This is a genomic window from uncultured Streptomyces sp. (assembly GCF_947488945.1).
In the GTDB taxonomy this organism is placed as follows: Bacteria; Actinomycetota; Actinomycetes; order Streptomycetales; family Streptomycetaceae; genus Streptomyces.
On the sequence record NZ_CANLBS010000001.1, the window covers coordinates 344093 to 525977 of the forward strand.

At 72.2% G+C, this 181885-nt stretch carries 147 protein-coding genes, 4 tRNA genes, 1 rRNA gene, 1 other RNA gene, 2 pseudogenes and 1 riboswitch (1 of these 156 only partly in view); of the genes and pseudogenes, 58 read left to right on the forward strand and 97 right to left on the reverse strand.

All coding sequences use genetic code 11. The features are described from left to right. Positions 1–910, forward strand: the 3' portion of a protein-coding gene (locus tag Q0994_RS01410) for a bifunctional diguanylate cyclase/phosphodiesterase (protein ID WP_299528133.1). 836 nt of this gene lie to the left of the window's left edge; 910 of the gene's 1746 nt are visible here — the last part of the coding sequence; its start codon lies off the left edge, out of view; it ends in the stop codon at positions 908–910. A gap of 122 nt (positions 911–1032) precedes the next feature. Here Q0994_RS01410 and Q0994_RS01415 read toward each other — a convergent pair whose 3' ends face one another. Together Q0994_RS01415 and Q0994_RS01420 are read right to left on the reverse strand one after the other, a co-directional pair. After that, on the reverse strand, positions 1033–2130 hold the full coding sequence (locus Q0994_RS01415) for an LLM class flavin-dependent oxidoreductase (protein WP_299527767.1): 1098 nt from the start codon (positions 2128–2130) through the stop codon (positions 1033–1035). 107 nt (positions 2131–2237) lie between these two features. Beyond that, the gene (locus tag Q0994_RS01420; protein WP_299527769.1) at positions 2238–3002 is read right to left on the reverse strand and encodes a decarboxylase; all 765 of its coding nucleotides are present in this window, start codon (positions 3000–3002) and stop codon (positions 2238–2240) included. Positions 3003–3434: 432 nt separating this feature from the next. Here Q0994_RS01420 and Q0994_RS01425 point away from each other — a divergent pair, with 432 nt between their 5' ends. Further along, entirely contained in the window at positions 3435–4193 is a 759-nt protein-coding gene (locus Q0994_RS01425; RefSeq protein ID WP_299527771.1) for an IclR family transcriptional regulator, read from the forward strand. Between the two features lie 88 nt (positions 4194–4281). Then, positions 4282–4355, forward strand: a tRNA-Lys gene (locus Q0994_RS01430). A 109-nt stretch (positions 4356–4464) separates the two neighbouring features. Here the strand turns inward: Q0994_RS01430 and Q0994_RS01435 are convergent. The 3 genes from Q0994_RS01435 to Q0994_RS01445 form a co-directional block, all read right to left on the reverse strand. Continuing rightward, positions 4465–5055 carry a lytic polysaccharide monooxygenase gene (locus tag Q0994_RS01435; protein WP_299527773.1) on the reverse strand — a complete coding sequence of 197 codons (591 nt, stop codon included), beginning with the start codon at positions 5053–5055 and terminating at the stop codon, positions 4465–4467. A 200-nt stretch (positions 5056–5255) separates the two neighbouring features. Then, positions 5256–6947, reverse strand: a complete 1692-nt coding sequence (locus tag Q0994_RS01440; RefSeq protein WP_299527775.1) for an SPFH domain-containing protein — start codon at positions 6945–6947, stop codon at positions 5256–5258. Between the two features lie 166 nt (positions 6948–7113). After that, complete coding sequence (locus Q0994_RS01445; protein ID WP_299527777.1) at positions 7114–8406, reverse strand: peptidoglycan-binding protein; 1293 nt, start codon at positions 8404–8406, stop codon at positions 7114–7116. A 186-nt stretch (positions 8407–8592) separates the two neighbouring features. Here Q0994_RS01445 and Q0994_RS01450 point away from each other — a divergent pair. Beyond that, a tRNA-Lys gene (locus Q0994_RS01450) sits at positions 8593–8666 on the forward strand. 262 nt (positions 8667–8928) lie between these two features. On the opposite strand, the gene Q0994_RS01455 is transcribed toward Q0994_RS01450, so the two are convergent. The 11 genes from Q0994_RS01455 to Q0994_RS01505 form a co-directional block, all read right to left on the reverse strand. After that, entirely contained in the window at positions 8929–9609 is a 681-nt protein-coding gene (locus Q0994_RS01455) for a class F sortase (RefSeq protein WP_299527779.1), read from the reverse strand. Position 9610: 1 nt separating this feature from the next. After that, positions 9611–10150, reverse strand: coding sequence for a hypothetical protein (locus Q0994_RS01460; RefSeq protein ID WP_299527781.1), 540 nt, complete (start codon positions 10148–10150; stop codon positions 9611–9613). Between the two features lie 78 nt (positions 10151–10228). After that, positions 10229–11020, reverse strand: coding sequence for an HAD-IIA family hydrolase (locus Q0994_RS01465; protein ID WP_299527784.1), 792 nt, complete (start codon positions 11018–11020; stop codon positions 10229–10231). A gap of 103 nt (positions 11021–11123) precedes the next feature. Next, positions 11124–12617 (reverse strand): alkaline phosphatase family protein, encoded by a 1494-nt coding sequence (locus Q0994_RS01470; RefSeq protein ID WP_299527786.1) that lies wholly within the window; start codon positions 12615–12617, stop codon positions 11124–11126. Between the two features lie 136 nt (positions 12618–12753). After that, entirely contained in the window at positions 12754–13812 is a 1059-nt protein-coding gene (locus Q0994_RS01475; RefSeq protein WP_299527788.1) for a 2-aminoethylphosphonate ABC transporter substrate-binding protein, read from the reverse strand. Between the two features lie 87 nt (positions 13813–13899). Next, on the reverse strand, positions 13900–14697 hold the full coding sequence (locus Q0994_RS01480) for an ABC transporter permease (RefSeq protein ID WP_299527790.1): 798 nt from the start codon (positions 14695–14697) through the stop codon (positions 13900–13902). Further along, a complete protein-coding gene (locus Q0994_RS01485) occupies positions 14684–15625 on the reverse strand; it encodes a 2-aminoethylphosphonate ABC transporter permease subunit (RefSeq protein WP_299527792.1) in 942 nt (313 codons plus the stop codon). Before Q0994_RS01485 ends, Q0994_RS01480 begins: the two co-directional genes overlap by 14 nt. Further along, entirely contained in the window at positions 15618–16772 is a 1155-nt protein-coding gene (locus Q0994_RS01490; protein WP_299527794.1) for an ABC transporter ATP-binding protein, read from the reverse strand. The genes Q0994_RS01485 and Q0994_RS01490 overlap by 8 nt, the downstream gene beginning before the upstream one ends. Beyond that, complete coding sequence (locus Q0994_RS01495; RefSeq protein WP_299527796.1) at positions 16769–17470, reverse strand: phosphonatase-like hydrolase; 702 nt, start codon at positions 17468–17470, stop codon at positions 16769–16771. The genes Q0994_RS01490 and Q0994_RS01495 overlap by 4 nt, the downstream gene beginning before the upstream one ends. A 4-nt stretch (positions 17471–17474) precedes the next feature. After that, positions 17475–18599, reverse strand: coding sequence for a TIGR03364 family FAD-dependent oxidoreductase (locus Q0994_RS01500; protein ID WP_299527798.1), 1125 nt, complete (start codon positions 18597–18599; stop codon positions 17475–17477). Between the two features lie 294 nt (positions 18600–18893). Further along, positions 18894–19664 (reverse strand): GntR family transcriptional regulator, encoded by a 771-nt coding sequence (locus tag Q0994_RS01505; RefSeq protein WP_299527800.1) that lies wholly within the window; start codon positions 19662–19664, stop codon positions 18894–18896. Positions 19665–19919: 255 nt separating this feature from the next. Between Q0994_RS01505 and Q0994_RS01510 the strand changes: the two genes are divergently transcribed. Then, positions 19920–20498: a dihydrofolate reductase family protein gene (locus Q0994_RS01510; protein ID WP_299527802.1), complete on the forward strand. Its 579-nt coding sequence runs from the start codon at positions 19920–19922 to the stop codon at positions 20496–20498. Positions 20499–20579: 81 nt separating this feature from the next. Here the strand turns inward: Q0994_RS01510 and Q0994_RS01515 are convergent, their stop codons facing one another. Both Q0994_RS01515 and Q0994_RS01520 read right to left on the reverse strand, forming a co-directional pair. After that, the gene (locus Q0994_RS01515; protein ID WP_299527804.1) at positions 20580–21857 is read right to left on the reverse strand and encodes a peptidase; all 1278 of its coding nucleotides are present in this window, start codon (positions 21855–21857) and stop codon (positions 20580–20582) included. Between the two features lie 501 nt (positions 21858–22358). Then, entirely contained in the window at positions 22359–23426 is a 1068-nt protein-coding gene (locus Q0994_RS01520; RefSeq protein ID WP_299528135.1) for an ROK family transcriptional regulator, read from the reverse strand. A 293-nt stretch (positions 23427–23719) separates the two neighbouring features. Between Q0994_RS01520 and Q0994_RS01525 the strand changes: the two genes are divergently transcribed. Next, the gene (locus Q0994_RS01525; RefSeq protein WP_299527806.1) at positions 23720–24847 is read left to right on the forward strand and encodes a Gfo/Idh/MocA family oxidoreductase; all 1128 of its coding nucleotides are present in this window, start codon (positions 23720–23722) and stop codon (positions 24845–24847) included. After that, entirely contained in the window at positions 24844–25329 is a 486-nt protein-coding gene (locus Q0994_RS01530; RefSeq protein ID WP_299527808.1) for a heme-degrading domain-containing protein, read from the forward strand. The genes Q0994_RS01525 and Q0994_RS01530 overlap by 4 nt, the downstream gene beginning before the upstream one ends. A 284-nt stretch (positions 25330–25613) precedes the next feature. On the opposite strand, the gene Q0994_RS01535 is transcribed toward Q0994_RS01530, so the two are convergent. The 5 genes from Q0994_RS01535 to Q0994_RS01555 form a co-directional block, all read right to left on the reverse strand. Beyond that, positions 25614–26474 (reverse strand): fumarylacetoacetate hydrolase family protein, encoded by an 861-nt coding sequence (locus tag Q0994_RS01535; RefSeq protein ID WP_299527810.1) that lies wholly within the window; start codon positions 26472–26474, stop codon positions 25614–25616. A gap of 230 nt (positions 26475–26704) precedes the next feature. Beyond that, positions 26705–27478 (reverse strand): YidC/Oxa1 family membrane protein insertase, encoded by a 774-nt coding sequence (locus Q0994_RS01540; protein ID WP_299527812.1) that lies wholly within the window; start codon positions 27476–27478, stop codon positions 26705–26707. A 116-nt stretch (positions 27479–27594) separates the two neighbouring features. Continuing rightward, positions 27595–27981 carry a DUF6412 domain-containing protein gene (locus Q0994_RS01545; protein ID WP_299527814.1) on the reverse strand — a complete coding sequence of 129 codons (387 nt, stop codon included), beginning with the start codon at positions 27979–27981 and terminating at the stop codon, positions 27595–27597. Positions 27982–28234: 253 nt separating this feature from the next. Further along, a complete protein-coding gene (locus Q0994_RS01550) occupies positions 28235–29743 on the reverse strand; it encodes a sodium:solute symporter (protein WP_299527816.1) in 1509 nt (502 codons plus the stop codon). Next, the gene (locus tag Q0994_RS01555; protein ID WP_363325524.1) at positions 29740–29898 is read right to left on the reverse strand and encodes a DUF3311 domain-containing protein; all 159 of its coding nucleotides are present in this window, start codon (positions 29896–29898) and stop codon (positions 29740–29742) included. Before Q0994_RS01555 ends, Q0994_RS01550 begins: the two co-directional genes overlap by 4 nt. A gap of 171 nt (positions 29899–30069) precedes the next feature. Between Q0994_RS01555 and Q0994_RS01560 the strand changes: the two genes are divergently transcribed. Continuing rightward, a complete protein-coding gene (locus Q0994_RS01560; RefSeq protein ID WP_299527820.1) occupies positions 30070–31077 on the forward strand; it encodes an SEC-C domain-containing protein in 1008 nt (335 codons plus the stop codon). Positions 31078–31251: 174 nt separating this feature from the next. Then, positions 31252–34389: a DUF3427 domain-containing protein gene (locus Q0994_RS01565; RefSeq protein WP_299527822.1), complete on the forward strand. Its 3138-nt coding sequence runs from the start codon at positions 31252–31254 to the stop codon at positions 34387–34389. Positions 34390–34571: 182 nt separating this feature from the next. On the opposite strand, the gene Q0994_RS01570 is transcribed toward Q0994_RS01565, so the two are convergent. Further along, positions 34572–35456 carry a hypothetical protein gene (locus tag Q0994_RS01570; protein WP_299527824.1) on the reverse strand — a complete coding sequence of 295 codons (885 nt, stop codon included), beginning with the start codon at positions 35454–35456 and terminating at the stop codon, positions 34572–34574. A 782-nt stretch (positions 35457–36238) separates the two neighbouring features. On the opposite strand from Q0994_RS01570, the gene Q0994_RS01575 reads away from it, so the two are divergent. After that, on the forward strand, positions 36239–37318 hold the full coding sequence (locus Q0994_RS01575; RefSeq protein ID WP_299527826.1) for a S66 peptidase family protein: 1080 nt from the start codon (positions 36239–36241) through the stop codon (positions 37316–37318). Positions 37319–37336: 18 nt separating this feature from the next. Here the strand turns inward: Q0994_RS01575 and Q0994_RS01580 are convergent, their stop codons facing one another. Then, on the reverse strand, positions 37337–37720 hold the full coding sequence (locus Q0994_RS01580; protein ID WP_299527828.1) for a hypothetical protein: 384 nt from the start codon (positions 37718–37720) through the stop codon (positions 37337–37339). A gap of 171 nt (positions 37721–37891) precedes the next feature. Between Q0994_RS01580 and Q0994_RS01585 the strand changes: the two genes are divergently transcribed. From Q0994_RS01585 to Q0994_RS01595, 3 genes are all read left to right on the forward strand, one after another. After that, the gene (locus Q0994_RS01585; RefSeq protein ID WP_299527830.1) at positions 37892–38461 is read left to right on the forward strand and encodes an isochorismatase family cysteine hydrolase; all 570 of its coding nucleotides are present in this window, start codon (positions 37892–37894) and stop codon (positions 38459–38461) included. Between the two features lie 417 nt (positions 38462–38878). After that, positions 38879–39328, forward strand: coding sequence for a peptidoglycan-binding protein (locus tag Q0994_RS01590; protein ID WP_299527832.1), 450 nt, complete (start codon positions 38879–38881; stop codon positions 39326–39328). 312 nt (positions 39329–39640) lie between these two features. After that, positions 39641–39943, forward strand: a complete 303-nt coding sequence (locus Q0994_RS01595) for a hypothetical protein (protein ID WP_299527834.1) — start codon at positions 39641–39643, stop codon at positions 39941–39943. Between the two features lie 269 nt (positions 39944–40212). Here Q0994_RS01595 and Q0994_RS01600 read toward each other — a convergent pair. Beyond that, positions 40213–41475: pseudogene (locus Q0994_RS01600) on the reverse strand (DUF445 domain-containing protein); the annotation flags it as partial. A 779-nt stretch (positions 41476–42254) separates the two neighbouring features. On the opposite strand from Q0994_RS01600, the gene Q0994_RS01605 reads away from it, so the two are divergent. Together Q0994_RS01605 and Q0994_RS01610 are read left to right on the forward strand one after the other, a co-directional pair. Then, the gene (locus Q0994_RS01605) at positions 42255–43517 is read left to right on the forward strand and encodes an SGNH/GDSL hydrolase family protein (protein WP_299527836.1); all 1263 of its coding nucleotides are present in this window, start codon (positions 42255–42257) and stop codon (positions 43515–43517) included. 53 nt (positions 43518–43570) lie between these two features. Beyond that, the gene (locus tag Q0994_RS01610) at positions 43571–44008 is read left to right on the forward strand and encodes a glutaredoxin domain-containing protein (protein ID WP_299527838.1); all 438 of its coding nucleotides are present in this window, start codon (positions 43571–43573) and stop codon (positions 44006–44008) included. Between the two features lie 116 nt (positions 44009–44124). On the opposite strand, the gene Q0994_RS01615 is transcribed toward Q0994_RS01610, so the two are convergent. Continuing rightward, on the reverse strand, positions 44125–44772 hold the full coding sequence (locus Q0994_RS01615) for a DUF1707 domain-containing protein (RefSeq protein ID WP_299528137.1): 648 nt from the start codon (positions 44770–44772) through the stop codon (positions 44125–44127). A 318-nt stretch (positions 44773–45090) separates the two neighbouring features. Here Q0994_RS01615 and Q0994_RS01620 point away from each other — a divergent pair, with 318 nt between their 5' ends. Continuing rightward, entirely contained in the window at positions 45091–46296 is a 1206-nt protein-coding gene (locus Q0994_RS01620; RefSeq protein WP_299527840.1) for an oxygenase MpaB family protein, read from the forward strand. A 174-nt stretch (positions 46297–46470) separates the two neighbouring features. On the opposite strand, the gene Q0994_RS01625 is transcribed toward Q0994_RS01620, so the two are convergent. The 4 genes from Q0994_RS01625 to Q0994_RS01640 all read right to left on the reverse strand — a co-directional run bounded on the left by Q0994_RS01625 (position 46471) and on the right by Q0994_RS01640 (position 50695). Next, entirely contained in the window at positions 46471–47637 is a 1167-nt protein-coding gene (locus tag Q0994_RS01625) for a TetR/AcrR family transcriptional regulator (RefSeq protein ID WP_299527842.1), read from the reverse strand. A 245-nt stretch (positions 47638–47882) separates the two neighbouring features. Next, positions 47883–48926, reverse strand: coding sequence for an ATP-binding cassette domain-containing protein (locus Q0994_RS01630; protein ID WP_299527844.1), 1044 nt, complete (start codon positions 48924–48926; stop codon positions 47883–47885). A gap of 73 nt (positions 48927–48999) precedes the next feature. Continuing rightward, on the reverse strand, positions 49000–49902 hold the full coding sequence (locus Q0994_RS01635; protein WP_299527846.1) for an ABC transporter permease: 903 nt from the start codon (positions 49900–49902) through the stop codon (positions 49000–49002). Beyond that, positions 49895–50695 carry an ABC-2 family transporter protein gene (locus Q0994_RS01640; RefSeq protein ID WP_299527848.1) on the reverse strand — a complete coding sequence of 267 codons (801 nt, stop codon included), beginning with the start codon at positions 50693–50695 and terminating at the stop codon, positions 49895–49897. The genes Q0994_RS01635 and Q0994_RS01640 overlap by 8 nt, the downstream gene beginning before the upstream one ends. Before the next feature lie 207 nt (positions 50696–50902). Between Q0994_RS01640 and Q0994_RS01645 the strand changes: the two genes are divergently transcribed. After that, positions 50903–53353, forward strand: coding sequence for a transglycosylase domain-containing protein (locus tag Q0994_RS01645; protein ID WP_299527850.1), 2451 nt, complete (start codon positions 50903–50905; stop codon positions 53351–53353). Between the two features lie 126 nt (positions 53354–53479). On the opposite strand, the gene Q0994_RS01650 is transcribed toward Q0994_RS01645, so the two are convergent. The 3 genes from Q0994_RS01650 to Q0994_RS01660 form a co-directional block, all read right to left on the reverse strand. Continuing rightward, positions 53480–53800: a multidrug efflux SMR transporter gene (locus Q0994_RS01650; RefSeq protein WP_299527852.1), complete on the reverse strand. Its 321-nt coding sequence runs from the start codon at positions 53798–53800 to the stop codon at positions 53480–53482. A 36-nt stretch (positions 53801–53836) separates the two neighbouring features. Next, positions 53837–53900: riboswitch (guanidine-III (ykkC-III) riboswitch) on the reverse strand. A 79-nt stretch (positions 53901–53979) separates the two neighbouring features. After that, entirely contained in the window at positions 53980–54321 is a 342-nt protein-coding gene (locus Q0994_RS01655) for a co-chaperone GroES (protein ID WP_299527854.1), read from the reverse strand. Between the two features lie 96 nt (positions 54322–54417). Further along, the gene (locus tag Q0994_RS01660) at positions 54418–54735 is read right to left on the reverse strand and encodes a DUF3618 domain-containing protein (protein WP_299527855.1); all 318 of its coding nucleotides are present in this window, start codon (positions 54733–54735) and stop codon (positions 54418–54420) included. Between the two features lie 128 nt (positions 54736–54863). Between Q0994_RS01660 and bcp the strand changes: the two genes are divergently transcribed. The 4 genes and pseudogenes from bcp to Q0994_RS01680 all read left to right on the forward strand — a co-directional run bounded on the left by bcp (position 54864) and on the right by Q0994_RS01680 (position 57512). Beyond that, positions 54864–55331, forward strand: coding sequence for a thioredoxin-dependent thiol peroxidase (gene bcp, locus Q0994_RS01665; protein WP_299527856.1), 468 nt, complete (start codon positions 54864–54866; stop codon positions 55329–55331). Between the two features lie 269 nt (positions 55332–55600). Next, positions 55601–57097, forward strand: coding sequence for a glycine betaine/L-proline transporter ProP (gene proP, locus Q0994_RS01670; RefSeq protein ID WP_299527858.1), 1497 nt, complete (start codon positions 55601–55603; stop codon positions 57095–57097). 96 nt (positions 57098–57193) lie between these two features. Beyond that, positions 57194–57427: pseudogene (locus Q0994_RS01675) on the forward strand (HNH endonuclease signature motif containing protein); the annotation flags it as partial. Further along, positions 57427–57512 (forward strand) — tRNA-Leu (locus Q0994_RS01680). The pseudogene Q0994_RS01675 and the gene Q0994_RS01680, both read left to right, overlap by 1 nt. A 58-nt stretch (positions 57513–57570) precedes the next feature. Here the strand turns inward: Q0994_RS01680 and rdgB are convergent. From rdgB to Q0994_RS01700, 4 genes are all read right to left on the reverse strand, one after another. After that, positions 57571–58173, reverse strand: a complete 603-nt coding sequence (rdgB, locus tag Q0994_RS01685; protein WP_299527860.1) for an RdgB/HAM1 family non-canonical purine NTP pyrophosphatase — start codon at positions 58171–58173, stop codon at positions 57571–57573. Positions 58174–58244: 71 nt separating this feature from the next. Continuing rightward, entirely contained in the window at positions 58245–58637 is a 393-nt protein-coding gene (locus Q0994_RS01690) for a hypothetical protein (protein WP_299527862.1), read from the reverse strand. A gap of 160 nt (positions 58638–58797) precedes the next feature. After that, positions 58798–59535 (reverse strand): ribonuclease PH, encoded by a 738-nt coding sequence (rph, locus tag Q0994_RS01695; protein WP_299527864.1) that lies wholly within the window; start codon positions 59533–59535, stop codon positions 58798–58800. 232 nt (positions 59536–59767) lie between these two features. After that, the gene (locus tag Q0994_RS01700; protein WP_299528138.1) at positions 59768–60106 is read right to left on the reverse strand and encodes a PTS glucose/sucrose transporter subunit IIB; all 339 of its coding nucleotides are present in this window, start codon (positions 60104–60106) and stop codon (positions 59768–59770) included. A 156-nt stretch (positions 60107–60262) separates the two neighbouring features. Between Q0994_RS01700 and Q0994_RS01705 the strand changes: the two genes are divergently transcribed. Then, positions 60263–61522 (forward strand): PTS transporter subunit EIIC, encoded by a 1260-nt coding sequence (locus Q0994_RS01705; RefSeq protein ID WP_299528140.1) that lies wholly within the window; start codon positions 60263–60265, stop codon positions 61520–61522. 135 nt (positions 61523–61657) lie between these two features. Here the strand turns inward: Q0994_RS01705 and Q0994_RS01710 are convergent, their stop codons facing one another. Beyond that, on the reverse strand, positions 61658–62683 hold the full coding sequence (locus Q0994_RS01710; protein WP_299527866.1) for a LacI family DNA-binding transcriptional regulator: 1026 nt from the start codon (positions 62681–62683) through the stop codon (positions 61658–61660). A gap of 139 nt (positions 62684–62822) precedes the next feature. On the opposite strand from Q0994_RS01710, the gene Q0994_RS01715 reads away from it, so the two are divergent. The 5 genes from Q0994_RS01715 to Q0994_RS01735 all read left to right on the forward strand — a co-directional run bounded on the left by Q0994_RS01715 (position 62823) and on the right by Q0994_RS01735 (position 69303). Then, positions 62823–64121, forward strand: coding sequence for an ABC transporter substrate-binding protein (locus Q0994_RS01715; RefSeq protein WP_299527868.1), 1299 nt, complete (start codon positions 62823–62825; stop codon positions 64119–64121). Positions 64122–64127: 6 nt separating this feature from the next. Beyond that, positions 64128–65084 carry a carbohydrate ABC transporter permease gene (locus tag Q0994_RS01720; protein WP_299527870.1) on the forward strand — a complete coding sequence of 319 codons (957 nt, stop codon included), beginning with the start codon at positions 64128–64130 and terminating at the stop codon, positions 65082–65084. Then, the gene (locus Q0994_RS01725; RefSeq protein ID WP_299527872.1) at positions 65081–65899 is read left to right on the forward strand and encodes a carbohydrate ABC transporter permease; all 819 of its coding nucleotides are present in this window, start codon (positions 65081–65083) and stop codon (positions 65897–65899) included. The genes Q0994_RS01720 and Q0994_RS01725 overlap by 4 nt, the downstream gene beginning before the upstream one ends. After that, complete coding sequence (locus Q0994_RS01730; RefSeq protein WP_299527874.1) at positions 65896–68298, forward strand: beta-glucosidase; 2403 nt, start codon at positions 65896–65898, stop codon at positions 68296–68298. The genes Q0994_RS01725 and Q0994_RS01730 overlap by 4 nt, the downstream gene beginning before the upstream one ends. Positions 68299–68394: 96 nt before the next feature. Beyond that, on the forward strand, positions 68395–69303 hold the full coding sequence (locus Q0994_RS01735) for a hypothetical protein (RefSeq protein ID WP_299527875.1): 909 nt from the start codon (positions 68395–68397) through the stop codon (positions 69301–69303). 46 nt (positions 69304–69349) lie between these two features. Here Q0994_RS01735 and Q0994_RS01740 read toward each other — a convergent pair whose 3' ends face one another. Further along, a complete protein-coding gene (locus tag Q0994_RS01740; protein WP_299527877.1) occupies positions 69350–70102 on the reverse strand; it encodes an MBL fold metallo-hydrolase in 753 nt (250 codons plus the stop codon). 204 nt (positions 70103–70306) lie between these two features. On the opposite strand from Q0994_RS01740, the gene Q0994_RS01745 reads away from it, so the two are divergent. Next, a complete protein-coding gene (locus Q0994_RS01745) occupies positions 70307–70810 on the forward strand; it encodes a type II toxin-antitoxin system PemK/MazF family toxin (RefSeq protein WP_299527879.1) in 504 nt (167 codons plus the stop codon). 67 nt (positions 70811–70877) lie between these two features. Here the strand turns inward: Q0994_RS01745 and Q0994_RS01750 are convergent, their stop codons facing one another. From Q0994_RS01750 to clpS, 7 genes are all read right to left on the reverse strand, one after another. Then, positions 70878–71828, reverse strand: a complete 951-nt coding sequence (locus tag Q0994_RS01750; RefSeq protein WP_299527881.1) for a PLP-dependent cysteine synthase family protein — start codon at positions 71826–71828, stop codon at positions 70878–70880. Further along, on the reverse strand, positions 71828–72106 hold the full coding sequence (locus Q0994_RS01755; RefSeq protein ID WP_299527883.1) for a MoaD/ThiS family protein: 279 nt from the start codon (positions 72104–72106) through the stop codon (positions 71828–71830). The genes Q0994_RS01750 and Q0994_RS01755 overlap by 1 nt, the downstream gene beginning before the upstream one ends. A gap of 130 nt (positions 72107–72236) precedes the next feature. Continuing rightward, positions 72237–72338, reverse strand: a complete 102-nt coding sequence (locus Q0994_RS34100) for a putative leader peptide (protein WP_363325521.1) — start codon at positions 72336–72338, stop codon at positions 72237–72239. A 125-nt stretch (positions 72339–72463) separates the two neighbouring features. Beyond that, positions 72464–72886: a M67 family metallopeptidase gene (locus Q0994_RS01760; RefSeq protein WP_299527885.1), complete on the reverse strand. Its 423-nt coding sequence runs from the start codon at positions 72884–72886 to the stop codon at positions 72464–72466. 156 nt (positions 72887–73042) lie between these two features. Beyond that, a complete protein-coding gene (locus Q0994_RS01765) occupies positions 73043–74473 on the reverse strand; it encodes an amino acid permease (RefSeq protein ID WP_299527887.1) in 1431 nt (476 codons plus the stop codon). Positions 74474–74798: 325 nt separating this feature from the next. Beyond that, complete coding sequence (locus Q0994_RS01770) at positions 74799–75383, reverse strand: DUF2017 domain-containing protein (protein WP_299527889.1); 585 nt, start codon at positions 75381–75383, stop codon at positions 74799–74801. Positions 75384–75464: 81 nt separating this feature from the next. Then, entirely contained in the window at positions 75465–75779 is a 315-nt protein-coding gene (clpS, locus tag Q0994_RS01775) for an ATP-dependent Clp protease adapter ClpS (RefSeq protein ID WP_299527891.1), read from the reverse strand. An 80-nt stretch (positions 75780–75859) separates the two neighbouring features. On the opposite strand from clpS, the gene Q0994_RS01780 reads away from it, so the two are divergent. Together Q0994_RS01780 and Q0994_RS01785 are read left to right on the forward strand one after the other, a co-directional pair. After that, positions 75860–77188: a nicotinate phosphoribosyltransferase gene (locus tag Q0994_RS01780; protein ID WP_299527893.1), complete on the forward strand. Its 1329-nt coding sequence runs from the start codon at positions 75860–75862 to the stop codon at positions 77186–77188. A gap of 113 nt (positions 77189–77301) precedes the next feature. Beyond that, the gene (locus Q0994_RS01785; protein ID WP_299527895.1) at positions 77302–77889 is read left to right on the forward strand and encodes an isochorismatase family protein; all 588 of its coding nucleotides are present in this window, start codon (positions 77302–77304) and stop codon (positions 77887–77889) included. A 101-nt stretch (positions 77890–77990) separates the two neighbouring features. On the opposite strand, the gene Q0994_RS01790 is transcribed toward Q0994_RS01785, so the two are convergent. Both Q0994_RS01790 and Q0994_RS01795 read right to left on the reverse strand, forming a co-directional pair. Beyond that, positions 77991–78335 (reverse strand): hypothetical protein, encoded by a 345-nt coding sequence (locus Q0994_RS01790; RefSeq protein WP_299527897.1) that lies wholly within the window; start codon positions 78333–78335, stop codon positions 77991–77993. A gap of 122 nt (positions 78336–78457) precedes the next feature. Beyond that, on the reverse strand, positions 78458–80854 hold the full coding sequence (locus tag Q0994_RS01795) for an immune inhibitor A domain-containing protein (protein ID WP_299527899.1): 2397 nt from the start codon (positions 80852–80854) through the stop codon (positions 78458–78460). A 368-nt stretch (positions 80855–81222) separates the two neighbouring features. Between Q0994_RS01795 and Q0994_RS01800 the strand changes: the two genes are divergently transcribed. Continuing rightward, positions 81223–81522, forward strand: coding sequence for a hypothetical protein (locus tag Q0994_RS01800; protein WP_299527901.1), 300 nt, complete (start codon positions 81223–81225; stop codon positions 81520–81522). Between the two features lie 25 nt (positions 81523–81547). Here the strand turns inward: Q0994_RS01800 and Q0994_RS01805 are convergent, their stop codons facing one another. Then, entirely contained in the window at positions 81548–82258 is a 711-nt protein-coding gene (locus tag Q0994_RS01805; RefSeq protein WP_299527903.1) for an RDD family protein, read from the reverse strand. Positions 82259–82423: 165 nt separating this feature from the next. Further along, complete coding sequence (locus tag Q0994_RS01810) at positions 82424–84031, reverse strand: RDD family protein (RefSeq protein WP_299527905.1); 1608 nt, start codon at positions 84029–84031, stop codon at positions 82424–82426. A gap of 210 nt (positions 84032–84241) precedes the next feature. Here Q0994_RS01810 and Q0994_RS01815 point away from each other — a divergent pair, with 210 nt between their 5' ends. Then, entirely contained in the window at positions 84242–84730 is a 489-nt protein-coding gene (locus tag Q0994_RS01815; RefSeq protein ID WP_299527907.1) for an SsgA family sporulation/cell division regulator, read from the forward strand. 142 nt (positions 84731–84872) lie between these two features. Here Q0994_RS01815 and Q0994_RS01820 read toward each other — a convergent pair whose 3' ends face one another. After that, a complete protein-coding gene (locus Q0994_RS01820; RefSeq protein WP_299527909.1) occupies positions 84873–86240 on the reverse strand; it encodes an FAD-binding oxidoreductase in 1368 nt (455 codons plus the stop codon). Positions 86241–86336: 96 nt separating this feature from the next. Here Q0994_RS01820 and Q0994_RS01825 point away from each other — a divergent pair, with 96 nt between their 5' ends. After that, positions 86337–88040: a BTAD domain-containing putative transcriptional regulator gene (locus Q0994_RS01825; RefSeq protein WP_299527911.1), complete on the forward strand. Its 1704-nt coding sequence runs from the start codon at positions 86337–86339 to the stop codon at positions 88038–88040. 67 nt (positions 88041–88107) lie between these two features. On the opposite strand, the gene hppD is transcribed toward Q0994_RS01825, so the two are convergent. Next, positions 88108–89253, reverse strand: coding sequence for a 4-hydroxyphenylpyruvate dioxygenase (gene hppD / locus Q0994_RS01830; protein WP_299527913.1), 1146 nt, complete (start codon positions 89251–89253; stop codon positions 88108–88110). A 134-nt stretch (positions 89254–89387) separates the two neighbouring features. Here hppD and Q0994_RS01835 point away from each other — a divergent pair, with 134 nt between their 5' ends. From Q0994_RS01835 to Q0994_RS01855, 5 genes are all read left to right on the forward strand, one after another. Then, entirely contained in the window at positions 89388–89867 is a 480-nt protein-coding gene (locus Q0994_RS01835; protein WP_299527915.1) for an Lrp/AsnC family transcriptional regulator, read from the forward strand. Positions 89868–89883: 16 nt separating this feature from the next. Then, positions 89884–90531, forward strand: a complete 648-nt coding sequence (locus tag Q0994_RS01840) for an ABC transporter permease (RefSeq protein ID WP_299527917.1) — start codon at positions 89884–89886, stop codon at positions 90529–90531. A 76-nt stretch (positions 90532–90607) separates the two neighbouring features. After that, positions 90608–91807, forward strand: coding sequence for an ABC transporter ATP-binding protein (locus tag Q0994_RS01845; protein WP_299528142.1), 1200 nt, complete (start codon positions 90608–90610; stop codon positions 91805–91807). Beyond that, positions 91804–92679: an ABC transporter permease gene (locus Q0994_RS01850; RefSeq protein WP_299527919.1), complete on the forward strand. Its 876-nt coding sequence runs from the start codon at positions 91804–91806 to the stop codon at positions 92677–92679. The genes Q0994_RS01845 and Q0994_RS01850 overlap by 4 nt, the downstream gene beginning before the upstream one ends. 62 nt (positions 92680–92741) lie before the next feature. Then, positions 92742–93716, forward strand: a complete 975-nt coding sequence (locus tag Q0994_RS01855) for a glycine betaine ABC transporter substrate-binding protein (RefSeq protein ID WP_299528144.1) — start codon at positions 92742–92744, stop codon at positions 93714–93716. 169 nt (positions 93717–93885) lie between these two features. Here Q0994_RS01855 and Q0994_RS01860 read toward each other — a convergent pair whose 3' ends face one another. Further along, the gene (locus Q0994_RS01860) at positions 93886–94674 is read right to left on the reverse strand and encodes a S16 family serine protease (protein ID WP_299527921.1); all 789 of its coding nucleotides are present in this window, start codon (positions 94672–94674) and stop codon (positions 93886–93888) included. A gap of 226 nt (positions 94675–94900) precedes the next feature. Next, positions 94901–95551 (reverse strand): IclR family transcriptional regulator, encoded by a 651-nt coding sequence (locus tag Q0994_RS01865; RefSeq protein ID WP_299527923.1) that lies wholly within the window; start codon positions 95549–95551, stop codon positions 94901–94903. A gap of 613 nt (positions 95552–96164) precedes the next feature. On the opposite strand from Q0994_RS01865, the gene Q0994_RS01870 reads away from it, so the two are divergent. The 3 genes from Q0994_RS01870 to Q0994_RS01880 all read left to right on the forward strand — a co-directional run bounded on the left by Q0994_RS01870 (position 96165) and on the right by Q0994_RS01880 (position 99606). Further along, the gene (locus tag Q0994_RS01870) at positions 96165–96617 is read left to right on the forward strand and encodes a hypothetical protein (RefSeq protein WP_299527925.1); all 453 of its coding nucleotides are present in this window, start codon (positions 96165–96167) and stop codon (positions 96615–96617) included. Continuing rightward, a complete protein-coding gene (locus Q0994_RS01875) occupies positions 96617–98914 on the forward strand; it encodes a hypothetical protein (protein WP_299527927.1) in 2298 nt (765 codons plus the stop codon). The genes Q0994_RS01870 and Q0994_RS01875 overlap by 1 nt, the downstream gene beginning before the upstream one ends. 164 nt (positions 98915–99078) lie before the next feature. Then, on the forward strand, positions 99079–99606 hold the full coding sequence (locus Q0994_RS01880; protein WP_299527929.1) for a hypothetical protein: 528 nt from the start codon (positions 99079–99081) through the stop codon (positions 99604–99606). An 82-nt stretch (positions 99607–99688) separates the two neighbouring features. Here the strand turns inward: Q0994_RS01880 and Q0994_RS01885 are convergent, their stop codons facing one another. Further along, positions 99689–101470, reverse strand: coding sequence for a DEAD/DEAH box helicase (locus tag Q0994_RS01885; RefSeq protein WP_299527931.1), 1782 nt, complete (start codon positions 101468–101470; stop codon positions 99689–99691). Positions 101471–101779: 309 nt separating this feature from the next. Then, entirely contained in the window at positions 101780–103375 is a 1596-nt protein-coding gene (locus tag Q0994_RS01890; protein WP_299527933.1) for an MFS transporter, read from the reverse strand. 219 nt (positions 103376–103594) lie between these two features. Between Q0994_RS01890 and Q0994_RS01895 the strand changes: the two genes are divergently transcribed. Beyond that, positions 103595–103666, forward strand: a tRNA-Cys gene (locus Q0994_RS01895). A 109-nt stretch (positions 103667–103775) separates the two neighbouring features. Here the strand turns inward: Q0994_RS01895 and mycP are convergent. From mycP to Q0994_RS01940, 9 genes are all read right to left on the reverse strand, one after another. Then, positions 103776–105146 carry a type VII secretion-associated serine protease mycosin gene (mycP, locus tag Q0994_RS01900; RefSeq protein WP_299527935.1) on the reverse strand — a complete coding sequence of 457 codons (1371 nt, stop codon included), beginning with the start codon at positions 105144–105146 and terminating at the stop codon, positions 103776–103778. A gap of 158 nt (positions 105147–105304) precedes the next feature. After that, a complete protein-coding gene (locus Q0994_RS01905; RefSeq protein ID WP_299527937.1) occupies positions 105305–106729 on the reverse strand; it encodes a translation initiation factor IF-2 in 1425 nt (474 codons plus the stop codon). A gap of 90 nt (positions 106730–106819) precedes the next feature. Continuing rightward, positions 106820–107356 carry a hypothetical protein gene (locus tag Q0994_RS01910; RefSeq protein ID WP_363325522.1) on the reverse strand — a complete coding sequence of 179 codons (537 nt, stop codon included), beginning with the start codon at positions 107354–107356 and terminating at the stop codon, positions 106820–106822. A gap of 135 nt (positions 107357–107491) precedes the next feature. Then, complete coding sequence (locus tag Q0994_RS01915) at positions 107492–109828, reverse strand: xanthine dehydrogenase family protein molybdopterin-binding subunit (RefSeq protein ID WP_299527939.1); 2337 nt, start codon at positions 109826–109828, stop codon at positions 107492–107494. Positions 109829–109934: 106 nt separating this feature from the next. Further along, entirely contained in the window at positions 109935–112781 is a 2847-nt protein-coding gene (locus tag Q0994_RS01920) for a 2Fe-2S iron-sulfur cluster-binding protein (protein ID WP_299527941.1), read from the reverse strand. After that, positions 112778–113674, reverse strand: coding sequence for a xanthine dehydrogenase family protein subunit M (locus Q0994_RS01925; RefSeq protein WP_299527943.1), 897 nt, complete (start codon positions 113672–113674; stop codon positions 112778–112780). Before Q0994_RS01925 ends, Q0994_RS01920 begins: the two co-directional genes overlap by 4 nt. A gap of 274 nt (positions 113675–113948) precedes the next feature. Then, the gene (locus Q0994_RS01930; RefSeq protein ID WP_299527945.1) at positions 113949–115583 is read right to left on the reverse strand and encodes a beta-N-acetylhexosaminidase; all 1635 of its coding nucleotides are present in this window, start codon (positions 115581–115583) and stop codon (positions 113949–113951) included. 314 nt (positions 115584–115897) lie between these two features. Continuing rightward, a complete protein-coding gene (locus tag Q0994_RS01935; protein ID WP_299527947.1) occupies positions 115898–116200 on the reverse strand; it encodes a DUF3039 domain-containing protein in 303 nt (100 codons plus the stop codon). Between the two features lie 30 nt (positions 116201–116230). Beyond that, a complete protein-coding gene (locus tag Q0994_RS01940; protein WP_299527949.1) occupies positions 116231–116791 on the reverse strand; it encodes a YqgE/AlgH family protein in 561 nt (186 codons plus the stop codon). A gap of 274 nt (positions 116792–117065) precedes the next feature. Between Q0994_RS01940 and murA the strand changes: the two genes are divergently transcribed. Next, positions 117066–118406: a UDP-N-acetylglucosamine 1-carboxyvinyltransferase gene (murA, locus tag Q0994_RS01945; protein WP_299527951.1), complete on the forward strand. Its 1341-nt coding sequence runs from the start codon at positions 117066–117068 to the stop codon at positions 118404–118406. Between the two features lie 243 nt (positions 118407–118649). Here the strand turns inward: murA and Q0994_RS01950 are convergent, their stop codons facing one another. The 14 genes from Q0994_RS01950 to ftsE form a co-directional block, all read right to left on the reverse strand. Next, on the reverse strand, positions 118650–118931 hold the full coding sequence (locus Q0994_RS01950) for an HU family DNA-binding protein (RefSeq protein ID WP_003968811.1): 282 nt from the start codon (positions 118929–118931) through the stop codon (positions 118650–118652). A 400-nt stretch (positions 118932–119331) separates the two neighbouring features. Beyond that, positions 119332–120768 (reverse strand): NAD-dependent malic enzyme, encoded by a 1437-nt coding sequence (locus Q0994_RS01955; RefSeq protein ID WP_299528020.1) that lies wholly within the window; start codon positions 120766–120768, stop codon positions 119332–119334. Between the two features lie 497 nt (positions 120769–121265). Next, positions 121266–123659, reverse strand: a complete 2394-nt coding sequence (locus Q0994_RS01960; RefSeq protein WP_299528022.1) for a UvrD-helicase domain-containing protein — start codon at positions 123657–123659, stop codon at positions 121266–121268. Positions 123660–123825: 166 nt separating this feature from the next. Continuing rightward, entirely contained in the window at positions 123826–124389 is a 564-nt protein-coding gene (locus Q0994_RS01965) for a GNAT family N-acetyltransferase (protein WP_299528024.1), read from the reverse strand. Positions 124390–124440: 51 nt separating this feature from the next. After that, a complete protein-coding gene (locus tag Q0994_RS01970) occupies positions 124441–125583 on the reverse strand; it encodes a uroporphyrinogen-III synthase (protein WP_299528026.1) in 1143 nt (380 codons plus the stop codon). Between the two features lie 133 nt (positions 125584–125716). After that, positions 125717–127048 carry a NarK/NasA family nitrate transporter gene (locus tag Q0994_RS01975; RefSeq protein ID WP_299528028.1) on the reverse strand — a complete coding sequence of 444 codons (1332 nt, stop codon included), beginning with the start codon at positions 127046–127048 and terminating at the stop codon, positions 125717–125719. A gap of 141 nt (positions 127049–127189) precedes the next feature. Further along, positions 127190–128431: an acyltransferase gene (locus tag Q0994_RS01980; protein ID WP_299528148.1), complete on the reverse strand. Its 1242-nt coding sequence runs from the start codon at positions 128429–128431 to the stop codon at positions 127190–127192. A gap of 326 nt (positions 128432–128757) precedes the next feature. Continuing rightward, the gene (locus Q0994_RS01985) at positions 128758–130884 is read right to left on the reverse strand and encodes a bifunctional polysaccharide deacetylase/glycosyltransferase family 2 protein (RefSeq protein WP_299528149.1); all 2127 of its coding nucleotides are present in this window, start codon (positions 130882–130884) and stop codon (positions 128758–128760) included. 72 nt (positions 130885–130956) lie between these two features. Next, complete coding sequence (locus Q0994_RS01990; RefSeq protein WP_299528151.1) at positions 130957–131565, reverse strand: hypothetical protein; 609 nt, start codon at positions 131563–131565, stop codon at positions 130957–130959. A 999-nt stretch (positions 131566–132564) separates the two neighbouring features. Then, positions 132565–132952, reverse strand: a transfer-messenger RNA (tmRNA) gene (ssrA, locus tag Q0994_RS01995). 142 nt (positions 132953–133094) lie between these two features. Next, entirely contained in the window at positions 133095–133583 is a 489-nt protein-coding gene (smpB, locus tag Q0994_RS02000; protein ID WP_299528030.1) for an SsrA-binding protein SmpB, read from the reverse strand. 18 nt (positions 133584–133601) lie between these two features. Next, complete coding sequence (locus Q0994_RS02005; RefSeq protein ID WP_299528032.1) at positions 133602–134789, reverse strand: S41 family peptidase; 1188 nt, start codon at positions 134787–134789, stop codon at positions 133602–133604. Between the two features lie 68 nt (positions 134790–134857). Beyond that, positions 134858–135775 carry a permease-like cell division protein FtsX gene (gene ftsX, locus Q0994_RS02010; protein WP_299528034.1) on the reverse strand — a complete coding sequence of 306 codons (918 nt, stop codon included), beginning with the start codon at positions 135773–135775 and terminating at the stop codon, positions 134858–134860. Positions 135776–135798: 23 nt separating this feature from the next. Then, the gene (gene ftsE, locus Q0994_RS02015; protein ID WP_014046319.1) at positions 135799–136488 is read right to left on the reverse strand and encodes a cell division ATP-binding protein FtsE; all 690 of its coding nucleotides are present in this window, start codon (positions 136486–136488) and stop codon (positions 135799–135801) included. A 382-nt stretch (positions 136489–136870) separates the two neighbouring features. Between ftsE and Q0994_RS02020 the strand changes: the two genes are divergently transcribed. Next, a complete protein-coding gene (locus Q0994_RS02020; RefSeq protein ID WP_299528039.1) occupies positions 136871–137077 on the forward strand; it encodes a hypothetical protein in 207 nt (68 codons plus the stop codon). A gap of 205 nt (positions 137078–137282) precedes the next feature. Here Q0994_RS02020 and Q0994_RS02025 read toward each other — a convergent pair whose 3' ends face one another. The 4 genes from Q0994_RS02025 to Q0994_RS02040 form a co-directional block, all read right to left on the reverse strand. Further along, the gene (locus Q0994_RS02025; protein ID WP_299528041.1) at positions 137283–138071 is read right to left on the reverse strand and encodes an LPXTG cell wall anchor domain-containing protein; all 789 of its coding nucleotides are present in this window, start codon (positions 138069–138071) and stop codon (positions 137283–137285) included. Between the two features lie 390 nt (positions 138072–138461). After that, positions 138462–139568, reverse strand: a complete 1107-nt coding sequence (gene prfB / locus Q0994_RS02030; protein ID WP_299528043.1) for a peptide chain release factor 2 — start codon at positions 139566–139568, stop codon at positions 138462–138464. A 134-nt stretch (positions 139569–139702) separates the two neighbouring features. Further along, entirely contained in the window at positions 139703–140947 is a 1245-nt protein-coding gene (locus Q0994_RS02035) for a serine/threonine-protein kinase (protein ID WP_299528045.1), read from the reverse strand. Positions 140948–141190: 243 nt separating this feature from the next. Then, positions 141191–142864, reverse strand: coding sequence for a serine/threonine-protein kinase (locus Q0994_RS02040; protein ID WP_299528047.1), 1674 nt, complete (start codon positions 142862–142864; stop codon positions 141191–141193). Positions 142865–143553: 689 nt separating this feature from the next. Here Q0994_RS02040 and Q0994_RS02045 point away from each other — a divergent pair. The 4 genes from Q0994_RS02045 (at position 143554) to Q0994_RS02060 (ending at position 150968) form a co-directional block, all read left to right on the forward strand. After that, positions 143554–146886 carry an FHA domain-containing protein gene (locus Q0994_RS02045; protein ID WP_299528050.1) on the forward strand — a complete coding sequence of 1111 codons (3333 nt, stop codon included), beginning with the start codon at positions 143554–143556 and terminating at the stop codon, positions 146884–146886. Between the two features lie 318 nt (positions 146887–147204). Then, the gene (locus Q0994_RS02050) at positions 147205–148563 is read left to right on the forward strand and encodes an ABC transporter substrate-binding protein (RefSeq protein WP_299528052.1); all 1359 of its coding nucleotides are present in this window, start codon (positions 147205–147207) and stop codon (positions 148561–148563) included. A gap of 4 nt (positions 148564–148567) precedes the next feature. Then, positions 148568–149950, forward strand: a complete 1383-nt coding sequence (locus tag Q0994_RS02055) for a carbohydrate ABC transporter permease (RefSeq protein ID WP_299528054.1) — start codon at positions 148568–148570, stop codon at positions 149948–149950. A gap of 100 nt (positions 149951–150050) precedes the next feature. After that, entirely contained in the window at positions 150051–150968 is a 918-nt protein-coding gene (locus tag Q0994_RS02060; protein WP_299528056.1) for a carbohydrate ABC transporter permease, read from the forward strand. Positions 150969–151041: 73 nt separating this feature from the next. Here Q0994_RS02060 and Q0994_RS02065 read toward each other — a convergent pair whose 3' ends face one another. Beyond that, on the reverse strand, positions 151042–151653 hold the full coding sequence (locus Q0994_RS02065; RefSeq protein WP_299528058.1) for a TetR/AcrR family transcriptional regulator: 612 nt from the start codon (positions 151651–151653) through the stop codon (positions 151042–151044). Positions 151654–151833: 180 nt separating this feature from the next. On the opposite strand from Q0994_RS02065, the gene Q0994_RS02070 reads away from it, so the two are divergent. Then, positions 151834–152775 carry an ABC transporter permease gene (locus Q0994_RS02070; RefSeq protein WP_299528059.1) on the forward strand — a complete coding sequence of 314 codons (942 nt, stop codon included), beginning with the start codon at positions 151834–151836 and terminating at the stop codon, positions 152773–152775. Next, on the forward strand, positions 152768–153544 hold the full coding sequence (locus Q0994_RS02075) for an ABC transporter ATP-binding protein (protein WP_299528061.1): 777 nt from the start codon (positions 152768–152770) through the stop codon (positions 153542–153544). Before Q0994_RS02070 ends, Q0994_RS02075 begins: the two co-directional genes overlap by 8 nt. Before the next feature lie 73 nt (positions 153545–153617). On the opposite strand, the gene Q0994_RS02080 is transcribed toward Q0994_RS02075, so the two are convergent. The 3 genes from Q0994_RS02080 to Q0994_RS02090 all read right to left on the reverse strand — a co-directional run bounded on the left by Q0994_RS02080 (position 153618) and on the right by Q0994_RS02090 (position 160388). Then, positions 153618–158645 carry an NAD-glutamate dehydrogenase gene (locus Q0994_RS02080; RefSeq protein WP_299528063.1) on the reverse strand — a complete coding sequence of 1676 codons (5028 nt, stop codon included), beginning with the start codon at positions 158643–158645 and terminating at the stop codon, positions 153618–153620. A gap of 505 nt (positions 158646–159150) precedes the next feature. After that, positions 159151–159816, reverse strand: a complete 666-nt coding sequence (locus tag Q0994_RS02085) for an HAD family hydrolase (protein ID WP_299528065.1) — start codon at positions 159814–159816, stop codon at positions 159151–159153. 65 nt (positions 159817–159881) lie between these two features. Then, entirely contained in the window at positions 159882–160388 is a 507-nt protein-coding gene (locus Q0994_RS02090; RefSeq protein WP_299528067.1) for a DUF6912 family protein, read from the reverse strand. Positions 160389–160765: 377 nt separating this feature from the next. On the opposite strand from Q0994_RS02090, the gene Q0994_RS02095 reads away from it, so the two are divergent. Next, positions 160766–161191 (forward strand): Rv3235 family protein, encoded by a 426-nt coding sequence (locus Q0994_RS02095; protein ID WP_299528069.1) that lies wholly within the window; start codon positions 160766–160768, stop codon positions 161189–161191. Between the two features lie 454 nt (positions 161192–161645). Here the strand turns inward: Q0994_RS02095 and secA are convergent, their stop codons facing one another. After that, positions 161646–164465, reverse strand: a complete 2820-nt coding sequence (gene secA, locus Q0994_RS02100; RefSeq protein WP_299528071.1) for a preprotein translocase subunit SecA — start codon at positions 164463–164465, stop codon at positions 161646–161648. 242 nt (positions 164466–164707) lie between these two features. Here secA and Q0994_RS02105 point away from each other — a divergent pair, with 242 nt between their 5' ends. Together Q0994_RS02105 and Q0994_RS02110 are read left to right on the forward strand one after the other, a co-directional pair. After that, positions 164708–165289, forward strand: coding sequence for a GNAT family N-acetyltransferase (locus Q0994_RS02105; protein ID WP_299528072.1), 582 nt, complete (start codon positions 164708–164710; stop codon positions 165287–165289). A gap of 110 nt (positions 165290–165399) precedes the next feature. Continuing rightward, positions 165400–166596 carry a winged helix-turn-helix domain-containing protein gene (locus Q0994_RS02110; protein ID WP_299528074.1) on the forward strand — a complete coding sequence of 399 codons (1197 nt, stop codon included), beginning with the start codon at positions 165400–165402 and terminating at the stop codon, positions 166594–166596. Positions 166597–166931: 335 nt separating this feature from the next. Here the strand turns inward: Q0994_RS02110 and Q0994_RS02115 are convergent, their stop codons facing one another. The 7 genes from Q0994_RS02115 to mtnA all read right to left on the reverse strand — a co-directional run bounded on the left by Q0994_RS02115 (position 166932) and on the right by mtnA (position 175705). Beyond that, positions 166932–167684 carry a response regulator transcription factor gene (locus tag Q0994_RS02115; protein WP_299528076.1) on the reverse strand — a complete coding sequence of 251 codons (753 nt, stop codon included), beginning with the start codon at positions 167682–167684 and terminating at the stop codon, positions 166932–166934. 182 nt (positions 167685–167866) lie between these two features. Next, entirely contained in the window at positions 167867–168556 is a 690-nt protein-coding gene (gene raiA / locus Q0994_RS02120) for a ribosome hibernation-promoting factor, HPF/YfiA family (RefSeq protein ID WP_299528078.1), read from the reverse strand. A 303-nt stretch (positions 168557–168859) separates the two neighbouring features. Then, positions 168860–169681 (reverse strand): ComF family protein, encoded by an 822-nt coding sequence (locus Q0994_RS02125; RefSeq protein WP_299528080.1) that lies wholly within the window; start codon positions 169679–169681, stop codon positions 168860–168862. A 252-nt stretch (positions 169682–169933) separates the two neighbouring features. Beyond that, positions 169934–171709, reverse strand: a complete 1776-nt coding sequence (locus tag Q0994_RS02130) for an LpqB family beta-propeller domain-containing protein (protein ID WP_299528153.1) — start codon at positions 171707–171709, stop codon at positions 169934–169936. A gap of 148 nt (positions 171710–171857) precedes the next feature. After that, positions 171858–173864 (reverse strand): MtrAB system histidine kinase MtrB, encoded by a 2007-nt coding sequence (gene mtrB / locus Q0994_RS02135; protein ID WP_299528082.1) that lies wholly within the window; start codon positions 173862–173864, stop codon positions 171858–171860. Position 173865: 1 nt separating this feature from the next. Further along, entirely contained in the window at positions 173866–174555 is a 690-nt protein-coding gene (gene mtrA / locus Q0994_RS02140; protein ID WP_187740742.1) for a two-component system response regulator MtrA, read from the reverse strand. A 4-nt stretch (positions 174556–174559) separates the two neighbouring features. Further along, a complete protein-coding gene (gene mtnA, locus Q0994_RS02145; RefSeq protein WP_299528087.1) occupies positions 174560–175705 on the reverse strand; it encodes an S-methyl-5-thioribose-1-phosphate isomerase in 1146 nt (381 codons plus the stop codon). Between the two features lie 140 nt (positions 175706–175845). Between mtnA and Q0994_RS02150 the strand changes: the two genes are divergently transcribed. The 5 genes from Q0994_RS02150 to Q0994_RS02170 are packed head-to-tail and all read left to right on the forward strand — an operon-like array spanning position 175846 to position 181473. Further along, a complete protein-coding gene (locus Q0994_RS02150) occupies positions 175846–177120 on the forward strand; it encodes a glycerophosphoryl diester phosphodiesterase membrane domain-containing protein (protein ID WP_299528089.1) in 1275 nt (424 codons plus the stop codon). 4 nt (positions 177121–177124) lie between these two features. Continuing rightward, a complete protein-coding gene (locus Q0994_RS02155) occupies positions 177125–177853 on the forward strand; it encodes a DUF4129 domain-containing protein (protein ID WP_299528091.1) in 729 nt (242 codons plus the stop codon). Next, on the forward strand, positions 177850–179130 hold the full coding sequence (locus Q0994_RS02160; RefSeq protein ID WP_299528093.1) for a DUF4350 domain-containing protein: 1281 nt from the start codon (positions 177850–177852) through the stop codon (positions 179128–179130). The genes Q0994_RS02155 and Q0994_RS02160 overlap by 4 nt, the downstream gene beginning before the upstream one ends. Beyond that, entirely contained in the window at positions 179127–180137 is a 1011-nt protein-coding gene (locus Q0994_RS02165; protein WP_299528095.1) for a MoxR family ATPase, read from the forward strand. Before Q0994_RS02160 ends, Q0994_RS02165 begins: the two co-directional genes overlap by 4 nt. A gap of 10 nt (positions 180138–180147) precedes the next feature. Further along, a complete protein-coding gene (locus Q0994_RS02170) occupies positions 180148–181473 on the forward strand; it encodes a DUF58 domain-containing protein (protein ID WP_299528097.1) in 1326 nt (441 codons plus the stop codon). 163 nt (positions 181474–181636) lie between these two features. Here Q0994_RS02170 and rrf read toward each other — a convergent pair. Then, positions 181637–181753 (reverse strand): 5S ribosomal RNA (gene rrf, locus Q0994_RS02175). Between the last annotated feature and the right edge of the window lie 132 nt (positions 181754–181885).

Below are 181885 nucleotides of genomic sequence, written 5' to 3' on the forward strand. Positions count from 1 at the left end.
CACCGGGCTGATGCAGGCGGCGGACACCACGCTGTTCTGGGCGAAAGCCGACGGCAAGTCCCGTTGGACCCTCTTCGACCCGGAGCGCAACGCCCACCGGATGACCCGTCAGGCACTCTCCTCCACGCTCCGGCCGGCGGTGGAGCGCGGCGAGTTCACCGTGGAGTACCAGCCGCTGGTGGACATGGCGGGCGGCGCGGTGCGCGGGGTGGAGGCGCTGGTGCGCTGGAACCACCCGCAGTTCGGCGTGCTCTCGCCGAATCGGTTCATCGCCATCGCCGAGGAGGACGGCTCGATCGTGCCGCTGGGCCGCTGGGTGCTGCGCACCGCCTGCCGGCAGGCCCGCGACTGGCAGCTCGGACACCCGGGCCGCCCACCGCTGTTCGTCAGCGTGAACGTCGCGGTGCGCCAGGTGTGGGACTCCGACCTGGTGTCCGACGTGGCCGACATCCTGACCGAGACGGGGCTCGAACCGGGGCTCCTCCAGCTCGAACTGACGGAGTCCGCGGTGATGGGGTCGGCCGGCCGGCCGCTGCGCGCGCTCCAGGAGCTGAGCGACATGGGGGTGCGCATCGCCATCGACGACTTCGGCACCGGCTACTCCAACCTCGCCTACCTCAGCCGGCTGCCGGTCTCGGTGCTGAAGCTGGACGGTTCCTTCGTGCGCGGCTTCCGCTACGACGACGGCGCCCGCCCCAGCGAGGCCGACGAGACGATCGTGGAGGCCATGGTCCACCTCGCGCACCGGCTGGGCCTCACGGTCACGGCGGAGTGCGTGGAGACCGCGGGCCAGGCGGAGCGGCTGCGCCGGATCGGCTGCGACACCGGCCAGGGGTGGCTGTACTCACGGGCGGTCGCCCCGGAGCGGATCGCGCACCTGATCGGCTCCGGCGGCGTGCCGACCGGCTGACCGCCGCCCGGCCCGAAACCGCCGCCCCGCAACGGACCGACCGCTTCCCGGACGCGCCGCGGGGGCCGGCCCGGCGCGGGGTCGCCCCGCGCGGACCGGCCCCCGGTGGGACCGTGCCGCCGTCAGGCGGTGGGCAGCCCGTAGGCGTCCGCGACCAGTTCGTAGCTGCGCAGCCGGGCGTCGCCGGTGTGGGCGTTGGCGGTGAGCATCAGCTCGTCGGCGCCGGTCCGCTTGACCAGCGCGTCGAGTCCGTCGCGCACCTGGTCGCCGGTGCCGTGCACGATGTTGGCCAGCCAACCGTCCACGAAGTCCCGCTCGGCCGGCCCGAAGACGTGGGCCTCGGCCTCCTCGGGGGTGGGGATCAGCCCCGGCCTGCCGGTGCGCAGCCGCAGCATGGACAGGGCGCCGGTCAGCACCTGGCGGCGCGCCTCGCGCTCGTCGTCGGCCGCCAGCGCGGACACGCCGATCAGGGCGTAGGGGGCGTCGAGCACGGCCGAGGGGCGGAACGACTCGCGGTAGAGGTCGAGTGCCGGGACGGTGTTCTGCGCCGAGAAGTGGTGGGCGAAGGCGAACGGCAGCCCGAGCATCCCGGCGAGCCGGGCGCTGAAGCCGGAGGAGCCCAGCAGCCAGACCGGCGGCCGGGCCGGGGACTGCACGCCGCCCTCGGCGGTCGCCTGCACCGGGCCGGGCACCGCGTGGATGCGAGCGTAGGGGTGACCGTCGGGGAAGTCGTCGTCCAGGAACCGGATCAGCTCGGAGAGCTGCTGCGGGAAGTCGTCCGCGCCCTCGTTCAGCCGGTCCGTGCGGCGCAGCGCGGCGGCGGTCGCCCCGTCGGTGCCGGGGGCGCGGCCGAGTCCGAGGTCGACGCGGCCCGGGGCCAGCGCCTCCAGGGTGCCGAACTGCTCGGCGATCACCAGCGGGGCGTGGTTGGGCAGCATGACGCCGCCGGAGCCCAGCCGCACCCGCCCGGTGTGGGCCGCGAGGTGGGCCAGGATCACGGCGGGCGACGACGAGGCGATGCCCGGCATGGAGTGGTGCTCGGCGACCCAGTAGCGGTGGTAGCCGCGACGGTCGGCGAGCTTGGCGATGTCCACGGCGCTCGCGAGCGCCTGGGAGGCGGTGTGCCCCTGTCCCACGCCCACCAGGTCCAGCACCGACAGCGGCACGGGGGCCGTGCCGATCGCGGTGCCACGGATCTCGTCGCCTCGGTTCTCTTCCACGTGTGGGCCTCTCCCGGTGCTGCTGGTCGTACGTTCGCGTATCGACCCGCAACAACAGGAGGTGGGCTCCGCTTATTCCCCGGCGACCGCCGGACCGGCCGTCCCGCTCACTCGCGGACCTCGATGCCGTGCGGCTCCACCGCGCCGGGCAGGGGCTCGCGGGTGGCGAACAGGGCGCCCAGCTCGGGGGCCCGGATGCGGCGCTCGGCCAGCCGCAGCCCCTCCCACACGGTGACCTGGTTGGCGGTGAGCACCGGCTTGCCCAGCAGGCCCTCCAGCTCCGTCAGGTGTGCGGCGGTGTGCAGGGCGGTGTCCGGCAGCAGCAGGGCCTCGGCGTCCGGGTGGTCCCCGGCGACCGCCAGCTCCCTGATCATCGGCAGGTCCCAGCCCGCGACCTCGGCCGCGGTGATGATCCCGCTGCCCCGGGTGGCGACGACCTCGACACTGGCGGCGCCCAGGAAGTCGGCGAAGAGCCCGGCCACCCCCTCCGGGTAGGTCGCGGCGACGGCGACCCGGCGGACGCCCAGCTCCTGGACCGCGTGCACGAAGGCGAACGAGGTGCTGGAGGCGGGCAGTCCCGCCGCCCGCGCCAGCCCGGCGATCTGCCGGTGCGCGCCGTCCCAGCCGTAGACGAAGCTGCCGCCGGTGCAGGCCCACACCAGCGCCTCGGCCCCGGCCAGCCGCAGTTCCTCCACCCCGGCCTCCAGCCGGGCCGGGGCGCCCAGTTCGCGCAGCGCTTCGGGGTGGCGGACGTCCTCTCCCGTGCCCGTGCGGAACAGGGGCAGTCTGATGTCGCTGTCCAGCGTGATCTCGATCCGCGGGAAGTCGTCCTCGGCGCAGGCGCCCGGGTAGAGAAGTCCGACGGTGGTCATGTCCACCCTTCCTGTCGTCCGGGACGGCGGCGTCCCGGGGGTCTTCCGCTCCGACAGGGGTCCGTGCCGGGTCCACCGGACCCGGCGGCCCCTGCTCCCCTTCCAGTGTTCCCGACATCCGCCGACGCACCCACTCCGGCGGCGGCAGCCCCCGTGCCCCCTCGGAAACGGCGGGGCGAAGGGCCGCAGGGGAAGATTCTTCGTCCGCCCTCCGGGGTTCGCACACACGCGCGAGCGGCTCGGCCCGGTGCCGTGACCAGCCGTCCGACGCGTCGCCCGTGACTTCGGCATATGCCAGACGACCGCGCGGCAGGCAGGCGCGCCGGCGTTCCCGGATCAACCTGGCGACAGCACGCCTGCGCGGGCATTTCGGGGTCTATCGTGGGTCACCTGCTTGCGGTCGCACCGTCACACCTGGGGTAGGGGGACACCGTGGCACTGAGGCCCGAACCGACGGCGCCGTTCCTCGCGGTGCAGCACGCGCTGCGCGTGCTCGAGACCGTCTCGGCGTACGGCAGCGGCGTCACCGAGGACACGATCGCCCGCCGGACGGGGCTGCCGACCCCGCACCTGGGGTCGCTCCTGCTCACGCTGCGCCGCGAGGGATACGTCGAACAGGTCGCCGACGGCGCGTACGTCCTCGGCTCCCCGCTCCTCATGATGGGTTCCGGGGCGGCCCGCTGCCGGTCGCTGGAGTCCCGCCTCCAGACCATGCTGTCCCAGCTCCGGGACTCGGTCGGCGCGGCGGTCTACCTCAGCCGGTACGTCGACGGCGAGGTCGCGATCACCCAGGTCGCAGACGGCCCGCTCACCCCTGCGGTCAACGAGTGGGTGGACTTCCGCTCGGCCGCGCACGCCAGCGCGGTCGGCAAGTGCCTGCTGGCCCAGCTCGACCACGACGACCGCCGGGACCACATCTCCCGCCACAAGACGGCCCGGCTCACCTCGCGCACCATCACGGACGAGAAGGTCCTCTTCTCCCGGCTGGACAGCCACCCCTCGACCGTTCCGGTGCTGGACCTCCAGGAGTACGCCGTGGGGACGGTCTGCGCGGCGGTGCCGATGACCGCGGGCTCGTCGGCCGCCTGCCTGGCACTGTCGCTGCCCGTCGAGGACGCGCACCGGCTGCGCGCCGCGGCCGAGACGCTGAACCGGCGGGTCGCCCCGCTGCTGCTGTCGCTGGCCCTGTAGGCGCCGCCCCCCGGCGGGCCCGCCGGGGGCCTCCCTGTGGAGTGTCGTCAGCACCCTTCGGGACCAGGTATTATTTTCGAGTCAGCAGGCGCCGCTAGCTCAGTTGGTTAGAGCAGCTGACTCTTAATCAGCGGGTCCGGGGTTCGAGTCCCTGGCGGCGCACGACACGACGATGGGGCGGTCTCCGACTACGGAGACCGCCCCATCGCGTTGGTGTACGTGCCTTCCGCCGCCCGCCCCGCGGCGGAAGGTCATCCGGGACTCACGCCGGTCAGAACGTGACGTCCGAGCAGGCGTAGAACGCGTTGGTGGTGTCCGCCACGTTCCACACCGCCAGCACGAGGTGCCGGCCGCTCTTGCCGGACGGGATCGTGCCCTGGTGGGTCAGGGTCGCCGGCGGCTGCTGGTTGTTGTACGGCACCGTGAGGAACGGCTGCGCGTCCAGCGCCGCACGGGTCAGCGGCTTGGTGGGGTCCCACCCCTGCTTGGTGATGTAGTAGCGGAAGTCGCTCGTGGAGTGCCGGGCGGTGAACTGCCAGCGGAAGCCGTAGCTCTGGCCGGAGGTGACCTTGGTGGCCGGCCAGGCGCCGCCCCGCGCGTTGTCGAGCTGGGCGAACGTACTGTTGCCGCCGGAGCAGATCTTGCCGTCGGCGGGTCCCGCGGCCGGGAAGCCCTTGGGCCCCTCGACACTCTGCGGTTCCCACTGGATGTTGCCGCAGCCGGTGACGGTGCCGTTGGCACAGAGCTTCTGGCGGCTGATCGGCGAGTCGGTGTAGCCGTGGCTGCTGGCGCCGCCGGTGGCGAGCACCGAGACGCCCGCTATCGCCAGACCGACCACGGCCGCGCTTGCCCTTTTACGCATTGCTTCGCTCCTCGGACGTGGGGGATGTTCCTGAGTCACCCATGGGGTGTGAAGCGCACGGCCGTGCGGCGCCGCCCGTCGTGAACGGGCGGCACGGGGTTCTGCGGTCTAGACCAACTTCAGAGTAGGGACGCCGAATGAGCATGTCCAGACCAATGTGAGCACCATTCCGCTTTCCCTCCGCGTCCGTCCGGCGCGGCTCAGCCGCCCTCCGCACCGGCCCGTCCGGTGTAGAACGCCACCGTCAAGTCCTTGACCAGCGCCTTCCGTTCGTAGTCGTCGAGCTCCACCAGCCCCCGGGCGGTGAGCCGGCTGACGGTGTCGTCCACCGCGTCCACCACGGACGTCAGCACGCTGTCGCGGTGGCGGGCGTCGAGCGCCGCCACCCGGCGCCGCTGCATCGCCGCCGCGACCTCGGGGGCGTACTCGATCCCGGTCGGCTGGGCCGAGTACACCTCCACGCCGACCGGTTCGCAGTCCGCCTTCAGCATCCGGGTCAGGGCGTCACCGACGGCCTCGGCGTCCCGCAGGGTCGGGGCGTCGTCGTGGAACGCGTCCGCGGGCAGCTGCGACAGCACCCGTGCCATCGCCGCCTCCACCTGCTGCCGCAGATAGCGCTCGTGGTCCGCGACCCCGAGCACCGCCCGCGCGGTGTCCCGGACACGCCAGACCACCAGCACCACGACCCGCAGCGCCGTGCCGTCCGCGTCCACCGCGGGCAGCGGCTCGCTGCGCCAGTGCCGCAGCCGCACGTCGACCCGGCGGCGCAGCAGCAGCGGCGACACCCAGAGCAGCCCGGTGCGCCGGACCGTCCCCCGGTAGTCCCCGAACAGGGTGAGCACACCGGCGTGCCCGACCCGGCCGCGGCCGAGGCCGCCGAACGCGAAGATCACCACCAGGACCAGCAGCGCGAGGAGCGCCCGGTAGCCGATGCCGATGCCGCCGTCCGGGCGGACCGGGAGGTGCAGCCCGGCGAGAGCGGCCGCGGGCAGCGCCCCGCACCACCAGAGCACCGCGAGCCCGGCGGCGGTGCCCAGCAGCCCGGTGAACAGGGCCGCCCAGCCGGGCAGCGCCGGACCGGGCCGCTCGGAGAGCCTGGGGTCGGCGGCCGGCGACGGGCGGGTCGGCGCCTGCACCCGGGGGTCGCGCGGGACCGGGGGCCGCCGCGCGCCCGGCGCAGGGCGGCGCGGCCCGGGGCCGGGCCGGGTCACGGCGAGCGGCCCGGAGCCCTCGCGCGGTCCGCCGACCTCGAAGAGTCCGGCCCCTCGGGGGTGCGCCGCACCCCCGGGGTCGTCGCGGAAGAGGAGATGGACGGGGATGGAGGCGGTGGTCTCGCTGCCGATGACCGCCTGCCGTCGCCCGTGCGCCCACCGGAGGTCGGCCGCGGAACCCTCGGCGGACCCGACCGACCCGGCGGACCCGGCGGACCCGGCGGAGGCCGACGACTGCGGCGCCCGGTCGCCCCCGGACAACGGGGCACGGTCCGGTGCGGGCGCGCGGGCCCGGTCGGGCGCGCCGATCCGGTCCGGTGGGGGTTCCGTGGCCCGGCCCCGTGCGGATTCCGGAGCCTGGCCCGGTGCGGGTTCTCGGGCCCGGTCCGGTGCGGGTTCCGGCGTCCCGGCCGGGGCCGGTACCGCGGTGGCGCCCCTCACCGGCGACGCGCCGCCGGCGACGGGCACCGAGACGGTCGCCGAGGCGGCGCGCAGCGAGGAGTCCACCGCCTCGCCGGGCGTCAGGTCCAGCACCATGTCCACGACCGTCGCCTCCGGCGCGTGCGGGCCGCCGCCGGGCACCTCTCCCCCGCCCGCCCCGCCCGGTACTCCCCCGCCCGCCGCATCCGGTCCGCCGGTCCCGCCGGTCTCCGTCGCGCCCCGGTCTCCGTCCGCGTCCATCCGTCCCTGTCCTCTCGCGTGCCCCGGCTGCCCGGAACCGCCTCCCGCTCCGCCCCTCGCGCCCTCCGGGCCCGTGCCCGCCGGGCCGTCCGGGCCGTCCGGGCCGTCCGTCACCGTGGATCGCATTCCGCCTCCGTCCTCTCCGTTCCGTCGTGCGACGAGCCGGTCATGCGAACAGCCGCCGCCAGGTCTCCGGCCCCGGGTAGCCGTCCGCGAGGGAACCGCGCCAGCCCTGGGCCCGCTGGAACGCCTCGACGTTGCGCCGGTCCGCCTCGGTCCAGCGCGGGCCGGGCCCCGAGGCGTAGTGGGCACCGAATCCCTTCTTCACCAACTGCCTGCCGAGCCGTTCGACATGGCTGTTGGACGCACCCGGCTTGAACCGGCCCCGGCCCGGGAACGCCGGAGCGGCGGCCGGGCTGCCGCCGGTGGCCGCTCCGGCGATGGAACGGCCACCTCCGGTGACCAGCAGGCGCCAGGTGCCGGGGCCGGGAAGGCCGTCGGCCTCGGCGCCCTTCCACCCCTGGGCCTGCTGGAACGCCCGGGTGGCACGCCGGTCGGCCTCGCTCCAGCGGGGGCCGGGCCCCGTGGTGTAGAAACGTTTTCCGCCGCGGGCGACGAGCATCTGGCCGAGCCGGGTGACGTGGGCGTTGTCGGCGCCCGGACCGAATCTCGACGCTCCGGGGAAGGCGGTCGAGGACCCGCTGCCGGCCGCCCCGTCGCTGACCCCCTTGTACCGGTAGGCGAGGTACTTGTCGGAGTGGGTCCAGTAGCCGAGCGGGGTGTTCTGCTTCCGCGTGGTGGGCTTGGTCTGCTCGTAGGCGAGATAGCTGGTGCGGGCGCTGTTCGCCCACCCGCCGAAGATCGTCACGTGCGATCCCCTGGCCGGGTCGGCCGGGTTGTGGAAGAGCAGGATGTCGCCGGGCAGCAGGTCCTGGCGGGAGATCCGGGTCGCGTACGCCGAGAGACTGCCGGTCCATTCGTTCCCGGCCAGGCCCCAGGCCATCGAGACGTAACCGGAGCAGTCCTGGCGGTAGCCGTCGGACCAGTACTTCTCCATGCTGTACGGGACCTTCGCGGTGACCCAGTTCTGCGCGCGGTCCATGATCTCGGCGCGGGTGAGGGGGCGCGGGGCGGATCCGGCCGACGGGGACCCTGAGGCTCCGGGTCCCTTGAGCGGTCCGGCCTGCCCCTGCGGCGAACCGGTGCCGGTGTCGGAGTCGCCGCCCGGACGGGCGGTCTGGGGGGCGTGGCCGGACGGTGCCGCCGCCCACGCCGCGCCCCCGGTCAGCGCCACTCCCGCGGCGGTCGCCAGCACGAGGGCGCGCCGGGCGCCGTGGGCCGCCGGGTGGCCGCCGCGGCGCAGCGGCGGTGTGCCGGCCGCGGTGCGCCGATGCGCGACACAGCCCGCACACGCGCAGTCGACAGCGGGTTCGTATTCCTCGAAGACCGGCAGGGTCATGCGATTCCCCTCCGCACTCGTCAAGATCTTTGGTCACGTCTGCAACGGGCGCCAGCGTCTCAACTCTGCCGACATGTCGCATTTTGACGGATCAACAGGAAAAAACGACCATCCGACAGGGCATGGCGTCGCAGAAATTGGTTCGGATCATGCTTCGGCGTCCGGTAAAGTTCTCCAGGTCAGCAGGCGCCGCTAGCTCAGTTGGTTAGAGCAGCTGACTCTTAATCAGCGGGTCCGGGGTTCGAGTCCCTGGCGGCGCACGCACAGTCAAGACCCCCTCACCACGCGTGAGGGGGTCTTGATCGTTGTCGGGTCATACTTCATCCTGCCCGGCCGCCCTTCGCGCCAGGCTCACTCCGTACGGTGACCCGGGGGTGACGCGCCGCCCGTTCCGCGCTCCCCTTTTCACCTCCGCGCGCCCCCTTCCGCGCCTTCGCCGGTCCGCAGACGGCCCCCGTACGCCGCCGCGCCCCGGTACGCGGGCGCGCACCGGGGGGGGCGGACGTCGCGGGGCCGTCCGGATCAGATTTGGCCGGCAGTCCCCGATTCCCCGGTCAGGTAGGCCGAGACGATCACGTTGGCGGTGTACGCGTGGGACTCCTCGTCGTACGCGCCGCCGCAGGTGATCAGCCTCAGCTCGGCCCTGCCGTCCTCGCGGGGGCCGTACGCCGTGCGCGCGTCGAACCGTTCGCGGGTGACGACCTGGACGTCGTCGACGGTGAACTCGGCGACGGTCCCGTCGGCACGCACCACCTCCACCTCGGCGCCGGGCCGCACCGTGCTGAGGCCGTAGAACACGGCCGGCCCGGTCTCGGTGTCGACGTGTCCGACGAAGAGCGAGGCCCCCGCCGCGCCGGGCTCGGTGCCGCCGCCGTACCAGCCGACGGTGTCCGGCACCTCGTACGGGGGCGGGTCGATGGCGCCCGAGGAGTCCAGCGCGCGCCGGACCACGGGGGCGTCGATGTCCACGGAGGGGATCTCCACCCGCTCCGGGGCGGCGCCGTCGAGGGGGGCGTGCGCGGGCGGCAGCGGCGCCCCGAGCGGACGGCCGACGGCGGCGACGTCGCCGGTGGTCGGCGCGGACACGCCGCCCGGGCCGTCGGTCGCCTCCCGCCCCCACAGCCAGAGTCCGCCGATCAGTACCGCCCAGGTGACTCCGGTGAGGAGCCGCCCGGTACCCGCCGGGCGGTCGGTGGCGCCCATGTCAGCCCACGGCCGGGCGACGGCGCCGGGCGCTGCGGAAGGCGACGGCGACGGCCGCGGCGGCGGCGAGCACCAGTCCGATCACCGCGTGCGGGGTGCCGGGGCCTTCGGAGCGGGCGCCCTGGCCGGCCAGGGCGGCGGTGCCGCCACCGCCCGCCTTCACCGGGGCGACCGGCGAGGGCCTGACGTCGTGGACCACGGTGAGGGTGCCGGTGGCCCGCCCGCCGCCCCGGCAGGTCAGCCAGACGTCGTAGGCGCCGGCGTCGGCGTCGGAGCGGATCCGGGCCTCGGCGACCAGGCCCTTCTCCTCGGCCGGGGCGAACCGCGCCTCGGAGACGAAGGCGTCGGAGTTGCCCGTGGCCTGCCTGCCCTTGCGGCAGGCGTCGGTCCGCAGTTCGACATCGTCGCCGGGGGCGAGGGCGGACGGGGTCACCGAGAGAGTGCCCCGGCCGTCGTCCTGACCGGCCAGGGCGACGGGCGCGGACAGCGATATCGCCGCGGCCGCAGTAGCGGCACAAAGAGTGAGGGGCAGTGAACGCATCGTAAACCTCCTGCTCGAAGGTTCACCTTCACCGCCCCCCGCCGCATCCGCACTGGGCCGGTCGGGCGACGTCCGCGGCTATCGGCCCAGGTCGACGAGTTCCACCAGGTCCGCGATCGACTCGACGACCGTGGAGGGGCGGAAGGGGTAGCGGTCGATGTCGGCGAGCGCGGTCAGCCCGGTGAGGACGAGGAAGGTCTGCATCCCGGCCTCCAGCCCCGCCAGCACGTCGGTGTCCATCCGGTCGCCGATCATGGCGCTGGTCTCGGAGTGCGCGCCGATGGCGTTGAGGCCGGTCCGCATCATCAGCGGGTTGGGCTTGCCCGCGAAGTAGGGGTCCTTGCCGGTGGCCTTGGTGATGAGGGCGGCGACGGAGCCGGTGGCGGGCAGCGGGCCCTCGGCGGAGGGGCCGGTCTCGTCGGGGTTGGTGCAGATGAACCGGGCGCCGCCGTTGATCAGCCGGATGGCCTTGGTGAGCGCCTCGAAGCTGTAGGTGCGGGTCTCGCCGAGGACCACGTAGTCCGGGTCGTGGTCGGTCAGGACGTAACCGATGTCGTGCAGCGCGGTGGTGAGGCCGGCCTCGCCGATGACGTACGCGGTGCCGCCCGGACGCTGGTCGTCCAGGAACTGGGCGGTGGCCAGGGCCGAGGTCCAGATGTTGGCGACCGGGACGTCCAGGCCCATCCGCTTGAGCCGGGCGTGCAGGTCGCGGGCGGTGTAGATGGAGTTGTTGGTGAGGACCAGGAAGGGCAGTCCGGAATCCCTGAGCCGCTTGATGAAGGCGTCGGCGCCCGGGATCGGCGTGCCCTCGTGGATGAGGACGCCGTCCATGTCGGTGAGCCAGGATTCGATCGGCTTGCGCTCTGCCATCTGTCGGACTCCTGCCGTGCGTGCGGGGTGCGGGACGCCGGCGGGCACCGCGGTGTGCAGCGCCGACGTCCCCGAGTTTAGGGCTGACCCGCGCCCCCGGTGATCAGGAGGCGGTGAGCGAGACGCCGTCGACGGTCCAGAACCAGTTGTTGCCGCCGGTGTAGCGGAAGCGGACGCGGGCGCTGGTGGCGCCGGCCGGGACCCGGAGGGTGATCGCCTCGACGCGGGAGGAGGTGTCGGCGGTGTACGTCTTCACGGAGACGGGGGTCGCCCCGTTCCAGGAGACGAGGACCTCGCCCTTCTGCGGCGACTCCTGGCGGTAGAGGGTGGTGTAGCGCAGCACGGCGGTGGAGCCGCCGGTGACCGGCCAGGCGGGGCCGACGAGGGTGGAGTCGAAGGTGCCGGAGGAGCTCTTGTCGACCCACTCGTCGCCGTCCGCGACGGCGAAGACGTTGCGGGCGCGGACGTTGGACTCGCGCTGCTGGCCGCGCTCGGCGGCGGTCCAGAACTCGTCGGTGGTGAAGGACCAGCCGCGCCACTCGGTCATGCCGCCGGTGCCCATCGCGGTGTTCTCGACGGACCAGCCGGCCGGCGGGGTGTGGGTGAAGCCGATGACGGCGGCGCCGATGCCGGTCTCGTCGACGCGGGTGGTGAGCTGCGGGCGCAGGGTGTCGAAGGCGTCGGCCACCGGGGTCTGCAACGGGCGGCCGTCCAGTCCCCAGGAGGGGTCGGCGGCGATGCCGAGGTGGGCGAGGGCGGAGGCGGCGACGTCGGGCATCTTGATGTCGTGGCGGGTGGTGCCGGCTGTGATCGCGCTGCCCTTGGCGATGAGGAAGGTCTGCCGCTCGGGGTCGCTGTTGCCGCCGTGACCGCCCGCGTCGGTGTGGCCGTGGTCGGTGGTGACCATGATCAGCCAGTCCTCGGAGGCGTACGTGGGACGGGCGGCGACGGCGGCGACGATCTGGCCGACCTGGGCGTCCGCGGTCTGGATCGCGGCGGTGTACTGGCTGCTCGCGGCGCCGTAGCCGTGGCCCGCGTGGTCGATGTTGTCGAGGTGGACGAAGACCGCGTCGCGGTTGCCGTCGCGGAGTTCGGCCACGGCCCGGCTCGTGGTCCCGGTGTCGTACTCGGCGGACGGGGTGGAGACCCGGCTGTCGACGGCCGCGGAGAAGATCGTGGTGGTGACCGGTGACCAGGAGGCGACGGCGTAGGTCGAGAGGGCGGGCTTCGCGGTCTCGATCCGGGTGAGGAAGTCGGGGTACTTCGCGAAGGCGTTGCCGGTGAAGGCGTTGTCCTTGACCAGGTGCTTGTCCGGCCAGACGCCGGTGATGATCGTGGACCAGCCGGGGCCGGACATGGTGGGGGCCAGCGGTTCCGCGTAGATGCGGCTGGGGGCGGTGACTCCGCCGGCCATCAGGGCGTCGAGGTTCGGCGTGGCGGCCGCCTGGATGCGGCCGAGCAGCGCTCCGTCCAGGCCGATGACCAGGACCTTGGGGGTGCGGGCGGCGGCGCGGGCGGGGACGGCGGCGAGCGGGGCCGCCGCGGTGGCGAGCGCGGCGGTCAGGAGCACGGTGCGGCGGGACGGTCCTGCGGTCATGCGAGAGCCTCCGGGTCACATGGGTGTGTCCGGTCCTCCGCGGGGCGCGGAGGGCCGGACACACGGTCCAGACCTGTTATCTTTCCGCGATAAAACGCTGAGGTCGATAGTCCTTCGGTGAATCGTCCGGCAACGATCAGCTTCCGGTCGCCGTCTTCCAGGCGTCGACGTAGTCGTCGAGGTGGGTGCCGATGTCCGACCAGTCCGGCTCGAAGACTTCCACGCCCTCGATCAGCTTGGCCAGCTCGACGGCGTTGGCGTCGGTCGCCTCGATGTCCGAGCGGGCGGAGAACCCGCCGCCGACGGCGCTGACCTGCTGCTGGGCCTGCTCGGAGAGCATGAAGTCGAGGAGCTTCCTGCCGTTCTCCGTGTGCGGGGCCTTGTCGACCAGACCGGCCGCGTACGGCAGGGCGAAGGTCGTCGCCCTGCCGTCGCTCCCGGCCGGGAACCAGATGCCGAGGTTCGGCATGTCCTTGGACTGGGCGAAGTTCATCTGCACGTCACCGTTGGCGACGAGCAGTTCGCCCTTGTCCACCTTGGGCGCGAGCTTGCCGGTGGAGGCGGACGGGCCGACGTTGTTGGTCTGGAGCTTCTTCAGGTACTCCATCGCCGGCTCCTTGCCGCCGAAGTCGTGCATGGCCTTGATGAGGACGGCGGTGCCGTCGCCCGCCACACCCGGGGTGGAGTACTGGACCTTCTCCTTGTAGGACGGGTCGAGCAGTTCGTCCCAGGTCTTCGGGGCGGTCTTCAGCTCGCTCTTGTTGTAGACGAAGCCGAAGTAGTTGTTGACGACGGAGGTCCAGGCACCGTCCGCCGCCTTGTCGGCGCCGTCGACCCGGTCGGAGCCGGCCGGGGTGTACTTCTGCAGCAGCCCCTTGGCGTCGGCCTGCTGGATGAAGGGCGGCAGGGTGACGAGGACGTCGGCCTGGGTGTTGGTCTTCTCGCGCAGGGTGCGCTGGACCATCTCGCCCGAGCCGCCCTCGACGTACTCGACCTTGATGCCGGTCTTCTTCTCGAAGTCGGCGAAGACCTTGTCGTACCAGCCGTCGTTGTTCTCGCCCTTGAGACCGTCGGCGCTGTAGACGGTGACGACCTTCTCGTCGGAGGCGGCCGAGGAACCGCCGCAGGCGGAGAGGGTGGCCGCGAGGGCCAGGCAACCGGTCACGGCCGCCATCGGCTTGAGGTGGGTGCGCATGGGTGTGACTCCTGGGACGGGTGAAAGCACGGGGTGTGCACGGGGGTGTGCACGGGGGTGGTGCGCTGATCGGCGGCGGGCCGCGGATCAGCGGTAGGAGGCCCTGGTCCGGATGCGCGAGACGCCGAGCAGGACGAGCAGCGTCGTGGCCATCAGGACCGTCGCGACGGCCGCGCCGGTGAACAGCGAGCCACGGTCGGTGGCGGCGAATATCTGCACCGGCAGCGGTGTCCAGTCGGGCGGGTAGAGCATCATGGTGGCGCTCAACTCGCCCATGGACAGGGCGAAGCAGAGCCCCGCGGCCGCCGTGAGGGACGGCAGCAGGAGCGGCAGCCTGATCCGCCACAGGACGTACGAGGGGCGGGCGCCGAGGCTGGCCGCCGCCTGCTCGTACACCGGGTCCAGTCGCACGATGGCGGCCGAGACCGACTGGTGGGCGAACGCCGTGACAAGAATCGTGTGCGCCAGGATGACGATCCAGCGCGTGCCGTTCAGCAGCACCGGTGGCCGGCTGAAGGCCACCAGCACCGCCAGCCCCACGACCACGGAGGGAACGGCCACCGGCAGCATGAACAGCGCGTCCAGGAACCGCTTGGAGCGCTTGCCGAGCGCGGCGCCGGCGATCGCCGCCCAGCCGCCGACGAGCAGCGCGAGAAGGCTGGCGGCGAAAGCGGTGACGAGGCTGGTGGTCAGCGCCTGGAGCGAGTCGCCGCCGGTCGCGGCGGAGTAGTGCTCGGTGGTGAACCCGGACGGGAGGGCGCCGGACCAGTTGGTGGCGAACGACGCGGCCAGGATGACCAGCAGCGGCACCGCGAACAGCGGCAGGAAGAGCAGGAAGAACACGAGGCGGACCGCCCACCGGGCGCCCCGGCTATGCACCAACACGACGGCTCACCACCCGGTACAGGCCGTAGAGGCCGACGGAGATCACGATGTTGACGACGGCGACGACGCAGGCCGCCGGGTAGTCGGATTCCAGGATCGCCTCGCTGTAGACGAGCATCGGCAGCGTGGTGACGCCCTTCGCCCCGGTGAACAGGACGATGCCGAACTCGTTGAGGCACATCACGAGGACGAGGCTGCCGCCCGCCGCGAGCGCGGGCAGCGACTCGGGGAGGATCACCTGGCGCACGATCCGGGCCGGGCCCGCGCCGAGCGAGGAGGCGACCTCGATCTGCGCGGTGTCGAGCTGGGAGAACGCGGCCAGCAGCGGACGCATCACGAACGGGGTGAAGTAGGTGATCTCCGCCAGCAGCACGCCCCAGGGCGTGGTGAGGAAGTGGAAGGGACCCTCCGCCGTGCCCGTCAGACCCGTCCACACACCGTTCGCCATGCCGGCGTTCCCGTAGACGAAGAGCAGCGCGAGGGTGATGAGGAAGGACGGGAAGGAGAGGAAGACGTCGATGAACCGGGCGACGAACTTCCCGCCGGGGAACGGCACGAAGGCGATGATCAGCGCCAGCACGAAGCCGAGGACCAGGCAGCCGACGGTGGAGCCGGCCGCGAGCCAGACCGTGGTGGTGAGCGCGGAGCGGAACGCCTCGGAGCCGAAGACGTCGGCGTACGGCGTGAGCGAGGTACCGCCCTCGTCGGGGCTGAGGGATTGCCGGACGACGAGGAAGAGCGGGTAGAGGAAGACGAGCGCGAGGGCGACGACCGGCGGCAGCGCCCACAGGAGGGCCGGGATCCGGCGCGGTGCGCGGGTGGCGGGCGCGTCCGGCGCGGGACCGCCGGCGGGCGGTGCGCCCGAGCGGTCACGCTGCCGGGGAACGGTGGCGTCCCGCAGGCCGGGCGCGGCGGAGGCGCTAGACATCGGGTCCTCCGGACGGTCCGGCGCTCGCTCCGGCGGGCTCCTCGGCCGGGCCCGGCGCGGGGGCCGGCGCACCGGCCGACCCGTCGGCGCCGGCCGGCAGCAGCACCGCGTCCTCGGCGGCGAAGTGCAGGGTGACGGCGGTGCCGAGGGCGGGCGTCTCGCGCAGTTCGCGGACGTCGGCCTTCACGCGGTGGCCGTCGACGTCGGCGTACAGCCGGTGGGTGGAGCCGCGCCACTGGACTTCGGCGATGGTGCCGGTCAGGGCGTTGGGGCCGTCCCCGAGACCGACCAGGTGGGGCCGTACGCAGAGCGTGGCGCCCGCGCCCGGCGCGGCTTCGCCGGGGGTCACGGCGAGGGTGCGGCCCGCGAATTCGACGGTGCCGGCCTCCGGGCCGACGCGCACCGGAAGGAGGTTGGCGTTGCCGACGAACGAGGCGGTGAACTCGGTGCGCGGACGCCGGTAGAGGTCCTGCGGGGTGCCGCAGTCCTGGAGGCGGGCCTTGTCCATGACCGCGATCCGGTCCGCCAGGGTCAGCGCTTCCACCTGGTCGTGGGTGACGTAGAGGATGGAGACGTCCGGCAGCTCCCGGTGCAGGCGGGCCAGTTCGGCGAGCATGCCGGAGCGGAGCTGGGCGTCGAGGGCGGACAGCGGTTCGTCGAGCAGCAGCACCGAGGGCCGGATCGCGAGGGCGCGGGCGATGGCGACGCGCTGCTGCTGGCCGCCGGAGAGCTCGCGCGGGAAGCGCGTGGCGTAGGCGGCCATGCCGACCATCTCCAGTGCCTCGGCGACCCTTTCGGGAATCTGGGCCTTGGGGACCTTGCGGGCCTTCAGGCCGAAGGCGACGTTGTCCGCGACCCGCATGTGCGGGAAGAGGGCGTAACTCTGGACGACCATGCCGATGCCGCGCCGGTGCGGCGGCAGGGCGGTGACGTCGCGGTCACCGAGGTGGACCCGCCCGGAGGCGGGACGCACGAACCCGGCGACCGCCCGCAGCGCGGTGGTCTTGCCCGACCCGGAGGGGCCGAGCAGCGCCATCACCTCGCCGGGCTCGACGGTGAGGTCGAGCCGGTCGAGGACCACGTTGCCGCCGTAGGCGACGGTGACCTGGTCGAACCGGATACCGGAGGCGGTCGCCGGGGCCGTCATGCCCCGGCCCGCGCGATCAGTCCGGGCAGTTCGGCGACGGAGCCGAGGACGTGGGTCGCGCCGTGCCGGGAGAGCTGGTCCTTGTCGTGCGCGCCGGTCAGCACGCCCGCGACGATCCCGGCGCCCGAGCGCACCCCGCTGAGCATGTCGTACGAGGTGTCACCGGCGACGGCGATCCGGCGTACGTCGTCCACCGCGCCGGTGCGCAGGAAGGCCGCGAGCACCATGTCCGGGTACGGGCGGCCCCGGCCGCCGGCGTCCGCCGGGCAGAGCGTCAGCGGGACGAGGTCCCGCCAGCCGAGCGCGTCCAGGATGGCGTCCTGGGTGATCCGGGCGAAGCCGGTGGACAGCACGACGGTGTGTCCGGCGCCGCGGAGTTCCTCGATCGCCCCGCGGGCGCCGGGGATCGCGGAGATCCGTCCGCCGTCGACCAGTTCGCCGTACGCCTGCTCGAAGGCGACGTTGGCGCGCTGCGCCTTCTCCTCGTCGCCGAAGAGGTGGCGGAAGACGGAGATCTTGGACTCGCCCATGGTGGCGCGGACGTAGTCGAGCTTCTCGGCGTGGTCGGCGGAGCCGGCCTCGACGCCGAGGCGGGCCGCGGCGGCGGAGAACGCCTGCTCGACGAGGCCGCCGTCGGCGACGGTGGTGCCCGCCATGTCGAGCACGACGAGCCGCGCGGAAGTGTCGTTCGTGGTCATCTGTTCACCAGCCCAGTTCGTCGGCGGTCTTTTCGGCGATGGCGGGGGAGCACGTCATTCCGCGCCCCCCGGGCCCGGTCACGAGCCAGACCCCGTCGCGCACCTGCTGGCGGTGGACGACGCGGGTGGTGTCGGTGCACTGGGCGTAGACCCCGGCCCAGCGGCGGCGGACGCGCGGCAGCGGGCGGCCGAGGAAGGACTCCACGACGCCGACGAGGTGCTCGTAGGGCTCCTCGACGGTGTCGAACGAGAAGGGGTGCTCGTACTCGTGGGTGTCACCGATGGTCAGTCCGCCGTCGCGCCGCTGCACCATCAGCAACTGCATCCTGTGCGCGGCGGCGGTCGGCGCCTGCGCCTGGCCGGCGTTGAGCGCGTCGAGCGCCCCGCCGCCGTACGCCGGGTAGTAGCGGAAGCTGTCGGCGTCGGCGACGGAGGTGGTGAGCGTCTCGCCGAGCGGGTCGGTCTGCATCATCTGGAGGCGGACGCGGCGCACCGGCAGATCGGGGCCGGCCAGTTCGCGGACGAGTCCGCCGAGCCAGGCGCCGGTCGCCAGGATCACGGCGTCGCCGGTGTGGACGTCGCCGTGGTCGTCGCGCACCGAAGCGGTGCCGACCACCTCGCGGACCTCACGGCCGCCGAGGAAGGCGTACCGGCCGGAGGCCAGCAGCGCCCGCTTCAGCGCGAGCTGCGCGGTGCGGGGCTCGACCGCCGCGTCCCGCTCGCACCAGAGGGCGGAGGCGAACTCGCCGCGCAGTGCCGGGTTGACGGCGCGCGCCTCGTCCGCGGTGAGCAGCTGGTAACCGCGGGCCGCGGCGTCGTCGCGGGCGACGGCCGCCTCGGCGACGGCGATCTCCAGCCCGGTGCGCAGCGGGGTGAGCGAGCCGCAGGGGCGGAAGCCGAGGTCGGGGACCTCGGCGCCGATGCCCTCCCACAGTTCACGGGCGCGCAGCGCGGTCTCCAGCTCCTCACCGCCGGCCCGGCCACTGACCCATATCTGTCCGAAGTTGCGGAGCGACGCCCCGCGCGCCTCACTCTCGCGCTCGATCTGTACGACCTCGTGGCCGCGGTTCACTGCGTGCCAGGCGTGCATGGTTCCCACCACGCCGGCTCCTACGACGATGACTCTCACGGCGGCAACACTCCTCGGGACGGGTGACTCGATCAGGTCCGCAGAGCAACGGGAGGGTGAACGAGACCCCAAGCTTGGCCTAGACCCGTTACATCCTCGTTATCGCTGTGCGTCGAACATGATGACGGCCGTCCCCCGCCGGGCGCAACGGCCGGCGGCTCGGCGAAAACGCGCGGAAAGGGGAGTCCGCGCCTGGTCGGAGGCATGCCGACGGGCGGCCGGGAGCGTCCTCGGCCCCCGGCCGGCCCGGCGGGCCCGCCGCGACCGGTCCAGACCCGGCGACTCCGGCGGCGGTCAGTCCTCCCGCTGGTGGCCCAGGTGCGTACGGAAGGAGAACCGGTCGCCGCGGAACAGCGTGCGGACCCGCTCCAGCGGGCGGCCGCCGGTCTCGCGCGACAGCCGGTGCAGCAAGAGCATCGGCAGCGCGGGCGGGGTGCCGATGAGCAGCGCCTCGCGCGGGGTCGCGAGCACGGTCTCGATCCGCTCGTCCGCGTCGCCGAAGGAAAGGGACAACTCCTCGTGCAGATAGGCGTAGAAGGAGGAGTCCGGATCGAAACCGGTGTCGAGGTGCGGCACCCGCGCGACCGCGACGTACGTGCTCTCCAGGCCCACCCGCTCGTCGTCGGCGAGCAGCACCCGTTCCATGTGCCAGACGGGCTCGCCGCGTTCGACCTCGATCTCGGCGGCGAGCGCCTCCGGGCAGGGGAAGCGGTCCAGGCCGATGAGATGACGGCCCGGCCTGCGCCCCTGCCTGCGGACACCCTCGGTGTAACTGGCCAGGGACAGCGGCTGTTCCAGCTTGGGGCCGGCCACCACCGTGCCCCGCCCCTGCCTGCGCAGCCGCCCCTCCAGGAGGAGTTCGCGCAGCGCCTGCCGGACCGTCTCACGGGAGACTTCGTGGCGCAGCGCCAGGTCCCGTTCGGTGGGAAGGGTGTCCCCCTCGCTCAACTCGTCGATGAGGAGCGAGACGTGTGCCTTGACCGCGTAGTACTTCGGAATGCGGCCGTGCTCCGGGATGCCGGAGCGCACCGGAGCGCCGGGCGCTTGATCGTTCGGGTAGTCCACCCGTCGATGGTGGCACGGGGAGATGAACACGATGGACACGGTGCGTCACCGCGGGGGCGGCGCGCCCCCGGAGCCGCCCCGGACGCCTGCGACGCGGTCGCCCGAGCGGGCTCCCAACGGCGGCACCCCGCGCGCCCACGCGGACGGATCTCTCCCGCAGTCGGCAGCCTCCGGCGGATTCCCGCGAGCCGTGACGGGTCGCGCCCCGGCCACCGGCCGTAGGGTGCGGACATCCGATCCCGAGGAGTGCTTCCGATGCGCAAGGTGACCTACTCGATGGGCGTCTCCCTGGACGGCTACGTCGTCGGGCCGGACGGCAGCTTCGACTGGACGGAACCGGACGAGGAACTCTTCCGCTTCTCCATCGAAGAGATCCAGCAGATCGGCGTCCATCTGATGGGGCGCCGGCTCTACGAGACGATGCTGTACTGGGAGACCGCCGACCAGGACCCCGCCCTCGACGACGCGATGCGCGTATGGGCCGCGCTCTGGAATCCGCTCCCGAAGGTGGTGTTCTCCACCAGCCTGTCGACGGTCCGGGGCAGTGCCCGCCTGGCGGACGGCGGCCTGGCGGAGGAGATCGAGCGGCTGCGCGCCGAACCGGGTGAGGGCGACATCGCGATCGGCGGCGCGACCCTGGCGGCTCAGGCGGCCGACGCGGACCTCATCGACGAGTACTGGATCAGGGTGTTTCCGGTGCTGGTCGGCGGGGGCCTTCCGTTCTTCTCCCGGAACGAGCGCCGGGTGGACCTCGAACTCATGGAGACCCGCACCTTCCCCTCGGGAGTGGTCCACCTCCGCCACCGCGTGGTGCGCCCGACGCCGCGGGGCTGACCCGGACGGCGCGGGGCCCGGCTCCCGTGCGGGGGCCGGGTGCGGGGCCCTGCGTGGGAACCCTTGGGCGGGTCGGGTGCGTCAGATGCGGACGCGCCGCATCCGTCGGCCCGCCAGCACCGCTCCCACTCCGATCAGCAGGAACACTCCGGCCGCGAGCCCGGCCCGCAGGGTGGTGCCGGGGCCGGTGTGCGCCAGTTCGGGCAGCGCATCGCCCTCGGCGTCCCGGAGCGTTTCGTCCCGGCCCCCGTCCGCTTCTCCGTCCTCGTTCCCGTCCGCGTCCTCGTTCCCGTCCCGTTCGGCTTCCTGCGCCGGGTTCCGGCCAGGGACTTCATCCGGTTCCCCGGGGGTGGCGTCGGACCGGGGACCGACTCCGGTCCCCGCGCCCGACGACGTACGCGGAAGGGGGCGCGGGCTCTCCGCGGCACCGGACGGCGGGTGGGACGCCTCGCCGGTCCCGGGCAGCCGGCCGCCGTCGCCGGCGCCGCCGGTCCTGGTACCCACGTCCCCGTCGGTCTCGCGGTCCCCGCCGGTGCGGGCGTCGCCGTCGGTCCGGATACCCGCGTCCCCGCCGGTCTCACCGGCACCGGGCTCCGCGGTGCCGTCGGTGCCGTCGGTGCCGTCGGTGCCCGTACCGCTGGTGGTGCCTTCGGCGTCCCACGGCGGCAGGCTCTCGTCCCGGCCGCCGCCGAGGGAGCCCTCGACGATCGTGAAGGGGTAGGCGCCGGACTCCCCCACCCACTCGCCGTCGCCCCGGTCGGCCGCCGGCGGCGCGGTCTTCCCGTCCGCGTGCCCGGGTCCCGCGGACGCGGCACCGAGCTTCGGCCGTTCGCTCCGGCCCTGGTGCCGCTGGACGACGGCCGCGTTGGCGACGACCTTGCCGGGCCGCGTGTCGGAGGTGAAGGCCATCCTGACGCGTACGGTGACGGTGCGTCCGGCGGGCACGGTGAACCCGGCGAACCCGTCCTCCGGCGTGGCCCCGCCGAACACCCCGACCTGCTCGTCCTGGTCGGTGGTCTCCCAGACCACGCGGTGCTCGGCGCTGGGCGCGTCCCGCTCGGAGAAGGCCACCTGGATCTGCTCCGCCGTCAGCGCGCGGTCCTCGTCGGTGAGGACGAGCACCGGGTGGAGGGCACGGCACGACTCGGTGGTGGTGTTGACCAGGTCGAGGTACCAGACGCCGTAGCCGCCGCCGGAGGCGTAGGTGTCCGGCCCGCCGTGGATACGGGTGTCGATCGGGAAGTCCACGGCTGCCGGATCGCCGCAGGTGGGCTGCTGGTCGGCGGCGACCGCGGTGGTGATCCGTACGGGCGCGGCCGGAGCGGCGGCGGCGCCCAGCAGGGCGGTGGGCACGGCCACGCCGGCGGCGATCCCGAGGGTTCTCAGGGCACGGCCGTCACGCAGCCGGGCGGGCAGCCCGGTTCGGGCGGCGGGCTGGGCGCGGGCCGGAGATTCGGGACGAACGGAGGGCTGAGGTCGGGCGGGGGGTTCGGGACGAGCGGGAGGTTGGGGGGGCATGGGGGCACCCTTCGCGGCTCGGACACCTCCGGGGCGGGCGGCCACCGGCTGTCGACCGGCGACGCTGCCACGCACGCGCGCGCGAACGGTGACGACGCGCCACCGGACACCCGGACGGCCCCGCCCGCACCACCCGACCGGACGCCGCGCCCGCGGTCCGGGGCGGGGGCAAGGGCCGGGGGCTCCGGGCACGGACCGGTGGAGGCCGGTGCAGGGGTGGCCGGTGGAGGCCGGTGACGCCGACGGAACCCGCAGCAACGGCAACGGCAACGCACCCCGGGTTCTCGACGCGGTGGCAGCCCCGCCTTTCTCATCCCCCGCCCCCCTCAATCCCCCGCCCCGTCAATCCCCCGCTCCCGTCCGTCCGAACAGCGGGGCGAGCACCAGTTGGGCGGCTCCCTCGGCGACCGGGCGGTCGCCGCCGGCCGCGACGACGGCCGGGACCGGGGCCCCGGCCCCCGACCGGCGGGCCCGCTCCTCGATCACCGCGTGCACCCCGCGCACGTACGCGTCCCGGTGCGCCGCGACGGTGCGGCCGCCGAGCACCACCCGGTCGATGTCCAGCAGCCCGACCAGATTGGCGGCCCCCGCGCCGAGCACCCGGGCCGCCTCCGGCACGTCGCCGCGGGCGACCGCGGCGAGGCACAGCGCCTCCACGCAGCCCCGGCCGCCGCAGGTGCACGGGGGGCCGTCGAGCTGGAGGGTCTGGTGGCCGAACTCGCCCGCCCCGGTCCGGGGTCCCCGGTGCACCGCGCCGCCGAGGACGAGGCCGGCGCCCAGTCCCGTACCGAGGTGGAGGTAGGCGAAGTCGCCGTGGTCCGGGTGGCGCAGGGCGAGACCGAGGGCGGCGGCGTTGGTGTCCTTGTCGAGGACGACCGGCAGGCCGGTGCGGGCGGCGAGTGCGTCCCGCAGCGGATAGCCGTCCCAGCGCGGGAATCCGGTGACCCGGTGCAGCACGCCGCTCCAGTGGTCGAGCGGTCCCGGCACCGCCACCCCCACCCCGAGCACCGGTCCCGCGCCGTCGCCCAAGAGGCCGCGCAGGGCCGCGACCGCGCCCTGCGCACCCGCGAGCACCTCGGCGGCGGGGGCTCCGAAGTCCAGCGGGAAGGTCCGGTCGGCGACCGGCGTACCGGCGAGGTCGACCAGCACCCCGGTCAGTTCGTCGCGGTCCAGGTGGAGTCCGACGGCGTGGCCGGCGGCCGGCACCAGCCGGAGCACCGTACGGGGCTTGCCGCCGGTGGAGGCGCGGCGGCCCGCCTCGGTGGCGAGGCCCTCGGACCGGAGCCGGGCGGTGATCTTGCTGACCGCCTGCGGGGTGAGCCCGGTCCGCTCGGCCAGTTCGAGCCGGCTGATGCCCTCGCCGGCCGCCGCCCGCAGCAGGTCCAGGACCCGGGCCGCGTTGGGACGCAGCGCCGGAGGACCGGCGCCCGGAGGACCGGCGCCGCGAGAGCCGTCGCCTGAGGTGCCGTCGCCCGAGGTGCCGTCGCCCGAGGTCCCGTCCCCCCGAGCGCCGTCGCCCGGACGCTCCGGACCGGGCGCGCCGTCCGGGCCCGGCTCCGCCGCGCGGGGTCCCGTCCCGCCCGTCCGGCCGACGGGCTCCGTCCGGGCGGCCGGGCTGTCGTCCCCATGGGTGTCGCTGCTGTTCACACCCCCATTGTGGCGGCCGCTTGCACTTTGGCAACAGCGTTGCTTAAGTGGGATGCATGACTGCCAACGCTCCGCTCCGCGTCGCTCTCGTCGGCTACGGCCTGGCGGGCTCCGTCTTCCACGCCCCCCTGATCGGCGCCACCGAGGGCCTCGTGCTCGACACGGTCGTCACGTCGAACGAGGAACGCCGGGCCGAGGCCCGCGCCGAGTTCCCGGACGTGCGGTTCGCCGCGACGCCCGAGGAGGTGTGGGCCCGTGCGGACGAGCTGGATCTCGTCGTGATCGCCACGCCGAACAAGACGCACGTGCCGGTGGCGCGCGCCGCGCTGGAGGCCGGACTGCCGGTCGTCGTGGACAAGCCGATCGCCGGCACCGCGGCCGAGGCGCGGGAGCTGGCACGGCTCGCCGAGGAGCGCGGGCTGCTGCTGTCGGTCTTCCAGAACCGCCGCTGGGACAACGACTTCCGCACCCTGAACCGCCTCATCGAGTCCGGCGAACTGGGCGAGGTGCAGCGTTACGAGTCGCGGTTCGAGCGCTGGCGCCCGCAGCTCAAGGGCGGCTGGCGCGAGTCGGGCGACCCGGCCGAGATCGGCGGCCTGCTGTACGACCTGGGCAGCCACATCGTCGACCAGGCGCTGGTCCTGTTCGGCCCCGCGGTCCGGGTGTACGCCGAGTCCGACGCCCGTCGCCCCGGCTCGGCCACCGACGACGACACCTTCATCGCCGTGACCCACGCGAGCGGCGTCCGCTCGCACCTGTACGCGTCCGCCACCACCGCCCAGCTCGGCCCCCGTCTGCGGGTACTGGGATCCCGCGCCGGATACGTGAAGTACGGCCTGGACCCGCAGGAGACCGCACTGCGCGAGGGCCTCCGCCCGGTGCCGGGCTCGTCCTGGGGCGAGGAGCCGCAGGAGCTGTGGGGCCGGATCGGCTCCGGCGAGTCGCCTCTGACCGGCGGCGGCAGCCCGGTCCCGACCCTGCCGGGCGACTACCCCGCGTACTACGCCGCGATCGCCGCCGCCCTCACCGGCAAGGGCGAGAACCCGGTGACCGCCCTGCAGGCCGCCGCCACCCTGGAGGTCCTGGAGGCGGCCCGCCGTTCGGCCCGCGAGGGGATCACCGTCACCCTCCCCACCGCCCCCACCGCCCCCACCGCCCCCTCGGACCAGGAGCCGCAGGCATGACCGAACGCCCCGCACCCGCGACCGTCTCCGAACTGCTCGCCCAGGAACGCCGGCTCACCCTGCCGCGCTTCGGTTACGAGGAGGCGTACGCCCTCGGCACGCTGCTCGTCCGGCTGGCCCGCGAGCGCAACGCGCCCGTCGCCGTCGACATCCGGCGCGGCGCCCAGCAGCTCTTCCACGTCGCCCTGCCGGGATCCAGCGCGGACAACGACGCGTGGATCGAGCGCAAGCGCCGCGTGGTGGAGCGGTACGGCGAGAGCTCCTACCTGGTGGGCACCCGGTTCCGCGCGAAGGGCACCACCTTTGAGCAGTCCTCGCGGCTCGACCCGGACACGTACGCCGCGCACGGCGGTTCGTTCCCAATCACCGTCGAGGGGGCCGGGGTGATCGGAGCGGTCACCGTGTCCGGGCTCCCGCAGGCCGAGGACCATGCGTTGGTGGTCGAGGCGCTGGAGCGTTTCCTCAGCACGCCGGAGGAATGAACGCCGGCCCGTCCGGACCGGACGGAAGGGCGGAGGGGTGGGCAGTCGGTCATGACCGATTATCCACCCCTCCGATCTCTTCACGTGCTCCGTCCTCGACGGACGGCAGGCACGCGGTCACGCCCGTGCGCCGGGGCGCCCCGATCCGGCCTCCCGGCGCGGACGTGCCGACCCGGCCGTCACGACCGGGCGTCGTCACGGGACGGTCGTCCGGGACACCCCGGACGCTCCGGCCGGACCGCGGTCGCACGCCGCGGTCTCACCCCGCGGTCTCACCCCGCGGTCTAGGCGTCCTTGAACTCCTGGCGCTGCCGGCCGAGCCCTTGGATCTCCAGCTCGACGACGTCGCCCGCGCGCAGGTAAGGCTTCGGCTCGGGCTCGCCCATCGCGACACCGGCCGGCGTGCCCGTGTTGATCACGTCGCCGGGGTAGAGGGTCATGAACTGGCTGAGGTAGCGGACCACTTCGCCGACCGGGAAGATCTGCTGAGCGGTGGTGCCGTCCTGCTTCAGCTCGCCGTTGACCCAGAGCTTCATCGGCAGGTTCTGCGGGTCCGGCACCTCGTCGGCGGTGACCAGCCAGGGGCCGAGCGGGTTGAACGTCTCGCAGTTCTTGCCCTTGTCCCAGGTGCCGCCGCGCTCGATCTGGAACTCGCGCTCGGACACGTCGTGCGCGATCGCGTACCCGGCGACGTGCTCCAGCGCCTCCTCGGCCGAGTCGAGGTAGCGGGCGGTGCGGCCGATGACGACGGCCAGCTCGACCTCCCAGTCCGTCTTGACGCTGCGGCGGGGCACCAGAACGGTGTCCTCGGGGCCGACGACGGTGTCTGGCGCCTTGAAGAACAGGATCGGCTCGGCCGGGACGTCCGCGCCGGTCTCCTTGGCGTGGTCGTGGTAATTCAGCCCGATGCAGACGATCTTGCCGATGCGCGCCAGCGGCGGACCGACCCGGAGCCCATCCGCGTCCAGCTCCGGCAGGCTCTCCGGCGCGGCGGCCGCCTCCCGTACGCGGGCCAGCGCGGCCTCGTCGGCCAGCAGCGCGCCGTCCACGTCGGGCACGACGCCCGAGAGGTCGCGCAGGGTTCCGTCCTCGGCGAGGAGCGCCGGGCGTTCCGCACCTGCCGTGCCGACTCGAAGCAACTTCACGGGTCCAACTCCCCTGGGTCGTATGGGTGCCGGTCGGTGTAGCGGCCAGCAGAAACCTCGTTCGATCGTCCAAGACATCGGATCAATAAGCAAGACCCGTTCATGGACTGGACCGTCCGTGCACGGAGGGGAACGCGAACGGGCCGGTGGAGGAAGGGCGTGGGAGGGGCGACGGGGCGGCGCGAAAAGGGCCGGGCCGTACGGGGGCGGCGCGGGGCCGCCCCCGTACGTCAGGCCGCCGCGGCGACCGCGGTCTCGCCCGTCACCGGCACGTCCCGGTACAGGTAGGCGCGCTCCAGCGCGGTCCACGTGGTGCTGGTGACGACGTACAGCGCGGCGGCCAGCGGGACCACGGCCACCGTGATCAGGGTGGCGAACGACATCAGCGGCATGATCTTGGTCATCGCGCCCAGGCCCGGCACCGGCTGCCCGTCGGGGCCGGTGGTGGGCGCCACCGGGTTGGCGGCCATCTGCCGCTTGGTGCGGCGGTAGGTGAACGTGGCGACGACCGCGACGAGCGCGAAGAGCCCCAGGTAGACCACGCCCTGCGCGCCGAACGCCCCGCCGTGCGCCAGCGCGTCGTGCCAGCGTCCGCCGAGCGGGGCCCCGAAGAGCTGGTGGCCGAGGAGGGCGTTGGGACCGTCGCCGATCGTCCGGCTGGAGAACAGGTGGTACAGCAGGAAGAAGGCCGGCATCTGGAACAGGCTCGGCAGGCAGCCGGAGAGCGGTGAGACCTTCTCCCGGGCGTGCAGTTCCATCAGCTCCTTCTGCATCCGCTCGTTGTTCTTGCCGTGCTTCTTGCGGAGTTCCGCGATCTGCGGCTGGAGCCGGGTGCGCGCTTTCTGGCCCCGTGCCGCGGCCCGCGAGAGCGGGTGCACGGCGAGCCGGACGAGGGCGGTGAACAGGATGATCGCGGCGGCGGTGGACGCGGTCTGGAACAGCGGCTGGAGCAGGTCGGCGAGTGCGCCGACCAGGTGCGCGAAAGCGGACATGAACGCGGACATGGGTGAGCCCTCCGGGGGTCTCGTCGTGCCGTGGGAAGCCGTGGGAACGAACAGCGGCAGGACGGGGCCGGGCAGGGGGTGTGTCCGGTACGGGGAGGGCGGAGAGGAAGGCCCTGTTACGCGGCGGAACCCTGCACGGCGACCGTCAGGAGGGCCCGGCCCGGTGCGCGGGGACGCGTGCGCCCCCGGGCGTCGGGGTCGCGCTGGGGCAGGAACGCGGTGCGTTTCTCACGGTCGCGCATGGCGGTGCGCACCCGGGTGCGGGGCACCGGGGAGGCGCACCGCGCGCTCATCACCGAGCAGGCGAGGAGCGCGGACCCGGCCGCGGCGGTGGCGGCCAGTGCCACCGCCGCGGAGAGGCTGCCGCCGTCGGCGAGCAGCACCTGGGACACGAAGAGGACGAGCAGTCCGGCGGGACGCAGCAGCCGCGCGAACGCGCCGTGCGGACCGCGCGGCGCGGCCGGGACGAGGGCGTCGCGGAGGCGGTCGGTGCGCTGCCCCATCGTTCCTCCTCGTCGGTTCGGCGGCGGCCCCGTGGTCACGGGGGTGCGGGTGCGGCCGGTGGCGTCCGGGCCCGCGCTCGACGCACGGTCCGGGGCGGTCGCCGGTCGGTTCCCGCCGGCCCGGAGGCGCGCGGCTGCGCGCGAGGGCCTTCAGCCGTTATACACGACGGCCCGCGCCGGCAGCAGGGGCCCGCGGCTGCTCCCCCGACCCCCTTCCCCCTTCCCCCTTCCCCCGCCGCGCCTTCCCGCGCGCTCACGCCTCCACGGGGCGCGGCACGGCCGTCGGCGGGTCGAACTCGTCGTGGGCGAGGATCTCCTCGTCGCTCCGCGGGTCGGTGTCGGGCCGGGTGGCGAAGGTCACCGCCAGCGCCACCACCAGGTTCGCGCCCAGCGCGACCAGCCCCGCGTTGACGCCCCACACCGGATCGTTGCCGCCGAAGACGAGCACGCACACCGTGGCGACGCCCACCACCAGCCCGCTGAACGCCCCCCGAAACGTCAGCCTCCGCCACACCAGTGCCAGCAGCACCATCGGCAGCAGCTGTGCCATCCCCTCGTACGAGATGAGCGACAGCCGCACCAGCGTGTTCGGCGCGGTGTACGTCATCAGCAACGCCAGCACGCCGGCGAGGACCACCACGGCCTGGGCCGCGCCCTTCTGCCGCTCGCGCAGCCGGGGCAGGTGGCTGAGCACGCTGCGGCCCCACATGGTGCCGATGACCAGCATGAAGACCGCCATCGGCACGATGGAGGAGAGCGCGGCGGCGACCCCGACGACGCCGACCGCCCAGGCCGGCAGCGCGTCCACCACCAGCTTGAACAGCGCCAGGTTCGACTCCGCCCCGACGAGGCCGGGGACGACGAACAGTGCCGCCATGCCGAGCAGCATCGGGACGAAGAGCAGGATGTTGTAGCCGGGCAGCCACATGGCGTTGCGCCGCAGGGTGTCCGCGTCGCGGGCGCCGAGGTAGCCCGCCACCGTGGTCGGGAAGATCACCACGGTGAGGGAGTTCAGGAACGACGTGCTGATGAACCACGCCTGCCCCAGCCCGCTGTCCCCGTGGCCCGGGAAGGTCAGCCACTCGCTCTTCTCGGCGACCAGCCGGTCCAGGAACGGCCCGAACCCGTCGAAGTAGTGCAGCGGCACGTAGACCGCGAGGAAACCGAGGGTCGCGATGACCAGCACGTCCTTGAGGACCGAGACCCATGCGCTGCCGCGCAGCCCGCTGATCACGACGAAGCCGGTGGTGACGGCGAACGCGATGAAATAGGCCCATTCCAGGCTGATCGTGCCGTAGGAGAGGGTCGAGACGACCACACCCATGCCGGTGATCTGGAGCTGGATGTAGGGCAGCAGGAAGACCGTGGCGAGCACGGTGACGAGCACCCCGAGCCAGGGCCGGCCGAACCGGTGCGCCACCATGTCGGTGATCCCCACCAGGCCGTGCCGGCGCGCGTACGCCCAGAGCATGGGGCCGACGACGTACCCGAGGGCGTAGCCGCAGGACATGTACGCGACGACGTAGAGGACCGGGGCGCCGTAGTTGTAGCCCCAGCCGGCGGCGCCGAGGTAGCTGAAGCTGGTGTAGCCCTCGCCCGCCATCAGCACCCAGATGAAGACCGGGCCGAGGCTGCGTCCGCCGACCGACCACTCGGCGAGCCCGCCGCCGCCCCCGCCCCGGCCGCGTACCGCGAAGAGGCCGAGCGCGACGGTGGCGACCATGAACACGCCGAAGACGGAGGTGGCGACGGCGGCGTTCACCGGCGGTCCCCCCGCCGTGTCATCCATACGGCGAACGGCGTCAGCACCGTCGCGCCGAGCAGCCACACGAAGAGGAACGGCAGCCCGAACACCACCGGCGTGACGCGGTTCACGAACGGGAGGGCCCCCAGGTACAACACGTACGGGAGCAGCAGCCACAACACCTGGGGACGTCTTCTGAGCACGTCAGGGACCTTATCCCCGCTTCACACCGGTGCGCCGGGCGCGCCCCGCCGAAGGCGGCGCACCGCCCCGCCCGCCGCACGCCCCGGAACCCGCCCCCGAGTGCTCCCGTGCGCTCCCCCTGCCGCAGTACGGTGTGGGGCATGCGCCCCGACACGCCTGCCGAGCACATCACCGAAGCCGAGCGCCTGCTGCGGACCGCGGCGCTGTACCCCGAGGACCACGAGCCGCTGACCCTGCGCGCGGCCGCCCACCTGGAACTCGCCGGCGAACGCGTCCGCGCCACCGCCCTCTACGACCAGCTCCTCGCCGGCCAGGAACTGCCCGTCGAGGAACCGCACCTGGTGAAGGCCCTCAAGGCCGCCAACCTCTGGGAGTACGGCCACGAGGCGGAGGCCCGCGCGATCATCGAGGGCATCCGCGCCGCAGCGCCGCGCGAGGCCTCGCCGTGGGAGATCGCGGCGGAGACCCTGGAGGCGCACGACGAGCTGACCGAGGCGGAGGCGTTCTTCTCCACCGCCCTGACGCTGCTGCTGGCGCCGGGCGAGGAGGTCCCGTACGCGACGCAGTCCCTGCTGACCGGACGCCACCGGGTCCGCCGTCTGCTGGGCGTCACCCACGACGCCTGGGACGAGCTGGCCGACACCCTGCACACGGCGGCGGTGCCGTTGGACGAGCTGCACGACCCCAAGCGCCTGTGGTCCCTGGGCTCCTCCGACCCGGGCGAGCTCCAGGCCGAGATCGCCCGGCTCCGCGCCGAGCTCGGCGTCTACCGCACGGCGCTCTCCCGGCCGTTCCCGGTCGCCGTCCTGCACTGGCCCGAGGACGAGCTGCGCGAACTCCTCGCCGGCTACCCGGAACTGGCGTCCGAGTACGTCAGCCACCCCGACCACCTGTCCCGCCTGGAGGCCGCCCTGCGCGACCTGCACGCCGCGGGCACCCCCAACCTCGGCATCGTCACGGGCACCGTCCCCTCCTACGAGGCCTTCGCCGCCTCCGAGGCCGCCTCCCCCTCCGACGCCGGACTCCTCCCCCTCTACGCCACCACCCTCGCCGCCCGAGGCCGCGCCACCCCCTGGCCCCCGCCCCGCTCCGCCCCCTGCTGGTGCGGCTCGGGCGAGACGTACCGGAACTGCCACGGCGGGGCGTGAACCCCGGGGCCCGTCCGCCCGGGGCCCGCTCCGGGCTCGGGCGGGCGGGGCACGTGCACGTACACGTACGACGGCGGCGCGACCTGCGGGGGCGGGGCGCGCCGTCGTGCGTGTACGTGTCAGTGCCACTTGATACAACTGCACGTGAGACAGGCGCTGGGATGGGGGATTCACATGGGCGACGACTTTTCAGACTCCGCTCCGGTGGCGGGTCTGTACGAAACACTTCTCACCCAAGGGCTGGAAGAGCGGCTCAAGCAACTGAACGCATCCGGCAACCAGTCGGTAGACGGCGCAGTGAGCTCGGACTCCGTCCCCCATGTACTTGCTCGTCACATCGCTCAGGCCGTGCGGCAGGCGCTTACCGGCCTTGAGCCCGCGCAGCAAGTCCAGGCCGCCAACCACATACTGGGGTCGCTTCCGGGGGCAGCTGGTTCGGCTGGCTGGGACGACCCGATCACAGCGGGACCCCGGCAACTGCTGGCCATCGCTGAGCAGGAGGCGCCCGGCGTGTACGCCATACGCCCCGCGACACCGCTCTCGGAAACTGCGCTCATCACCAACGCGCCGGAGGACCCGAGCCTGGGTTTCGAACTGCGCGCGGAGTTGGCGACCGCAGATCGGGTGGACCTCCTCTGCGCCTTCGTCAAGTGGCACGGGCTTCGCGTCCTTGAGCAATCACTCGCGACGGCCCACGCGCGAGGCGTTCCCATCCGCGTGCTGACGACGACGTACATCGGGGCTACCGAGCGGCGTGCACTCGACCGCCTGGTGCGCGACTTCGGGGCCGAGGTCAAGGTCAACTACGAAGTGCGGTCCACGCGGCTCCACGCAAAGGCATGGCTCTTCCGGCGCAACAGCGGCTTCGACACGGCCTATGTAGGAAGTTCCAACCTCTCCAAGGCGGCGTTGCTTGACGGTCTCGAATGGAACGTACGCCTCTCCTCGGTCGCCACCCCAGCCGTGTTGAGGAAGTTCGAGGCCACCTTCGACGCGTACTGGAGCGACCCCTCCTTCGAGTCGTACGATCCGGACAAGGACGGCCCGCGACTGGACGAAGCGCTGTCGCACGCCAGCGGTTCAACCGAGCCCGCACGCAACACCCTTACCCTCTCCGGGCTCGAAGTGCGCCCCTACCCGTATCAGCGCGACATGCTGGAACGCCTCGAAGTTGAGCGAACGGTGCATGACCGGCATCGCAATCTATTGGTCGCCGCCACGGGGACGGGCAAGACCGTCATGGCGGCACTGGACTTTCGGAACCTCCGCCAGCGGATGGGGGGCAACCCCCGGCTTCTCTTCGTAGCCCACCGCAAGGAGATCCTGGAGCAGTCCCTGCGCGTCTATCAGAACGTCCTCATCGACGCGAACTTCGGTGAGCTTCTCTACAGCGGCGAAATCCCGAACAACTGGAATCACGTCTTCGCCAGTGTCCAGTCGCTGTCTCCCCAGGTGCTCGAACGCCTCGCTCCCGATCACTTCGACGTCATCGTGATCGATGAGTTCCACCACGGCACCTCACCGACATACCGCCGCCTCATTGATCATTTCACCCCGCGCGAGCTCCTCGGCCTCACCGCGACTCCGGAACGCATGGACGGGCTCAACATCCAGGACGAGTTCTTCGACGGCCGCATCGCAGCCGAGATACGCCTCTGGGAAGCCCTCGAAAACGATCTACTGAGTCCGTTCCACTACTTCGGCGTCACCGACAACACCGACATGACCGCGATTGAGTGGAAGCGCGGCGCCTATGACGCCACCGCCCTCGGTAATCTTTTCACTGGCAACCTCGCACGCGCCCGACTCATTGTCCAGGCAGTGGAGGACAAGGTCACAGACCCGGGCCGCATGCGCGCACTTGGCTTCTGCGTTTCCGTGGCCCACGCCCACTTCATGGCCGAATACTTCCGGAAGGCCGGCCTTGCCGCCGTCGCTCTCTCCGGCGAGACCCCGCGCGACGAACGCAAGGCGGCTCTTGACGAACTGCGGGCGGGAACTCTGCAGATCATCTTCTCCGTGGACCTGTTCAACGAAGGTCTCGATATCCCTGACGTGGATACGCTACTCCTCCTTCGCCCGACCTCCAGCGCAACGGTCTTCCTTCAGCAGTTGGGACGCGGGCTGCGCCGCACCGAGGGGAAGGCGGTGCTCACCGTCCTCGACTTCATCGGCCAGCACCGGAAGGAATTCCGGTTCGAGGAGCAACTCCGCGCACTGACCAACCTCACGCGCAACCGTCTGCTGAGCAACGTCGAGAGCGACTTCCCACAACTCCCTTCCGGCTGCCAGATCATCCTGGAGACGAAGGCGAAGGAGTTGATCATTGAAAATATTCGCCATCAGCTCGCCGTCAACGTCACTCAGCTTGCGAGGGAAGTCTCGTCATACGCCGAAGTGCGCCTGTCGGACTACCTGCGAGAGAGCGGCCGCGGCATCAACGAGCTCTATCGCGGCAATGGCAACTCATGGACCGGTCTGCTGCGGCGAGCGAACCTGCTCAAAACGAGCGCTCCCGAAGGTGAAGCCGCCCTTCTCAAGCGCGTGTCCGCCTTCCTGCACGTGGACGATCCGATGCGGGTATCGGCCTACGGGCAACTCCTCACCGATGACGCCCCCGCCTATGACGACCTCAACGAGCGGGACCAGGCGTACGCCCGCATGTTCTTTTTCTCGCTCTGGCCGCTTGGTGGTGGCTTCGCCAGCTACCAAGCGGGCTTCGACACACTGCGCGAGCAGTCCGCGTTCCGAGACGAGTTGAGCCAGGTCCTCGCGCACGTACTGGACCAGGCTGATCATGTCCCACTCCCTCTGCTCGGCGGAAACGCCGGCCTGCCGCTTGCTGTCCATGCTTCGTACAGCCGGGAAGAGATCCTTCCGGCTGTGGGACAGTCCGCCGTGGGCGGCTTCATGCCGGGTCACTTCCGAGAGGGAGTGAAGTGGTGCGAGAACATCAAGACCGACGCCCTCCTCATCACCCTGGAGAAAGACGAGAAGGATTTCTCCCCTGAGACTCGGTATAAGGACTACGCAAAGAACAATTTCCTGTTCCATTGGGAGTCTCAAAACCAGACGTCGGCAGCCTCTCCCACCGGCGTCCGCTACCAGACCCACAAGGACCTCGGAACTGACATCCTCTTGTTCGTACGCCGCTACAAGAAGACCGACATCGGCGGGCCCCAGCCGTGGATGCTGCTGGGCCCCGCCGAATACGTCGACCACGCGGGGAGCAAGCCGATGGGGATCATTTGGAGACTGCACCACGAAATCCCGGCGGACGTGCTCACCTACTCAGCCATCGCGGCGGCTTAAAAAACGACGCCTTCAACATGTTCGAACACAGCCTGATAGAGCGTCATAAAGTGCGGCTTACAGCAGACATGGGGCACTGAGAAGCGCGAAGCCTGTCGGTGACACGGGCGCCAAGAGAGGACCCACGAACAGTGGATCTGGTTCGTCTACTCGCGCCGTGGCCGTCGCTCGGGTTAATCGCCTCACTCCCTTTGGGCGGCGTCCTGCTGGGCGACGATGGTGAAGCGTTCGCGCCAGGTGGCGGTGGGTGGGAAGTCGGGGGTGTCGTCGGTCACCCACGGGGTGGTGGGGGGTGTGGGAAGGGGGCGGCACTGGGGGCATTCGGTTTCGTCACCGAAGGGCCGGAAGAGGTGTTCGTCGCCGGGGGTCGCGCAGGGGCGCAGGGGCTGCGGGACGATTACCGGCGGCGGTGCGGGGACGAACCGGGGTTCGGGGAGTTTCCGGTTCAGGCGGTGGCGGAGGAAGCCGACGGCGGAGCGGATGCCGTCGGTGGGGTGTTCGGCGAGGAGTGCGTGGCGCAGGTCGTCCTCGGTGATGCCCCGGGCCAGCCATGCGGCGGCGTCGGGGGCGAGGGCGCGTGCTTCCTGTTCCCCGAGGTGGAGTTCGCGGCGTGCGCGCCGCAGCGACAGCAGCACGCGCTCGGCGGCACGCAGACGGCGGGCGTGCGCGGGGTCGGACTCCTCCGGCGCGGACTGCTCCGGAGCGGACTCGTCCGGGGCGGGGGCGATCGCGGGTGCAGCGGGCGGTTCAGGTGTCGCGCCGCCGGGTTCGCGGCTGGTGATGGTCGGCGCTTCCGGGGCCTTGAAGTCGCCCGCGCCGGGTACTTCCTCCGAGTCCCACGCCGCAGTCCCGGTGTCCGCGACGATCTCCCGGACCGCGCACCCGTCCTCGCTCCCGATCCCTGTCCGGGCCGAGGTCGCGTCCCCGCCGCCGCCCGCGTCCCCACCTCCGCCCGCGTCCCAGCCCCCGCCCGCGTCCCAGCCGTGCGCGGACGCGTCCCAGCCGTGCGCGGACGGTTCCTCCAGCCACGCCCGGTCCTTCGCCGGCAACCGCACGCCCCCCGGCACGTTCACCTCCCCGTCACCAACGCTCCGCAGCGCCTCGCGCGTTCCGGGGGGTGGGTGGGGAGTGGTCTTATCACTGTGGTCTTCCCCGGGTAGTTGACCACCGGCCGACCGGCTCCCCGGTCCACCGACCGTCGGACCGTGCGTACTCGGTGGAACCCCGGCGTCCGAAGGGTCCTCACTCAGCCGGCGGGCGCCCTCTTCCGGCGACAGCGGCACGTTCGTCAGGAACTGACGCGTCGCCCACAGACCACCCTCGACCTGACGGCGGACCTCGTGGAGATACCCGTGTTCCTTCAGCCCGGTCTTCGCCGCCTGGTACGCACGCCCCGTGATCCTCGCCCGTCGCGCCAGCTCACCCAACGGCTTGCACTGCTCATCACCCGGAAGCCCCTGGACGTACAACAGAAGGATCTTCGCGTCACTGTTCAGACGCGGATGCCGCACGATGTCGTTCGACGCCTTGGTGTAGCGCGAAGAGGGCGGGATAACATGACGCAACATTTCTGGTGGCCTACTTCCACTGGTGTGAAGGCCCTCGGCGCGGTGTTCTAACACCTCCGGGGGCCGCTCCGTGTCCTCGTTCGGGTCACGGAGTGTGCTGTTGCGGTCACGGTAGATTCCGTGACCCGGCCTCTCCGCCCAGTCCGCCCAGCGGAACGGTTCTGCACACCCGAACGAGCGACCGCGCACACCTGTCGGGGAACGTCAACTGCCGCGATGCCCCGCTCAGGGCCCGGAATATTCGCTGTCCGCCGACGTCAACCCCGTGACAGGCTCCGCGCATGACCGTCCGATACCCGCGTCCGCTCGTCCCCGGCGACCGCATCGCCGTCACCTCCCCCTCCAGCGGGGTCGACGACACGCTTCGCGCCCGACTCGACTTCGCGATCGGATGCGTGGAGAAGCACGGTTACGAGGTCGTGGTCGGCCGATGCATGGACGGGTCCGGGCACATCAGCGCGCCGGCCGCCGAACGCGCCGCCGAACTCTCCGCGTTCCTCTCGGACCCCTCGATCCGTGCCGTCGTACCTCCGTGGGGCGGGGAGACCGCGATCGACCTGGTCCCCCTCCTCGACTGGGAGCGGCTGCGGACCGCCGAACCCACCTGGATGGTCGGCTACTCCGACATCTCGACCCTGATCACGCCGCTCACCCTGCTCACCGGTGTGGCCACCGTGCACGGAAACAACCTCATGGACACGCCCTACCGCGTGCCCGACGGGCTGGTCTCCTGGCTCGACATCGTCACCATGCCCGCAGGTCACCACTTCGCACAGACACCGCCCGGCCGCTATCGCTCCGCCGGTTGGGACGACTGGGCCGCCAACGCCGAAGTCTCGGAGCTGACCCTCGACGCCCCGGGCCGGTGGACCCGCCTCGACACGGGCGACGCGAGCAACACGCACGGAACGGACGGCACGGGCGACACGGGCGGCCACGGTGAACTCGTCGTCGAGGGGCGACTCGTCGGCGGCTGCACCGAGATACTCGCTCCGCTCGCGGGCACCCCGTATCTGGACACGTCCTCCTTCGCCCGCACCCACGCCCCCGAGGGGTTGATCGTCTACGTCGAGGCCTGCGAGGACAATGCGTTCAGCATCTGCCGCACCCTGCACGGCATGCGGCTGGCGGGCTTCTTCGACGCGGCCAACGCCGTTCTCGTGGGCCGCACGTCGGCCCCCGACAGTCCCACCCTCACCCAGCACGAGGCGGTGATCGACGCTCTCGCCCCGCTCGGCGTGCCGGTCCTCGCCGACGTCGACTGCGGCCACGTCGCGCCGTACCTCCCCCTCGTCAACGGCGCGCTCGCCCGCGTCGTGCACACCGACGAGCGCAGCGAAGTGATCCAGGTCCTCAAGTGAGCTTCTGAGGAGGTCCGTTCAAGCGAGCCAGATCGCGCAGCGTCGGTGCTTCGCCGTCGGCACCGCCACCTCGTCGGCCGCTTCGACGCGCATCCCCCCGGTGGTGTTCACCGCTCGCAGCAGCGCGACTCGTGCCGTACGCAGTCGCTGCCGCGCCCGCCGCTCCTGCCACCGGGCTTCCGTGCCGACGGTCCTGTCGCGTTGGTGGCGCGGGAACGTGTACACGTCGACCCGATGCACCACCCGGACAGGAGTCGGTCGGCGCCCCGCCCGCGAGGCGGCAGAGAAGTCGGCCGCCGAGTAGCGGAGTTCGAAGAGTACGACGGTGTGCCACGCCCCGGGCGCCGGAGGGTTCGTACGCCACGGACGGTGGGGATGCAGGTGGTGAGCGGTGCGTGCCACGGGATTCCTCCGGTCGCCACCGCCGGGGCCGTCCCGGCGAGCTACCTGAAGCCCTCGGCCCCGCTGAAGGCCCCGGCCCCGATGTACCGCGCCACGCTGCTCATGACTCCAAGGTAACCGCGACCGGAAGTACCGCGCTCCTCGTTTCGATCCGCCACTACCGTTGTGTCCATGCCACCCACGCACCGCTCCGTGCCCTCCGCGTCCGCGCTGCTCGTCATCGACATGCAGGTGGCGACGGTGGCCATCGCCCACCGCGCCGCCGAGACGGTCGAGGTGATCGCCGGGCTGCGGGAACGGGCCAGAGCGTCGGGGGTGCCGGTGGTGACGATCCAGGACCACGGCGGGGGGCTACGGGCGGGGACCGCCCCATGGCAGGTCGTACCCGAACTCGCGCCCACCCCCTACGAGTCGGTACTGCGCAAGGACAGCCCGGACAGCTTCCTGGGCACGGGACTCGACCGCCTCCTGCGGGACTCGGGGATCACCGAGGTCGTCGTGACCGGCTTCGCGACGGAGATCTGCGTGGACACCACGGCCCGGCAGGCACTGAGCCACGGATACGACCTCGTCCTGGTCGCGGACGGGCACACCACCTCGGTCCGCCCCGCTGCGGGAGCGTACGCAACGCCCGCACGCTCGGTCGCCCATCACAACGAGATCTTCCGGAACCTCGCCTTTCCGCACCGGACCGTCCGGGTGCTGCCCGCGTCCGAGGTGCCCTTTCCCCCGCAGGGGTGAACGGCTTGCCGGCACGGTCCGGTGCGTCATTCGGCGCGATCCGGGGCATCGTCCGGCACGGGCCGGGGCATCGTCCGGCGCGATCCGGGGCATCGTCCGGCACGGTCCGGGGCGACCCGCAAGCCGGAGGGAGTACGGCAGCCAGTTGCGGTGGCCGGGACAGCACGTCAGCCAAAAGTGGAACTCGTGGCGCCGGTTGGTGATCTCCCCCGCAGGAGGGAGAGTGCGCGGCGCGCAGGACGGGGCGTTCGTGATCCATTCCGCGTCCCGCGCTTCATTCGCGCCGGTCACACGCCCTGCCGAAGTCAGGCATTCGGCCTTACGTTCGTAGTACGCCCCGGCGCTCCATCGAGGAGTGGCGGGGCTTGCGGACTCGACAAGCGGAGTCCGCCGTACGACCGAACCGGAGGTTTCGTCATGGCCCTCACCGTCACCGCGTTCCGCCGCACCACCCCGTCGCGTACGCCGCTGGGGCATCGCATGGCCGCGTTCGCCGGCGCCGCCGCGCTGGCCGTCGCCACGCTCGGGGTAGCCGCGCCGGGTTCGGCCTCCGCCGCCATAACGCCTTCGCAGGAGACCGCTTCCGCCGCCGCACCCGGCGGCTGTGCCTACGCCTCCTCGTCGAACCGGCCGACCCTCAAGCGGGGCAGTACCGGCGCGGCGGTCAAGCAGGCGCAGTGCCTGAGCAACGTGTGGGGCGGAGTGCCGAAGCTCGCGGTCGACGGGCAGTTCGGGGCGAAGACGCAAACCAAGATCAAGTGGATCCAGGGATGCCACGGCCTGGTGAAGGACGGCGTAATCGGCCCGAAGACGTGGAACGCCCTCTACTACCCCGTCCCGGACTGCTACGACCCGTATCCGGGCTGAGCGGTGCCGTCCCGCCCCGGTGACGGATCCATGGAAGGGCCTCCGTCACCGGGGCGCTGGGTGGCCGGGGCGTAGAGGTCCGCCCGGCGCTGGGGGTGCGTGGGGCGGGAGCCGATGCCCGCCGCCGGGGGGAGGACGAGAGCGGGAAGCGAATCGGGCGCCTGCGGAGCCACGGGAGGCGGGGGCGCGGCCAGGGAGGGAGCCGGACGTCGGGGCGGTTTGCGGGGCGTCCTGCGGGGCGCGTTAGCCTCGAAAGGCCCGCAGACACCCTTGGACGCGGGCCTGGAGACGACGAAAGCGAAGGTGCCTGCGATGGCGAACGTTCCGGCAGCGGCAGTGGCGGCGAGCGGACTCGTCGGCGGTTACGGGGTCGCGCGGTGGACCAAGAAGCGCCCGCTCGGAGGCGTCGCCCTGGCTGCCGCCGGGACGCTCGCCGCGTACGAGTGGAACCGACGGGCGGGCGCCCGCGCCGCGACCGGCCTGACCGTCGCGTACGTGGCGGCCTTCGCCGGTTCGCACCCGCTCGCCAAGAAGATCGGCGCCTGGCCGTCCGTCTTCACCGTCGCGGGCGGCGTCGCACTCGCTTCCTGGGCCGTCACCCGCCGCGCGGCCTGACCCCGGACCGCCCGCCCGGACCGCCCGCCCGGACCCGCGCCCGGATCTGCACCCGGTCCCCGCCCGGCCCCGTCACGCGCGAGGCCCGGAAGCAGCACTGCTGCTTCCGGGCCTCGGCGTCACCCATGGGCCTCCCTCACCCACGGGCCGCCCCGGCACACGGGCCGCTCTCGCACACGGGCCACCGCGGCCCACAGGCCAACAACCGCGCCCGCTCAGCCCCGCGTTCACCCGCTCACGAACGCCCGTTCACGACCGCCCACCGCCGCTCAGCCCCCCAGCGCCTTCGACACGGTATGGATCGCGAGGCCCGCCAAGGCTCCGACCACTGTGCCGTTGATCCGGATGAACTGCAGATCACGGCCGATGTGGGCCTCGATCTTCTTCGACGTCTGGTCGGCGTCCCAGCCGGCCACGGTGTCGCTGATCAGCGAGGTGATCTCGCCGCGGTAGGTGGTCACCACGTACACCGCCGCGTCCTCCAACCAGCCCTCCAGCTTCCCCTGGAGCCGCTCGTCCGTCGCCAGCCGCGAGCCGAGCGCGATCAGCGAGGCGCGCGCCCGCAGCCGAAGTTCGCTGCGCTCGTCCTCGGCTGCCCCGAGGATCATCGTGCGCACGGAAGCCCACGCGGACGCGATGACGTCCTGGACCTCACCGCGCCCCAGGATGTCCGCCTTCAGCCGCTCCACCCGCGCCCGGGTGTCCGGGTCCGTCTGGAGGTCCGCGGCGAAGTCGGCGAGGAAGGTGTCGATCGAGTCGCGCGCCGGATGACCCGGCATGTCCCGCATCTCCGTGACGAAGCGGAGCAGCTCCTTGTAGACCCGCTCCCCCACCCGCTTGTCCACGAACCGCGGGGTCCAGCCCGGTGCGCCGCCCTGCACCGCGTCCATGACCGCGTCGCCGTGCAGCACCAACCAGTCGTGGGCGCGGACGCAGACGAGATCCACGACCTTGCGGTGGCCGCCGTCGGCCACCACCCGCTCCAGCATCTTGCCGAGACCGGGGCCGACCTCCACCGTGTTCGCCCGCCGGGTGATGGCCTCTCCGACGATCGCCTGCACATCGGCGTCCCGCAGGACGGTCAGCGCCCCGCGCAGCGCGGTCGCCAGCTCGGCGGTGACCCGGTCCGCGTGTTCCGGCTCCGCGAGCCACGCTCCGAGCCGCCGGCCGACCCCGAGGGAGGGAATCCGGTCACGAACGACCCCTTCGGAGAGGAAGTTCTCGCCCACGAAGGAACCGAGAGAGGCCCCCAGTTGATCCTTCTTGGTGGGGATGATGGCCGTGTGGGGGATGGGGAGGCCGAGCGGACGCCGGAACAGCGCCGTGACGGCGAACCAGTCCGCCAGCGCGCCCACCATTCCCGCTTCGGCGGCCGCCGCGACGTAGCCCGGCCAGCCGCTCACCCCCGCGTTCTCCGCCCAGGTGGCGAGGACGTACACGACCGCGACGAGCAGGAGGAGACCGGTGGCGGTGGTCTTCATGCGGCGCACCCCGCGCCGCTTCTCCTCATCGGCGGCGGTGTACGCGAACGAGTCCCGGACCGCGCTCCGGGGCCGTCCCGGACCTCCCGCCGGCCCACCAGGACCGCCGGGGCCACCAGGCCCACCAGGACCGCCGGGGCCACCAGGGCCGGCGAGACCACCAGGACCGCCGGGACCGGTAAGCCCAGCAGGGTCACGTACCGTACGGTCCGCAGCCGTACGACCGGCACCACCCGCGCCGCCGGCACCACTGACCGGGCCGACACCACCGGCACCGCCGCTTCCGCCCGTCGTGTCCCCCGACGCCCCTGACCCACCGACCCCGTCGGCAGCGTCCGGGTCACCCGACGCGACGCCGTAGCCTCTACGCTTCGAGGACCCGGTCCCCGACCCGTCGGGTTCCACGGCCCCCGGCTCCGCAAAGCCCGACGCACGGGGTCCGGACTCAGGGACTCCGTTCCCGCCGGCCTCCAGCGCTCCGGGCTCCGGCGTACCGGCCCCCGGAGTCCCCGGAGCTTTCGGAGCCCCCGAAGCTCCCGAAACGTCCGAGGCACCCGGAGCGTCCGGCCCCGCACTCTCCGGCACCGACCCGCTCATCCGCTCCGGGCCGTCACCCCGCGCGACACCGTCGTCCCGCGCGGCGTCACCGCCCCGCTGCCCGCTGTCCCGCTCTTCCGGTCCGGTCCGTTCCATCGCTCCACCCGTCCGCGCACGCGTTCGCCATGCCGTACGCATTGTGCCCACCTGAAGTACTCCCAGCCCGCACGACGAGTTCCCGCGGCACGGCGCATCATGGGATGAGCCGAACATCAAGAGGAGACACACCGCTCATGTCCACCAGGCGCCAGGGATATTCCCTGCTCATCGCCCTTGTGGCGGTCACCGCCGTGCTCGCCGCTGCCCTCGCCACGGGCACCGCGCTGTTCACCGACGGAGCCGGGAAGGACACGGCCGGTGATCCGAAGGGCGGCCACACCAGCCGGGGCCCCGCCGCACGGGCCGCCGCGGCCGGCCACTGGAACACGACCTGGGCCGGGTCCCCCACCCGTCCCGAGCCGAGCACGGTACCCTCGGCCCGGCCCGACGCCCTGACCCCGCAGGCGACCACGGTGCGCAACGTCGTGCACACCAGTATCGGCGGCCGGGCGGCACGGATCACGCTCTCCAACCTGTTCGGCAAGACCCCGCTGGTCGTGGACCGGGCCACCGTGGAGCGGCAGCCCGTACGGTTCGGGGGCCGCAGCGCCGTCACCGTCCCCGTGGGCCGGCAGACGGTCAGTGACGCCGTGGACGTCACCGTCCCGGCCGACGCCGACCTCACGGTGACCGTGCACACCCCCGGCGGCGGCGGTCCGGTCACCTTCCACCCCCAGGCGGGCCAGACCTCGTACGTCACCGACGGCCACGGCACCCACGCTTCCACGGCCTGGCGCTACCTGACGTCGGTGGAGGTCTTCAGCACCACGGCCACCGGCACCGTCGTCACGTTCGGCGACTCGCTCACCGCCGGCAGCGGCTCGACGGTGGACGCCGAGAGCGGTTGGCCCGACGTGCTCTCCGACCGGCTGGGCGGCACCTACGCGGTCGCCAACCAGGGCATACCCGGCAACCGCCTCCTCCTGGAGACCATCGGCAGCCAGAGCGGTCTGCTCCGCTTCGACCGCGACGTACTGGGCGTCGCGGGGGTGAAGACGGTGATCATCTCGCTCGGCATCAACGACGTGCAGAACCAGCCGAGCGGCACGGACCCGCAACTCCTGATCGACGGACTGCGTACGCTCGCCGAACGCGCCCGCGCCCACGGCCTGCGGGTCGTCGGGGCGACCCTGACGCCGTTCGGCGGCCGGCCCAGCTGGACGCCGCAACGCGAGGCGACCCGCCGGACCGTCAACACGGCCATCCGCACGGGTCACCTCTTCGACGCCTACGTCGACTTCGACCGGGTGGTCCGCGACCCGTACGCACCCGCCCGGATCCTGCCAGACTACGACTGCGGCGACCACCTGCACTTCAACGACGCCGGATACCGCGCCCTCGGCCACAGCATCGACGTGAGGGCCGTCACCGACAGGGCGGCGAAGGGCGCCCTCTGACGCCGTCGCCCGCCCCTGGGCCCGGCGGGACTCCTGCACTAGCCTGCGTTCCCATGACACGCGCCTGGATCATGCCGACCCTGTTCGCGGCCTGTGCCCTGCTCGGGGGGAGCTCGCTGATCCGCAGGGACGTACCCGTCGGCGCCGCGGTACTGGCGCTGTTCTTCCTCTTCTTCGCCTGGCTGAACTCACCGCTGGCGTTCCCCCGCCCACTCACCGCGGCGGAGGCGCAGCGCCGCAGTGCGGACGACGGACGGCCGATCGTCTACTGGCGTCCGGGCTGCACCTACTGCATGCGCCTGCGGATGCGACTGGGCCGCCGGGGCCGGCGGGCCCACTGGGTCGACATCTGGCGCGATCCGGCCGCCGCCGCGGTGGTCCGTGCGGCCAACGACGGCAACGAGACCGTGCCGACCGTCTTCGTGGCCGGCCGGCCCCACGTCAACCCCGACCCCGCCTGGGTCCGCGACCGGCTGACCCCGACCGCCTGACCCGGCGCGCCCCGTACCGACCCGGCGCGCCCCGTACCGCCCGGCCCGCCCGGCCCGCCCCGCTCCGCGCCCGCACGCACGCACGGGCCGACGCGCCCCGCACGCCCCGCCCCGCCTCACCCGCCCGTGATCCGCCCCTGCTCGTCCCCGCGGGTCGCCTCCTTGCGCCGCTGGCGTTCCGCCTTGCTCCACTTGCGGTCGACGCCCACGCCACCGAGCAGGGCGAGGCCGGTGACGCGGACCCTGGGCGCGTCCGGGGCGGGTTCCGCCTCGTCCTTCGTCCGCTGGTCGAAGCCGCCCAGCAGGCCGATGCCGTTGACCACGAGGTGCACGTCCGGCGGGACCACCACTCCGATGCCGCCCATGACGGTGACGCAGCGGATCACCGTCTCGCGCCCCTCGAACCGCGCCTCGCGCAGGTCGACCTCTCCACCGCCCCACATGGCGAAGCAGGTGAACCGAGGGCCGATCGTCCAGCGGCCCTTGCGGCTGAACCCGCCCCAGAACGCGAACCCGCCCGTGGAGGTGGCCGTGCCGCCGATCCGTTCGGACCATTTCGTGGTCGCCGTCGGCTTCCGCAGGTCGGTCAACACCTCCCCGGAGGCGGGGAGATCACGTACCAGCGGCGTCAACTCCGCACGGGTGCGCGCCTTGTAGGTGGCGTCGAGGCGTTGCTCGAACTCCTCCATGTCCAGTCGCCCTTCGGCGACCGCGTCACGCAGGATCTCGGCCACCCGCTCCCGCTCGACGTCGGAAGCACGCATCTCCGGGAGTTCACTCGTCATGCCAACCACCCTAGGCAATCGGGGGAGTTACCGCATCGGCGCACCGCCGGAAGGCCCTCGCCCCGTGCGACCGGCCCCGGAACGCCACTGGGCGGGTCCGCAGCCGACGCGCCGCCGGGGCGTCCCCGCAGGGAGGCGTGATCGGCGTCCGTCACCACCATTGCCGACGGTTGCGCGGGTCGCTATGTTAACTGGGAATCACATAGCTAGGCAGGTTCCGAAACGTGGTGGTCACGTAACTGGCAAGCCAGAAACGGGCTGAGCGCCGTCTGGTCCAGCAGGGAAGTGGAGAAGTAAATGACGAATCTCGACAGGCGCAGGGCCCTGTCCCTCGGTGCCGCCCTCGGCCTCGTCGGCGTGGCGGCTCCGTCCAAGGCCTGGGCGTGGGCGGCCACGGACTCGGTCGCCGGGACCGGGACGGCTGCCGACCCGGAGTACCTCTGGGACAGCGCGACGGATCCGCTGATGGTCTCGCTGCTGGAGAACGGCAAGGTCCCCGCGGTGAACACCGCGATGGCGGGATGGGTCGACAACCGCGACGCACTGCCCAGTGCCTTCCCGGCCGAGCTCAGGGCGCACCTGGAGAAGTACAACAAGCTGCCTTCCTGGGCCGACCCCGTCAAGCTCGCCCGCGCGGCCGACTTCAACCGGCGCAAGGACACCTACCTCTTCATGCTGTACGGCCTGGGCAGCGGGATCATGAGCACCGTGATCCCGCGCGAGGCCCGGAGCGTCTACTGGTCCGTGGGCGGCGCCGACATGAAGGACCGGGCGGCCAAGACGTTCACCTTCGGCTACGACCTGTCCCAGCTGGACGCCTTCGCACCGAGCGGGCAGTTCATCGTCACCGCCAACAAGACGCGCCTGGTGCACGCGGCCGTCCGGCACCTGCTGCCGCAGTCGCCGCACTGGAAGGCCGGCGCAGACCAGGCCATCCCGATCAGCGTCGCCGACATCCTGGTCACCTTCCACAGCCTGGGCACCTTCGTGCACAAGAAGCTGGTCGACTGGAAGATCCCCATGTCGAAGGCGGACGAGGAGGCGTTCCTGCACTCCTGGCAGGTCGCCATCCACCTCCTCGGCGTGCCGGCCGAGTACATCCCGCAGACCTGGGCCGCCGCCGACGCCCAGTCGGCGCAGGTGCTCACCCCGATCCTCGCCCCGACCCCCGAGGGCCTCGACCTGGCCGAGGTGCTGCTCGGACTCACCGCCGAGATCGACCTCGGCGTCACCCGCGGCTTCCTCAACGAGTTCGTGCGCTACGCCCTCAGCGACCAGGTCGGCGACTGGCTGGGACTGCGCCGCGACTACGCGGCGGCGGCCCTGGTCCGCACCGTGTGGCCGGCCTTCATCCTGTTCCGCGAAGGGCTGTCACCGATCGCGCCCACCGCCTTCTACGTGTTCGACCAGTTCCTGCGCGGCGTGGCCATGGCGTTCCTCAACAAGGGCTCCTCCACGACCACCACCGCGATCACCATCCCCACCGGAAACCGGCCCGGCTGAGCCACCGGCACCCTGACGGCAGCCCGCTCCCCGGCCCACGCGCCGGGCGGCGGGCTGCCGCGCGGGCCGGCACCCGACGAGCCGGCCCCGCCCCACCGCATCGGCCCCCGCCTCGGCCCCGTACACCGCGGCGCCCCGGCGCTTCCCCGGCCGACCGCCCGGCGCGCACCCCGCTCAGACGCCCAGCGCCCCCAGGACCAGCGCGGTCACCGCGTCGCGGTGGGCCGGCCCGTCACGCCACTTCAGGGCACGTCCGGCCTCGACCGCGACACCGAACCCGGCGTGCACCAGCGTCCGCGCCTGTCGCGGATCCAACTCCGGACGCGCGCGCCGCAGTTGCTGCTCCCACACCGCGATGTGCTCCCGCTGCGCGAGGGCCAGGGAGCGGCGGATGTCGTCCGGCAGCCCGGCCAGCTCCGCCTCGGCGACGCTGTTGAGCGCGGTGTACTCGAAGCAGTAGGCCACGTACATCGACGCCAGCGTGACGAGGGCGTCTTCCGGGCCGGCGGCCACCGCGCGCAAGCTCTGCTCCACCGCCCGCGACATCAGGCCCGCCGCCTGGAGGCAGGCCGCCGCGAGGATGTCGGCCTTGCCGGGGTAGTGGCGGTAGAGCGCGGACGGGGCCAGCCCGACCGCCTCCGCGATCTGTCCGTTGGTGACGCTGGCGAACCCGTCCCGTGCGAAGAGCGGGATGGCCGCCGCGAGGATCTCCGCGCGCCGGGTGCGCGGCGCCTGCTGGGCGGGCAGCTCGACTGGGCGCGCCCCCCGCCGCACCGCGGCGGGATCGGTCGCCGCCACCCGCAGGGCCGCCGCCGACAGCAGTTCTTCCGCACGCCGTTGGGCGATCGAGGTGTGGTGCATCGCGATGGACCCGACGGCGCCGAGCGCCGCCGCCGCCCGCAGCCGCTCGTCGGGCAGCGCGTACGCCCGCTGGACCGCCTCGTCCACCCGCCCGACCACGTGCCCGAACTTCGCCCGGAGCAGCCGGCGGTCCTCCCGGTGGAGGTAGCGGGCCTCCCAGCGGTACACGCCGCCCGAGGCCCGGTGCACGACGCTCACCCGCGTCACGGCGGCCAGCACGTCCGTCAGCTCCGCCCCCGGCGGCACCCCGTCCACCGCCACCACGAGGCGCTCCGCCATGAGGTCGGCGCACTCGGCGAACAGGGCGTACTTGTTCGGGAAGTGGCGGTAGAGGGCGGCCGCGGTGATGCCCACGCCGGCGGCTATCTGCTCCATGGACGCCGCGTGGTAGCCGCGCTCGCTGAAGACCCGGCCCGCCGCCCCGACGATGAGCTGCTTGCGGTTCCTGGGCCGCGTGGCCGCGGCCGGTTCGGCGGTCACGGCCGACCGGTCGGATGCGGGGACGACGAGGCCATGCGCATCAGTCAATCACACGTCACGGACACACTCCGGGCCCTTCCCGGGCGGACCCCCGCGGCCCCGGCCCGCAGGACACCCCGCCGGTCACGGCCCCGCGCCGCCGCCCTCGTGGACGGGCCTTCCCGGACCACGAGTGCCCCTCGCGGGCCTCCCGACGGACGCCCCGCACGCCTTCCCCGACCATCGCCCCGCCCCCTCAGCGGCCACTACCCCGTGCCGTCCGCCGCGTACATCTTCGCGATCACCGTCTCGATGTCGGGCTCCCGCACCGAGAGATCCATCAGCGGATACCCGGCGGCGATCCGGGCGACCAGCGGGGCGGCCGACGCCGAGGCCGGGAAGGAGAGCCACTGGCGCGGGCCGGACACCTTCGTCACCCGCACCCCCGGCTCCCCCGCCAGCTCGATCGCCGGCAGCTCACGCTCCAGGTCCACCACCAGCGTCCGCTCGCTGCCCCCGATGCCATGGAGGCCGGCGAGCGAACCGTCGTACACCAGACGCCCGTGGTCGATCACCATCACACGCTCGCAGAGCTGCTCGATGTCGGTGAGGTCGTGCGTGGTCAGCAGCACCGTCGTGCCCCGCTCCGCGTTCAGCTCCCGCAGGAACCCGCGGACCTTCGCCTTGGAGACCACGTCGAGCCCGATCGTCGGCTCGTCCAGGTACAGCACCTCGGGATCGTGCAGCAGCGCCGCCGCGATGTCGCCCCGCATCCGCTGCCCCAACGACAGCTGTCGCACCGGAGTGTCCAACAGGTCCCCCAGTTGGAGGAGTTCGACGCAGCGCTCCAGGTTCTCCCGGTACCGGGCGTCGGGGATGCGGTACATGCGGTGCACCAGCCGGTACGAGTCCCGCAGCGGCAGGTCCCACCACAAGGAGGTGCGCTGCCCGAACACCACGCCGATCCGGAGCGCGAGCTTCGTGCGCTCCCGCGAGGGATCCACCCCGGCGACCCGGATCCGGCCGCCGCTCGGGGTGAGGATGCCCGTCAGCATCTTGATCGTGGTCGACTTGCCCGCCCCGTTGGGGCCGATGTAGCCGACCATCTCGCCGCGCGGCACCCGGAAGCTGATCCCGTCGACCGCCCGCACCTCCCGCCTCTCCCGCCGCAGGAACCCCGTACGCCGACGCACGTCGAAGACCTTCTCGACCCCCTCCAGCTCGATGAACGCAGGCTCCCCGCCGCCCACCGGCCCGGACACCGCCGCCCTCGCCGCCGCACCCCGTCCACCCGATCCGGCCTCCGTCATACCGATCCCTTCCCTCGCACCCGTCCCGAACGACCACCCGCAGCTCCCCCCACACCCACTTCACCCACCGCCCTCAACTCCCCGTACTCCGGTACGCCCGCAGCCCCGCCCGCCAGGCCAGCCCCGCGAGCAGCCAGCAGACGCCCGCCACCACCGGCCCGAGGAACGCCGCCCACCACGGCAGCGCCAGCGGATAGTCGCGCCCGAGCACGTACAGCGACGGCAACCAGCTCACGAACGCCAGCGGCACCACGAACGTCACCCCGCGCACCAGCTCCTTCGCGAAGATCGACGGCGGATACTGCAACAGCGTCGTCCCCCCGTACGTCACCGAGTTCTGCACCTGCGCCGCGTCCTGCGCGAAGAACTGGAACGCCGCGCCCGCCACGAACACCGCCCCGAAGACCCCCGCACCGCTCACCACCGCGAGCGGCACCATCAACACCCTGTCCGGCGTCCACACCACGTCCACCGTCACCAACGCGTACCCCAGCACCAGCAGCCCCTGGACGATCCGGCCGAGCCGCCGCAACGCGAAACGGTCCGCCGCCACCTGCGCCAGCACCGGGACCGGCCGCACCAGCAAGGTGTCCAGCGTCCCGTCGCGCACCCGGCTGCCGAGCCGCTCCATCGACCCCAGCAGCAGATCGGCGAGCCCGAACGCGGTCGCCGCCATCCCGTACAGCAGCGCGATCTCCGGCAGCGCGTAGCCGCCCAACGCGTCCACGTGCGAGAACATCAGCACGATCGTCACGAAGTCGAACGCGGTGGCCAGGAAGTTCCCCAGCGTCGTCATCACGAACGAGGCCCGGTACGCCATCGTCGACCGCAGCCACATCGCCACGATCAGCCCGTACGCCCGCACCCCCTCCAGCAGCCCCGACCGCTCCGCGCCGCCGCGGCCGTCCGCCCGCCAGTGGTGCGCCGCGCCCTCGGACACCCCCGCCCCGCCCGCGGGAGCCGACGTCTCAACCACCCTGGACCACCACCCTCCTCGTCGCCACCGACTGCGCCGACCGCCCCGCCAGCAGCAGCACCACCGCCCAGCCCGCCTGGAACGCGTACGCCTCCAGCAGCCCCCACCCGGTGTGCCTGCCGAGCAGCACATCGGCCGGGACCTGTAGCAGCGAGGACCAGGGCAGCGCCCGCGCCACCTCGCCGAGCGCCCCCGGGAACAGGTTCAGCGGCAGCAGCATCCCCGAGAAGAACAGCCCGGCCAGGAACGCCATCTGCATCGCGCCCGCCCCGTCCATCAGCCAGAACGCGGACAGCGCCACCAGGAACCGGATCGCGAAACTCACCACCACGCCGAGCGTCACCGAGACCAGGAACGCCAGCCACGTCCACGGGGAGGACGGCAGCGCCAGATCGAAGGCCAGCGCCCCGATCCCCATCGGCACGACCCCCCGCCCCAGCAGATGGAACAGCGCCCGCCCCAGATCACCCGCCAGCCACCACAGCTGCAGATCCGCAGGCCGGTACAGGTCGATCGCGACGTCCCCCGACCGGATCCGCTCGATCAGCTCGTCCTCGAAACCGCCGCCCATCATCGAACACGTCATCAGCAGCGCCTGGCCCAGCCACACGAACGTCAGCGCCTGCGCGGTGTCGTACCCCCCGAGATCCGGCCGCTCCCGCCACAGAGCCGTGTAGGTGAAGGCGATGATGAAGCCGAAGACCGTGTTGGTGAACATCCCCGCCAGCGTCGCCATCCGGTACGTGGCATGGCGCCGGAACCCGCCCGCCGCCACCACGGCATACACCCGCACGTCTCCCCCTCGGATCCGACCGCTCCACCCCGCCCGCGCACCCGGCGCCCGGACGCGCCCCGGCCGCCACCCGGCCCCGGCACCAAAGCGCACGACATTAGTGCACCGGTACGAGCGCCGCGACGGGTTATCCGAGATGTTCCGGGGTTATCAGACCCAAAAGTGCACTATGGGACGACTGACCGCGGCCGAGGAGTCTGCACCGATATGAGCGACGAGCCACCGGGCTGGGCCCCCAGGGACCGCGACGGCGCAGGAAAACCCCCCGGTCACGAGGGCGGGAACGAGCACGCCGCCCCCGACGGCACCACCACTCCCGACACCGACCCCACCACGGAGGACGGAGGCGCGGGGGGCGCGCACAGCCTGAAGGGGCGCGGAAAACGCCCCCGAAGGAAGGGCTGGCGCCGCCTGATCCCCACCTGGCGGATGCTCCTGGGAACCGTCCTGCTGATCGCGCTCCTCCTCGCCGGCGGCTTCCTCCTCGGCTACCGCCTCGTGGACATCCCCGCCGCCAACAGCAGCGCCCTCGCCCAGTCCAACGTCTACCTCTACGAGGACGGCACCGTCATCGCCCGCGACGGCGAGGTCAACCGCGAGAACGTCACCCTCGACCAAGTCCCCCTGACGGTCCGGCACACCGTCCTCGCCGCCGAGGACCGCAACTTCTACTCCGAACGCGCCGTCGACATCGGCGCGATGGTCCGCGCCGCCTGGAACACCGTCACCGGCAAGGGCAAGCAGGGCGGATCCACCATCACCCAGCAGTACGTCAAGAACTACTACCTCGGCCAGGAACAGACCGTCGTCCGCAAGGCCAAGGAGTTCTTCATCGCGATCAAGCTGGACCGCGAGCAGAGCAAGGACGAGATCTTCGAGGGCTACCTCAACACCAGCTACTTCGGCCGCAACGCCTACGGCATCCAGGCCGCCGCCCAGGCCTACTACGGCAAGGACGCCAAGGACCTCACCATCGCCGAGGGCGCCTACCTCGCCTCCCTGCTCAACGCCCCCAGCGCCTACGACGTCGTCGCCCACCCCGACAACAAGCCCGCCGCCGTCGCCCGCTGGAACTACGTCCTCGACGGCATGGTCAAGGAGAAGTGGATGAGCGCCTCCGAACGCGCCCGCACCACCTTCCCCGTACCCGGCAAGGCCAAGACCTCCACCGGCCTGTCCGGCCAGCGCGGCTACCTCGTCAACGCCGTCAAGGACTACCTCACCGCCCACGACGTCGTCGACGAGGAAACCCTCGCCACCGGCGGCCACCGCGTCACCACCACGCTGCAGAAATCCAAGCAGGACGCCTTCGTCGAAGCAGTCGACGAGAACGTCATGTCCAAGACCAGCACCGACCGCCCCGCCGACCGCAACGTCCGCGTCGGCGGCGCCTCCATCGACCCCGCCACCGGCCGCGTCCTCGCCCTCTACGGCGGCATCGACTACACCAAGCAGTACGTCGACAACGCCACCCGCCGCGACTACCAGGTCGGCTCCACCTTCAAGCCGTTCGTCTTCACCTCCGCCGTGGCCAACGGCTCCACCACCCGCGACGGCCGCACCATCACCCCCGACACCGTCTACGACGGCACCAACAAACGGACCGTCCAGGGCCCCGACGGCCCCACCGACTACGCCCCCGCCAACGAGGACGACGTCAGCTACGGCCCCATCACCGTCCGCGAAGCCACCGACAAGTCCGTCAACGCCGTCTACGCGCAGATGGCCGAGGACGTCGGCCCGGCCAAGGTCCGCGCGACCGCGATCGACCTCGGCATCCCGGAAAGCACCCCCGACCTCACCGCCTCCCCCTCCATCGCCCTCGGCCCCGCCACCGCGAGCGTCCTCGACATGGCCGAGGCCTACGCCACCCTCGCCAACCACGGCCGACACGGCACCTACACCCTGGTCTCCGAGATCAGCAAGAACGGCACGAAGATCGACCTGCCCGACCGGGACACCGAACAGGCCGTCCCCCGGGACGCCGCCGACACCACCACCGCCATCCTCCAGAGCGTCGTCGAAGGCGGAACCGGAACCGCCGCCCAAGCCGCAGGACGCCCGGCGGCGGGCAAGACCGGAACCGCCGAAGAGGACAAGGCGGCCTGGTTCGCCGGCTACACCCCCGACCTCGCCACGGTCGTCGCGGTCATGGGCCAGGACCCCGACACCGGAGCCCAGAAACCCCTCTACGGCGCACTCGGCCTGCCACGCATCAACGGCGGCGGCGCCCCCGCCCAGACCTGGGCGGCCTACACCGCCGCCGCCCTCGAAGGCTCCGACGTACAGGACTTCGACCTGGAACTGAAAGAGGGCAGCAACGAACCCGAGGAACCCACCGAAGAGGAACCGGAACCCACCGCATCCGACGGCCCCAGCCGGTCGCCCAGCACCACGCCGAGCACCGCCCCCACCACCGCACCGCCCGCCACCCCGACCACCGCCGCCCCCACGACCGGGGCCGCCACCGGCACCACCGGCGACGGCGGACAGACCGACGGCACCACCGGCGGAGGCGACACCACGGGGGCCGACGGCGGCACCGGCGACGACGCGGGCGGCACGGCCGACGGCGGCACCGACGGCACCACCGGCCAGGGCGCCGACGGCGGCTTCACCGAAGGCGCCCGAGGCCCCAGCCGGCCCCCCTCACGCTGACGCTCCGTCACCCCGGTGCGCCCGCACCCACGACAGGGCGCCGAGCCCCGAACACCGTCGCCGAACCCGACACCGGCCGCGGACACGGGAAAGGCGGGCCCGGAGAACCGGACCCGCCCCACGCCGTCAGTGCCCCGACGTCGCCTTCAGACCCACCACCGACACCAGCAGCAGACACACGAAGAAGATCCGGGCCGCCGTCACCGGCTCGTGCAGCACCACCATGCCCAGCACCGCCGCACCCGCGGCCCCGATCCCGACCCACACCCCGTACGCCGTACCGATCGGGAGGCTCTTCGTCGCCTGCGCCAGCAACACCATGCTGGCCACGATCCCCGCCACGGTGAACACGCTCGGCCACAGCCGCGTGAACCCCTCCGTGTACTTCATCCCGATCGACCAGCCCACTTCCAGCAGACCGGCCACGACCAACAGAACCCACGCCACGACGGCACCTCCGACTCGACACGCACGAACATCACGGATGCGTCGTCTTTGCCAACCCGGTACGGCGCGTCTCGTCGGGGTCCCTCCACCGTAGCAACACCCACGCGAAAGGCCCGGTGACTCCGGTCACCGGGCCCTCACACACCCCCGCACGCGCGGCGGGCGCACACCAGCGGCGGCTACAGATACAGCCCCGTCGAATCCACCGACCCCTCGAACCGGTCGGCCGCCACCGCGTGCAGATCCCGCTCCCGCATCAGCACGTACGCCACACCCCGCACCTCGACCTCCGCGCGGTCCTCCGGGTCGTACAGCACACGGTCGCCCGGCTCCACCGTCCGCACACTCTGACCGACGGCGACCACTGCCGCCCAGGCCAGCCGACGGCCCACCGCGGCCGTCGCCGGAATCAGGATGCCGCCGCCGGAACGCCGCTCGCCCTCGGGCGTGTCGGACCGGACCAGCACACGGTCGTGCAGCATCCGGATGGGCAGCTTGTCGTCGTGGGTGTTGTCGCTCACGCCCGCAAAACTACCTGCCGGAACCGGTCCCCGTGCCCCGGGGGCCGGAACACCGCCCCCGCGAGGACCCCGCGGATCCGACCCGGCGCCCGGCGGCTACTTCCTGCGCCGCGCCGACACCGTCAGCAGACCGACCACGCCCACCGCCAGCAGCGCCACCGGAATCACGCGCTCCAGACGGGGCGAGCCGTCCTCCGACACGAACTGCGCCTTCACGCCCGAGACCGACCGGTTCACCGCCACGAAGGCACGACCCGCCGTGTGGTCCACCTTCCCGGCCACCTTGGCCTTCGCGTCCCCGATGATCGTCTTCGGGTGCACCCGCACACCGATCTCGTCGAGCACCACCGCAAGCTGCTGACGCCTGCTGATGATGTCCGCCTCGATCTGCGCAGGGCTCCTGGTGTCCGACACTGCGCCGCCTCCGTGGTCGTCGTCCGGTAAACCTTCATCGACAGTCTGTCAGCTCAGCCGCCCGCACACCCGGCGGCACCCCTACTACGCTCGGACCCGTAACCCGCACGTGCCACCCGAGGAGAACCATGAGCGAGCGACTCCAGCCCGGCGACACCGCCCCCGCCTTCACCCTGCCGGACGCCGACGGCAACGACGTGTCGCTCGCCGACCACAAGGGCCGCAAGGTCATCGTCTACTTCTACCCCGCCGCTCTTACCCCCGGCTGCACCAAGCAGGCCTGCGACTTCACCGACAACCTCGACGTCCTCGCCACCGCCGGCTACGACGTCATCGGCGTCTCCCCCGACAAGCCCGAGAAGCTCGCCGCTTTCCGCGAGCAGGAGAACCTCAAGGTCACCCTCGTCGGCGACCCGTCGAAGGAGACCCTCGCCGCCTACGGCGCCTACGGCGAGAAGAAGAATTACGGCAAAGTGGTGACGGGGACCATCCGCTCCACGATCGTCGTCGACGAAGAGGGCAAGGTCGAGCACGCCTTCTACAACGTCCGCGCCGCGGGCCACGTCGCCAAGATCATCAAGGACCTCGGCATCTGACCCCTCCCCCACCACCCGGCCGGCGGGCCGGGGCCGACGGGCCCCGGCCGCAGCGTCCCACCCACACCGGCACCCGGGGCGGCCCCTACGCCACGGCCGGAACACATGTGCGGACCGCGGGCCGATCCCGTGACCGTATGCACACACCCGCGTCGGGAACCGTGCGGAACGTGTGAGGGACCTCCCAATTACCCCGCGATTCGGTTTGCAACCGCCATCGGTGCACAGAAGCCTTCCTTGGAAGATCCACCGAGGAAAGGAAACCGGCCATGGCGGCCACCGAGCCCCAGCAGGCGGCCGACCCGGACGCGGTCAAGCGCCACCCCACGCTCTTCCGGGCCATCCGGAAACGACAGAACCCCAGATTGCGCCGCACGGACATCACCGTGACCGACGACCAGTCGGTGAAGCGCGCGGTCAAAGCCGCGTCGCTCGGCAACGCCATGGAGTGGTTCGACTTCGGTATCTACTCCTACCTGGCCGTCACCCTGGGACACGTCTTCTTCCCGTCCGGGAACGACACGACCCAGCTCCTCTCCTCCTTCGCCACCTTCGCCGTGGCCTTCCTGGTGCGTCCGCTCGGCGGCATGTTCTTCGGCCCCATGGGCGACAAGGTCGGCCGCAAGAAGGTCCTCGCCCTCACCATGATCCTGATGGCGATCGGCACCTTCGCCATCGGCCTCATCCCCTCCCACGACGCCATCGGCGTCTGGGCGCCCGCGCTGCTGATCTTCTTCCGCATGCTCCAGGGCTTCTCCACCGGCGGCGAGTACGGCGGCGCCTCCACCTTCATCGCCGAGTACGCCCCGGACAAGCGCCGCGGGTTCTTCGGCAGCTTCCTCGAATTCGGCACCCTCGCCGGTTACGTCGGCGCCGCCGGCCTCGTCACCGCGCTCTACGCCCTGCTCGACACCGCCCAGATGGAGAGCTGGGGATGGCGCGTGCCGTTCCTCGTCGCCGGCCCGCTCGGCCTCGTCGGCCTCTATCTGCGGATGCGCCTCGACGAGACCCCCGCCTTCCAGAAGCTCGAAGGCGGCACCGCCCACGCCACCGAGGCGGCCGACGGCGTCGAGACCACCGCCAAGGGCGACCTGGCCAAGATCTTCCGCCAGTACTGGCCCACCCTGATCCTCTGCATCTGCCTCGTCGGCGCGTACAACATCACCGACTACATGCTGCTGTCGTACATGCCGACGTACCTCTCCGACGAACTCGGCTACAGCGAGACCCACGGCCTGCTCATCCTGCTCGCCGTCATGGTCTTCCTGATGCTGATCATCAGCCAGGTCGGCAAGCTCTCCGACCGCTTCGGCCGCAAGCCGCTGCTGATGGCCGGAATGCTCGGCTTCCTCGTGCTGTCGCTGCCGTCGTTCCTGCTGATCCGGCAGGGCAGCATCCCCGCCATCGTCATCGGCATGCTGATGCTCGGCCTCTCTCTGGTCTGCATGCTCGGCACGATGTCCGCCGCCCTCCCGGCGCTCTTCCCCACCCACGTGCGCTACGGGTCGCTCTCCGTCGGCTACAACCTCTCGGCGTCGATCTTCGGCGGTACCACCCCGCTGGTCATCACCGCCCTCATCAGCTGGAGCGGCACCAACCTGATGCCGGCCTACTACGCGATGGCCGCCGCTCTCGTCGGCGTCATCTCGGTGGCCTGCATGAAGGAGACCGCCCAGAAGCCGCTGGACGGCTCCCCGCCCTCGGTCGAGACCGACGAGGAAGCCGCCGAACTCGTCCACGCCCAGAGCCCGGACCCCAAGTTCTGACCCTGCCGACGGCTCCCCCTTCCCCGCCCTCGGAACACGGCCCGTGCGGCGGACCGCAGGTCGGAGCACGTAACGTCGCCGCACCCCCGAGGAGCTGAGCGGTGTGCCGACTGCGGCATGGGGGCCGTATGGCACGGAGATGCGATCACTTTGGAGATCGACCACATCAACGGCGACCGGAGCGACGATCGGGCTGAAAACCTCCGGTTCCTGTGCCCGAACTGCCACGCCGTCACCGACACCTGGTGCCGAGGGGGCTCTCGCGGAACGGGTGTCCTCCCGGGACGCCAACACGCCTGGCACCCGCCCGGTACGATGGCAGGCGGCTAGCGGCGGTGGTGCAACCGGCTGACACAGCAGATTTAGGATCTGTGGCCCGTGAAACGGCTTGAGGGTTCGAATCCCTTCCGCCGCACCGAGATGGCCTGCGTATCGAAGGTTCCGATGCGCAGGCCATTTTTGTGTGCGAGGCCTCAGCCCACCAGCTCCCGCACCACCGGGGCCAGGGCCCGGAAGGCCTTGCCGCGGTGGCTGATGGCGTTCTTCTCGGCGGGGGTGAGTTCGGCGCAGGTCCGGGTCTCGCCTTCGGGCTGGAGGATCGGGTCGTAGCCGAAGCCGTGGGTGCCGGCCGGGGTGTGCCGCAGGGTGCCGGAGAGGCGGCCCTCGACGACGCGTTCGGTGCCGTCGGGCAGGGCGAGCGCCGCGGCGCAGGCGAAGTGGGCGGCGCGGTGTCCGTCGGCGATGTCGCCGAGCTGGGCGAGGAGCAGTTCGAGGTTGGCGCGGTCGTCGCCGTGGGTGCCGGACCAGCGGGCGGAGAAGATGCCGGGGGCTCCGCCGAGGACGTCGACGCAGAGCCCGGAGTCGTCGGCGATGGCCGGGTGTCCGGTGGCCCGGGCGAGGGCGTGGGCTTTGAGCAGCGCGTTCTCGGGGAAGGTGACGCCGGTTTCCTTGACGTCGGGGATCTCGGGGTACGCGTCGGCGCCGACGAGCTCGTGGTCGAGTCCGGCGTCGGCGAGGATGGCGTGCAGTTCGGTGATTTTCCCGGCGTTGCGGGTGGCGAGGATCAGGCGGGTCATGCGCCGATTATCTCGCCGACCCGCCCGGTCCCCGCCCGCTTCCCGCCCGGTCCCCCGTCCGTGCGTCGCCGTTACGGGGTGCAGACCTTGCCGATCTCCGTCGCGGCGGAGGTGACCGGGGTGAGGTCGGGGGTGGCGTCGCCGCTCTCGATCGAGGTGCGGACCTCGGCGACGCCGGCCTGGAGGTCGTCGACGGCCTTGCCCAGGTCGGCGTTGTCGGTGGTGTCGTCCAGGTTCTTGAGTTCCTGGTCGATCTGGTCGAGGGACTCGGAGGCCTGGGTGAGGTCGCCGGAGGCGTTGGACACGGCGTCCTGGAGGTTGCCGACGCTGGTGGCGATGGCGTCGGCGGTGCGGACGCAGTCGAGGGCCTTGTCGACGGCTCCGCAGCCTGCCGCGGCGGTCAGGGTCAGCAGGGTGGCGGTGACGGCGAGTGCGGTGCGGTGGTGTCGGCGGCGCAAGGCCATGGTGCGGTCCCTCCCCGGGATCATGACGTGGACGGGCGCACGGTTCGACCCGTGCGCCCGTGTTCATGACGACGCCATGAGGTGCGTACTTGGTTGCTTCTTTACCTGAGGAGTTCTGCCCCGGGGGTCGCCGGGTTCATGCGTGGGGCGGTCGGGGCGGTCAGTTTCCGAGGGTGCGGGCGAGCGCCTCGGTCTGGAACGTGGCGAGGTCGACGCAGCCGGTGGTGGCGAGGTCGAGGAGGGCGTTCAGTTCCTCGCGGTCGAAGGGCTGTGCTTCCGCCGTGCCCTGGACTTCGACGAAGCGGCCGTCGCCGGTGCAGACGACGTTCATGTCGGTCTCGGCGCGTACGTCTTCCTCGTAGCAGAGGTCGAGGAGGGGGGTGCCGTCGACGATGCCGACGCTGATCGCGGCGACGGTGCCGGTGAGGGGCTTGCGGCCGGCCTTGACGATCTTCTTGCCCTGGGCCCAGGCGACGGCGTCGGCGAGGGCGACGTAGGCGCCGGTGATGGCGGCGGTGCGGGTGCCGCCGTCGGCCTGGAGGACGTCGCAGTCGAGGACGACGGTGTTCTCGCCGAGGGCCTTGTAGTCGATGACGGCGCGCAGGGAGCGGCCGATGAGGCGGCTGATCTCGTGGGTGCGGCCGCCGATCTTGCCGCGGACGGATTCGCGGTCGCCGCGGGTGTGGGTGGCGCGGGGGAGCATGGAGTACTCGGCGGTGACCCAGCCTTCGCCGCTGCCCTTGCGCCAGCGCGGTACGCCTTCGGTGACGGAGGCGGTGCAGAGGACTTTGGTGTCGCCGAAGGAGACGAGGACGGAGCCTTCTGCGTGCTTGCTCCATCCGCGTTCGATGGTGACGGGGCGGAGCTGGTCGGGGGTGCGGCCGTCGATGCGAGACATGGCGTCGACTTTATCGGCTGGTGGGGGTGGGTCCGTCCGGGTGTCCGGAGGTCGTCCGGGCCGGTGCGGGCGGTGGTGGGTGCGGGGGCGGGCAGGGTGCAGGCCCCGTCCGTGGCCGGTGGTCCGGTGGGGCGGGGCCTGCGGGGTGCGGACCCGGGTGGGGCGGGTCAGCGGCGGGTCGGCCGGTGGCGTCGCGCGGGGCGGGCCGGGGCGTTCCCGTGGTGACGGGCGGTCACATCATGTCTTCGATGTCTGCGGCGATGGGGTCGGCGTCGGTGCCGATGACGACCTGGATCGCGGTGCCCATCTTGACGACGCCGTGGGCTCCGGCGGCCTTGAGGGCGGCTTCGTCGACCTTGCTGGGGTCGTGGACCTCGGTGCGCAGGCGGGTGATGCAGCCTTCGACCTCTTCGATGTTCTCGATGCCGCCGAGGCCGGCGACGATCTTCTCAGCCTTGCTGGCCATGTGTTCTCCCTGGTTCTCGCTAGCGCGGGGCGGCCCTGATGATGGGTCCGTTTCGTCAACGTAACGCACGGTTGGCCCAACTTCATGGGCACTAAGTCCCTTCATCACCAAGGATGACCATCACCGGTGTACTGCCTCGTGGCGGCCTCTCCGGCTGATGACAGGTCTGCACCTGCGTGGGTGGCGTACAGCGTCACGCCCGGTACGCCCAACAACCCAGATGGTCGACATGGCGACATGGTTCGCTTCGGGAGGACGCCGATGAGTACGGACGCCGCTGCGGCACCGCAGCGAAAGTGGTGGAACGGGCCGGTCCAGGGCTTGCAGAAGGTCGGCCGCAGTCTCCAGCTGCCGGTGGCGGTGCTTCCGGCCGCGGGCCTGCTCGTCAGCATCGGGAACCTGTTCGGCGCGTACCTGCACGGGCCCTTCTGGGACAAGACGTCGAACGTCCTGCTCAACGGCGGCAACGCGATCCTGGACGGGACGGTGGGTCTTCCCCTGCTGTTCTGCATCGGTGTCGCGATCGGGTTCGCGAAGAAGGCGGACGGTTCGACGGCGCTCGCGGCGGTCGTCGGCTTCCTGGTCTACCGGGGGGTGCTGAGCGCGTTCCCGGTGGACGGTTCGGTGACGGAGGCGCTGCCCAACGGCACGCCGCAGAACCCCGGCGTGCTGGGCGGCATCCTGATCGGTCTGCTGACCGCCGTGGTGTGGCAGCGGTTCCACCGCACGAAGCTGGTGGACTGGCTGGGCTTCTTCAACGGCCGGCGCCTGGTGCCGATCCTGATGGCGTTCCTGTGCGTGATCCTCGGTGTGCTGTTCGGGCTGTTGTGGCAGCCGGTGGGCGACGCGCTGACGTGGTTCTCGAAGCAGCTCATCGATCTGGGCGCCTGGGGCGCGGCGATCTTCGGTTTCGCCAACCGTCTGCTGATCCCGATCGGCATGCACCAGTTCCTGAACACGTTCTTCTGGTTCCAGGCGGGTGAGTTCGAGGGGCCGGACGGCACCACGGTGCAGGGCGACATCTCGCGGTTCTTCGCGGAGGACCCGAGTGCCGGCCAGTTCACCTCGGGCTTCTTCCCGATCATGATGTTCGGCCTGCCGGCCGCGGCCCTGGCGATCGCGCACTGTGCGCGGCCGGAGCGGCGCAAGGAGGTGTCGGGGCTGATGCTGTCGGTGGCGCTGACGTCGTTCGTGACGGGTGTGACGGAGCCGCTGGAGTTCTCGTTCATGTTCGTGGCGCCGCTGCTGTACGGCGTGCACGCGGTGCTCACCGGCATCTCGATGGGTGTGACGTGGGCGTTCGGGGTCCATGCGGGCTTCAGCTTCTCGGCGGGTCTGATCGACTACGTCGTGAACTGGCACCTGGACACGAAGCCGTGGCTGATCATTCCGATCGGGCTGGTGTTCGCGGTGATCTACTACGTGATCTTCAGGTTCGCGATCACGAAGTTCAATCTGCAGACGCCGGGGCGTGAGCCGGAGGAAGTGGAGAAGGAGATCGAGCGCGACGTGACGAAGTAGCGGCAGGGCGGCCGCCCGTGCGGCGCGCTCCGTACGACGGCTCCCGGACCGGTGTCACGGTCCGGGAGCCGTCGCCGTTTCCGGCCGGCGCGCCCTGTCCGAAACCGCCCGGTCCGAAACTTTCGGCGGCGCACGTCAGGCGCTCGGCGGCGGGGCGGCCGTGCTGTGCCGGACGACGAGCCGGGTGGCGAGTTCGATGCGGAGCGCGGCCTTACCGGGGTCGTTGGGGCGGGTGAGCATGCGGGCGGCTTCCTCGGCCATGTGGCGCAGGGGCTGGTGGACGGTGGTGAGGGCGGGGCTGGACCACTGGGCGAGGGGGACGTCGTCGTAGCCGACGACGGAGAGGTCGCGGGGGACGCTGAGGCCCTTGAGGCGGGCGGCCTCGAGGACGCCGAGGGCCTGGAGGTCGCTGCCGGCGAAGATCGCGGTGGGGCGGTCGGGGCCTTCGAGGAGTTCCATGGCGCGGGTGAAGCCGCCCTGGACGTGGAAGTCGCCGAAGCGTACGCGGTGGGGTCCGGCGTCGAGTCCGGCCATGGCCATGGCGGAGCGGTAGCCGTCGAGGCGGGCGAGGGAGCACATCATGTCCTCGGGCCCGGTGATGATCGCGATGGAGCGGTGGCCGGAGTCGATGAGGTGGCGGGTGGCCGCCATGCCGCCGGACCAGTTGGCGGAGCCGACCGAGGGGACGTCGGGTTCGGGGTCGCCGGCGGGGTCGATGATCACGAACGGGATGGCGCGGGAGCGGAGTTGCTCCTTGGTGGTGTCGGGGAGCGTGGAGAAGACGAGGACGACACCGAGGGGGCGGCGGCGCAGGACGCCTTCGATCCATTCGGGGCCGGGGGCGTGGCGGGTGCCGCTCTCGGTGAGGACGACGCCGGCGCCGTGTTCCTTGGCGACGTTCTCGACGCCCCGGATGAGTTCCATGGCCCAGACGCTCTCGAGTTCGTGGAAGACGATCTCGATGAGGGGGGCGAGGGGGGTGCCGTGGGTGCGGCGGCGGTATCCGTGGGTCTCCAGGAGGCGTTCGACCTTGGTGCGGGTGGTGCGGGCGACGTCGGTGCGGCCGTTGAGGACTTTCGAAACTGTCGAAAGGGATACGCCGGCTTCGGTCGCCACCTCGGCCAGAGTCACCCGGCCGTCCGCATCGTCATCTTTTTGCATGGACGAAGGATAGGGCACGGTTTCCGGTAACGGTTCGGTCGCGCCGCTGCACGCCCGTTGACCCCGCTGGAGGGCTCCCCTACTGTCCGGACTCGAAGCAGCTTTCGGTAATGATGCCGAAACTTTCGAGAGGGTATCGATGAAGATACGTGTGCAGCGCCCCCGCCTGCTGGCCGGTGGCGTGACGCTGGTGCTGGCCCTGACGCTGTCGGCCTGCGGAGACGGCGAGGGCGCGTCGGGCGGCGACGAGATCCATGTCCTGGTCTACGGCGACGCCACCAACAAGGTGGAGAAGAAGCTGGTCGACTCGTTCAACAAGACGTCCGACGTGAAGGTGGTGCTGGACACCATCCCCGGCGCCGACTACCAGCAGAAGCTGCAGACGATCATCAGCACCCCGCAGGCCCCGGACGTCTTCTTCAACTGGGGCGGCGGCTCGATCCAGCCGTACGTGAAGGCCGGACTGCTGATGCCGCTCGACGACTTCATCGCGAAGGACCCGGGGCTGAAGGACAACTTCCTGCCGTCCGTGTTCAACACGGCGGTGGTCGACGGGGCCTCGTACGGCGTGCCGATGCGCGGCACCCAGCCGGTCCTGCTGTTCCACAACAAGCAGGTCCTGCGGGACGCCGGGCTGGAGGCGCCGAAGACCTGGGACGACCTGCTCGCCGCGGTGAAGACGCTGAAGGGCAAGGGCGTCACCCCGATCGCGCTCGGCGGCGGCGACAAGTGGACCACGATGATGTGGTTCGAGTACCTCTACGACCGGGTCGCCGGTCCTGAGCTGTTCCAGAAGGCGCTCGACGGCGACAAGGCCGCCTGGGAGAGCGCGGACAGCAAGAAGGCGCTGTCGATGATCCGGGAGCTGGTCGGGGCGGGCGCCTTCGGAACCAACTTCGACTCGGTGAAGTTCACCGACGGTGGTTCTCCCGCCCTGCTGTCGAGCGGGAAGGCCGCGTTCGAGCTGATGGGTTCGTGGGCGTACGCCACGCAGCAGGACGCGGACAAGGAGTTCGCGGAGAAGAACCTCGGGTACTCCGCCTTCCCGGCGATCGCGGGCGGCAAGGGCGACGCGGCCAACCTGGTCGGCAACACCAACAACTTCTACTCGGTGCTGAAGAAGACCAAGCACCCCGAGGAGGTGGCCGCCTTCCTGAAGCTCATGTACTCGGACCAGTTCGTCGAGGAGCAGCTCGCGGTGGGCAACCTGCCGACCACGGTCAACACGGAGAAGTTCCTGCCCGGTTCGGCCAACCCGGAGTACTCGGCGTACCAGTTCGACCTGGTGAAGAACGCCCCGTCGTTCCAGGTGTCGTGGGACCAGGCCTATCCGCCGGCGGCGATCACGCCGATCCACACGGCGGTGCAGCAGTTCTTCAGCGGCCAGATCGACGAGGGCGGCTTCATCCAGGCCATGCAGGCCCTCCCGACGGTCTGATCCCCGATGAGGACGACAACCGTGCGGGCGGTGCGCCCGGTCGCCGCGCCCGCCGGCAAGAGTGAACGGCCCGGCCACTCCCCCGCGCTGCGGGTGGGGCGGCCGGGGTTCGGCTGGGCGGTCCCGGCGACGGTGTTCTTCGTGCTGTTCGCGGTGGTGCCGCTGATCATGGTGGCGGTGCTCTCGTTCACCAGCTGGAACGGTCTGGGCTCGCCGGTGTTCGTGGGTACGGACAACTGGTCGCGGGTGTTCGCCGATCCGGTGATGGTCAAGAGCATCTGGCTGAGCCTGCTGATGACGGCGCTGGGTGTGGCGATCCAGACGCCGCTGAGCATCCTGCTGGGGGTGTGGGCCGCGGGTCAGCAGCGCAACAGGGCGGTGCTGTCGGCGATCTACTTCCTGCCGCTGCTGCTGTCGTCGACCGCGGTGTCGGTGCTGTGGCGGGCGCTGCTGGACCCGAACTTCGGGATGCCGGCGCGGGCGGAGTGGCTGTTCGGCGACGGCAACCTGTTCGGTGGGCAGGCGACCGCGATCGGGGTGCTGGCGTTCGTGTCGACGTGGCAGTTCACCCCGTTCCACACCCTGATCTACCAGGGTGCGGCGCGGGCGGTGCCGCCGGTGCTGTACCAGGCGGCGGAGGTCGACGGGGCGGGCCGCTACCGGCAGTTCTTCCACGTCACGCTGCCGCAGTTGCGGAACTCGATCGTCACCTCGTCGGTGCTGATGGTGGTGGGCGGGCTCACCACGTTCGAGACGGTGCTGATCCTGACGCAGGGCGGTCCGGGCACCGACACCACGATCACCGCCTTCCACATGTACCAGAAGGCGTTCAAGGGCTTCGACTTCGGCGCGGGATCGGTGATCGCGCTGGTGCTGGTGGCCGCGGCGACGCTGATCTCGCTGGTGATGGTCCGGCTGTCCGGGTACGACAAGATGCGCGGTTCCACGGAGGGCCTTTCATGAAGCGACGCCCCCATTACCTGGCCGGTGCGGGGTCGCTGGTGTGGCTCCTGGTCGTCGGCCTGCCCTTGTACGTGATGCTCGCGGCGACGTTCCAGTCGCGGTCGGCGTACGCGAAGAACGGTCCGCTGTCGTTCCCCGACAGCTTCACCTTCGACAACTACGCGCGGGCGTTCGACACCGGGTTCGGCCGGTACTTCCTGCACACGCTGGTGGTGACCCTGTGCGTGGTCGGCATCGTGCTGCTGCTGGTGCCGCCGCTGGCGTTCGCGATCGTGCGCAGCCGCTCGCGGATCACGACGGGCGTCTTCCGGCTGTTCCTGCTGGGGCTGGCGATCCCGGCCCAGGCGGTGATCGTGCCGATGTTCTACCTGATCAGCGAGGCGGGGCTGTACGACAACCTGCTCGGGGTGGTGCTGCCGACGGCGGCGTTCTGCCTGCCGATCTCGGCGCTGATCCTCAGCGGCACCATGCGCGACATCGCGCCGGAGCTGTACGAGGCGATGGCGATCGACGGGGCGCGGCCCCGGGAGATCTTCTTCCGGCTGGTCCTGCCGCTGTCGCGCGGCGGGCTGTCGACGATCGTCGTCTTCTCCGCGCTCCAGGCGTGGAACGGCTTCCTCTTCCCGCTGGTGCTGACCCAGTCGGACTCGACCAAGCTGATCACGCTGGGTCTGTACGACTTCCAAACGGCTCACGGCATCGACATCCCGGGGCTGCTCGCCGCGGTGGTGCTGTCGATGCTGCCCGTCCTGCTCGTGTACCTGTTCGCCCGGCGTGCCCTGGTCCAGGGCCTCATGGGCGCCGGAGGAAAGTGATCCCCACCGTGGCAGTTGAGACCAGTCCGACCACCCCCGCCGGCGTGGATCCCGTGTGGAACGATCCCGGCGTCCCCACCGGAGTGCGGGTGCGGGCACTGATGGACGCGATGACCGTCGAGGAGAAAGTGGCGCAGCTCTACGGCGTGTGGGTCGGCGCGTCGGACGAGGGCGGCGAAGTCGCCCCGCACCAGCACGAGATGGAGGAGCCGGTCGATCTCGGCGCGCTTCTGCCCCACGGGCTGGGGCAGTTGACGCGTCCGTTCGGCACGGCGCCGGTCGATCCCGCACTCGGCGCGCTGTCGCTGGCGCGTACCCAGCAACGCGTCGTCGCGGCGTCCCGGTTCGGGATTCCGGCGGTGGCGCACGAGGAGTGCCTGGCCGGATTCGCGGCCTGGCGGGCCACCGCCTATCCGGTGCCGTTGTCGTGGGGCGCGACGTTCGACCCGGCGCTGGTGGAGCGGATGGCGGCGGCGATCGGGGCGGACATGCGGTCCGTCGGCGTCCACCAGGGCCTGGCGCCGGTCCTCGACGTGGTGCGCGATGCCAGGTGGGGGCGGGTCGAGGAGACCATCGGCGAGGACCCGTACCTGGTGGGGACCGTGGCGACCGCGTACGTGCGGGGGCTGGAGTCGGCGGGGATCGTGGCGACGCTGAAGCACTTCGCCGGGTATTCGGCGTCGCGGGCGGGCCGGAATCTCGCCCCGGTCGGGATGGGTCCGCGGGAGCGGGCCGACGTGATGCTGGTGCCGTTCGAGATGGCGGTGCGGGAGGGCGGGCCCCGGTCGGTGATGCACGCGTACACCGACACCGACGGCGTCCCGTCGGCCGCCGACGAGGGGCTGCTGACCGGGCTGCTGCGGGAGACCTGGGGGTTCTCCGGGACGGTCGTGGCGGACTACTTCGGCATCGCGTTCCTGAAGACCCTGCACGGGGTGGCCGGGGACTGGGCGGACGCCGCGGGGGCGGCGCTGCGGGCGGGCGTGGACGTGGAGCTGCCGACGGTGAAGACGTTCGGGGCGCCGCTGCTGGAGGCGATCGCCGACGGGCGGGTACCGGAGGCGGTGGTGGACCGGGCGGTGTGCCGCGTCCTCACCCAGAAGGCGGAACTCGGGCTGCTCGACGCGGACTGGAGCCCGCTCCCGCCGGCCCTGGACGGCGCGGCGGTCGCGGACGACGGGCTGCCGGACGATCCGGAGGCGTTGCGCGGCACCGTCGGGCTGGACGGGCCGGAGCGGCGGACGCTGGCGCGGGAGGTCGCGGAGCGGGCGGTGGTGCTGCTGTCCAACGACGGGACGCTGCCGTTGGACCGTCCGCGCCGGATCGCCCTGGTGGGTCCGAACGGCGACGAGCCGACGGCCGTGCTGGGCTGCTACTCCTTCCCCGTGCACGTCGGGTCCGCCCACCCGGAGGTGGACGCGGGCATCGAACTGCCCACACTGCGGGAGGCGTTGACCCGCGAGTTCCCCGGCGCGGAGATCGTGGCCGTGCGGGGTGCGGAGGTCGACGGCGAGGACCGGTCCGGTTTCGCGGAAGCGGTCCGGGCAGCGGCGGACGCCGATGTGGTGATCGCGGCGCTCGGCGACCGCGCCGGGCTGTTCGGGCGCGGCACGAGCGGAGAGGGGTGCGACGCCGAGTCGCTGGCCCTGCCGGGGGTGCAGCAGGGGCTGCTGGACGCGCTGCTGGACAGCGGTACGCCGGTGGTCGCGGTGCTGCTGGCCGGGCGGCCGTACACGCTGGGTCGGGCGGTGGAGGAGGCGGCGGCGGTCGTGCAGGCGTTCTTCCCCGGCGAGGAGGGCACGGGGGCGGTGGCCGGGGTGCTGGCCGGCCGGATCGAGCCGTCGGGCCGGCTGCCGGTGAGCGTGCCGCGCGGGTCCGGGTCCCAGCCGTCGACGTATCTCGCGGCGCGGCTGGGCGGCCCTACCGGGGTGTCCAGTGTCGATCCGACGCCGGCGTACGCCTTCGGCCACGGTCTGTCGTACACCTCGTTCGCCTGGGACGACCTCGTCGTGGAAGCCGACGAGTCGGGCACGGACGGTGAGTTGAGCCTGGCGTTCTCGGTGCGCAACACGGGCGGACGGGTCGGCACGGAGGTGGTGCAGGTCTATCTGTGCGACCCGGTGGCCTCGGTGGTGCAGCCGGTGCGGCGGCTCGTCGGCCATGCCCGGGTGGAGCTGGCGGCGGGCGCCTCGGCCCGCGTGTCGGTGACGGTCCCGGCGGACCTGGCGTCGTTCACCGGGGTGGACGGACGGCGCGTGGTGGAGCCCGGCGAGCTGGTGCTGGAGCTGTCGGCGTCCAGCGCCGATCCCCGGCTGACGGCACCGGTCCGGCTGACGGGAACACCCCGGCACGTGGACCACACCCGGCGGCTGCACCCGGAGATCCGGGTGACGCGGTAGCCGACGGCGGCAGGGTCACCGGGCCCTCCCGGCGACCCCGCCGCCGCCACGGACCACAAACGGTCGCTATGCGCCGTTTCGCCCTAGTCTCGTTCCATGACCTCTTCGGCCCCGCGCATCCTGGACCTCGACCGTGAGCAGCTCGCCGCCCTCCGGGGTCGTGAGCTCACCGCCGCCGTGGCGGCCGCCGAAGGGCGGACCGTGGTCGGGGAGGTGTTCGCGGAGCGGGCCGCCCTGTCGGCGTATCCCGGCGCGGGGGGTGTGCACAACGCCGAGGTGGTGGCGGCGTTCGGAGCGGACATCATCGTGCTGAACATGATCGAGCGGGCCTGGGACGGGGAGCGGCTGACCCTGCCGGGGCTCGGGGTGTTCACGTCGATCGCCGACCTGGCGGCGGTCCTCGGGCGGCCGGTCGGGGTCAATCTGGAGCCCGGCGACGTGCCGGAGGTGCGGCGGGCGGAGCCCGAGTACGCCGGACGGCTGATCGACATGGGAGCGGCGATGCTCTGCCTCACCGCCAATCCGGGCACCGGCGGCTCCTACGAAGGGCTGGCGCGGGTCACCGAAGAGCTGCGGCGCGGACTCGGTGACGACGTCGCGCTGTGGACCGGCAAGATGCACCACGCGGGCCACCCGGAGCGGATCACGGTGGGCCGGCTGACGGCGCTGGTGGACGCGGGGGCGGACGGGGTCGTGCTGCCGCTGCCCGGGACCCTGCCGGGGGTGACCCGGGAGCTGGCGGCCGAGGCGGTGGCGGCGGTGCAGGACGCGGGGGCCGTGGTGATGGGGGCCATCGGCACCAGCCAGGAGGGGGCCCACGCGAACGTGGTGCCGCAACTGGCGCTGACCGCCAAGGAGATCGGGGTGGACGCCCATCACTTCGGGGACTCGTTCATCCCGGGGATGTGCGATCCGGAACTGCTGTACGCGTACTCGGTGGCGATCCGGGGCCGCCGTCACACCTGGAACCGCATGGCGCTCGGCGGCCGGGGCCGCCGCGCCTGACCCGCGGGCGGTGCCCCCGCCCGGTCCGGGCGGGCCCGCCGGGGCGTCAGATCTCGTACACCGCGCCGGGGACGGCGAGTTCGACCGGTCCGTCGTAGACCTCGCGGGCGTCCAGGACGTTGCGCTCGGCGTCGGTCCACGGCGGGATGTGGGTGAGGACCAGCCGTCCGGCCTTGGCGCGGGCGGCGCACTCGCCGGCTTCGCGCCCGTTGAGGTGCAGGTCGGGGATGTCCTCGCGGCCGTGGACGAACGATGCTTCGCAGAGGAACAGGTCGGAGCCCTCGGCGAGTTCGTCCAGCGCCTCGCAGACCCCGGTGTCGCCCGAGTACGTCAGGGCGCGCCCTTGGTGCTCGACGCGGATACCGAACGTCTCGACCGGGTGGCGCAGCTTCTCCGTGCGGACGGAGAAGGGACCGATCTCGAACGATCCCGGCTTCAGCGTGTGGAAGTCGAAGACCTCGCTCATCGCGTGCTCGGAGGGCGTGTCGGCGTGCGCGGTGGTGAGCCGCTGCTCGGTGCCCTCGGGGCCGTACACCGGGAGGGAGGCGGGCCGGCCGCCCTCGTTCGGGTAGTAGCGCACGACGAAGTACGCGCACATGTCGATGCAGTGGTCGGCGTGCAGGTGGCTGAGGAAGATGGCGTCGAGGTCGTAGAGACCGACGTGGCGCTGCAGCTCTCCGAGGGCGCCGTTGCCCATGTCGAGGAGCAGCCGGAAGCCGTCGGCCTCTACGAGGTAGCTCGAGCATGCCGAACCCGCGGACGGGAACGAGCCGGAGCAGCCGACGACGGTGAGCTTCATGGAGCGTGAACCTCCGGGGCGCGGGAACGGGGAGGGTTCGATCGGTCCGTCGAGCGTAAGGCGCGAAACTCCAGGTCGCTCCTCCGTGGCCTGCCGTTGTGGGGGAACTCACCTGTGACGTCACCGGTTCGATGGAAGGCCCCGCCCGCCGCCGGTGGGCGGGGGCCTCTCCCGGTACGGACGGGCCGCCGGTACCGTCGGGGGATGGAAACGTACTGGTGGGCGGCGCTGGCCGTGCTGGTCCTGCTCGCGCTCGTGGTCTCGGTGGTGGACGGGCGGGGCCGGCTGGGACCGCGGCGCGGGAACCGCGGGAGCGGCGCGCGGCGGCCGGGGGGATCGGTCCGGCCCCCGGGCCGGCCGGGCGGGCCGAAACCGGGCCGCAAGGGCGGGGGCGGCAAGGGGCGGCCGCCGGCGCCGGGCGAGATCTGGTGGGCCGACGTGCCCTACGAGGACGGGCCCGGCTCGAAGGACCGGCCGTGCCTGGTCCTGTCGGTGCGGGGCGGCAGCGCGGTGGTCGCCAAGATCACCAGCAAGCACCACGAGGAGCGGCCCGGCGTGATCGCGCTGCCCGCCGGGACGGTGGGCGACGCCCACGACCGGCAGAGCTACCTGGAGACGGACGAACTGCGGGACGTGGAGCTGGGCTCGTTCCGGCGCAGGGTCGGTGTGCTGGACCGCGCGGTGTGGGAGCGGGTCCGGGAGGCGTGAGCGCGGCGGCGGCTCCGGCGCCGGGGGCGTACGCGTGTACGCCCCGGTGCCGGAGCCGGGCGGCGGTTCAGGCCCAGAGCTGGCCGTGCAGCGTCTCGATGGCCGCTTCGGTCGTCGGGGCGGTGTAGACGCCCGTGGACAGGTACTTCCAGCCGCCGTCGGCGACGACGAAGACGATGTCGGCGCTCTCCCCCGCCGTGACGGCCTTGCGGCCGACGCCGATCGCCGCGTGGAGCGCGGCTCCGGTGGAGACGCCCGCGAAGATGCCTTCCTGCTGGAGGAGTTCGCGGGTCCGGGTCACCGCGTCGGCGGAGCCGACGGAGAACCGGGTGGTGAGGACCGAGGCGTCGTACAGCTCGGGGACGAAGCCCTCGTCGAGGTTGCGGAGGCCGTAGACGATGTCGTCGTAGCGGGGTTCGGCCGCGACGATCTTGACGTCCGGCTTGTTCTCGCGCAGGTAGCGGCCGACGCCCATCAGGGTGCCGGTGGTGCCGAGGCCCGCGACGAAGTGCGTGACGGACGGCAGGTCGGCGAGGATCTCGGGACCGGTGCCGGCGTAGTGGGCGCCCGCGTTGTCCGGGTTCCCGTACTGGTAGAGCATCACCCAGTCGGGGTGCTCCGCGGAGAGTTCCTTCGCGACCTTGACGGCGGTGTTGGAGCCGCCGGCGGCCGGGGAGGAGACGATCTCCGCGCCCCACATGGCGAGCAGGTCGCGGCGCTCCTGCGAGGTGTTCTCCGGCATGACGCAGACGATCCGGTAGCCCTTGAGCTTGGCCGCCATCGCGAGCGAGATGCCGGTGTTGCCGCTGGTGGGCTCCAGGATCGTGCAGCCGGGCTTGAGCCGGCCGTCCTTCTCGGCCTGTTCGACCATGTGGAGCGCGGGGCGGTCCTTGATCGAGCCGGTGGGGTTGCGGTCCTCCAGCTTGGCCCAGATGCGGACGTCGTCGGACGGGGACAGCCGCGGGAGGCGGACCAGGGGCGTGTTGCCCACGGCCGCCAGCGGGGAGTCGTACCGCATCAGCGCATGCCGCCGGCGACGGCCGGGAGGATGGTGACGTTGTCGCCGTCGGTGAGCTTGGTGGTGATGCCGTCGAGGAAGCGGACGTCCTCGTCGTTGAGGTAGACGTTCACGAAGCGGCGGAGCTGGTCGCCGTCGACGATCCGCTCGCGGATGCCGGTGTGGCGGCTGTCCAGGTCGGTGAACAGCTCGGCGAGGGTCTCCCCGTTGCCTTCGACCGCCTTGGCACCGTCGGTGTACGTGCGGAGGATGGTCGGGATGCGGACCTCGATGGCCATGGCGTGGGCTCCTGTCGGAAGCGGGAGGTGGCAGGGGCGCGCGATAACTGCCCCCGCGCGGGGTGGGACGTGGGGAGGGCTCGGGGCCGCGGTGTCGGCGGGGATGCGCCGCACGGCTCACGGGCAGGCGTCAGCCGGGACAGATCGCGCTGGAGAGCCTGCACAGGTCGACGTGCAGCCGCGCGACGAGCAGCGTGCCCGGCGTCTTCTCGCTCACGTCATGGGGAACCATGCGCTCATCGTATCGATTCCCCCTCCGGAAACCCGAGAGCGATGTCACATGGTGGACGGAGACCGCTCACCATGTGGACAGCCGGGTGCGGGTGCACCCTCCCCGCCCCCGCGGGGCGACCGGGCTCAGTACGCCTCGACGACCGTGACGTCTTCCTCGGTGACTTCGCCCTCCACGATCCGGTACGAGCGGAACTGGAAGGGGCCCGCCTCGTCGGTGTCGGCCGTGGAGACCAGGACGTAGTGGGCGCCGGGCTCGTTGGCGTACGTGACGTCGGTGCGGGAGGGGTACGCCTCGGTCGCGGTGTGCGAGTGGTAGACGATCACCGGTTCCTCGTCGCGGTCGTCCAGGTCGCGGTAGAGCTTGAGCAGGTCGGCGGAGTCGAACTCGTAGAACGTGGGCGAGCGCGCGGCGTTGAGCATCGGCACGAAGCGCTCGGGGCGGTCGGTCCCGGCCGGACCCGCGACCACGCCGCACGCCTCGTCGGGGTGGTCGGCGCGGGCGTGCGCCACGATCTTGTCGTACAGGTCCTGGGTGAGGGTCAGCATGGCGCCAGGATAAGCAGGCGGGCCCCCGCGCGGCCGAGGCGGTCGCACGGGGGCCCGCAGGGTGGGACGACGGGGCCGTTGGGGCGGCCGGTCGCCCGCGGGGACGGCGGCCGCGGGCCGGTCCGGGCGGACCGGGCTCCGCGCCGCCGCGGCCGGTCAGCGCTTGGCGAAGGCGGCGTTGTCGGGGTTGCGCGCCTTGAGCACCAGGTAGGAGACGCCGAGGAGCAGCGCCCACAACGGTGCGCAGTAGAGCGAGATGCGGGCGTCCTCGTCGATGCCCATCATGACGATGACCATGCCGATGAAGGCGAGCGCGAAGACGCTGGTGTACGGGGCGCCGGGGGCCCGGAACGAGGAGCCGGGGAGTTCGCCCCGGTCGGCGCGGGCCCGGTAGCGGAGCTGGCAGACCAGGATCATGATCCAGGCCCACATGCCGGAGATGGTCGCGAAGGAGACGACGTAGTTGAACGCCTCGCCGGGCCACTGGTAGTTGATCCAGACGCCGACCATCATCAGCGCCGCCGAGAAGGTGGTGCCGACGAGCGGGGTGCCGCTCCTGGTCAGCCGGGTGAAGAACGCCGGGCCCTGGCCGTTGAGGGCGAGGTCGCGGAGCATGCGCCCGGTGGAGTACATGCCGGAGTTGCAGGAGGACAGGGCGGCGGTGAGGACGACGAAGTTCACGATGCCCGCGCCGACGCCGAGGCCCATCTTCTGGAACGCGGCGACGAACGGTGAGACGCCGGGCTGGAACTCGGTCCACGGCACCACGGACAGGATCATGATCAGGGCGCCGACGTAGAAGACGGCGATGCGCCACGGCACGGTGTTGATGGCCTTGGGGAGCACGGTCTTCGGGTCCTTGGACTCGCCCGCGGTGACGCCGACCAGCTCGACGGCGAGGAAGGCGAACATCACGATCTGCAGCGTCATCAGCGTGCCGCCGATGCCCTTGGGGAAGAAGCCGCCCTCCGACCAGAGGTGGGTCACCGAGGCGGTGTCGCCGGCGTCGGAGAAGCCGAGGGTGAGGATGCCGGCGCAGATGAGGATCATGCCGACGATGGCCGTCACCTTGACCATCGAGAACCAGAACTCCAGCTCCCCGAAGAGCTTCACGGAGATGAGGTTCACGCCGTACAGAATGATGGTGAAGACCAGCGCGGAAACCCATTGGGGAATGTCGAACCAATAGGTCATGTACTGCGCTGCGGCGGTGACTTCGGTGATTCCGGTGACCACCCAGAAGAGCCAGTAGGTCCACCCGGTGACGAATCCGGCGAAGGGCCCGATGAATTCACGGGCGTACTCCGAGAAGGAGCCCGACACCGGTCGGTACATGAGGAGTTCACCGAGTGCCCGCATGATGAAGAAGATGACCAGGCCCGCGATGGCATAGGCCAGGATCAGGCTCGGTCCCGCTTTGGCGATGGCCTTGCCGGCCCCCAGGAAGAGCCCGGTGCCGATGGCGCCGCCGATGGCGATCATCTGGATCTGGCGGGCTCCCAGGCCACGCTGGTAACCCTCGCCGCCGTGCTCGGCAGACTCGGACCCGCGGCCCGCCTGCCCGTTGTCGACCTGCGCCGATGTCATGGTGGTGCGCCTTTCTCCACGCCGATCCGCGCCCTCGCGGGCTGCGGACCAGGTCCTGATCCCCCCGGATATGGATGGAGTGCCGTCGGCGTTCGGCCGACTCGTCGCGCCGCGGGGGCAAGGGTGGCGCCCCCGGCGGTCGAGAAGATTTACCACGCATGCCCGAAACCCCTGCCCGCCAATCTGTGGCACACACCACAGGAAAAAGCGGACAAGGGTTTCCGGAAGACGCAAAGAAGACCGTACGGGTGACGGGATCGTTATTCGGATTTGAGCGTGGGTTGAGCGTTCCGCACCGACCGGGCGGCGGGCTCCGCGGCTCCCCTTACGGCATCATCGTTTCGACCAGGGTTTCCTGGAGGCCGCCGAGCCACAGGTAGGCCATCACCATGGGTTTGCGCGGATCGGTGTCCGGGAGGCGGTAGAGGGGGCTTTCCTCGCCCTCTTCCTCCTCGGACACCTCCAGCCGGGCGCCGATGGTGAGGCGGAGGTCGTTGAGCGCGCCGAGCCAGTGCCGGCTGTCCTCGGTGTCCAGCGCCAGCACCGCGCCGCCGTCCGGGCCGGGCCGGACGGCGTCCAGGGTCCGCACGACGACCAGGGCGTCCTCGCGCTTGCGGGCCCGCAGGTCCAGCTCGGTGAAACGGCGGAACTCCGCCGACGCCTCCCGCGCCTCCTTGTCCTCGTCCCCGTACGCCTGCGGGAAGAGGCGGGCCAGCGCGGCGTCGGCGGGCGGCTCGCTGGGGCCCTCGGCGAAGAGGGCGGCGAGCGGGTCCTCGCCGTCGGCCGGCTCGTCGCCGGGTCCGATGAGTTCCAGGAGCTGGACGGCGAGCGAGCGCAGGATCGAGATCTCGACCTCGTCGAGCGCGACGGCCGCGCCGCCGCCGGGGGTGGCCTGGAAGGGGCCGGCCATGGAGTCTCCGATGGTGGGTCGGGCGGGCGGACCGTGCGGTCCGGGAAGGTCGGTGCGGGCCCGGGGCTGCCGGGCCCGGTTTCACTTGTCCTGGGTGAGGGTGGCCCACAGGCCGTAGCCGTGCATGGCCTGGACGTCGCGTTCCATCTCCTCGCGGCTGCCGCTGGAGACCACCGCGCGGCCCTTGCGGTGCACGTCGAGCATGAGCTGGTGGGCCTTGTCCTTGGAGTAGCCGAAGTACGTCTGGAAGACGTACGACACGTAGCTCATCAGGTTCACGGGGTCGTTGTGGACCAGCGTCACCCAGGGGACGTCGGGGTCGGGGACGACGAAGGTCTCCTCGGCCGATTCGGGACGTTCGATCTCTACGGGGGCAGCGGCGCTCACCCGTCCCATGCTGCCACCCGGCCGGGCCTCCCGCACAAACGGACCCCACATCTCGTCACTTTGACGAAATAGGGGGTAGCATCCCTGGCATGAACTCAGCGGACCTGGGTCGACGGGTCGGAGTGCCCTCGACCGCACTCTTCACCGACCAGTACGAACTCACGATGGTGCAGGCCGCACTGAAGGCCGGCACCGCCGACCGCCGGTCGGTCTTCGAGGCGTTCACCCGCCGACTGCCCGAGGGCCGCCGCTACGGCGTGCTCGCCGGCACGGGGCGCGTGCTCGACGCGGTGGAGAACTTCCACTTCGACGACGAGATGATCGCCTTCCTGCGGCAGCGGAAGGTCGTGGACGAGCCGACGCTCGCATGGCTCGCCGGCTTCCGCTTCACCGGCGACATCTGGGGCTACCCGGAGGGCGAGGTCTACTTCCCCGGCTCCCCGGTCATGCGGGTGGAGGGCTCCTTCGCCGAGTGCGTGCTGCTGGAGACCGTGATCCTGTCGATCCTCAACCACGACTCGGCGATCGCGGCGGCCGCCTCGCGGATGTCGGCGGCGGCCGGCGGGCGCGGCCTGATCGAGATGGGCGCGCGCCGCACCCACGAGCTGTCGGCGGTGGCCTCGGCCCGCGCCGCCTACGTGGGCGGCTTCGACACCACTTCCGACCTGGCGGCGGGCTTCCGCTACAACATCCCGACCGTGGGCACCAGCGCGCACGCCTTCACCCTGCTCCACGACACCGAGCGGGACGCCTTCCAGGCCCAGGTCGACTCGCTGGGCCGCGGCACCACGCTGCTGGTCGACACCTACGACGTCGCCGAGGCGGTCCGCACGGCGGTCGAGGTGGCCGGGCCCGAGCTGGGCGCGGTCCGCATCGACTCCGGCGACCTGCTGCTGGTCGCGCACCGGGTACGCCAGCAGCTCGACGAGCTGGGCGCGCGCGACACCAGGATCGTGGTGACCTCGGACCTGGACGAGTACGCCATCGCCTCGCTGGCCGCCGCACCGGTCGACGCGTACGGCGTGGGCACCCAGCTGGTCACCGGCAGCGGGCAGCCGACCTGCTCGATGGTCTACAAGCTGGTGGCTCGGGCCGGTTCCGCCGACCCCGGCGAGGCCCTGCTGCCGGTCGCCAAGAAGTCGCTCGGCGCGAAGTCCTCGCTTGGCGGACGCAAGTGGGCGGCCCGCCGCCCGGACGCCCAGGGCGTCGCCGAGGCCGAGGTCATCGGCACCGGACCGGTGCCGGCGGAGCTGGCCGCGCACCAGCTCCAGGTGGAGCTGGTGCGCGGCGGCGAGGTCGTGGCCCGGGAGCCGCTGGAGGCGGCCCGGACCCGGCACATCGCGGCGCGCGCGGGGCTGCCGATGTCCGCGATGCAGCTCTCCAAGGGCGAAGCGGTGATCCCGACCGAATACGTGTGACGGGGACGGGGCCCTGCGGTTCCCGCGGCCCCCTCCCCCCGTCGCTCCCGAGTCCCTAGGCTCGGTACCGACCCCACCGAGCCTCCACCGACCCCCACCGAAGGACACCCGCCATGCACCGCGCCTTGATCGTCGTGGACGTCCAGAACGACTTCTGCGAGGGCGGCAGCCTCGCGGTGGCGGGCGGCGCCGACGTCGCCGCCGCCATCACCGACCTGATCGGCGAGGCCCCGGCCGGCTACCGGCACGTGGTGGCCACCCGCGACCACCACATCGACCCGGGCGACCACTTCTCCGAGAACCCGGACTTCGAGCACTCCTGGCCCCGGCACTGCGTCGCCGGGACCGAGGGCGTCGGCTTCCACCCGAACTTCGCGCCCGCGGTCGCCTCCGGCGCGATCGACGCGGTCTTCGACAAGGGGGCGTACGCCGCCGCCTACAGCGGATTCGAGGGGCAGGACGAGAACGGCGTCGGCCTCGCCCAGTGGCTGCGGGATCGTTCCGTCACCGAGGTCGACGTGGTCGGCATCGCCACCGACCACTGCGTCCGGGCCACCGCGCTGGACGCCGCCACCGCCGGTTTTACCACCCACGTGCTGCTCGGCCTGACAGCCGGCGTCGCCGCCCCGACCACCGCCCGCGCCCTGGACGAGCTGCGCGCCGCCGGCGTGAAGCTCACGGGCGAGCCGGCGGTCGGCTGACCCCCTCCGGGATCCGGGGCGCCCGGCCCCGGTGACCTGGCGGCCCGGGCCGCCACGCGGCCCTCGGGACGGCACGCGGCCCTCGGGCCGGCGCGGCCTTCTCAGGCCGCCGGGCGGGCCGGGCCCGCGTGCCCGGCCGGGCCGAGGAGGGCCCGGATCGGGTGCCAGAGCTCCTGGGCCGCCTGCGGGGCGGCCCGCCACAGGATGCCGTCCGGGTGGTGCAGCACCGCCGTGATCTCGTCCGGGGTGGGCGGCTGGGCGTTGCCGCGCAGGTAGACGGCGCGCAGCCCCAGGTTGCGCAGCCGGGTCAGGGCCCTGGCCCGGTTCGCCGCGTGCACCAGCACCCGCACGGGCGCCCCGGGGCCCGTGGTGTCCGCCGGGCGGGTGAGGGTGAGGGCCACCACCACCGTGCCGTTCGGCAATCTGCAGAAACCTCCGCCTGCCATCTTCCGCGCTCCCCCGTGAGACGTCGTGTCAATAAGGATCGGACAGGACGCACCTAAACACGATCGGCCGCCGCCCGCTAGAGGGCGACGGCCGATCATGTTCTGACCTGCGGCGATGCGGACTACTTGGTCGAGGGACCGACCTTGACGGTCATCGTGGAGCCCGTGAGCGCCTCGTTGACGATGGTCAGGCGGGTGTTGGTGTCAGGAACCTTGACACTGCCCGTCGGGTTCTCCGCGTACCAGTAGGTGCCCTTGCGGTCGTCGAAGACCGGGACGCCCAGGGACGGCTTGATCTTCAGCGGGACGTCCGCGTTGTGCAGCGTGAAGCCCTGGTTCGGGTACCAGCTGAACGGCGCGTCGAAGGGCTGGATCTTGTTGCGGAGCAGCGTGCCGTTGGCCCACTTCAGCGGCTTCGCGTGCGAGTCCACCGGCAGGATCAGGCCCTGGCCCGGGTGGGCGGAGGTGTTGTTGTCGGCCTGGGAGGTGTCCCAGAGCCAGACCAGCAGGCCGTTCTGGTAGGAGTAGTGCTCCACCCAGTCGGGACGCGAGGCCGAGAAGCCGAAGTTGTACGGGCCGACCTTCAGGGTCTCGTCGTACGACACGTACTGGCGGTTCTCGGCGATGTAGAACTGCGGGTAGTCGTTGGTGAACGACTCACCGATGCGCGAGAAGCCCTTCGACGTCCAGCCGTTGTCGTCGCCCTCGGCGTCGTCCGAGAAGATCACGGCGCCGTCGGCGGAGAGGGTGAGGGCATCGGCCGTGAAGCCCTTGCCGGCCACGCCGCCGTCCGACTGGTAGCGGAAGCGGAGGTCGATCTTCTTGCCCGCGTAGGCGTCCAGCGGGTAGGAGAGCTTCTGGTACGCGCCCGAGACGTCGGTCAGCGCCGGCTTGTCGCTCGCGTCGCGCGGGAGCTCCTTGCCGTCGGCGGTGCCGTCGATCGCGGTCCAGCTCGCGCCGCCGTCCGTCGACACCTCGGTGTAGAGGTAGTCGTACTCGGCCTCGATGTCGTACCAGCCCGACAGGTCGAGCGAGGCGGACGTCTTGCCGGTCAGGTCGACCGAACGGGTCAGCGTGTTCGACAGGTTGTCGCCGCTGCCGCTCCACCACTGCTTGGCGCCCTGGGCGGGCGCGACGACGGTGGTGGTGACTTCCTTGTCGGGAAGGTCGACGACCAGCGCCTGCTTGTCCTTGGTGTTGTACTCCGACACGCCCAGCTTGACGGTGGAGTCGGTGGCGGCCTTCGCCTCGGCGTAGTTCAGCCAGCCGAGCTGCAGCTTGTCCCACGCGGTCATGTCGCCGGGGGTGTCGCCGATCTCGCCCTGGCCGCGGCCGAGCCAGGAGCCCGCCGACATCAGGGACCAGAAGCCGACCGAGTTCTCGCCGCCGTCGGTGTCGTAGAGGTCCGGCAGACCGAGGTCGTGGGCGTACTCGTGGGCGAAGACGCCGAGGCCGCCGTTCTCGGGCTGCACGGTGTAGTCGCCGACCCAGATGCCGGTGTCGCCGATCTGCGCGCCGCCAGCCTTGTTGGCGCCGGGGCCGGTGGCGCCGGCGTTGGTGCCGTAGGCGTACCAGCGGTGCGCCCAGATGGCGTTCGCGCCCTGGACGCCGCCGCCCGCGGACTCGTCCTCGCCGGCGTGGACCATCTGGAAGTGGTCGATGTAGCCGTCGGACTCGTTGAAGTTGCCGTCGCCGTCGAAGTCGTAACGGTCCCACTGGTCGTACTCGGCGAGGTCGGCCTTGATCTCGTCGAGCGTGCTGCCCTTGGCCTTCTGGTCGGCGACCCAGGCGTTGACGCCGTCGCGGACCGCGTCCCAGACGCTGGCGCAGCTGCTGGCCCCGCAGTAGTTGGAGCCGTAACGCGCCTCGTTGTAAGGGATCTTGACCCAGTCGGAGACCTCGCCGTCGACCGAGTAGCGGCCGGAGGACGTCTTCTCGTAGTACTTCTTCAGCGAGTTGGACGAGGCGCTGGTGCCGAAGTACAGCTCCTGGAAGTGCGCCTGGTTGTAGTCGGCCTGCCAGGCGGTGCTGTTGTCCTTCTCCGGGTCCGGCTGCGCGATCTCATTGTGCGCGGGACCGGGCGTGCCGCCGAACTTGACCACCGGGGGCTTGGGCCCGCTGCCGTCCGGGTCGTACATCGTGCTGTTGTCGACCTGGTCGCCGAACTCCACCAGGATGGTGAAGATCTTGTCGGTCTTCTCGCGGCCGAGCTCGACGTACTTCTTGTCGCCGAGCTTGACGACCTTGGAGCCACCCTTGGTGGTCACCTTCTTGTCGCCGGCCAGCACCTGCTCCAGTGCGGCCTGTCGCTCGTCCGCCTGCTGCTCGCTGAACGGGCCTTCGAGATCGTGGTCCTGCCCCTTCACCGAAACCGGGTCGCGGCTGTCGGAGATGGAGGTGGTGGCTGCCGGTGCCCGGTCCGCGGCCTGCGCGACGAAGAACGTCGACGCCGTGGCGGCGCCGGCGGCCAGGGCCACCACGACGGCCGTGGCCCGAAGGGCGCTTCTCTTAGTGGTCACTTGATGTAGTTCCTCCCCGGCGTTCGCGTCCGCGGCCGACGGGGTGACGAAGGGCCGCGCGCGATAACGCGTCACAAGTGACGACATTCGATCGGAGTTGCGCGAGAAAAGACAGACCTTGACTTGTGCCGGTCAACTGCACTATGCAGGAGTTCATTTCCGGTATCCGAACGTTCACCGATGGACACCCGGCGCGCTGTCCCGTCCAGTCGGTGGACACGTGAATCCGTGCGCCCCCCGTGCCTCCGCGCCGTGGCCCGGGTCACGGTTGACGCCGCCGTGTACGGGCATCCACCGACGTAGAGTCGTGCACCGCGCGACCGCGCCGAGAGACTGTCCCTGCCGACGCCCCGAGGACGGATTCCGCCATGCCGCGACCGACTGCCGCACAGTTCGCCTACGGTTCGGCCACCGTCGTCATCACGACCGTCGCCCTGCTGCTGCTCACCGGGACCGAGGCCCTCGCCGGGGTCGCCGCCGTCTGCCTCGCGGGACTGGCGCTCGGGCTGCTGGTCGCCGCGGCCGTGCCCGCCACCGGCCGGACCGGGCCGGAGCGGCCCGCCGGGGGCCCGCGCACCGGCGCGACCCGCGCCACCGTCGCGGCGCCCCGCCCGCGCCGCGCCGAACGGACGGACGAGCGGGTCGGCGGTCACTCCTCGCGCCGCTGAGCCACCGCCCGCGCCCGCCCGCACCTCATCGCGCACTGACCACGACGGTCTTCGCCGCCTTGTCCTGGAGCCCCTGGCGGTAGGGCTTGTCGGTGAACATCATGACGATGTTGATCAGCCACCACAGGCACGGGCAGCAGAGCAGCGCCGGAAGCCAGAGCACGGCCGCGCGCATCAGCGCGGAGCCGGTGTCCGGCACCCGCCCGTCGTTCAGCATCGCGACCCGCAGCTTGAGCAGCCGCTTGCCGGGGGTCCGGCCGTCCTTGTGGGTGAAGTAGGTGTCGTACCCGACGTAGCAGACGAGCCCGATCAGCGTCCACAGGAGCTGGTGGCCGCCGCCGTAGGTGCCGGTGACCGCGTTGCTGACGTCGGTGTCGCCGTTGTCCGAGGTGACGTCCACGGCCCCGCCGAAGGGCAGCGAGATCAGGTACAGCGGGATCGAGATGATGAGGAAGTCGATCAGCCGCGCCAGGATGCGCTTGCCGGGCTCCGCCAGCGGCGGCATGCCCGCCAGCGGGTCCGCCCCGCCGTAGGCGCCGCCACCGTAGGGACCGGGGTCGTACGGCGGGGGCGGTGCGCCGTCCCCTCCTCCGCCGTACGGGGAACCCGGCGGGGGCTGGTGGCCGCTCCCGCCGCCGTACGGGGAGCCCGACGACGGCGGGGGGTCCTGCGGCTTCTTGAGGAACGGATCGTCGTCCTCGGGCGGCTGGCCGGGCGTCGGCTGGTCGTTGCTCATGGGGGCAGTGCACCCCGGCCCATCCGGTCCCGCAACGGCTCAGGTGCTTTCGAGGGACCCCGGGCGACGCACCGTCAGCCCGTGGGACCAACCGGGCCCCCGTCGAGGCGACGGCCCGTCAGCAGACGGAGCGTCACCCGCAGGCCCGCTCTCGGCCGGCGGCCGTCACCCCGCCACGTACGTCCGGGCCGCCTTGTCGTGCCAGCACTGGCGCCACGGGCGGTCGAACAGGCACCAGAGCACGTTGACCACGCCGACGGCCAGCAGGCTCAGCACCCCGTAGACCAGCCAGCGGCGCAGGGCGTCGCCGAACGACGGAGCGTCCTGCGACTCGATGTCGCGCACCTGCAGGCCGAACAGCTTCTTGCCGAGGGTGCGCCCCCACCGGGCGGTGGGCAGCGCCTCCACGAGGAGGCCGATGACGAGGAAGGCGGCCAGCACGCCGGCGAAGAGCCAGACGGTGGTCGAGTCCACCAGGTAGACGGTGACGGTCCGTCCGGAGAGTCTCGCCGCCTCGACCTTGGCGTCGATGTGGTCGAGGGCGGCGGTGATCAGCGGGTAGCCCGCCGCTCCGGCGAGCGCGCCGAGCACCACCGAGTCGACGATCCGGGCGGCGAGCCGCTTGCCGAGACCGGCGGGGCGCCCGGCGCTCCGCTCCCGGACCATCCGCTGGAACAGGTCGTCGGCCGGCGGCGGCTTCCACGGGGCCACCGGCTCCGCGCTCTCCGCCCCGCCCTGCGCCCAGGACGCCGCGGAGCCGCCGGGCCCCTGCGGGCGGCGCGGGCCGGGCGCGGGCTGCGGTGCGAGGGCTTGCGGAGCGGGGGCGGGCGGCTGCGGGGCCGGGGCGGTCCGCTGCGGCACGGGCGCCGGCGCGAGCTGGGGACCGGACGGGGCGTACGCGCCGTGGGCGGGGCCGCGGTAGGGCGCGGCGGGCTGCGGGGATCCGGTCCGCCGGCCCACCACCGGGGGCTGCGGGTCCTGCCCGCGCGGGTCCTGCCCCGGGACGCCGCCGCGGCCGACCGGACGCATCGTCATGGTGCCCTCGGCCGGCGGCAGGCCGGTGTCGCGGGGCGGGGGCGTACGGCCGCCGGGGCGCACGGCCCGCATGGTGACGGTTCCGTCGGTCGGCGGGGCGTCGCCGGCGGGCCGGTCGGCGCGGAGCGTCACGGTGTTCTCCGGGGCCGGCTGCCCGTCGGTCGCGGGGCCGGGGCCCAGCGCGGGCCGGTCCTGCGCGGCGGGGAGTTCGGCGCGCCGCTCCTGGCCGGCCGGGAGCGCCGCGGGTCCGGCGGGGGCGTCGTACGGTCCGGGGGCCGCGGTGCCCCGGGGGTCGACGGGGCGGGCCGGGACGGGGGCGTGGTGGTCGGCGCCGGCGGGGGCGGACTGTCCGGGCACCTGCGGCCCGCCGCCCCAGGAGACCCGGCGGTCGCGGTCGTTGCCGAAGCCGGTCTGCCGCGCGGTGTCGGCCTGCCAGGCCGAGGCGGGCTCGGGCCGGGCCGTGGCGTCGCCCGCGGGCAGCGGCTCCGGGCCGTGGGCGGCGGGCCGGCGCTGCGACCGGGCGGCCTCCTCCGCCTCGTCCTCCTCGTCGAAGAAAACCGGCCCGGTCTCCTCCAGCGGTGCTTCCTGACGGCCGGGCCCCGGGTCGGGGGCGGGGCGGCTGGTGCCGGGGACCCAGGAAGCGCCGTTCCAGTACCGGACGTATCCGGGGATGGACGGGTCGGGGTAGTAGCCCTCGCGGGGGCTTTCGTCACCGGGTGCCGGGGTTGGCGCGCTCATCACCGTGGTCCCGTATCTCTTCGTCGCCGCATACAAGGGTCCACATCTATCAGACCACCGCATGTCCCCGTGCCCGTCCGGGCGTTTGGGCCCCGCGGAAGATCCGGAGAAGTTTTTCTGGGAAGTCGCGTAATGACCGGAGGGGACCGCGCTCTCTCCTGGTGCGGCCGGTCACGGGACCGGCCCACGGACATCGGAAGGTCGTGCACCATGCCTCACCACACGGTGGAACGTGAGCTGGAACTGAAGCTGGTCCTCTCGCCCGAACGCTCCATCCCCGTACCGGCCCGGTTGTCGTACCGGGTGACGGACCCGTACGCCGTGCACATCGCGTTCCACATCGGGTCCCAGTCGCCGGTGCACTGGACGTTCGCCAGGGAACTGCTGGTGGAGGGCGTGTTCCGGCCGTGCGGGCACGGGGACGTGCGGATCTGGCCGACGCGGGTCGAGGACCGTCCGGTCATCTGCGTGGCCCTGACGTCGCCCGACGGCAACGCGCTGCTGGAGGTGCCGTCCGCGGTGGTGGCGGCGTGGGTGGAGCACACGCTGCGGCTGGTGCCGCCGGGCACCGAGTCCGAACTGCTCGGGCTGGACGAGGCACTGGCCGAACTGCTCACGCCGATGCCCGCCGACGACCTCTGGCTCGGCGACCCGTGGGGCGCGGCCGACGACACCCCGTCGCAGGACGGCGAGGGGTGAGGCGCGGCGGGAGGGCGCACCGGCCCCCGGACGGGCGCGCGCCGGGGCGGGCGCACCCGGCCCGTTCACCGGCGCGCGGGCCTTCGGCGGTGCTGCGGGGCGCGCGGCCCGGTGCGGCGGCCCCGGAGGGGGGACCGGGCCGTCAGAAGAGCTTGCCCGGATTGAGGATCCCGTGCGGGTCGAAGGCCGCCTTGATGCCGCGCTGCAACTCCACCCCCACCTCGCCGAGTTCGCGGGCGAGCCAGTCCTTCTTGAGCACCCCCACACCGTGCTCCCCGGTGATGGTCCCGCCCAGTTCCAGGCCGAGCGCCATGATCGCGTCGAAGGACTCGCGGGCCCGGCGGGTCTCGTCGGGGTCGGTGTGGTCGAAGCAGACGACGGGGTGGGTGTTGCCGTCGCCCGCGTGCGCGACGACGCCGATGGTCAGCCCGTACTTCTCGGCGACGGCGGCGGTGCCGTCGATCATCGCGCCGAGGCGCGAGCGCGGCACGCAGACGTCGTCGATCATCGTCGCGGACTTGATGGCCTCCATGGCCGGAAGCGACGACCGGCGTGCCTGGAGCAGGAGTTCGGATTCGGCGGCGTCCGCCGCGGGCACCACCTCGGTGGCCCCGGCGGCGGCGCACAGCTCTCCGACCGCCGCCAGGTCGGCCGCCGGGTCGGGGGTGTCGAAGGCGCACAGGAGCAGCGCCTCGGTGGTGTCCGGCAGCCCCATCCGCGTCATCGCGTTCACCGCCCGCACGGTGGTGCGGTCCATCAGTTCGAGGAGTGACGGGGTGTGCCCGCGCTCCATGATCGTGCAGATCGCGTCGCAGGCGGCGGCCGCCGAGGGGAACTCGGCGGCGAGCGCGAGCTGGGCGGGCGGCTGCGGCTTCAGCGCGAGGACGGCCTTGACGACGATGCCGAGGCTCCCCTCCGAGCCGACGAACAGCCGGGTGAGGTCGTATCCGGCGACGCCCTTCGCGGTGCGGCGGCCGGTGGTCAGCAGCCGGCCGTCGGCGAGGACGACGTCGAGGCCGATGACGTACTCCGCGGTCACCCCGTACTTCACGCAGCACAGACCGCCGGAGGCGGTGCCGATGTTGCCGCCGATCGTGCACATCTCCCAGCTCGACGGGTCCGGCGGGTAGCAGAGGCCGTGCTCGTTCACCGCGCGTGACAGGACGGCGTTGATCACGCCGGGTTCGACGACGGCGATCCGGTCGACCGGGCTGATCTCCAGGATCCGGTCCATCTTCACCAGCGAGAGCACCACGCAGCCGTCGGTAGCGTTGGCCGCCCCGGACAGGCCCGTGCGGGCGCCCTGGGGCACGACCGGGACCCGCAGCTCGTGCGCGGTCCGCATGACGTGCTGGACCTCCTCGACCGTGCGCGGCAGCACGACGACGGCGGGGGCGCCCGCCTCGCAGAAGCTCGCCATGTCGTGGGCGTAGGCGGCCGTGACGTCGGGATCGGTGAGGAGGGCCCCTTCGGGCAGACCCGCGCGCAGACGTCCGAGAAGATCGCTCATGATTCCAGCCTGACACCCGGGGCCAATGGTGTGAACCCGTCTGCGACCTCGATCCCGCAGCCCGGTGTGCTCTTCATACTGACGCAGAGTGATCATATGAATGTCATGCCGCAGCAGGACCCGGAGCCCCGCCAGCCGTCGTCCGCCTCCCGGCGCCGGACGGACGCCGCCCCGCCGCAGGACGCGGGCCTCCGGAGCGATCCGGACACGTCGGCGGATCCGCCGCTCGCGGGCGCCACCGCCGTGCCCCCTCCCCCGCCGACGCTGCGCACCTCGCTGCGCCGGGCCGCGGTCGGCGCGGTGGCCGCGGGCGTGCTGGTGGCCGGCGCGGTGGTCGCCGTACCCGACGACGAGAACCGGGCGGTGCCCGCGCGGCCCGGCCCGGTGGAGCGGGCGGAGGCCGCCGCGACGGCCGGCGCCCCCGCCGCGCTCTCCGACCTGACCGCGCTGATCGGGGACCGCCAGCAGTGGGTGGAGAAGCACCCGGCGGACGCCCCGTCGTGGGCGGCGCTCGGCTCCGCCTACGTGGAGTGGGGGCGGCGGGCCGCCGACCTGTCGTACTACGGCCGGGCCGAGCAGGCGCTGAAACGATCGCTCTCGGTACGCCCCGGCGAGCGCGGCAACGGCGCCGCCTGGGTCGGGCTCGCCTCGCTGGCCAACGCCCGGCACGACTACCTGGCCGCGAAGAAGTGGGGCGAGACGGTCCGCGCCCGTGCGCCGAAGAGCTGGCTTCCCTACCCCGCGCTGATCGACGCGTACCGCGGCCTCGGCGACCAAGCCGCGGCCAACAAGGCCACCGAGACCTTCGCCGCGCTCCGCAAGGGCGCCCCGGCGCTGGCGCGGACCGCGGAGATGTACCGCGACCAGGGCTGGCGCGAGGACGCCCTGGCCACCGCCCAGGAGACGGCGGACCGGGCGGCGACCCCGGCGGAGCGGGCGGCGGCCCTGCACCGGCTGGGCGACCTGGCGTGGGAGCGCGGCGAGCCGGAGGAGGCCCTGGCGCAGTACGACGCGGCGCTGCGCACCGACCGCGCCCACCACGCCTCACTGGCCGGGAGGGCCCGCGCCCTGGTCGCCCTCGACCGCGCCGACGAGGCGCTGGCCGCCTACCAGACGGCCGTCGGCCAACTCCCCCGGCCGGAGTACGTACTCGAACTCGCCGAACTGTACGAGTCGTTGGGTCTCGACGGGGACGCCACCACCCAGTACGAGACGTTCCACGCACTGATCGAGGAGGCGGAGGCCAACGGCGTCGACGAGTCGCTGCTGCGGGCCCGCTACGAGAGCGACCACGGCGACCCGGAGGTCGCCGTCGAACTCCTCAGGTCCGAGTGGGCGGAGCTGCGCCGCGGCGCGGAGGTCGCGGACGCGCTGGGCTGGGCGCTGTACCGGGCGGGCGAGCCGCAGGAGGCGCTGACGTACGCGGCCAAGGCGGTCGACTCCGGTCTGCGCAGCGCGTCCTTCGCCTACCATCTCGGCGCGATCGAACGGGAGACGGGACACTACGGTCCGGCCCGGCGCCACCTGGAGCAGGCGCTGCGCACCAACCCGGACTTCTCCCCGCTGGACGCCCCGGCGGCACGGGAGGCCCTGGACGCGCTCGGCGAGCCGCCCTCCGGCGGCCCGAAGGACATGCAGCCCCCGCCCGCGCCGGAACCGGTCGCCCCGGCGACCCCCGCACCCGAGGCGCCGGCCGCCCCCGCGAAGCCGAAGCCGGTCCCGCCGCCCGCCACCACGTCCCCGGCCGCTCCCGGGACTGCGGCGAAGAAGCCGGCGGAGGGGACGGCACCGGCACGGTGACGGGGGCGGGGGCGGGGGCGGGCCATGCTGGTGCCGGTCCCGGCCGCCCTCGCCCCCGCCGTATCCGTCAGAGGTTGCCGCGGCGCTCCTGCTCGCGCTCGATGGCCTCGAAGAGGGCCTTGAAATTGCCCTTGCCGAAGCCCATCGAGCCGTGCCGTTCGATCATCTCGAAGAAGACCGTCGGCCGGTCCTGGACCGGCTTGGTGAAGATCTGCAGCAGATAGCCGTCCTCGTCGCGGTCGACCAGGATCTTCAGCTCGCGCAGCGTCTCCACCGGCACCCGGGTCTCGCCCGCCCACTCGCCGAGGGTGTCGTAGTAGGAGTCGGGGGTGTCGAGGAACTGGACGCCGGCCGCGCGCATCGCCCGGACCGAGGCCACGATGTCGTTGGTGGCGAGCGCGATGTGCTGGACGCCGGCGCCGCCGTAGAACTCCAGGTACTCGTCGATCTGCGACTTCTTCTTCGCGACGGCCGGCTCGTTGATCGGGAACTTGACCTTGAGGGTGCCGTCGGCGACGACCTTGGACATCAGCGCGGAGTACTCGGTGGCGATGTCGTCGCCGACGAACTCCTTCATGTTGGTGAAGCCCATGACCCGGTTGTAGAAGCCGACCCACTCGTTCATCCGGCCGAGTTCGACGTTGCCGACGCAGTGGTCGACGGCCTGGAAGGTGCGCTTCGCGGGGGGCTCGACGATCGGGGCCGCCGCCGCGTACCCGGGCAGGTAGGGGCCGTCGTAGCCGCCGCGCTCCACCAGGGTGTGCCGGGTCTTGCCGTACGTCGCGATCGCGGCGAGCACCACCGTGCCGTGCTCGTCCTTGACCTCGTGCGGCTCGGTGAGTCCCGTCGCGCCGTGCTCGACGGCGTACGCGTACGCCTCGCGGGCGTCGGGGACCTCGATGGCGAGGTCGACCACGCCGTCGCCGTGGGCGGCGACGTGCTCCTCCAGGAAGGCGCCCCACGGGGTGGATGCCTTGATGACGGAGGTGAGGACGAAGCGGGCCGAGCCGTTGGTCAGCACGTAACTCGCCGTCTCCCGGCTGCCGTTCTCCGGTCCGGAGTAGGCGACCAGCTTCATGCCGAAGGCCGTGGAGTAGTAGTGCGCGGCCTGCTTGGCGTTGCCCACGGCGAAGACGACCGCGTCCATTCCCTTGACCGGGAAGGGATCGGCCTGCCGGGCTGTCTCGGGGGTGGTGTGCAGGGTCTCAGTCATGCTCGAAGGCTCCCCCCGCGCGGCAAGGTGCGCAACAGTTCGTGTTTTCACTGGGCAATCCGCCCAGTGACTGGGCAGTATGGGCGGGCTGTCTGTGCAGGATGACCATCACATCCCGACCGCCGAGGTGTCTCGTGGGAATCGACCGTCTGGACGGTGCGCTGATCGTGCTGCTCGCCCGTGAACCGCGCATCGGGGTCCTGGAGGCGTCGCGCCGGCTCGGCGTCGCGCGCGGCACGGTGCAGGCACGGCTGGACCGTCTTCAGTCGAATGGCGTCATCCGGGGCTTCGGCCCCGACGTGGACCCGGCGGCCCTCGGCTACCCCGTCACCGCCTTCGCGACGCTGGAGATCAAGCAGGGCCAAGGGACCGACGTACGCGCCCACTTGTCCGGGGTTCCGGAGGTGCTGGAGCTGCACACCACGACCGGGCACGGGGACATGCTCTGCCGTCTGGTGGCCCGTTCGAACGCCGATCTTCAACGGGTCATCGATCTGGTTGTCGGATTTGATGGCATTGTCCGGGCCTCCACGGCGATCGTCATGGAGAACCCGGTGCCGTTGCGTTTCATCCCCCTGGTCGAACAGGCCGCGGAGGACACCGCCCCGGGCTGAACGAAGAGGAGTGGATGTGAACTTCTGGGAGTACCTGTCCAACCGCCACCAGCAGTTGCTCAGCGACGCGTTCCAGCACGTCAGCGCCGTCTTCCAGTGCATGGTCATCGCCACCCTGCTGGGCGTGCTGATCGGGGTGGTCACTTACCGCAGCGGCTGGGCGGGCTCGCTGGCCATCACCTCCACCGCGACCATCCTCACCATCCCGTCGCTGGCCGCGATCGGCCTGCTGATCCCGTTGGTCGGTCTCGGGGTCGCCCCCACCGTGATCACCCTGACGCTGTACGGGCTGCTGCCCATCGTCCGCAACTCCATCGTCGGCCTGCGGGGCGTCGACCCGTCACTGGTCGACGCGGCCAAGGGCATCGGGATGTCGCGCCTGGCCCGCCTGCGGAAGGTGGAGCTGCCGCTCGCCTGGCCGCCGATCCTGACCGGCATCCGGGTCTCCACCCAGATGCTGATGGGCATCGCCGCCATCGCCGCGTACGCCTCCGGACCAGGGCTCGGCAACGAGATCTTCCGGGGCATCGCCTCGCTGGGCAGCGCCAACGCCATCAACGAGGTCCTCGCCGGCACGCTCGGCATCGTCGTGCTGGCCCTGCTCTTCGACGCCGCGTACGTCCTGCTCGGCCGGCTGACCATCCCGAGGGGGATCCGTGTCTGAGACGTACGGCACCGCGGCCGGCTCCACCGAGGCGTCCGCGGCCGGACCCGCGGCCAACGCCACCTCCGGGGCCACGATCCAGCTCGACGGGCTGACCAAGCGCTACCCGGGCAACCCCACTCCGGCCGTCGAGAACGTGTCCATGGACATCAAGGCGGGCGAGACGGTCATCTTCGTCGGCCCGTCCGGCTGCGGGAAGTCCACCACGCTCAAGATGATCAACCGGCTGATCGAGCCGACCTCGGGCCGCATCAGGATCGGCGACGAGGACGTCACCACGATGGACCCGGTGAAGCTGCGCCGGAAGATCGGGTACGCCATCCAGTCGTCCGGGCTGTTCCCGCACATGACCGTCGCGGAGAACATCGCCCTGGTGCCGAAGATGGTCGGCTGGTCCACGTCGCGGGTGAAGGACCGGGTCGAGGAGATGCTCGACCTGGTGGGGCTCGACCCCCGCGAGTTCCACGGCCGCTACCCGCGCCAGCTCTCCGGCGGGCAGCAGCAGCGCGTCGGGGTCGCGCGGGCGCTGGCCGCCGACCCGCCGGTGCTGCTGATGGACGAACCCTTCGGGGCCGTGGACCCGATCACCCGTGACCACCTCCAGGACGAACTGATCCGTCTGCAGCACGAGTTGCACAAGACGATCGTCTTCGTCACCCACGACTTCGACGAGGCGATCAAACTGGGCGACCGGATCGCCGTGCTCCGGGAGCGCTCGCACATCGCCCAGTTCGACACCCCCGAGGCCATCCTCACCAACCCGACGGACGACTTCGTCTCCGGATTCGTCGGCGCCGGGGCGGCGTTGAAGCGGCTCAACCTCACCCGGGTCCGGGACGTGGGCATCGCGGAGTTCCCGACGGTGTCGGTGGACGACCCGCTCCAGGAGATCTTCAACAAGCTCCGCGCGGGGGCGCACAACGAACTGCTGATGCTCGACCGGCGCAACCGCCCCTACAAGTGGCTGCGCCGCGGCGACCTGATGCGGGCGCGCGGATCGCTCGCACGGGCCGGGCAGTTGGTGCACGACACCGTCACCCGCGACGCCACCCTGCACGACGCGCTGGAGGCGGTGCTGACCGACAGCGGCGGGCGGGTCGCGGTGACCGGACGGCGGGGCGAGTTCATCGGCGTGGTCGACATGCACACCCTGATGGACAACGTGCAGGAGTTGCTGGAGGCGGACCGGCTGGCCGCGATGGAGCACCAGCACGAGCTGGAGGATCTCCGGGAGCACCAGACCGAGCAGGAGCTGGAGGGTGGTGCCGGCGGATGAGCCCCAGCAGCGAGAGCGGGCGGGAGCGTTCCGGCCGGGGCGCCACGGAGACCAGACCGCCGGGCGAACACGACGTCAGGGGCCACGCCTTCCACGACGAGGAGACCGAGCCCTCCCCTCCCCCGGCGGCCCCCGCGCGCCGGTTCACCTGGCGCAAGCTGGTGGTGATGCCGGTGGTGCTGGCCCTCGTGCTGGTGGCCGTCTACCTGTGGATCACCAACGCCGACCTGGACACAATCGCGGAGAACTCGCTGGCGGGCGACACGGTGGAGCTGCGCTGGTGGCAGCACGTGCGGCTGACGGCCATCTCCACGTTCTGGGTGCTGATCATCGCGATCCCGCTGGGCATCGCGCTGACCCGCCGCGGTCTGACCCGGGCCGCCCCGGTGGTCACCGCGATCGCCAACATCGGCCAGGCGACCCCGGCGATCGGCCTGCTGGCGCTGCTGGTGATCTGGCTCGGCATCGGCCCCTCCACGGCCATCGTCGGCATGGTGATCTACGCGGTGCTGCCGGTGTTCTCCAACACGGTGGCCGGGCTCCGGGCGATCGATCCGACGCTGGTGGAGGCCGCCCGGGGCATCGGGATGTCGGGTACGGGGACGCTGGCGAAGGTGGAACTGCCGCTGGCGGTACCGCTGATCCTCGCGGGCGTGCGTACGGCGCTGGTGCTGAACGTGGGCACCGCGACGCTGGCCACGTTCGGCGGCGGCGGAGGGCTCGGCGACCTGATCACGTCGGGGATCCAGACGCAGCGGATGCCGGTGCTGGTACTGGGTTCGGTCCTGACGGTGGTGCTGGCGCTGCTGGTGGACTGGCTGGCCTCACTGGTCGAACTGTGGCTGACGCCGCGCGGTCTGGAGGCGCCATGAGCACGGGGGCGCGGAACACGGGCGGCGCCCTCGCACGCCGGACGCGGCGCACGGGCGGCGGTATGCGGCGGACACGGGCCGGGCTGGCCGGTGCGGTGATCCTGTCGCTCGCGCTCGGAGCCTGCGGGCTGAAGAGCGGCTCGTCCATGGTGGACGAGGTGTCGCCGGGCTCGGTCGGCAAGGGCGAGCCCCTCAAGGGCGCCTCGCTGACGGTCACGTCGAAGAACTTCAGCGAGAACATCATCCTCGGCCAGATGCTCGGCCTGATCTTCAAGGCGGCCGGCGCGGAGGTGCTGGACCGGACGAACCTGCCCGGTTCCATCAGCGCCCGCGAGGCGCTGGTCAAGGGCGACGCCGACGCCATCTACGAGTACACCGGCACCGCCTGGATCACCTACCTCGGCCACGCCGACCCGATCGCGGACCCGCACGAGCAGTGGAAGGCGGTCCGTGACGAGGACCGCGGCAACGGGGTGGTGTGGCTGCCGCCGTCCACCCTCAACAACACCTACTCGCTCGCCATCAGCAAGAAGAACAACGCGAAGTACAAGCTCAAGACGCTCTCCGACGTCGCCGCGCTGGCCAAGAAGGACCCGGGCGCGGTCACCATCTGCGTCGAGAACGAGTTCGCCTCCCGGCAGGACGGGCTGCCCGGCATGCAGAAGGCGTACGGGATGTCGCTGCCGGCCGGCAACATCAAGAAGATGGACGCCGGGATCATCTACACCCAGGTCTCCAAGTCCGACTCGTGCCTGCTGGGCGAGGTGTACACGACGGACGGCCGGATCAAGGCGATGAACCTGGATCTGACGGTGGACGACAAGCGGTTCTTCCCCAACTACAACGCCGCCCCCGCCGTCAACGCCAAGACGTTCGCCCGCTACCCGGTGATCGCCGACCTGCTCGACCCGGTCACCGAGAAGCTGACCACACCCGTCGCGCAGAAGCTCAACGCCAAGGTCGACGTGGAGGGCCAGGACCCGCACCTGGTGGCGCTGGAGTGGCTGGTCGACGAGGGGTTCATCAAGGAGGGGTGAGCGGGGCCGACGGGGCCCGGTGCGCGCTCCGGGCCGACGGGGCCCGGTGCGCGCTCCGGGCCGACGTGGCCCGGTGCGCGCTCGTCATGACGACCCCGGGCGCCCGGGGTCCGTACGCCGCCCCGCCGCCGGCGGCGCTGCGTCGCGTCCGGTCGAGGGTGTCCGGTTGTCAGCAGTGAGGGACGCTGTCGCCGCGGTCGAGGGCCTTGAGCGCGTTCACGGCGCCCTTGAGGGTGGTGACGGGGACGAGCCGCAGGCCCTTCGGCCGCTCCGACTCCGCCTCCTTGCACTCGGCCTCCGGCACCAGGAAGACGGTCGCCCCGTCCCGGCGCGCGGCCTGGGTCTTCAGGGAGACGCCGCCGACCGCGCCCACCTTGCCGTCGGCCGCGATCGTTCCCGTGCCCGCGACCGTGCGGCCCCCGGTCAGATCGCCGCCGTCACCGTCCCCGTCGAGCTTGTCGACGATGCCGAGGGCGAGGAAGAGACCCGCGCTGGGACCGCCCACGTTGCCGAGATCGAGTGCGATCCTCGTCGAGCCGAGATCGCGGTCGAGGTAGTTCATGGCCGCGTCCACGGCGACGTTCTGCGATTCCTTCATGTCGTTCAGGTTGTGCCGCTCGATCTCCTTCTCGGAGCCGCCCGTCGGATACACGGAATCGCGGGGCATGACCGCGCGGTCGGTGCGGAACCAGCTGTCCACCACGTCACCGATCCGCACGTCGGCCTCGGGACCGGTCGCCACGATCGTCGTCATCCGCAGTTGACCCTCGGTGGGCCGGGTGGCCGCACCGGTGATGGTGATCACGGGCTTGCCGTCGGCCTTCCCGAGGACGTTCGCGGTCGTTCCCGGCTGCGCCAGGGTGAACGGCAGCGGCGCGAAGGCGGCCGTGCCGAGCAGCGCGAGGACGGGCAGGGCGCAGAGGGCGAGCGCGCGGGGGCGCGAGACACGAAGGGGCACCCGCCCAATCTAACCGGCACCCGCACCCGCCCCGGCCCGGTGGTGCGCGAGGCGGTACGCGAGCGGACGCGAAGCGGGCCGTGGGCACGTGGGAGGCGGGGCTTACGAGGGCGGCGGTGCTTGCGGGCGGCGGGCCTGCGGCCCGGAACACGTCGTGGCAGCGCGCGGGGCGGCCGTACGCGCCGGGGGCGGGGTCCGGTGGCCCGTACGGCTGTCGCCCGGCGGCTCAGCGCAGGGCGTCCGCCACCTCACGGGCGGCGTCGAGCACGCGCGGGCCCACCCGTTCCGGGATGACGTCCGCGAGCATCACCACACCCACGCTGCCCTCGACACCGGACACTCCGATCAGGGGCGCGGCGGCACCACTGGCTCCGGCCTCCAGTTCGCCCTTGGTGAGGGTGAAACCGGGAGCGTCCGTGTCCACCGCGTTCTGCCGGCGGGCGGACAGGATCGCACGGCCCGCGGCGCCCTGGTCCAGCGGATGCCGGAAGCCGGCCCGGTAGGCGACGTGGTAGTCCGTCCAGGTCGGTTCCACCACGGCGACGGCGAGCGCGTCCGTACCGTCCACCAGCGTCAGGTGGGCGGTGGCGCCGATGTCCTCGGCGAGCGAGCGCAGGGCCGGCAGCGCGGCCTCCCGCACCAGCGGATGCACCTGGCGGCCCAAACGCAGCACGCCCAGGCCGACACGGGCGCGGCCACCGAGATCGCGGCGTACCAGGGTGTGCTGTTCGAGCGTGGCCAGCAGCCGGTAGACCACGGTGCGGTTGACGCCGAGCTTGTTCGAGAGCTCGGTGACGGTCAGCCCGTGATCGGTGTCTGCAAGCAGTTTGAGGACGCGCAGTCCTCTGTCGAGCGTCTGAGAAGTCTCCGCGGTCACGACGCCGTCTCCTCTTTGGGTGAGCGACGGCGACGCTCTCAGGGCGGATGCGGCACCGGTCCCAGCGGCGACGCACGGAGAGGCCGCCGGTCTGGCCAAGGCACCGGCTGCGCTCCGCGGCGACGCTGCCACGGGGCGTTCGATGAAACGGACAGTAGCGAGGCAGTCCGCTGAGCGGAAGCCCTCGTCCAGAATCCGGGCGGTCCTCAAAGCCCGATACGTCACCTCCGGCATAACGGCCGGTCAGCGGGGTGCCGTCCGGAAACCGAACATCTACGCGCGTTCAAGTCGGCGGACGTCCGACAGATGATCTTGCACACCGCGTGTGCGCTTCCACTGACCCACCGTGTGTAACATTTCGGCCTCTTTCACCGGACCATCTCACGGTGCCGTCCGTGGAGCTCCGCCACCGCCGGAAACGCGCCGTCGTGTGGTGCATTCACGACTGTTCCACGGAGTTCGCACCGGCACTCCGCAGTTGTGCGTCCGGCCCACGGCCGAACGCGAGTCGAGCCAAAAGGAACCGTCCGGTCGGTTCGCACAGTTGATACGTTCATGTGACCGAGAGCCGCCCGTCGACGGGCGGTGGGCCTACGGGGAGGCGTACGGATCCATGGCATGGAACGAGTGGGAGCAACTGAAGGCGGAAGCCTCCAAGCAGCACACAACCACGATGCGGCTGAACCGCCTTCCGCCCGAACCGGGGGGCGGGGGCGACTCCCTGCAGGGCGACCTGGCCGTCAACCAGAAGGACTTGGCGACAGTCGGAGACGCCGCCTACTCACTCCACCAGGAACTTGACCGGGTCAGCGGCCACGCACGCGGTGCCTCCCAGAAGGCCGGCAGCGGCTTGACCCGGCAGGGGTTCGCACTCGGAGCCGCCCTGGACCACGTGGCTTCACGCTGGATGGACCAGGTGCAGACCCTGCTGGATGCCACCGCGCACATCTCCCATCACCTCGACTACACCAAGGGCGCCCACGCCGGCGACGAGGTGCACATCTCCGGGATCCTCAGCTCCATCTCGGCCCTGGACGACGGATTCGACGAGAGGAAGGGCTCCTGATGGATCTCGACGCCCTCCGCTTCGGCACGTTCTCCGAGCTCGGTGAGGCCGTCACCGACTGGAACACCATGACGAAGAACCTCGCCACCCTCAAGACGGACGCCAAGGACAACCTCCAGGCCAAGGCCACCAAAGCCCGCTGGAGTGGTGAGAACGCCATGGTGACCCGTGAGTTCATCGACAAGACGGCGGGCGAGTTCGCCGACGCCTACACACAGGCCCACACCATCGCCCGCATTCTGAGCGACACGATGGACGAGTTGGTCGGCTACCGGGATCAACTGAACAGCGTGATCCACGAGGCGGCTGCCAAGAACCTGACGGTCCGGGACACGGGCGAGGGTTCGTTCACTGTCACCGTGAACATCCACCCGGACCGGGCCGCCGAGGGCACCACCGTCCCGGACCACACCCAGGGCGACGTCGACCACGTACGCGACCACGTGCAGGGGATCCTGCGCAAGGCCACCACGAGCGACACGAGTGCGGCCGAGACGCTCAGACTTCTCGTGGACCAGGCCGAGTACGGCTTCTCGGGTGCGGATTACGCGGACCGGGATTCGGCGGCCAAGGCCGTCGCCGAGGCCGAGAAGATCGCCAAGATCCTCGAGAAGGATCCGCACGACGTCACTCTGACCGAGCTGAACCAGCTGAACACCTCGCTGTCCACCTACAAGAACGATCCCCTCTTCGCGGAGAAGTTCGCGACCCGGGTGGGGCCGGACCGCGTCCTGAAGTTCTACGCGGGGATCGCCGACCCGTACCAGAGTTTCGGGACGGATCCGAGACAGTTCGAGCAGGCCAAGCTCCTCCAGAAGAACCTCGGCATCACGCTGGGAACTGCCACGCTCTCGGACAGCGACGCGATGAAGTCGTGGGAGCGGGGGATGGTGAAGCTCGGACCGGAGGACCTGGGCATCGACGACGCGAACAGCCCGCGCGGCTTCGCCGTCATGAGCAACCTGATGCGCTTCGGCGACTATGACGACCAGTTTCTGAACGCTTACGGCGAGAAGCTCCTCGCGTATGACAAGGAGCACAACGTCAAACCCCTGAACCCGTGGATCAACAACGGCAATCAGGGCGATCTCAACTTCTACAGCAAGAACGACCGGGGCCGGGACCCGGTGACAGGCTTCCTCGAGGCCCTCGGTCACAACCCCGGCGCTTCCACCGACTTCTTCTCGCAACCCGACGGAGCAGGCAAGTCCGTGGACAAGGAGTCGGAGGTCAACGACCACCTCACGTACCTGACCAAGGACCGGGTCTGGCTGCCGGACGCCTACGCGATGGGCGGGGACGACAAGGTGATCGCAGGGCACGATGCCCTGGGCCACGCCCTGGAAGCGGCGACCACGGGCTGGTCGTACGACGCGGACCCGATGGCCGGCAAGGACCCCTTGGTCCCGGGCGGCCTGGACCGCCGGACGGCGGAGACGGCGGCTGTCATGGAGCAGGTCGCGTTCCTGTACGGAGGCGAAGACGGCCCGAAGATGCTGCACGAGCAGTCCCAACTGGCGGACAGCCTGGGCAAGATGGGCGCCGCATACATCGACGACATCGATTACAGCCTGTCGGGTGTGGGTGAGCACCAGATGGACGACGGGGCCTACCCGGCGAAGTACCCGGGCAGAGCGAACTTCACCAACGAGGGCGCGACCAACTTCCTCAGCGTGCTGGGTCAGAACGAAACGTCGCACGCGGTAGTGACAACGGCGCAACACCTCTACACGCTGAGCGCGCTGGACGCCAATCCCGCGACAAGTGCGGCCAACATCGACAACGCGCACGATGCACTGACCACGGGGGCCGAGGCACGCGGCATTCTGGACCACTCGCGCGTTCAGCAGGCCGAAGTCACCTACAAGGACGAAAGCGAGGAAAAGAACAAGTCCCTGGGCCGTTCAGGGGATTGGGTCAAGCTGGGGGCCGGAGTCGTGGTCGGAGGCGGCATAGCGGCAATCCCGCTGCCGGGCTCGACCGCAGCTGCACTCGTGGTCGCCCCGATGGCCGCCGACACCGTTGGCGACGCCGTCAACACCTTCATCGGGCAAGAAGTGGACAAGAGTATCGACAAGGCTGAGGACGACTACATCGAGAAGGCGCAGATGACGAGCGGCGAGTTCTACGGACAAGGCTCGGACAACCTGGGCCGCGCTTATTCTGACTATGTCAAGAATAATCCACAAATGGCCAGCATAAGCGACGATGGCGACTGGCCCCAGGAAATCAAAAGCGCATACTCCACTGGCTCTGCACATGACGACCAGCGAGGACGGGCGCCGTTCAAGGACTGACCAGAAGAATGTCGCCGACAAATCGAGCGGTCAACATAGTGAGACAGGCATTCACAGTGCGAAAAATGGTTCGCGGAAGTACGTGCGGAGTTCTGCTACTGACAGCATCCCTCGGGTGCGGAAAAGGCGAGCCGCAGGCACCTGCAGCCCTCACAGCCTCGCAGGTGTGCGACGGAACGATGACACCGGCCGGGGCGGCGGCGCTGGAGCATCTGTCGGGGACGGACGGATTCACGGAAGGTGATACCGCGCAAGGAAAACCGAACACATTCTCCGTTTCTCTGGCCGCTTCGCGTATTCAGTCGGGCTTCGAAAACAGAATTCAGTGTCGGGTGTACAAGGTCAAGGACAAGAGCGGTTTCCCCCTCCTCGACATCGATTTCGAGCCGAGAAAAGAAAAACCGGGGTCCTCCACCAATCGAGTCGTCACGTACCCCGTAGCGACGTATGCGTACACCAACGGCGAAAGTGGCGCGTACATCTATTTCGCCTGCCCTACCGAGGGGGACGAGGGAAAAGGATCCTTCGTGAAGGCGAGCATGTTCATCAACGCTGGCCAGGCCTCGGCTGGAAGCACGGGCAAGGACCGGATGACCGTCCTCAACGACGTCTCCCGGGCCGTGGCGCGGGAACTCGGCTGCGCCGCGGAGGCGAAGCTTCCGACGGAGATACCGGAGCCGTTGACCGGGTGATCTGCCCCGCACCTGGGCGGACTCCCGGTGCGCGGAAGGGAGTAGCTCTCCCGTCCGCACACCGGACTCGGCGCGACCCGGCTCACTTCATACGGGTGGCCCACTCCTGGACCTTGGCGATCCGCTGCTGGATCTGGCCGGCCGTCGCCTCGGCGCTCGGCGGGCCTCCGCACACCCGGCGCAGCTCCGTGTGGATGACGCCGTGCGGTTTGCCGCTCTGGTGCGTGTAGGCGGAGACCATCGTGTTGAGCTGCTTGCGCAGGCTCAGCAGTTGCTTGTGGGTGACCACCGGGCGGGCCTCGGCCGGCTTCTCCAGGAGGTCGGCGTCCTCGGCCGGCTTCTGGCGGCTGTGCGCGATCTGCCGGGTCTGCCGCTTCTGCAGCAGCAACTGCACCTGGTCGGGTTCGAGCAGTCCGGGGATGCCGAGGTAGTCCTGCTCCTCCTCGCTGCCCGGATGCGCCTGCATGCCGAACTCCGCGCCGTCGTACAGCACCCGGTCGAAGACCGCGTCCGACTCCAGGGCCTCGAAGGGCAGTTGCTCCTCGGTCTCCTCGTCCTCCAGCCTCTCGGCGTCGGCGAGGAGCTTGTCCTCCTCCGCGAACGGGTTCTCCTCGTCGCTGCCCTTCTTCGGCTTGTCGAGGACGTGGTCGCGTTCGACCTCCATCTCGTTGGCGAAGTCGAGCAGCATGGGGATGGTCGGCACGAAGACGGAGGCGGTCTCGCCCCGTCGCCGCGACCGCACGAAACGGCCGACGGCCTGGGCGAAGAAGAGCGGGGTGGAGATCGTGGTCGCGTAGACGCCGACCGCCAGCCGGGGCACGTCGACGCCCTCGGACACCATCCGGACCGCGACCATCCAGCGCGAGTTGTCCTCGGTGAACTGGTCGATCTTCTTCGACGCGGCCTTCTCGTCGGAGAGGACCACGGTGGCCTTCTCGCCGGTGACGTTCTTGAGGATCTTGGCGTAGGCGCGCGCCGACTCCTGGTCGGTGGCGATGACCAGGCCGCCCGCGTCGGGAATTCCCTTACGGACCTCGGTCAGCCGCTTGTCGGCGGCGGCCAGCACGTTGGGGATCCAGTCACCCGTGGGCGAGAGCGCGGTGCGCCAGGCCTGGCCGATGGCGTCCTTGGTCATCGGCTCGCCGAGGCGGGCGGCGATCTCGTCGCCGGCCTTGGTGCGCCAGCGCATGTTGCCGCTGTAGCTGAGGAAGATCACCGGACGCACGACGCCGTCGGCGAGCGCGTTGCCGTAGCCGTAGGTGTAGTCGGCCGACGACCGCCGGATGCCGTCGTTGCCCTCCTCGTACGAGACGAAGGGGATCGGGTTGGTGTCCGAGCGGAACGGGGTGCCGGTGAGGGCGAGCCGCCGGGTCGCCGGATCGAACGCCTCCTGGCACGCCTCGCCCCAGGACTTGGAGTCGCCGGCGTGGTGGATCTCGTCGAGGATCACCAGCGTCTTGCGCTGCTCGCACCGGTTGCGGTGGAGCATGGGACGCACCCCGACGCCCGCGTACGTCACGGCGACCCCGTGGTACTCCTTGCTCACGGGACCGGCGCTGTAGTCCGGGTCGAGCTTGATCCCTATCCGCGCGGCGGCCTCCGCCCACTGCTTCTTCAGGTGCTCGGTCGGCGCGACGACGGTGATCTGCTGCACGACATGGTGGTGCAGCAGCCACGACGCGAGGGTGAGCGCGAAGGTGGTCTTGCCTGCGCCGGGGGTGGCGACCGCGAGGAAGTCGCGCGGCTGCTCCTGGACGTACCTCTCCAAGGCGCCCTGCTGCCAGGCACGCAGCTTGCCCGCCGTGCCCCAGGGGGCGCGGCCGGGGAAGGCGGGTGAGAGGTGGTGGGAGGCGGTAGTAGTCACGGTCTCCGGTTCGAGTCTCTCGGGTACGTGGGCCGGCTGCGGCACCGCCGGGGCCGACCCCACGCGATACGACAACCGGGCCACCCTACCGGGGGGCCGACGCGAACCCGCCACGAACGACGCCGCCGCCGCGCATACTGCGACGGCTGTCACATCCCGGGACCCGCGGGGCCCCACCGCCTCTCCCGGCTCACCTCCGGACGTGGCCGGACCGCCGCCGCAACCCTGTGACCAGACCTTTCATCGGCCCGGCGGACGTGGGTGGGGGCGTCCGGCCGCCGCATCGGGCGCACGCACCGAGGGGGCGGGTCAGTGGCTCGGCGCGGGCGTCCGGACCCGGGTGGCGACCCAGGCACCCAGCAGCGCCACGGCCGACATCGGCAGGAAGACGGCGGCGAAGGCGGCCGGGTGCGCACCGGTGGCCCCGGCCTCGACCGCTCCGTGCGCGGCGCCCACCGCGCCGCCGCCGAGCGCCGCGAAGGCCGCTCCGCCGACGGCGAGCAGCAGGACGTTGGACAGGCCGTCGGAGATCTGGAGGGCGGCGGAGTTGGCTCCCGCCTCGTTGGGCGCGGAGAGCTTCAGCATCATGACGCTGGTCGAGGCGATCACCATGCCCATGCCGAGACAGCCGAAGCCCCAGGCGACGGCGACCGTCCAGGACGGTACCGACGGGAAGAGCACGGCGGGCGCGGCCAGGATCGCGGCGGCGACCAGGATCATGCCGAGGACCAGCAGCCGCTCCCGGTAGGGCTCGACGCGCGGCCGGGACTGCACCCACGAGCCCAGTGCCCAGGTCGCGCCGCCGAGTGCGAGCGACAGACCGGCCAGGGTGGGGCTCATCCCCCGCTGGGTGACCAGCATCAGCGGCACGAACGACTCGGCGGCGATGAACGAACCGGCCGAGACCCCGCGCAGCAGCACCACGGAGGGCAGGCCGCGCGCCGCGACCGCCGTACCCGCCGGCAGCAGCCCCCGGACCGCCGGCACCAGCAGCGCCACGCCCACGACGGCGGGCAGCAGCGAGAACCAGTCCAGTTCCTGCCCCGCGTACTGGAGCAGCCCCGCGCCCGCCGAGATGCCCAGCGCCAGCCGGATGCGGCGGCGGTCGAAGGGCATCGCGCCCATCACCTCGTCGGCGGGCCCCGCCGCCATCCGCCGGATCGCGGGGAGCGCGAGGGCCAGCGGGAAGACGATGAGCACGGGGATGCCGACGAACACCCACCGCCAGCCGAGGTGCTCGGTGACCGTGCCCGACGCCAGCGGCCCGACCACGGACGGGATCACCCAGCTCGCCGCGAAGGCGGCCATGATCGCCGGCCGGATGCGTTCGGGGTAGGCCCTGCCGACCACCACGTACAGCGCGACGATCACCATCCCGCCGCCGAGCCCCTGGACGGCGCGGCCCGCGACGAACATCCACATGCCGGTCGCGCCGCCGGACAGCAGCAGGCCGACGGCGAAGGCGCTGATGCCGGTGGCGAGCGGTGCCAGGGGCCCCTTCCTGTCGGCCCACTGCCCGGACAACACCATGGCGAAGAGGCTGGTGGTGAAGTACGCGGAGAACGCGAAGGCGTAGAGCGGAATGCCGTGCAGCTCGCGGGCGGCGACCGGCATCGCGGTGCCGACGGCGGTCGCCTCGAAGGCGATCAGCAGGACGACGGAGACGATGCCGACGCTGAGCGCCCGGTAGGTGCGCCCGAGGACGCCGTCGGTGTCGGCCGCGTCACGGGGAGCGGGGTGCGTGGGGGCGGGATCGCCGGGGCCGGGGTGTCCCGGGCCGGGGTGTCCGGGTCCGGCCTTTGCGGGTGCGGAACCGTGGCCGCCACCCGTCGCACGGATGCCGGGATCCACGGATTGCGGGGCAGATATCGCGACGTCGGCGTCGTGCGGTTCCAGGGCGCTCATCGGACCAGAGTAAGGGGCATGAGCGGCATTGAGCCCTGTCGGTGGACGGGGCCGGGGTGGTCCGTGGGTCCTAGGACCGAGGGTTTCGGCCCTCATCCGGTCATGAACGGCGTGTGGCAGTCGCGTTGCGGGCCTCCCGGAACCCTTGAGCCGCTCCCCCGGGCCCCGTACGGTCGTGAACACCACCGAGGAACACCACGTTTCACGCACCACCTCCTCGACCGTGTGCCCGAGAGGCTCAGGGGCTCGACTGCAACTCGAGTTACACCGGTTCGAATCCGGTCACGGTCTCGGCAGAGCGGCACCGCGCCGCGTATACGAGAGGCCGCCCCCGTTCGCGGGGGCGGCCTTTTCGGTGCGCGCGGGCGGGTGCGTGCGGGTGCGTGCTGGGGGTCCCGCCTCAGAGACGGGGGTCGCGGGGCGTGTCGACGGGGGCCGGCGCGGTGGGCGGCTGCGGGTAGGGCTGCGGCTGGTTGGGCTGCGGCTGGGCCTGCGGGGCGGGGTAGGACTGCTGGGTGCCCTGGTACGCCTGCGGGGGCTGTGCGCCGGGGTACGCGTGCGGGGGCTCCGAATACGGCGGCTGGTGACCCTGCTGGTGGCCCTGGTACGGGGACGCCTGGTGAGCGGGCGCGGGTACCTGGCCGGGCGGGAACGCGGTGGGGGCGGCATTGCGGCGCGACCGGGAGACCGCGAACGCGACACCCGCACCGATCACCACCGCCGCCCCGATGCCCAGCCCGATCCACAGGCCCGGTCCCGCACCGTCCCCGGCTTCGGCAGCGGCCGGAGCGGGCGACGCCTGCTCGGCGTCGTCACGGGATCCGTCGGCTCCGGCCGCACCCTTCGACTCCTCCGTCGACGGCGCGGGCGACTGCGCCGCCACGAGGTCCGGCAACGGGTACTCGTCGGCCGGGCCCGGGTCGCCCGGCTCCGTCAGCGCGATGCGCGGCCGGACCACGCCGTACCCGATGTAGTCGTTGCGCTCGGCACCGCTGGTCGGCTTCCCGGCCGTACGGAGCAGAACCCGCAGCACCTGGTTGTTCGTCCAGTCGGGATGCTCGGCCCAGATCAGGGCGGCGGATGCGGACGCGACGGCGGTGGCGGCACTGGTGCCGTGGCCCGTGCAGATACCGGTCTTGCCGCCGCAGGCGTAGACCATCTCGTCTCCGGGGGCGGCGAGATCGACGGCAGGGCCGTGTTGGGAGAAGTCGGACGCCTGAAGGTCCTTGCCGATGGCTCCCATGCCCACGACCCCGTCGATCGCGGCCGGGTACTGAAGGGCGTTGCCCAGTTCGGCGTTGTTTCCCGCACCCGCGAAGATGAGTGCGCCCTTGCTCCGGGCGTACTGCACCGCCTTCGTGAGTTCCGGGGAGCCGGAGTCGTTCGCCATGGACACATTGATCACCCTGGCGCCGTGGTCGGCGGCGAACCGCAGGCCCTTGGCCAGATCCTCGGGGAACTGCACAGCCCCCTGAGTGCCGTTGACCTTCTCGCCGTCCCGCACCCGCACGGGGAGGATCTTGACACCCGGTGCCAGACCGAACGCCCCGTCCCCGCCACCGGACTCACCCGTGCCGGCGATGATGCCGGCCATGCCGGTGCCGTGGCCCTCGTAGTCGGTGTGCTCGTCGCCCGGCTCGTCCGGCGCGAGGTCCAGCCCGTCCAGAACCTGTCCGCGCAGATCTCCATTGCGGTCATCGACCCCAGTGTCGATGACCGCTACGGTCACTCCCTCCCCCGTGCTCGTCTCCCACATCTGCTCGGCTTTCATGGCGTCGAGGTGCCATTGGTCCGAACGCACGGAGTCCGCACGAGCCGGTCCTGATCCCAGAAGGAGCAGGGCCGTCACACCGATCGACACGGTGGCACGGCGAGTGCCAACGGCCCTGCTCTGCCTGGTACGCATGCGCTTCTCTCTGCCGTTCCCGTTCAGCCGATGACAGGGGGGCCGGAGGGCCGGACACCCTGCTGCCAGGTCTCTTCGTCCTCCACGAGGTAGTCCGGGCGCTCGCCATTCTCGTTGCGGCGGGGAGTTCCCGGTCGCTGCGACGCTCCGGGGCGGCCCACGGCGCCCGCTCCGCGCGCTCCCCCTGCCTCGCCTGCGGAACCGCGCACCAGGCCCGTACCGCCAGGGGTGAAAGCTCGCGAGCCCGCGCGGCCCGCCTGTTGGGGCCGGCCCCCCACCATGCCGCCGCTCTCGGCGCCCAGTCGGCGGCCCGCCTGCATGCCGCCCCGTGCGGTCCCGCCGGTGCTCGAACCGGTCGAGCCCATGGCCCGGCCGGCCGCCGCTTGGCCCTCATGGCCGATGACCGTCCCGCGTGGCAGTCCGCCGGCCGTTGCCCGCCCGGTGGCGGGGGCGACGGGCCGCCCGCCCGTGATGCCGTCCCGGACGGGACGGGCCGACGCTCCCGGTGCGGACGTCGTGCCGGTCACCGAGGGGAACGCCCGCCCGCCGCCCGGCGTCTTCCCCACGCTCGCACCTGGGCCGGAGACGGGCAGGACGCCGGGCCGATTGGCGACCGGGGGCGGTGTCACACCGGTGTCCGGCCCTGCCGTCACAGGGACGGCAGGGGCGGAAAGGCCGGGAGCCGGGCGGGTCTCGACCGGAGCGGCGACGCTGTTGATCTCCATCTCCGTCGGGCGGCCCGTGGGCAGGACGGACGGGGCCGTTCCCAGCGAGGCGATCTCCGTACGGCCCGAGTCGGGCGTCGCCGTGGCGGAGGGCAGAACCGTGGCAGCGCGGTGGGTATTCGCCAACCCGGTGGAGCCACTCCCGCCCGTTGTCCCATCACGCACGTAGTCGTCATCAGAGACCACCGAGCGCGGGTCCGGCGTGATCGCCGCGGGCGGCGGCGGGAACACCGGGCGTTCCAGCTTGTCCATCTCCGTGGAGGAGACCGCGTACGCCTGGGCCAGCTTGGACATTTCGGCCGCCGCGTCGAGCCGGTTGTTCTCGCTCGTCCGCAGCAGCGTCTCGGCGGCCTCGCGGGCCACCGCCGACGCGTCCGGGTCGTTGCGGGCGGCGCGGGCGGCGTCCAGGTTGGCCTGGGCGCCTCCGTGGGTGCGGGGGATGGCGGCCTGGGCCGTTGCGACGGCGTTGGACGCCTCCGACAGCCACTTCGCCGCGCCCTCGCTGTACTCGCCGAGCCGCAGCGTCGCATTGGCCAGGTCGGCGCTCCAGGTGCGGAACGCCTCCGCGCCGTCGCCCTTCCACTCGACCATCTGCGGGCGGACCTTGAGCTCCGACGCGATCTTGGCGATCTCCGCCGCGACGTTCTTCAGGCGGTCCGCCGCGCCCTGGACCGCGCCGCTGTTGGCGCGGTCCAGCCACGCGAGCATCTGCTCGTGGGACATGCTGCCGAACGGCGTCGTGCTGCCGCCTGACTCCCGGTACTCCATGCGTCGTCGCCCCCGTCTATGCCCGCGCCGTGCCGGTGGCCGTCATCACAGGCCCGCCGCACCGCTCGAATCGCCCGTCTCCGCCGGGGTGTCGCCCTGGCGGTCCCGCTCGTCCGCGTTCTGCTTGGCCGGCGCCTGCGTCGGGTCGTAGGGGCCGCCGTAGTGCTCCGTCGTCTCCCGGCTGATGGCCAGCATGCGCTGCCGGATGTCGATGTCCAGGTTCTCGTAGCCGTTGTGCGAGGCGAGGACCGCGATGCCCATGCCCTCGATGGAGTCGGAGAGCAGTGTGGACAGCGTCTCCAGCTCCGTGATCACGGTCTGGTACGAGGTGTGGAGCCAGTCGGCCTCGGCCCACGACTTGTCGCCACCGCCGAACTGGGCCCGCAGCACGGCGTCGTCGCCGACCTTCTTCGGCCCGGCCTCGGACAGCTTCAGCTCGCGCACGAGCTCGTCTATCCGGTTCCGGAACCCGGTGAACGAGGTCAGTTCCGTGACCACGTCGGCCACGGCGTTCTCCGCCACGGCGAACATCGCCCCGAACGGCGACATCGCGGCTCCCGCCCCGGCATCACTCGGCAGCACAGCGCCCTCCCCCGTGTACAGCGTGCACAACGTCTACAGCTGACTCAAAGCTCTGGTGAACCACTCTAGCGAGGGGCACCGACAACCAGTACCCCCGGGTTGCATCTGCAACCCGGGTCACATCCGTTGCGGCGTTCAGGACTTGGGGATCGCCACCGCCTGCTGGGGCCGTACGGGAAGCCGGTTGACGGGGCGTCCGGTCGCGGCGCGCACCGCGGCGGCCACCGCGGCCGGTGAGGTGACGACGGGGACCGCCGAGACCGCCTTGGCGCCGAAGGGCGCGACGACGTCGCGTTCCTCGACGAGTTTCACGATGCGAATGTCCGGGGCGTCCAGCGAGGTCGGCAGCGCGTAGCCGGTGAAGTCGGGGTGGCGGACGATGCCGCGCGCGGTGCGCAGGTTCTCGGTGAGCGCCGCGCCGATGCCCTGGGTGACGCCCGCCTCGATACGGGTGGCGAGCTGGGCCGGGTTGAGCACCCGGCCGACGTCCTGGGCGACCGCCATCTCGACCACCCGGACCGAGCCGAGCTCGATGTCGACGTCGACCACCGCGCGGACCGCGCAGAAGGCGAGGCCGACGAAGGCGTCCCCCTGGCCGGCCTCGTCGAGCGGCTCGGTGGGGTGCGGGCGGCACTGGGCGGTGGCCCAGAGTTCCTTGCCGTCCATCGCCTCGGTGACCGTGGTGGACAGCACGCCGTCGTACGAGGTGATCTTGCCGTCGGCGATCTGGAGGAGTTCGGTGGACATGCCGAACTTGTGGGCCAGCGGCTGGAGGAGCTGGGTGCGCACCATCTTCGCCGCGCGTTCGACCGCACCGCCGGAGACCCAGGTGTGGCGGCCGTGGGTGGCCGGGCCCGCCGGGGGCTGGTCGGTGTCGACGGGGGCCACGGTGACGTCCTCGACGCCCAGGGTCTCCTGGACGATCTGCCGGGCCAGCGTGGCGAAGCCCTGGCCGGTCTCGACGGCGGCGCAGATGACGGTGGCGGCGCCGTCGTGGACCCGGACGGTGGCCGTGGAGACCTCGTCCGCGCCTTCCGCGCCGAGCATGTGGACCATGCCGAGGGCGTACCCGACCCCGCGGCGCACCGCACCCGGTTCGCCCGCGCCCTCCAGTCCGCCGGGCAGCAGCCAGTCCTGCTCGGGGGTGTCCTTGGGCAGCGCGGGAAGCGGGAAGTCCTTGACCGCTTCCAGGAGTTCGGTGACGGGTGCCGGGCACGTCACCGTCTGCCCGGTGGGCAGGATGTCGCCCGTGGAGAGGGTGTTGCGGAGCCGGATCTCGGCGGCGTCGATGCCGAGCCGGGCCGCCAGCTTGTCCATCTGGCCCTCGTACGCGGCGCAGACCTGCATCGCGCCTTCGCCGCGCACATGGCCGGACGGCGGGTTGTTGGTGCGCACCGCCCATCCTTCGATGAAGGCGTGCGGGACGACGTAGGGGCCGCAGGCGAACGCGACGGCGGCGGCGAGGGATTCGGAGGAGGAGTCGGCGTAGGCGCCCGCGTCCAGCAGGATCTGCGCCTCGACCTTGACCAGTCGGCCCTCGGCGTCCGCGTGGTGGCGGTAGCGCAGCAGGGTCGGGTGGCGGTGGCCGTGGCCGAGGAAGGACTCCTCGCGGGTGGCGGCCAGCTTGACCGGGCAGCCGGTGCGCAGCGCCAGCAGGCCGAGCGGGATCTGGAATCCGGGGTCCTCGCGGTCGCCGGTCGCGCCGGGCACCCCGGTGACGACGATCCGGACGCGTTCGGGTTCCAGTCCGTAGCAGGCGGCGGCCAGGTCGCGGTCGGCGTGCGGGTCGGTGGAGGCGGTGTACAGCTCGACGCCGCCGTCCGGGCGCGGCACGGCGAGTGCGGCCTCGGCGCCGATGGGAGCCGGGTCCTGACGGCCGATGCGGTACAGCCCGTCGACGACGATCTCGCCGGTGGCGTCCGGGTCGCCGTACCGCAGGGGGATGTGGCGCACCAGGTTGCCGTCGGGGTGCAGCGGGTCGGCGGCGAACGCCTTCTCCGGGTCGGTGACCGGCTCCAGCACCTCGTACTCGACGGCGATCGCCGCGGCGGCGAGCCGGGCGGTGTCGGGGTGGTCGGCGGCGACCGCCGCGATTGGCTCCCCGTGGTGGCGCACCAGCTCGGAGGCGAAGACCGGGCGGTCGGCGACCCGCCGTCCGTACAGCCGCTCCCCCGGAATGTCCTCGTGGGTGACGACGGCGCGCACGCCGGGCATCTCCCGGGCGGCGGTCGTGTCGATCGAGACGATCCGGGCGTGCGGGTGCGGGGACCGCAGGACGGCGGCCCAGAGCAGCCCTTCCGCCCAGAGGTCGGCCGCGTAGGGGAAGGTGCCCTCCGTCTTGGCGCGGGCGTCGGCGTGCGGCAGTGAGGCGCCGAGCCCGTGTGCGGGCGGCTCCTGGTCGGCGCCCGGCCGCCCGGCGGTGCCGGGACGGGGGCCGGGAGCGGGGCGGGCCGCGGTGGCTGCGTCGCTCACGCCGCCTCCTCCTTGTCGTACGCCGGGCCGGAGCGGCCGCGGAGGGTGACCTCTGGGGTACGGAATCGGGCCGGGTACGCGGTGTCGCAGGTGCGGGCGGCGGGGCTCACCGGGCGTCCCCGTCGGACGGTCCGGCGGGCGCCGCGGCGCCGCTCCCGTCCGGGTCCGCCTGGTGCGGGACGTGCGCCTCGTGCTCGTCGGCCGCGGACGCCGCCTCCGCGCTCGCCGCGCGGCCGGCGACGACGTCGCGGACGGCGTCCAGCACGCCCCGGTAACCGCTGCACCGGCAGAGGTTGCCGCTGAGCGCCTGCCGGGTCTGGAGTTCGCTGGGGGCGTGGTTGCCCTCCAGCAGGTCGTGCACGGTCATGGCCATGCCGGGGATGCAGAACCCGCACTGCACCGCCCCGCACGCGGCGAGCGCCCGCTGCACGTCGGAGGGTTCGCCGTCCACGGCCAGGCCCTCGACGGTGCGCACCTCGCTCCCCGCCGCGGTGGCCGCGGGGACCAGGCAGGAGGCGACGAGCCGGCCGTCGACCTGGACGTTGCAGGCGCCGCACTCGCCCTGCGAGCAGCCGTCCTTGGCGCCGGCCAGACCGAGCCGCTCGCGGAGCACGTAGAGCAGGGACTCCCCGATCCAGGCGTCGCTCACCGGGCGGTCCGCGCCGTTGACGTGCAGGACGTAGGAGACGGACGGGTGTTCGCTCGGCAGGAGCGGCGGCGCGGGGTCCTCGTGGGGCACCGCGTCGGGCCCGGTGACGGGCTGCGGCGCGTCCGGGTGCGGGGTGTCCGGGCGGAGCGCGTCGGGGTGGAGCGCGTCCGGGTGGAGCGCGTCGGGGCCGGACTCCTCGTCCGGCAGGTCGCCGGGGTCGGGCACCTCGCCGAGGTCCGGCACGTCGTCCGCAGCGCCCTCCGGCTCCGGGCCAGGCTCCGCGCCCGGCTCCGCGCCCGGTTCGGCGTCCTGATCCGTTTCCCGGTCGGCGTCCACCGGCGCATGCGGCCCGGAGTGCTCGTGCGGCCCGTGGCGCTCGGCCGACTCGTGGGACTCCGGCTCGGGGCCGTACTCCAGGTCCGCGGCGGGGCCTTGCGGGCCGGCCGCGGGGTCGGTGTCGGAGGCCGGGTCGTACGCGTCGGGGGCCGGGTGCTCGGCCGCCGGACCGGGCTCCGCCGCGGCGACGGGGCGGGCATCCGCGTCGGGGACATCCGTGTCGGGGACGTCCCTGTCGGGGACACCCTCGCCGCGGGGATCCGTTTCGGGGGCCGGGTCCCCTACACCTTCGTGGCGGGCCTCAGGGTCGGCGCCGTGGGCGTCTTCGGGACCGGTCTCGGGGCCGCCGTATGCCGCGTCGGCCTGGCCCGACGGGTCGTAGCTCCGGTCCGGCCGGTCGTGGCTCCGGTCCTGCCCGTAGGGGTCGCTCTGGTCGTTGACGTAGGCGCCCTCGGCCGCACCCGTGAAACCGTCGGCCGCACCCGCCGAACCGTCCGCCGCCGCGAAGCCGTCCTCGGCCTCCGCTCGGCCGGCCGGCCCGGAGCCGGGCCGCTCGTCGGCCGCGGCGTCCTCGGCCGGGTGTGCCTCCGCGCCGACGTCGAACCGGGGGTCGCCCTGGCGCAGGTCCTCCTGGCGCAGGTCGGCCTGCCGGAACTCGGCGTCCGGTCCCTCGGGTTCCCCGTCCGGGTGGAATCCGCCGGCCCCGTACGGGAACCCCGACCGCGTCTCCCGGGCGTCCTGGGGGTCCGGTCCCGGGTGGACGGGGCCGGGCGCGGGCTGCCGGGGCTCGGCGAACCGCTGCGTCGCCCACGGCGCCGCGGCACCGCCCGGCAGCGTGGCCGGGGGCGTCGCGCCGGTGTACCACTGGGGCGCGGCGGCCGGGGCCGCGTATTCGCCGGATTCGTCGGGCAGATCGCCGTCGGCGACCGGGATGGTCCACTGGCCGGTGTGCCCGGCGGCCGCCTCCGCACGCAACGGGGCGGCCGTTCCGTCCTGCGCCCCCTGCCACTCTTCGGCGGCGTTCTCCGGGTGCCACGGCCTGGCCCCGGCGTCCTGGGACGAGGCCTCCGGCCAGTCGCCGGTCTCCTGCGGATATCCGGCGTACGTCGGCGTGACCGCGCCGACGCCCGCCACACCGGTCTCCCGGCCGTCGTCGTACCGCGGCCCCTCGTGAGGCCCGTCCTCGTGCCGGGGCTCGTCGTGCCCGTCCTCGTGCCGGGGCTCCTCGTACGGGCGGTCCTCGTGCCGGGGCTCCTCGTACGGGCGGTCGTCGTACCGGGGTTCGTCGTACCGGCCGTCCTGGTGCCGGGCCCCGTCGCGCGCGGTCTCTCCGCGGTATGACGGGTCGCCGTACGCCGCCTCCCCGTAAGGGGCGTTGGTGTACGGGGTGTTCCCGTACGGGGCGTCGTGGCGCGCGTCGTCGTCGCGCGGGACGTCGGTGAAGTGCCACTGCGCGGTGTCGGCGCCGGACTGTCCGTACTGCGGGTACGCCCCGTAGGGGTCCTGCCGGTTCGGGTCGGGCCAGTGCACCTCGTCCCCGGCCCGCTCCCGGCCCGCACGGCCCTGATCCTGGTCCGGGTGGCCCTGACCCTCGCCCGGGTGGCCCTGACGCTGATCCGGGTATCCCTGATCCTGCTGCTGTCCCTGACCCGCGTGTCCCTGACCCGCGTCGCCCTGCTCCGGGTAGCGGTCCCGGGGCTCCTGGGTGCGGACCACCCAGCCGCCCGTCGCGGACGGGTCGAGGCCGGCCGCGGGGGTCAGCGGCAGGATCATCGGCGGGACGAAGCCGTGGCCGGGCGCGGCCAGCGGGGCGTCGGCCAGGTCCTCCGGCGAAAGGTGTACGAAGGCGGTCGCGTCGGCGTCGTACTCGCCGCCCTGCGGGGTCGGCTGCCACGCGCCGTAGCGCGGGTCGGACTCGTCGGAGTCTCCGTACTGCCCCTGCCGCTCGGGGAATTCCTCGTTGGTCACGACAGTGCCCTCCCCAGCGCGCGTCGGGCCAGCGCGGCGACGGTGCGCCGCAGATGCATCACGGCCGGGGGCAGCGGTGGCGCCGCCTCCCCCTCGGCCGAAGGTAGCGGGTCGGGGACGCAGGCCGCGGCCACGTACTCGCCGAACGCGGCCAGCGCGTCGGGCGCGAGGCCGCGGGCGCCGTCCCAGTCGATCAGCGAGGCGATCCACTGCTCGGCCTCCAGCGGGCGCAGCGGCATCGGGGCGATGGCGCCGACCGCGCAGCGCACGCCGCGCCGGGCCGGGTCCAGCACGATCGCGACGGACGCCGTGGCCCGGCCGGGGCCGGTGCGTCCGGTGGCCTTGAGGAACACCTGCGGGGCGTGCAGCAGCGGGACGCGTACGAAGGCGATCAGTTCGGCGGGTTCCAGCATCTCCCGGCCCGCCAGCAGGTGGGAGACGGGGACCTCGCGGCGCCGGCCCTCGGTGCCGGCCACGACCAGCTCGGCCTCCAGCGCGGCGAGAACGGGCAGCGTGTCCCCGGTGGGGGCGGCGGAGGCGATGTTGCCGCCGAGGGTTCCGGCGTTGCGGATCTGCGGCGGGCCGGCGGCGCGGGCGGAGGCGGCCAGGGCGGGGATGAGCGCGGCGAAGTCGGGGCGCCCCATGCGGGCGTGGGTGAGACCGGCGCCGAGCAGCGCGTGTCCGTCCTGGTAGTGCCAGCCCCGCAGTTCGCTGATGCGGCCCAGGCCGACCAGCCCGGAGGGGCGGAGAAGTCCCTGGTTGACGGCCGCCATCAGGTCCGTGCCGCCGGCCACCGGAACGGCGGCGGGCATGGCGGACAGCGCCGCCACGGCCTCGTCCAGCGAGGCCGGCAGTGTCACCGGCTGCGTCGCCTGCGGTACGTGCGTGGTCAACCCAGCTGCCCCTTCCCGGTGTCCCGGCGGTCCGGCCCGTTCCGCCGTACGGTACGTGCTCACGGCCCGGACGTGGCAACTCTGGCACATCCGGCGGGACACCCGACGCGAGGGTCCACGAAGGACGCATCCCGCCCCTGCCGGGCGGTTCCTGCCTATTCGCCCCTTTCGGCGCACTGGCCCAACGGCCCCCGCCGGGCCGGGAGACGGGCAGGGGGACGGCCCGGACCGGGGTGTGCAGAACGGTGCCGCGCCCGCGCACCAGGTCCGCGGATCACACGATCGGGGGCGGTCCTTCGATCGGGCGGCCGAGCACACCGGGCCGGCGCTGGCGCGGCAACGGGCCGCCCGGCGGGCGGTAGTCGACGCCGAGCGCGTCGAGCCGGGCGTAGTGCGCGGTCATCCGGCGCTCGAAGTCGGCGTAGTCGCGGTCGGCGGGCGCGGGCAGCGCGGACCAGGCGACCTCCGCGAGGGCGGCGAGCCGGGGGAAGACCTGGTAGTCGACGCGGGACCGGTTCTGCATGACCTCGGTCCAGGCGTTGGCCTGCGCCCCGAGGATGTGCGAGGCGGCCTCGGGCGACAGGCCCGGCGGGACGGGTTCGAAACGGTAGACGTCCTCCAGGGTGCGGACGTAGCCGATGGGCATGGGCTCGTCCGGGCCGCCGTCCTGACGGTGGTCCAGGTACACGAACTGCTCCGGGCACATCACGACGTCGTGGCCGGCCTCGGCCGCCGCGACGCCGCCCGCGTAGCCGCGCCAGGAGGAGACCGCCGCGCCCTCGGGCAGGCCGCCTTCGAGGATCTCGTCCCAGCCGATGAGGCGGCGGCCCCGTGCGGTGAGCCAGCGGTCGAAGTGGCGGATGAACCAGGACTGCAGCTCGTCCTCGTCGGCCAGGCCGAGTTCGGCGACGCGGGCCTGCGCGGCGGGGGACGCCTTCCACTGGTCCTTGGGGCACTCGTCACCGCCGACGTGGACGAACGGCGAGACGGAGGCCGGGAAGAGGTCGAGGATCTCCTCGAAGACGCCCTCGTAGAACCGCAGGACGGTCTCCGTGGGGGCCAGCACGTTGGGGTTGACGCCCCAGTCGTCCCAGGGGGTGAGCGCGGCGGTGTCCACCACGTCGGTGTTGCCGAGCTCGGGGTAGGCGGCGATGGCGGCCTGCGAGTGGCCGGGGATGTCGATCTCGGGGACGACGGTGATGTGCCGGGCGGCGGCGTACGCGACGATCTCGCGGATGTCGTCCTGGGTGTAGAAGCCGCCGTGCGGGGTCTCGTCCCACAACTCCGACGCCCGGTGCCCGTACTTGGTACGGGGCCGCCAGCCGCCCACCTCGGTGAGCCGGGGGTGGCGCCGGATCTCGACGCGCCACCCCTGGTCGTCGGAGAGGTGGAAGTGGAAGACGTTCAGCTTGTGCGCGGCCAGCAGGTCCAGCTGGCGCAGCACGTCGTCCTTGGGCAGGAAGTGGCGGACGACGTCGAGCATCATGCCGCGCCAGGCGAAGCGGGGCGCGTCCTCGATCTCGACGGCGGGCACGGACGGCCGAACGCCCGGCAGCGGGGCCCGGCGGAACGCCTGGGGGCCGAGCAGCTGACGGAGCGTCTGGGCGCCCCGGAAGACCCCGGCGGCGCTGCCCCCGGTGATCCGGACGCCGTGCTCGGGGGCGACGGAGAGCCGGTAGCCCTCGGGCGGCAGCTCCGGGTCGACGCGCAGGGCGATGCTGTCCGGCCCCTCCTCGCCCGGTGCGAGCGACAGCCCGTACGCGCCGCCGAGGGCGTCCCGCAGCCAGCGGCCGGTGTCCTCGGTTCCGGGGACCGCCGCGAGGGTGGTGTCCGGGCCCGGAACAAAACCGGGCCGCGCGCCGTCGCCGCCGACGACGCGCGAGGGTGCCGGGATCAGGTCCATGTCCATACGTCGTCCTTCACCGCCGCGCCGGGCGTGCGAGATCGGGGCGCGGCTGTACGAGTGGCTACGCGTGCGGGCCGCCCGCGCACGGCGGACGGGCCCTGCGGCCCACCGGGACGGGGACCGTCCGTACGAGGCTGCCACGGAGCCGACCGGCGCTCTCCTCCGGGTCGTGCCCCGGGCCACGCCTCCCGCTCCCGCCTCCGGGGTGCGCCGAAGGGCCGAAGCGCCGACCGGCCGACGGCCCCGGAGACACCACGGCCCCTCGGGGCGCGGACGTGCCGCGCTCCGGGGGGCCGGAGACCTGGACCGCAGGGACGCTACTTTCCGTCCTTGCCGTTGCCGTCCTTGCCGCCCTTGCCCTTGTCGCCGCCGGCGCCCATGGACTCGTAGATCTCCTTGCACATCGGACAGACCGGGTACTTCTTGGGGTCGCGCCCCGGCACCCAGACCTTTCCGCACAGGGCGACCACGGGGGTGCCCTCCAGGGCGCTCGCCATGATCTTGTCCTTCTGGACGTAATGGGCGTAGCGCTCGTGGTCGCCGTCACCGTTCGACACCTGCGGCGTCGGTTCTACGAGGGTCCCCGTACCTGCCCCGCGTTCGGGCTCAAGAGTGCTCATGACCGCCAAGGGTACTGAAAGCCGCGGCCGTCAGTTGAGCGAAGGGTCGTCCGGATACGAGGCGATCATGGCGAGTTGGCTGCGCTGGCGGCGCAGGACCGCCCGCCAGAGCTTCTCCGGGCGGGGCGCGGAGACGTCGCCGGGCTCGGAGTCCACCACGTACCAGGCCCCGTCGGTCAATTCCGTCTCCAGCTGACCGGGCCCCCAGCCCGCGTATCCGGCGAAGATCCGCAGCGATCCGAGGGTGGCGGCGAGGAGCTGGGGAGGGGTGTCCAGGTCGACCAGACCGATCGCGCCGTGCACCCGGCGCCAGCCGAGCGGCCCGTCGTCGCCGGGGATCACGGCGACGCCGAGCGCCGAGTCGAGGGAGACCGGGCCGCCCTGGAAGACCACGTCGGGCTCTCCGGCGAGGCCGGCCCACGGCGCGAGGATCTCGCCGACCTCCACGAGCGTGGGGCGGTTCAGGACCACGCCGAGCGAGCCCTCCTCGTCGTGGTCGAGGAGCAGCACCACGGTCCGGTCGAAATTCGGGTCCGCGAGGGCGGGGGTCGCGACGAGCAACCGCCCTGTGAGAGACGACACCTCGGTCATGGCAGAGATGATCCCGCATCCGGGGCGTGCGTGGTGCCCGAGTGGCCGAGCCGGGACCGGGGGCCGTGCCGCGCAGCTCAGGGCGCACGGAAGCACGGGGAGCGCACCCCGCGGCGGCCCGCACCTCGATCACTCTCAGTGACCTTCCGGGAGCAGCATGTGCCGTGGCGTGATTCTGCCGTCCGGATGCGCGGCTACGCCTGCGGAACGGGGGGCAGGAGGCCATTACCCTTTTCGTTGGCCCCCCGACCGACCACTCCGGAACGCGAGATCCATGACCGGCACAGACGATGTCCTGCTTGTCCACGGCGGAACCCCGCTGGAGGGCGAGATCCGCGTCCGAGGCGCCAAGAACCTGGTGCCGAAGGCGATGGTCGCCGCGCTGCTCGGCAGCGGCCCGAGCCGGCTGCGCAACGTGCCCGACATCCGTGACGTGCGGGTCGTCCGCGGGCTGCTCCAACTGCACGGGGTGACGGTCCGGCCCGGCGACGAGCCCGGCGAGCTGATCCTCGACCCGACGCACGTCGAGAGCGCCAACGTCGCGGACATCGACGCCCACGCGGGCTCGTCCCGCATCCCGATCCTCTTCTGCGGCCCGCTGCTGCACCGGCTGGGCCACGCGTTCATCCCGGGCCTCGGCGGCTGCGACATCGGCGGCCGGCCCATCGACTTCCACTTCGACGTGCTGCGCCGCTTCGGGGCGACGATCGAGAAGCGGGCCGACGGCCAGTACCTGGAGGCCCCGCAGCGGCTGCGGGGCACCAAGATCCGGCTGCCGTACCCGTCGGTGGGCTCCACCGAGCAGGTGCTGCTGACGGCCGTGCTGGCCGAGGGCGTCACCGAGCTGTCCAACGCGGCCGTGGAGCCGGAGATCGAGGACCTGATCTGCGTGCTGCAGAAGATGGGCGCGATCATCTCCATGGACACCGACCGGACGATCCGGATCACCGGTGTCGACCGGCTGGACGGCTACACCCACCGGGCGATCCCGGACCGCCTGGAGGCGGCCTCCTGGGCGTCCGCGGCGCTGGCGACCGAGGGCAACATCTACGTGCGCGGCGCGCAGCAGCGCTCGATGATGACGTTCCTGAACACCTTCCGCCGGGTCGGCGGCGCCTTCGAGATCGACGACGAGGGCATCCGCTTCTGGCACCCGGGCGGCCCGCTGAACGCCATCGCCCTGGAGACGGACGTGCACCCCGGCTTCCAGACCGACTGGCAGCAGCCGCTGGTCGTGGCGCTGACGCAGGCCAGCGGCCTGTCGATCGTGCACGAGACGGTGTACGAGTCGCGGCTCGGCTTCACCTCGGCGCTCAACCAGATGGGCGCGCACATCCAGCTCTACCGGGAGTGCCTGGGCGGTTCCGACTGCCGCTTCGGCCAGCGCAACTTCCTGCACTCCGCGGTGGTCTCGGGCCCGACCAAGCTCCAGGGCGCCGACCTGGTCATCCCGGACCTGCGGGGCGGCTTCTCGTACCTGATCGCCGCACTGGCCGCGCAGGGCACCTCGCGGGTGCACGGCATCGGCCTGATCAACCGCGGCTACGAGAACTTCATGGAGAAACTGGAGAAACTCGGCGCGAAGGTCGAACTGCCCGGCGGTTCGCTGGTCTGACCCGGCGCGGCCCCGAGCGGCCGCGAGCCCCGAAGAGCCCGTACGCGCGTGCGTACGGGCTCTTCGCGTGTCCGGGCGCCCGAGGGCGCGCCGGGCGCCCAGGCGGGTCCGGGCGGGGCCCCTGAGGGCGCGGGACCGTCAGGGGCCTTCCGGGCGGGCCCTCGGCACGTCCCGGACGGCTCCGGACGTGCCGAGGGGCGGCCACCCGGTCGGGATGGCCGCCCCTCGGAACGCCTACAAGCCTTACTTGCCCTTGGCGGCTTCCTTGAGCTTGGAGCCCGCGGAGACCTTCACGCTGTAGCCGGCCGGGATGTTGATGGGGTCGCCGGTCTGCGGGTTACGCGCGGTGCGAGCGGCACGGTGGGTGCGCTCGAAGGTCAGGAAGCCGGGGATGGTGACCTTCTCGTCGCCCTTGGCGACGATCTCACCGACGGTCTCGGCGAGAGCGGCCAGCACGGCGTCGGCGTCCTTGCGGGTCACCTCGGCACGGTCGGCCAGGGCGGCCACCAGCTCACTGCGGTTCATGTTGTTACTCCCGTGTTCTTCTTGCCTGTGAGGCGTGAGATCGAAGCCGATGCTGCCAGGGCCCTCTGACAGTCCCCGGACCCGGGTCTGATGTCAGACCCTCCCGCCCGATTACGCATCCTGCCCCCACCTGCGGCGGGAAAGCCAATCCGGAACCCTTCGGAGTCACACGGAAAGCGCCACGCTGTGCCCGTGGTGACGTTCCGTCGTCTTCCGCGAGCGGTCCGCAGCGGATGCCGGGCCCCGGAGGGCTGTCGCCCGAGAGGCCCGCTGCCCGCCCACCCTAAAGGTGCGTTTGGGACGCGGCGACCCGCGACGCGCCGTACGGGTCCACGGGTGACGGGCGGCACGGCCCGTGCGGGCTCCGGGCGGCGGCCGTCCGGGGCCCGCGGGGGCGGTGTCAGAGTTCGCCGACGGGGGTGGCCTCGGCGAGCCCGGCGGCCTTCGCGGCGGCCCGGACGGCTCCGGCCACCGCTCCGGCCACCTTGTCGTTGAAGACGGACGGGATGATGTAGTTCGCGTTGACCTCGTCCTCGGCGACGACGTCCGCCAGGGCGCGCGCGGCGGCGAGCATCATCTCGGTGTTGACGGTGCGGGACTGCGCGTCCAGCAGACCGCGGAAGACACCCGGGAAGACCAGCACGTTGTTGATCTGGTTCGGGAAGTCGGAGCGGCCGGTGGCCACGACCGCCGCCGTCTCGCGGGCGATCGTCGGGTCCACCTCGGGGTCCGGGTTGGCGAGCGCGAAGACGATCGCACCGTCCGCCATGGCGGCCACGTCGGCGCCGTCCAGCACGTTCGGGGCGGAGACGCCGATGAAGACGTCCGCGCCGACCACCGCCTGCTTGAGGGTGCCCGTGACGCCCTCGGGGTTGGTGTTGTCGGCGATCCAGCGCAGCGGCGAGTCGGGGTCGGCGGCCACCAGGTCCTCGCGGCCCGCGTGCACCACACCGTGGATGTCGGCGACGACCGCGTGCTTGACGCCCGCGGCGATGAGCAGCTTCAGGATGGCGGTGCCGGCCGCGCCCGCACCGGACATGACGACCCGTACGTCGCCGATGCCCTTGCCCACCACACGCAGCGCGTTGGTCAGCGCCGCCAGGACGACGATGGCGGTGCCGTGCTGGTCGTCGTGGAAGACGGGGATGTCGAGGGCCTCGCGCAGGCGGGCCTCGATCTCGAAGCAGCGGGGCGCGGAGATGTCCTCCAGGTTGATGCCCGCGAAGCCGGGAGCGATGGCTTTGACGATCTCGACGATAGCGTCGGTGTCCTGGGTGTCCAGGCAGATCGGCCAGGCGTCGATGCCGGCGAACCGCTTGAACAGGGCGGCCTTGCCCTCCATGACCGGCAGGGCGGCCATCGGGCCGATGTTGCCCAGGCCGAGGACGGCCGAACCGTCGGTGACGACCGCGACGGAGTTGCGCTTGATGGTGAGGCGGCGCGCGTCCTCGGGGTTCTCGGCGATGGCCATGCAGACGCGGGCCACGCCCGGCGTGTAGACCATGGAGAGGTCGTCGCGGTTGCGGATGGGGTGCTTGGACGCCATCTCGATCTTGCCGCCGAGGTGCATCAGGAAGGTGCGGTCGGAGACCTTGCCGAGGACGACGCCCTCGATCCCGCGCAGCCCTTCGACGATCTCGTCGGCATGGCTGGTCGAGGAGGCCGCGATGGTGACGTCGATCCGCAGCTTCTCGTGGCCGGACGCGGTCACGTCGAGGCCCGTGACGGAGCCCCCGGAGGACTCGACGGCCGTGGTGAGCTGGGAGACCGCGGTGCCGCTCGCCGGCACCTCCAGCCTGACCGTCATCGAGTACGAGACGCTGGGCGCCGTTGCCATGGCCGAGTCCTTCGCTTTCCGAGCTTCATTGCCACGCGGCCGGGCGTCGTGCCCCGGTCGCGATACCTGATGGTCGCACCTACTGACCGGTAGCCGGTAATGACTGCCGTTCTCCGGAAGATCTTTTCCACCATACGAAAAATAACGCGCCGGGGGAACCCTTTCCGGCCGACGGAACGGACTGGCACGGGCCCGCCTCCGTATGACGGACGGCTCCGCGGGGGGACGCGCGGAGGCGTCCGAGGAAAACACGAACAGACCCGCGCCACCCTCAGGTGACGCGGGTCTGTCTTTTACGTTGAGCGGCACCGACCCGCCATGCTCGCCTCGCGGCAAGAGGTCGCTCGTAGCGACGAAGGTTGGGCCCGGGGGCTTGGATCGAGCCGGTGCCGACACCAGGCTAACAAACACCCGTGAGAAGTGATTCCCCTGCGACGGGTTGACCGTAAAACGTTCCTCCGGTCCCCTCCGGGAGGCCGCCCGCCGGGCGGCTCCGCTCAGTCCCGCAGCAGGTCCGGCACCCCCGCCGCGTCGGGCAGGTCGCCCTTGGCCGAGACGACCGTCAGCTGCTGCGTGGCGCGGGTCAGCGCGACGTACAGCACCCGGAGGCCGGCCGGGGACTCGTCGGCGATCTCCGCCGGCGAGACGACCACCGTCGCGTCGTACTCCAGTCCTTTGGCCTCCAGGCTGCCGAGGGCGACCACCCGCTCCCCCAGTTCGGCCAGCCACGCACGGGCCTGGGCGCGGCGCTCCATCGCCACGACCACGCCCACCGTGCCGTCCACCTCGGCGAGGAGGCGGCGCGCCTCCTCCCGGACGGTCTCCTCCAGGTCGCCGTCGCGGACCGGGGCGAACCGCGGCTCCACCCCGGTGGAGCGGACGGCGGCCGGGGAGTCGGCTCCCGGCATGGCCAGCGCCAGCACCTTCGACGCGAGCTCCGCGATCTCCGCCGGGTTGCGGTAGTTGACGGTGAGGGTGAACCGGCGGCGCGGCCGGTTGCCGAGCGCCTCGTCGCGGGCGGCCGCCGCCTCGTCCGGGTCGGACCAGGAGGACTGCGCGGGGTCGCCCACGATCGTCCAGGTGGCGTGCCGGCCGCGGCGGCCGACCATCCGCCACTGCATGGGCGTCAGGTCCTGCGCCTCGTCGACGATGACGTGCGCGTACTCGGTGCGCTCGGCCGCCAGCCGTTCGGCGCGCTCGCGCCTGCTCTCCTCGCGCTGCGGCATCAGCTCGTCCAGCCCGGTCAGCTGGTCCAGCGGGTCCAGCTCGCGCTTCTTCTTCGGCCGGAACGGGGTGCCGAGCAGCGCCTGGAGCTCGTCCAGCAGCGCCACGTCGTGCACCGACAGCGGTCCGGAGCCGTCCGGGCCGAGCCGCTTGAGGGAGCGGGCCAGCCGGCGTGTCTCGCCCTGGTTGAGGATGCGCCGCGACCACCGGCCCAGTCGTCTCTCGTCGGCCATCGCGGCCAGCACCCGGCGCGGGGTCAGCTCCGGCCACCAGGCGTCCAGGAACTCCAGGAACGGCCGCTCGGTGGAGACGTCCTCGTCGAACGAGGAGCGGAGTTCGGCGACCAGCTCGGGGTCGGTGTAGCGGCCCCGGCCCGAGGACTTGCTCCACAGGGCGTCCAGCAGCAGTTTGCGGGCACGCGGACGGAGCAGGTTGACGGGGGCGGTGCCGCCGAGCGCGTTGTGCCGGATGCGCTTGAGCTCGTCCGCCGCCAGCTCCACGCGCGCGCCGAACGCCACCACCCGCAGCAGGTCCGTGCGGACCTCCGGGCGGCCCGCGGCGGCCGGCTCGTCGTCGCCGAAGGAGAGCTGCCCCTCCTGGGGCGCGGGGACGGCCGCCGCGGCCTGAGGCTGCTCCAGGGCGCCGCGTGCCGCCTTGCGCAGCACCTGGAGCATCCGCGAGGAACCCTTGATCCGGGCCACCGCGGGCTCGTCGTAGGTGGTGGCGCCCTCCACGCCGGCCGCCTCCTCGGAGAGGGAGCCGACCGCCCGGATGGCGACTTGGCCCTCCTCGCCGAGGGAGGGCAGCACGCCCTCGGTGTAGGCGACGAGCAGCGGGGTCGGCGAGACGATGAGGATGCCGCCCGAGTAGCGCCGCCGGTCCTGGTAGAGGAGGTAGGCGGCGCGGTGCAGGGCGACGGCCGTCTTGCCGGTGCCGGGGCCGCCGGTGACCTCGGTGACGGAGGCGGCGGGCGCCCGGATCACCAGGTCCTGTTCGGCCTGGATGGAGGAGACGATGTCCCGCATGGTGTGGCTGCGGGCCTGCCCGAGCGCCGCCATCAGGGCGCCGTCGCCGATCACCGCGAGGTTCTCCCCGCCGAGGCGGGCGGTGAGTTCGGGGCGCATCAGGTCGTCCTCGACGCCGAGCACCTTGCGGCCCTTGGAGCGGATGACCCGGCGGCGCACCACCCGGCCGGGCTCCTTCGGGGTGGAGCGGTAGAAGGGCGCGGCGGCCGGTGCGCGCCAGTCGATGACCAGCGGCGCGTAGTCGGAGTCCAGCACCCCGATCCGGCCGATGTGCAGCGTCTCCGCGATGTCGGCGGATCCGTCCTCGCGGACGGCGTCGTCGGCCGGCTCGACGGAGGTGAACGCGCCGTCCGGGCCGCGCTCCCCGTCCTTGCCGTGCAGGAGGTCGATCCGTCCGAAGAGGAAGTCCTCGAACTCGCTGTTCAGTCGGTTGAGGTGGACCCCGGCGCGGAAGACCTGGGCGTCCCGTTCGGCGAGTGCGCCGGGGGTGCCCACGTGTCCCTTGCGGGCGGCGTCGTGCATGAGAAATTCCGCCTCGTGGATCTTCTCCTCCAGGCGGTGGTAAACCCGTTCCAGATGTTCCTGCTCGACACCGATTTCCCGGTCCCGCAAGGAATCGACAGCGGCATCCTGCGCGGCCACCGAGGCCCCTTTCTGACGTGCGTTGGGCAGCCGTCAACCGTACGCGACCAGGGGCGCGAGCGCACCTGTCGGCATGGTCACGGCGCCGCGTCGGTTTCCGGGCCGCCGCGGACGGGCGGGCTCGGGCGCGCGGCGGACCGTCGGCGGGACGGTGGCCGGGCGGGGCTCAGGCGCGCGGCGGCCCGTCGTGCAGGATGCGCTGGAACAGCCGGTGGTCGCGCCACTCGCCCGCTATGTGCAGCATCCGGGGCGCCATGCCGTACTCCTCGAAGCCGCACTTGAGCAGGACCCGCTGGGAGGCGACGTTGTCGAGCATGGTCCCGGCCTCGACGCGGTGCAGGCCCAGTTCGTCACGGGCCAGCTCGCAGATCCGCGCGACGGCGGCGGTGGCCAGCCCCCGGCCGTTGTGGCGGGCGTCGACCCAGTATCCGAGGACGCCGCTGCGGAAGGGGCCGAGGACGATCCCGGACAGGGTGAAGGAGCCGATCGCGCGGTCCTCGGCGTCGACCAGGACCCAGGGCATGCAGCGGCCCCCGGCACGGTCGGCGAGCAGCCCGGAGATACGTTCCGCCTGTCCCTGCGGGGTGTAGAAGTCCTGGGGGCGCGCCGGTTCACGGGGGGCCATGTGGGCGCGGCTGCGCAGCAGGGCGGCGGCCAGTTCGGGGGCGTCCGTGAGGACGGCCGGGCGCAGGGCGGTGTCCGCCGTCAGCGGGTGGGAGGCGTCGATCATCGCCACACGCTATCCCGGTCCCGGCGCGTTCCCGCCGGGGGCCGGGGCGGCTCAGTCCGCGTACTTGGTGTCGGCGGTCGGGTCCAGGGCGAGGCGGTAGCCGCGCTTGACGACGGTCTGGATCAGCCGGGGTTCGCCGAGGGCGGTGCGCAGCCGGGTCATCGCCGTCTCCACGGCGTGCTCGTCGGTGCCGCTGCCGGGCAGGGCGCGCAGCAGGTCGGCGCGGGAGACGACCCAGCCGGGCCGCCGGGCCAGCGCCTGAAGCATCGCCATCCCGGCGGGCGGCACCGGCCGCAGTCCGCCGTCGACCAGGACCGCGTGGCCGCGGATGGTCATCCGGTGCCCGGCGACCGGCAGGGTGCGGGCCCTGGTCGGGAGCCGGCCGCAGAGCACCTGGACCAGCGGCCCGAGCCGGAAGCGTTCCGGCTGCACCGTCTCGATCCCGCGGGCCTGCAGCGGCAGGGCGGTGACGGGGCCGACGCAGGCGACGAGGACGTCGTCGTGCAGCGCGCCCAGCACCTCGGGGGCCATGCCGCGGGTCTCCGCGCGCTCCAGGAAGGAGGCGGCGGCCGGCGCGCTGGTGAAGGTGAGGGCGTCGAGCCCGCGGGCGGCGGTGACGTCGAGCATCCGGTCGAGCGGCGCGATGTCCAGCGGCGGCATCCAGCGGTACACCGGGACGCCGACCACCTCGGCCCCGGCGGCGCGCAGCGACTCCACGAAGCCGGGCAGCGGTTCGCCGTGGAGCTGGAGGGCGATCCGGCGGTCCCGGACGCCCTCGGCGAGCAGCCGCTCCAGCACCTCCGCCATCGACTCGGACGCCGGCGACCACGCCTCGGTGAGGCCGGCCGCCCGGATCGCGCCCTTCACCTTGGGTCCGCGGGCGAGCAGTTCGACGCCGCGCAGCCGGTCGAGCAGTTGGTCGCCGACGCCCCAGCCGTCGGCGGCCTCCACCCAGCCCCGGAAGCCGATGGCGGTGGTGGCGACCACGACGTCGGGGGCGTGGTCGATCAGTTCCTTGGTGGCGTCGAGGAGTTCACTGTCGTCGGCCAGCGGCACGATCCGCAGGGCGGGAGCGTGCAGGACCGCGGCCCCTCGGCGTTGGAGGAGGGTGGCGAGTTCTTCGGCGCGCCGTGCGGCGGTCACCCCGACGGTGAAGCCCGCGAGCGGCCCGTGCGTTGCGTCGTCGTCCTGCATGGCGTTCGTTACCCGGCTCTCGTTCCCGCGGTCGCTGCCGCTGCTGCGGAGAACCGAGACTGCCAACCCCGCGTGACAGGCTCGGTTCCCCGATATTTCCCCTCCGTTACGTCCTTCGACGCCGGAGCTCCCTTCATACCTCCGCGTACCCGAGCCGGGCCTGCGCGGGCGCCTCGGCGGGACGGCGAAGGTATACCGCCCAGGTGAGCGCGAAACACACCGCGTAGAAGGCGAGGAAGGACCAGAACGCCGCCGTGCCGGAGCCCGAGGTCTGGAAGGACTGGCGGAAGGCGAGGTTGATGGCGAGGCCGCCGAGCGCGCCGACCGCGCCGATCAGCCCCATCGCCGCGCCGGACAGCCGCCGGCCGTACGCCGCCGCTTCCTCGCCCACCATGCCCCGGGCGAGCGCCTGGGCGTGGAAGATGCCGGGGATCATCTTGTACGTCGATCCGTTGCCGAGGCCGCTCAGGACGAACAGGGAGATGAAGCCGACGAGGAAGACCGGCAGCGACTCGGTGCCGGAGGCGTACACGACGACCGCGGTGGCGGCCGCCATCACGGCGAAGGTCCACAGGGTGATGCGGGCGCCGCCGAACCGGTCGGCGAGCTTCCCGCCGACGGGCCGGATCAGCGAGCCGAGCAGCGGGCCGATGAAGGTGAGCGAGGCCGCCTGGAGCGGGGTGCGGCCGAACTGCGTCTGGAGCACCAGGCCGAAGGCGAAGCTGTAACCGATGAAGGAGCCGAAGGTGCCGATGTAGAGCACCGCCATGAGCCAGGTGTGCGGCTCGCGGACCGCCTGCTTCGCGGCGCCGGAGTCGTTGCGCACCGGTGCCAGGTTGTCCATGTACCGGGCGGCGCACAGGGCGGCGACCACGACCAGCGGGACGTAGACGCCGAGCAGGAGGCGGGGGTGGGTCGCGCCGGCGGTGCCGATGACCAGCAGTCCGACGAGCTGCACCACGGGGACGCCGATGTTGCCGCCGCCCGCGTTGAGCCCGAGCGCCCAGCCCTTCTCACGGAGCGGGAAGAAGGCGTTGATGTTGGTCATGGACGAGGCGAAGTTGCCGCCGCCGATGCCCGCCAGCGCCGCGACCAGCACGAAGGCGGTGTACGAGGTGCCCGGCTCCATCACCACGAAGGCGGCGACGGTCGGCACCAGCAGCAGCAGCGCGCTCGCCACCGTCCAGTTGCGTCCCCCGAACCGCGCCACCGCGAAGGTGTACGGGACCCGCACCAGCGCCCCGACCAGGGTGGCGGTGGAGATCAGGAAGAACTTCCCGGCCGGGTCGATGCCGTACTCCGGTCCCATGAACAGGACCATGACGGACCACAGGCTCCAGACCGAGAAGCCGACGTGCTCGGAGAAGACGGAGAACCAGAGGTTCCGGCGGGCGACGCGTCTGCCGCCGTCCCTCCAGAACGTCTCGTCCTCGGGGTCCCAGCGTTCGATCCAACGACCAGCCATCACGGGCCTCCACAGGTGGGTCGGGGTGTCGTGCCCGACGCTAAGGAGCCCGCGTTTCGGCGCCCCGCCAGAGAGGTGACCGGGGCGCAACCTTGCTCTCACCCGGACCGGGCGCGGCCGGTGAGGCCGCGCCGTCGGGCGTCAACCGCGCGTGAACATTGTCCCGTTCGGGTGAGGGGCGGGTCCGTCGCCGGGGGCCGGGGCCTTCGGCCGGCCCCGTACCGCACCGTTCGGCCACAGGCGCGGCCGGCGCTTGGCGGCGAGGTCCTCGGCCCAGCCGAAGGCCAGCACGCAGAGCGCGATCAGCGCCCAGGCCAGCAGCAGCACCGGCACCCAGCTCTCCAGCAGCCAGGGCACGTGCGCGCCGAGCCAGTCCACCGACCACAGCCGGTCGTACAGCCCCGCGGCGGCGAGGATGCACACGTTGTGCCAGAGGTAGACGGTCACCGCACGCGAGTTGAGCAGGGTGACGGTGGAGTCCCAGTTCTTCAGCCGGTCGGGCCACTCGGTCCAGGACGGGCTGTAGTGCAGCAGCAGGAGCACGCAGCCGAACGACCACAGCGCCTGCGCCAGCGGGATCGAGTCCAGGTCGAACCCGGTGCGGAACCCCTCGTGCGTGGCCCACCAGAGCCCGGCCCCCGCGAACACGGGCGCCAGGGACGGCACCACGTACGCCGGGAGCCGTTTCAGGATGCCCTCCTGGTGCGCCATGCCGAGCACCCAGCAGGCGCCGAAGGTGGCGAAGTCGGTGATCGCGGAGTCGATCCGCTCCGGGGTCGTCACCAGTTCCCGGGACATCACGACGGCCAGCGCCAGCGGGGCCAGCAGCGTGGGCCACGGGAACCGGCGCAGGGCGCGCAGGATCAGCGGCGACAGCAGGACGTACCAGAGGTAGGCGCGGATGTACCAGAGCGGACCGCCGAGCTCGCTCGGCCAACTGGAGTCCAGGAAGCCGTGCACACCGGGGAGTTGCTCGGCGAACGGCGGGTCGCTCAGCGGCAGCACCCAGAACAGCAGGTGCGCCCACCACCATCCGGGGTGGCCGTCCGCGTCCGGTCCCCAGCCCTGCGCCACCATGCCGGTGACACCGATCGCGCCGAGCAGCCACAGCGGAGGCACCAGCCGGCGGATCCGGCTGCGGACCACCTGCACGGCGGGCCGCTTCAGCGAGCGGGCCATCAGGGTCCCGGCGAGCGCGAACATCACGCCCATGGACGGGAAGACGAGGGGCAGCCAGGCCCAGCCGGTCAGGTGGTAGAGCACCACGCGGAACAGCGCGATCGCGCGCAGCAGGTCGAAGTACCGGTCCCGGCCCGGCTTCCCCGGAGCGGCACCGGTCTCCTCGGCCTTCTCCGCCGCACCCGGAGCCTCCTCGGGGTGCAGTCCCTCGTGCAACTCCGCGAACACCCGCGGCGGGTGGACGTGCTGGTCGTCGTGGGCGTACGCGTCGTGGGCGTACGTGTCGTGGGCGTACGTGTCCCGGGCGTACGCGGGACCGGGGTACGCCACGCCGGGAGGGGCCGTCCGGGCGGGCGGGTAGCCGTGGCCCGAGGCGGGCGGGTAGCCGTGGCCGGGGCTCGGCGAAGCCGCCTGGGCCGGCGGGTAGCCGTAGCCGGAGCCGGACGGGGTTTCCCGCACGGGCGGGTAGCCGTGATCCGGGGCCGAGGGGTGGTCGGGGTGCGCGGCGGGGCGGCCGGTGTTCTGGTCGCTCATCCGACGGGCCTCCGGTGCGTCGCGGTGGGCCGGGGGCCCGGGGCCCCGCCCGGAGTGTCGACCACGCCGGTGCGGCGCAGCTTCTGCCAGCGCAGCCGGCCGCCGGTCAGCGCGGTGATCCAGGACTGGAGCAGCACGACGTACATCAACTGGCGGTACAGGATCTGCTGGAGCGGCAGCGAGATCAGGTGGACCATCTTCTCCCGGTCCAGCCGGAACGCGTACGCGGCGCAGACCGCCTGCACCATCAGGACCCCGAACCAGGCGGCCACGGTCTTGCCGGTGGGCCCGAACAGCAGGCCGTAGAGGAGGAAGACGTCGATCAGCGGCGCCAGCAGCGGGGCCACGACCATGAAGAGGGAGACGAACGGCAGCCCGACCCGGCCGAAGCGGCCCGAGTGGCCCCGCTCCAGGACCGCGTGCCGGTGCTTCCAGATCGCCTGCATGGTGCCGTACGACCAGCGGTAGCGCTGGGACCAGAGCTGCTGCACCGACTCCGGCGCCTCGGTCCAGGCGCGGGCGTTCTCGGCGTAGACGACGTGCCAGCCGTCGCGGTGCAGCGCCATGGTGATGTCGGTGTCCTCGGCGAGGGTGTCCTCGCTCATCCCGCCGACCCGGTCGAGGGCCTCGCGGCGGAACGCGCCGACCGCGCCGGGGATGGTGGGCATGCAGCGCAGCACGTCGTACATGCGGCGGTCCAGGTTGAAGCCCATCACGTACTCGATGTGCTGCCAGGCGCCGATCAGCGAGTCCCGGTTGCCGACCTTGGCGTTGCCGGCGACGGCCCCGACCTTGGGGTCGCCGAACGGCTGGACCAACTCACGGATGGTGGTCGGCTCGAAGACGGTGTCGCCGTCCATCATCACGACGATGTCGTACCGGGCGTGCGCGATGCCGTTGTTGAGCGCGGCGGGCTTGCCCGCGTTGCGCTGGCGGACCACCCGCACCCGGGGCAGCCGCATCGCCTCGACCAGGTCGGCGGTCCCGTCGGTCGATCCGTCGTCGATGACGATGATCTCGATCGGATGGTCGCTGGCCATCAGCGAACGCACCGTCGCCTCGATGCACTTGCGCTCGTTGTACGCCGGCACCAGGACGGAGACCGGCCGGGCCACCGGGTCGCCCCACCGGAAGTTCTTCCTGCGGACCTTGCGGGCGTGCAGGAAGGAGAGGAGGAGCATCAGCCCGAACCGGGAGATGACCAGGACGCCGATGACGGCGAGGCCGACCACCAGGACGCCGGTGACCTCCTCGGAGACGCCGACCGCGGTCACGAACGCCTTGCCCTGCCAGAGCGCGAACCCCGCGGCCGGGGTGTGCGCGCTGGAGGTGCCGAGCGCACCGGTGAGGTGGGTGAACTCGTACCCCTCTGCCCGCATGTCGGGGAGGAACCGGTCGAGTGCCGCCAGCGTCTGGGAGCGGTCGCCGCCGGAGTCGTGCATGAGGACGATGGCGCCCTCGCCGTCGTGCGGCGTGGCGTTCTCGATGATGGTGCGGACGCCGGGGCGCTTCCAGTCCTCGCTGTCGCGGTCGTTGACCACGGTGAGGTAGCCGCGGCTGCCGATGTACTGGGTGACGGGCCAGGACTTGTTGTCCATGGCGTCGGCGAACGAGGAGTAGGGCGGGCGGAACAGCGAGGTGCGGATGCCCGCCGCTCCGGCCAGCGCCAGCTGGTTCTCGGCGAGTTCCCAGTCGATGCGGCTGGTCGACTGGTAGGAGAGGTCGGGGTGGTTGAAGGTGTGCAGCCCCACCTCGTGGCCCTCGGCCACCATGCGGGCGACGATCTCCGGGTAGCGGGAGGCCATGGTGCCGGTGACGAAGAAGACGCCGTGCGCGTCGTACTCCTTCAGCTTGTCCAGCACGCGCGGGGTCCAGACCGGGTCCGGGCCGTCGTCGAAGGTGAGGACGATCCTGTGGTCGGGCACCCGCAGCGACTGGGCGGGCCGGGTGGTGGAACGGGCGTCGATGACCGGCCCGCCGTCCAGGATCTCGTCCGGCACCTGCGAGGTGGAGGCGGGGGCCTGGATGCGGTGGTCGGCGAGGATCTCGCTGTGCACGTAGCCGCGCAGGACGAGCATGGCGAGCAGGGCCACGAGCAGCAGCGACGGCAGCAGAAAGCGCATCGGGAAGGCCCGGTGCCGCTTCTTCGGCTGCTTGTGCCGGTTGTTCCTGACCCGCGGGGCGGGCTGAGTCATCTAAAGGGCGCTTTCTCGTTCTTGCCCTGTCGGCGGGACCGAACCGGGGCTGCCGGAGGCGGACTCCGGGGCGTCCGGGGACAGGGAGGGCGACGGCAGCGCGCTGGGCGGGAAAGACACCGCCGGCACGGAGGCGCTCCGGCTCGCCCCGCCGGCGGCGGGGGCCTCGGCCGGGGCTGCGGCGCTCTCGGCCGGATTCCCGCTCGGGGCGGGCGAGACGCTCGCCGAGAGCGGGGCCTCACCGACCTCCGGGTCGGCGACCCCGGCGGTGCCGCCGTCCGCGGCGGAGGCGCTGGGGGCGGGCGGGGCGGACGCGGACCCGGTGGGGTCGGCGACGGCCGGTTCCCCGTCGGTGAGGCCGGGCGCCGAGCCCTTCTGGTCCTGGCCGGTGAGCGGGAGCCAGGGCGCGGCCGAGCTGCCGCCGAAGACGGACATGACGAGGGTGACGGCGAAGGCCGCACAGGCGAGCGCGATCAGCCAGCCCACCTTGCGCAGCGTCTTGCCCCGCCGGCCGCTCTCGTCGACGAAGACCGGCCCGTCCTGCCCCTCGGCGGTACCCGGCTGCACGGCCAGTTCGGAGAGCTTGCGCCCCACCCCGTCGAGCTGCATCGTCACCTCGTGGGGCTCGTGACTGTGCCCCGCCCACGTGCCTTCTCGCCAATTGTCCACAGCTGTACGCACATCCCCCAACTCAATGATTCCGGCGCACACGGGTGACTGGTTCGCGTGTGGTCGGACGCGCCGGGTCCCCCACCCTGTCGTCCACGCCCCCGCGTCACCCCGCTCCGGAGGATGAATGTAGCGCACGAAGCTGACGGCAAACCCCTTGCGTCGGCTCTTGAGTTCGCTCGGGACACCACCCGGCCAGGCGCTTCCGCTTCTCCGCCGCGCAGACCGGTTGGCCGGACCACCTACCCTTGCGCTGAGCGAAGTTGAACCACTGCCGTACGGCGTGCGTCCGGGTGGGAACCGTCTATCGTTTCCACCCCGGGCCGAGGCGGGACCGGGCGGCACCCCACGTCCGCCGGACGCCGCTCGGACGACGTGCGGGCGAGGGACCGGCGCTCGATCCGTCACGGATCGGGCAGAAACGTTCAGTAACGCTCACGCGCGACCATTTCAGGCGGGATCACCGTTGATATCCGGCCAGACCGCCCCCGACACCCGTACAGAGGGTCGGGCGACGCCGGTCCGCCGCGCGTTTCACCCTTCGAAAAGCCGTACGCACGGGTGCGCGAGGGAAGCGTGCGCACTTCGGCGTCCCACCCGTAGACGCCCCGCCCACCCGCGCCGACCAGTCCATCCCCCGCCCCCGAGCCGGTCGGCCCTGCCCGCCGTACGCCGGACACCGGGGGCACCGGACACCGGCCGGTACACCGCCGGGCGTAGCGGTAGCCGTCGCCGTCGCGTGCAAGGTGAACGCGCCGGCGGCGTCACTCCCGCCCCCGGCGGAGACCGCCTTCCCCGACAGCGTGAAGTCCGGTGGCCGGCAGAACTGATCCATGGGCGCACACCCGTCCGCGTTCTCCCGTTCCCGCGTTTCCCCCGCAGAACGCGGAAAAGCCTCCGCCCCGCGAACGAATTCGCGGGGCGGAGGCTTACATGGGGTGGTGGAGATGGCGGGAATCGAACCCGCGTCCAACGGTGCGGAACCAGGGCTTCTCCGAGTGCAGTTCGCTGCGCTTTTCTCGGCCCCGGAGGTCACGCGAACAAGCCTCCGACAGGCCCAGTCACTGTTTGATTTCCTCTTCGGACCCGTGACCGGACCGAAGAGTTTAGATCTCTAGATTATGCCAGGATCCGGGTCGAGATCATGCCCGGGCTGACACTCCGCAGAGTCTTCGCTCAGCTGCTAATTAGGCAGCGAGGGCGAAGGCGGAGGAATCGCGCTTGGAATTGGCGATTATTGTTTGCGACATATGGTTTACGAGATCATTGCCGCTTCCTCGACTCGCTTCCCCTGCTTCGACATCCGCTGTCGAAACCGATCATCCCCATGTGGTGTTGTCAATCAATCCGCGCACCCGCTGTGAGGTGCACGGCCCATCGTACGTGACCAACGCCGCGTGATGCCAGCGTATTCCGCTCCGGCCCCCGCCGAGCCCCCGCCGGGAGCCCTCGGCAGGCCCGCGCCTCCCTCAGGCGCTGCGCTGCCGGCGGCGGACCGCGGCGATGGCGCGGTTGGTCTCGCGGGTGTCCTGCTTCTCCCGGAGCGTCTGACGCTTGTCGTACTCCTTCTTGCCCTTGGCCAGCGCGATCTCGCACTTGACCCGGCCGTCCTTGAAGTACAGGGCCAGCGGCACGATGGTGTGCCCGGTCTCCTGGGACTTCGACTCCAGCTTGTCGATCTCCGCCCGGTGCAGCAGCAGCTTCCGCTTCCGCTTGGCCGCGTGGTTGGTCCACGTCCCCTGGACGTACTCCGGGACGTGGATGTTGTGCAGCCACGCCTCGTGGTCGTCGATCTGCACGAACCCGTCCACCAGCGAGGCCCGCCCCATGCGCAGGGACTTCACCTCGGTGCCCATCAGGACGAGCCCGCACTCGTAGGTGTCGAGGATCGTGTAGTCGTGCCGCGCCTTCTTGTTCTGCGCGATCATCTTGCGCCCGGTGTCTTTTTCCTTGGCCATAGTGCGGTCATTTTCGCACTACGACCCACCCCCGAGGCCACTCAATACCCGCTCGGCCTCCTGCTGGGCCCGTGCGGACACCGCCAGGTCCGGTGTGATGCCCTCGCCGTCCACGCTCCGGCCCGCCGGGGTGCGGTAGTGCCCCACGGTCAGTTCGGCCACCGCGCCGCCCGGCAGCTCGCTGGGCATCTGCACCGACCCCTTGCCGAAGGTCCGGCTCCCCACGGTGACCGCCCGGCCCCGGTCCTGCAGGGCGCCCGTCAGCAGTTCCGCCGCGCTCATGGTGCCCCCGTCCACCAGGACCACCAGCGGCCGCACGGTGTCCCCGCCCGGCTCCGCGTACAGCGCACGCTGCTCGCCGCGTACGTCGTAGGTGGCGACCAGGCCGCCGTCCAGGAAGGCCGAGGCTGCCGAGACGGCCTCGGTGACCAGGCCGCCGGAATTGGCCCGCAGATCCAGCAGGACCCCGGCGTCGGCCGGCGCGGCACGGACCGCGCGGCGGACCTCCGCCCCGGTCCCCCGGGTGAACGCGGCGACCTTGATCAGTACCGGGCCCGCCTCGTCCGCCCCGAGGGCGCGCACGGTGACGTCCTCGGTGGAGAGGCTGGCCCGGCGCAGCGTCTTCGTCCGGGCCCGGCCGTCCCGCTCCAGCTCCAGCACCACCGGCGTGCCCGCCGCCGCGCCCGTACCGTCGCCGCGCAGCAGCGCCACCGTCTCGGCGACCGGGCGGCCGGCGACCCGGGTGCCGTCCACCGACGTCAGCACGTCACCGGCCCGGATGCCCGCCAAGTCGGCGGGACCGCCCGGCTCGACCCGCCGGACGTGTACCCCGCCGTCGGCGGTGCGGCGGGCGGAGAGACCGACTCCGGTGTACGTGCCGTCGAGCGCCCGCTCGAACTCGGCGTACTCGCTCTGGTCGTAGACCGCGCCCCAGCGGTCGCCGCTGCGGCTGACGACGTCCTGCGCCGCCTCCTTGCCCGACTTGCCGTCGGCCTCCGCGTCGGCGGCCGCCTCGGCGACCTCCTCGCGGTCGACCGGGGCCACGGTGGAGGCGACCGAGCGGGCCTGGATGCCGGTCTCCGGCTTCGCGCCGTGCGGCAACGAGCCGGTGGCGGCGGCGGCTCCGAGGACGCTCATGAAGACGAGCGTGAGGGCTGCTCCGCGGCCCGGGCCGCGGAGCCCAGAACAGTGCGGGCGGTCCGACATGGGTGCGAGTCTAGGACAAAGCCCCCTGGCCGTACGGCCGGTCGGCCGGACGGCACAGGGGGCGCATCTCACACCTTCAGGTACTTGCGGAGCGCGAACAGGGCCGCGACCGCGGGCATCAGCAGCCCGATGGCCAGGACCAGCGGCAGCTTGGTGAACACCGCGTCCCAGCCGATGAAGTCGATCAGGTTGAGCTTTTCCTGCAGTTGCAGGCCGCCGTCGATCAGGAAGTAACGGGCCGCCAGCAGCAGGACGCAGGCCAGCACGCCGCCGATCAGACCGGCGAACGCCGCCTCCATGATGAACGGCATCTGGATGTAGAAGCCGGAGGCGCCGACGAGCCGCATGATGCCGGTCTCACGCCGCCGGCTGAAGGCCGACACCCGCACGGTGTTGACGATCAGCATCAACGCGATGACGAGCATCAGCGCCATCACGCAGAGCGCGGCGACGTTCATGCCGTTCATCAACTCGAAGAGGTTGTCCAGGATCGATCTCTGGTCCTGGACCGACTGCACCCCGTCCCGGCCCGCGAAGGCGGTGGCGACCACCTTGTACTTCGTCGGGTCGTGCAGCTTCACCCGGTACGACTCCTGCATCTGGTCGGGCGTGATGTTGCCCGCCATCGGGGAGTCCCCGAACTGCTCCTGGTAGTGCTTGTAGGCCTCGTCGACGGTCTCGAAGGTCACCGTGTCGACGGCGGCCATCTCGTCGAGGTCCTTCTTGATCTCCTTCTTCTGCTCGTCGGTGACGGCGCCCTTCGCGCACTTCGGCACGTCCTTGGCGTCACTCTTGTTGCAGAGGAAGATCGAGACGTTGACCTTGTCGTACCAGTAGTCCTTCATCGTGCTGACCTGCTCGCGCATGAGCAGCGCGCCGCCGAACAGGGCGAGCGAGAGGGCGACGGAGACCACGACCGCGAAGGTCATCGTGAGGTTCCGACGAAGACCGACGCCGATCTCCGACAGGACGAACTGGGCGCGCATGGCGTCCTTTCAGTACTCGGTGCTCAGTGCTGGTAGCCGTAGACGCCACGCGCCTGGTCACGTACGAGACGGCCCTGCTCCAGCTCGATGACGCGCTTGCGCATCTGGTCGACGATGTTCTGGTCGTGCGTCGCCATGATCACGGTGGTGCCGGTCCGGTTGATCCGGTCCAGCAGCTTCATGATGCCGACGGAGGTCTGCGGGTCGAGGTTTCCGGTCGGCTCGTCCGCGATCAGCAGCATCGGCCGGTTGACGAACGCACGGGCGATGGCGACGCGTTGCTGCTCACCGCCGGAGAGCTCGCCGGGCATCCGGTCCTCCTTGCCGCCGAGCCCGACCAGGTCGAGCACCTGGGGCACGGCCTTGCGGATCTCGCCGCGCGGCTTGCCGATGACCTCCTGCGCGAAGGCCACGTTCTCGGCGACGGTCTTGTTGGGCAGGAGGCGGAAGTCCTGGAAGACGGTGCCCAACTGGCGCCGCATCTGCGGCACCTTCCAGTTGGAGAGCCGCGCGAGGTCCTTGCCGAGCACGTGGACCATGCCCTGGCTGGCGCGCTCTTCACGGAGGATCAGACGCATGAAGGTGGACTTGCCGGAGCCCGAGGACCCCACCAGGAAGACGAATTCGCCCTTTTCGATGTCGAGGGAGACATCGCGCAACGCGGGGCGACTCTGCTTCGGGTAGGTCTTCGAGACGTTGTCGAATCGGATCACGGATGCACCATGGTCGGCCGGGAGTAGGTGAGCGTGACCATACGCGAATGCCGCTCACGCGTGCAGGCGGCGTCTGCGAATGGGCGTTTTATGCCGGAAGCCCGTCCGGAACGGGTCGTTTGCGCACCTTTCTCCGACGGGCTTCCGCGAACACTTCCGCGGGGCCGGACACGGGGCCGGAGACACGGCACGGACCGCTGTCCGCGCACGTGGTGCGACCGCGTCGTCACGGGTCGTCGCCCCCGGCCGTCGGGTTCGCGGCGGCCCGCGCCGAAAAGGGCGCGAGCTGGCACAGTAGAGGGGGGAACGGTCGCGTTTCCCGGAGCGTTGTGCGGAGAGGAAACCTGGTCGGCGGCTCCGCCGCGCGTGAGGAGGAGTGCGCATGACCTACGACAGACTGGTGTGCGCGAACTGCGCGGCGCCCGTGAGCGAGGGGCGCTGCCCCGCGTGCCGGGCCAGCCGTCGGCACCTGGAAGAGCTCGACCGCCGGGAGGGCGGCCCGCTGGGCGGCCTGAACCCGATGATGCTGATCGCCCTGCTCGTGGTGCTGGTGGGCGCGCTCGCGGTGCTCGCCCAGCACGCCGCCTGACCCCCGCACTCCCGCAACCGGGGCACTACCCGGTCACTCACCACCCGCGACGAGGCCCGCAGCGGCCCCCGTCGCGGCCTTGGACGCCGAGAAGGGCCCGGAAGAACCGAACGGTTCTTCCGGGCCCTTCTCCGTGCGCGTACGGACCGGCCGCGTCCCTGGCGGGGATGCGGGCCCGTCCGTACGCCTACGGCTCGTGCGGCGGTCAGGCCGCGGTGCGTCCGTTGCCGGCCAGGCGCGGCAGGAAGCGGAAGCCGATGCCGCCGGCGATCATCGTCGCGGCGCCGATCAGCAGGAAGGTGGTCTCGGCCGCACCGGTCTCCGCCAGCTCGTCCTTGCCCTTGCCCTGCTCGACCGGCTGGTTGCCGACGCTGTCGGTGTCGGTGTTGTCGGTGCACTCGGCACCGTCCAGACCGACGGTGCAGGAACCGGCGTCGTCGCCGCCGGAGACGGAGCCGGACGTGCCGGAACCACCGGTGGTGCCGCTGGTGCCGGACGACGAGGAGCCGCCCGTGGTGGTGTCGCCGGTGGTGGACCCGCCGTCGGTGGACCCGCCGTCCGTGGCACCGCCGTCCGTGGCACCGCCGTCGGTCGCACCGCCGTCCGTGGCGCCACCATCGGTCGCACCACCGTCCGTGGCACCGCCGTCCGTGGCACCGCCGTCCGTGGCACCGCCGTCGGTCGCACCGCCGTCGGTCGCACCGCCGTCCGTGGCACCGCCGTCCGTGGCGCCACCATCGGTCGCACCGCCGTCGTCGCCGCCGCCGATGAGGCCGCCCGCGATCAGGCCGCCGTCCGTGGCGCCGCCGTCGGTCGCACCACCGTCGGTGGCGCCGCCGTCCGTCGCACCGCCGTCGGTCGTACCACCGTCGGTCTCGGCGAAGGTGCCATAGCCGACGGCCTGCGCGGCGCCCGCGGCGGTCAGCGACGCACCGGCCGCGATCACCACTCCGGCTGCCATGCGCGCGACGCGTACACGCGTCTTACTCGTCATCTGCTGCTACCCCCAGTAGCTGATCTCGTAGTGGAGCAGCCATATGCGGGTCATGGCCCTGCGGAGTTCGCTCCGAGCCGCCCGACCCCCGTGTGCAGTGGTCATCCGGCCCGCCCCCGATCACACCCGTCCCAGACATACGCACGCTGCCCAAACACCCTCGCCACATATAAGACTGACGTCAAGGCCAATCCGCGCCACTACGCCACGCTTTGGGGCTTCTGACGGGTAATCGGCGGCACGACTGTGACGCAATCACCACCGGATCTCCCCGGCCTCGGGGAAACGGCAAGGGAACGGCGATCGGAAGCGTGTTCCGGACAAGCGCCCGGAAAACGCGGCCGGGCCCGGGTGAAGGATCACCCGGGCCCGGCCGACGTACGTCGGGGACTACTTCTCCTGCTGCTTGCGCCAGCGGATGCCCGCCTCGATGAACCCGTCGATCTCGCCGCCGAAGACGGCTTCCGGGTTGCCCATCTCGAACTCCGTACGCAGGTCCTTGACCATCTGGTACGGGTGCAGGACGTACGAACGCATCTGGTTGCCCCAGGAGTTGCCGCCGTCGCCCTTGAGCGCGTTCATCCGGGCCTGCTCCTCCTGGCGGCGGCGCTCGAGGAGCTTCGCCTGGAGGACGTTCATCGCGGACGCCTTGTTCTGGATCTGCGAGCGCTCGTTCTGGCAGGAGACGACGATGCCGGTCGGCAGGTGGGTCAGCCGCACCGCGGAGTCGGTGGTGTTGACGCCCTGACCGCCGGGGCCGGAGGAGCGGTACACGTCGACGCGCAGCTCGGACTCGTCGATCTCGATGTGGTCGGTCTGCTCGACCACCGGCAGCACCTCGACGCCGGCGAAGGACGTCTGGCGGCGACCCTGGTTGTCGAAGGGCGAGATCCGGACCAGCCGGTGGGTGCCCTGTTCGACGGAGAGCGTGCCGTAGGCGTACGGGACCTCGACGGCGAAGGTGGTCGACTTGATGCCGGCCTCTTCGGCGTACGCCGTCTCGTAGACCTCGGTCTTGTAGTTGTGCCGCTCGGCCCAACGGATGTACATGCGCTGGAGCTTCTCGGCGAAGTCGGCGGCGTCCACCCCACCGGCCTCGGCGCGGATGGTGACCAGGGCCTCGCGCGCGTCGTACTCGCCGGACAGGAGGGTGCGGACCTCCATCTCGTCGAGCGCCTTGCGCACCGACTCCAGCTCGGTCTCGGCCTCACGCAGGGCGTCGGCGTCGCCCTCGTCCTCGGCGAGCTCGAACATGATGCTGAGATCGTCGATGCGGCCGCGGAGGGCCTCGGTCTTGCGGACCTCCGCCTGGAGGTGCGAAAGCTTGCTGGTGATCTTCTGCGCCGCGTCGGGGTCGTCCCAGAGGGACGGCGCCGCCGCCTGCTCCTCGAGCACGGCGATGTCCGCCCTCAGGGCATCCAGGTCCAGGACGGCCTCGATCGACCCCATGGTCGAGGAGAGGGACTTCAGCTCTTCGGAAATATCGACGACTGCCACGGGTCCAGCGTAACGGCTGGACGGGTGAAGCTCGCCCTCCCCCGGCCGCGGACCCCGTTCCCCGAGGTCGGAGGCGTCCGGGCGGCCCGGCCGGGGGCACCGGGACCGGCCGGAGCGCACGGCGCCCGGCGGGTCTAGGGGGTGGCGGGCGCCGAGTCCCCGGGACCGGTGGGGGCGCCGTCGGCGTCGTCGCCCCCGGTGACCAGCAGCCCGCCGACCGCGAGAGCCGCGCAGACCGCGACCGCGGCCACGCCCAGAGTTATGCGGCGCTTGCGGACCGCCGCGGCCTTGTTCCGGGCGGAGCCGGGGCGGGGGCCCGGCGCGCGCGGGGCGCGGGCGGTACCGAGGGGGCCGCCGGCCAGTTCGTCGGGGCCGGGGACCCGCATGCTCGTGTGGGTGTCCCGGTTCGAGTCCGGCACCGCCCCGGTCACCAGCGGCACGGCACCCCGTCGACGGGGCTCCTCGGCCGGGTTCTCGCGGTCGTCGTACTCCGCGTCCGCGGTGCCCGCCTCCGGCTCCTCCTCGCCCGGCTCGTCCACGTCCAGCGGGGGGATGCCGGCCAGCAGGGGCAGCAGCTCCCGCAGCCGCTGGGCCAGTTCCCCGGCCCGCAGCCGGGAGGCGGGGGCCTTCGCCAGGCACTGGACCAGGAGCTGCCAGAGCTCCTCGGGGATGCCGGGGAGCGGCACCACGGACTCGGTGACGTGGCGCCGGAGCACCGCGCCGGGGTGGCCGCCGCCGAACGGCGTGAAGCCCGCCAGCAGTTCGTAGAGGACGGTCGCCAGCGCGTAGATGTCGACGGCGGCCCGCGGCGGCAGCCCCTCGACTATCTCGGGCGCGAGATAGTCGGGCGTACCGATGATCTTCGTGGACCTGGTGCGGCCCGGGGTGTCGATGAGCTTGGCCACGCCGAAGTCGGTCAGCAGCGCGGGGTGCGCGCCGCCGGGGCCGAGCGGTCCCTCCATGTCGAGCAGGATGTTCTCCGGCTTGACGTCGCGGTGCACCACTCCGGCGGCGTGCGCGGCCGCCAGCCCGTCGGCGACGTCGGCGACGATCGCGACGGCCGCCTCGGGGGCGAGCCTGCGCTCGCGGTCGAGCCGGGTCCGCAGGTCCGTGCCGCGGACGAGCCGCATGACCAGCGCGAGGTCGTTGCCGTCGACCACGAGGTCCTGGACGGCCACCACGTGCGGGTGGTCGAGTCCGAGCAGCGCCGTGCGTTCCTGGACGAAGCGGCCCACCAGTTCCTCGTCGGACGCCAGGTCCTCGCGCAGCAGCTTGATGGCGACGGGCCCTTGCGGACCCTCGCCGAGCCACACCGTTCCGGCACTGCCGCGCCCCAGGATCTGGTGGGCGGTGTACCGGCTGCCGATATTCCGTGCCAAGACTGCTCCCTCAGCGGCTGGCTCTGGACCCCCGGTCGACAAAGTTACGCGGCGATCGGGGTGCTGCGTGCCCCGGATGACGCCAACCACCCCTCCCGTGGGCGATATGCACGGAAAAGGCATTCAAGAAGTCGACAAGACCACTGAGTTGACCTCGTACGGGACCGTCCGCGCCGCCGGGGCGTCCCGATCGGCGACGCCCCGGCGGCAAGGTTCCTCCCGGCCGCCGGAGTGCGTCCCAGGTCAGGGGTTGGTGGTGCCGCCGTCCCCGGAGCCGCCGATCTTCTCGATCCAGCCGGTGACCTTGGCGATACCGTCGCCGATGGACTGCCAGTAGCCCTTGCCCTGGTTGATCCAGTCCTGAAGCGGCGTCAGCTCCCAGATGAGCCAGCTCGCGACCACCAGCAGCACCAGGGTGAACAGGCAGCCCTTGAGGCAGCCGAGGCCCGGGATGCGCATGGGGTTGGCGCTGCGTTGCCGGGGCTCGCGCGGCGCCGGCGGCTCGGGGCGCTGCGGCTGCTGCGGCGGCGCGTAGCTCTGCCGCTGCTGGGGCTGTGGCGGCTGCTGGTACCGCTGGGGCTGCTGCTGCTGGGGCTGCTGGTAGCGCTGCGGCTGCTGGTTCTGCGGCGGGTACTGCTGGTGCTGCGGGCGCTGCTGCTGCGGGGGCTGCTGCGGCTGCTGGTACTGCTGCGGCTGGCGCTGGGGGCGGCGGCGGAGCGGGTCCTGGCTCGGGTCGAGGTACTGGACCTGGGTCTGTTCGTTGCGGTCGCGGGCGGCCTGGAGCTGCGACTGCCAGGGGTGCTGCCCGTCCGGCTGCCCCTCGGGGCGCGGCGGCACGGGCGGCAGCACGGCGGTCGGATCGGCCTGGCCGCCGGGAGTCTGTCCGCCGGGCCCGGAGGTGTGGCCCATCACGCTGGTCGCGGCGTTCGGGTCGTAGGTGCCCGCGTTGCCCGGCAGTACCTGGGTGAGGTCGGCGGCGCCGGGCGTCTCCGGGACGGGGGCGGGCGAGGGGTCGGGGGCGAGCAGCGCGCCGACCCCGTCGGCGGCGGCGATCTGCGCCGAGTTGGCGTGCACGCCGACGCCCGCCGCGACCGTGCGCAGCGCGCGGGCCAGGTTCTCGGCCGAGGGGCGCTGGTCGGGATCCTTGCGCAGGCAGCGCTCGATGACGGTCCACAGCGGCTCCGGCACGTTCCCCGGGCGCCGGGGCTCCTCGCTGAGGTGCCGGTGCAGCACCTCCAGGGCGGTGCCGCCGGCGAACGGGGGCCGGCCGGTGACCAGCTCGTACAGCAGGATGCCGGCGCCGTAGATGTCGACGGCGGAGGTCTGCGGGCGGCCCTCGGCGGACTCGGGTGCGACGTAGGCGGGCGTGCCGACGAACTCGTGCGTGCGGGTCAGCCCCGGCGAGTCCGCCAGCCGCGCGATGCCGAAGTCGGTGAGCATCGGGCGCATGCCGCCGTCGCGCTGGTCGAGCAGGACGTTGGCGGGCTTGAGGTCGCGGTGGACGACCCCGTCCGCGTGGCTGGCGGCGAGCGCGTCGGCGATCTGCGCGGTCATCAGCGAGGCGGCGACCGGCGTCAGCGGGCCGTTCTCGCGGAGGTAGCGGTGCAGGTCGGGACCGTCGATCAGGTCCATGACCAGGGCCAGCAGGTCGCCCTCCACGACGAGGTCGCGGGTGCGCACGATGTTCTCGTGGGTGAGCCGCAGCAGGACGGAGCGCTCCCGCAGGAAGCGCATCACCACGTCGGCGTCGTTGGCCAGCTCCTCCTTGAGGACCTTGATGGCCACGGTCTCGCCGGGCCGGCCGGCGACGGCCGCCTCGGCGCCCGCGGCCTCCCGCTGCCGGGCTCGCCAGACGGTGCCCGTGGCACCGCGTCCGAGCGGCTCTTCGAGCAAGTACTTGCTGCCTACCGGCCGCACGTCATGCGCTCCCTGCTGATCGTGATGGGTCGAGCCCCCCGGAACCCGGGACCCCCGGGAACCGGGCCACCCGATAATCGGAGACCCCCCGCCCGGATGTTCCGGCCCACTCTAATGGTGCGGAGCGGGCCCCAGCGGGGCGTCCACCCGGCTGTGTTCCCTCTGTGATCCGCCGTACGCCCACGGACGGCGACGGACGTGGCGGCTCCAGTGGGACGGACCCCGTCCGGGGCACCACCGGAGCACAGGAGGAAGGACGCGGCCCGCGGCCGGGCGGTTGCCCGGGGCCCGGTGGCACCGCCCCGCCGGGCGACTCCGGGCCGCCCCGGCGGAAGTCCGCCCGGTGCACCCCGTCCGGCCACGCACTCGTACACGCGTCCACATGCGCACATGACAGACGCACGCGCGTTCGACATCTCGTTCCGGCCCACGCCGACGAGGTTTTGGCCGACCGAAGCCGATCCAACCAGGCACTTTTGCACCCAAGGGCGACCATTCAAGATCACTTCCTGGCGTCCCCCGGGCGTGTTGTCAGCGGCAGGTGCGAGGATGCCTCCAGCACGGATCCGTGAGGACGGGAGTCTCGCGGTCCGTGACGACTTGTACCGGACGACGCGTCCGTGCCGGGTGGGGGGATTCACAGGGCGTTCCCCTGCCGGGCATCCGCGCAGAAGGGACCGCTGACGGCGATGCAGATCCGGCTGACCGTCCATGCGCCGCGCACCGGCCACGCACCGGCGCGCACCTGCGACGTGCTCGTCACCGCCCCGGCGGGAACCGCGCTCGCCGCCGTGGCGTCGGCACTCGCCACGGCGGCCGCCGGGCCCGACGGCTCGCTCGGCGGCGGCACCGCGGTGTTCTTCGCGGGCCGCGAGCGGCTGGACGCCCAGCGAATCTCGCTCGGCGAGCCGCCCCTGGTGGACGGCGCGGTGCTGACCCTGCACGCGCCCGGCGAGGACGAGGCGGCGGACGCCGGCGTTCCCGCCCAGCTCCACGTGGTCTCCGGTCCGGACGCCGGAGGCGTGCACCTGCTGCACGGCGGCCAGATCCGGATCGGCCGTTCCGCCGAGGCCGACGTCCCGCTGGACGACCCCGACGTCTCCCGGATGCACTGCGCCGTCACGGTGGGCGGCGACGGCCGGGTCTCGGTGGCCGACCTCGGTTCCACCAACGGCACGTCGGTGGACGGCACCGAGATCGGCGTACGGCCCGTGGGCCTGTCCCCCGGCGCCCTGCTGCGGCTCGGCGAGTCGACGCTCCGGCTCACCACCGGGTCCCGGCCGCATCCGCTGACCACCGCACCGGACGGCGAGGGGCACCTGCGGGTGGCCCGGCCGGACGCCGCGCACTCCACGCCGGCCCCGCAGACCCCGCCCGACCTCCCCGGACCGGAGGCCGGCCCCCACGGCCCGGCGGCCGGGACCACCGGGGAAGCCGCTCCGGACGACCGGGGCGAGGCGCCCGCGCGGCGCGGAGGCCTCGGCGCGTGGGCGCGGCGGCTGAAGGGCGGCCGGGCCGAGGACGGGGGTCAGGACGCGGCGTTTCCGTCGTCCGCCGCGCCCGCCGGCGCCTCCGCGGCGGCGGCCCCCTTCGTCTCCGGCGCACCGGCGGGCACCTGGCCGGACCCGGCCACGGTCCTGCTGACGGCGCTCGGCCCCGGTCCCCGGCTCTGGGAGCGGGACGCCTCCCACCCCGAGGCGCTCGCCGTCCGGCTGGGCACCACCGACCGGGCGGAGCTGCCCTCCGTGCCGGTCACCGTCGGCCTGCGGGAGGCCGGCTCGCTCGGTCTGGCGGGCCCCCGGGAGCGGCTGGCCGGACTGGCCCGCTCGGCCCTCGCCCAGCTCGCCGCCCTGCATTCCCCGGCGGATCTGGAGATCGTGCTGATCAGCACGGACCGGTCGCTGGCGCTGGACACCCGCCGCCGCACCTGGGCCTGGCTCGGCTGGCTGCCGCACCTGCGCCCGTCGCACGGCCAGGACTGCCGGCTGCTGGTCGCCTACGACCGCGAGCAGGCGGCGGCCCGCACGGCGGAACTGACCCGCCGGATGGACGAGAGTCCGCTCGGCCCCGGCTGGCCGAACGTCGACCGGTCGGCGGTGGCGCAGGCCGCGCGGGCGTACGAGGGGCCCTTCACCGTGGTCGTCGTGGACGGCGATCCGGGCACGGCCGCGCTGCGCGAGGCGACGGCCCGGCTGGCGGGCGCGGGGGCCGCGGCCGGCATCCATCTGATCTGTCTGGCGGAGACACCGGCGGCCTCCCCCACCTCGCCGGTCGCCGCGACGTACGACGCCGCCTGCCACGCCTCGCTGCCGTTCCGCGAGTGCGGGGCGGTGGCCCTGCTCAGCGGGGACGTCGCCACGGCGCTGCGTCTGCTGCGCACGGCCGGCGGCCAGGTCGCGGGGCACGGCACGGTGGCGACCGTGGACGCGGTGTCCGTCGCGTGGGCCGAGCGGTTCGCCCGCGCGCTCGCGCCGCTGCGCGACGAGGGTTCGGTCGCGCTGGCGGGCCGCCCGACGACGGCCGCGCTGCCACCGTCCGCCCGGTTGCTGGACGAGCTGGGGCTCGCGCGGGCCACGCCCGCCTCGCTGATGGCCCGCTGGGCCTCCACCGCGGAGGAGCAGCCCGGCGCCTCGCCCCAGCGGTCCGCGCGGCAGGCCGGCCGGCCCGCCGCCGACGTCGAGTCCACCGGCTCGGGCCGCACCCTGTCGACGGGTCCCCGGGTCGGCTCCCAGCGCACCGCCCCGGCGGACCCTGGCCGCACCCCGTATCCGCCGACGGAGTACCCGGCCACCGACTCCGAGCGCACGCCGTACCCCCGTACCGACTCCGAGCGCACGCCCTACCCGCGTACCGACTCGGGCCGCACGCCGTACCCGTCCACCGACTCCGAGCGCACGCCGTACCCCGCCGGGGACTCCGGGCGGACGGCCGGTCCGGCCGGGCAGGCGGCCGTCGCCGCCGGGGGCGCGTACCCCGGACGGCCGGTGATCGTGCTCGGCGCCGGGCCGCACGGGCCGGTGAGCGTGGATCTCGCGGACGAGGGTCCGCACCTGCTCATCGAGGGCCCCGCGGGCAGCGGCCGCACCGAACTGCTCCGCGCCGCCGCCGCCTCGCTCGCCTCGGCGGCGAGGCCCGACCGGCTCGGCATCCTGCTGGTGGACGGGGCGGCCGACGAGCCCGGGGCGCCGGGCGACGGCCTGCTCCCCTGCACCGAACTGCCCCATGTCTTCGACCATTTGACCGTCTCCGACCCGGTGCGGATGCGGGAGTTCGCCCAAGCGCTCGGCGGCGAGCTGAAGCGCCGGTCCGAACTGCTGGGCACCCTGGACTTCGCCGAGTGGCACGCCCGCCAGGAGGTCGGCCGCCGGTTCGTCGGGCAGCGCCGGCCCAGCTCCGCCGAGCAGCGCGGTGACCAGGACCCGCAGGCCACCACCGGCACCCTGCGGCTGCGTACCTCGACGGCGCGCGCCGCCGATCCGGGCCCGTCCCCGCTGCCGCGCCTGGTGGTGCTCGCGGACGACTTCGACGCCCTGGTCGCGCCGCCGCTCGGCAGCCCCGGCCGCCCGGCCGCCGGTTCCGTCGTGCGCGCCCTGGAGGCGGTGGCGAGGGACGGCGGACGGCTCGGCATCCACCTCGTCGCGACCTCCGCCCGGCCCGACCGCACCGAGGACACCGAGCTCGCCCGCGGCGCGCGGCTGCGGGTGGTGCTCGACCCGCCCACCCTGCCGCCGTCGCCGGACGAGCCCGCCCCCGGCCGGGGGCGCCTCGGCCACCCCGACGGCCGGGTCACGCCCTTCCAGGGGGGCAGGGTCACCGGACGCATCCCGCGCACCGCGACCCTGCGGCCCACCGTCGTGCCGCTGGAGTGGGAGCGGATGGGCGATCCGCCCACCCGGCGCCCGGTGCGCGAACTCGGCAACGGGCCCACCGACCTGGCCCTGCTCGCCAGCGCGCTGGAACGGGCCGCACGCTCGGTGAACGCGGGACCGCTCCCGCCGCTCGAACCGTACGCGGCACCCTGATCCGGCACATGCCGGTGCGGAGCCGCCATTCCAGGACCACGTTCCAGGACCGCCCGAACTCCGGTTCACAGCACGGCTTTTAGGGCACACGCCGGGTAACACCTGCCCGCACCGGGGCAGTTCAGTCCTTGCACACCCCAACCCGCCCCACCTGCGACGACTTTGCCCGCCGGGACGTTACGAGCCGGTCACGATCGGTGCTCGGGGCCGCTCCGCAGTATTGCGACCCCCGGGCGCCCGGCGTAGGACTGTGCGCACGCACGACGCGCCACGCCCATGACGAGGCGGGCGGGCGCGTACTGGAGAAACGGGGCAGAAATGCGCACAACCTTACGCATACGCAGGGCCGTCATGGCCGTCACCGCGGTCGGGGCGCTCACGCTCGCCGGTTGCGGCGGCGACGGCGACGACCCGGCGGGCGAAGGTCCGGCCAAGAACGGCGACACCTCGTCGAGCGTCACGCTCCCCAAGCTCGACGGGCAGAAGCTCTCCGTCGCCGCGGTGTGGACCGGGGCCGAGCAGGCCAACTTCACCAAGGTGCTGAAGGAGTTCGAGAAGCGCACCGGCGCCACCGTCACCTTCGTGCCGGCCCAGGACCCGATCATCAACTTCCTCGGTACCAAGGTCGCGGGCGGTCAGCCGCCGGACGTGGCGATGATCCCGCAGGTCGGCGCCATCCAGCAGGCCGTGGCGAAGAAGTGGGCGAAGCCGGTCGGCGCCGAGGCCCGTGCGCAGCTCGGCCAGAACTACGCACAGGTCTGGCAGGACCTCGGGTCCGTGGACGGCACCCAGTACGGGGTCTACTTCAAGGCCGCCAACAAGTCCCTGGTCTGGTACAACGCCCAGGTGTTCGAGAACGCGGGCGCCGCGGAGCCGAAGACCTGGAAGGACTTCATGGCCACCGCCGAGACGATCTCCGCCTCCGGCGTCTCCCCGGTCTCGGTCGGCGGCGCGGACGGCTGGACGCTGACCGACTGGTTCGAGAACGTCTATCTGTCGCAGGCGGGCCCGGAGAAGTACGACCAGCTGGCGAAGCACGAGATCCCGTGGACGGACCCGTCCGTCACCGACGCGCTGACCACCCTCGGCGAGCTGTTCGGCGACGAGAACCTGATCGCGGGCGGCGCCGACTGGGCGCTGCAGACCGAGTTCCCCGCGTCCGTCACCCAGACCTTCACCGGAGGCGACCAGCCCAAGGGCGCCATGGTCTACGAGGGCGACTTCGTGGCCGTCAACATCGGCGAGACCGAGGCGAAGATCGGCACGGACGCCAAGGTCTTCCCGTTCCCGGCGGTCGGCGCGGAGTCCCCCGTGGTGACCGGCGGCGACGCGGCGGTGGCGCTGAAGGACGGCAAGGGGGCTCAGGCGCTGCTGACCTGGCTGGCCTCGAAGGACGCGGCCGCCATCTGGGCCGGCGAGGGCGGCTTCCTGTCGCCGAACAAGTCGCTGGACGCCGCCGTCTACCCGGACGACGTGCAGCGCACGATGGCGAAGGCGCTGATCGACGCCGGCGACGCCGTCCGCTTCGACATGTCCGACCAGGCGCCGCAGTCGTTCGGCGGTACGCCCGGCAAGGGCGAGTGGAAGATCCTCCAGGACTTCCTGAAGAACCCCGCGGACGTCAAGGGGACCCAGCAGAAGCTGGAATCCGCCGCGGCCGAGGCGTACAAGAGCTGACGCGGTGACGACCACGACCGCGGGGGGCGCCGGTACGCCGGCGCCCCCCGCCGACCAGAGCCCGCCCGTCCCCCCACCCGCGCCGAAACGGCCCGGCCGCAGCGTCACCGGCAGCCGCAGACTGATCGCGGCGGCGTTCCTGCTGCCCGCCCTGGTGCTGCTCGGCGCCCTCGTCGTCTATCCGATCGTCTACTCCGTCTACCGCTCGTTCCTGGACCGGGAGGGCACCGGCTTCGCCGGGCTCGACAACTACACCGCCCTGTTCCAGGACGACACGATCCGCACCGCGATCGAGAACAACCTGATCTGGGTGGTGCTCGCGCCCACCGTCTCCACCGCGCTCGGACTGATCTTCGCAGTGCTCACCGAACGCATCCGCTGGGGAACGGCGTTCAAGCTGATCGTCTTCATGCCGATGGCGATCTCGATGCTGGCCGCCGGCATCATCTTCCGGCTGGTCTACGACCAGGCCCCGGAGCGCGGGGTGGCCAACGCGGTCTGGGTGGGCGTGCACGACACGTTCGCCGAGTCGGGGGGCTACCCGAAGGCGCGGCCGCTGCCGGTGCATCCGCTGAAGGCGGGCGGCGGCGGGGCGTTCGTGACGAAGGAGCCGGTGCGGGCGGGCGAGCCCGCACTGCTGCCGCTGGTGGGGGTCGCCCCGGACCGCATGCCGGACGACGCGCGGCCCGCGAAGCCCGTCTCCGACCCCGGCGACGGGATCACCGGCACCGTCTGGCTGGACTTCACCAAGGGCGGCGGCGGAACGCCCAACGTCGTGGACCCGAAGGAACTCGGCCTCAAGGGCATCAGGGTCGAGGCGGTGAAGGACGGCAAGGTGGTCGCCACCGCCACGGCCGGAGCGGACGGGGTCTTCACCCTGCCCGCCTCCGCCGACGGCTCGGTGCTCCGGCTGCCCGCCGACAACTTCCGCGAGCCGTACAACGGCGTCGAGTGGCTGGGCCCCTCGCTGGTGACCCCCGGCATCATCGGCAGCTACGTCTGGATGTGGGCCGGCTTCGCCATGGTCCTCATCGCGGCGGGGCTCGCCGGTCTGCCGCGCGAACTCCTCGAAGCGGCCCGGGTGGACGGCGCCAACGAGTGGCAGGTGTTCCGCCGGATCACCGTCCCGATGCTGGCACCGGTCCTCGCGGTGGTGCTGGTGACGCTGATGATCAATGTCCTGAAGGTCTTCGACCTGGTCTTCATCATCGCCCCCGGCTCCTCCCAGGACGACGCCAACGTCCTGGCCCTCCAGCTCTACCGGACCTCCTTCGGCACCGACGCCGACCTCGGCGTCGGCAGCGCCATCGCGGTGCTGCTGCTGCTCCTGGTGATCCCGGTGATGCTCTTCAACGTGCGCCGGATACGGAAGGAGGGGCGCCGATGACGTGGCGACTCGCGTCCGCGGCACCCCCCGGCCGGGGGTACGGGGGTCGCCCCCCGGGAGACGACAGCAACGTGCGCCGGATACGGAAGGAGGGGCGCCGATGACCGCCACGACCGAGACGGCGGGCGGCCCTGCCGCGTCCGCCGCGACCGCCCCGGCGAAGGCGCGTCCCGCGCTCGCCGCGCGGATCGCCGCCCGCGCGGGCGGCGGGGTGATGCGGGTCTTCCTGCTGCTGGTGGCGCTGTTCTGGCTGATGCCGACCATCGGCCTGCTGATCTCCTCGCTGCGCGGTCCGCAGGACATCGCGGCGAGCGGCTGGTGGCAGGTGTTCACCGCGCCGTCCGAGCTGACCCTCGACAACTACCAGCGCATCCTGTCCAACCCGGTGATCACCGACTCCCTGCTCAGCACGGTGATGATCACCGTGCCGTCCACCGTGCTTGTGGTGGTGGTCGGCTCGTTCGCCGGGTACGCCTTCGCCTGGATGGACTTCCCCGGCCGGGACTGGTGGTTCCTGCTGGTGGTCGGGCTGCTGGTGGTGCCGGTGCAGGTGGCGCTGATCCCGGTGTCCGAGCTGTTCGGGGCCGTGGGCATCTTCGAGACGACGCTCGGGGTGGTGCTGTTCCACACCGCGTTCGGGCTGCCGTTCGCGATCTTCCTGCTGCGGAACTTCTTCGCCGAGATCCCGCGTGAGCTGCTGGAGGCGGCCCGGCTGGACGGGGCGGGCGAGATCCGGCTGTTCACCCGCGTGGTGATGCCGCTCGGCGGTCCGGCCATCGCCTCGCTGGGCATCTTCCAGTTCCTGTGGGTGTGGAACGACATGCTGGTGGCGCTGATCTTCGCGGACTCCGGTTCGCCGCCGATCACCGTGGCGCTCCAGCAGCAGGTCCGGCAGTTCGGCAACAACATCGACGTGCTGGCGCCGGGCGCCTTCGTGTCGATGGTGATCCCGCTGGTGGTGTTCTTCGCGTTCCAGCGGCAGTTCGTGTCGGGCGTGATGGCGGGCGCGGTCAAGTAGCCGTCCCGCACGCGTACGAGGAGGCCGGCGTCCCCGCGGGGGTCCGCCGGCCTCTCCCGTGTGCGTGCGTCCGCTACGCCCCGCCCCTGAGGGCCACCACCGCGGAGGCGGCGAGGTCGTCCAGGTACCCGCGGGGCAGGTCGCCGCGGACGACGACCAGCCGCCAGTAGAGAGGGCCCACGATGAGGTCGAGCGCGCGGTCGGGGTCGCTGCCCTCCGGCAGTTCGCCGCGGGCCACCGCCTCCCGCACCACGACCGCGGCGACGCCCTGCTGCGGGTCGAGCAGCGCGCCCTTGATCGCGTCGGAGATCTCCGGGTTGCGGGCCGCCTCCACCAGCAGGTCGGGGATCACCTGCGAGGCGACCGGGTGGCGCAGGGCGTAGGCGGCCAACTCCAGCACGGCGCGTACGTCCCCGTGCAGCGAACCGGTCGACGGGGCGGGCATGCCCTGCGCGGCCACGGCGGCGACCAGGTCCAGGACCAGCGCGAGCTTGGACTTCCAGCGGCGGTAGACGGCGGTCTTGCCGACCCCCGCCCGCCGCGCGATCCCCTCGATCGACATCCGGGCGAAGCCCACCGCCGCCAGCTCGTCGAAGACGGCCGCGCGGATCGCGTCGGTCACGTCTTCCCGCAGCACCGCGGCGCCCGCGGGCGTGCGGCGCCGGGTTCCCCGTTCGGTGGTCATGCCTCACAGGATAGCCGTAACGACGAAACGGTTGCGTCCCGTCGCACCCCCGGCCTACTCTGACGTGACGACGAAACGGTCCCGTCCCCACGTTGGTGTGCGGTTTCCCCGCCGTTCTCCCAGCGTTTCCCCGGCTTCCCCGCGGGTCCCGACCGTTCTCCCCCTGCCTAGAAAGCGATCGTGGTGAGCCAGACAGCAGCTCCACCGGCCACGGCCGGCGCCGATCCGAACGCCCTCGCCCCGGTCCACGCACCGGGCGAACTGGCCGCGCTCGCCGCACGCCACCACCTCGGCGTCAGCGGCGCGCGACCGTCCCTGCCCGCGTACGTCCGCCGGCTCTGGGGGCGCCGGCACTTCATCACGGCGTTCGCCACCGCCAAACTGACCGCGCAGTACAGCGGCGCGAAGCTCGGCCAGATCTGGCAGATCATGACGCCGCTACTCAACGCGACGGTGTACTACTTCATCTTCGGCGTCCTGATGAACACCCAGCACGGGGTGGACGACTTCGTCCCCTTCCTCGTCACCGGCGTCTTCATCTGGACCTTCACCTCCAACGCGATCACCGCGGGCACCCGCGCGATCAGCGGCAACCTCGGCCTGGTCCGCGCCCTGCACTTCCCGCGCGCCTCGCTGCCGATCGCCCTCGGCCTCCAGCAGCTCCAGCAACTGCTCTTCTCGCTGGCCACACTCGTGCTGATCCTCTTCGCCTTCGGCGAGTTCCCGCGGCCCTCCTGGCTGCTGGCGATCCCGGCCCTGCTGTGCCAGTCGATGTTCTCCATCGGCGTGTCCATGGTCGTGGCCCGGCTCGCCGCCCGCACGCCCGACATCGCACAGCTCATGCCGTTCATCCTGCGCACCTGGATGTACGCGTCCGGCGTGATGTGGAGCCTCGACTCCCTCGCGTCCAACGACAAGGTGCCGCACGCCGTGACCGTGCTGCTGGACCTCAACCCGGCGGCGGTCTACATCGACCTGATGCGGTTCGCGCTCATCGAGAGCTTCACCGCCGACCGGCTCCCGCCGCACGTCTGGGCGATCGCGGCCGGCTGGGCGCTGCTCTGCGGGGTCGGCGGCTTCGTGTTCTTCTGGCAGGCGGAGGAGAGGTACGGACGTGGCTGACACGACCGGTGAACGCGTCCCCACGGTGGTCGTCGACGACGTCCACATCACCTACAAGGTGCACGGCGCCAAGACCGGCAGGGGCAGCGCCACCGCCGCCCTCAGCCGCCTCGCGTCCCGCCGCGCCACCCCCGGCGCCCGCGAGGTGCACGCCGTCAAGGGCGTCAGCTTCGCCGCGTACAAGGGCGAGGCCATCGGCCTCATCGGTTCCAACGGCTCCGGCAAGTCCACCCTGCTCAGGGCCGTCGCGGGGCTGCTGCCGCCCACCAAGGGAAAGATCCACACCCAGGGCCAGCCCTCGCTGCTCGGGGTCAACGCGGCGCTGATGGCCGACCTCACCGGCGAGCGCAACGTGGTGCTCGGCGGGCTCGCGATGGGCATGAGCCGCAAGGAGATCCGCGAAGCCTACGACGGCATCGTCTCCTTCTCCGGGATCAACGAGAAGGGCGACTTCATCAGCCTCCCCATGCGGACCTACTCCTCCGGCATGGGCGCCCGGCTGCGGTTCGCCATCGCCGCCTCCAAAAGCCACGACGTGCTGCTGATCGACGAGGCGCTGTCCACCGGCGACGCCCGGTTCCAGAACCGCAGCAAGGACCGGATCAAGGAACTCCGCGAGGAGGCGGGCACCGTCTTCCTGGTCAGCCACAGCAACCGGTCGATCACCGAGACCTGCGACCGGGCGCTCTGGCTGGAGTCCGGCGTGCTGCGGATGGACGGCCCGGCGCAGGACGTCGTCGACGCGTACGAGCGGTTCACCAAGAGGTAGCCGCACGCGCGGAACGGCACGGGAGGACGGGGTGCGGCCAGATCCGGCCGCACCCCGTCCTCCCGTTCGTGCGTCAGCCGTGCGTGCGCAGCAGGGTCCGCATCGTCCGCATCGCCACCGACAGGTTGGCCAGGTCGAACGCGTCCGAGCTCTGGATCTCCTCCAGCGTCGAGCGGGAACGCGACAGGATCGCCGCGTTCTTCTCCTCCCATGCCTTGAACCGCTCCTCCGGCGTCGAGGACCCGTCGCCCGCGGCCAGCACGTCGGCGGTGAGCGCCGCGTGCGCCGCGAACAGGTCCTCACGGATGGAGGCGCGGGCCATCGACTGCCAGCGGTCGGACCGGGGCAGTTCGATGATCCGGTCCATGAGCTGGGTGATCCGCAGCCGGTCCGCGAGGTCGTAGTAGACCTCGGCGACCGCCAGGGGCTCCTGGTCCGTACGGTCGGCGATGGCCACGATGTCGAGCGTCGGGAAGGCCGAGGAGAACCCGGCGACCCGCTCGGCCAGCTCCCGGGGCACGCCCGCCGCGGTCAGCTCGTCCAGGATCGAGCGGTACCACGTGTCGTCGGCACCGCGCAGCAGCGACGGCATCCGCTCCCACACCTCGGCCACCCGGTCACGGAAGAACGCGATGGTCTCCGCGATGGCGACCGGCTGCGGCCGGTTGCCCAGCAGCCAACGGGTCGCCCGCTCCACCAGCCGGCGCGAGTGCAGCCGGATCCGGGTCAGCACGTCGGCCGGGACCCGGTTGTCGAGCGCCTCCACCGCGTCCCACACCGCGGAGAGGCCGAAGATCTCACGGGCCGCCGCCTGCGCCCGGACGATCTCCTCCAGGGACGCGCCGGTCTCCTCCCGCAGCCGGTGCAGGAAGGTCGAACCACCGGTGTTGACGGTGTCGTTGACCAGCACCGTCGTGATGATCTCGCGGCGCAGCGCGTGGCCGTCCACCGCCGCCGGGAACCGCTCGCGCAGCTGCTCGGGGAAGTAGGAGTGGACCAGCTTCTGCAGGTGCGGGTCGTCCGGCAGGCTGGTGCCGATCAGCTCGTCCGCCGTCGTGATCTTGGTGTAGGCCAGCAGCACGGCCAGTTCCGGCTGGCTGAGGCCCTTGCCCGCGTTGAGGAGTTCGCGGATCTGCCGGTCGGCGGGCAGGAACTCCAGCGCGCGGTCCAGCCCACCGTCCTTCTCCAGCCGGCGGATCGAGCGGTGGTGGGCGTGCAGCAGCGAGGGCGCCTGGGCGCAGGCGTTGCCGAGGGCGACGTTCTGCGCGTAGTTGTTGCGCAGCACCAGCTTGCCGACCTCGTCGGTCATCTCCGCGAGCAGCTTGTTGCGCTGCTTGACGGTCATGTCGCCGTCCCGCACCAGGCCGTTGAGCAGGATCTTGATGTTCACCTCGTGGTCGGAGGTGTCCACGCCGGCGCTGTTGTCGATCGCGTCGGTGTTGATCCGGCCACCGGCCCGCGCGAACTCGATGCGGCCGAGCTGGGTGGCGCCGAGGTTGCCGCCCTCGCCGACCACCTTGGCCCGCAGCTCCTCGCCGTCGACGCGGATCGCGTCGTTGGCCTTGTCGCCGACGTCCGCGTCGGTCTCGGCGGACGACTTGACGTAGGTGCCGATGCCGCCGTTCCACAGCAGGTCCACGGGGGCCCGCAGAATGGCCCGCATCAGGTCGGCGGGCGCCATCTTGGTGACGCCGGCCTCGATGCCGAGTGCCTCCCTGACGTGCGCGTTCACCGGGATGGACTTGGCGTTGCGGGGGTGGACGCCACCGCCCGCGGAGAGCAGTTTGGTGTCGTAGTCGGCCCAGGAGCTGCGCGGCAGGTCGAACAGGCGCCGGCGCTCGGCGTACGAGACCGCCGGGTCCGGGTCCGGGTCGATGAAGATGTGCCGGTGGTCGAAGGCCGCGACCAGTCGGATGTGCTCGGAGAGCAGCATTCCGTTGCCGAACACGTCGCCGGACATGTCGCCGACGCCGACCACGGTGAAGTCCTCGGACTGGGTGTCGTGGCCCAGCTCGCGGAAGTGCCGCTTCACCGACTCCCAGGCGCCGCGGGCGGTGATGCCCATGCCCTTGTGGTCGTACCCGGCGGAACCGCCGGACGCGAACGCGTCACCGAGCCAGAAGCCGTAGGCGACGGCGACCTCGTTGGCGATGTCGGAGAAGCTCGCGGTGCCCTTGTCGGCGGCGACCACCAGGTAGGTGTCGTCCTCGTCGTGCCGGACGACGTCGGCGGGGTGCACGACCTCGCCGGCCACCATGTTGTCGGTGATGTCCAGCAGCGCCGAGATGAACGTGCGGTACGCGGCGATGCCCTCGGCCAGCCACGCGTCGCGGTCCACCGCCGGGTCCGGCAGGTGCTTGGCGACGAAGCCGCCCTTGGCGCCCACCGGCACGATGACGGTGTTCTTCACCATCTGCGCCTTGACCAGGCCGAGGATCTCCGTACGGAAGTCCTCGCGCCGGTCCGACCAGCGCAGACCGCCGCGGGCCACCTTGCCGAAGCGGAGGTGGACGCCCTCGACGCGGGGCGAGTACACCCAGATCTCGAACGCCGGGCGCGGCGCCGGGAGGTCCGGGATGGCCTGCGGGTCGAACTTCATCGAGACGTAGCCGTGCGGCTCGCCGTCGTCGGCCCGCTGGAAGAAGTTGGTCCGCAGGGTCGCCTTGATGACGGTGAGGAACGACCGCAGGATGCGGTCCTCGTCCAGCGAGGCGACCTGGTCCAGGGCCCCGTCCAGCTCCTCCAGCAGCCCGTCGGTCAGCTCCCGGCCCGCGCGCTGGCGGCCGGGCGACATCCGCGCCTCGAAGAGCGAGACCAGCAGCCGGGTGGTGTGGACGTTGTTGCGGAGGGTGTCCTCCATGTAGTCCTGGCTGAAGGTGCCGCCGGCCTGCCGCAGGTACTTCGCGTAGGCCCGCAGCACCATCGCCTGGCGCCAGTCCAGTCCGGCGCTCAGCACCAGCGCGTTGAAGCCGTCGTTCTCCGCCGCGCCGGTCCACACCGCCGCGAACGCGGCCTGGAAGCGTTCGCGCGCCCCGTCCGCGAGGTGGCCGCCGTGGCCGTACTCGACGGGCATCCGCAGCCCGAAGTCGTAGACCCAGGCGGTCGTGCGGTCCGCGCAGCGCAACTCGTAGGGACGCTCGTCGACCACCTCGACGCCCAGTCGCTGGAGCGCCGGGAGGACCGCGGAGAGGGAGACCGGCTCACCGGTGCGGTAGATCTTGAAGCGGCGGTCTCCGGGACCGGCGCCGACCGGCTCGTAGAGGCTGAGCGAGAAGTCCTTCTCGCCCTTCTTCAGCGCTTCGAGGTGGACCAGGTCGGCCACCGCGGCGCGCGGCGAGTGGTCGGCCTTGTACCCCTCGGGGAAGGCGCGGGCGTAGCGCCGCAGCAGTTCGGCCGCGCGTTCCTCGCCGCACTCGGCGGTCAGCGCCTCCTGGAAGCCGTCGGCCCAGGAGCGGGCGGCCTCCACCAGCCGCGCCTCGATGCGGTCGGCGTCGGCGTCCGTGAGGTCCGGCAGCTCCGTGCCGGGCGCGACCCGGATCACGAAATGCAGCCGGGACAGGATGGATTCGGTGTTCCAGGCGGTGAAGTCGACGCTGGTACCGCCGAGTTCCTCCTTGAGGATGTCGATGAGCCGCAGCCGCACCCCGGTGGTGTACCGGTCGCGCGGGAGGTACACCAGCGCGGAGTAGTAGCGCCCGTACTCGTCCTGCCGCAGGTACAGCCGCAGCCGGCGGCGCTCCTGGAGGTAGAGCACGGAGGTCACGATCGACCGGAGCTGGTCGGCGGGCGTCTGGAACAGCTCGTCGCGCGGGTAGGTCTCCATGATCTGGAGCAGGTCGCGGCCGTCGTGGCTGTTGTGCGAGAAGCCCGCTCCCTCCAGCACCTCGGCGACCTTGCGGCGCACGACGGGCACCCGGCGCACCGACTCGGTGTACGCGGACGACGAGAACAGGCCGAGGAAACGGCGCTCGCCGACGACGTTGCCCTTGGCGTCGAACTTCTTCACGCCGACGTAGTCGAGGTAGCTCGGGCGGTGCACGGTGGAGCGGCTGTTGGCCTTGGTCAGCACCAGCAGGCGGTGCTCCCGGGCCTTGGCGCGGGCGTCCGCGGGCAGCCGGTCGAAGGACGGGCTGACGGGGTGGGCCTCGTCCCCGCTGTGCTGCGGGTCGGAGCGCAGGATGCCGAGACCGGTGCCGGGCACGGCGGACAGGGCGTCGCTGTCGCGGAGTTCGTACTCGCGGTAGCCGAGGAAGGTGAAGTGGTCGGCGGCGAGCCAGCGCAGCAGCTCGCGGGCCTCCTCGATCTCCTCCTCGGGGAGGTCGTCGAGCGGCTCGCCCGGCAGTTCGTCGGAGATGCGCAGCGCGGTGTCGCGCATCTTGTCCCAGTCCTCGACGGTCTCCCGCACGTCGGACAGGACGCGCCGCAGGTCGGCGGTGATCTGCTGGAGGTCCTCGCGGTCGGTCTCGCGGTCGATCTCGACGTGGATCCAGGACTCGACCAGCGCGTCGTGCGGCAGCTCGGGACCGGCCGGTGCGGCGTTCTTGTCCTTGCGGCCCTTGGAGGTGACGGGGGCGCCGCCGCCGTCGGCGAGGACCTCGATCAGCTTGCCCGCGACATCGCGGCGGACGACGACCTGCGGGTGGATCACGACGTGGATGCCGCGCCCCTGGCGGGACAGCTCGTTGGTGACGGAGTCGACGAGGAACGGCATGTCGTCGGTGACCACCTCGACCACCGAGTGGCTGGAGGTCCAGCCGTTCTCCTCGACGGTCGGGGTGTGCACCCGCACGTTGGCGGTGCCCTGCGGACGGTTCTGGGCGAGCCGGTAGTGCGAGGACGCGGCGCCGAAGACGTCCACCGGGTCACGCCCGGCGACGTCCTCGGGAGCGGTGTGCAGGTAGTAGCGCTGGAGGTAGGTCAGCACCGCGGCGGGGCCGGAGCCCTCGTCCGGGCCCACCGTGCCGCCCTCGGGGCCGGCCGCGGCGATGCGCACCCGGGGGACTCCCCCCGGGCCTCCGGCACCACCGCCCGGGCTGTTGTCAGCTACCTCGGCGGCCCGTGCGAGCAACTCGGCCTTGGCTTCGTCCAGCTTGGTCTGCATGTCCTCTGGCTCCTGTCGCGCGCCGTTGCGTGACGTAGGTGAGAAAGGCGACGCAACGCAACGACACGGTGTATCCGGTCCGGGTCGACGTTATGCCGCCACGAGAGACGCCCGGGTCCATTCGCGCCAGCTGTCGCCGGCGGGACGGGTCCTGGGGGCGGGGATCGCGGACGGCCCGGGTGCGTAGGCACTCCGGGCGGTGGCCGGGGGCGTCGCTGCCCCCGATGCGTATCGCGCTGATCACGGACCCCAGGCTATCCCGCCCTACGGGGTCGCCGTCATGGGGCGTTTGCGCACAAAGGACGGCTACGAACTTTGACACTTCGGACAGTGCGCCGGGGTACTCCGGCGCACTCCGACCCCACGGCGCGCGCCGTCCGGCCCCCCGAGCGCTCCCCTACGCCCGGACGGTGCGGTTCCGCGCGGGGGTCGGGGGGCGGGGCCAGGGGGTCCGGGGGCGGGGGCCGCGGGGGCCAGGGGATCCGGGGTTAGCGGGATCCGGGGGTCAGCGGACGATCTCGGCGGCCAGCGCGACCGCCTCGGCGAGGGTGTCGACCACCGGCACCCCGGCGACCTCCAGTCCGGCCCGGCTGTGCGAACCGCCCGTGTACAGCACCGCGCGGGCGCCGACGTGCGCGGCGGCGACCGCGTCGTCCACGGCGTCGCCGATGATCACCGCATGTTCCGGCGCGATCCCGTCGAGCGCCGCGAAATGCCGCTCCATGTGGAGCGTCTTGCTGCCGCCGGAGGGACCGGTGCGGCCGTCGACCCGCACGAAGTGCCGCTCGATGCCGAACTCCCGCACCACAGGCACCAGGTGCTCGTGTCCGTACATCGACAGCAGGGACTGGCTCCGGCCGGCGGCCGGCCACCCCGCCAGCAGTTCCGCGACGCCCTCGGTGAGCCCGCAGGCGATCCGCAGCCCGGTGTAGTGGTCGTGGAAGACGACGTCCATCCGCTCCCACTCGGCGTCCGTCGGCAGCCGGCCGAGGAACCGCTCGTAGAACGTCGGAATGGGCACGCGGTAGTTCTCGCGGTACTGCTCCACCGTGATCGGCGCCAGCCCGATCTCCGCGAAGGCCGCGTTGGTCGCTCCGACCACGGCATGCGTGTCGTCCAGCAGTGTGCCGTTCCAGTCCCAGACCAGATGTGTGCGCGCGCTCGTCCCCATGAGGGAGAAAATACCCGGAGGGTACGACAGCCGGTCAGCCCGGTCGGCTGACCGCCGACCGCCGGTCAGCCGATGAGGTTGCCGATCTCCTGCACGCCGAACCACAGCAGCTCGTGGTCCTCCGCGCCGTCGACGGTGAACTGCGCGTCGTCGTCGCCGAGGTCGGCGGCGCCCAGCGCGTCGGCGGCCGCGCTGACGTCCTTCTCCGCGTCGTCCGCGTCCACGTGCACCGCGGCGGCCTTGGCGAGCGGCACGGCGGACACGATCCGCACCTCGCCGACCGAGGCGCCGTCCGGGCCGTGGTCGGGATCGGCGACGGCGTCCCCGTCCGGCACGTCGAAGGCGACGACCACCCGGCGGCGCGGCTCCCCCGGGCGCCCCGCGATCAGCCGCAGCGAGGCGGCGGCGGCCCGGTTCAGCGCCGCGTACTCGAGTTCCTCGATGTCGTCGGAGACGTACCACTCGCGCAGCCCCGGAGTGACCGCGTACGCCGTCAGCGGGCCGGGCCCCGCCTCGCCCGCCGCGTGCGCCGCTGCGAGCCCGGAGAGGGTCAGGGGGACGTACACGCGCATGGCTGCCACTTTCGTCGTCGTTCCGTCGTCGGAAACCCCCTCAGGATACGTCGGAGGTCCCCCATCGGGTCGGGGCGCGGGTCCCGGCGGCCGGGACGGGGGTCCACCGCCGCTGCCCCCGTAAGGTCCCGCACAGTCCCGCACGGCCCCGCACGGCCCCGGCGCGCGCGGTTCGGCGGTCCTGGCGTCCACCCCCCGACGGTTCTCACCCCCGCCACGCCGATGGCGGGACCCCGCCGCCACCCGGATAGGTGGTCCTGCGGCCGGTCCGCAACCGGCCGGACGCCGCTTGCGGGCACACCGCGCGGCCCGTAGAAGATCCCCAACAAAAGTTACCGCTTGGTACGAACCGGGCGTCGCAGACGGGGTGAACACGAATGAGCACCGACAGGACCAGACCCACAGGCCGCCGCGACCCCCGCAGGCCCGGCACGGTACCGGCGCAGCGGAGCCGGCCCCGGCCCGCGCTGCCGCCGCGCCCGCACCAGTGGTTCGCCGAACGCCTGCTCGCCGTGCTCAGCGGCCGCCGCCCGGTCCACTGGATGCTCGGCCACACCATCGGCGAGGCCTACGACCAGCTCGCCGAGCTCGCCCCCTGCACCCCGTTCCGGCACCCGGCGGGCGCCTCCCCGGTGCTGAGGCGGTGCTACGGCTCCCAGCCCGCCACCGGCGTCGTGGAGGCGTTCGCGAGCGTCTCAGCGGGCGGCCAGGTGCACGCCATGGCCTTCCGGCTGGAGCAGGGCGCGGACCTGCGCTGGCGGTGCGCCGCGGTCGAACTGGGCGGCGAACGCCTGGCGGTCTGAGCGCGGCGGACCTGGGCCGCCAGGTGCGCCGCGGTCGAACTGGGCGGCGAACGCCTGGCGGTCTGAGCGCGGCGGACCTGGGCCGCCGCCCCGGTCGAGCGGCAGGCCCACCGGCGGACCCGCACGCACGCGGACGGGCCGGTGGGCCGTACGGCGGCGAGGCGGCGGCGGGGCGCACGCAGGCCGTCGCGCAGGGCAGCGGGGACGGCGGCGCACACGCGGGCCGTGGGGCCGCACGCGGGCCGGGCAGCGGGGACGGCGGGCCGCACGCGGGCGGGGTGGCCGTGCGCACGCCGGGACCGTCGGTGCCGCACGACGCGGCGCCGCACAGTGCCGCACGGCGCCGCAGCGCACGACGGGCGGGGCCGGGCACCCGTGAGTGCCCCGCCCCGCCCGTCGTCCCAGCGGCGACGGCCGCCACGGATCGCTCCGCGCCCGGCCGGCGCCGTACCGCCTACTTCTTGCGGCGACGCCCGCCCGTGCTCTTCTGGGCCTTGCGACGCTCGGCGCGGGTCATCCCGTCACCGTCGGACCGGCCGGCCTCGGCGTCCGTGAACTCGCCCTCGACGACGCCGCCCTCGCCGTCCACCGTCGGCGCGGAGAAGTGCAGCCGGTCCGGGCGCTGCGGGGCTTCGAGGCCCTTGGCGCGGATCTCCGGACGCGAGCCCGCCGCGACACCGGCGCCCTCCTTGGCGAGCGAGGTGCGCTCGGCGTCTTCCGACACCGGCACCTCCTCGACCTGCTGCTCGACCTGGACCTCCAGGTTGAAGAGGTAGCCGACGGACTCCTCCTTGATGCCCTCCATCATGGCGTTGAACATGTCGAAGCCCTCGCGCTGGTACTCGACCAGCGGGTCCTTCTGCGCCATGGCACGGAGGCCGATGCCCTCCTGGAGGTAGTCCATCTCGTAGAGGTGCTCGCGCCACTTGCGGTCGAGGACCGACAGCACCACGCGCCGCTCCAGCTCCCGCATGATGTCGGAGCCGAGCGACTTCTCGCGCTCCTCGTACTGCTGGTGGATGTCCTCCTTGACGGACTCGGCGATGAAGTCCGCCGTGACGCCCGCGAGGTCGCCCGCCGCCTCTTCCAGCTCCTCGACGGTGACCTTCACCGGGTAGAGCTGCCGGAAGGCGCCCCACAGCCGGTCCAGGTCCCACTCCTCCGCGAAGCCCTCGGCGGTCTCCTGGCGGATGTAGTCGTCGATCGTGTCGTCCATGAAGTGGCGGATCTGGTCCTGCAGGTCCTCGCCCTCCAGGACGCGGCGCCGCTCGCCGTAGATGACCTCGCGCTGACGGTTGAGGACCTCGTCGTACTTCAGGACGTTCTTACGGGTCTCGAAGTTCTGCTGCTCGACCTGCGACTGGGCCGAGGCGATGGCCCGCGTGACCATCTTGTTCTCGATGGGAACGTCGTCGGGGACGTTCGCCATCGACATCACGCGCTCGACCATCTGCGCCTTGAACAGACGCATCAGGTCGTCGCCGAGCGAGAGGTAGAAGCGGGACTCGCCCGGGTCGCCCTGACGGCCGGAACGGCCGCGGAGCTGGTTGTCGATGCGGCGCGACTCGTGGCGCTCGGTGCCCAGCACGTACAGCCCGCCGAGCTCCTTGACCTCCTCGAACTCCGCCTTCACGGCCAGCTCGGCGCTCTCCAGCGCCGCCGGCAGGGCCGCCGCCCACTCCTCCGCGTGCTCGACCGGGTCCAGGCCGCGCTGGCGCAGCTCCGCCTCGGCGAGGTCGTCCGGATTGCCGCCGAGCTTGATGTCGGTGCCTCGGCCGGCCATGTTCGTGGCGACGGTGACGGCGCCCTTGCGGCCGGCCTGGGCGACGATCGTCGCCTCCCGGTCGTGCTGCTTGGCGTTGAGCACCTCGTGGTGGACCCCGCGCTTGGAGAGCTGCTGCGAGAGGTACTCGGACTTCTCGACCGAGGTGGTGCCGACCAGGATCGGCTGGCCCTTCTCGTGCTTCTCCGCGATGTCGTCGACCACCGCGGCGAACTTCGCCACCTCGGTGCGGTAGATCAGGTCGGACTGGTCGATGCGGACCATCGCCCGGTTGGTCGGGATGGGCACGACGCCGAGCTTGTAGATCTGGTGGAACTCCGCGGCCTCGGTCATCGCCGTACCGGTCATGCCCGACAGCTTGTCGTACAGGCGGAAGAAGTTCTGCAGGGTGATCGTGGCGAGGGTCTGGTTCTCGTCCTTGATGTCCACCCCTTCCTTCGCCTCGATCGCCTGGTGCATGCCCTCGTTGTAGCGGCGGCCGGCGAGGATACGGCCGGTGTGCTCGTCGACGATCATGACCTCGCCGTCGATGACGACGTAGTCCTTGTCCTTCTTGAAGAGTTCCTTCGCCTTGATGGCGTTGTTCAGGTACCCGACCAGCGGGGTGTTCACCGACTCGTAGAGGTTGTCGATGCCCAGCCAGTCCTCGACCTTGGAGACGCCGGGCTCGTGGATGGCCACGGTCCGCTTCTTCTCGTCGACCTCGTAGTCGCCGGTCTCCGCGATGCCCTTGAGCTGGTTGCCGGCCTCCCCCCTGGTCAGCCGGGTCACCAGTTTGGCGAAGTCGCCGTACCACTTGGTGGCCTGGTCGGCCGGGCCCGAGATGATCAGCGGGGTGCGCGCCTCGTCGACGAGGATCGAGTCCACCTCGTCCACCACCGCGAAGTTGTGGCCCCGCTGCACCAGCTCCTCCTGCGACCACGCCATGTTGTCGCGGAGGTAGTCGAAGCCGAACTCGTTGTTGGTGCCGTACGTGATGTCGCAGGCGTACTGCTGACGGCGCTGCGCCGGCGTCATGTTGGCGACGATGCACCCGACGTCCAGGCCGAGGAACTTGTGCACCCGGCCCATCATCTCGGAGTCGCGCTGCGCGAGGTAGTCGTTCACCGTGATCAGGTGGACGCCCTTGCCGGAGAGCGCGTTGAGGTACGCCGGGAGGGTGCCGACGAGGGTCTTGCCCTCACCGGTCTTCATCTCGGCGACGTAGCCGAGGTGCAGCGCGGCGCCGCCCATGATCTGGACGTCGTAGTGGCGCTGGCCGAGGACGCGCTTGGCGGCCTCGCGGACGGTCGCGAACGCCTCGGGGAGCAGGTCGTCCAGGCTCTCGCCGTCCGCGTACCGTTCCTTGTACTCGTCGGTGAGCGCCCGCAGCTCGGCGTCGGAGAGGTTGACGAAGTCCTCTTCGATGGAGCTGACCTGGTCCGCGATGCGGTGCAGTTTGCGCAGGATCTTGCCTTCGCCTGCACGCATGAGCTTGTGGAAGACGGACACTGAGGCTGGTCTCCTTGCCGGTCGGGCCTGGGCACTGGGTCGTGTGAAGGACTCTGGCGCGGGCACGGCAGGTGGGCCCCACCGCAACGGCCATCGTAAGCGAGGACCCCGCCGCGCCGGGAGGGCTGCCTCGGCGTGAACCCGCACCGCGCCCCACAGAACAACGGCCGAAGGGCTCCGAAGGTGCCGGGAAGTGCGGAAAGTGCTCGCGCGGGCGGGTCCGGCTCACCACAATTCCTCGCATGAAGCCCATCACGCTCACCACGGATCGTCTGCTGCTGCGGCCCTTCCGGTCCGACGACGCGGAGGCGGTGCACACCGCGTGCCAGGATGCCGGGATCCAGCGCTGGACCGAGATCCCGTCGCCGTACACCAGGAGCGACGCGGAGCTCTTCGTCGGGACCCTCGCCCCGGGCGGCTGGGAGAGCGACACCGCGTACAACTTCGCGCTGGTCGCACGCGGCACCGGGCAGCTCGTGGGTGCCCTCGGCGTCAGCCGCCGGGTGCTGCCGGGGCTCTCCGAGATCGGCTTCTGGCTCGTCCGCGAGCACCGCGGCCGGGGCTACGGCACGGAGGCGGTGCTCGGCGCCGCGCGGTGGGCCTTCGGCTCCCTCTCGGTGGACCGGCTGGAGTGGCGGGCGGAGGTGGGCAACACCGCCTCGCGCGCCCTCGCCGAGCGGGCCGGGTTCCGGATGGAGGGCGGCCAGCGGTCCGCCCTGTTCAACAAGGGCGTACGCCGGGACACCTGGGTCGCCGCCCTGCTCCCGTCCGACCTCGGCCTGCCCAGCACCGCCCCGTACGTCCCCTCCCCCGCACCGAGCTGAGCGCCCGCACCGGTCCGTGGCGGTGGGGCACGCCGAGGCGGCGCAGCGCGCCCGGTACGGGGCCACGCGCAGGCGCCCGCGTTGTCGGTGCGGGCCCTTAGGGTTTCCCCATGACGCCTGTGCCGCCCGTACGGACCCCCGTGGCCGAGCTCTCGCCCGACCACGCCCGCAGGATCGCGCTGCGCGCCCAGGGGCTCCTGGGCGCCCCCGACCGCCGCGCCGGTGTGCCGGGGGTGCTGCGCCACCTCGGCGCGGTCCAGCTCGACACCATCTCCGTGCTGGCCCGCTCGCACGAACTCGTCCCGTACGCCCGCCTCGGCGCGGTCGGCAGGCGCACCGTCGAGGAGGCGTACTGGTCCGGCGGCCGGGCCTTCGAGTACTGGTCGCACGCCGCGTGCGTCCTGCCCATCGAGGAGTGGCCGCACTTCGCCTTCCGCAGGCGCGCCTACCGCGCCCGCCCCCAGTGGCACCACGAACTCCCCGCCGGCACCTACGGGACCGTGATCGCCCAACTGCGCGCCGAGGGCCCGCTCACCGCGACCGAGCTCGGCGGCGCGAAGAACGGCGGCGAGTGGTGGGACTGGTCGGCCACGAAGGTCGCCGTCGAACGCGCCCTGATGTACGGCGAGGTGGTCTGCACCGAGCGGCGCGGCTGGAAGCGGGTGTACGACCTCGCCGAGCGGGCCGTCCCGGACGCGCTGCTGCACGACGACCTCACCGACGCCGAGTGCAAGCGACGGCTCGTCGCGCTCGCGGGCCGGTCGCTGGGGGTCGGCACCCGTGCGGACATCTCCGACTACCACCGGCTCAAGGCCGAGGACTTCGACGCCGTCGTGGCGGACTCCGGGCTGGTTCCGGTGACGGTGCGCGGCTGGGACAAGCCCGCCTGGGCCGATCCGGAGGCGCTCGCCACGGAGCCCCGCGGCCGCCACCGCACCACGCTGCTGTCCCCGTTCGACTCACTGGTGTGGGAACGCGCCCGTACCGAGCGGATCTTCGCGTTCACCCACCGACTGGAGGCCTACGTCCCCCGGCCCAAGCGCGTCCACGGCTACTTCGCCATGCCGCTGCTGGCCGGCGGCCGGCTCCAGGGCCGGGTGGACCCGGCGCGCGACGGCGACACCCTGGTCGCCCGGCAGCTCTCCCTCGCCGGGCCGAAGGCGGTGGCCCCCATGGCCGACGCTCTCGTGGAGGCGGCGGCGTGGGTCGGCTGCACGGACGTCCGCCTGGAGCGGGTCGACGCCCCGGAGCTCCGCGAGGCCCTGCGGTCGGAGATCGCCCGCGCCTTCTCCGCCGCGTACCGCTGAGACGATCGCGTACCGGTGAGACGGGTCGCACGTCGGTCAGACGGTCGCAGCCGGTCAGACGGTCGTGTGTTGACCAGACGGTCGCGCTGGGGTGAACGGGTGCCGGGGGTGAGCGGTCGCGCGTGGGTGAACGGTCGCGCGTGGGTGAAGGGGGTCGCCCGTGGGTGAAGGGGCGGGCGTCGCTGAACCGGCGTGCGCGGGGTGCGCGGGGGTGCGTGGACGTACGCAGACGGCGGCGTGCGCGGACGTACGCGGGCGGCGGCGCGCCACGGTGCCACCGGCGCCGGTCGGGTGCCGGGAGCGGCGGTGCGCCGGGAGCCGGGCGGGGCCGGTGCTCAGCGGATCTCTAGGATCTTCTCCCGCATCGCGTAGACCACCGCTTCCATCCGGGAGTGCAGTTGCAGCTTCTCCAGGATATTGCGCACGTGGTTCTTCACGGTGTTCTCGGAAATGAACAACTCCTTGGCGATATCACGGTTGTTCATGCCCGTGGCCACGAGTTTCAGCACTTCCAGTTCACGTTCGGTGAGCCGCGGCGCGGGAAGGAGCCGACGGTCGTCCGTGCGCTGGATCATGGATTTGAACTCGGTGAGGAGTTTCGACGCCATCGAAGGGCTGATCTGCGACTGCCCGTCGGCCACCGCGCGAATCGCGGTGGCCACCTCGTCGGTCGAGATCTCCTTGAGCAGATAGCCCGTCGCGCCCGCCTTGATCGCCTCGTAGAGGTCGGCTTCCTCGTCGCTGATCGTCAACATGATGATCTTCGCGCTGGGGGCCACCTCCTTGATGGAGGTGCAGGCTTCGATGCCGCCCCGCTTGGGCATCCGGACGTCCATCAGCACGATGTCGGGCAGCAGATCGGCGGCCTTGTCGACCGCCTCCGCCCCGTCCCCGGCCTCACCGACGACCTGGATGTCCTCCTCGTGGGCGAGGACGATCTCCAGACCTCTGCGGAAGAGCGCGTGATCGTCCACCACGAGGACCCTGATGGGCTCCTTGCGCACGATCCCGCCCCCGCCCCCACCGGTGTGCGCGCCGGCGGCGTCGTCGGAATGTGTGTCGCGTACGGGTCCGAAGGCGTCCGCCATCGTTCCTCCCCCTGAAGGCCATGGCCTGAAGTCACACGCTGCGCCAACGGCTGTTCATGGAACACCGATTGGCTCGGAAACCCATGATTTCATGCCCGGCCCCGGAACGGTGGTTCCGTCCGACGCACGCGGAAGCCCCTGGGTGCGTCCACACGCTCCAGGGGCACCGCGGAGACGGGCCGTCAGCCGCCGAGAGCGCCGCCCGCGCCGCCGGCCTCGTCGGCCGCGAGCGGGTCGGTCCTCAGGTGGATGACACCGTAGTCGTAGGCGTGTCGCCGGTACACGACGCTGGGTTCCTTGGTCTCGGCGTCGACGAAGAGGTAGAAGTCGTGCCCGACCAACTCCATCTCGTAGAGCGCCTGGTCGAGCAGCATCGGTGCCGCGACGTGCGTCTTCTCGCGCATCACCAGCGGTCCCTCGCCCTGGACCTCGATGGGGCCGACTTTGGACGTGGGGACCTCGGACGGCGTTTCACCGCCCACGAGTTCGCCGTCCTCGTCGATCGCGGCGGTCCCGGGGACCACCTCCGCGACCTCGGCGGCCGAGAGCCGGCCACTGCCGCGGCGGCTGTTGCGCTTGTCGTGCTGCTTGCGCAGCCTCGCCTCCAGCTTGCCGGTGGCCAGGTCCAGCGCCGCGTACGGGTCGCCCGCGGCGGCCTCCGCCCGGATGACCGGTCCCCGCGTACGGAGCGTGATCTCCACCCGGTCGGAACGGTCGGCCTGACGGGGATTCGGCTCCTTGGACACCTCGACGTCGAGGCTCATCACCTTGCCGTCGAATTTCTGGATCTTGTCCAGCTTCAGCTTCTCGGCCACGTGCTTGCGGAACCGCTCGGGCACCTCGGTCTTGCGGCCCTTGACGACGATGTCCACGCAGAACTCCGTTCCCGGAGGGCCCCGCTTCGGCGGCGGAGCTCTCCCTTTTGCACCAGACCCCGGAGAATTCCGGAGCCTCGGACTCGGTGGCTTCCACCTCCTGCTACCCCGCCGGCGGGGTCTACGCCCCACCGGCCACACGCATCTCGTTCTTCGCTGAGTTGCCTGCCCGAAACCTGGTGGTGCATTCATCGTGGGCGAGGATTCATCGATCCTTTTCCCACCACCGAACATAGCCTGTGCACCGCGGTCTCGGCACCCGCTACTCGCGCGTACCCCCGATCAGGTGTCTTTCCTCCCTCACCACCTGCAACGATGGTCTTTCCCATTCGTTTCCGGGTTTATTTCGAAGGCGGACGGGGACGCGGCCACGACGGCCGCCCGGACGCCGCCCACCGGCGCCTTCCCCGGCTCCGCACGCCCCCGCCCCGGGCCCCGCGCACAGACCGTGCCGGCGCCCTGCGCACAGACCGTGCCGGCGCCCAGCGCCCGCGCGGCCTCGGCGAGGGTGGCCCCGGTCGTCAGCACGTCGTCCACGACCACCACCCGGCACCCCGCCAGCAAGCGCCGGGCCCCCGCCGGGACGTACAGCGCGCCCGCCAGGTTGGCCCGCCGCCGGCGTGCGTCCAGCCCGGCCTGGTCCGCGACCGCCCGCCGTTGCCGCAGAGCGGAGCACACCAGCGCCCCGGTTCCGCCCCGGCGCAGCCGCGCGGCGGCGGCAAGCGCGATGCGGCGGGTCGGATCGTGTCCGCGCCGGGCCGTCGCCCGCCGCGCGGACGGCACCGGCACCAGCGCGAGCGGCCGCACCGGGACCGCGCGCCCGGCCACCGGCCCCGACGCGGCCTCCACGGCCGCCGCCAGGGCTGCCCCGAGCGGCCGGACGAGGCTCAGGCCACCGCGTTCCTTGTGGGCCAGCAGAACGGCGCGTACGGCTCCGTCGTACGGTGCGGCCGCGAAGACCTCGGGGAGACCGGGCGGCGCGGGCGAGGGCCGTACCCGGCACGGCACGCCGCTCGCCGGCACGGCCCCGCACCTCCCGCACAGCTCCGTACGCGGCCTGCCGCAGCCCGCGCAGGCCGCAGGCAGGACCAGCCCGGAGATCTCCCGCCACCAAGTCCGCATCCGTCCACTGTCCCCGGCGCCCGTGCGGTCCGCCACACCTGTGGACAGAGCCTGTGGACAACCTCGCGCCGGATCGGGCCGGACCGCGGGACGGCCGTTTACGCAGGCCGCCGGGAGGCGCGGGGCGGCCGGACACGGGGGAAAGCCGGATGCGCAGGCCGGCGAGACGGCCGGATGCAGGCCGACGGGACGCGGGAGGGCCGGACGCAGGCCAATGGGACGCGGGACGGCCGGACGCGGGAGCCGGTCCCGTCAGCCCGGGTAGACCAACGAGGCGCCTTCCTTCAGCACCGTCTGCCAGTTGTCGCCCGGTGACAGCTTCACGATGCCGTCGTCCTCGGTGTCGGCCATCAGCGGCAGCAACTCGTCGTCGGCCGCCGCGATCGTCTGCACCTGGTTGACCCCCGGCAGCACGCCGGAGGAGGACGTCGAACCGTCCGCCTCCACGTAGCGCACCTGCTGGACGCCGCCCTCCTCCTTGCCGACCACGACGAGACGGCTGCGGCCGGACCAGGACATCGCGGTGACCTCGGTGAGCTGCGGCGCGGCCTGCCGCAGGTCCCGCACCGAGACCACCTCGTCCTCACCGCTCCCGGTGCGCTCGATCCGGCCGATCTGCAGCGTCGTCCGGCCGTCCTTCTCCAGCAGCAGCGCGATCCGCACCCCGTCGGCCGCCGTCCGCAGCGCTTCGACGCGTTCGCCGTGCAGCCCGGCGACCCGCACCTCCCGGGGCTTGCCCGTGCCGCCGACCAGCCGCAGCAGCCGCGGCCCGGCGGGATCGCGGTCGGCCACCCACAGGTCGCCCCGGTCGTCCCAACTGGGCGCCGACAGGCGGTCCTCCGGCGCGGCCGCCGCACTCTTCACGAGGGGAACGCCCAGTTCCGAGTCCTCCTCGACGGACGCCACGTAGAGCCGCGCCCCGTCCGCGGAGACGCCCGCCGCCCGGCTCTCGTCGCGCGCCACACCGACGGTGCCCAGCTTCACGGCCCCGTCGCCCAGCGGACCGGCCACCGGCTCGGGGTCGCCGCTGCCCGCGGTGCCGCCCGCGATCCGCTCCACCAGCCCCTGGTCGTCGACGAAGTACTGGCTGTCGGGGCCCCCCGAGCCGTCCCCGGGGGCGTACTCCTGCGCCTCGTCCGAGGCCAGCGAACACAGCGTGCCGCCGGTGCTCTCCAGATCCACCTGGTCCACCCGGGCCGACGTCAGGTCGCGCAGGGTGAACAGCACCTGGGCGGCCATCATCCGGCACACCCCCCGGCCGATCTTCGCGGCCTTCGCGTCGAGCGGCACCGTGAGGACGTCCTGGTCGTCGGGGGCCAGCGCGGTGACCCCCTTGCGCAGCGCCGTACCGGTGGGGAAGCGGGTGGCGGCCACCGGGCGCAGCCATTCCGTCGGCCCGTCCAGGAGCGTCCGGATCGCCTGCGCGGTCGTGTCCATCCGGGTCACCGGGTCCGTGCGGTTGCGCACGTAGACGGGGTCGGCGACCAGCGTCGGCCCGCCACCCGCACCGGCCGTGCCGGTCGTGAAGTAGTAGGTGTTGACGGACCGGTAGAGCCGGGTGAAGTCCGACTGGCCGAGCACCAGGCCGTCCGGCACGGCGCCGATCCGCCACTCCTCCTTGCCGTCCGCACCCTTCTCCCGGACCAGGTGCAGCGTCTGCGCGTAGTCGGTGGGCACCGTCGGCCGGTAGGAACTCTGCGCGTCCACCTCGGCCACCCGGCGGCCCGTCAGCGTGTAGGTGGTCTCCGTGCTCCGGCTCTCGCTGTCCTGGAGCGAGGGGCCCGTCCGGTTCGGCGCCTTCTCGAGGACCGTGGTGCGGCGGCTCGGCAGCCAGGCGCGGGCCGCCTCCTTGGTCAGGTACTTGCGCGTCGTCCGGAAGTCCGGGTCGTCACTGGTCATGGACTCCAGGAAGCCGTCGATGACCTCGCTCGGCAGCGCGCCCTCCCGCGGCGGCACCGCGTACACCTGCACCTGCGCGTCACCGGCCTGCGAGGCGTCGACCGCCTTCACGTCACCGCTGACGGGCATCGCGCCGCACGCGGTCAGCAGCGCGAGGCCGCAGCCCAGCAGCACGGCCGTCCGCGCGGCCCGCCCGACGCCCCCACGGTCGGTGTCCGCCCCGCCGGTTTTCGCCCGGCCGGAGCGTACGCCGCCCCCGGCCGCGCGGCCTTCGCGGTCAGTGCCCACGGTCGGTGTCCTCCCGGTCCGGAACGTGTGGATCGGCGGACGACCCGCCGCCCGGACGCGCGACCACCCGGGCACCGCTTCCGGGGAACGCCGCCGGATGCACCGACGCCGGCGCTGTGCGCCCGGCGGCGCGGCCGCCGGGCAGCGACGCCCGGTCGCCGGCGCCGGGCTGCTGCGGGACCGAGGCGGTCCGCAGCCCGGCGGCGACGGCCGCGTCGGCACGCTCCCGCTCCGCCCGGTTGCGCCGCGAGTCCTCGGGCTCCAGCGGTATCGGCGACCCGCGCAGCGGCTCGTCCGCCGTACGCGGCAGCGTCAGCCGGAACTGCGAACCACCGCCGGGCTCGCCCCACGCCTGCAACCACCCCCCGTGCAGCCGGGCGTCCTCGACCGCGATCGACAGTCCCAGACCCGTACCGCCCGTGGTGCGCGCGCGGGCCGGATCTGCCCGCCAGAAACGGTTGAAGACTCGGGTGGCCTCGCCGGGCTTCAGCCCGACGCCGTAGTCCCGGACGGCCACCGCGACGGCACCCTGGGCGACCCCCAGCCGCACCACGACGTCCCGGCCCTCACCGTGCTCGACGGCGTTGACCACCAGGTTGCGCAGCACCCGCTCGACCCGCCGGGGGTCCGCCTCGGCTATCACCGGCTGCTCGTCGCCGACGACCACGATCCGGGTGCCCTTGCGCTCGGCGAGCGGCTCGGCCCCGCCGATGACCCGGCGGACCACCCCCCGCAGGTCTATCGGCTCGGCGTCCAGCGCCGCGGCGCCCGCGTCGAACCGGCTGATCTCCAGCAGGTCGGACAGGAGCGACTCGAAGCGGTCGAGCTGGTCGCCCAGCAGTTCGGCGGAGCGGGCCGTCACGGGATCGAAGTCGACCCGCGCCCCGTGGATGACGTCGGCCGCCATCCGCACGGTGGTGAGCGGCGTACGCAGTTCGTGCGACACGTCGGAGACGAACCGCCGCTGCATCCGCGACAGCTCCTCCAACTGCTGGATCTTCAGCTGCAGGCTCTGCGCCATCTTGTTGAACGCCTCGCCGAGCCGGGCGATGTCGTCCTCACCGGTGACCTTCATCCGCTCCTGGAGCCTGCCCGCCGACAACCGCTCGGCGATACCCGCCGCCATCCGCACCGGCGTGACGACCTGCCGCACCACGAACCAGGCGATCGCGCAGAGCAGCACCACGACGAAGAGCCCGGCGGTGGCCAGCGTCGTCTTGACCAGTGCCAGCGACTTCTCCTCCTGCGTGAGCGGGAAGAGGTAGTACAGCTCGTACGGGTTGTGGTCGATGTCGTACAGGCGCTTGCCCACGACGAGTCCGGGCTGTGACTCCTTGCCGTAGGAATAACGGATCAGGGAGTACGTCTGGAACGCGCCGGGCCCCTTGTCCACCTCCGCCCGCAGCCGCTCCGGAACGCTGGACGCCTCGACGCTCCCGGAACCGCGCGCCGCGCGGCTGCCGACCCCCTCGGACACGGAGTCCGCGCTGAGGGCCACCACGTTGAACGCGTTCTTCCCCCCGCTGGCGAGCTGGTCGACCAGGTCGGTGCGCCACGAGGTGTTGGCGGTCATCCCGTCGGCGTCGCCGCCGCCCTGCCCGGGGGTGGGAGGCTCGTTCGCCTTCTCCTGGGCGGCCGCGAAACCGCCGGCGGCCTGGGTCTGGGCGGCCTTGCTCTTCGCGTCGAGCAGGCCGTTGCGCATCTGCCCGATGACGACGAAGCCGAGCAGCAGCACCACGCCCAGGGACATCAGCAGGGTGCCGGCGACGACCCGCAACTGCAGATTGCGCCGCCAGAGCCGGACCGCGGGCAGCGCCGGACGGCGCACCCACCGCATCAGCAGACGCGGGAAGGGGCCCGCCGAACCGGGAGCGGCGCGAAAGAACCCGCCGCGCCGGAACCTGTCGTTGCCGAAACCCCCGCGTCCCCGGCCGGCAGCCCGCTCCGCGGAGGTTCCGGGCTCCCCGGGGCCGGAAGCGGTGCTGCCTCGGGTCATGTCAGCTCGGTCCGGCCTTGTAGCCGACACCGCGCACGGTCACGACGATCTCCGGCCGCTCCGGGTCCTTCTCGACCTTGGAACGCAGCCGCTGGACGTGCACGTTCACCAGCCGGGTGTCAGCGGCGTGACGGTAGCCCCACACCTGCTCCAGCAGCACCTCGCGGGTGAACACCTGCCACGGCTTGCGGGCGAGCGCGACCAGCAGGTCGAACTCCAGCGGCGTGAGGGCGATGGACTGCCCGTCCCGTTTCACCGAGTGGCCCGCCACGTCGATGACCAGGTCACCGATGGTCAGCTGCTCGGGCGCGGGTTCCTCGGACCTCCGCAGGCGTGCCCTGATCCGGGCCACCAACTCCTTCGGCTTGAACGGCTTGACGATGTAGTCGTCGGCCCCGGATTCCAGGCCCACCACCACATCCACGGTGTCGCTCTTGGCAGTGAGCATCACGATCGGCACACCCGACTCGGCCCTGATGAGCCTGCAGACCTCGATGCCGTCCCGTCCGGGAAGCATCAGGTCCAGCAGCACCAGGTCCGGCTTGGCCTCACGGAATGCAGCAAGTGCCTTGTCGCCGTCCGCTACGAACGACGGCTCGAAACCTTCTCCACGCAACACGATGCCGAGCATCTCGGCCAGTGCGGTGTCGTCGTCGACGACAAGGACGCGTCCCTTCATAATCGACATCATCCCATTAGCTCATCGTTGTCTGCGGTGACCTGGCACACAGCTCGGCCAGCCCGGTCTTCGTGACCGGCGAAATGACGCCCTCCTCCGTCACGATCGCCGTGATCAGTTCCGGTGGCGTGATGTCGAACGCCGGGTTGTACGCCGGGGTTCCCAGGGGTGCGACGGCCATCCCGCCCACCTCGCCGCCGGCCGGCCCGAACCGCGGCGATGTGAGCTCGGTCACCTCTTGGCCGGGGCGCTGCTCCACGACGATCGAAGCCCCGTCGGGCGTGGCCGCGTCCACCGTCGTCGTCGGCGCCACCACGAGGAACGGAACGTGGTGGTACTTCGCCAGCACCGCCAGCGGATAGCTGCCCACCTTGTTCGCCACCGACCCGTCGGCCGCGATCCGGTCCGCCCCGATCAGCACCGCGTCCACCTCCCCCGCGGCGAACAGTGACCCTGCCGCGTTGTCCGTGAGCAGGGTGTACGACATCCCGGCGCGCGCCGCCTCGTACGACGTCAGCCGCGCCCCCTGGAGCAGCGGACGCGTCTCGTCCACCCACAGCCGCCGCAGCCGGCCCGCCCGGTGCGCGCCGAGCGCCACGGCGAACGCCGTGCCCTCGCCGCCGGACACCAGCGCCCCGGTGTTGCAGTGGGTCAGCAACCGGTGACCGCCCCCCGGCAGCAGCTCGTCCAGCAGCAGCAGGCCGTGGGCCGCCATCCGCGCGCTCGCCCCGGCGTCCTCCCGGTGCAGCGCCCGCGCCTCGGCCAGCGCCGCCGCCGCGGCTCCCGCCGCACCCGCGCCGGCCGCCAGCGCCGCCGCGTGGGCCCGCTCGGCCCGCCGCACCCCGTACCCCAGGTTCACCGCGGTGGGGCGCGCGTCCTCCAGCAGGCGCGCCGCCTCCGCGACGTCGAACCCCCGTGCCGCCGCGAGCGCCACCCCGTACGCCCCGGCGATGCCCAGCAGCGGCGCCCCCCGGACGGCCAGTGTCCGGATCGCCCGCACCAGCACCAGCGCGTCGGTGCACACGAGCTCGACCTCCTCGGCGGGGAGCCGGGTCTGGTCCAACAGCACCAGCACGGGGCCCTCGGGAGGCTCCTCCCAACGGAGTACGGAGAGCGCGGGAGGTTCGTTGTCCGTCCGCGATTGCGCGTCCTGATCAGCCATCCGCCCAGTCTGCCCGGTGAACGGCCCTCATATGAAGGCACCGGGACGAGGGAGGATTCGAACCGCACGCCGACCGCCCGTGGCACGATGGCTGCCAACCTGCCGCCCCGATGAGCGGACAGGACGGTGAAGGAGCGAGAATGAACGACTCTCCGGGCTGGGCCTCGCCCGGATCCGCCCCCTCCGACGAGCAGGGGGCGGCCGTACCCCGCCCCTCCGAACCCGCGGACGACGGCCCCGGCGCTCCCCAGTGGTCCGCCGAACAGCCACCGGCCGGCCAGTGGTCGCCACCGGCCCCGCCGGGCCCCCGCGTCACGTCGGCGGGCAGCGGCCACGCCGCGCACGGAGCGGACGAAGGCCCGCACGGCTCGCACCACAGTCCGGACCCCGGCCCCCACCGCCAACAGAACCCGGGCCAGAACTGGGGCCAGAACTGGGGGGCGCCGCCCGACGCGGCCAAGCCCGGAATCATTCCGCTGCGCCCGCTGGGCGTCGGCGAGATCCTGGACGGCGCGGTCTCCACCATCCGCACCCACTGGCGCACGGTGCTCGGCATCAGCCTCGCCGTCTCGGTGGTCTCCCAGCTCGGAATCATCCTCGTCCAGCGTTTCCTGCTGCCGGACCCGGTCACCGTCGACCCGGACGCCACCGACGCCGAGATCGTCCGTCAGTCGCTCGACTCGGCGCAGTCGGCGCTCCTGTCGACCCTGCCGGTCTCGTTGTTCACGATGATCGCGACGCTCTTCGTCACCTCCGTGCTCACCGTCGTCGTCAGCCGCTCCGTCCTGGGCAGGCCCGTCACCCTGTCCGAGGCATGGGCCGAGGCCCGTCCCCAGGTACCGAAGCTCATCGGCCTGACTCTGCTGCTCGCCGTGATCAGCGTCGCGATCCTCGCCGTGGGCCTGCTCCCCGGCCTGCTGATCGGCTCCGACGCCGGTGCCGCGCTGGCCCTGCTGGGCTTCCTGGCGGCGGGTGCGGTCGTCGTCTGGCTCATGGTCCGCTTCACGCTGGCCGCACCGGCCCTCATGCTCGAACGCCAGTCGGTGACGGCGGCGATGCGCCGGTCGGCCAAACTGGTCGACGGCGCCTGGTGGCGCATGTTCGGCGTCCTGATCCTCACCTACCTGCTGGTCTTCATCCTGACCATGGTGATAGCGATCCCGTTCACCCTGATCGCCACCGCGTTCGACGGCGAGAGCCTCAGCGCGATCGCCTCCGGGGAGACCCCCGCGCCGAGCTGGACCTTCCTCGTCGTGACCGGCCTCGGCGACGTCGTCGTCTCCACGCTGATGTACCCGTTCAGCGCGGGGGTCGCCGCCCTGCTCTACATCGACCGGCGCATCCGCCGCGAGGCCCTCGACCTGGACCTCGCACGGGCCGCCGGGGTCCCCGGCTACGACACCACCGGGGGCTGATGCCGTGTCGGCTCCGGGGGGAGCGGCGGCGCGCGGATACCTGTCGACCGGTGACACACCGGTCGACATCCCGCGCGTCCCCGCCAGGGAAGCGGCCGAGACCGAGCTGTCACGGCCCATGTACCACGAGAACGATCCGAACCTTCTCCAGCGTGGACTCGACGCCCTGCTCTCCTGGCTCGGCGACCTCTTCGACTCCGCGGCGGGCGCCGCGCCGCACGGCCCGCTCGGCGCCGCCCTCCTCACCGCCGTCGTCCTCGGCATCGCCGGAGTGCTGTGGTGGCGTCTGGGCGCCCCGCGTCGGGTCTCCGGCACCAGGACGGACCTGTTGTTCGGGGCGAACGCTCTCCGCAGCGCCGACGAGCACCGCGCGGCCGCCGAGGCGCACGCGGCAGCCCGGCGCTGGACCGAAGCGGTCCAGGAACGCATGCGCGCCCTGGTCCGCTCCCTGGAGGAACGGACGCTGCTCGAACCGCGGCCGGGCCGCACCGCCGACGAGGCGGCGGCCGAGGCGGGCCGCACCCTCCCGGAGCACGCCACCGCCCTGCGCACCGCCGCCCGTGCCTTCGACGACGTCACGTACGGCGGCCACGACGCGGACCAGAACGCATACCTCGGCCTGCGCACACTCGACTTGACCCTGCGCGACGCCCGCCCCCACCTGCCCGCCGCCCGCGCCCTCGCGCCGAACCTGCCGAACCCGCCGGGCCCGGCCTCCGGAGACCGGGCATGAGTGCCCCGACCGGCAGCAGGCCCGCCACTTCCGCCCCCTCCGCCCCGTCGACGTCCCTCTCCGCCCCACCCGGCGCGTTCTGGAAACGCGCCCGCAGACCGCTGCTCGCCCTTCTCGTCCTCACCGTCGGGGCCGTCGCCCTCGCCACCGCGCGTTCCGGCGAGCACCACGGCAGGCTCGATCCGCGCTCCGCCGCCCCCGAGGGCAGCAGGGCCGTCGCCGAGCTCCTGAAGGACCGGGGCGTCGGCGTCACGGTCGTCACCGCCCTGGACGCCGCCGTCGCCGGGGCCGGTCCCACCACCACCCTTCTCGTCACGGCACCGGACCTCCTCACCGCGTCCCAGCGGGACCGGCTGCGGAACTCCGTCGCCGACTCGGCGGGCCGGACCGTCCTGATAGCCCCCGGCACTCCCGCCCTGCGCGCCCTCGCCCCAGGGGCACGGGTCTCCTCCACCCCCGCCGAGGTCACCCCTCGGGACCCCGGCTGCGACCTCCCGGCCGCCCGCGCCGCCGGATCCGCCCTTTCCGGAGGCGTCCGCTACGACGCTCCGGCCGGCTCCCGCTCCCCCGGGACCGCCGCCTGCTACCCCGCCGACGGGCTCCCCACGCTCCTCGTCCTCCCCTCCCCGGAGGGACGGGGCGACACCGTGCTGGCCGGCTCCCCCGACTTCCTCCACAACCGTCGTCTTGCCGACGAGGGCAATGCCTCGCTGGCTCTCCAGCTTCTCGGCTCGCGTCCCCATCTGGTCTGGTACCTCCCCTCGTTCTCGGATCCGACCGCCACCGACGGCGGTGCCGACGGCGGCGACGCGGCAGCCGCCGACGGTGAGAGCTTCGTCGGACTCCTCCCGTCCGGCTGGCTCTGGGCGGCCTTCCAACTCGCGGTCGCGGCCCTGCTCGCCGCGCTCTGGCGGGGCAGGCGCCTGGGCCCGCTGGTGGTCGAAGACCTCCCCGTGGTCATTCGCGCGTCCGAGGCCACCGAGGGCCTGGCCCGCCTCTACCGCAGGGGCGACGCCCGCGCCCGGGCCGCCGTCTCCCTCCGTACCGCCGCCCGCCGGCGCATCGCCCCCCTCGTGGGCGTCTCTCCGCGCGACGCGCACTCCCCCGACGTCCTGCTCCCCGCCCTCTCGGCCCGGCTCGCCGGCTCCGTCCGGCCCTCCGTCCCCGCCGACCCCCTGCCCGGTCTTCTCTTCGGCCCCCCGCCGCCCGACGACGACGCCCTCGTCCGTCTCGCCGACCAACTCGACGCCCTGGAAAGAGAGGTGCGCACCTCATGAGCGCCCCGACCCCGGAGCCCGCGGGGACCCCCGCGGCCCATGACGCGCCCGCGCCCACCGACGATCCCCGAGCTTCGCTCGAAGCTCTGCGTACCGAGATCGCCAAGGCAGTCGTAGGCCAGGACCCGGCCGTCACGGGCTTGGTCGTGGCACTTCTGTGCAGGGGCCACGTCCTGCTCGAAGGCGTGCCCGGCGTCGCTAAGACCCTGTTGGTCCGCGCACTGGCGGCAGCCCTCGAACTCGACACCAAACGCGTTCAGTTCACCCCCGACCTGATGCCGAGCGACGTGACAGGCTCACTCGTCTACGACGCCCGGACCGCGGAGTTCTCCTTCCAGGCCGGCCCCGTCTTCACCCACCTCCTGATCGCCGACGAGATCAACCGCACCCCGCCGAAAACCCAGTCGTCCCTCCTCGAAGCCATGGAAGAGCGGCAGGTCAGCGTCGACGGCACTCCCCGTCCGCTCCCCGACCCGTTCCTCGTCGCCGCAACGCAGAACCCGGTCGAATACGAGGGGACCTACCCTCTGCCGGAAGCCCAACTGGACCGCTTCCTGCTGAAACTGATCATCCCCCTGCCCTCGCGGACCGACGAGATCAGCGTCCTTACCCGTCATGCCGAGGGATTCGACCCCCGCGACCTGCGCGCGGCCGGCATCCGCCCCGTGGCGAACGCCGCGACCCTCGCCGCCGCCCGCGAAGCGGTCGCGACCGTCAAGGTCTCCCCCGAGATAGCCGGTTACGTCGTCGATGTCTGTCGTGCCACCCGCGAATCCCCCTCCCTCGCACTCGGCGTCTCCCCCCGAGGAGCCACCGCTCTGCTCTCCACCGCCCGCGCCTGGGCCTGGCTGACCGGCAGGGACTACGTCACCCCCGACGATGTGAAGGCCCTCGCCCTACCCACGCTCCGCCACCGCATCCACCTTCGGCCCGAGGCCGAGATGGAAGGAGTCACCGCGGACTCCGTCCTGACCGCCGTGCTCGCCCACGTGCCCGTGCCCCGATGAGGAGGTGACCATGGCCCTCACCGGACGCGCCGCGCTGCTCGCCGCCCTGGGGTCACTCCCCGTAGGCATTCTGGCCCCCAGTTGGACCGGCATGCTCGCGGTGAATGTCCCCCTTTCCTTTGCCATTCTGTGTGACTACGCCCTGGCAGCACCAGTGCGAACGCTTCGTTTCACCCGAACCGGTGACACATCCGTTCGACTCGGCGAGCAGGCCGAGGTGCGACTCAGCGTGACCAACCCTTCGGTCCGGCCACTGCGTGCCCAGATCCGCGACGCGTGGCCGCCGAGCGCCCTGCCGGGCGGTGGCGAGGGCGGGAACATCGTGGAGGCACCGCGACAGCGGTTGACGGTGCCGGAGGGAGAGCGCCGTGGCTTCTCCACCGTCCTGCGCCCCACGCGCCGGGGCGACAGGCGCTCCGGCCGGGTGAGCGTCCGCTCCTTCGGTCCGATGGGGCTGGCCGCCCGCCAGGGGCACCACGACGTTCCGTGGACGGTACGCGTGCTCCCTCCGTTCACGAGCCGCAAGCATCTGCCGTCACGGCTGGCCAGGCTGCGTGAACTGGACGGGCGTACCAGTGCTCTGACGCGGGGTGAGGGGACGGAGTTCGACAGCCTGCGTCCCTACGTGGCGGGGGACGACACCCGGTCCATCGACTGGCGCGCGACGGCTCGCCAGTCCGCGGTCGCGGTGCGCACGTGGCGACCGGAACGGGACCGACATGTTCTCGTCGTCCTCGATTCCGGCCGCACGTCGGCGGGGCGGGTCGGTGACCAGCCTCGGCTGGACGCCGCGATGGACGCCGCGCTGCTGCTGACCGCCTTGGCGACGCGGGCAGGTGACCGGGTGGACCTGCTGGCCTACGACCGTCGCGTCCGGGCCCGGGTTCAGGGGCGGACGTCGCCGGCGGACGTACTGGCGCGGGTCGTCGACGCCTTGGCCACCCTGGAGCCGACGCTGGTGGAGACCGACACCGCGGGTCTGGTCGGGGCCGCCCTCGCCGCCGCGCCGAAGCGATCGCTGATTGTTCTGCTGTCCACCCTCGACGCGGCGCCGGTGGAAGAGGGACTGCTGCCCGTTCTGCCGCGACTCACCCGACGACACACGGTGGTCGTGGCCTCGGTGGCCGACCCCCGCGTCGCACACATGGCCACGTCCAGAGGCAACCTGGATGCGGTGTACGAGGCCGCCGCCGGCGTCCAGGCCCAGGAGCAACGCGGCGCGACCGCAGAGCTTCTGCGCCGCCGCGGCGTCGTGGTGGTGGACGCCCCGCCCACCGAACTGGCGCCGGCGCTCGCCGATACGTACGTCGCCCTCAAAGCTGCGGGCCGGTTGTAGGCGGACCCCGTAAGGCGGCCCTGATTGGGGGGCCGTGTTCTTTAGCCGCCCCCGAGGGCGCTCAGGAGACCGGAGTACGGCTGACCACGACATGACCGCCGAAATGGCTCCGGAACGCGGAAAACCCCCGTGCCACCAGGCACGGGGGTTCCCCACAAAAATTGTTCGGCGGCGACCTACTCTCCCACAGGGTCCCCCCTGCAGTACCATCGGCGCGGAAAGGCTTAGCTTCCGGGTTCGGAATGTAACCGGGCGTTTCCCTAACGCAATGACCACCGAAACACTATGAAACAAACAACACCGGAAAAAACACAGCCAGTTGTTATTTCAGAACAAACACAGTGGACGCGAGCAACTGAGGACAAGCCCTCGGCCTATTAGTACCAGTCAGCTCCACCCGTTACCGGGCTTC

Bases quoted from the DNA above. Each gene is read 5' to 3' on its own strand.
- Q0994_RS01420 (WP_299527769.1), bottom strand. From the start codon at position 3,002: ATGACCACCGTCGGACTTCTCTACCCGGGCGCCTGCGCCGAGGACGAC.
- Q0994_RS01435 (WP_299527773.1), bottom strand. From the start codon at position 5,055: ATGCGTAAAAGGGCAAGCGCGGCCGTGGTCGGTCTGGCGATAGCGGGC.
- Q0994_RS01440 (WP_299527775.1), bottom strand. From the start codon at position 6,947: ATGGACGCGGACGGAGACCGGGGCGCGACGGAGACCGGCGGGACCGGC.
- Q0994_RS01445 (WP_299527777.1), bottom strand. From the start codon at position 8,406: ATGACCCTGCCGGTCTTCGAGGAATACGAACCCGCTGTCGACTGCGCG.
- Q0994_RS01455 (WP_299527779.1), bottom strand. From the start codon at position 9,609: ATGGGCGCCACCGACCGCCCGGCGGGTACCGGGCGGCTCCTCACCGGA.
- Q0994_RS01460 (WP_299527781.1), bottom strand. From the start codon at position 10,150: ATGCGTTCACTGCCCCTCACTCTTTGTGCCGCTACTGCGGCCGCGGCG.
- Q0994_RS01465 (WP_299527784.1), bottom strand. From the start codon at position 11,020: ATGGCAGAGCGCAAGCCGATCGAATCCTGGCTCACCGACATGGACGGC.
- Q0994_RS01470 (WP_299527786.1), bottom strand. From the start codon at position 12,617: ATGACCGCAGGACCGTCCCGCCGCACCGTGCTCCTGACCGCCGCGCTC.
- Q0994_RS01475 (WP_299527788.1), bottom strand. From the start codon at position 13,812: ATGCGCACCCACCTCAAGCCGATGGCGGCCGTGACCGGTTGCCTGGCC.
- Q0994_RS01485 (WP_299527792.1), bottom strand. From the start codon at position 15,625: ATGTCTAGCGCCTCCGCCGCGCCCGGCCTGCGGGACGCCACCGTTCCC.
- Q0994_RS01490 (WP_299527794.1), bottom strand. From the start codon at position 16,772: ATGACGGCCCCGGCGACCGCCTCCGGTATCCGGTTCGACCAGGTCACC.
- Q0994_RS01495 (WP_299527796.1), bottom strand. From the start codon at position 17,470: ATGACCACGAACGACACTTCCGCGCGGCTCGTCGTGCTCGACATGGCG.
- Q0994_RS01510 (WP_299527802.1), top strand. From the start codon at position 19,920: ATGCGCAAGGTGACCTACTCGATGGGCGTCTCCCTGGACGGCTACGTC.
- Q0994_RS01525 (WP_299527806.1), top strand. From the start codon at position 23,720: ATGACTGCCAACGCTCCGCTCCGCGTCGCTCTCGTCGGCTACGGCCTG.
- Q0994_RS01530 (WP_299527808.1), top strand. From the start codon at position 24,844: ATGACCGAACGCCCCGCACCCGCGACCGTCTCCGAACTGCTCGCCCAG.
- Q0994_RS01540 (WP_299527812.1), bottom strand. From the start codon at position 27,478: ATGTCCGCGTTCATGTCCGCTTTCGCGCACCTGGTCGGCGCACTCGCC.
- Q0994_RS01545 (WP_299527814.1), bottom strand. From the start codon at position 27,981: ATGGGGCAGCGCACCGACCGCCTCCGCGACGCCCTCGTCCCGGCCGCG.
- Q0994_RS01560 (WP_299527820.1), top strand. From the start codon at position 30,070: ATGCGCCCCGACACGCCTGCCGAGCACATCACCGAAGCCGAGCGCCTG.
- Q0994_RS01565 (WP_299527822.1), top strand. From the start codon at position 31,252: ATGGGCGACGACTTTTCAGACTCCGCTCCGGTGGCGGGTCTGTACGAA.
- Q0994_RS01575 (WP_299527826.1), top strand. From the start codon at position 36,239: ATGACCGTCCGATACCCGCGTCCGCTCGTCCCCGGCGACCGCATCGCC.
- Q0994_RS01585 (WP_299527830.1), top strand. From the start codon at position 37,892: ATGCCACCCACGCACCGCTCCGTGCCCTCCGCGTCCGCGCTGCTCGTC.
- Q0994_RS01590 (WP_299527832.1), top strand. From the start codon at position 38,879: ATGGCCCTCACCGTCACCGCGTTCCGCCGCACCACCCCGTCGCGTACG.
- Q0994_RS01595 (WP_299527834.1), top strand. From the start codon at position 39,641: ATGGCGAACGTTCCGGCAGCGGCAGTGGCGGCGAGCGGACTCGTCGGC.
- Q0994_RS01605 (WP_299527836.1), top strand. From the start codon at position 42,255: ATGTCCACCAGGCGCCAGGGATATTCCCTGCTCATCGCCCTTGTGGCG.
- Q0994_RS01610 (WP_299527838.1), top strand. From the start codon at position 43,571: ATGACACGCGCCTGGATCATGCCGACCCTGTTCGCGGCCTGTGCCCTG.
- Q0994_RS01615 (WP_299528137.1), bottom strand. From the start codon at position 44,772: ATGCGTGCTTCCGACGTCGAGCGGGAGCGGGTGGCCGAGATCCTGCGT.
- Q0994_RS01620 (WP_299527840.1), top strand. From the start codon at position 45,091: ATGACGAATCTCGACAGGCGCAGGGCCCTGTCCCTCGGTGCCGCCCTC.
- Q0994_RS01630 (WP_299527844.1), bottom strand. From the start codon at position 48,926: ATGACGGAGGCCGGATCGGGTGGACGGGGTGCGGCGGCGAGGGCGGCG.
- Q0994_RS01645 (WP_299527850.1), top strand. From the start codon at position 50,903: ATGAGCGACGAGCCACCGGGCTGGGCCCCCAGGGACCGCGACGGCGCA.
- bcp (WP_299527856.1), top strand. From the start codon at position 54,864: ATGAGCGAGCGACTCCAGCCCGGCGACACCGCCCCCGCCTTCACCCTG.
- proP (WP_299527858.1), top strand. From the start codon at position 55,601: ATGGCGGCCACCGAGCCCCAGCAGGCGGCCGACCCGGACGCGGTCAAG.
- rdgB (WP_299527860.1), bottom strand. From the start codon at position 58,173: ATGACCCGCCTGATCCTCGCCACCCGCAACGCCGGGAAAATCACCGAA.
- Q0994_RS01690 (WP_299527862.1), bottom strand. From the start codon at position 58,637: ATGGCCTTGCGCCGCCGACACCACCGCACCGCACTCGCCGTCACCGCC.
- rph (WP_299527864.1), bottom strand. From the start codon at position 59,535: ATGTCTCGCATCGACGGCCGCACCCCCGACCAGCTCCGCCCCGTCACC.
- Q0994_RS01700 (WP_299528138.1), bottom strand. From the start codon at position 60,106: ATGAAGGGACTTAGTGCCCATGAAGTTGGGCCAACCGTGCGTTACGTT.
- Q0994_RS01705 (WP_299528140.1), top strand. From the start codon at position 60,263: ATGAGTACGGACGCCGCTGCGGCACCGCAGCGAAAGTGGTGGAACGGG.
- Q0994_RS01710 (WP_299527866.1), bottom strand. From the start codon at position 62,683: ATGCAAAAAGATGACGATGCGGACGGCCGGGTGACTCTGGCCGAGGTG.
- Q0994_RS01715 (WP_299527868.1), top strand. From the start codon at position 62,823: ATGAAGATACGTGTGCAGCGCCCCCGCCTGCTGGCCGGTGGCGTGACG.
- Q0994_RS01720 (WP_299527870.1), top strand. From the start codon at position 64,128: ATGAGGACGACAACCGTGCGGGCGGTGCGCCCGGTCGCCGCGCCCGCC.
- Q0994_RS01725 (WP_299527872.1), top strand. From the start codon at position 65,081: ATGAAGCGACGCCCCCATTACCTGGCCGGTGCGGGGTCGCTGGTGTGG.
- Q0994_RS01735 (WP_299527875.1), top strand. From the start codon at position 68,395: ATGACCTCTTCGGCCCCGCGCATCCTGGACCTCGACCGTGAGCAGCTC.
- Q0994_RS01740 (WP_299527877.1), bottom strand. From the start codon at position 70,102: ATGAAGCTCACCGTCGTCGGCTGCTCCGGCTCGTTCCCGTCCGCGGGT.
- Q0994_RS01745 (WP_299527879.1), top strand. From the start codon at position 70,307: ATGGAAACGTACTGGTGGGCGGCGCTGGCCGTGCTGGTCCTGCTCGCG.
- Q0994_RS01750 (WP_299527881.1), bottom strand. From the start codon at position 71,828: ATGCGGTACGACTCCCCGCTGGCGGCCGTGGGCAACACGCCCCTGGTC.
- Q0994_RS01755 (WP_299527883.1), bottom strand. From the start codon at position 72,106: ATGGCCATCGAGGTCCGCATCCCGACCATCCTCCGCACGTACACCGAC.
- Q0994_RS34100 (WP_363325521.1), bottom strand. From the start codon at position 72,338: ATGGTTCCCCATGACGTGAGCGAGAAGACGCCGGGCACGCTGCTCGTC.
- Q0994_RS01760 (WP_299527885.1), bottom strand. From the start codon at position 72,886: ATGCTGACCCTCACCCAGGACCTGTACGACAAGATCGTGGCGCACGCC.
- Q0994_RS01765 (WP_299527887.1), bottom strand. From the start codon at position 74,473: ATGACATCGGCGCAGGTCGACAACGGGCAGGCGGGCCGCGGGTCCGAG.
- Q0994_RS01770 (WP_299527889.1), bottom strand. From the start codon at position 75,383: ATGGCCGGCCCCTTCCAGGCCACCCCCGGCGGCGGCGCGGCCGTCGCG.
- clpS (WP_299527891.1), bottom strand. From the start codon at position 75,779: ATGGGACGGGTGAGCGCCGCTGCCCCCGTAGAGATCGAACGTCCCGAA.
- Q0994_RS01780 (WP_299527893.1), top strand. From the start codon at position 75,860: ATGAACTCAGCGGACCTGGGTCGACGGGTCGGAGTGCCCTCGACCGCA.
- Q0994_RS01785 (WP_299527895.1), top strand. From the start codon at position 77,302: ATGCACCGCGCCTTGATCGTCGTGGACGTCCAGAACGACTTCTGCGAG.
- Q0994_RS01790 (WP_299527897.1), bottom strand. From the start codon at position 78,335: ATGGCAGGCGGAGGTTTCTGCAGATTGCCGAACGGCACGGTGGTGGTG.
- Q0994_RS01800 (WP_299527901.1), top strand. From the start codon at position 81,223: ATGCCGCGACCGACTGCCGCACAGTTCGCCTACGGTTCGGCCACCGTC.
- Q0994_RS01805 (WP_299527903.1), bottom strand. From the start codon at position 82,258: ATGAGCAACGACCAGCCGACGCCCGGCCAGCCGCCCGAGGACGACGAT.
- Q0994_RS01810 (WP_299527905.1), bottom strand. From the start codon at position 84,031: ATGAGCGCGCCAACCCCGGCACCCGGTGACGAAAGCCCCCGCGAGGGC.
- Q0994_RS01815 (WP_299527907.1), top strand. From the start codon at position 84,242: ATGCCTCACCACACGGTGGAACGTGAGCTGGAACTGAAGCTGGTCCTC.
- Q0994_RS01820 (WP_299527909.1), bottom strand. From the start codon at position 86,240: ATGAGCGATCTTCTCGGACGTCTGCGCGCGGGTCTGCCCGAAGGGGCC.
- Q0994_RS01825 (WP_299527911.1), top strand. From the start codon at position 86,337: ATGAATGTCATGCCGCAGCAGGACCCGGAGCCCCGCCAGCCGTCGTCC.
- hppD (WP_299527913.1), bottom strand. From the start codon at position 89,253: ATGACTGAGACCCTGCACACCACCCCCGAGACAGCCCGGCAGGCCGAT.
- Q0994_RS01850 (WP_299527919.1), top strand. From the start codon at position 91,804: ATGAGCCCCAGCAGCGAGAGCGGGCGGGAGCGTTCCGGCCGGGGCGCC.
- Q0994_RS01855 (WP_299528144.1), top strand. From the start codon at position 92,742: ATGCGGCGGACACGGGCCGGGCTGGCCGGTGCGGTGATCCTGTCGCTC.
- Q0994_RS01870 (WP_299527925.1), top strand. From the start codon at position 96,165: ATGGCATGGAACGAGTGGGAGCAACTGAAGGCGGAAGCCTCCAAGCAG.
- Q0994_RS01875 (WP_299527927.1), top strand. From the start codon at position 96,617: ATGGATCTCGACGCCCTCCGCTTCGGCACGTTCTCCGAGCTCGGTGAG.
- Q0994_RS01890 (WP_299527933.1), bottom strand. From the start codon at position 103,375: ATGAGCGCCCTGGAACCGCACGACGCCGACGTCGCGATATCTGCCCCG.
- mycP (WP_299527935.1), bottom strand. From the start codon at position 105,146: ATGAAAGCCGAGCAGATGTGGGAGACGAGCACGGGGGAGGGAGTGACC.
- Q0994_RS01905 (WP_299527937.1), bottom strand. From the start codon at position 106,729: ATGTCCCACGAGCAGATGCTCGCGTGGCTGGACCGCGCCAACAGCGGC.
- Q0994_RS01930 (WP_299527945.1), bottom strand. From the start codon at position 115,583: ATGGACATGGACCTGATCCCGGCACCCTCGCGCGTCGTCGGCGGCGAC.
- Q0994_RS01935 (WP_299527947.1), bottom strand. From the start codon at position 116,200: ATGAGCACTCTTGAGCCCGAACGCGGGGCAGGTACGGGGACCCTCGTA.
- Q0994_RS01940 (WP_299527949.1), bottom strand. From the start codon at position 116,791: ATGACCGAGGTGTCGTCTCTCACAGGGCGGTTGCTCGTCGCGACCCCC.
- murA (WP_299527951.1), top strand. From the start codon at position 117,066: ATGACCGGCACAGACGATGTCCTGCTTGTCCACGGCGGAACCCCGCTG.
- Q0994_RS01950 (WP_003968811.1), bottom strand. From the start codon at position 118,931: ATGAACCGCAGTGAGCTGGTGGCCGCCCTGGCCGACCGTGCCGAGGTG.
- Q0994_RS01955 (WP_299528020.1), bottom strand. From the start codon at position 120,768: ATGGCAACGGCGCCCAGCGTCTCGTACTCGATGACGGTCAGGCTGGAG.
- Q0994_RS01965 (WP_299528024.1), bottom strand. From the start codon at position 124,389: ATGATCGACGCCTCCCACCCGCTGACGGCGGACACCGCCCTGCGCCCG.
- Q0994_RS01970 (WP_299528026.1), bottom strand. From the start codon at position 125,583: ATGCAGGACGACGACGCAACGCACGGGCCGCTCGCGGGCTTCACCGTC.
- Q0994_RS01975 (WP_299528028.1), bottom strand. From the start codon at position 127,048: ATGGCTGGTCGTTGGATCGAACGCTGGGACCCCGAGGACGAGACGTTC.
- Q0994_RS01985 (WP_299528149.1), bottom strand. From the start codon at position 130,884: ATGCGCTTTCTGCTGCCGTCGCTGCTGCTCGTGGCCCTGCTCGCCATG.
- Q0994_RS01990 (WP_299528151.1), bottom strand. From the start codon at position 131,565: ATGCAGCTCGACGGGGTGGGGCGCAAGCTCTCCGAACTGGCCGTGCAG.
- smpB (WP_299528030.1), bottom strand. From the start codon at position 133,583: ATGGCCAAGGAAAAAGACACCGGGCGCAAGATGATCGCGCAGAACAAG.
- Q0994_RS02005 (WP_299528032.1), bottom strand. From the start codon at position 134,789: ATGTCGGACCGCCCGCACTGTTCTGGGCTCCGCGGCCCGGGCCGCGGA.
- ftsX (WP_299528034.1), bottom strand. From the start codon at position 135,775: ATGCGCGCCCAGTTCGTCCTGTCGGAGATCGGCGTCGGTCTTCGTCGG.
- Q0994_RS02020 (WP_299528039.1), top strand. From the start codon at position 136,871: ATGACCTACGACAGACTGGTGTGCGCGAACTGCGCGGCGCCCGTGAGC.
- Q0994_RS02025 (WP_299528041.1), bottom strand. From the start codon at position 138,071: ATGACGAGTAAGACGCGTGTACGCGTCGCGCGCATGGCAGCCGGAGTG.
- Q0994_RS02045 (WP_299528050.1), top strand. From the start codon at position 143,554: ATGCAGATCCGGCTGACCGTCCATGCGCCGCGCACCGGCCACGCACCG.
- Q0994_RS02050 (WP_299528052.1), top strand. From the start codon at position 147,205: ATGCGCACAACCTTACGCATACGCAGGGCCGTCATGGCCGTCACCGCG.
- Q0994_RS02060 (WP_299528056.1), top strand. From the start codon at position 150,051: ATGACCGCCACGACCGAGACGGCGGGCGGCCCTGCCGCGTCCGCCGCG.
- Q0994_RS02065 (WP_299528058.1), bottom strand. From the start codon at position 151,653: ATGACCACCGAACGGGGAACCCGGCGCCGCACGCCCGCGGGCGCCGCG.
- Q0994_RS02080 (WP_299528063.1), bottom strand. From the start codon at position 158,645: ATGCAGACCAAGCTGGACGAAGCCAAGGCCGAGTTGCTCGCACGGGCC.
- Q0994_RS02085 (WP_299528065.1), bottom strand. From the start codon at position 159,816: ATGGGGACGAGCGCGCGCACACATCTGGTCTGGGACTGGAACGGCACA.
- Q0994_RS02090 (WP_299528067.1), bottom strand. From the start codon at position 160,388: ATGCGCGTGTACGTCCCCCTGACCCTCTCCGGGCTCGCAGCGGCGCAC.
- Q0994_RS02095 (WP_299528069.1), top strand. From the start codon at position 160,766: ATGAGCACCGACAGGACCAGACCCACAGGCCGCCGCGACCCCCGCAGG.
- Q0994_RS02105 (WP_299528072.1), top strand. From the start codon at position 164,708: ATGAAGCCCATCACGCTCACCACGGATCGTCTGCTGCTGCGGCCCTTC.
- Q0994_RS02110 (WP_299528074.1), top strand. From the start codon at position 165,400: ATGACGCCTGTGCCGCCCGTACGGACCCCCGTGGCCGAGCTCTCGCCC.
- Q0994_RS02115 (WP_299528076.1), bottom strand. From the start codon at position 167,684: ATGGCGGACGCCTTCGGACCCGTACGCGACACACATTCCGACGACGCC.
- Q0994_RS02125 (WP_299528080.1), bottom strand. From the start codon at position 169,681: ATGCGGACTTGGTGGCGGGAGATCTCCGGGCTGGTCCTGCCTGCGGCC.
- Q0994_RS02130 (WP_299528153.1), bottom strand. From the start codon at position 171,709: ATGCCCGTCAGCGGTGACGTGAAGGCGGTCGACGCCTCGCAGGCCGGT.
- mtrB (WP_299528082.1), bottom strand. From the start codon at position 173,864: ATGACCCGAGGCAGCACCGCTTCCGGCCCCGGGGAGCCCGGAACCTCC.
- mtrA (WP_187740742.1), bottom strand. From the start codon at position 174,555: ATGATGTCGATTATGAAGGGACGCGTCCTTGTCGTCGACGACGACACC.
- mtnA (WP_299528087.1), bottom strand. From the start codon at position 175,705: ATGGCTGATCAGGACGCGCAATCGCGGACGGACAACGAACCTCCCGCG.
- Q0994_RS02150 (WP_299528089.1), top strand. From the start codon at position 175,846: ATGAACGACTCTCCGGGCTGGGCCTCGCCCGGATCCGCCCCCTCCGAC.
- Q0994_RS02160 (WP_299528093.1), top strand. From the start codon at position 177,850: ATGAGTGCCCCGACCGGCAGCAGGCCCGCCACTTCCGCCCCCTCCGCC.
- Q0994_RS02165 (WP_299528095.1), top strand. From the start codon at position 179,127: ATGAGCGCCCCGACCCCGGAGCCCGCGGGGACCCCCGCGGCCCATGAC.
- Q0994_RS02170 (WP_299528097.1), top strand. From the start codon at position 180,148: ATGGCCCTCACCGGACGCGCCGCGCTGCTCGCCGCCCTGGGGTCACTC.